At 33.1% G+C, this 230,686-nt stretch carries 191 protein-coding genes, 9 pseudogenes and 1 riboswitch (2 of these 201 only partly in view); of the genes and pseudogenes, 69 read left to right on the top strand and 131 right to left on the bottom strand.

Annotation, left to right across the window (positions count from 1 at the left end):
- A protein-coding gene (locus QMO72_RS01235; protein WP_103267756.1) for an amino acid permease crosses the window boundary here: on the top strand, window positions 1-166 show its final stretch. It extends 1,235 nt beyond the left edge of the window; the window shows 166 of its 1,401 coding nt (coding positions 1,236-1,401); its start codon lies off the left edge, out of view; the stop codon is at window positions 164-166.
- Between the two features lie 171 nt (window positions 167-337).
- On the opposite strand, the gene QMO72_RS01230 is transcribed toward QMO72_RS01235, so the two are convergent.
- On the bottom strand, window positions 338-1,417 hold the full coding sequence (locus QMO72_RS01230; protein ID WP_103267757.1) for a CdaR family transcriptional regulator: 1,080 nt from the start codon (window positions 1,415-1,417) through the stop codon (window positions 338-340).
- Window positions 1,418-1,551: 134 nt separating this feature from the next.
- Between QMO72_RS01230 and QMO72_RS01225 the strand changes: the two genes are divergently transcribed.
- The 5 genes from QMO72_RS01225 (at window position 1,552) to larC (ending at window position 6,939) form a co-directional block, all read left to right on the top strand.
- Window positions 1,552-2,682: a glycerate kinase gene (locus tag QMO72_RS01225; protein WP_103267758.1), complete on the top strand. Its 1,131-nt coding sequence runs from the start codon at window positions 1,552-1,554 to the stop codon at window positions 2,680-2,682.
- A gap of 179 nt (window positions 2,683-2,861) precedes the next feature.
- Window positions 2,862-4,124 carry a nickel-dependent lactate racemase gene (larA, locus tag QMO72_RS01220; protein WP_103267759.1) on the top strand — a complete coding sequence of 421 codons (1,263 nt, stop codon included), beginning with the start codon at window positions 2,862-2,864 and terminating at the stop codon, window positions 4,122-4,124.
- Between the two features lie 17 nt (window positions 4,125-4,141).
- Window positions 4,142-4,966 carry an ATP-dependent sacrificial sulfur transferase LarE gene (gene larE / locus QMO72_RS01215; RefSeq protein WP_103267760.1) on the top strand — a complete coding sequence of 275 codons (825 nt, stop codon included), beginning with the start codon at window positions 4,142-4,144 and terminating at the stop codon, window positions 4,964-4,966.
- Between the two features lie 21 nt (window positions 4,967-4,987).
- Window positions 4,988-5,746 carry a nickel pincer cofactor biosynthesis protein LarB gene (gene larB, locus QMO72_RS01210; protein ID WP_103267761.1) on the top strand — a complete coding sequence of 253 codons (759 nt, stop codon included), beginning with the start codon at window positions 4,988-4,990 and terminating at the stop codon, window positions 5,744-5,746.
- 17 nt (window positions 5,747-5,763) lie between these two features.
- Window positions 5,764-6,939 (top strand): nickel pincer cofactor biosynthesis protein LarC, encoded by a 1,176-nt coding sequence (larC, locus tag QMO72_RS01205; protein WP_103267762.1) that lies wholly within the window; start codon window positions 5,764-5,766, stop codon window positions 6,937-6,939.
- 647 nt (window positions 6,940-7,586) lie between these two features.
- Here the strand turns inward: larC and QMO72_RS01200 are convergent.
- From QMO72_RS01200 to QMO72_RS01120, 17 genes are all read right to left on the bottom strand, one after another.
- Window positions 7,587-8,576: a Gfo/Idh/MocA family protein gene (locus tag QMO72_RS01200; RefSeq protein WP_103267763.1), complete on the bottom strand. Its 990-nt coding sequence runs from the start codon at window positions 8,574-8,576 to the stop codon at window positions 7,587-7,589.
- Window positions 8,577-8,803: 227 nt separating this feature from the next.
- Window positions 8,804-10,195: a D-xylose transporter XylE gene (gene xylE, locus QMO72_RS01195; protein WP_103267764.1), complete on the bottom strand. Its 1,392-nt coding sequence runs from the start codon at window positions 10,193-10,195 to the stop codon at window positions 8,804-8,806.
- A gap of 19 nt (window positions 10,196-10,214) precedes the next feature.
- Window positions 10,215-11,708 carry a xylulokinase gene (gene xylB, locus QMO72_RS01190; protein ID WP_103267765.1) on the bottom strand — a complete coding sequence of 498 codons (1,494 nt, stop codon included), beginning with the start codon at window positions 11,706-11,708 and terminating at the stop codon, window positions 10,215-10,217.
- 2 nt (window positions 11,709-11,710) lie between these two features.
- Window positions 11,711-13,033: a xylose isomerase gene (gene xylA / locus QMO72_RS01185; RefSeq protein ID WP_103267766.1), complete on the bottom strand. Its 1,323-nt coding sequence runs from the start codon at window positions 13,031-13,033 to the stop codon at window positions 11,711-11,713.
- 155 nt (window positions 13,034-13,188) lie between these two features.
- The gene (locus QMO72_RS01180) at window positions 13,189-14,337 is read right to left on the bottom strand and encodes an ROK family transcriptional regulator (protein ID WP_103267767.1); all 1,149 of its coding nucleotides are present in this window, start codon (window positions 14,335-14,337) and stop codon (window positions 13,189-13,191) included.
- A gap of 130 nt (window positions 14,338-14,467) precedes the next feature.
- Window positions 14,468-15,862, bottom strand: a complete 1,395-nt coding sequence (locus QMO72_RS01175; protein ID WP_103267768.1) for a sugar porter family MFS transporter — start codon at window positions 15,860-15,862, stop codon at window positions 14,468-14,470.
- Window positions 15,863-15,904: 42 nt separating this feature from the next.
- Window positions 15,905-17,326, bottom strand: a complete 1,422-nt coding sequence (gene araA, locus QMO72_RS01170) for an L-arabinose isomerase (RefSeq protein WP_103267769.1) — start codon at window positions 17,324-17,326, stop codon at window positions 15,905-15,907.
- 12 nt (window positions 17,327-17,338) lie between these two features.
- On the bottom strand, window positions 17,339-18,034 hold the full coding sequence (locus tag QMO72_RS01165; protein WP_069823213.1) for an L-ribulose-5-phosphate 4-epimerase: 696 nt from the start codon (window positions 18,032-18,034) through the stop codon (window positions 17,339-17,341).
- Window position 18,035: 1 nt separating this feature from the next.
- Window positions 18,036-19,634, bottom strand: coding sequence for a xylulokinase (locus QMO72_RS01160; RefSeq protein ID WP_103267770.1), 1,599 nt, complete (start codon window positions 19,632-19,634; stop codon window positions 18,036-18,038).
- A 136-nt stretch (window positions 19,635-19,770) separates the two neighbouring features.
- Window positions 19,771-20,844: a GntR family transcriptional regulator gene (locus tag QMO72_RS01155; protein WP_103267771.1), complete on the bottom strand. Its 1,074-nt coding sequence runs from the start codon at window positions 20,842-20,844 to the stop codon at window positions 19,771-19,773.
- Window positions 20,845-21,213: 369 nt separating this feature from the next.
- On the bottom strand, window positions 21,214-22,857 hold the full coding sequence (locus QMO72_RS01150; RefSeq protein WP_103267772.1) for an alpha-keto acid decarboxylase family protein: 1,644 nt from the start codon (window positions 22,855-22,857) through the stop codon (window positions 21,214-21,216).
- A 91-nt stretch (window positions 22,858-22,948) separates the two neighbouring features.
- Window positions 22,949-23,884, bottom strand: coding sequence for a ketopantoate reductase family protein (locus QMO72_RS01145; RefSeq protein WP_103267773.1), 936 nt, complete (start codon window positions 23,882-23,884; stop codon window positions 22,949-22,951).
- Window positions 23,885-24,006: 122 nt separating this feature from the next.
- The gene (locus QMO72_RS01140; RefSeq protein WP_046837482.1) at window positions 24,007-24,459 is read right to left on the bottom strand and encodes a MarR family winged helix-turn-helix transcriptional regulator; all 453 of its coding nucleotides are present in this window, start codon (window positions 24,457-24,459) and stop codon (window positions 24,007-24,009) included.
- Window positions 24,460-24,668: 209 nt separating this feature from the next.
- The gene (locus tag QMO72_RS01135) at window positions 24,669-25,613 is read right to left on the bottom strand and encodes a mechanosensitive ion channel (RefSeq protein WP_103267774.1); all 945 of its coding nucleotides are present in this window, start codon (window positions 25,611-25,613) and stop codon (window positions 24,669-24,671) included.
- Window positions 25,614-25,795: 182 nt separating this feature from the next.
- Window positions 25,796-26,239: an NAD(+)--rifampin ADP-ribosyltransferase gene (arr, locus tag QMO72_RS01130; protein WP_433963172.1), complete on the bottom strand. Its 444-nt coding sequence runs from the start codon at window positions 26,237-26,239 to the stop codon at window positions 25,796-25,798.
- A 226-nt stretch (window positions 26,240-26,465) separates the two neighbouring features.
- Complete coding sequence (locus QMO72_RS01125) at window positions 26,466-27,212, bottom strand: glycerophosphoryl diester phosphodiesterase (protein ID WP_103267776.1); 747 nt, start codon at window positions 27,210-27,212, stop codon at window positions 26,466-26,468.
- A 118-nt stretch (window positions 27,213-27,330) separates the two neighbouring features.
- Window positions 27,331-28,218: a LysR family transcriptional regulator gene (locus QMO72_RS01120; RefSeq protein ID WP_103267777.1), complete on the bottom strand. Its 888-nt coding sequence runs from the start codon at window positions 28,216-28,218 to the stop codon at window positions 27,331-27,333.
- A 112-nt stretch (window positions 28,219-28,330) separates the two neighbouring features.
- Here QMO72_RS01120 and QMO72_RS01115 point away from each other — a divergent pair, with 112 nt between their 5' ends.
- Window positions 28,331-29,521 carry an MFS transporter gene (locus tag QMO72_RS01115; protein WP_103267779.1) on the top strand — a complete coding sequence of 397 codons (1,191 nt, stop codon included), beginning with the start codon at window positions 28,331-28,333 and terminating at the stop codon, window positions 29,519-29,521.
- Between the two features lie 77 nt (window positions 29,522-29,598).
- On the opposite strand, the gene QMO72_RS01110 is transcribed toward QMO72_RS01115, so the two are convergent.
- The 8 genes from QMO72_RS01110 to panB all read right to left on the bottom strand — a co-directional run bounded on the left by QMO72_RS01110 (window position 29,599) and on the right by panB (window position 42,701).
- The gene (locus QMO72_RS01110) at window positions 29,599-30,774 is read right to left on the bottom strand and encodes a YbfB/YjiJ family MFS transporter (protein WP_286093223.1); all 1,176 of its coding nucleotides are present in this window, start codon (window positions 30,772-30,774) and stop codon (window positions 29,599-29,601) included.
- A gap of 342 nt (window positions 30,775-31,116) precedes the next feature.
- A complete protein-coding gene (locus QMO72_RS01105) occupies window positions 31,117-36,417 on the bottom strand; it encodes an Ig-like domain-containing protein (protein ID WP_286093222.1) in 5,301 nt (1,766 codons plus the stop codon).
- 252 nt (window positions 36,418-36,669) lie between these two features.
- Window positions 36,670-36,900: a hypothetical protein gene (locus tag QMO72_RS01100; RefSeq protein WP_103267417.1), complete on the bottom strand. Its 231-nt coding sequence runs from the start codon at window positions 36,898-36,900 to the stop codon at window positions 36,670-36,672.
- Between the two features lie 171 nt (window positions 36,901-37,071).
- Window positions 37,072-38,592, bottom strand: coding sequence for an aldehyde dehydrogenase family protein (locus QMO72_RS01095; protein WP_103267418.1), 1,521 nt, complete (start codon window positions 38,590-38,592; stop codon window positions 37,072-37,074).
- A gap of 139 nt (window positions 38,593-38,731) precedes the next feature.
- Window positions 38,732-39,088 carry a hypothetical protein gene (locus QMO72_RS01090; RefSeq protein WP_103267419.1) on the bottom strand — a complete coding sequence of 119 codons (357 nt, stop codon included), beginning with the start codon at window positions 39,086-39,088 and terminating at the stop codon, window positions 38,732-38,734.
- 196 nt (window positions 39,089-39,284) lie between these two features.
- Window positions 39,285-40,793, bottom strand: a complete 1,509-nt coding sequence (gene mqo, locus QMO72_RS01085; protein WP_286093263.1) for a malate dehydrogenase (quinone) — start codon at window positions 40,791-40,793, stop codon at window positions 39,285-39,287.
- A 244-nt stretch (window positions 40,794-41,037) separates the two neighbouring features.
- Window positions 41,038-41,886 (bottom strand): pantoate--beta-alanine ligase, encoded by an 849-nt coding sequence (gene panC, locus QMO72_RS01080; RefSeq protein ID WP_103267421.1) that lies wholly within the window; start codon window positions 41,884-41,886, stop codon window positions 41,038-41,040.
- A complete protein-coding gene (gene panB / locus QMO72_RS01075; protein WP_103267422.1) occupies window positions 41,886-42,701 on the bottom strand; it encodes a 3-methyl-2-oxobutanoate hydroxymethyltransferase in 816 nt (271 codons plus the stop codon). Before panB ends, panC begins: the two co-directional genes overlap by 1 nt.
- Before the next feature lie 80 nt (window positions 42,702-42,781).
- On the opposite strand from panB, the gene QMO72_RS01070 reads away from it, so the two are divergent.
- The 3 genes from QMO72_RS01070 (at window position 42,782) to QMO72_RS01060 (ending at window position 46,129) form a co-directional block, all read left to right on the top strand.
- The gene (locus QMO72_RS01070) at window positions 42,782-43,642 is read left to right on the top strand and encodes an oxidoreductase (protein ID WP_103267423.1); all 861 of its coding nucleotides are present in this window, start codon (window positions 42,782-42,784) and stop codon (window positions 43,640-43,642) included.
- Between the two features lie 256 nt (window positions 43,643-43,898).
- A complete protein-coding gene (locus QMO72_RS01065; protein WP_103267424.1) occupies window positions 43,899-44,315 on the top strand; it encodes a DUF2871 domain-containing protein in 417 nt (138 codons plus the stop codon).
- Window positions 44,316-44,560: 245 nt separating this feature from the next.
- Window positions 44,561-46,129, top strand: a complete 1,569-nt coding sequence (locus QMO72_RS01060) for an alanine/glycine:cation symporter family protein (protein WP_103267425.1) — start codon at window positions 44,561-44,563, stop codon at window positions 46,127-46,129.
- Window positions 46,130-46,628: 499 nt separating this feature from the next.
- Here QMO72_RS01060 and QMO72_RS01055 read toward each other — a convergent pair whose 3' ends face one another.
- On the bottom strand, window positions 46,629-47,177 hold the full coding sequence (locus tag QMO72_RS01055; RefSeq protein WP_103267426.1) for a helix-turn-helix domain-containing protein: 549 nt from the start codon (window positions 47,175-47,177) through the stop codon (window positions 46,629-46,631).
- A 131-nt stretch (window positions 47,178-47,308) separates the two neighbouring features.
- Between QMO72_RS01055 and QMO72_RS01050 the strand changes: the two genes are divergently transcribed.
- The 3 genes from QMO72_RS01050 (at window position 47,309) to QMO72_RS01040 (ending at window position 49,943) form a co-directional block, all read left to right on the top strand.
- Complete coding sequence (locus tag QMO72_RS01050) at window positions 47,309-47,884, top strand: LysE family transporter (RefSeq protein ID WP_103267427.1); 576 nt, start codon at window positions 47,309-47,311, stop codon at window positions 47,882-47,884.
- A 257-nt stretch (window positions 47,885-48,141) separates the two neighbouring features.
- A complete protein-coding gene (locus QMO72_RS01045; RefSeq protein ID WP_069823756.1) occupies window positions 48,142-48,564 on the top strand; it encodes a MarR family winged helix-turn-helix transcriptional regulator in 423 nt (140 codons plus the stop codon).
- Window positions 48,565-48,587: 23 nt separating this feature from the next.
- Window positions 48,588-49,943 (top strand): dihydrolipoyl dehydrogenase family protein, encoded by a 1,356-nt coding sequence (locus QMO72_RS01040; RefSeq protein WP_103267428.1) that lies wholly within the window; start codon window positions 48,588-48,590, stop codon window positions 49,941-49,943.
- 66 nt (window positions 49,944-50,009) lie between these two features.
- On the opposite strand, the gene QMO72_RS01035 is transcribed toward QMO72_RS01040, so the two are convergent.
- A complete protein-coding gene (locus tag QMO72_RS01035; protein WP_103267429.1) occupies window positions 50,010-51,437 on the bottom strand; it encodes an aldehyde dehydrogenase family protein in 1,428 nt (475 codons plus the stop codon).
- A gap of 285 nt (window positions 51,438-51,722) precedes the next feature.
- Here QMO72_RS01035 and QMO72_RS01030 point away from each other — a divergent pair, with 285 nt between their 5' ends.
- A complete protein-coding gene (locus tag QMO72_RS01030) occupies window positions 51,723-52,112 on the top strand; it encodes a tautomerase family protein (protein WP_103266218.1) in 390 nt (129 codons plus the stop codon).
- A gap of 121 nt (window positions 52,113-52,233) precedes the next feature.
- Here QMO72_RS01030 and gtfB read toward each other — a convergent pair whose 3' ends face one another.
- The 18 genes and pseudogenes from gtfB to QMO72_RS00940 all read right to left on the bottom strand — a co-directional run bounded on the left by gtfB (window position 52,234) and on the right by QMO72_RS00940 (window position 75,553).
- Window positions 52,234-53,565 carry an accessory Sec system glycosylation chaperone GtfB gene (gtfB, locus tag QMO72_RS01025; protein WP_103266219.1) on the bottom strand — a complete coding sequence of 444 codons (1,332 nt, stop codon included), beginning with the start codon at window positions 53,563-53,565 and terminating at the stop codon, window positions 52,234-52,236.
- Window positions 53,558-55,066 (bottom strand): accessory Sec system glycosyltransferase GtfA, encoded by a 1,509-nt coding sequence (gtfA, locus tag QMO72_RS01020; RefSeq protein ID WP_103266220.1) that lies wholly within the window; start codon window positions 55,064-55,066, stop codon window positions 53,558-53,560. Before gtfA ends, gtfB begins: the two co-directional genes overlap by 8 nt.
- An 18-nt stretch (window positions 55,067-55,084) precedes the next feature.
- Entirely contained in the window at window positions 55,085-57,478 is a 2,394-nt protein-coding gene (gene secA2, locus QMO72_RS01015; RefSeq protein ID WP_103266221.1) for an accessory Sec system translocase SecA2, read from the bottom strand.
- A complete protein-coding gene (gene asp3, locus QMO72_RS01010; protein WP_286093221.1) occupies window positions 57,468-58,427 on the bottom strand; it encodes an accessory Sec system protein Asp3 in 960 nt (319 codons plus the stop codon). The genes secA2 and asp3 overlap by 11 nt, the downstream gene beginning before the upstream one ends.
- Window positions 58,414-59,973, bottom strand: coding sequence for an accessory Sec system protein Asp2 (gene asp2, locus QMO72_RS01005; RefSeq protein ID WP_103266223.1), 1,560 nt, complete (start codon window positions 59,971-59,973; stop codon window positions 58,414-58,416). The genes asp3 and asp2 overlap by 14 nt, the downstream gene beginning before the upstream one ends.
- Window positions 59,957-61,522, bottom strand: coding sequence for an accessory Sec system protein Asp1 (gene asp1 / locus QMO72_RS01000; protein WP_103266224.1), 1,566 nt, complete (start codon window positions 61,520-61,522; stop codon window positions 59,957-59,959). The genes asp2 and asp1 overlap by 17 nt, the downstream gene beginning before the upstream one ends.
- A gap of 10 nt (window positions 61,523-61,532) precedes the next feature.
- Window positions 61,533-62,744, bottom strand: coding sequence for an accessory Sec system protein translocase subunit SecY2 (gene secY2, locus QMO72_RS00995; RefSeq protein WP_103266225.1), 1,212 nt, complete (start codon window positions 62,742-62,744; stop codon window positions 61,533-61,535).
- 159 nt (window positions 62,745-62,903) lie between these two features.
- Window positions 62,904-63,176, bottom strand: coding sequence for an LPXTG cell wall anchor domain-containing protein (locus QMO72_RS00990; RefSeq protein WP_286093220.1), 273 nt, complete (start codon window positions 63,174-63,176; stop codon window positions 62,904-62,906).
- 24 nt (window positions 63,177-63,200) lie between these two features.
- Window positions 63,201-66,620 (bottom strand): annotated as a pseudogene (locus QMO72_RS14135) (lectin-like domain-containing protein); the annotation flags it as partial.
- Between the two features lie 1,670 nt (window positions 66,621-68,290).
- Window positions 68,291-68,602 carry a hypothetical protein gene (locus tag QMO72_RS00980; RefSeq protein WP_286093280.1) on the bottom strand — a complete coding sequence of 104 codons (312 nt, stop codon included), beginning with the start codon at window positions 68,600-68,602 and terminating at the stop codon, window positions 68,291-68,293.
- 346 nt (window positions 68,603-68,948) lie between these two features.
- Window positions 68,949-69,038, bottom strand: a pseudogene (locus QMO72_RS00975) (KxYKxGKxW signal peptide domain-containing protein); the annotation flags it as partial.
- 346 nt (window positions 69,039-69,384) lie between these two features.
- Window positions 69,385-70,146, bottom strand: coding sequence for a transporter substrate-binding domain-containing protein (locus QMO72_RS00970; protein ID WP_103267415.1), 762 nt, complete (start codon window positions 70,144-70,146; stop codon window positions 69,385-69,387).
- Between the two features lie 4 nt (window positions 70,147-70,150).
- Window positions 70,151-71,416, bottom strand: coding sequence for an MmgE/PrpD family protein (locus QMO72_RS00965; protein WP_286093262.1), 1,266 nt, complete (start codon window positions 71,414-71,416; stop codon window positions 70,151-70,153).
- A 59-nt stretch (window positions 71,417-71,475) separates the two neighbouring features.
- Window positions 71,476-72,255: an amino acid ABC transporter ATP-binding protein gene (locus QMO72_RS00960; protein ID WP_103267413.1), complete on the bottom strand. Its 780-nt coding sequence runs from the start codon at window positions 72,253-72,255 to the stop codon at window positions 71,476-71,478.
- An 11-nt stretch (window positions 72,256-72,266) separates the two neighbouring features.
- Window positions 72,267-72,938, bottom strand: coding sequence for an amino acid ABC transporter permease (locus QMO72_RS00955; RefSeq protein ID WP_103267412.1), 672 nt, complete (start codon window positions 72,936-72,938; stop codon window positions 72,267-72,269).
- Window positions 72,928-73,491, bottom strand: a complete 564-nt coding sequence (locus tag QMO72_RS00950; RefSeq protein ID WP_103267411.1) for a GNAT family N-acetyltransferase — start codon at window positions 73,489-73,491, stop codon at window positions 72,928-72,930. The genes QMO72_RS00955 and QMO72_RS00950 overlap by 11 nt, the downstream gene beginning before the upstream one ends.
- Window positions 73,492-73,504: 13 nt before the next feature.
- Window positions 73,505-74,806: an LLM class flavin-dependent oxidoreductase gene (locus QMO72_RS00945; RefSeq protein ID WP_103267410.1), complete on the bottom strand. Its 1,302-nt coding sequence runs from the start codon at window positions 74,804-74,806 to the stop codon at window positions 73,505-73,507.
- A 240-nt stretch (window positions 74,807-75,046) separates the two neighbouring features.
- Window positions 75,047-75,553, bottom strand: coding sequence for a LysE family translocator (locus QMO72_RS00940; protein WP_350050154.1), 507 nt, complete (start codon window positions 75,551-75,553; stop codon window positions 75,047-75,049).
- On the opposite strand from QMO72_RS00940, the gene QMO72_RS00935 reads away from it, so the two are divergent.
- From QMO72_RS00935 to QMO72_RS00925, 3 genes are all read left to right on the top strand, one after another.
- Complete coding sequence (locus QMO72_RS00935) at window positions 75,456-75,659, top strand: hypothetical protein (RefSeq protein ID WP_286093279.1); 204 nt, start codon at window positions 75,456-75,458, stop codon at window positions 75,657-75,659. The two genes, QMO72_RS00940 and QMO72_RS00935, sit on opposite strands and share 98 nt — an antisense overlap.
- 50 nt (window positions 75,660-75,709) lie before the next feature.
- The gene (locus tag QMO72_RS00930) at window positions 75,710-76,591 is read left to right on the top strand and encodes a LysR family transcriptional regulator (RefSeq protein ID WP_103268123.1); all 882 of its coding nucleotides are present in this window, start codon (window positions 75,710-75,712) and stop codon (window positions 76,589-76,591) included.
- Between the two features lie 126 nt (window positions 76,592-76,717).
- Complete coding sequence (locus QMO72_RS00925; RefSeq protein ID WP_103268124.1) at window positions 76,718-77,761, top strand: 2,3-butanediol dehydrogenase; 1,044 nt, start codon at window positions 76,718-76,720, stop codon at window positions 77,759-77,761.
- 721 nt (window positions 77,762-78,482) lie between these two features.
- Here QMO72_RS00925 and ggt read toward each other — a convergent pair.
- The 4 genes and pseudogenes from ggt to QMO72_RS00905 all read right to left on the bottom strand — a co-directional run.
- Window positions 78,483-80,495, bottom strand: a complete 2,013-nt coding sequence (ggt, locus tag QMO72_RS00920) for a gamma-glutamyltransferase (RefSeq protein ID WP_103268125.1) — start codon at window positions 80,493-80,495, stop codon at window positions 78,483-78,485.
- 62 nt (window positions 80,496-80,557) lie between these two features.
- Window positions 80,558-82,345, bottom strand: coding sequence for an ABC transporter substrate-binding protein (locus tag QMO72_RS00915; protein ID WP_103268126.1), 1,788 nt, complete (start codon window positions 82,343-82,345; stop codon window positions 80,558-80,560).
- Between the two features lie 17 nt (window positions 82,346-82,362).
- Window positions 82,363-83,526 (bottom strand): ABC transporter permease, encoded by a 1,164-nt coding sequence (locus QMO72_RS00910; RefSeq protein ID WP_103268127.1) that lies wholly within the window; start codon window positions 83,524-83,526, stop codon window positions 82,363-82,365.
- Between the two features lie 4 nt (window positions 83,527-83,530).
- Window positions 83,531-84,523: pseudogene (locus QMO72_RS00905) on the bottom strand (ABC transporter permease); the annotation flags it as partial.
- A gap of 436 nt (window positions 84,524-84,959) precedes the next feature.
- Here QMO72_RS00905 and QMO72_RS00900 point away from each other — a divergent pair.
- Together QMO72_RS00900 and QMO72_RS00895 are read left to right on the top strand one after the other, a co-directional pair.
- Entirely contained in the window at window positions 84,960-86,555 is a 1,596-nt protein-coding gene (locus tag QMO72_RS00900; protein WP_103268129.1) for an ABC transporter ATP-binding protein, read from the top strand.
- Between the two features lie 476 nt (window positions 86,556-87,031).
- Window positions 87,032-87,217, top strand: a complete 186-nt coding sequence (locus QMO72_RS00895) for a hypothetical protein (RefSeq protein WP_103268130.1) — start codon at window positions 87,032-87,034, stop codon at window positions 87,215-87,217.
- Between the two features lie 347 nt (window positions 87,218-87,564).
- On the opposite strand, the gene QMO72_RS00890 is transcribed toward QMO72_RS00895, so the two are convergent.
- The 6 genes from QMO72_RS00890 to padC form a co-directional block, all read right to left on the bottom strand.
- Complete coding sequence (locus QMO72_RS00890; protein WP_103268131.1) at window positions 87,565-87,858, bottom strand: antibiotic biosynthesis monooxygenase family protein; 294 nt, start codon at window positions 87,856-87,858, stop codon at window positions 87,565-87,567.
- 275 nt (window positions 87,859-88,133) lie between these two features.
- Entirely contained in the window at window positions 88,134-88,976 is an 843-nt protein-coding gene (gene gmpC, locus QMO72_RS00885; protein ID WP_103268132.1) for a dipeptide ABC transporter glycylmethionine-binding lipoprotein, read from the bottom strand.
- Window positions 88,977-88,993: 17 nt separating this feature from the next.
- On the bottom strand, window positions 88,994-89,653 hold the full coding sequence (locus QMO72_RS00880) for a methionine ABC transporter permease (protein WP_046838072.1): 660 nt from the start codon (window positions 89,651-89,653) through the stop codon (window positions 88,994-88,996).
- A 4-nt stretch (window positions 89,654-89,657) separates the two neighbouring features.
- The gene (locus tag QMO72_RS00875) at window positions 89,658-90,680 is read right to left on the bottom strand and encodes a methionine ABC transporter ATP-binding protein (protein WP_103268133.1); all 1,023 of its coding nucleotides are present in this window, start codon (window positions 90,678-90,680) and stop codon (window positions 89,658-89,660) included.
- A 356-nt stretch (window positions 90,681-91,036) separates the two neighbouring features.
- The gene (locus tag QMO72_RS00870) at window positions 91,037-91,483 is read right to left on the bottom strand and encodes a DUF3237 domain-containing protein (protein ID WP_103268134.1); all 447 of its coding nucleotides are present in this window, start codon (window positions 91,481-91,483) and stop codon (window positions 91,037-91,039) included.
- 25 nt (window positions 91,484-91,508) lie between these two features.
- The gene (padC, locus tag QMO72_RS00865; RefSeq protein ID WP_046838069.1) at window positions 91,509-92,009 is read right to left on the bottom strand and encodes a phenolic acid decarboxylase; all 501 of its coding nucleotides are present in this window, start codon (window positions 92,007-92,009) and stop codon (window positions 91,509-91,511) included.
- A gap of 92 nt (window positions 92,010-92,101) precedes the next feature.
- Between padC and QMO72_RS00860 the strand changes: the two genes are divergently transcribed.
- Entirely contained in the window at window positions 92,102-92,617 is a 516-nt protein-coding gene (locus tag QMO72_RS00860) for a PadR family transcriptional regulator (RefSeq protein ID WP_103268135.1), read from the top strand.
- A 57-nt stretch (window positions 92,618-92,674) separates the two neighbouring features.
- On the opposite strand, the gene QMO72_RS00855 is transcribed toward QMO72_RS00860, so the two are convergent.
- The 3 genes from QMO72_RS00855 to QMO72_RS00845 form a co-directional block, all read right to left on the bottom strand.
- Complete coding sequence (locus QMO72_RS00855; protein ID WP_103268136.1) at window positions 92,675-93,193, bottom strand: NADPH-dependent FMN reductase; 519 nt, start codon at window positions 93,191-93,193, stop codon at window positions 92,675-92,677.
- Between the two features lie 211 nt (window positions 93,194-93,404).
- Window positions 93,405-94,322, bottom strand: coding sequence for a ribokinase (locus QMO72_RS00850; RefSeq protein ID WP_103268137.1), 918 nt, complete (start codon window positions 94,320-94,322; stop codon window positions 93,405-93,407).
- A 20-nt stretch (window positions 94,323-94,342) separates the two neighbouring features.
- Window positions 94,343-95,227, bottom strand: a complete 885-nt coding sequence (locus QMO72_RS00845) for an SIS domain-containing protein (protein WP_103268138.1) — start codon at window positions 95,225-95,227, stop codon at window positions 94,343-94,345.
- 242 nt (window positions 95,228-95,469) lie between these two features.
- Here QMO72_RS00845 and QMO72_RS00840 point away from each other — a divergent pair, with 242 nt between their 5' ends.
- Together QMO72_RS00840 and QMO72_RS00835 are read left to right on the top strand one after the other, a co-directional pair.
- Window positions 95,470-96,423, top strand: coding sequence for a sugar phosphate isomerase/epimerase family protein (locus QMO72_RS00840; RefSeq protein WP_103268139.1), 954 nt, complete (start codon window positions 95,470-95,472; stop codon window positions 96,421-96,423).
- Between the two features lie 43 nt (window positions 96,424-96,466).
- Window positions 96,467-97,675, top strand: a complete 1,209-nt coding sequence (locus QMO72_RS00835) for an MFS transporter (protein ID WP_103268140.1) — start codon at window positions 96,467-96,469, stop codon at window positions 97,673-97,675.
- 79 nt (window positions 97,676-97,754) lie between these two features.
- On the opposite strand, the gene QMO72_RS00830 is transcribed toward QMO72_RS00835, so the two are convergent.
- The 4 genes from QMO72_RS00830 to QMO72_RS00815 all read right to left on the bottom strand — a co-directional run bounded on the left by QMO72_RS00830 (window position 97,755) and on the right by QMO72_RS00815 (window position 102,930).
- Entirely contained in the window at window positions 97,755-99,050 is a 1,296-nt protein-coding gene (locus QMO72_RS00830; protein ID WP_103268141.1) for an LLM class flavin-dependent oxidoreductase, read from the bottom strand.
- A 232-nt stretch (window positions 99,051-99,282) separates the two neighbouring features.
- Complete coding sequence (locus tag QMO72_RS00825) at window positions 99,283-100,644, bottom strand: gluconate:H+ symporter (RefSeq protein WP_103268142.1); 1,362 nt, start codon at window positions 100,642-100,644, stop codon at window positions 99,283-99,285.
- A 19-nt stretch (window positions 100,645-100,663) separates the two neighbouring features.
- On the bottom strand, window positions 100,664-102,043 hold the full coding sequence (locus QMO72_RS00820; protein WP_103268143.1) for a four-carbon acid sugar kinase family protein: 1,380 nt from the start codon (window positions 102,041-102,043) through the stop codon (window positions 100,664-100,666).
- Between the two features lie 8 nt (window positions 102,044-102,051).
- Complete coding sequence (locus QMO72_RS00815; protein ID WP_286093217.1) at window positions 102,052-102,930, bottom strand: NAD(P)-binding domain-containing protein; 879 nt, start codon at window positions 102,928-102,930, stop codon at window positions 102,052-102,054.
- Window positions 102,931-103,037: 107 nt separating this feature from the next.
- Between QMO72_RS00815 and QMO72_RS00810 the strand changes: the two genes are divergently transcribed.
- The 3 genes from QMO72_RS00810 (at window position 103,038) to QMO72_RS00800 (ending at window position 105,940) form a co-directional block, all read left to right on the top strand.
- Window positions 103,038-103,664 (top strand): GntR family transcriptional regulator, encoded by a 627-nt coding sequence (locus QMO72_RS00810; RefSeq protein ID WP_241966256.1) that lies wholly within the window; start codon window positions 103,038-103,040, stop codon window positions 103,662-103,664.
- Window positions 103,665-103,936: 272 nt separating this feature from the next.
- Window positions 103,937-104,863 (top strand): VOC family protein, encoded by a 927-nt coding sequence (locus QMO72_RS00805; RefSeq protein ID WP_103268146.1) that lies wholly within the window; start codon window positions 103,937-103,939, stop codon window positions 104,861-104,863.
- Window positions 104,864-104,878: 15 nt separating this feature from the next.
- Window positions 104,879-105,940: an LLM class flavin-dependent oxidoreductase gene (locus tag QMO72_RS00800; protein WP_103268147.1), complete on the top strand. Its 1,062-nt coding sequence runs from the start codon at window positions 104,879-104,881 to the stop codon at window positions 105,938-105,940.
- Window positions 105,941-106,040: 100 nt separating this feature from the next.
- Here QMO72_RS00800 and nrdG read toward each other — a convergent pair whose 3' ends face one another.
- The 8 genes and pseudogenes from nrdG to xylB (QMO72_RS00760) form a co-directional block, all read right to left on the bottom strand.
- The gene (gene nrdG, locus QMO72_RS00795) at window positions 106,041-106,592 is read right to left on the bottom strand and encodes an anaerobic ribonucleoside-triphosphate reductase activating protein (RefSeq protein ID WP_103268148.1); all 552 of its coding nucleotides are present in this window, start codon (window positions 106,590-106,592) and stop codon (window positions 106,041-106,043) included.
- Window positions 106,589-108,439: an anaerobic ribonucleoside-triphosphate reductase gene (gene nrdD / locus QMO72_RS00790; protein WP_103268149.1), complete on the bottom strand. Its 1,851-nt coding sequence runs from the start codon at window positions 108,437-108,439 to the stop codon at window positions 106,589-106,591. Before nrdD ends, nrdG begins: the two co-directional genes overlap by 4 nt.
- A 237-nt stretch (window positions 108,440-108,676) precedes the next feature.
- Window positions 108,677-109,678, bottom strand: a pseudogene (locus QMO72_RS00785) (ThiF family adenylyltransferase).
- Complete coding sequence (locus QMO72_RS00780) at window positions 109,675-110,442, bottom strand: thiazole synthase (RefSeq protein WP_103268151.1); 768 nt, start codon at window positions 110,440-110,442, stop codon at window positions 109,675-109,677. The pseudogene QMO72_RS00785 and the gene QMO72_RS00780 overlap by 4 nt, the downstream one beginning before the upstream one ends.
- Window position 110,443: 1 nt before the next feature.
- Window positions 110,444-110,644, bottom strand: coding sequence for a sulfur carrier protein ThiS (gene thiS / locus QMO72_RS00775; RefSeq protein ID WP_069823706.1), 201 nt, complete (start codon window positions 110,642-110,644; stop codon window positions 110,444-110,446).
- On the bottom strand, window positions 110,622-111,749 hold the full coding sequence (locus QMO72_RS00770; RefSeq protein ID WP_103268167.1) for an NAD(P)/FAD-dependent oxidoreductase: 1,128 nt from the start codon (window positions 111,747-111,749) through the stop codon (window positions 110,622-110,624). Before QMO72_RS00770 ends, thiS begins: the two co-directional genes overlap by 23 nt.
- Window positions 111,742-112,335 (bottom strand): thiamine phosphate synthase, encoded by a 594-nt coding sequence (locus QMO72_RS00765; RefSeq protein ID WP_286093216.1) that lies wholly within the window; start codon window positions 112,333-112,335, stop codon window positions 111,742-111,744. The genes QMO72_RS00770 and QMO72_RS00765 overlap by 8 nt, the downstream gene beginning before the upstream one ends.
- Window positions 112,336-112,400: 65 nt before the next feature.
- Window positions 112,401-112,511: riboswitch (TPP riboswitch) on the bottom strand.
- A 179-nt stretch (window positions 112,512-112,690) separates the two neighbouring features.
- A complete protein-coding gene (gene xylB, locus QMO72_RS00760; protein ID WP_103268153.1) occupies window positions 112,691-114,187 on the bottom strand; it encodes a xylulokinase in 1,497 nt (498 codons plus the stop codon).
- Between the two features lie 182 nt (window positions 114,188-114,369).
- On the opposite strand from xylB (QMO72_RS00760), the gene QMO72_RS00755 reads away from it, so the two are divergent.
- Window positions 114,370-114,687 (top strand): antibiotic biosynthesis monooxygenase family protein, encoded by a 318-nt coding sequence (locus QMO72_RS00755; protein ID WP_103268154.1) that lies wholly within the window; start codon window positions 114,370-114,372, stop codon window positions 114,685-114,687.
- A 97-nt stretch (window positions 114,688-114,784) separates the two neighbouring features.
- On the opposite strand, the gene QMO72_RS00750 is transcribed toward QMO72_RS00755, so the two are convergent.
- From QMO72_RS00750 to QMO72_RS00725, 6 genes are all read right to left on the bottom strand, one after another.
- Window positions 114,785-115,708: an AEC family transporter gene (locus QMO72_RS00750; protein ID WP_103268155.1), complete on the bottom strand. Its 924-nt coding sequence runs from the start codon at window positions 115,706-115,708 to the stop codon at window positions 114,785-114,787.
- A gap of 699 nt (window positions 115,709-116,407) precedes the next feature.
- The gene (locus tag QMO72_RS00745) at window positions 116,408-116,917 is read right to left on the bottom strand and encodes a DUF4064 domain-containing protein (RefSeq protein WP_103268156.1); all 510 of its coding nucleotides are present in this window, start codon (window positions 116,915-116,917) and stop codon (window positions 116,408-116,410) included.
- Window positions 116,918-117,166: 249 nt separating this feature from the next.
- A complete protein-coding gene (locus tag QMO72_RS00740; RefSeq protein WP_069823699.1) occupies window positions 117,167-117,622 on the bottom strand; it encodes a MarR family winged helix-turn-helix transcriptional regulator in 456 nt (151 codons plus the stop codon).
- A gap of 25 nt (window positions 117,623-117,647) precedes the next feature.
- Complete coding sequence (locus QMO72_RS00735) at window positions 117,648-119,081, bottom strand: YhgE/Pip family protein (protein ID WP_069823698.1); 1,434 nt, start codon at window positions 119,079-119,081, stop codon at window positions 117,648-117,650.
- A gap of 221 nt (window positions 119,082-119,302) precedes the next feature.
- Window positions 119,303-119,791 carry a peptide-methionine (S)-S-oxide reductase gene (locus QMO72_RS00730; RefSeq protein ID WP_103268157.1) on the bottom strand — a complete coding sequence of 163 codons (489 nt, stop codon included), beginning with the start codon at window positions 119,789-119,791 and terminating at the stop codon, window positions 119,303-119,305.
- A gap of 182 nt (window positions 119,792-119,973) precedes the next feature.
- Window positions 119,974-121,047, bottom strand: a complete 1,074-nt coding sequence (locus tag QMO72_RS00725; protein WP_103268158.1) for a M20 family metallopeptidase — start codon at window positions 121,045-121,047, stop codon at window positions 119,974-119,976.
- A 223-nt stretch (window positions 121,048-121,270) separates the two neighbouring features.
- Here QMO72_RS00725 and QMO72_RS00720 point away from each other — a divergent pair, with 223 nt between their 5' ends.
- The 3 genes from QMO72_RS00720 to QMO72_RS00710 are packed head-to-tail and all read left to right on the top strand — an operon-like array spanning window position 121,271 to window position 124,913.
- The gene (locus QMO72_RS00720) at window positions 121,271-122,710 is read left to right on the top strand and encodes an NAD-dependent succinate-semialdehyde dehydrogenase (protein ID WP_103268159.1); all 1,440 of its coding nucleotides are present in this window, start codon (window positions 121,271-121,273) and stop codon (window positions 122,708-122,710) included.
- Window positions 122,711-122,732: 22 nt separating this feature from the next.
- The gene (locus QMO72_RS00715) at window positions 122,733-124,121 is read left to right on the top strand and encodes a glutamine synthetase family protein (protein WP_103268160.1); all 1,389 of its coding nucleotides are present in this window, start codon (window positions 122,733-122,735) and stop codon (window positions 124,119-124,121) included.
- A gap of 24 nt (window positions 124,122-124,145) precedes the next feature.
- The gene (locus QMO72_RS00710) at window positions 124,146-124,913 is read left to right on the top strand and encodes an SDR family NAD(P)-dependent oxidoreductase (RefSeq protein WP_103268161.1); all 768 of its coding nucleotides are present in this window, start codon (window positions 124,146-124,148) and stop codon (window positions 124,911-124,913) included.
- 151 nt (window positions 124,914-125,064) lie between these two features.
- On the opposite strand, the gene eutH is transcribed toward QMO72_RS00710, so the two are convergent.
- The 3 genes from eutH to QMO72_RS00695 all read right to left on the bottom strand — a co-directional run bounded on the left by eutH (window position 125,065) and on the right by QMO72_RS00695 (window position 128,402).
- Window positions 125,065-126,300, bottom strand: a complete 1,236-nt coding sequence (gene eutH, locus QMO72_RS00705) for an ethanolamine utilization protein EutH (RefSeq protein ID WP_103268162.1) — start codon at window positions 126,298-126,300, stop codon at window positions 125,065-125,067.
- A gap of 115 nt (window positions 126,301-126,415) precedes the next feature.
- Window positions 126,416-126,979: an ANTAR domain-containing response regulator gene (locus QMO72_RS00700; RefSeq protein ID WP_103268163.1), complete on the bottom strand. Its 564-nt coding sequence runs from the start codon at window positions 126,977-126,979 to the stop codon at window positions 126,416-126,418.
- A 1-nt stretch (window position 126,980) separates the two neighbouring features.
- Complete coding sequence (locus QMO72_RS00695; protein WP_103268164.1) at window positions 126,981-128,402, bottom strand: sensor histidine kinase; 1,422 nt, start codon at window positions 128,400-128,402, stop codon at window positions 126,981-126,983.
- A 333-nt stretch (window positions 128,403-128,735) separates the two neighbouring features.
- Between QMO72_RS00695 and trhO the strand changes: the two genes are divergently transcribed.
- A complete protein-coding gene (gene trhO / locus QMO72_RS00690) occupies window positions 128,736-129,689 on the top strand; it encodes an oxygen-dependent tRNA uridine(34) hydroxylase TrhO (protein WP_103268165.1) in 954 nt (317 codons plus the stop codon).
- A 54-nt stretch (window positions 129,690-129,743) separates the two neighbouring features.
- Here trhO and QMO72_RS00685 read toward each other — a convergent pair whose 3' ends face one another.
- A complete protein-coding gene (locus tag QMO72_RS00685) occupies window positions 129,744-130,583 on the bottom strand; it encodes a YitT family protein (protein WP_103268166.1) in 840 nt (279 codons plus the stop codon).
- A 361-nt stretch (window positions 130,584-130,944) separates the two neighbouring features.
- On the opposite strand from QMO72_RS00685, the gene QMO72_RS00680 reads away from it, so the two are divergent.
- From QMO72_RS00680 to QMO72_RS00670, 3 genes are all read left to right on the top strand, one after another.
- Window positions 130,945-131,919 (top strand): quercetin 2,3-dioxygenase, encoded by a 975-nt coding sequence (locus QMO72_RS00680; RefSeq protein WP_103267642.1) that lies wholly within the window; start codon window positions 130,945-130,947, stop codon window positions 131,917-131,919.
- A gap of 207 nt (window positions 131,920-132,126) precedes the next feature.
- Window positions 132,127-132,552 (top strand): MaoC family dehydratase, encoded by a 426-nt coding sequence (locus tag QMO72_RS00675; RefSeq protein WP_103267643.1) that lies wholly within the window; start codon window positions 132,127-132,129, stop codon window positions 132,550-132,552.
- Between the two features lie 407 nt (window positions 132,553-132,959).
- Window positions 132,960-133,940 carry an alpha/beta hydrolase gene (locus QMO72_RS00670; RefSeq protein WP_103267644.1) on the top strand — a complete coding sequence of 327 codons (981 nt, stop codon included), beginning with the start codon at window positions 132,960-132,962 and terminating at the stop codon, window positions 133,938-133,940.
- A gap of 56 nt (window positions 133,941-133,996) precedes the next feature.
- Here QMO72_RS00670 and QMO72_RS00665 read toward each other — a convergent pair whose 3' ends face one another.
- Together QMO72_RS00665 and QMO72_RS00660 are read right to left on the bottom strand one after the other, a co-directional pair.
- Window positions 133,997-134,371 (bottom strand): MerR family transcriptional regulator, encoded by a 375-nt coding sequence (locus QMO72_RS00665; protein ID WP_103267645.1) that lies wholly within the window; start codon window positions 134,369-134,371, stop codon window positions 133,997-133,999.
- 189 nt (window positions 134,372-134,560) lie between these two features.
- Complete coding sequence (locus tag QMO72_RS00660) at window positions 134,561-135,388, bottom strand: LysR family transcriptional regulator (RefSeq protein ID WP_069823679.1); 828 nt, start codon at window positions 135,386-135,388, stop codon at window positions 134,561-134,563.
- A 123-nt stretch (window positions 135,389-135,511) separates the two neighbouring features.
- Between QMO72_RS00660 and QMO72_RS00655 the strand changes: the two genes are divergently transcribed.
- Entirely contained in the window at window positions 135,512-136,507 is a 996-nt protein-coding gene (locus QMO72_RS00655; protein WP_103267646.1) for a YeiH family protein, read from the top strand.
- A 133-nt stretch (window positions 136,508-136,640) separates the two neighbouring features.
- Here the strand turns inward: QMO72_RS00655 and QMO72_RS00650 are convergent, their stop codons facing one another.
- From QMO72_RS00650 to fadH, 4 genes are all read right to left on the bottom strand, one after another.
- Window positions 136,641-137,333, bottom strand: coding sequence for a transglycosylase family protein (locus QMO72_RS00650; protein ID WP_103267647.1), 693 nt, complete (start codon window positions 137,331-137,333; stop codon window positions 136,641-136,643).
- A gap of 393 nt (window positions 137,334-137,726) precedes the next feature.
- On the bottom strand, window positions 137,727-138,236 hold the full coding sequence (locus QMO72_RS00645) for a YfiT family bacillithiol transferase (RefSeq protein ID WP_103267648.1): 510 nt from the start codon (window positions 138,234-138,236) through the stop codon (window positions 137,727-137,729).
- 253 nt (window positions 138,237-138,489) lie between these two features.
- On the bottom strand, window positions 138,490-139,197 hold the full coding sequence (locus QMO72_RS00640) for a transglycosylase family protein (protein ID WP_103267649.1): 708 nt from the start codon (window positions 139,195-139,197) through the stop codon (window positions 138,490-138,492).
- A 334-nt stretch (window positions 139,198-139,531) separates the two neighbouring features.
- On the bottom strand, window positions 139,532-140,296 hold the full coding sequence (gene fadH / locus QMO72_RS00635) for a 2,4-dienoyl-CoA reductase (RefSeq protein WP_103267650.1): 765 nt from the start codon (window positions 140,294-140,296) through the stop codon (window positions 139,532-139,534).
- Between the two features lie 377 nt (window positions 140,297-140,673).
- Here fadH and QMO72_RS00630 point away from each other — a divergent pair, with 377 nt between their 5' ends.
- Window positions 140,674-141,963 (top strand): condensation domain-containing protein, encoded by a 1,290-nt coding sequence (locus tag QMO72_RS00630; protein WP_103267321.1) that lies wholly within the window; start codon window positions 140,674-140,676, stop codon window positions 141,961-141,963.
- A gap of 74 nt (window positions 141,964-142,037) precedes the next feature.
- Here the strand turns inward: QMO72_RS00630 and nadA are convergent, their stop codons facing one another.
- Genes nadA through QMO72_RS00615 form a run of 3 tightly spaced genes read right to left on the bottom strand, consistent with a single transcriptional unit; the run spans window position 142,038 to window position 145,496 of the window.
- Window positions 142,038-143,138, bottom strand: coding sequence for a quinolinate synthase NadA (gene nadA / locus QMO72_RS00625; RefSeq protein WP_069822695.1), 1,101 nt, complete (start codon window positions 143,136-143,138; stop codon window positions 142,038-142,040).
- Window positions 143,138-143,971 carry a carboxylating nicotinate-nucleotide diphosphorylase gene (gene nadC / locus QMO72_RS00620; protein ID WP_103267322.1) on the bottom strand — a complete coding sequence of 278 codons (834 nt, stop codon included), beginning with the start codon at window positions 143,969-143,971 and terminating at the stop codon, window positions 143,138-143,140. The genes nadA and nadC overlap by 1 nt, the downstream gene beginning before the upstream one ends.
- Window positions 143,916-145,496, bottom strand: coding sequence for an L-aspartate oxidase (locus QMO72_RS00615; RefSeq protein WP_103267323.1), 1,581 nt, complete (start codon window positions 145,494-145,496; stop codon window positions 143,916-143,918). Before QMO72_RS00615 ends, nadC begins: the two co-directional genes overlap by 56 nt.
- An 89-nt stretch (window positions 145,497-145,585) precedes the next feature.
- Between QMO72_RS00615 and QMO72_RS00610 the strand changes: the two genes are divergently transcribed.
- Together QMO72_RS00610 and QMO72_RS00605 are read left to right on the top strand one after the other, a co-directional pair.
- The gene (locus tag QMO72_RS00610) at window positions 145,586-146,665 is read left to right on the top strand and encodes a cysteine desulfurase family protein (RefSeq protein ID WP_103267324.1); all 1,080 of its coding nucleotides are present in this window, start codon (window positions 145,586-145,588) and stop codon (window positions 146,663-146,665) included.
- Window positions 146,666-146,677: 12 nt separating this feature from the next.
- Window positions 146,678-147,199: a transcription repressor NadR gene (locus QMO72_RS00605; RefSeq protein WP_071331149.1), complete on the top strand. Its 522-nt coding sequence runs from the start codon at window positions 146,678-146,680 to the stop codon at window positions 147,197-147,199.
- A 104-nt stretch (window positions 147,200-147,303) separates the two neighbouring features.
- Here the strand turns inward: QMO72_RS00605 and QMO72_RS00600 are convergent, their stop codons facing one another.
- The 8 genes and pseudogenes from QMO72_RS00600 to QMO72_RS00565 all read right to left on the bottom strand — a co-directional run bounded on the left by QMO72_RS00600 (window position 147,304) and on the right by QMO72_RS00565 (window position 158,840).
- Complete coding sequence (locus QMO72_RS00600) at window positions 147,304-147,759, bottom strand: DUF3021 domain-containing protein (protein ID WP_103267325.1); 456 nt, start codon at window positions 147,757-147,759, stop codon at window positions 147,304-147,306.
- Window positions 147,756-148,196 (bottom strand): LytTR family DNA-binding domain-containing protein, encoded by a 441-nt coding sequence (locus tag QMO72_RS00595; protein WP_103267326.1) that lies wholly within the window; start codon window positions 148,194-148,196, stop codon window positions 147,756-147,758. Before QMO72_RS00595 ends, QMO72_RS00600 begins: the two co-directional genes overlap by 4 nt.
- Window positions 148,197-148,365: 169 nt before the next feature.
- On the bottom strand, window positions 148,366-149,028 hold the full coding sequence (locus QMO72_RS00590) for a hypothetical protein (RefSeq protein ID WP_103267327.1): 663 nt from the start codon (window positions 149,026-149,028) through the stop codon (window positions 148,366-148,368).
- 88 nt (window positions 149,029-149,116) lie between these two features.
- Window positions 149,117-150,877, bottom strand: coding sequence for a purple acid phosphatase family protein (locus QMO72_RS00585; protein ID WP_103267329.1), 1,761 nt, complete (start codon window positions 150,875-150,877; stop codon window positions 149,117-149,119).
- Between the two features lie 257 nt (window positions 150,878-151,134).
- Complete coding sequence (locus QMO72_RS00580; RefSeq protein WP_103267328.1) at window positions 151,135-152,193, bottom strand: NAD(P)-dependent alcohol dehydrogenase; 1,059 nt, start codon at window positions 152,191-152,193, stop codon at window positions 151,135-151,137.
- 218 nt (window positions 152,194-152,411) lie between these two features.
- Window positions 152,412-156,761 (bottom strand): annotated as a pseudogene (locus QMO72_RS00575) (Rib/alpha-like domain-containing protein); the annotation flags it as partial.
- A gap of 341 nt (window positions 156,762-157,102) precedes the next feature.
- Entirely contained in the window at window positions 157,103-157,777 is a 675-nt protein-coding gene (locus QMO72_RS00570; protein WP_103268028.1) for an ABC transporter ATP-binding protein, read from the bottom strand.
- Between the two features lie 13 nt (window positions 157,778-157,790).
- Window positions 157,791-158,840 carry an ABC transporter permease gene (locus QMO72_RS00565; RefSeq protein ID WP_103268029.1) on the bottom strand — a complete coding sequence of 350 codons (1,050 nt, stop codon included), beginning with the start codon at window positions 158,838-158,840 and terminating at the stop codon, window positions 157,791-157,793.
- A gap of 236 nt (window positions 158,841-159,076) precedes the next feature.
- On the opposite strand from QMO72_RS00565, the gene QMO72_RS00560 reads away from it, so the two are divergent.
- The 4 genes from QMO72_RS00560 (at window position 159,077) to QMO72_RS00545 (ending at window position 164,202) form a co-directional block, all read left to right on the top strand.
- Window positions 159,077-160,126: an efflux RND transporter periplasmic adaptor subunit gene (locus tag QMO72_RS00560; RefSeq protein WP_103268030.1), complete on the top strand. Its 1,050-nt coding sequence runs from the start codon at window positions 159,077-159,079 to the stop codon at window positions 160,124-160,126.
- Between the two features lie 480 nt (window positions 160,127-160,606).
- On the top strand, window positions 160,607-162,034 hold the full coding sequence (locus tag QMO72_RS00555) for a sugar porter family MFS transporter (protein WP_256121782.1): 1,428 nt from the start codon (window positions 160,607-160,609) through the stop codon (window positions 162,032-162,034).
- Window positions 162,035-162,052: 18 nt separating this feature from the next.
- Window positions 162,053-162,991 (top strand): sugar phosphate isomerase/epimerase family protein, encoded by a 939-nt coding sequence (locus tag QMO72_RS00550; protein WP_103268031.1) that lies wholly within the window; start codon window positions 162,053-162,055, stop codon window positions 162,989-162,991.
- A gap of 35 nt (window positions 162,992-163,026) precedes the next feature.
- Window positions 163,027-164,202: a Gfo/Idh/MocA family protein gene (locus QMO72_RS00545; RefSeq protein ID WP_103268032.1), complete on the top strand. Its 1,176-nt coding sequence runs from the start codon at window positions 163,027-163,029 to the stop codon at window positions 164,200-164,202.
- Window positions 164,203-164,580: 378 nt separating this feature from the next.
- Here the strand turns inward: QMO72_RS00545 and QMO72_RS00540 are convergent, their stop codons facing one another.
- The 4 genes from QMO72_RS00540 to QMO72_RS00525 are packed head-to-tail and all read right to left on the bottom strand — an operon-like array spanning window position 164,581 to window position 167,024.
- Window positions 164,581-165,216, bottom strand: a complete 636-nt coding sequence (locus QMO72_RS00540; RefSeq protein WP_103268033.1) for an ABC-2 transporter permease — start codon at window positions 165,214-165,216, stop codon at window positions 164,581-164,583.
- Window positions 165,216-166,058, bottom strand: a complete 843-nt coding sequence (locus tag QMO72_RS00535; protein ID WP_103268034.1) for an ABC transporter ATP-binding protein — start codon at window positions 166,056-166,058, stop codon at window positions 165,216-165,218. The genes QMO72_RS00540 and QMO72_RS00535 overlap by 1 nt, the downstream gene beginning before the upstream one ends.
- A 43-nt stretch (window positions 166,059-166,101) precedes the next feature.
- The gene (locus QMO72_RS00530) at window positions 166,102-166,824 is read right to left on the bottom strand and encodes a DUF3169 family protein (protein WP_103268035.1); all 723 of its coding nucleotides are present in this window, start codon (window positions 166,822-166,824) and stop codon (window positions 166,102-166,104) included.
- Window positions 166,821-167,024 (bottom strand): helix-turn-helix transcriptional regulator, encoded by a 204-nt coding sequence (locus QMO72_RS00525; RefSeq protein WP_073505816.1) that lies wholly within the window; start codon window positions 167,022-167,024, stop codon window positions 166,821-166,823. The genes QMO72_RS00530 and QMO72_RS00525 overlap by 4 nt, the downstream gene beginning before the upstream one ends.
- Window positions 167,025-167,387: 363 nt before the next feature.
- Here QMO72_RS00525 and QMO72_RS00520 point away from each other — a divergent pair, with 363 nt between their 5' ends.
- From QMO72_RS00520 to QMO72_RS00510, 3 genes are all read left to right on the top strand, one after another.
- Window positions 167,388-169,214, top strand: coding sequence for a DUF8508 domain-containing protein (locus tag QMO72_RS00520; protein ID WP_433963174.1), 1,827 nt, complete (start codon window positions 167,388-167,390; stop codon window positions 169,212-169,214).
- A 74-nt stretch (window positions 169,215-169,288) separates the two neighbouring features.
- Window positions 169,289-169,576, top strand: a complete 288-nt coding sequence (locus tag QMO72_RS00515) for a ketopantoate reductase family protein (RefSeq protein WP_103268037.1) — start codon at window positions 169,289-169,291, stop codon at window positions 169,574-169,576.
- A 6-nt stretch (window positions 169,577-169,582) separates the two neighbouring features.
- Window positions 169,583-170,326 (top strand): acetoacetate decarboxylase, encoded by a 744-nt coding sequence (locus tag QMO72_RS00510; RefSeq protein WP_286093260.1) that lies wholly within the window; start codon window positions 169,583-169,585, stop codon window positions 170,324-170,326.
- Between the two features lie 227 nt (window positions 170,327-170,553).
- Here QMO72_RS00510 and QMO72_RS00505 read toward each other — a convergent pair.
- The 5 genes and pseudogenes from QMO72_RS00505 to QMO72_RS00485 all read right to left on the bottom strand — a co-directional run.
- Window positions 170,554-170,991 (bottom strand): annotated as a pseudogene (locus QMO72_RS00505) (aldo/keto reductase); the annotation flags it as partial.
- A 7-nt stretch (window positions 170,992-170,998) separates the two neighbouring features.
- A complete protein-coding gene (locus QMO72_RS00500; RefSeq protein ID WP_158264616.1) occupies window positions 170,999-171,175 on the bottom strand; it encodes a hypothetical protein in 177 nt (58 codons plus the stop codon).
- Window positions 171,176-171,412: 237 nt separating this feature from the next.
- The gene (locus QMO72_RS00495) at window positions 171,413-172,438 is read right to left on the bottom strand and encodes an NAD-dependent formate dehydrogenase (protein WP_103268039.1); all 1,026 of its coding nucleotides are present in this window, start codon (window positions 172,436-172,438) and stop codon (window positions 171,413-171,415) included.
- A gap of 166 nt (window positions 172,439-172,604) precedes the next feature.
- Window positions 172,605-172,964: a Na-translocating system protein MpsC family protein gene (locus tag QMO72_RS00490; protein WP_069824725.1), complete on the bottom strand. Its 360-nt coding sequence runs from the start codon at window positions 172,962-172,964 to the stop codon at window positions 172,605-172,607.
- A 278-nt stretch (window positions 172,965-173,242) separates the two neighbouring features.
- Window positions 173,243-173,797, bottom strand: coding sequence for a TetR/AcrR family transcriptional regulator (locus QMO72_RS00485; RefSeq protein WP_103268040.1), 555 nt, complete (start codon window positions 173,795-173,797; stop codon window positions 173,243-173,245).
- A gap of 423 nt (window positions 173,798-174,220) precedes the next feature.
- Between QMO72_RS00485 and QMO72_RS00480 the strand changes: the two genes are divergently transcribed.
- From QMO72_RS00480 to QMO72_RS00455, 6 genes are all read left to right on the top strand, one after another.
- Entirely contained in the window at window positions 174,221-174,352 is a 132-nt protein-coding gene (locus QMO72_RS00480; protein ID WP_256121772.1) for a hypothetical protein, read from the top strand.
- A gap of 313 nt (window positions 174,353-174,665) precedes the next feature.
- Entirely contained in the window at window positions 174,666-175,976 is a 1,311-nt protein-coding gene (locus QMO72_RS00475; protein ID WP_103268041.1) for a YjiH family protein, read from the top strand.
- Between the two features lie 306 nt (window positions 175,977-176,282).
- Window positions 176,283-177,017, top strand: coding sequence for an NAD-dependent protein deacylase (locus QMO72_RS00470; RefSeq protein WP_103267873.1), 735 nt, complete (start codon window positions 176,283-176,285; stop codon window positions 177,015-177,017).
- A gap of 236 nt (window positions 177,018-177,253) precedes the next feature.
- A complete protein-coding gene (locus QMO72_RS00465) occupies window positions 177,254-178,294 on the top strand; it encodes an NAD(P)-dependent alcohol dehydrogenase (protein ID WP_046837624.1) in 1,041 nt (346 codons plus the stop codon).
- A gap of 490 nt (window positions 178,295-178,784) precedes the next feature.
- Window positions 178,785-179,033: a type II toxin-antitoxin system Phd/YefM family antitoxin gene (locus QMO72_RS00460; protein ID WP_103267874.1), complete on the top strand. Its 249-nt coding sequence runs from the start codon at window positions 178,785-178,787 to the stop codon at window positions 179,031-179,033.
- Window positions 179,034-179,303 (top strand): Txe/YoeB family addiction module toxin, encoded by a 270-nt coding sequence (locus QMO72_RS00455; protein ID WP_048794467.1) that lies wholly within the window; start codon window positions 179,034-179,036, stop codon window positions 179,301-179,303. It abuts the gene before it with no gap.
- 52 nt (window positions 179,304-179,355) lie between these two features.
- Here the strand turns inward: QMO72_RS00455 and QMO72_RS00450 are convergent, their stop codons facing one another.
- Window positions 179,356-180,507 carry an MFS transporter gene (locus QMO72_RS00450; protein WP_103267875.1) on the bottom strand — a complete coding sequence of 384 codons (1,152 nt, stop codon included), beginning with the start codon at window positions 180,505-180,507 and terminating at the stop codon, window positions 179,356-179,358.
- A 119-nt stretch (window positions 180,508-180,626) separates the two neighbouring features.
- On the opposite strand from QMO72_RS00450, the gene QMO72_RS00445 reads away from it, so the two are divergent.
- Both QMO72_RS00445 and QMO72_RS00440 read left to right on the top strand, forming a co-directional pair.
- Window positions 180,627-181,457, top strand: a complete 831-nt coding sequence (locus QMO72_RS00445) for a LysR family transcriptional regulator (protein ID WP_103267876.1) — start codon at window positions 180,627-180,629, stop codon at window positions 181,455-181,457.
- A gap of 109 nt (window positions 181,458-181,566) precedes the next feature.
- Window positions 181,567-182,115 (top strand): hypothetical protein, encoded by a 549-nt coding sequence (locus QMO72_RS00440; protein WP_103267877.1) that lies wholly within the window; start codon window positions 181,567-181,569, stop codon window positions 182,113-182,115.
- Window positions 182,116-182,295: 180 nt separating this feature from the next.
- Here QMO72_RS00440 and QMO72_RS00435 read toward each other — a convergent pair whose 3' ends face one another.
- The 4 genes from QMO72_RS00435 to QMO72_RS00420 all read right to left on the bottom strand — a co-directional run bounded on the left by QMO72_RS00435 (window position 182,296) and on the right by QMO72_RS00420 (window position 187,478).
- Window positions 182,296-183,114, bottom strand: a complete 819-nt coding sequence (locus tag QMO72_RS00435; protein ID WP_286093214.1) for a CPBP family intramembrane glutamic endopeptidase — start codon at window positions 183,112-183,114, stop codon at window positions 182,296-182,298.
- A 665-nt stretch (window positions 183,115-183,779) separates the two neighbouring features.
- The gene (locus tag QMO72_RS00430) at window positions 183,780-185,264 is read right to left on the bottom strand and encodes a flotillin family protein (RefSeq protein ID WP_069824445.1); all 1,485 of its coding nucleotides are present in this window, start codon (window positions 185,262-185,264) and stop codon (window positions 183,780-183,782) included.
- 488 nt (window positions 185,265-185,752) lie between these two features.
- Window positions 185,753-186,883: an FAD-dependent oxidoreductase gene (locus QMO72_RS00425; RefSeq protein WP_103267878.1), complete on the bottom strand. Its 1,131-nt coding sequence runs from the start codon at window positions 186,881-186,883 to the stop codon at window positions 185,753-185,755.
- A 22-nt stretch (window positions 186,884-186,905) separates the two neighbouring features.
- The gene (locus QMO72_RS00420) at window positions 186,906-187,478 is read right to left on the bottom strand and encodes a PadR family transcriptional regulator (RefSeq protein ID WP_103267879.1); all 573 of its coding nucleotides are present in this window, start codon (window positions 187,476-187,478) and stop codon (window positions 186,906-186,908) included.
- Between the two features lie 572 nt (window positions 187,479-188,050).
- Here QMO72_RS00420 and QMO72_RS00415 point away from each other — a divergent pair.
- The 4 genes from QMO72_RS00415 (at window position 188,051) to QMO72_RS00405 (ending at window position 194,241) form a co-directional block, all read left to right on the top strand.
- Window positions 188,051-189,244 carry an MFS transporter gene (locus QMO72_RS00415; RefSeq protein WP_103267880.1) on the top strand — a complete coding sequence of 398 codons (1,194 nt, stop codon included), beginning with the start codon at window positions 188,051-188,053 and terminating at the stop codon, window positions 189,242-189,244.
- 661 nt (window positions 189,245-189,905) lie between these two features.
- The gene (locus QMO72_RS00410) at window positions 189,906-190,265 is read left to right on the top strand and encodes a hypothetical protein (RefSeq protein ID WP_103267881.1); all 360 of its coding nucleotides are present in this window, start codon (window positions 189,906-189,908) and stop codon (window positions 190,263-190,265) included.
- A 2,177-nt stretch (window positions 190,266-192,442) separates the two neighbouring features.
- Window positions 192,443-192,574: a JAB domain-containing protein gene (locus QMO72_RS14130; RefSeq protein WP_433963173.1), complete on the top strand. Its 132-nt coding sequence runs from the start codon at window positions 192,443-192,445 to the stop codon at window positions 192,572-192,574.
- Window positions 192,575-193,263: 689 nt separating this feature from the next.
- Window positions 193,264-194,241, top strand: coding sequence for a tRNA dihydrouridine synthase (locus QMO72_RS00405; protein ID WP_103267882.1), 978 nt, complete (start codon window positions 193,264-193,266; stop codon window positions 194,239-194,241).
- 445 nt (window positions 194,242-194,686) lie between these two features.
- On the opposite strand, the gene QMO72_RS00400 is transcribed toward QMO72_RS00405, so the two are convergent.
- A complete protein-coding gene (locus QMO72_RS00400; protein ID WP_103267883.1) occupies window positions 194,687-195,679 on the bottom strand; it encodes an HNH endonuclease in 993 nt (330 codons plus the stop codon).
- A gap of 353 nt (window positions 195,680-196,032) precedes the next feature.
- Here QMO72_RS00400 and QMO72_RS00395 point away from each other — a divergent pair, with 353 nt between their 5' ends.
- The 9 genes from QMO72_RS00395 to QMO72_RS00355 all read left to right on the top strand — a co-directional run bounded on the left by QMO72_RS00395 (window position 196,033) and on the right by QMO72_RS00355 (window position 204,870).
- Window positions 196,033-197,286, top strand: a complete 1,254-nt coding sequence (locus QMO72_RS00395; RefSeq protein ID WP_073505277.1) for an ATP-grasp domain-containing protein — start codon at window positions 196,033-196,035, stop codon at window positions 197,284-197,286.
- A complete protein-coding gene (locus QMO72_RS00390) occupies window positions 197,279-198,400 on the top strand; it encodes an MFS transporter (RefSeq protein ID WP_103267884.1) in 1,122 nt (373 codons plus the stop codon). The genes QMO72_RS00395 and QMO72_RS00390 overlap by 8 nt, the downstream gene beginning before the upstream one ends.
- Window positions 198,381-199,676, top strand: a complete 1,296-nt coding sequence (locus tag QMO72_RS00385) for a tetratricopeptide repeat protein (protein ID WP_103267885.1) — start codon at window positions 198,381-198,383, stop codon at window positions 199,674-199,676. Before QMO72_RS00390 ends, QMO72_RS00385 begins: the two co-directional genes overlap by 20 nt.
- A complete protein-coding gene (locus QMO72_RS00380) occupies window positions 199,666-200,691 on the top strand; it encodes a class I SAM-dependent methyltransferase (RefSeq protein ID WP_103267886.1) in 1,026 nt (341 codons plus the stop codon). The genes QMO72_RS00385 and QMO72_RS00380 overlap by 11 nt, the downstream gene beginning before the upstream one ends.
- A 128-nt stretch (window positions 200,692-200,819) precedes the next feature.
- Window positions 200,820-201,362 carry a PadR family transcriptional regulator gene (locus tag QMO72_RS00375; protein ID WP_285322612.1) on the top strand — a complete coding sequence of 181 codons (543 nt, stop codon included), beginning with the start codon at window positions 200,820-200,822 and terminating at the stop codon, window positions 201,360-201,362.
- Entirely contained in the window at window positions 201,359-201,799 is a 441-nt protein-coding gene (locus QMO72_RS00370) for a DoxX family protein (RefSeq protein ID WP_103267853.1), read from the top strand. Before QMO72_RS00375 ends, QMO72_RS00370 begins: the two co-directional genes overlap by 4 nt.
- Before the next feature lie 255 nt (window positions 201,800-202,054).
- Window positions 202,055-202,648, top strand: coding sequence for a recombinase family protein (locus QMO72_RS00365; protein WP_103267852.1), 594 nt, complete (start codon window positions 202,055-202,057; stop codon window positions 202,646-202,648).
- The gene (locus QMO72_RS00360) at window positions 202,620-204,062 is read left to right on the top strand and encodes a TnsB C-terminal domain-containing protein (RefSeq protein ID WP_103267851.1); all 1,443 of its coding nucleotides are present in this window, start codon (window positions 202,620-202,622) and stop codon (window positions 204,060-204,062) included. Before QMO72_RS00365 ends, QMO72_RS00360 begins: the two co-directional genes overlap by 29 nt.
- On the top strand, window positions 204,055-204,870 hold the full coding sequence (locus tag QMO72_RS00355) for an AAA family ATPase (RefSeq protein ID WP_000164962.1): 816 nt from the start codon (window positions 204,055-204,057) through the stop codon (window positions 204,868-204,870). The genes QMO72_RS00360 and QMO72_RS00355 overlap by 8 nt, the downstream gene beginning before the upstream one ends.
- A 292-nt stretch (window positions 204,871-205,162) precedes the next feature.
- Here QMO72_RS00355 and QMO72_RS00350 read toward each other — a convergent pair whose 3' ends face one another.
- From QMO72_RS00350 to QMO72_RS00325, 6 genes are all read right to left on the bottom strand, one after another.
- The gene (locus tag QMO72_RS00350; protein ID WP_103268187.1) at window positions 205,163-206,527 is read right to left on the bottom strand and encodes a nucleotide-binding domain-containing protein; all 1,365 of its coding nucleotides are present in this window, start codon (window positions 206,525-206,527) and stop codon (window positions 205,163-205,165) included.
- Between the two features lie 14 nt (window positions 206,528-206,541).
- Entirely contained in the window at window positions 206,542-207,630 is a 1,089-nt protein-coding gene (locus tag QMO72_RS00345; protein ID WP_103268188.1) for an SAVED domain-containing protein, read from the bottom strand.
- Between the two features lie 308 nt (window positions 207,631-207,938).
- On the bottom strand, window positions 207,939-209,144 hold the full coding sequence (locus QMO72_RS00340) for a restriction endonuclease subunit S (protein WP_103268189.1): 1,206 nt from the start codon (window positions 209,142-209,144) through the stop codon (window positions 207,939-207,941).
- A complete protein-coding gene (locus QMO72_RS00335; protein WP_103268190.1) occupies window positions 209,137-210,693 on the bottom strand; it encodes a type I restriction-modification system subunit M in 1,557 nt (518 codons plus the stop codon). The genes QMO72_RS00340 and QMO72_RS00335 overlap by 8 nt, the downstream gene beginning before the upstream one ends.
- Window positions 210,694-211,269: a restriction endonuclease subunit S gene (locus tag QMO72_RS00330; RefSeq protein WP_103268191.1), complete on the bottom strand. Its 576-nt coding sequence runs from the start codon at window positions 211,267-211,269 to the stop codon at window positions 210,694-210,696.
- A 97-nt stretch (window positions 211,270-211,366) separates the two neighbouring features.
- Complete coding sequence (locus QMO72_RS00325; RefSeq protein WP_286093213.1) at window positions 211,367-214,153, bottom strand: type I restriction endonuclease subunit R; 2,787 nt, start codon at window positions 214,151-214,153, stop codon at window positions 211,367-211,369.
- Between the two features lie 347 nt (window positions 214,154-214,500).
- Between QMO72_RS00325 and QMO72_RS00320 the strand changes: the two genes are divergently transcribed.
- Genes QMO72_RS00320 through QMO72_RS00310 form a run of 3 tightly spaced genes read left to right on the top strand, consistent with a single transcriptional unit; the run spans window position 214,501 to window position 219,051 of the window.
- Window positions 214,501-215,442 (top strand): hypothetical protein, encoded by a 942-nt coding sequence (locus QMO72_RS00320; protein WP_103266281.1) that lies wholly within the window; start codon window positions 214,501-214,503, stop codon window positions 215,440-215,442.
- Window positions 215,439-217,343 (top strand): McrB family protein, encoded by a 1,905-nt coding sequence (locus QMO72_RS00315; protein ID WP_286093212.1) that lies wholly within the window; start codon window positions 215,439-215,441, stop codon window positions 217,341-217,343. Before QMO72_RS00320 ends, QMO72_RS00315 begins: the two co-directional genes overlap by 4 nt.
- The gene (locus tag QMO72_RS00310) at window positions 217,327-219,051 is read left to right on the top strand and encodes a DUF2357 domain-containing protein (protein WP_103266280.1); all 1,725 of its coding nucleotides are present in this window, start codon (window positions 217,327-217,329) and stop codon (window positions 219,049-219,051) included. Before QMO72_RS00315 ends, QMO72_RS00310 begins: the two co-directional genes overlap by 17 nt.
- 365 nt (window positions 219,052-219,416) lie before the next feature.
- Here QMO72_RS00310 and QMO72_RS00305 read toward each other — a convergent pair whose 3' ends face one another.
- The 11 genes and pseudogenes from QMO72_RS00305 to QMO72_RS00255 all read right to left on the bottom strand — a co-directional run bounded on the left by QMO72_RS00305 (window position 219,417) and on the right by QMO72_RS00255 (window position 229,341).
- Window positions 219,417-220,820 (bottom strand): ApeA N-terminal domain 1-containing protein, encoded by a 1,404-nt coding sequence (locus tag QMO72_RS00305; RefSeq protein ID WP_103266279.1) that lies wholly within the window; start codon window positions 220,818-220,820, stop codon window positions 219,417-219,419.
- A 126-nt stretch (window positions 220,821-220,946) separates the two neighbouring features.
- Window positions 220,947-221,063 (bottom strand): annotated as a pseudogene (locus QMO72_RS00300) (transposase); the annotation flags it as partial.
- Between the two features lie 218 nt (window positions 221,064-221,281).
- Window positions 221,282-221,683: pseudogene (gene arsC / locus QMO72_RS00295) on the bottom strand (arsenate reductase (thioredoxin)).
- A 17-nt stretch (window positions 221,684-221,700) separates the two neighbouring features.
- Window positions 221,701-222,993, bottom strand: a complete 1,293-nt coding sequence (arsB, locus tag QMO72_RS00290) for an arsenite efflux transporter membrane subunit ArsB (RefSeq protein WP_197271905.1) — start codon at window positions 222,991-222,993, stop codon at window positions 221,701-221,703.
- Window positions 222,993-223,307 carry an ArsR/SmtB family transcription factor gene (locus QMO72_RS00285; RefSeq protein WP_053465013.1) on the bottom strand — a complete coding sequence of 105 codons (315 nt, stop codon included), beginning with the start codon at window positions 223,305-223,307 and terminating at the stop codon, window positions 222,993-222,995. Before QMO72_RS00285 ends, arsB begins: the two co-directional genes overlap by 1 nt.
- A gap of 195 nt (window positions 223,308-223,502) precedes the next feature.
- Window positions 223,503-224,825: a hypothiocyanous acid reductase MerA gene (gene merA, locus QMO72_RS00280; RefSeq protein WP_103266278.1), complete on the bottom strand. Its 1,323-nt coding sequence runs from the start codon at window positions 224,823-224,825 to the stop codon at window positions 223,503-223,505.
- Window positions 224,812-225,246, bottom strand: coding sequence for a redox-sensitive transcriptional regulator HypR (gene hypR / locus QMO72_RS00275; protein ID WP_002511808.1), 435 nt, complete (start codon window positions 225,244-225,246; stop codon window positions 224,812-224,814). The genes merA and hypR overlap by 14 nt, the downstream gene beginning before the upstream one ends.
- A 113-nt stretch (window positions 225,247-225,359) precedes the next feature.
- Window positions 225,360-226,322, bottom strand: a complete 963-nt coding sequence (locus tag QMO72_RS00270) for a M23 family metallopeptidase (protein ID WP_002511809.1) — start codon at window positions 226,320-226,322, stop codon at window positions 225,360-225,362.
- A gap of 418 nt (window positions 226,323-226,740) precedes the next feature.
- A complete protein-coding gene (locus tag QMO72_RS00265; RefSeq protein ID WP_002511810.1) occupies window positions 226,741-227,169 on the bottom strand; it encodes an SRPBCC family protein in 429 nt (142 codons plus the stop codon).
- A gap of 18 nt (window positions 227,170-227,187) precedes the next feature.
- Window positions 227,188-227,625: pseudogene (locus tag QMO72_RS00260) on the bottom strand (FAD-binding protein); the annotation flags it as partial.
- Between the two features lie 225 nt (window positions 227,626-227,850).
- On the bottom strand, window positions 227,851-229,341 hold the full coding sequence (locus QMO72_RS00255; protein WP_261721611.1) for an ATP-binding protein: 1,491 nt from the start codon (window positions 229,339-229,341) through the stop codon (window positions 227,851-227,853).
- A 98-nt stretch (window positions 229,342-229,439) separates the two neighbouring features.
- Between QMO72_RS00255 and QMO72_RS00250 the strand changes: the two genes are divergently transcribed.
- A complete protein-coding gene (locus QMO72_RS00250) occupies window positions 229,440-230,399 on the top strand; it encodes an IS30 family transposase (RefSeq protein ID WP_040762886.1) in 960 nt (319 codons plus the stop codon).
- Between the two features lie 50 nt (window positions 230,400-230,449).
- Here the strand turns inward: QMO72_RS00250 and budA are convergent, their stop codons facing one another.
- Window positions 230,450-230,686 carry the end of an acetolactate decarboxylase gene (budA, locus tag QMO72_RS00245; protein ID WP_002511818.1) on the bottom strand. The gene runs 468 nt beyond the window's last position, so the window shows 237 of its 705 coding nt (coding positions 469-705); its start codon lies beyond the right edge, outside the window — the gene reads right to left on this strand; the stop codon is at window positions 230,450-230,452.

Here is a 230,686-nt window from a genome sequence, read left to right as displayed (position 1 = left end):
GCTCATTGCAGTGGTTATAGGCATGATTTTCAATAGTGAAACGCGCGTCTCCGTTATCATTGGTATCGCATTTGTAGCATTCAATACGCTTTATATTTTAATAAGCACAAAAATGTCGTCAAAAAATAAAAATAATGCAGAAGTCTTTACCGAAAACCTAGAGTAACATTGTAATCTAATCTCTAGTTAAGCGTAAGCATACACAATACGTAACATACTTTAAAAAGCCCTCACTATTTAAATAGTGGGGGCTTTTGGTTAACTAAATTTTATAGAGTAATGCTTTACCACCATTCACGTTACAACACATTTTCAAATTTAAAATCATATTTTAATTTTAGCACCACAACGCTATTTGTAATTTTATAGCATCTGCATATTTTTTAGGATTTAATCCCGTTATTGCTTCACATTTTTCTAAGCGATAGAGTAATGTATTACGATGAATATATAAATACTTAGCGGTTTTGGCAATGTTTAAATCATTTTTAAAAAAGTGTTTTAGTGTTTCAATACTTTGTAAATCTAGTGAGCCAAGTATTCGCTTCTTATAGCGGTCTCTAATTTCTTTATCAATTTGGTAAAGTAGTGTTTTTTCTTCTACATCTTCAAATGACATTAATGGTTGATTGTGCTCGTTTAACATAAAGACAAGTTCACATTCTTCATATGCATTTTTAAAATCCTTTAAGTGCTTAAATACTAGACTTGATGCCATTTGAATATCTAACTTTAACCTCTTAAAGATTTGATATATACTTTTAACTTTAAAGTCGAGTTCATGTTGTACCTCGCCTGTAATTAAAATGACAATTCTATTGGAATTTGTAAATGCAATAATAAAAGATTGCGCCTCTAGTTGACTTGATAACGTACGAACAATACTATTTTTAGAAAATATTTGCTTCTCGATATTAACAATAATGCATTTTCTAAACGTATATAGCTGTGTATTTAATTGCTGAGTTAAATACTGAATGAAAGATTTTGAGGGTTCACTTTTCAATAATTCTTCAACTAATAATTCTTGACTGCGTATATTCCCTTCCAATTCATATGTAAAATAATTTTGATACAATAATAGTTCTGTAGACATTTTCACGAGATCTGCTATTTGCTCCAATGCTTTAGGATCCCCTGTAATCCCTATAACACCAACGATATTATCTTGAAAAATAATCGGTAAATTCACACCTGCTTGCGTACCTTGCATATCTTCACTCTCAGTATCTGAAAATACCATTGTTCGACCTTCTTCGATGACCATACATGCCCCTTCATGACGTGTGCCAATTCTTGATTTATCATAAGAAGCAAGAATTTCTCCATTAAAATTCATTATATTGATATTGTGTTGTGTTCTTTTTACAGTTTCATCTACGATTAATGCTGCTATATCTGCTGTTAAGACATCCATACGATTACCCCCTATCCTTTTTATACAAATTCAACGCACTATATTTGTACATTTTAACCCTATTCTGGCTAAAATTAAATCGATACAATGAAATAACAGCGCAAAAAGAAATCGCTTACAAAGAGGTGTTTAAATTGAAAATTATTCTAGCTCCAGATTCATTCAAAGGAAGTATGTCAGCTACAGAAGTGACACAATTTATGACTGAGAGTATCAGAGAAGTCTATCCATTAGCAGAAATCCACGCCTTACCTGTCGGAGATGGTGGCGAAGGAACTATGGAAGCTTTAGTGAATGCTACCACTGGCCAATTTGTCTCCGTTAATGTCATCGGTCCGCTTGGTAATAAAGTGCATGCACAGTACGGAATATTAAGCGATAACGAAACATGTGTCATTGAAATGGCAGAAGCATCTGGCTTAAAGCATGTTCCAGAACATCGCTTAAATGCTATGCTGACTACAACTTTTGGTACTGGTGAAATCATTAAACACGCTTTAGACAATGGATATCGTAAATTTATTTTAGCTATCGGTGGGTCTGCAACGAATGATGGTGGCGCTGGTATGTTACAAGCATTAGGTGCACAGTTAATAGATGCTTTGGGTAATCAGATTAATTTTGGTGGTGGTAATTTACAACATATTAAGCAAATTGATTTATCTGCTTTCGATGCTCGTATTGCTCACAGTGAATTTACCATCGCTACAGATGTACAAAATCCTTTCATTGGTCCGGATGGTGCTTCTCATGTCTTTGGCAAACAAAAAGGTGCTTCTGAAATTGAAAGGCAACAACTAGATAGACACATGGCACACTGGGCAAACATCGTAGAAAGTTACACAGGTATTCGTCTACATACTTTACCAGGCGCTGGTGCTGCTGGCGGTCTTGGTGGTGCCTTCAAAGCATTTTTTCCAAGTCATTTTGAAGATGGCATCCAAGTCGTTATTGCCCACACTCATTTAGAAAGGTATTTACCGAATGCAGATTTACTCATTACCGGTGAAGGCAAAATAGATTTCCAAACATTTTTTGGAAAAACACCTATAGGTATTGCAAAATGTGCCAAACGCTATAATGTTCCAGTTATTTTTATTGGAGGTACTGTTGATATAGACATTGAACAATATAATGATTTTGGTGTAGTTAGTGCTTTTAGTTTATCGGATGGTCCAAGGTCACTTACAGAGACAATAGCAAATTCGGAGAAATTAATAAAAAAAGCAACTAAGAATATTGTAAGAACATTTTTCCATAACTAATCACATATTTAAGGGGATGTTTGTTATGAGAATCAAAAATACAATAGAAAAAATACCGGGGGATTAATAGTACAGAAGAACATTTAAAAAAACCTAAACCCAAATTTTATAAATTAAAACAGGTAACTGCATCTCGATATCAGTACCGAAATTAATTTCAAAAGTTAAGGAGGCCCATTTTGAAAACAAATATATTATATGGTCAATCTGAAATTGAATTAGATTTACCTGAACACAGTATACTAATTGAACCCCAAAATATAGCAGCGCTTGACGATGATATTGGTGCAATTAAATCATCTTTACAACACCCTATTGGCACTAAACCTTTACAAGAAATGGTCCAATCTAATCAAACTGTATCAATTGTGATAAGTGATATTACTCGTCCTACACCTAATCACATTTTAGTACCTCTACTCATAGAAACGCTGAGCCATGTACCTATAGAAAATTTTGTCATCATTAATGGAACTGGTACACATCGCGACCAAACACGAGATGAACTCATTCAAATGCTTGGCGAAGATATCGTTAATAAAGTTAAGATCATCCATAACCACTGTAATGATAAAGCTGCTCTGAAAAAAGTTGGTCATAGTCGATATGGTTGTGATGTTTATTTAAATAAAGAATATGTAGCATCTGATTTTAAGATTGTCACTGGTTTTATTGAGCCTCATTTCTTTGCTGGATTTTCAGGTGGTCCTAAAGGTATCATGCCAGGAATTGCTGGTATCGAAACAATTATGACTTTTCATAATGCTAAGATGATTGGTGATATACGTTCTACTTGGGGCAATATGTATGACAATCCCGTACAAAATATGACCCGGGAAATCAATGCTATGTGTAAACCGGACTTTATGCTTAACGTTACATTAAATAAGGAAAAGGATATTACTGCAGTATTTTCTGGAGAGTTATATCAAGCACATGATAGAGGCTGTGAATATGCGAAAGCACATGCGATGTTCAAGTGTGAAAAACGCTTTGATGTTGTTATAGCTTCTAACTCGGGTTATCCATTAGACCAAAATTTATATCAAACCGTTAAAGGTATGAGTGCGGCACATAAAGTTGTTAAAAAAGGCGGTAGCATTATTATGTTTTCAGAGTGTATTGATGGATATCCTGACCATGGTAATTTTGCTGAAATCTTGAAAATGGCAGATTCTCCACAGAAATTACTCGATATGATTAATGACCCCAAATTTGGGATGCTTGATCAATGGCAAGTTCAAAAACAAGCCTCTATTCAAAATTTTGCAGACGTTTATTTATATTCAACACTTAGCGACCAACAAACACGAGATGCCATGATACACCCCATTCATCATATCGCTGATACACTCAAAGATCTTGAACATAAATATGGGCAAGATATGTCTATTGGCGTGATGCCTTTGGGTCCACTTACAATTCCATATGTAGAATCATAATTATAGGAGGAAACACTATGTTAACTAAAATAATGAATAAAGAACAACAATTGGAAACTATCTTAAGTGACATGGGACGTGTCATTGTCGCTTTTTCTGGCGGGGTCGATAGTAGCCTTGTACTAAAAAAAGCCATTGATGTTTTGGGCACTGACAATGTTAAAGCAGTTATAGTAAAATCTGAACTTTTTAGAAATGAAGAGTTTGAACAAGCCTATCGCTTAGCAGAAATTTTAAATGCGCATGTTACTGAAACTGAAATAGAAGAGTTAAAAAATCCTTATATTATTGAAAACACTCCGAAAAGTTGGTATTACAGCAAACGCTTATTGTATACACAACTTGAAAATATCCGAGTAGCTAATCACTTTAATTATGTGTTAGACGGCATGATTATGGATGACTTAGATGATTTCAGACCTGGTTTAAAAGCTAGAACTGAATTCAACGTTAGAAGTGTATTACAAGAATCCAACTTATATAAATCAGAAGTAAGAGCAATCAGCAAATCTAATGGCCTCCCAGTATGGAATAAACCGGCCTTATGCAGCTTAGCTTCCCGTATCCCATATGGAGAAACTTTAACTTTTTCTAAAGTAAATAAAGTGAATGAAGCCGAGAAATTCATTTTAAATTTAGGCGTAGGTAATGTAAGAGTGCGTTATCATCATAATATCGCCAGAATCGAAGTGCCTGAAAATGATATTTCTACAATTATCCAACTTCGAACACAAATCACACAACGTTTAAAAGCGCTTGGTTTTGATTATGTGACGATAGATATGGAAGGCTATCGTACAGGTAGTATGAACGAAGTTATTCAAACGCACAATGAAATATAACATAGTGAAGGTGGCACAGTTATGACTGAAAAACATGACCCAATTGAATCCTTGCTTAAAGCAGTCAAACATAATACGCTTTCGATTGACGAAGCAAAACAGCAGTTGAGTCACTACGACGAACTGGGTTTTGCTAAAATCGATTTGCATAGAAAGAAACGTCAAGGATTTCCAGAAGTCATTTTTGGAGAAGGTAAAACTAAAGCTCAATTAATTAAAATCATTGAGAGTTTATTGAAGCACAATGAAATGATATTGATTACACGTATTGATAAGTCAAAAGCAAATGCTATTATCGCACATTATCCACAACTCGAATATCATACTATCGCCAATATTGTATGCACACCTATAGACTCTATCGGAAAAACCGAACACTATGCTTCAATTATTTGTGCCGGTACATCTGATTTGCCGATAGCCGAAGAAGCTGCGATTACTGCTGAAGTTATGGGCGTCTCTGTGCAACGCTTTTACGATGTTGGTGTATCAGGAATTCATCGTCTATTCGCACATATCGAGGCAATTCGTAAAGGGAAAGTATCGGTTGTGATCGCTGGAATGGAAGGCGCTTTGTCTAGTGTCGTGTCAGGTTTAGTTGATCATCCTTTGTACTCAGTACCAACAAGTATCGGATATGGTGCAAATCTAGAAGGGGTGACCACCCTTTTAGCTATGATTAATACTTGTGCACCCGGTACAAGTGTGTTGAATATCGACAACGGCTTTGGAGGCGGATATAACGCTGCCATGATTATAAAAATGATTGAAAGTCATTAGAAGCGGAGTGAATTGCAATGACAAAAACTATTTATCTTGATTGTCACGCGGGTATCGCCGGTGACATGCTATTATCAGCTTTAGTTGATTTAGGTGCAGATACGAATTATATTGAACAACAATTGCAACAATTACCTTTGAGTGATTTTAAACTTAATTTTTCAATTCAAAATAAACAAGGTATACAAGCAACAACTTTGTCCATTGATTTTGAGGAAGGACATCACCATCGTAAAGCCTCTGATATCTTTCAAATCATTAAGCAAAGTGCCTTACCCCAACGTGTTAAACAAAGAAGTTTATGTATTTTTGAAATCATCGCGCAAGCAGAGGCTAAGATTCACGGTATGTCTGTAGAGGATGTGCATTTTCATGAAGTTGGTGCCATGGATTCGATTATCGATATTATCGGGGGATGCCTTGCACTCGAATCTTTAGAAATCGATAAAATATATGCATCACCTATTCCCACTGGCAATGGAAAAATCAATATCGCCCATGGTATATACCCTGTCCCTGCACCAGCTACTGCTGAAATACTAAAAGGTATTCCACTTGCTTCCTTTGATGTTAACAGCGAACTTACAACACCAACTGGGGCGGGGTTTGTTAAAGCTTTGGCTTCCGATGTTTGCGCTTTACCTGCTATCACTATGGAACATATTGGCTATGGAGGTGGCACAAAGGACTTTGATTTTCCAAATGTCTTACGCGTAATACAATATACTGAAACTAAAAGTACACCCACACAAGTTCAAGTACTTGAGTGCCAAATCGATGACATGACACCAGAAATGCTAGGTTTTTTTATTGAACAAGTCATAGATGACGGCGCATTAGATGCTTACTACACGCCCGTTACTATGAAAAAAAGTAGACCTGCTATAAAACTTACTATCTTATGTAGTGTTGAAAATGCTCAATACTTCGAAAACTATATACTGAGACATACCACTTCTTTAGGCTTGAGAAGTTTCGCAGTTCACCGTAAAATTCTGCAGCGTCAATTCCAAAAGATACATACTAAGTATGGTGAAATTTCAGTGAAATTGGGCATATTTCAAGATCAAATCATTAAAGCAAAGCCCGAATTTGAAGATGTAAAAAATGCAGCGCTCCAGTCTGGCGAATCATTCTTAAATGTCTACAACCATATAGAAAATGAAATTAAAAATCATATTATGACTCATTAACATCTATAAACAAACAAAAAATTATGCTGTGCGTATGATACTAGCGCTTTTTCTTTGCGATGAATAAGATACACTTTGCGTAGATTGTTCGCGTCGGTATCGCTATTTGTTTGTTGATAAGTCACTGAATCACTTACTTGCGTAGCCTCAATATACGAATAAGAAGTGCCTATAGCAAGGAATGATACTGTAATTAATGATGTGATTACTTGAGTGTTTTTCTTTTTTCATTTTTTACAATCTCCTTTTCAACAAAACATTATTTAATGGGGGTGTGGGTTTGAAAAAAATTTATGAAAGCATTATTACAATTTTACTTTTTATTTCAGGTATAACATTCCTTAACAATATTTTTAATCCGAATAACACTTTAAAAACCATTGTTAATACTATTGCGTTAGTTAGTATTCTTTTGCTTGCTTTATTCTGTTTGATTTACGCTAAGAAACATAAATTAAAATAATATAAAAAGAATCGGGCGCTCTCCTGCACTCCGCTCCCTTGTTACTTACATTTATGTATATTACTTTATTTCGTCTGCTCGTTCCTTTCTCTTCTTCATTTTAAATATAAAAAGGACTAATCCATTGCCATATGAATTAGTCCTTTATGTTAATAATGAGATTGTATGTCCCAACCTCTTTTAATTATTTGTAAGAAGGTCCTACCTTGATATTCGCGCTATCTAAGGCTAATTCTAATACCTCTATCACATGAATACTATATTCCAACTGTTGACGCACAAAATCATAATTTTTATTTTGAATAATTTCAGTGATTTTTACAAATTCTTCATACATTCGGTGTTCATGTTGATTCACTTTAAATACTTGTGTACCACCGGTATGGTATTTTAATTCAAACTCATTGAGTTCATTCGTCGGACCCTTTATCTGAATCGTTGCCGCTTCACCTTGAATATAAGATTGGTTATCAGAACTTGAGTCTTTTGCACCGATACAAACGACTTTCATTTCATCATAATCAAGGTGCAAAATGCCAGACGTATCTATATGGTTTTCCACATTTGCAAAATACGCCACACCTTTAGGCATACCGAAAAGTCCAATGGCCAGATGGATATTATAAACGTTAATGTCCATCAATGCGCCACCACCTTTTTGAGGGTCGAAGGCAGGTTGTATAATACCTTGTTTAAAGTTGTCATATCTTGAAGAATACTGTGAATAGTTAAATTGCGCAATTTTACAGGCTCCTATTTCTTTTAGTGATTGCTTCAAGACATCAAAGTTACTTAAATAGAGATTCGTAATTGCTTCAATAATGATTACACTATGCGCTTCAGCCAATGCTTTCAACGTTTCCAGTTCTTCTTTTGTTAAGGTGAATGGTTTTTCACAAATCACATTTTTCTGCTGTTCAATTGCTTTTCGAGCATAGGTAAAATGTAAATGATTGGGTACTGCTAAATATATAGTATCTATATTTTCATCTGCTAAAAATTTATCGTAATCTTCATATACTGTTTTAATGTTAAATTGCTTTTGTAAGGCTTCAACGTTTTGAGGATTTCGACCTGACGAGACAATACTTTGCAAGACGATATCTGGAATTTGTTCCATAATTGGCAATGCCTCTTTAACAATTTTACCTGCGCCTACTATACCAATATTCATATTCTATACCCCTTTTAACTAGAAAAATTTATATTACACTTACTAGTAAGCATAATCGTTATCATATTTTTGTCAATTTTAATAAGTTTCTTTACTCTAAATATGATTTAATTAATTCATTTTTTCATGCTCATATAAAAAAGGCTAGGACATTAATGATTTACGTACTGATATCCGTTGAACGGTACACCCATACAAACCATTGACCCAACCTCTTTTTTAAATGATTAAGCGGATTTCCAAATATCTTCAATTTCTTCTAATGTTCTACCTTTTGTTTCAGGGATAAATTTCCAAATAAATATGCCTGATAACATACTCATCAACGCATAAAAACCATAAGTCATCGTTCCACTTATATCCATCATAAAAGGATATGTAGATGTTATTGTGAAATTCGCAAACCATTGAACAGCTACAGCTAAAGCCATTGCTGCACTTCTAATTCTATTTGGGAATATCTCTGACAATAATACCCAAATAATTGGTCCCCAACTCATCATAAATGAAGCTGTATAAATGACCATAAAGACTAATGTTATAACACCAAACGTGCCATTAGCAGTTAATATACTCATACCCAGCATGCCTATTGCCATACCTGTTGATCCAATAATCAATAAAGGTTTACGTCCAAACTTATCTACATAAATGATAGCAATGATTGTGAATATTACATTTACAAACCCCATTACTACAGTTTGGATCATCGATGCATGTCCTCCTGCACCTAAGTTTTCAAAAATTCTAGGTGCATAATATAACGCAACATTGATACCTATAAATTGTTGGAAAATTGATAAAACAATGCCGATAATAATCACTGTTTTACCGAAACTAAATAGTGGTGCTTTTACATCTGTTTTTTTATTTTTAGTTGATAAAATATCATTCAACACTTTTTGTGCATGTTCTTTTGAAAGATATATTTTATTAAGCACTGAAAGCGCATCTTCATTCTTATTCACTAAAGTGAGGTATCTTGGCGTCTCTGGCACAAAGAATAGTAATACGAAAAATAGCACTGCTGGCAAAGCGGCTGTCATAAACATATAACGCCATCCTGTTGAGTCAATCCACTGTTGTGTTTCTCCAAATGTTATACCATAGTTCACAAAATACACAACTAACATTCCAAATATAATTGCAAACTGATTCCACGACACAAGTGTCCCTCTAATTGAGGAAGGCGATATTTCGCTGATATACATTGGCGAAATTGCAGAAGCTAATCCAACGCCAATCCCCCCTAAAATCCTATAGCAATTAAACATTAATAATAATCCTAAAGTTGATTGTCCAGGTTCAAAAAATATAAACTCTGGGTAGCCAGACAATAGTGCAGAAATAATAAACAACACTGAAGCTACTTGTAATGAACGCTTTCGACCTAATCGGCTGGAAAAACTTGAAGATAGTAACCCACCAATGACACACCCTATTAAAGCACTCGAGACAGTCATACCATGGATAAAACTTCCATAATCAGCTGTTAGATATTTCTGTAGTGATTGCTCAGCCCCTGAAATCACCGCAGTGTCATAACCAAATAACAATCCACCCAATGTCGCTATTAATGCAATAGTAAAGATAAACTTCTTATTATTATAAGATGACATGTTCCCATCCCCTTAGTCACTACTTAAATTGAACTAATTCCTTCGATATTTGCTTAGTATTAAAGTACACAGTCTTATAAATTTTATATAAATCTTTATATAGATTAACGTCGTCGTTATGATATGAAACAAAGTCATTATATTTTATCCACGCTTGGCTAATCTCATCAAAATCTTTAAACCATTGTGCTCCCATTGCAGCTAACATCGCAGCGCCATAGGCTGGACCTTGTTCCTCTGTTCTTGTAGTGACTTGTGCTTCAAATATATCGGATTGCATTTGTAACCAGTTTTTATTTTTAGCACCTCCGCCGATAGAAACAATTTTAGAGATACATTTACCTTCTCTTTTTATAATTTCTATACTCTCTTTAAGAGAAAATGTTATACCTTCTAATACAGCGCGTTTGATATCCGTTAAACTCGTTTTGGCATCTAATCCTACTATACTTCCTCTAATATCAGCATCATTATGTGGTGTCCGTTCCCCTAATAAATAGGGTGTATAGATTAGTCCGCACGCGCCAATTTTCGTTTGATTAATATCTTTTAAGAATTCATCGAAACTTTCTTCAGCTGCCATTAATTGTTTTAACCATTCTAAACTATATCCTGCCGATAGCGTCACGCCCATAATGTATTTTTGATTGGGTACACAGTGATTAAAATAATGTACTTTTCCGTCATTTTCATATTCTTTATCATTTTGTATAGATAATGTCACACCAGATGTACCAATACTTACAAGCTGCATACTATCATCAGTGATACCTGCACCTAATGCACCACAAGCATTATCAGCACCACCTTGATAAACATGAATAGCATTTTTAACACTTATACTTTCCATAATTTCTTTTGTTAATTCTCCACTTTTCCCATGTGATGCTATCACTTCAGGGCAAATAGATGGCTCAATACCTAATTTTTCTAGAATAGCGTTAGACCAGCTTTCTTCTTTCACATTAAACATAATCGTACCAGCTGCATCAGATGGATCAGTAGATATATGACCGGTCAACTTATATATAACGTAATCTTTAGGCAGCATAAATTTATATATATCTTCAAAGTGGCGTGGTTCATGATTTTTCAACCATATAAGCTTCGGTAATGTAAAACCTTCTAACACAGTATTTTGGGTGTGTTCTAATAAAAATTCTAAACCGAGTTGTACTTTAATATTTTCTACTTCATCAGACGTGCGCGTATCATTCCATAGTATCGCTGGTCTAATCACGTCACCTTTACGATTTACTACAACCAAACCATGCATTTGACCAGAAAAACTTATACCCGATATCAATTTTGAATCGTATTTAGTCATTAAATGCTTCAGGCTATCTAAGGTTGCTTCATACCAAACATTAGGATCTATTTCGCTATATCCTGTATGAGGATGTTGTGTTTGATAAGAGATACTATAACTATCTACTACCTGACCTGTTTGATTAACGACGATACTCTTGAGTCCACTCGTCCCAATATCCATTCCAATCACATATTTTTCCATATTTAATCTCCATTATTTATATTTAAAATATATTGGTTTATTTGTGCCTTAATAACTTCTAAATGGTCTGATTCATTGGTGATTTCAGATAAATTCAAAGCATATTTTTCTAATTCGGCAAATGAAGTTTGGTCATCTACAATTTTCTGTCCGATACCTGTCGTATATGATTGATATTTATCTTTAACAATATTTTCAAAGAATTGATCGTCTATCATTTTATAAGCAATTCTTAAACCTAAGGCAAAGGCATCCATACCAGCAATATGTGTTAGCACTAAATCTTCTTGTTTAAATGAGGTACGTCTTGGTTTAGCATCAAAATTAAGACCACCAGATGACAATCCTCCATTTTTTAATATTTCATACATGGCTAATGTTGTGTCATAAATATCCGTAGGAAACTCGTCTGTATCCCACCCTAATTGTGGATGTCCTTGGTTAGCATCTACAGAACCTAACATTTGATTATCTCTCGCATATCTCAATTCATGTTGGAATGAATGACCAGCTAGTGTTGCATGATTTGCCTCAATATTAAATTTAAAATCCTTGTCTAAATCATACTTTTGAAGAAATGCATGTGCAGTTGCGACATCTGTATCATATTGATGTGTTGTTGGCTCTTTCGGTTTAGGTTCAATTAAGAATTGGCCATTAAATCCTATTTCTTTCGCATATGCTATTGCTAATTTAAAGAATTTTGCTAAATTATCTAATTCTAACTTCATGTCTGTATTTAATAAACTTTCATAACCTTCTCGTCCACCCCAAAAGACAAAATTCTCTGCCCCTAAAGTTTTAGCGATTTCAAGAGATTTCTTTACCTTAGCAGCAGCGTATGCAAACACGTCTGCATTAGAAGATGTTGCTGCACCGTGTACAAATCGTTGATGTGTAAAATTATTAGTAGTATTCCAAAGTAACTTCTTGCCTGTTTCATCCATTTTTTGTTTAATTAAAGAAACAATTTCATCTAAATTCTCATTAGATTCTTTTAAATTCTCACCTTCTGGAGCAATATCAATGTCATGGAAACAAAAATATTCAATGCCCGTTTTTCCCATAAATTCAAAAATAGCCTCTACCCTTGCTTTGGCTTTATCCATATCATTTAACTTATCCCAATCACGTTCTGCTGTACCTACTCCAAAAGGATCTGATAAGTCAGCTGTGAATGTGTGCCAATAAGCTACACTAAATCTTAAATGTTCTGCCATCGTTTTATTTCCAAATTGCTCCTCTGGATTATAATACTTAAAACTAAACGGATTGTTCGATTTAGGACCTTCGTATTTAACTTTCTCAATATCAAAATATGTCATTTGAATTCCTCCTGAAGAATCTTTTTGGTTAGTTTGTTTATTAAACTAACTAACTTTTCATTTAATATAACACCTCTCCCACTTTTTGTAAACGCTTTCTCAAATTCTAATTAAAAAAAGCCTCTCAACAAGTGTTGAAAGACTTTACTGCTTTTTTAAAAATTAAGTTTGATATGTTCAATATCTAACAATTTTTGTGTTATAGCTAACGAAGCACCTAATAGTGTTGCATATTGTACATTGGACGTTAATTTTATATGTACTTTTTTGCTTGTAAATATAACAAATTCATTTTTGATGTCTTCTAATATTTCAGGGATTTCATTAATAAGTGGACAATTAATATATATTGCTTCAGGGCTAATTTGTGTATTCAGATTATGTATTAAGATAGCAATTCTAGTTGAAAATTGTTTAATTTCTTCAGTAATGATTGGATGGTGGTCATAGTATAAAGCTTTTATCTTATCAATAGACACTTCACTTTGCATCCTACTATTGATGGTTTGAATCAATGCTTCTTGTGAGCATAGATCTTCAATTTTGTAATAAACCTTTTCCCCATTTTCATAAGTGGATACCAAAGTTTTACCTATTTCTCCAGCTTCACCATTTGTACCTCTATACAATTTCTTATCAATAATTAAGCCTGCACCAATACCTTTATGGATACTCAATGTGATTAAATTATTAATATTTTTATGACTACCATAATCTCTTTCGTAAATCGCTGATAAGTTAGCTTCATTTTCAACAATCACAGGAACATCGGCAATTGTTTTTAACTTTTCAGTTATAGAAATATTTTCAATATCGTGAAATGGTAAATGAGTAATTTCTTGGTTATCATTTACGATACCATGGATAGAAATAGACATCCCCAATAAGCCATAATGCGTTTGATATTGCTCTTCTGAATCAATATGGTTTGCTAACACTTCTAAAATACTACTCATTTTATTATTAGTTAGCGGTATCGATTCATGCTTTAATATCTTGCCATCAAAATAATTATACATTAATTCAATAGAATGATATGCAATATCCATAGATATGACATATCCAAAATGAGGGTTAATCTCTAAAAGAATTGGTTTACGTCCTCCGCTTTTAGTACTTTCACCTTGCCCGACTTCATTAACAAATCCTTTATCTTTTAATTTATTTAAAATATTTGAAATGGTTGCCTTGTTAATTCCCAAGTTTTTTGATATTTGAATCCTAGAAATCAGTTTATTTTTAAATATTTGCTGTATCACTCGCTTTTGGTTTTCATCTAATTTAAGCACGTTTAATTCATCCAAATTGCTTCACCTCTCAAAAATAGCAATAAATACAACATTTTTACTTACTATAAACTATAGCATAACGCAAAATAGATTGATAAATAAAAAAAGGCTAACTCATCTGTACAGTTAGCCTCATTCTATATTATTATACAAATACTTTGTCTTTGTCACATTGTTTATTATCACCAATGCTTTCAATTTCTTCTAATGTTTTACCTCTAGATTCTGGAACACATTTTTTAACAAACACTACACCTAACATACAAATTATTCCGAAAATGGCAAACACAATTTCTTGAGAAAAATAAGCTGTCATAATTGGGAACAATAAACCAACCATAAATGACCCTATCCAGTTTAACGAAGAAGCGAAACCAGACGCAAATCCTCTTATTGTTAATGGGAATATCTCTCCAACGATAACCCAAGTAAGTGGTGCCCAAGTGAATGAATAAAAGGCAACATAGATACTTAAAAATACTACAATAATAATTGGATTCACATTAGGAATAATCATTTTGATAAATATGGGTAATATAAAGGATAATCCCATTACCGTTCCACCTAATATTAGCAAAGTTCTTCTGTTGAATTTATCTGCAATACATATAAATAACAATGATCCGAGTACTAAAATAATACCTTGAATAATTGGCCATAATAATGCTGAACTTGCCGAACTGCCTGTTGCTTGTTCAACAATTAAAGGTATGTAGTAAAAAATTGCATTCGCACCTTGGAATTGTTGAAATGCTGCTACACCTAAACCTGCAACAACTAAGTATTTATATTTACTATTAAACAGTGTACTCAAGGTATGATTTGTCGTCAATTTACTTTCTTTTTGAATTGTTGTTTGAATTTCTTCCAATTCATTTTTAATATCACCTTGTTTTCTTAAATTTAACAGTACATGTTTAGCTTCTTCGAACTTCTGATTTTTTATTAAAAATCTTGGAGATTCTGGTAACCTTAATACACCTAAAAATAATATTAATGCTGGTATCGCTGCTACACCTAGCATTAATCTCCATCCTAATTCTACAGGTAAATCTCTTAATAAATAATCGACAATATATGACAAGAGCATTCCAGAGACAATCATAGTTTGATTTAACCCTGAAAGTTGTCCTCTATACTTTGCTGGAGCCATTTCAGACATATATGCAGGCACTAATGCTGATGCTGCACCAACCGCTAATCCTAAAATCATTCTAGAGAAAATCAAAAAGTAACTACCTTCATGTGGCGCTATACCAGATAATATAGACCCTACGATGAAAATTAATGCAGAGATTAATATCATTTTTCGACGTCCGAGTCTATCTGATAATCTTCCAGCCAATATTCCCCCAAATATAGCTCCTAACATTACAGAAGAAGTAATTAAACCTATAATAAAGCCACTTTCTATACCCCAATCTTCTCTTAAAAATGGTAAAGCTCCAGTCATTACACCAATGTCATAACCAAATAGTATACCCCCAAATGCACCAAAGAAATATATAAAACTATTGGACACCTTACTATTCGTTTTCATCCCATTCACCCTCTTTTTGTAATTCGCACAACAAGTCGCTTGTTATCGTATTAATGTGTACGCTGCATCAAACATTTTCATAAGTGTTACTAATTGATTCGTATTGAGCTCAAGTGATAATACTGTATGGTGACCGCCGCCTTCTTCAATCCAGCTTTTCACACCTTCTTCTAATGATGGTTTGACTTTCCACAATACTCTCGCAACTGGTAAGTTCGGTGCTGGCGCTGTTAATGTTTCAGCAGTGATTTCATTTATGATAAATTTAAAGTGAGTCCCCAAATCTAGCATCGTGACTACTACGCCATCTCCTGCTTTACCATCAAAAACGAGACGTGCAGGGTCATTTTTATCTCCTATACCTAATGGATTTACTACGATTTTCGGTCTTTCTCCGGCTAACGTTGGATCAACTTCTAACATGTGAGAACCTAGAATACGTTGTTGATTACTTCTTAGATCATAAGTGTAATCTTCCATAAATCCTGTTGATTTATTTTGAGTTGCAATTTTCAATAATCTGTCTAACGCTGCCGTTTTCCAGTCGCCTTCACCTGCAAAGCCATATCCTTGTTCATTCAATCTTTGTACCGCTAATCCAGGTAATTGTTTCATCCCATGTAAGTCTTCAAAGTTTGTAGTGAAGGCTGTATATGCGCCATCATCTAAGAATTTTTTAATCGCAACTTCATATTTAATTTGTTCAATGACTGATTCATTGAATTTTTCAACTGAGTAATCTCTGTAATCAAAATCATACAGCTGTTGATACGTTTCAAATCGTTCATTAATTTCACTATCTGAAACCTCGTTAACATAAGCTACTAAATCTCCAATTCCATAGTAGTCTACAGTCCAACCAAATTTGATTTGGGCTTCTATTTTATCTCCATCTGTAACCGCAACATTTCGCATATTATCACCAAATCTCGCTACTTTTAAGTTGAAACTTTCATTATATGCATTTGCAATAAGCATCCATTCTCTGACCTTAATCTGAGTATCTTCATCTTTCCAATGCCCAAACACAATCTCATTATTTTTATTTAATCGTTTGTTTATATAACCATATTCTCTGTCTCCATGAGCAGATTGGTGTAAGTTCATATAATCCATATCAATGTTTTCCCAGGAAATATCATTGTAGAATTGGGTCGCTAAGTGTAGTAATGGTTTTTGTAATAACTGTGTGCCTTTAATCCACATTTTGGCTGGAGAAAATGTATGCATCCACGTCACTACACCTGAGATATCTTCTCTGTAATTTACTTCTTTCATAATATCTGTAATTACGTCTGCAGAAGTTGCCAATTGTTCATGCAATTCTAAATGAAAAGGTAAATTTCCATTTTCATTTAAATAGTCAGCAATGACTTGTGCATCTTCTCTTACTTGTTCTAAAGCTTCTTTCCCGTACAATTCTTGTGATCCTATAACAAACCAAAACTTTTTATTGTTAGTCATAAAATTTCCTCCTTAATTTTGTCCATAATATGCGTTTTTTCCGTGTTTCCGTTCATAATGTTTATCTAATATTTCTTGTGGCAATGCTGGAGCTGCTTGGTTAAGTTGTTTAGAAAATAAATTCATTTTACATACTTCTTCAAGTACTACTGCATTCATCACAGCGTGTGCACAATCTTTTGCCCAAACAAAAGGTGCATGACCCTGTAATAAAACGGCGGGTACTTCGTTTGGTTTAATCTTCTTATCTTCAAATGTTTCAACTATGAGTTTTCCTGTTTCATACTCATAATTGCTATTTACTTCTTCGGCAGTTAAAAAGCGTGCACAAGGTACTGCACCATAAAATGTATCTGCGTGTGTCGTACCCATTGCCGGAACATCCATCCCAGCTTGTGCCCATACCGTAGCCCAAGGAGAATGTGTATGTACCACACTTCCAATGCCTTCAAATGATTTATAAAGTACCGCATGTGTTGGCATATCCGATGACGGATTTAAATTACCTTCTACTACTTCACAGTTCAAATTACAAACAACCATGTCGTCGGCACTCATTTCATCGTAATCAACACCGCTAGGTTTGATGACAAATAGTTGTGTTGCTTCATCAAATCCACTGACATTTCCCCACGTATATTTGATTAATCCTCTTTGAGGAAGTTCTAAATTTGCTTTATAAACTTCTTGTTTTAATTTTTCTAGCATATTATTCACCCTCTAGATATTTATTCATCGATTGTTCTATAGGTAAGCCTTTTATTGTCTTTTTGATGTAATGATTAAAGTTATCTACATCTTGCTTTTGAGGTGTTAGCGTTGTCTCATCTGCAGTAGCAAATACCCTCTCACTTAAGAATGCTTCTAATGTTGTCTTGTGACTTAATGTAGCGAACTGCGCTAAGACACTTATTCCCCATGCTCCACCTTCACTGGCATGTTTCATCACTGTGATTGGAGCATCCATAGCAGCAGCTAAAACTGACTGTGCGATACCTTCAGTTTTAAAAATACCGCCATGTGCAATTAGCTTATTTATAGTTATATGTTCATTATTTTTTAATAAATCCATACCTATTTTCAATGTACTGAATGCACTAAATAATTGCATTTTCATAAAGTTTGCTATCGTAAAGTTATGATTTGGTTCTCTTATAAATAATGGGTAACCAACTTCAACATTGGTAATATTTTCTCCTGATACATATCCATAAGATAATAAGCCTCCTAAGTCATCATCACTCTTTTCAGACGTTTTTAAAATTTGTCCGTACAAATCATCTTGTGAAAAGTTCACGCCCATTGTTTTAAAAAGCTCTTCAAATAGATTCATCCAAGCATTGATTTCTGATGTACAGTTATTTGAATGAATCATCGCGACTTCACTGCTTGACGGTGTAGCAACAATATCAACTTCTGGGTATACCTTTTGAAGTGGATGATCTAGGACAATCATCGCAAAAGCACTCGTACCCGCAGATATATTACCTGATTGTGGCGTAATGGCATTCGTGGCTACCATTCCAGTGCCTGCGTCCCCTTCTGGTGGACACATAATACATCCAGGCTCTAAGTTGCCTTCTGGATCAAGTAGTTGTGCACCTTCTTTCGTAAGATATCCCGCTACTTCACCTGCTGATTTAATTGAAGGTAAAATGTCACACATCGATTGATTAAATCCATGTGCTTGGAATAACTGGTCAGCTTTGGCTAACAAATCTTTTCTATAACTCTGGTTTTGAACATCTACAGGAAACATCCCCGATGCATCTCCAATACCTAACACTTTTTCACCTGTTAAATACCAATGAATATAACCCGATAGCGTAGTTATATAATTCACGCTTGAAACGTGTGTTTCTTGGTTTAATATTGCTTGATATAAGTGTGCAACACTCCATCTTTCAGGTATATTGTATTTAAATACTTCTCGAAGTTTCTGTGCCGCTTCTGTCGTATAGCTATTTCTCCATGTTCTAAAAGGTACTAATAAGTCTTCGTATTCATTAAACGCTAAGTAACCATGCATCATACCACTTATGCCAATACTATTTATCTTTTTCAACGTTAAACCATATTGTGTTTGGAATGTTGTTGCCATATCTTTATAACTTTTTTGTATTCCAATCCAAATATCATTTACAGAATATGTCCAATAACCGTTTGTAAATTGATTCTCCCATTCATAATAGCCTGATGCTAAAGTATTGAATTGTTCATCAATTGCAACCGTCTTAATTCTTGTGGATCCAAACTCTATGCCTATTGAAATACCTGAGCTATCCTTCAATTGTGTAGCCCTTTGCATTATTAACACCTTCTCTTGTAATCGTTTTCATTAACATCATAGAATATTTGTCCGTACATGTCAATAAAAATTATTTTTTGTCCGTATAAGTTGTGCATAAAAAAAAGCCTAATACTATTAGGCTTGAGTTTTAATACTATTTAACTGAATTTCTTTCAATAATGTATGTATCAATCAATTCTGAAGGCTGCGTTTTTCCGGTTTCAATCGTTTTTACCATCCAATTCGCTGCCTTTTCACCTAGCAACTCTTGAGGATGGGATGTTGTCGTTAATTTTATATCATCTAACTTACTAAGTACTGAATTATCCTCACCTACGATTGATATATCCTCTGGCACAGAAATCCCTATTTTTTCTAGATTTTTCATAATGTAATATGCGATTTGATCGTTATAACAAACTACAGCAGAGATGTTAATGTGCTTGTCTTTAACATGTTGAATAAATTGGTTTAACACAGAATCTTTACTTTCTGTATCATAGGTATAGATATATTCGCCTTTAAAAACTTTATGATTATTCTCAAAAGCATTAAAATATCCTTTCATTCGTAACTTACCCTGATTGTCATCAATTTTAGTAATTAACGCAATATTATCATGACCTTTATCTATTAAATATTTTGTAGCTAAATGTCCTGATTTAATATCATCAATAGCGATATAGGGTAAATTCAACTCTTCATACTTTGCATTTATAGATAGTATTGGGATATGACGTTGTTTAAATAATGAATAGTAAGATAAATTAGGGTTATATATATTACTCTTAGTAGGCTCAACGATTAGCCCTTTAATACCTTGATTCAACATCATTTCTAGACATTGTCTTTCATCGATATGATTATTATTAGTACTGGCTAATATTAATGAATAACCATTTTCTCTTAATACTGTTTCTATACCACGAATGATACTTGGAAATATATAATCAGATAAATACGTCACAATAAGGCCAATTTTCTTTGAATTGTTTGTTTGATCTAAATTCAAATACTCATAACTTACGTACGATCCGGAACCTTTTCTTTTCTTTATGTATCCTTCAGTAACAAGTAATTCCATCGCTTGCCTAATCGTGTAGCGACTGACACTGTACATGGTTTGAAAGTCTTTTTCCGTAGGTAATAAAGTGCCTACTTGGTAGTCTTTACTAATTATTTTGCTTTTAATTTCATCCGCTATCACTTGATATTTGGGCTTATTCATAAATACAATCTCCTAGTTCTACCGTTATATTATTAATAATTTCAAGTATAGCATACAAAATAAATTCACTTCTTCTCTCTTGTTATAGTATCGTTCTACTATATGTAAAATGATTATGCTTTGTGTGAAATGCTATACTACTATTCCCTTTTCACTTTGCATCATACATGGTTTGATGACACTAATAAAGAAAATTTGATTATAGATGGGACATTCTATTAATTGAAATAATACCTTTTCAATCATTTAACTGTTTTCAAATGACCTTATGACAAATTCACTTTTATTTTACAATATTTCATGTATAAAAAAGCACCAGTAACATCTATCATGTTATCGGTGCTTTCAGTTAATATGATATTTAATTGATTAACCGTTTTGTTTTGCAAATGCTTGTCCAATAGCATTGAGTTTTATTGGGGCATCATGTACGCCCATCTTCACTTCGATTAAATGCATCATCTGAGGTTGGTCATTAATTTGGTCAAAGGCTTGTTGCAATGATTCGCTAGTAGCAACATCATGCACACTCACCTCGTCAGCACCGCCAAACACTGTAGGTAATAATTTATAGTCCCACATTTTAATATCGTTATACGCAGCATGTTCACCATGAATCTTACGCTCTACAGTATAGCCATCATTATTAATTATAAAGATCACTGGCTTAACTTTTTCTCTAATCATTGTCGACATTTCTTGTACTGTGAGTTGCAATGACCCATCACCAATCAGTAGCACATTTCTTCGATCAGGATCCGCCATTTGTGTGCCGAGTGTCGAAGGCAATGTATAACCTATAGAACCCCATAATGGTTGCCCAATAAATTTATTAGCACTGTATAACGCTAAATCATATGCACCAAAGAAAGAAGTGCCTTGCTCAGCGATAATGATATCATCGTCTTTAATAAAATCTTGCATCATTTTAAAGTAAGTCGCTTGTGTCAAAGGATCATGATTCAATTCATAGTCTTGCGATTTTGGACGTTGATATTTTGGGAAATCTGAATGATTCACATAATCTATTGAAATTAAAGCATCGAGTAATTCTGAAAGTGAAATATGCTCATTTCTCGTTTCATTTATTTTAAAATTACGGTGGTTCATCATTACTACATCATCTATATCAAATTGGTAAGAATAACCGGCTGTTGCCGAATCCGTCAATTTAGCTCCAATATTTAAAATTGCATCGCTTTGATCTACATACTCTCTAATTCTTTCTTCTGCTAAAATACCGTCATAAATCCCCATATAGTATGGGTGTTCTTCATTAAATGCGCCTTTACCTAATGATAATTGCGCAACTGGAATGTGCGTTTTTTCTACAAATTCCACAATTTTATTGTGTAAATTAAAACTGTTAATCTCATGACCCGCGATAATTACAGGGTGGTCTGCGCTTTGCAATTTTTCTTTAACCATATTGATATATTTTTCAGTGTCTTTAAACTGATAATCATCAAATTGAAATGCTTCTGTTACTTCTATTTCAATTGCTGCTACATCAATAGGTAGGTGTATGTGCACTGGTCTTTTTTCATTAATAGCCGCTTTAATTACTCTTGGAATTTCAATTTGTGCGTTCTCTGGTGTGACATACGCTTGTGCTGTTGTAATAGGTTCGTACATTTTTCTATAGTCATCAAAATTCCCTTCTCCTAAAGAATGATGGACATATTTACCTGCACTTTCGACCTTACGTGTTGGCGCGCCAGTAATTTGTATAACTGGGACTCGCTCAGCAAAGGCCCCTGCAATTCCGTTGACTGCACTTAATTCACCGACACCAAACGTTGTAACCATGGCTCCAATACCTTTAATGCGTGCATAACCGTCTGCAGCATAACTTGCATTTAATTCATTTGTATTACCAATCCAGTCCATATCATCTCTACTTATAATATCGTCTAAAAATGTAAGATTAAAATCTCCAGGAACTCCGAAAACTTTGTCCACGCCTACAGCACTAATACAGTCCATTAAATATTGCCCTATACGTTTTTTCATACATCATTTCCCCTTTTTATCTTTCTTTACTACACTACAAACGTAACTCAAACGATAAAAAAGGTCAATGATATTGACTTAAATAAACGGTTTAACTTTCTGCTTTTAATTCTAATTGGTGAATCATATGCGTCAACATTTCATTGTTAGGCGTTGGTATGCCAACTGCTTTTCCATATTTTACGATTTGACCATTTAAATAATCTATTTCTGTTAACCTTCCTTTGTATAGATCTTGATGCATAGATGGATAATGTAACCCTTGAGCCTCGATAGGGTATGCTGCCTCAATCTTATTAACTAAAGCTTCAAAATCAAGTTCCAAACCCCTTGCCTTAGCGACTGCAACGATTTCTTCAATAACGGGTTCAATCATTTGTCGTACATTAGGGTATTGTGAGAACTGATTAATTGTCTTATCTAAAATTGTACATAATGGATTGAGTACACTATTTAATGTTGCTTTCGACCAAATGGATTGAAAGACATTGTCACTGATCTTTGAATTTAATTTGGCATCATTAAAAATGTTATTAATCTCAACCGTACGTTGATCTTCGTGACCATCTGCGCGCTGCAATTCAATCGTACCTGTACCTTCTAAGAGTAATTGGCCTGGCCCTTTAAGACCAGCCGTCCACATCGTTACCGCTAAAAATATTTGGGATTTCGGAACAATGTTTGCAAAACGTTCATCATGTCCAAGACCATTCATCATAGTCAGAATTGCAGTATCTTCTTTAATTGCCTGTGCTGTATTGAGCTTTTTAATCATCATTTCTGAATCCATAGCTTTAGTTAAAACAATAATTAAATCATAAGCGTCAGTGACTTGTTCTGGGTATCGTGCTTTAATGTCATATTGATATGTACTTGTTTCCTTTTGAACACTCATTCCCTCTTGATTGATACGTTCAATATGTTCAGCCCATTCATCCACTAGCGTAACATCATACCCTGCTTGTGCCATTTGTATACCTACACGTCCACCCATTGCGCCAGTTCCTGCTATTGCTATTTTATACATCTAAATCCCCCTTTATTTATCTACCTTTATCGTAGAGTGAATTGATTTACCACGCAACCCATCCACAACAATGATAAAAAAACACAGCCTCGTGAGCTGTGCTTAGTAATATGCTATATACTTTATTCTATCTCATCTTTTAAGTATTTAACTTCTTGAAAACCTGTGCGGTATGAAGCAAATTCTTCCATAATAGCATACCAATCGTTACCCACTTTTTTTTGAATTTCTTGGAATAAGTCATTTTGTGCTTTATTAAGTTCCTTAACCAGCTTTGTGCCTTTTTCTGTAGGGTATAATGCTTTAATTCGCTTGTCCGCTTCAGTTTGCTTTTCTATAATATATGCTTCATCTTTTAATTTTTTAAGCGCTGCATGGCTACCTTGTTTTGAAATTTCCATACTTTTCAATAAATCTTTGATAGTAATGCCAGGGACTTTCTCTATAAAAAATAAAAATCTATGATGTTGTCTATTTAAACCATAAGCTTCAATAATTTCATCCGCTGTATTAATAAATGTTTTATATGCAAAATAAAACAGCAGATTTTCATAATCATTATTATTTCCTTCCATTACTCACATTCCTTTACAACCGATATATACTATTTTAAACATTTTCATCACAATGATACGAACATCTTTATCTTATCACTATTAACCTATTTATAAAGCATAACTTTCCATTATTCAATAGAATAAAGTGATAAAAATAGGCTATTATACCTAGCAATTAGGTACAATAGCCTTAATCATATCAGTAAGATGATAAAACCTTATTTTACTTAGCGCTTATCTTTTTCTGAATCAATTTTATCCGAAAACTTACTTAATTGTTTCTCGGCAAATGCTTTCCCACCAATACCAAATGCAATCGCAAATGCTACCGCAACCGCACCTAGAATTAACAAGAATGCTACGTTAACAATGCTTTGAGCGAAGTTCAGTTGATCCAATGTCATAAATACCGAAACAATAATCACTAAATATTTCACAATTTCAGCTAGCATAGCGTTACCTGTAGATTTATTGATTAATTTTGATACTAAATTACCACCAATTAATCCTAATGCTAAGATAATAGCCGCTGAAATTACTAATGGTAAATAACCAATAATGGCTTCACCGATTTTATTTAATACTGATAAATTAACAGTATTTAACGCTTGTACTGTGAAAAACAGACCAATTAATGTAGTTATAACCCATCCCGCTGCTGTTGGTATATCAATACTGTCTTTGTTGTCACCAAAATTCACATAACGATTAAAACGACTTACATTTAAGCTTGCGAGTAAGTTTTTCACTAACGTGCCTAAAACTTTTGCGATAAACAATCCTAAGACTAGAATGATTACAGCAACTATGATTTTAGGTGCAAAGTTAAGTATGCTGCTTGTCATACCTTTAATCGGTTTTGATACTGATTGCATATTTAAAGTATCAAATACTGATGGTAAGAATAATAGGAATACTAAGAAATAAGCAAGTTTACCAAATGTTTGTATAATACCTGAAGATTCGGACTTGCCACTGTCAGCATCTACTAATCCTTTCTTTTGTAACCAAGATTCAAATCCTAATGCTCCAAGACCCTTGACTATAATTTTCTTAACTATTACTGCGATTATCCATGCAATAAGTAAGAATATAAGCGCGCCAATAATGTTTGGAACAAAGCTAATAATTTTATCTAATACACTCATTAAAGAATCTAATATTTTATTCATAATGATTGCCCCCTTTTTATGACAAGATACCCTAGTGAAAATTGAGTAATCATTTTTATATAAATTTTTTTAGAGTATTTTCTATAAACAGTTTTATTTGAATTAAATCAAAATTTTAAATATAAAAAATAGCTTAAATCAGGGTTACACTATGCTTTAAGCTATAAACACTTTAATACGTATTAATTTTCGATAATATCTAACCCTTTGTCTCTTAGTTCCTTCAAACCCTCTAACATTTGATTAATTGTGTCTTCTGAATGTCTTTCCCATGTAGCTAATTCACCAATAATTCTTAAAGGTTCAGTTGAACGATATGAACGTGTAGGATTGCCTGGAAGTTTTTTATCGGTAACGTTAGGATCATTTTCAAAATCTCCTATAGGTTCAACGATATAAATATGTTCTTTAGCTGGGCCATCACTTAACGCCGCAGCAAGTTCCGCTCCCCATTTAGCAGTATCTAATGATCCAGTAAAGTAAATATGATTCATGATTCTATCTTGGTAATTTGACTTACGTTGTGCATGAAGTAATGTTCCTAACTCTAACGCTGCTTTCGTACCATGAAAGAATGGCCCTTGGTCTAATACATTATTTTGTTCAATCATCACGCAACACTCCATTTCTCCTTAAGCTATTCATCAGTATAAACGTCTGCAGTACAAAGAAGTAGTCTATAATAATAGTTTTATTTATAGTATAATAAAGACAAAGGAAGCTATGTATCTTTATATTTTTTCCATAAAAAAGCCTATTTGCTCGTGTATACCACTCAGCAAATAGGCTTTTATTGGTTAAACCATATTGATAAGATACATCACACCATTCATAGCATCTTATAACATTATATTAAGATTTTTCTAAATGAACCATATCATCAGCTTTATCTGTAAAGATACCATCTACACCCCAATTTGCTAATTGGTTTGCTCTTAATTTTTTATTAACTGTCCAAACATTAAGTTCATATCCAGCATTTTTTATCATTTTAACACGTGCTTGGGTAAGTTTCGCATCTTCAATATTCACTGTTTTCGACCCACAAAATTCTAATACAGTTCTCCAATCACTTTCGAAGGCTGCTGCTTTAAAAAGCACTGCTCTTTTATATTTTGGCATAATACGCTCAGATAATTTTACTAATGGAATATTAAAGCTCGATATCATTACCTCTAAATGTGCATCTAATACTTTTAATTTTTCTGCAACTTGTGTGACCATACTTTCAGACAACTTTGTTCCTTGATCTCCTGTGACACCTTTTAATTCTACATTTAAATTCACTTGTGCTGAATTCGCAAATTTTATGACATCATCAAATGTAGGTAACTTTTCCTCTTTGAAGTTGGGACCAAACCAACTACCTGCTGATGCATGCTGTAATTCGTCATAATTGAGCTGTGTAATCTCTCCTACCATATCTGTGGTACGATCTAAATAATCATCATGGATAATGACTAATTGCTCATCTTTGGTAATGGCTACGTCGAATTCAACCCATTTTAATCCTGATACTTTCGAAGCAGCTTTATACGAAGCCAATGTATTTTCTGGCGCTTTGCTCGGTAATCCTCTATGACCATATACTGTAAACATCTACTCTTCTCCTTAAAAATGCAATTTAAAGTAATTATGAATATGATAAACAGTATATTACAAATAATCAAAATATATGTGTTTATAGTATTTTCATCATTCGACTTCTAGAAACGATTTACTTTTTCAGATTTTCAAAATATTCCACAATACTTTCTCTTGTCTTATTAATAATAGGAACCATATTACTTTTACTTTTATAACAAATACCTATCGTTCTATTTGCTACATAGTTTTTAATTGGAATTTGCTTTAAATTTGCAATTTCTATATTTCTTAGATGCGGTAAAATGGATATCCCCAATCCAGAGCTAATAAAAGCGGCAATAGTAATCATCTCATCACCTTCAAAATTAATTTCTGGACTAAATTCATATGCTTTGAATATTTCATCTACTTGCTCTCTTAAAACGTAGTCTTGTTTTAGTAAAATAAATTTTTCATCAATGAGTTCCTGTATAGATATCTCTGTTCGCTGCGCTAATGGATGCGTTTCATTCAATGTTACGTATAACGCTTCCTTTAATAATGGTTCAAATTGGGTGTTTTGTGTAATTTCAGACACAGTGGTAATTACAATATCTGCCTCTCCGTCGTCTACCATTTTCAACAGATTTTTAGCATTGTTCTGTACAAGTTTTAATTGAATATCTGGAAATTTAAGTTTAAACGATTTAAGAAATTCTGAAATATAAGTCACACCCACAGAATGTAAAAATCCAATCGTCAGTTTACCGTGATAGGCATGCGTTGAATTGATAATATTACTCCTATATATTTCCATTTCACTTATAATATTATTTGTCGTTTGAAGAAATTCTGTCCCATATTTATTTAACTTTATCGTCCTACCTATTCGATTAAACAAAGGGACACCTAATTCTTTTTCCAAATTTTTAATTGACCTACTCAATGCAGATTGGCTTACATTTAAAGTCTTTGCAGTCTCAGACATGTTTTCTGATTTCGCTAATTGTTTAAAGTATTCAAAATGATGCCATTCCATTACTTTCACCTCTTATGCACTAAACACATTGATTATATGATAATTATGCATTTTTCATCTTATCTATTCCATGCTAACATAAAATCATCAACCATAAGTGAGGTAAGTGCAATTGGATAATCTAAGTAACAACTATGTTGAAAAGGGTTCAAAATCATACATAAAAATCATTGTTGCCCTCTTCATCTCAGGCTTCACTATATTCTCAATACTGTATAGTGTACAACCATTAATACCTCATTTCACAAAAACATTTCACGTCAGTGAAACAATGGCAAGTTTAGCTTTATCTTCAACTACTTTAACTTTAGCCATAGCCATGTTGTTTTTTGGTGCTATATCAGAAGTCATTGGTCGTAAACCAATTATGGTATTCTCAGTTATTTCTGTCTCTATATTAGCTTTAGTACAATCCTTCATTACAGATTTTAATACGTTTTTAATTATTCGGTTCATTCAAGGTATTTGTCTAGCAGGATTACCTTCTATAGCGATGGCCTATATTGGGGAAGAAATCTCCATCAAAAATTTGCCCGAAGCTATGGGTATCTATATTAGTGGAAATGCTTTTGGGGGTGCGTTTGGAAGAATTTTTACAGGTTTTATTTCAAGTATCTACGGCTACCAAATAGGCTTACTGTCCATCGGAATTATAAGCGTTATAGCTGCATTACTATTCACAATTCTACTACCACCGTCTAATCATTTTGAAAAGCAACGTTTTTCAATTAAGGATTTATTTTCTAGCTATGCCCACCATTTAAAAAATATTCGGTTATTAAAACCCTTTATGCTAGGTTTTTTACTCTTAGGATGTAATATTGCTGCTTTTAACTATATTAGCTTTGTTTTAGCATCTAGACCTTATGAATTACACGATGGTATCATCAGTTTTATTTACTTATTATTTCTCATTGGCATGTTGTCTTCTATTTTAAACGCAAAATTACGTGCAAAGTTAGGGACGTTAAATGCTTTGAAATTCAGTATACTCATGTTAATTTTTGGAATTTGGATTACCCTCTTACCGCCATTGGGTTTTAAAATAATTGGCTTAGCCTTTAGTGTTTATGCATTTTTCAGCGGTCATGCTATATCAAGTGCAGTAGTCGCCGGACGTGCTGAGCATCATAGAGCACAAGCTTCAAGCTTATACTTATTATTTTATTACATGGGGTCTTCTGTCGGAGGCACTTTAGCAGGTTATTTCTACGGTTTATTTCAATGGTCAGGTGTGGTTATGATGATCACATTATTTATGATAATCGCCTTCATTATTTCAGCAACAATCAAACAACGTTAAACCTCATAGGTTAGACAACGATAAGAAAAGGGACTGATCATTTCAGTCCCTTTTCTTATCGTTTGAAGTTTGTTGCCTCATACTTGTGCAGTCTTATAACTATACATACTCGCTAACAACCCTAGAATTAAAATAACTGAAGCAAAAATCAATGCTGCATTATAATTTCCGCTGTTTCCAATCAATACACCTGATACGGTAGGCGCAATCATCTGACCCAGACTGTATATTACAGTTAAAGTGGCTACTAAGTTAATTTTACTTTCACTTTTGAACATTAAATTTTGGCCCTCAGACATAAATAATGTTGTTAGCCCCAGAAACGTGCCTCCAAATAATAGTGAACTAATGATGAGACTGACCATGCTTTCAGAGAATACTGGTAATACCACACCTATGATTTGTAAAATAAATGCTAGATAAATTGCCTTGCCGCGTCCTATTTTATCAGCCAATACAGACCACAGAATTGTAGAAGGGATAGCGCCTAAGCCTACAAACATCCAGCTTAAGGCCGCATACTCGGACAAAGCTGGAATCGATTTAACAATTGCTACTAAGAAGGTCCCTGTAATGATATAACCTGCACCTTCACAAAAATAAGACACAGAAAACCACAACATAAATCTTTTATTCAGCTTAACTCGAGACGCAGGAACTTTTTCATATGTGACTGTCTCTCTATTATCGAAGGTAGGGTTTTGTCTCATTCCCATAACAACTAAACTTCCTATAACTAAAGAACATAAACCAAGTATTACCCATGTCATTGCCCACGATTGAGAAGTAGTAAATATAAATACAAATATACTACTTGCAAAAATGCCTAGACCTACTGCACTATACAACATACCTGACATACGTTCTTTGTTTGCTAACCTCAAAGCTTCTAGTGTTACATTCGATGCTAAAACAAATACGGTACCACTTGTTATGCCAGAAATAAGCCTAAACGTTATCCATAATGTGAAATTCTCAGAAACCCCCATTAATAAAGTCGTAATAATATTTATTAATAAATATATTTTTAAGTCTGTCACTTTATTAAATATTACAATCCAAATAGGGATAATCGCTCCAATCAAATACCCTAAATAGTTAATTGTTGCTAGAATACCTGCATTTTGGTCATTCATTCCTTCTATATGTTGCATGAATGGCATAATTGGCGTGTATGCAAAACGACCAATAGCCATAACAATGCACAAACAAATCATTCCTAATATCAACTGTTTATATGCATGCTGCATCATTTACGCTCCTTTATATATCATAATGCCATTCATTATACGCTTAACTTTAAATTTTACATATATGTGATACTACTTTTTAACAGGTGTATCTACCGAGAACTCTTGGACAGATTTCGCAAAATTAGGATAGAAAACAGTAGTAGTCGGAGTCGTTATACTTATTAGCACCTACGTGGGTTCAGTTCTGTAGTCGTCGCAGAAATTATATTACACCTTCAATGCATAGTATAAAACTAATTTTATTAGCTATACATCATTTGCTTAAACCCAAAATGCCCCTACTAAGACATAGGGGCATTTTTTGAGACTTATTTTAATAATTTAAAATGTAAATGATTCATATTATTGATTTGAAGATGTTTTTTTACGACGTTTTCCAAGTAACAATAACGTTCCTATCGTAACGAACAGACTACCCAATAACATATTGTGTGTCTCATAATTAATACCAGTTTTAGGCAATTGCTTGTTTCGTTGTACTGATTCTTTTCTATTGGTTGAATTAAGCGCGGTATTATCTCTATTCATATTAGTATTAGATTGATTCATCCGCTCTAAACTTTGCTTGCTCAATGATATTATATTATTTTTCACTGCGTCTTTATCTTTCACTTTAACCAATTGGTCTGGCACATCAATAGTATTATTTTCAATAGATTTTTGGGTTGCTATTTCATTTATTAAATGATTTATTTGTTTTGGTTTATGTTGCTCGTCTGCTCGACTTGAAACAGGTGTTTGTGACCTAGTTACAATCATATTCACATGTTCAGAAGCATTTCCATGTTTGTCTATAGCTTGTATCATTATAATATCACCAGCATGAAGATGAATATCTTTAGGTAAAGTAATCACAAAGTGACCATTATTATCAACTATATGTTTTATTTCTTTTTCATTTGGTAATACGATAATTACTGTAGACCCGGGCTCTGCTGTTCCACTAATTTCTTCATCTTCACTTGTCACTTGATTCACCGTTGGTGCTGTCGGTGGCGTCTTATCTTCTATCACAACTTCATTCACTTCCGATTCATTTCCTGATGCGTCAACCGCTGTGACTTGTAGTACTTCTCCGCCTTCATATTTCTCATTCTCCGGTAAATCAATAATGTAATTACCTTGGGTATCTGCTTTTGTTGTCAGCTCTTGTCCATTTGGTAGTATTACTTTGACTGTGGCTCCTGGCTCTGCTGTTCCATGAATTTCTCCATCTTCACTCGTCACTTGATTCACCGTCGGTGCTGTCGGTGGCGTCTTATCTTCTATCACCACTTCACGCTCTTCTGATTCATTTCCTGCTTCATCCGTCGCTGTGACTTGTAATGTTTCCCCACCTTCATATTTCTCATTGCTCGGTAAGTCAATAATGTAATTACCTTGGGCATCTGCTTTTGTTGTCAGTTCTTGTCCACTTGGTAATGTTACTTTGACCGTTGCCCCTGGTTCTGCTGTTCCACTAATTTGGGCATCTTCACTCGTTACTTGATTCACCGTTGGTGCTGTCGGAGGTGTCTTATCTTCTATCACCACTTCACTCCCTTCTGATTCATTTCCTGAACCGTCAATCGCTGTGACTTGTAGCGTTTCTCCACCTTCATATTTCTCGTTGCTCGGTAAATCAACAATATAATTACCTTGGGTATCTGCTTTTGTTGTCAGCTCTTGTCCATTTGGTAGTATTACTTTGATCGTTGATCCTGGCTCTGCTGTTCCACTCACTTGTGGCGATTCACTCGTCACTTGATTCACCGTCGGTGCTCTCGGAGGTGTCTTATCTTCTATCACCACTTCACTCTCTTCTGATTCATTTCCCGAACCGTCAATCGCTGTGACTTGTATTACTTCTCCACCTTCATATTTCTCATTAGCCGGTAAATCAATAATGTAATTACCTTGGGCATCTGCTTCTGTTATCAGTTCTTGTCCACTTGGTAATGTTACTTTGACTGTAGACCCGGGCTCTGCTGTTCCACTAATTTCTCCATCTTCACTCGTCACTTGATTCACCGTCGGTGCTGTCGGTGGCGTCTTATCTTCTATCACAACTTCATTCACTTCCGATTCATTTCCTGATGCGTCAACCGCTGTGACTTGTAGTACTTCTCCGCCTTCATATTTCTCATTCTCCGGTAAATCAATAATGTAATTACCTTGGGCATCTGCTTCTGTTGTCAGTTCTTGTCCACTTGGTAGTATTACTTTGACTGTGGATCCTGCTTCTGCTGTTCCACTAATTTCTCCATCTTCGCTCGTCACTTGATTCACCGTTGGTGCTCTCGGAGGTGTCTTATCTTCTATCACCACTTCACTCTCTTCTGATTCATTTCCTGATTCATCAGTCGCTGTGACTTGTATTAATTCTCCACCTTCATATTTCTCATTCTCCGGTAAATTAATGCTGTAATTACCTTGGGCATCTGCTTCTGTTGTCAGTTCTTGTCCACTTGGTAGTATTACTTTGATCGTTGATCCTGGCTCTGCTGTTCCACTAATTTCTCCATCTTCACTCGTCACTTGATTCACCATCGGTGCTGTCGGTGGCGTCTTATCTTCTATCACCACTTCACTCTCTTCTGATTCATTTCCTGCTTCATCCGTCGCTGTGACTTGTATTACTTCTCCACCTTCATATTTCTCATTTTCCGGTAAATCAATAATGTAATTACCTTGGGCATCTGCTTCTGTTGTCAGTTCTTGTCCACTTGGTAATGTTACTTTGACTGTGGATCCTGGCTCTGCTGTTCCACTAATTTCTCCATCTTCACTCGTTACTTGATTCACCATCGGTGCTGTCGGTGGCGTCTTATCTTCTATCACCACTTCACTCTCTTCAGATTCGTTTCCTGCTTCATCCGTCGCTGTGACTTGTATTACTTCTCCACCTTCATATTTCTCATTAGACGATAAATCAATAATGTAATTACCTTGATTGTCTGCTTCTGTTGTCAACTCTTGTCCATTTGGTAATGTTACTTTGACTGTAGACCCGGGCTCCGCTATTCCACTAATTTCTCCATCTTCACTCGTCACTTGATTCACCGTCGGTGCTGTCGGCGGCGTTCCATCTGAAACTATAATTGAATCTGATGGGTAACTTTCTGTTCCATCTTTTTCTGCTAGGGCTGTTACGCTTGTTCCACCATTTAATGGTTTTAGCAATTTTATTGAGACTTCATTTTTTCCTTGCTCAATTTTAGCGCTACCTATAATATTTCCATTATCATCTTGCAAAGTAACTGTTGACCCTTCTATACCATGAATCGTTATTTCTGTATCAGCATCTGTAATAGGATTAAGCGTAGGTTTTAATATTTCATGCATATCAATAATATTAAATTCACTGATTTCATCATTGTCGTAATGAGGGGATTCAATGGCAATAGTATATTGCCCAACCAATGCATTAGCTATATCTATCGCAAAATCACCATTAGGTCCCACATTATTTCTACCTAGTTCTTCACCTTTTTCGTTAAATACTTTAGCTATTTGTCCTATTGCGTTTGGTGAAAGGTATACATTTCCTGAGACAACATTGTCATCTGTAGTAATATCTGGAACGATTGGTTTTCCTACTAAAGGTGATGTTTTATGAATTAAATATTCATCCCCATCATTTTTACCATCATTATCCGTATCTTGATTCATAGGATCTGAAAGCGATCGATGTATTTCAAAATTATCTGTGAGTCCATCTCGATCAATATCTTGAATATAATAAGATGATGTTCCAAAAGTATTGGCAACCATACCACCATCGCTATCGGTCAAATATCCGTAAAAAGTAAAGTCTTCTTTAATTCTTGATGTTTCACCGATGAGATTTCCACCTTTGTCATCAAACGCTGCTTCTCTGGTTAATATATTATTTGGGCTTTGATTAAATTTAGCTACTATTCTTATTCCAACTGTTTCTGGTAATGAATTATTAAATTCTATTAGTGTATTTAAATTTTCAGCAGATATGGATCCATGACCTTGTGAATCAACTGTAAGGTTAGCTACTTTGTTATTTTCGTAATATTTTTTATCAAATCCTGCTACACCTTCAAAATCATATCTATGTAACTCCAATGACCCAATAAATGGTAAAAGTACTGGATCAATTTTATAATTATATGTCCATTGCTTATTTAAACCTAAATCTAATAAAGGACCACCATAATTAAATATTCCATTTTTTAATATTTGCTGATCTGCCACAAGACCACCAAATTCACCAATTGATGGATCGTATTGTACTGAACCACTACTTGCTTTAAAAGCATTATTAGCAGCAATAGATTTCGAATGCTTTAGATTATTATAAGTAGTATCAGACAATGTTAAAAAATACCCACTACTTTCAGATGTTCTAATTTTTTTATTTTCCAAGGAATCTTTAACGTAAATTAAATAATTCATTTTATTGTTAGATAAATTTTTAACTTTAGCTAAAATATTTTCTACTGTGTCGTCTAATTCAATCTTGCCTCCTTCAGCAGTGTATTGACTGAGAATTTCTGCTCCGCCAAATAATCCTCCATTTGCTCTGATATAATTTACTTGCCAAATATTAGTCTTCTTACCTGCATCACTGATGACACGATTAAATGTAACAACATTATTTCTATTCGCTGGATGGATGGTAATGCTTTTGACATGGTCGGCTATAAAAGTATCTAACTGTAAATTGATTTTAAACCTATCTCCTGAATTAGCTCCTGTTAAGTAGCTATGTATTTTAAACGGAATGACTTTACTGTTTAAAACGCTTTTATCTGTTAGATTTTCTGGGTCAAAAATGAGTGACTGAAACGTATAGTTATCTGAGTAATGCAATGTTTCCAATGAATTATCCTCAGTAGCTTCTCTGGCTGCCGTAGCCTCTCTTGTCAAAATTTTAGGTGTTTTTTTGAAGTTGTGTCTAACCTTTCGCATAGCAGTTAGATGTGTGGCTCGCGTTTTTCGGATTCGCTTTTCCTCTTCCTTCTTACCGCTTAATTCATTAGAAGTTTGCTTATGTTGCTTTGCTATTGATGATGTATTTTGAGTTTTTATATTTTGTGGTATTTGTACATCTGTTGTTTTATTTTTGGAACTTTCATTTTCAACGTTAGCATCGTTATCTTTATATTCAGATGGTTGTATATGTACAGTGCTTTGTTTATTAAAATCATTTTTTGAGTTTTTAGACGTATTAGGTTTGCTTAGTTCATCATTTATATCTCCTTTTACGTCCTCTGTTGTATCACCAACATTTGAAATAATATCGTTCTCTTTAGAAGGGAATTGAATTTTATCATTATCTTCCCCTACATTTATATTCTCTGTATTTCGGTTTTCTGAAGTAATTTGCGATAAGTTAGTCTTTTTAATTTCTACATTGTTAGTTGGTTGATTCTCTGAAGTTGGGGTGCTTTCAATGTGTTCTTCATTAATTGTTGAAGCTTCATCATTTTCTTTAAGCGTTTCAGAATTTTCATTTGAATATTCAGAGCTTTGAGCAAATTGATTTTTTTCTATTTCATCTGCTTTTGCCTCTTTATTTAATCCAAATACTAATGTTGCACCTATAAGTAGTGATGCTGTCCCAACTGTAAGCTTTCTTATCGAATACTTATTCAAATGATTCGACATAAAATTACAATTATTTTTCATTAGTTTCCTCCACATTGTATATTTTGAAAATAATTACATTTTACATCATAACACAATACGATAATTTTTTAAGTATTTCATGTGAGTTTGTAATTTTTTTATATATAATACTTTACATATAAAAAACGTATTTTTATGTATTCAAATTAAATGAATGTTTTTGTTTATATAGCAAAAATTATTAAACTACAATATAAAAAGCCTATTGTTTTTCAACAATAGGCTTTTTAGTGATTCATATTATTTTAGTTCTTATCTACTGCTGCTATTTAAACTTTCAGAATCATTCATATCTAAGACTATAAATTGAACAGATTTCATTTCACCACCCATAGAACGTATGAATTTTTGAGCACATTCAATTAATTCTTTTTTATTATGATGATATGAAATTGCTATTACTCTAAAATTCACAGCCACTTCTTTATCATTTCTTTTTTTAAAAATTATACTCCCTTTACTGTAACTAATAATCGTATACATATACGCACGCCATTCTATTTTTAGTTATAGTTACTCTATATATTCCAAAGATTCACCAAATATAAAAACATAATTTCAAACTACGTAACGTGCTTTAAAAAACACCCCTTGCAAAGGTTTACCATTTAAACCTTTGCAAGGGGTTGTATTATTATTGGATTATTTTATTTATTAAAATAATCCCGTTGGTTTCGTATCGTAACTGACAAGCAAGTTTTTAGTTTGTTGATAATGATCTAGCATCATTAAGTGGTTTTCTCGACCAATGCCACTCATTTTATAGCCGCCGAATGCTGCATGTGCTGGATAAGTATGGTAATTATTAACCCACACGCGTCCAGCTTGAATACCTCTGCCCGCACGATATGCTGTGTTTTGATTTCGTGTCCAAATACCCGCACCTAATCCATACATTGTATCATTAGCCATTTGCACTGCTTCATCATCATCTTTAAATGTTGCGACTGAAAGCACAGGTCCAAATATTTCTTCTTGGAAAATTCTCATATCTTGAGTCCCTTTAAATATGGTTGGTTCAATATAAAATCCCTTTTCTAAATCATTACTTTCTTTTCTAGTGTTTCCACCGACGAGTAGTTCAGCACCTTCTGATTTTCCGATATTTAAGTATTTCTCTATCTTTTCTTGTTGCTCATTTGAAGTTTGTGCACCTACCATCGTAGTATCATCTAAAGGATTACCAAGTTTAATTTTTTTAACTTTATCTATACATAAAGCAATAAACGCTTCATATATATCCTCATGTATCAGTGCTCTTGAAGGGCAAGTACACACTTCACCTTGGTTCAATGCAAACATCACTAAGCCTTCAACTGCTTTATCTAAAAATTCATCTTTTTCATCCATAATATCTTTAAAAAAGACGTTTGGTGATTTACCACCAAGCTCTAATGTCACCGGAATAACACGATCACTAGCATTTTTCATAATAATTTTGCCGGTCGTAGTTTCTCCTGTGAACGCTACTTTATTAATATCATTATGCGTCGCAAGTGCTTCTCCTGTTTCTGCACCAAATCCGTTTACTACATTTAACACACCTGCTGGTAATAAGTCTTCTATCAACTCAATAAAATGCAAAATAGATACTGGCGTTTGTTCTGCTGGCTTAAGTACAACTGTATTACCTGTAACTAACGCTGGAGCAATCTTCCACGTTGCCATAAGTAGCGGGAAATTCCACGGTATAATTTGTCCTACAACGCCAAGTGGCTCTTTATAATGATAAGCGACTGTATCGTTATCAATTTGGGAGATGCCACCTTCTTCTGCACGTATCACCCCTGCAAAATATCTAAAATGATCCACCACTAATGGTAAATCTGCTGTAAGTGTTTCTCTAACAGGCTTTCCATTATCAAATGTTTCGATTACTGCTAAATATTCTAAATTTGCTTCTACTCTATCAGCGATATTAAGTAATAATTGTGATCTTTCGGCTGGAGATTTTTTCCCCCAGTCTGCTTGTGCTTTGCGTGCTGCTACAACCGCTAAATCTACATCCTTTTTTGTAGACTTTGGAATCTTGGCATATGTTTCTCCTGTAATTGGCGAAATGTTATCAAAATAATTGCCCTCTTGAGGTTCTGTCCATTGACCGCCAATAAAATTGGCATATTGTGATTTGACTTTATACTTCGCATCTTTTTCATTTGGATTAGTAAATATCATAGTATAGCCCCCTTTATTCACTTCTATACCCTTGACTCCCTTATAGTAAGCGCTTACTTTTAAATCTATAAAAAAGACTATTATGTCCCTCATATAAATAGAGACATAATAGCCTAATAAAACTATGTATAAAAGTAAATCAACGTGTGGTCATTGAGACGATAGAACTGATAACCAATACGATTCCAGTCAAAAATAGCATGAATAACAATAAAATAATTGGTGATATAAAAGTAAGTACTAATCCGCCCATTATAAAAATGAAAGCGAAACATAATTGCCATATACCAGACAATATACCTGTTGCTGTATATTTAAATACACCTAATATTAAGGCTGGCAAAAACAATAATAACGTAAATGCAATATTTATTATTAATTCATAAGGCTCATTAAAGCTAATGGCATGCGGTCCAATAGAATAATGCGCTGTTAATAATAAAGTTAAAGTGATTAAAATAGCTGAAGCGAATAATAAACTAATACGATATTTCAATTTGTAACAACCCCTGAGTGCTTTTTGTCTACTTTAGTTTATTATTACTCATAACATATACATTTGTCAAAATATTTTGTGAATTATATTTTTATTTCAACTCTTATCCTATGTATAAATTAATACTTATTTATTCTATTTAATCATTCTCATACAAAAAAACCCTTGAAACCAATGAGGCTCAAGGAGTTTTTGATTATATATTATTTAATTGTAACTCGTTATCACTTGCTTGACGTACTTCTTTTAGCAATGCATAATCCTCAATTAACGATTTGCCATAAGATGGAATCATTTCTTGGATTTTAGGTTCCCATACATTAATATATTCTGGGAAGTTTTTCTCTATGACTTCTAATGCTACTGAAACTGAGGTAGAAGCCCCTGGAGACTCACCTAATAAGGCAATAACTGAGTGGTCTTTTGAATTAACTACTTCTGTACCAAATTGGATAAAGCCTCTACCATGTTCTTTCGTATCTTTAATAACTTGAACGCGTTTACCAGCTTGCATAATATCCCAATCTTCATCTTTTGCATCGGGTACAAATCGACGTAATTCTTTCATTCTATCTGCTTTCTTAGCCAAAACTTCTTGAATAGAATATTTGATTAATGGGAAGTTCTTAACTGCTGACGATAACATAGTAACCACGTTACTCGTATTAATAGACTTGAATAAATCTAAGTTAGAACCATTTTTTAAGAATTTAGGTCCAATTGCTGCAAAAGGTCCGAATAATAGTGAATTTTCATCTTGAATATAACGTCTATCTAAGTGTGGTACAGTCATTGGTGGTGTGCCTTCTGGTTCTTTCCCATAAGCTTTAACTTCATGTTTGGCTACGACTTCAGGGTTATTACATACTAAGAATTCTCCTGTTATTGGGAAGCCACCTAAATGTTTGCTCTCTGGGATACCAGTTTTTTGTAATAATGGTATTGCTGCGCCACCTGCCCCAATAAATAAATAATCGGTAATGTGATGTTCTACTTTATTCGTGTTAAGATCTTTAACCTTAACTTCCCATTTACCATCTTTACGACGGCTAAAATCCTGTACTTCATGTTTATAGAAGAGTTCTGCATTATCATGTTCATTTAAATTTTTAGCCATTTTTCTAGTAAGCTCTCCGAAGTTAACATCTGTACCTTCATCAATTTTACTAGCTGCAACTTTTTCGTTCGGATCTCGGCCTTCCATTACTAATGGCATCCATTCTTTTAACTTATTATGATCTTCAGTATATTCTATACCTTTGAACATTGATAATGGAGACAGTGCTTCAAAACGTCTTTTCAAGAAATTTACATTTTTGTCCCCTTGTACAAAACTAATATGCGGTAAAGGTCTAATAAATTCTTGTGGATTTTGGATTTGTTTACTTTTTACTAAGTAAGACCAAAATTGTTTAGAAATTTCGAATTGTTCGTTAATCTCTTTTGCTTTTTCAATATCGATAGAACCATCTTTTTGCTCAACTGTATAGTTCAATTCACATAATGCGGCATGTCCAGTACCGGCATTGTGACGCTCATTTGAACTTTCAATTGCAGGCTTTTCAAGTCTTTCAAAAAGTTTAATATTCCAATCTGGTGCAAGATCTTTTAAAAATGAGCCGAATGTTGTACTTAAAACACCCGCGCCAATTAAAATGACGTCTTTTGAGTTTGATTCACTCATTTTTTTACCACCTTTCATAATCACTTTTTTGAATAAATCATATAAAATACTGAATAGTTTTTCTAAGATACATCATAAAATCAATCGCTATAATGATTTATTTTATGCACACCTTTGTACTATCCAAATTATTCTATACTCGTTTTATCGATAAATATCTCTCATAATCTATAATAAATCAACACTAAGAAAATGTAAAATGTATATTAAGGTAACGCTTACTTTTCATAATTATGTGTCTGTTAGTATAAAGGTTTTAAGTCTATCATGATTCAATAATAATATTGTCAATCAAACGTGCTTGGCTAAATTTGACGGCTAAAGAAATAAAAATACTTCCGCTGATTTTGGATTGTTTTACTAGTTCCGGATAACTATATACAGCTACAGTTTCTACGACACCACTTATATGTTGTTCAATATAATTTTGTGCTTCCGCTATTAATGTTGCGCTATTACGTTCGCCTTGATTATAAAGTCTTTGGGCTAATTTTAGGCTTTGGTAAAGATGCGGTGCTTCGATTCTCTCCGCTTCAGTTAAATAGATATTACGTGAACTTTTAGCTAGACCGTCAGATTCACGAACAGTATCGATACCTATAATTTTTATAGGATGATTAAAATCTTCTACCAACTTCTCTACTATTGCTAACTGTTGTGCATCTTTTTTACCAAAATATGCTTGTTGTGGTCTTACGATATTAAATAATTTATTAACTACGGTTACTACGCCATCAAAATGCCCCGGACGTTGTTCACCTTCTAAGACAGATGCTAGACGTCCTGCTTTAATTTCAATAGTAGGCAGTTGTGGGTACATTTCTTGTTCACTCGGATAAAAAATATAATCTACTCCAACCGCTTCAGCTTTAGCCATATCTGCTTGAATATCACGAGGATATGCAGCTAAATCTTCATTGGGACCAAACTGTAATGGATTAACAAACACGCTAATGACTGTCACATCATTTTCAACAACTGACTGTTTCATCATTTTCAAATGCCCTTCGTGTAATGCCCCCATTGTTGGTACAAAACCAATGCGTTTTTTGTCTTCAGCACATTGTCGTGAAATCTGATTCATTCCTTCTATTGTGGTAACTAAAGTTGTCATTATGACTCTTCACCCGCTTCTAACACTTGTTTCTTATATGTATGTGCCGCATCTGGAAATTGTTGCGCCTTGACTTCTTCATTATATTTCGCTAATGCTTCTGTTCCAATGGAAAAGTCGCCATATTGTTTTACAAATTTCGCTTGATGTTCTACCCCATAGTTTAGTACATCATGATATACCAATACTTGACCATCTGTGTTATTCCCAGCACCAATGCCTATAACTGGGATATCCAGTTTAAGTGTAATGTCCTGCGCTAAATCACTAGGTACTGCCTCTAGAACAATCATAGATGCACCTGCTTGCTGAACAGCCAATGCATCATCAACAAGTTGCTGTGCTGCTACTTTTGTACTTGCTTGCATTTTATAGCCAGTGATACCTACACTTTGTGGTGTCAGGCCAAGATGTGACACAATTGGAATGCCCATATTTCTACAGTTTTTAATATATTGCGTTAAATGTGCACCTTCTGCCTTAAGCGCATTTGCCTGCGTATCTCGGTATAATTTCACTGCTAGTTCCAAATCATACTGCTCATTTAGACCCACGGCACCAAAAGGAACGTCTACAATCACATACGTACTTGGTGCACCACGTCTTACAGCTTTAGCATGATGTATCATATCTTCAATGGTCACTTGCACAGTGCTTTCATAACCTAACACTGTCATTCCTAAAGAGTCTCCAACTAATATCGTGTCTATGTGTGCTGCTTCTGCTTGCTTTGCACTCGGAAAATCATAGGCAGTAATCATAGAAATCTTTTCATTATTTTGTTTCATTGTCATTAATTGGTTTAATGTTTTCAATTAAAATCTACCTCACAATTTGTTATATTTATAATATTATCAATATCTTAACGAATCTATATAGAAAAGGAAATAAAAATATGAATAATATTGCAATCATTGGACCTGGAGCAGTTGGTAGCACAATCGCTTTCGACCTTTATCCTAAACACGAGTCCTTACTATTACTTGGACGACAAGATTATGACCTTACATACTATGCCAATGGTAATACGAAGCATCCATACACCTTAACAGTATCATCTTTAAAAGCAACCCACTCCAAGGTTGATGTATTAATCATTGCAGTTAAAATACCCCAACTTGAATCGATACTACCAAAAATAGACGATCTCATCCATGATCAAACGATAATTATTTTAGCACAAAATGGCTATGGCCAATTGTCCCGTCTTCAATACCCCAATGTCTTTCAATCTGTTGTCTATATTAGTGGTCAAAAAAATGGAGCTACTGTGACACATTATCGAGACCATAAACTCATTTTACAAGACGCTCCTCAAACACGATTAATAAAAAAAATGGCCTCAGATACTGATTTAAACATTGAACTTACAAATGATATCAATCAAGCGATATGGTACAAGCTGCTAGTTAATTTAGCTATAAACACCGTCACTGCGCTGACGAGACAAACTGCACTCGTACTCCAAACACCCGGCATAAAAGCGTTATGTCAACAATTATTAACAGAAGGTATTAACATCGCGCAGGCGGAAAATGTAAATTTCAATAAAGATGTCGTACAAGACATTATGTCTATATATAGCGGCTATCCTGATGCAATGGGTACGAGTATGTATTATGATATTATCTCGAACAAACCTTTAGAAATTGAAGGCATTCAAGGTTTCTTATTTAATAAGGCAAGAACTCATAAATTGTTTACACCTGTATTAGATACCGTTTATCCATTATTATTAGCACAACAAAAATATTAAGTTGGCCTTCATGATATGTTAGGACATTAGAAGCTCAGTATAGCGCACAACGATTTATAGCATTTCTAAATTGCTTTTCAATCATTTGAACACTCATATCCACTTTTATTTAATTGTCCAAATTTATTTTTAGTCGTACAGTGGGCCTTCGATATTACTGATATATAGTTAGGATTTATGTACTTTTAACCAGTTCATAAACAGTTCACAAAACGAATGTATATTACCAGTATTAAGAAATTGGAGGTCGAATAAAATGAAAAAATTAATGTACAGCTCTGCAATTTATACATTATTAGGATTACTCAGCGGCTTATTTTATCGTGAAATGACGAAAGGAGAAGATTTTAGTGGTTTTTCACAATTAAACATAACACACACGCACCTATTAGTATTAGGTACAATAATGTTCTTAATATTTATGATGATTGAGTACCAGCTTAAATTAACTAAGCATAGTAAACTATTTAATAGTTTTTTCTATATTTTTCACTTAGGTGTTTTAGTAACAGTTGCCATGCAATTTGTAAATGGTATAGCAACGATTAAAGATTTCAGTGTCAGTCCTGCAATTGCTGGAATCGCTGGTTTAGGCCATATTTTTCTAACAGTGGCTTTCGTATTATTCTTTATTCTATTGAACAAATGTATCAATACACACGCATCAAAATAACATAAGATGAAAATTATAAAATAATTAGAACGAAGTGGGTTATTAAGGTTATAAAACCAAATTCACTTTGTTCTTTTTTTATAAATAAAAATACTAAACATATCAACTATTCATTTAATAATTTAATTCATTAAACTGTTAACGAATTAATTGACACTCTTGCTAACAATTTTCAAAAGTGTAAAATGGCGAGCAAGCGCTTACATTATTGCGATGTTCATTCATCTTAAGTTAGGAGAGTTATTTTGCTTACAGAAATCATTGATATGTTAGATAAGATTGTATGGAGCCCACCATTAGTATTTGGGTTATTAATTACTGGACTATTATTTTCAATTGTTACACGTTTTGCACAAGTTAGACAGTTCAAAGAAATGATTCGGCTTTTATTTAAAGGAGAGAAATCTCCACAAGGTATTTCTAGCTTTCAAGCTATTTCATTATCTTTAGCTGGAAGAGTAGGAACCGGTAATATCGTGGGCGTTTCAGCTGCAATATTTATTGGTGGCCCGGGCGCAGTATTCTGGATGTGGGTTACTGCTTTATTAGGCGCGAGTACAGCTTTTGTAGAATCAACTTTAGGTCAAATATACAAACAAAAAGAAAATGGCGAGTATAGAGGTGGACCAGCTTATTATATTGAAAATGGTATAGGTGGAAAATTTGGTAAAGTATTCGCCCTAATTTTTGCAGTCATTACAATTATCTCAATAGGTTTATTAATGCCTGGTGTACAGTCCAATGCTATTGCTACTTCTTTACATAGTGCTTTTAACATCCCTAAATGGACAGTTACTATATTTCTTGTAGTATTGCTGTCACTTATTATATTTGGTGGTATTAAACGCATTGCAAGTATGGCAACTGCGATTGTTCCTTTTATGGCTATTGCTTATATACTTTTAGCTGCTGTTGTAATTTGTTTGAATATTAGCCAAGTGCCTGAACTCCTAGCACTTATCTTTAAATCGGCATTTGGTTTACATTCTACTTTCGGTGGAATTATTGGTGCCATGATAGAAATCGGGGTAAAGCGAGGACTTTATTCTAATGAAGCAGGTCAAGGTACTGGTCCACATGCCGCTTCAGCTGCCGAAGTATCTCATCCTGCTAAACAAGGACTGGTACAGGCATTTTCTGCCTATATAGATACCCTTTTTGTCTGTACAGCAACTGCACTAATCATCCTGATTTCAGGAACTTTCAATACAACAGATGGCACAGAAAATGCACATGGAAAACCAAATTTAGTTGAAGATAATGGGATTTATGTATTAAATGCAGATGGTTCTAAAGACCCTTCTGGCACTGCAATGTATGTCCAATCTGGTATCGATAAAGCATTTCAAGGAGGCGATTATCATTTCGATCCTAATTTCGCTGGTTTTGGTTCTTACTTTATCGCTATTGCATTATTTTTCTTTGCATTTACAACTATCTTGGCATATTCCTATATTACAGAAACGAATACTGCTTATCTCACACGAAAGATGAGTGCCAAAAAATCCAATATTTTCATCACTATAACACGATTAATATTGATTTTTGCCACTGCATATGGAACGCTTAAGACTGCTGACGCTGCTTGGGCAATGGGCGATTTAGGTGTCGGTATGATGGCATGGTTAAATATTGTCGCCATTTGGATACTTTGTAAACCTGCATTCCATGCTTTAAAAGATTTCGAGCAACAAAAGAAAGCAAAGGGCTCTGGGAAGCTTGCAGTTTTTAGACCCACACAACAAGAAGCACCTAATGCACAGTTTTGGTTTGATCGAGCCAAAAATGATGACACCTTGGATAAACATGATTAATTGTGCTCACTTTATTTTGCATTGATTATACTATATGAATTAAAGCAGTCATAAAACTATGACTGCTTATGGTTATGTACACCTCATCAAATTTTGGAGTTCATCTTTACCTTGCGAAAATACCGATATAAGTCTATGAAGTTATTTGCTTCTACTACAATAATATTGTAATTTTTAGACATCTTTCCCTCTTGAGTCAGACAAACCTCAGACACCCTTGTTGTAATATGGTTCAAAAACAAACAAATACCTTTTTATTCTCTGGAATATGTCCATGACAAAAGCGCCATAGCTAATGAAAAGTACACCTCCTACTAAAAGGATAATGTACTTTTTCACGATAAAATCCCGACTATATTCCACAGACTTATATATCTATAAAGCAGCTTTGAATCTATAGTCTGACAATCATACGATTTTCTCCTTGCATCAACTACACTTCAAAAGCACTACCATAGACCTAGACATGACTTGATACTTCAATCTATATATAATCAATTTATTGATAGTCTATAACCATAGAAATAACTGTAACATCCCCGCCATTATTAATATAGCTATGCTTCACATCTGACTTAAATCTTAAAGCATCTCCTTTATTTAAATTCAGCACATCACTTTCTAAATGCATTTCCAATTGTCCTTTGATTACTATAATAGATTCTTCTGAACCGGATAAATGTGGTTCAGAATCTAACTTCGCACCAGGATCAAGTTCTACATAAAAGAATTCAAAAGACTTACTCTTTTCAAATGGAAAGTATGGATATACACGATATTTTCCCTCATCTTCTGTTACAGGTACAATATCTTCTTTATTTACTTGAGTATAATCTGACTCTGCTTCATTCATTAAACTACTAAATGACAACTTCAAACCGTTACTAATTTTCCATACTGTATTAATTGAAGGAATTGTATTACCTTTTTCAATCTCGTTTAATGACGAAGTGCTCACGCCCGTGAGTTTAGATAATTGTTCCAAACTAATTTTATTTTTCTTTCTGTATAAATAAATATTTTTAGCTACTATTTTATGGAACTCCACAATTATGACTCCTTTTTTTTATTGACTTTCCAGTATAACGGATATAAAATCCTTTTAAAGGGAATTTCCTATAAACTGGAAATCAATTGACTATATATCCATGATACAGGATGTGATAAGGAGAATGCAATTTGTTCATTTCATTTATAATCTATACACTTTTTATGAGTTACACACCGGGTCCCAATAATTTATTAGCATTAGACGGTGCTTTACGTTTAGGCATCAGAGGCACACTAAGGTTTTTAATAGGTATTGGTTTAGGTTTCTTATCACTATCATTCATTTGTCTGCTATTTAGTACGTATGTCGCTTCATACTTTGACAAATTCATTATCATTATTAAAGTCGTCGGCTTTATATATTTATTATATCTCGCATATTCAGTGTTTATGCACAAACAAAGTGATCCTCACAATCATAATTGTTATCGTTTAAGAGACGGCTTATACCTTCAATATGTGAATCCTAAAACCATCGTTTACATTATCACTGCAATTATCACATATATTACCTCACAAACTACCGGAATTTTTATAAGTATTTCTTATACACTTATTATTGCTTTAATAGGCGTATCTGGAGCAATAACCTGGGCGCTGATGGGTCTGTGTTTCAAAAGATGGATTCTCAAATATAACTTATTCTATAAAATATTCATGGCTTCCTGTTTAGTTATATTAGCATGTATGATGATTTTCGAATAAAACATCATGATTTCTATATTTCAGCTATAAAACCTTACTTATATCTATCAAATTTATTTTCTCCTTACATGATAGTCTCCCATAACGCTAGTATTTTATAATTAATAGTCTTACGTGTTTTTAAAGAAAGCATTATCCTTCTCTAAATAATAAAACCCCAAACTAATTGTTTGCAATTCATTGGCACTGGCGTTAATATATAATCAATCGCGCACGATTAATATATATATCAGGAGGTGCTTTAAGTGGATGAAACAATGAAACTCACCAATCAATTGTGTTTCTCAGTATATAATGTTAGTCGCTTATTCACTAAATTTTATGAGCAAGTGCTTTCAGACTACGGTTTAACTTATTCACAATATTTAGTACTTGTTTCATTATGGGAACAAGATAATCAAACACTATATAACATTGGTCAATCACTGAATCTCAAAAGTAATACACTCACACCGTTACTGAAACGATTAGAGATAGCTGGTTGGATTGAACGAAAAAAAATTGAATCCGATAAAAGACAACTACTCATTAAGCTCACTGACAAAGGAAAATCTCAACAACATGATATTTATCAGGCTATATCTCAATGTGTCTCAGAACAAATGAATTTACAAGAATATCAAGAAGCTAAAGATATTATGGATAAATTAGAGCTTTCATTAAAAAACATTGTGTCTTAACACAAAAACAGGAGGAATTATACATGTCAGAAACATACAATTATGACGTCGTATTTATCGGAAGTGGTCATGCAGCTTGGCATGCTGCCATCACATTGAAACAAGCTAATAAAAAAGTAGCAATTATTGAAAAAGACAAAATCGCTGGCACTTGTACAAACTATGGATGTAATGCAAAAATTTTACTTGAAGGCCCATATGAAATTTTAGAAGCTGCCCAAAGTTACCCTCATATCATTAATCAAGAGCAATTATCTATAAACTGGTCTAATTTGATGAACTATAAACACCAAGTGATATCACCATTATCAAATACTTTAGAACATATGTTCACACAATATGGTATTGATGTATTCCATGGTGCTGGCACTTTAGTCGACCCACATACTATATCCGTGAATAAAACTCATATCACTTCAAATCATATTGTACTTGCTACCGGACAACACAGTAATAAATTAGATATCGCGGGATCTTCATTTACTCATGACAGTCGTGATTTCTTATCATTAGAGCACTTTCCTAAACGTATGACTATTGTTGGCGCAGGTATTATCGGTATTGAATTTGCATCTATTGCTATAAAAAATGGTTCAGAAGTTAAAGTCATACATCATTCAAACGAACCGTTAAGAGGATTTAATCGTAATCATGTGACTAAATTAATGGATAAATTATCACAAGAGGGAGTCCAATTTTATCTCAGTACTGCCCCTGAAGAAATTAATAAAACAGATAATGGCTTGGTTATTCAAACCAATAATGGCGATGTTATCAATACAGACTATATTCTTGATGCAACTGGACGTCTTCCAAACGTTGAAGACATTGGCTTAGAGCATGTTGGTATTGAATATAGCCATAGTGGAATTCAAGTCGATGAATATTTAAGAACAAATATCCCAAATATTTATGCAAGTGGGGACGTGTTAGATAAAGTCGTTCCTAAGTTAACACCTACAGCCACATTTGAGTCTAATTATATTGCTAGTCACATTTTAGGCACAGAAGTTAACCCTATCACATATCCTGCTATCCCTTCTGTATTATATTCTTTACCACGCCTTGCACAAATTGGTGTGACTGTTGAAGAAGCACAAGATCAAGGATCATCTTATACGATTAAGACGATTCCCTTTGGCCAACAACTTTTATTTGAATATAAAAATGAAGTAACTGCTGAAATGGATATTATACTCGACCAGCAAAAACGACTCGTAGGTGTTGAAATTTACGGCAATGATGCGCCAGACCTAATTAATTTAATGACTTTTATTATTAATAAACAAATCACTGCTCAAGAGTTAAATCAAATGATCTTTGCTTTCCCCGGCAGTTCAAGTGGCGTGCTAGATTTATTGAAGTTACAAATGATGTAATCTATTAAGCCTATCAACAAATAAAAAATCCGTAGACAACTTATTGTCTACGGATTTTGCTTATGTTTATTGGAAGAAACCAGAAATTGTTTTAACTTCTAAGAATTCTTCAATACCATAGTCTCCCCATTCTCTACCAATACCAGATTGTTTATAACCACCAAATGGCATATCAGCACTTCTTGGATATTCATTAATTTCAATCACACCAGCTTCAAGTGAAGTAGCTACTTTTTGTAATACGTCCATATCTGTACCATATACGTAACCAGCTAGACCATATTTTGTATCGTTTGCGATTTGAATTGCTTCATCAACATCACTATAAGTAATAATAGACATCACAGGGCCAAATATTTCTTCTTGTGCTATTGTCATGCTATTTTCGACATTAGTGAAAATGGTAGGTTTTACAAAGTATCCTGTTTCAAGACCTTCAGGCTTACCTTCGCCACCGAATTCAATTGTAGCACCTTCTTGTGCACCAATTTTAATAAATTCTTGAATTTGATTAAATTGTTTGCTGTTTATAACTGGACCCATGTCAACTGTAGCATCTTGTGGATCTCCGACTTTAATGCTGCTCATTTTTTCTTTAACTTTTTCTATGAAAGCATCTTTGATAGATTCAGGAACAATCGTTCTTGAACCAGCGATACATACTTGTCCAGAATTATCGACAACTTTATGCACAGCTGCATCAGCCGCTTTATCCAGATCAGCATCTTCTAAAATTATATAAGGTGATTTCCCACCTAATTCGAGCGAAACTTTTTTGAAGTCTTTACTTGCTTTTTCCATAATTTTACTACCCGTATTACCTGATCCTGTAAATGAAACCATTCTAATTTTTTCATTTTCAGAAATTGGATTTCCTACACCTAATCCATCACCATTTACTAAGTTGAATACACCTTTAGGCATGCCAACTTTATCAAAAATTTCAGCTAGAATAATCGCTGCAAACGGCGTTTCTTCAGAAGGTTTTAAGACAACAGTACTACCTGCAGCAAATGCCCCTGCTAATTTTAATGCTGTTTGATTTGTAGGGAAGTTCCAAGGTGTGATTAATCCTGCTACACCGATTGCTTCTTTAATTACGATATTGTTGCCTCGACGTTCTCTGAAGTTGAAGTTATCTAATGCATCTCTAGCTGCTTTAAAATGCGCTAACCCCATTTCATAATGTACGTTTTCAGAAGCAGTAACAGGCGTACCAAGTTCTAAAGTCATCGCCTCAACTAGATCTGCTTTACGATTTTCATATTCTTTTACGATATCGTTAAGTAAATTTTTGCGATATTCAATTGATGAATGTCTGAATTCTAAGTAAACACTATCAGCTGCATTGACTGCATCTTCCACGTCTTGTGCATTACCTTTAGCTATTTTACCAAAAGCCTCTTCTGTCGCTGGATTAATGACATCCATTGTTTCATTACTGTGACTTTCGACCCATTGGCCATTAATATATTGTTTTGTTTGATCGAACATATTACCACTCCTCTTAACCTTTTATATTCATATTCAGCTTAAATTACATTCTGATATAAATTAAGACCAATCGAATATTACGCTGATATTAATATCAATTCAAATAATCGGCTTAAGATTAAATGTATTTTTTAATTTAAGCCTTTTAATGCTTTTGATGTATATTTCCTGGGCAATTAAATTGTTATAAATGGGGTATAGCATATACTATAACTCGTACATGATTGTACATATTTCAAAATAATATAATACACAAAATTTTTATTGAAGAATAGGAGCCTAAAAATGCCATTAATTAAAATTGATATGATCAAAGGTAGAGAAGAATCAGAAATCAAAGAGATATTAGATATCTCTTATCGTGTAATGCTTGAAACGTTTGGTGCGCCTGAGGGAGATAGATACCAAATTGTAAATCAACACGAGGATTACGAAATGCAAATATTAGATACTGGTTTAGGTGTTGAACGCACAAAAAATGTGCTTGTGTTTACGATCGTGACAAGACCAAGAACTCAAAGCGAGAAAACAAACTTCTATCAAAAGTTTGCAGATACGTTACATGAACATACTGACATACGTAAAGAGGACATCATGATTAGTTTAGTAGAAAATACTGATGAAGACTGGAGCTTTTTTAATGGCAAAGCACAATTTTTAACTGGTGATTTATAATACCATATGGTTAACCGCTCAGTTATTTTCACTATATAAAAAAACAGATGATTTACTATAATAAGTAAACAATCTGTTTTTTTTATAACTTATTTACTTGTTTAAAATTCTATGAAGCGAATTACACCTTTAATTTATGATTGAATAATTGAACACTTACTTCGTTAATATGCTCTTTCTGAAATTGTAAACGTTGGTTAAACACTTTTCTTCTTTTATAAATTTTGTGCAATGCTTGAATTAACGCCTGTGCCTCATCCTCTTTAGTGAATAAGTTTTCAATGGCGGTAACAGTTCTATTATGTACAATATCTTCGTAACCCATAATCAACATGTCATAATCAAGCGCTTTTCTTAGCGCGTCCACTATTTCTTTACCTTCATTAATGTCTAAATAGACATCACACTTTTCATATAATACCTGAATTGTATCTTCATCTACTGTTGGAAATAGTTTTACATTGTTATACTGACTTAAATTCAATAACTTTGAAGACATATCAGTTAACGCAGCGATATGGAATGACACATATGGTACCGCAGCCACAATAGATTCAATATGTTCTAATTGATCTGAATTTGTCATAATTAACGCATTTTTTGTATATTCATTTCTTTTAACATAGTCATAAAGATACCCCGATTTAAATACACATGCTTTTTCAAATGCTTGCATAGAATTCGTCAAAGTTTGATGTTCTGCATGTTCAGGTACAATGATTTTAAATTGACGCACCATATCTGCATTAAAAATCAATTTCATATTTCCAGGAATGCTTCCACCACTTTGTTCTTGCCAAAACAATACATCATTTCCTGGCGTATTCATGTTATATAATACAGCAAATGAAGTTGATAAAGAATTAATCACAAATTGGTTCATTTCGATATTTAAAGTTTTTAAATAGAATAATATGAACGCAACTTCAGAATCAAAGAAATATGTCTTACCTTGCCAATCTAATACAATATCTTTTGTTATATAGTTTTCGTAAATGACTTCCTTGCCTTCTCGATTCATATATTTTTTTAATATTGCTTTCCCATTTTCATCCAATACTGTTTGAGAAAATTTGATTCCGTTTTTAGTATAGTGATCTATAAAACGAACTGTACCACTTTTATCAAGCCATTCTACACGATTGACAATCCTAGATTTATATTGTTTTTGATAAACAATTTTGCCACGTATTTCTCCCATATCTTTTATCCATGCTTCATCATTATTACCTTCAATTTCCCAGTATTTCGGAACTTCAATGCCATTAAAAAACATTGGCTTATCATTAGCTGAAGTTGAATTATTTGCAAAAAACTGATAGGGGGAAGTTATATTGTCTGGTAAAAATCCATCATCATGAATGACAATGGTATCATTTTGATGTCCTGCTAACTGCAAGGATTTATATAACACTTGTGTTTTAGGGTCAAAGCGTTCAAATAAATTAATCATGCAGCACCTCTTCTATTAGTTTATTCCATTTTTGCTCTATTTGGGATGTCATAAATGGTTTAGCAATTTCATAAGAAATTTCATGAGGCTGGTGAAGTCCTTTATTAAAATATCTAATCATATATTCAGCTAAGCGATTCACTATAACTTCTACACCATCTTCACTTAATGAAATTGGAACCAAAAATCCATTCTTATTATTACGTATAAATGTTGGATTTCCATAATTCACATCAAAACCTAACATACTCAATCCAGAACCAACCGCTTCCATCAATGTGAGCCCGAATCCCTCACTCGTGGATGCGGAGACAAACAATTCATATTTTGCGTAAATATCATCCAATTTAACATGTCCTAACATGTTGATATAATTTTGCGCATTATAATCATCAATTATATGGGTAATGTGTGCTTTTTCTGCACCTTCCCCATATATATCTAATGTTAATTCTGGGACCTCTGCTTTGGCTTTTATTGCAGCCCGAACCAACCAGTCAATATGTTTCTCAGTTGCTAGTCGTGAAGCTGTAACCATAGCATACGGTTTGCGTGGTTGTGTAGGATATTTTAATTGATCCAAGCTTCCCACTGGTATCGTTCGAATCCTTGGTATAATCCCACAATATTTTTTGAATTGCTCTCGTAAAATTTTGTTTTGTAGATCTGTAGCCGTAATAAAGAAATCAATATCCTTCGCCTGTGAAAATTGATACTCATAGTAGTTATTCCATAAGATATGATTATCGTCTTTAATACTTTTACTAAAATGTTCGGCATGTACAACTACGCCAATCCTACTTGATCCTTTATGTTGTAATACAGCTTGACCAATTTTGGATGACCTATCTAAAATAATAATGTCTTGCTTTGTTAATTGTAATTGTTGGATAAAATAACCCACCAATTCTTCTTTGCTATATAATTTAGCATCTTCAAACGCATAGACATTTGAATCACCATTAATATATTCGTTATATACAATAGACCCATCTTCATTATAAAATTGTCTCATATAAAGTTTAGCTTTATTATCATGTGGTGCATAATATTCTGAGAAAATTCTTACATAACTATAAAAATCTTTCCGGATGAGCATGCCATTTACTACAAATTCTGCACGATCAACAAGATCTTTATCTGCTTCTTTTAAATAACATGTTACAAAGGTTTGTGCGTTGTTAAGATAAAGTCTTTTTATTTTTCCCTTATGCTCAATATGTGTGACCTCTGTTCCAAGTTTACTTTTAATATCTTCAATTGTATAAGACGTTGGCGCTATCTTTATATCTGTAAAATATTGATACAACCATATGACTTCAGTATCATGAAAACCCATATTACTTGTTAGTGTTTGAATATTTTCAGACTGAATAAAGTCTAAAAATATAAACTTCATCGAATGTTGCGTATTTCTTAGCAATTTTGCACGATATGCCTGTGCATATTCAACACCACTACTCGCCCATCCTATGCCAAAATTTATATTATAAATCGTCATTTCAGTACACCTCAATAATTATGGGAAATGAATGACTAAATCACCATCTTCGTCATAAGTAATCATACTCTGACAGAGATTTCTAATTATATTTCCCTTGATTTTATAATTCATACTTTCAAAAGAATCTAGCGCGCTTTTGTGATATTCAAAAATCGCGTTGCGCTGCCCACTTTGTCTATTATTTACACTACCCTTTAATTGCTGTAAATTATCAACTTGATTAATCCAACCACTATCAATCGCTTTCAAAATAGATTTTTGTGCAAATCTAAGATAGAAATATCTGTTTTTTAAAGCTACTTCATTGTCCTTTAATTGCTTATTGAATTGACTCATTAAAAATTGGAGAATATTTTCTTTATTCGTTAAATCTATTTGACTCATATCTTCATCAAACTTAAAACTTATATTTTTATAGATATAATCTACAAGTACTGCCTTCGTTATCTTGTCATGCTGGTTAATAAAATCATGTTTGAATACATCTTTTGCCAATAACTGTAAATTAAACGCTTCAACACTTTTCATGTTTAATATTTTATCGCGCTCTTTATATACCAACGCCCTTTGGACACTAATACTCTTCTCATATTCATTCGCCATTTCTCTTAGTATGACACCCTGCTCTTCAGAAATACGTTGAGCTTTAGTAACTATTCTTTGAACTTTATGTTGAAATACACGACTATGCTCAAGTTTAGAATTATCCATCGCTCTCAGCTGCTTATTTTCGCTCATTTTTGAATGACTCCATCTTTTCACAAGATAGTCATCTAATGAAATATAAATTTGTGAAGACCCCGGGTCTCCTTGACGACCAGAACGTCCACGTAACTGCTTGTCTACCCGACTATTTTCCATATGTTCACTAATTAGCACTGCTAAACCACCAAGTTTGTATACTTCTTCAGATAATTTTATATCCGTACCACGTCCAGCCATACTTGTAGCAACTGTTACTGCGGATAATTGACCTGCCTCTGAAATCATTTGTGCCTCTTTCGCTACATTTTGTGCAATTAATAAATTATTTGGAATATCCATTTGAAATAATTTAGTAGAAAAAAATTCTGCAATTTCTGCTGTCCTTGTAATTAACAATACAGGCCGTTGCGTTTCATGTAATGCTTTCACTTCTCCTATTATTGCTTGATGCTTGTCTTCTGCATTCAAAAACACTTTATCTTCATAATCTATACGTTGAATTGGTTTATCCGTAGGTATTTGAATAACCACTTTTGAATATAAATCAAAAAACTCTGATTCACCTAATTTGCCTGTAGCAGTCATACCAGAAAAATTATTAAACTGCTTAAATAAATTTTGAAACGTTATGGTAGCCATTACACTCATATCTTTTGAAATTTCTACATTTTCTTTTGCCTCAATTGCTTGATGGAGTCCTGATTGAAGCTTTGTCCCCGGCAACATACGACCAGTAATGCGATCAATTAACACTATCTCGCCATTATGAATAAAATAATCTAAATTAGTGTCGAATAAATATTTTGCTCGTAAAGCTAAATTAATATTACGTACTAAATCAAAATACCCTTCATTGTATATATTAACGACATCAAAATATTCATTAGCAGCTTCTATACCTTCTTCTGTGAGCCATATTTCTTTTTTAGATTTCTTCAATTCAAAATGCTGTCCTTCTTCCAAAATCTCGACGAAGTTTTTCACAACGTGAAATAAGTTAGATTGAACTCTCGGTGCGCCAGAAATAACTAAAGGTGTTTGTGCAGCATCCAAGATAATTGAATCTACTTCATCTATAATTGCAAAGTTCAATCGAGGTAAAAACTTTCCGTCAATATGATCTGCCAAATTATCAATTAAATAATCAAAACCCAGCCGACCATTCGTCGTATAAACAATATCATGGTTATAAATGCGCTTCTTTTCATCCTTTTTATACTCATAATCTGGAATATCTATAAAGCCCAACGATGCTGTTAATCCTAACCATTCGTAAAGTGGTTGCATCTCTAAGAAATCCCTTTTAGCTAAGTAATCATTCGTCGTTATTAGATATGCACCTTTGCCTGACAATGCATTTAAATAAAGTGGCATAGTAGCAGTTAACGTTTTTCCCTCACCCGTTTGCATTTCAGCAATATCACCTTCATGCAATGTAATGGCCCCCAATACTTGCACTTTTTTAGGATACATGCCGAGCACACGTTTACTTGCTTCTCTTGCAACAGCATAAGCTTCCGGTAATAACTGGTCTAGTGTCTTTTTATGTGTAGCTAATAATTGTTGGAATTCTTGTGTTTTATGCTGTAACTGTTCATTGGTAAATGACTGAAAAATCGCACTATAATCATTAATTTTACCGAGTATCTTTGTTAATCGCTTTAACCTGATATTATTAATTGTAGTGTTCATTTTATGTTTCATGTGAACCTCCGCAATTTAATCTGTCAATATCAATATATTCTAAAAAACGAGCGTTATTCATAACCGTGTCTATAGCTCCCAAATGTTCATTATTATTTGCTACATCATAGACATGCGTTTGGGCTCTCGGGTGAGACTGATAAGCTTTCATAACTGACTCTAGTTGTTGTGCTAACCTTTTATGATGATGTGATGTGATTAAAGCTTGCATGCCAGTTATTTTACTGAGCACTTTAACTATCTCATTTGATTGGGGTCCATACCCAATAAGGTGGACTTCAAAGTTTCCATATTGCATTTCTATTTTTTCCTTTAAATCATTTATATGTTTTTCCAATTTATCACTTTGCCAATCATCAACTAAAACCACGTTGTGAATATTTCTTATCGCATCTTCAGATAGCGCTACATTCATTAAATATGAAGGCTCAATAAATATCATATTTACACTACGGTAAGATAAGTCTTTATTTATTAACTTACTCATGTGCATGCACTTTTGCTTATATTCTAGTTCTGACTTTTCGATAATAGTTAATTGGTTAAATAAGAGTTGTTGCGAAGCTGCATTTATTAATTGAATTTTATATGAATAAGCTTCTTCAGGATAATGTATATCAACTTGTTTATTTTTTATAATTTTAGTATCTATGATTGTTCCATTTTTACTAAAAAATACAATTTTAAAATATATACCATTTTGTGGGACAACTTGATAATCAAAATGAAAATGATACGTATGTCCTTTTTTTAATATTGGTAACGTTGGTATTTCCTTATCTTTAGCGTAACTGGTAATCATTCCCCATTCTTGAATAATAACTCCAGATGGCATTAATGAATTTTCAAACAAAGTTTGTCCATTCTCAAAAGAAAGCTTTGTACCATACATAAATGTTGACGTATCTGCTTGCTTCCATTGCACCTTAAAATAATTACTTGCTTCCATATTTAACTCTCCCAAATTTAGTTTCCAGTATAATATGATAAAAGTTAACAAACCAGTTTGTAATTGTTGGTGAATCATCATTATGTCTACCTGGCACAGCTCTACTCATCACTCTCGCTTGCTGTTTACTTAATAAGGGCATCAATTCTTTAAAGGCATGCGTATCATAATCATCATGCTCCATATAGGCAATCGCAAACGTAGTGTCTTTCATATTACTATTTACGATAACTTTCCAAAATTTTTCATTTAAGTGCTTAACATCTTTTCCTGACATACTATGTTCATGTGCCATCAAAACATCTAATGCAGTACCAAAATCTTCAGGTCTTAATAACCTCATATTTTCTGCAATGGTTCCAATATTCACCAATGGCTTTCCTATAATGATGCCACTTGGGTTAAGTTGGGCGCCATAGTACAATGCACCAAATGAACCCATAGATAATCCTGATAAAATAAGTTCATCCTCAGAAAATCCTAAAAAACGTAATTTTTCAAATATCACTTCTTTAATCGCTTGCTCATATGACTCAGAACCTAAGTAAAATGCACCACCTTCAATTCTCGGATCACTAATAAGTAAAAATGGTGCATTCAAATTATTCATCATGAAGTATCCTTCAAATCCTTCTAGAGATCGGTACCCACTAAAATATACGTTCAATGGGGGTTGCATATCTCCTGGATTAAAATAATAAAAAAATTCTTCTCTATTTTCATCTACATACCTTTCTCCACCAAAAATAAACTGCCCCATATCTAAGCGCGACCATCTCTTGTGAATCGCACCAATATATATTTTTCCTTTTCCTCTTGCTCTCATACTCACACTGGCATATACGCTATACGGTCTACTAGTGATTTCGAGTGGTTTACTTAAATCTTCCTGGGTTAGTACAATCTCTTCATCAATAGTATCTATAGTGCCTTCTTTAATAAGCCTAAAGGTATATTCTATTTCGACGTTCCCTTCAGTTTTAAATTCTGGCCAAACCTGTGTTACTTTATTTTTGTCACATACCACATTATTTTTCCAAGAGGCTATGGGTGTATATGCATTTCCAAAATCTCCATTTAAAACAATATACTTATTTCCATTATTCTTAATTTCTCCATTGAATTTCTTATTAACCACAATATGTTTAGGATACAATTTATCACCATATTGCCCAGAAAATGTCACAGCTTTTAGTTTGTCATGAAGTGCTTCTTGTGTCTTATAATTTAATGGTCGAATCATTTTATTTTTCACTATTTTATCTACTTCAAAGTTTTTTCCCCAAAAAAGCGCATCAACATAAGTGTTATAAGGACTACTTATCAACTGAAAAATTTCAACTAAACCTTTTGAATAAGGCACTTGAACGAATACCAAATCAAATTTCCCCTTATCTTGAATTAGGCTTTGAATAGCCTCTATATAGTCACTTTCAAAATCAAATAACGCTATATCAAAGTAATCCCAATCTATGTTCTCTTTGTGTTCAAATAGCCATCCTAAATCTTCTCCACCTATTTGTAATGCTTTAAATTTTCGCTTCATTTTGTTCACCTTCAAACCATCGATTTAAACGTTGAATAATATTCATAGAAGCGTATGTCTCAACTAATTTAATAGAATATGCAAATGAGTAATTCCAATTTTTCAAATGATTTATATAGTAATCTAAAGCTGCGACTACTTCATTTAAGTTATCTATGACAATGCCATTGATTTTATCTTTGACATAATCTGTCTCACACATATTAATTTGTGGTATCCCAGCACTCATACTACTAATTTGTAGAAATAAATCTGGCTCCTCATTTAAATCTATCACGACTCTTAACGTCGATATCGCTTCTATGAGTTCACTCTCAAATGGAACGTGTTTGAGTTTAATTATTTCTACACGTTCACCCTCATCATCTAGTAGCACTTGAATACCATCTGCATCTTCAGATATTTTGTTATATCTGTCATTCACATTATTTATTTCATCTATTAACCATGATGGTATTTTGGGTTCTTCGACTTCTGTTAGTAACACTAATCTCAGATTTTCATTCTGTTCAACATATTTACAAATTTTTGAAAATGCATTTTGCAATGTTACTTCATCCAAGCCATCTATCCAAAAACCAACAAATGTTTCATAAAACTGACTGCTTTTATTGGGTAACACTTGTGCATCAAATGGCGTTATTCTCATAATGTGCGTATCTAATTGCTGTGTATCTTTATAAATTTTTAATGATGCTTCATTCTCTAACATATCTACTAACCAATATTTGCCTCGTTCAATACTTTCAAGTTTTGAAGGTGTTAAAGGACAATTTCTATTCTTAAAAATCGAAAAACATATTGGAGTATCTTCCAAGATATGAGATAAAAACATATTATGTCTTTCATCCGCAGCAATAATAACGTTGTCTTGTTCATTTATCATTGCTTTAACATATTTTTGCATTTGTTCTTGGAGCAATAATTCCATACTATCGTATTTTTGTTGATTAAATCGGTGATAATACTTTTTACTCACCTTTACTGTCCCTTGCTTCAAATCCACTGTAAAGATACTATCACCATCTATTGTCATATACTGCTGACTATATGGTTGACCAGACTTATCAAAATTAAGAACAGACGATAAAAACCCTCGGTCATCAAATATATAGCGGTGTTGTCTAACTTTATCCTTATAAGACTCAATCCAAATCATATACCCATATTGGTTAAAATAAATATTAGAATACGTGGTTGAACTTGTCACACAACGAATCAAGTACGGTGTATAGATGAATTCAGTTTCTTCAGGCCATTGTAATTCACGATAATCAATAGGATGTGGGGTACGATGATGAAAACCTTGAATTTCATCAAATAGGGACCAATACTTTGCCTCATATAGATTATGTCTGTGCAAAAATATTCTCAAATCTGGATAGTAATTTAAGACCAATACTTCAAAATCTACACCATTTTTCATATACATATTCATTAAACTAATCATATCGTCAAATTCTTTTACTAGCCTTTTACTATAATATGGTGTCGTTTTATCTTCCCACCAATTTCCGTTATTATACCAAGCAGGGATAAAATATTTCATAAAAATCTCCTTACCAATACTTATCCAATAATTGTTTATATTTATCAAAATATAAATATGTTCTAATCGTTTCAGTGATATTTATTCCTATATAGACTAATACAATTAATTGAATAGCAAAATAAATTTGTTGAGAAAGTTCCGGAACAAGTAGCGTGCTATATAATGGTATAGCAATAATCATTGTAATCATTATCGATCCAAACCAACATATTCTTCTAGCCATCTTATTCAGATATATTGATGTAGCTGCTCCAGGTTTAACACCGATAAAATAATTCCCATTTTTCAAAAACTCTTCTGTTTTATTTTTCGTATTCAACAAAAATCTAGATAAGAAATATCCAAGAAACATTTGAATTAATACGTATATTGTAATACCTATAGGATGACTGAAATTCAATAATAATGAATTATTCTGATGATTCGGTACAGCAAAATTTACAATCATATTCATCAAATGACTCAATAAGACAAATACTGAAATACTTATCATGATTGATATACTGCCTGCTGGATTAATTTTCCACGCTAAGTATTTCTTGATATCTTGATTAGAAAAGTTCATAATGTCTTGATAATTTGTGCGATATTCAATCAATTCTATAAAAAGTAAAACAAATAGCGTAACAGTGATAACACAAATAATTAGTACTATTACTAATATACTTGTGTGTATCTGTGACCAATTTTGTTGAGATAACGATTTAATAATGCTAACTAAAACTATTGGCATAGGTCCTGCAATACCGTAGCGTATGTTTTGATCGGCTAACCAAACTAATAACATTGTCCCGGTAACTAAGATTAAAAGTAAAATATAAATATTTTCAGAATCAATTTTTTCTTTGCTTACATATTGATTAATTAAGAAGCTCCCTTGTGCCAAACTTAATAAAATGGTTAATATTTTTTCCTTATAATGCTTTTCTGAACGTGTCTGTCTTGCTGCTTTATCTATATTTCTATAAGCAATTAAACTAAATATAATCATAGACGTTAACCATGGTCCTAAGCCAAGTGTAAATATATTTAATGAACTTATATCTCCGCCTGTATTTGACACCGCAATTTTATAGAAACTACTATCTTTTCTTTGTGTATCTATTTGATGTATAAGAGAGATATTACTGCCAAGAATGTAAATTATTAATATTAAACAAGTAAATAATATTCTTTTATACAATACTTTATATTCATTTTCCCTAAAGATACGTTTTATTATATTATTTCTCACAATATACCTCTTTTTAACAGTGTTATATCAAAGAGGCTAAAAACATGTATCATTTTAGCTTTGAAAATTAAATGGATAATTCTCTAAATGAAGGATGTCTTAGCCTCTTTGTTAGTTAATAAATATATTTAAATATTTTAAATCTTATACTTCGTCTTTATTATGTTTTTTGTCCTTTTTAGACTTTCTAATTAATCCTAATCCTGCAAGCATTGTGAGCGCTGCTGCTATTAAACCAGTCTCATTATTTAAATTTTTACCTGTATCTGGTAAATTGACTACTTTTTCTTCATTATTATTTATTGTTGCTGATTCTTTTTGTGAAGCTGTTACCAAAGTATTTAGAGACGTGGATTCACTTTCTAATCCGGACATCGCCGTGCTTAATGATGTTGAATCACTTGTTGGTCCTGACATGGACATACTTAATGACGTGGATTCACTCTCCGAATTTGACACCGAAGTACTCAATGATGCGGAATCGCTTTCTGAGTCAAATACTGATCTACTTAACGATGTTAAACTACTTTCTGAACCAGATACCGACATACTCAATGACGTGGAGTCACTTTCTGAATCACTCACTGATGTGCTTAACGATGTCGAACTACTTTCTGAGTCTGATACTGATGTGCTCAATGATGTTGAGTTACTTTCTGATCCAGATACTGACGTACTCAATGACGTTGATTCGCTTTCCGAATCTGATACAGATGTGCTCAATGATGTTGAGTTACTTTCTGACTCTGACACTGATGTACTTAACGATGTTGATCCACTTTCTGAGTCTGATAATGACGTACTCAATGATGTTGAGTCTCTCTCTGATTCAGATACTGACGTACTTAGTGATGCTGACTCACTCTCTGATTCTGACATCGACATACTTAACGATGTTGAGTTACTTTCTGATTCGCTCACTGACGTACTTAATGATGTGGAGTCACTTTCTGAATCTGATACAGATGTACTTAGTGATGTTGAATTACTTTCTGAGTCAGATACTGACGTACTTAGTGACGTGGAGTCACTTTCTGAATCTGACACTGACGTACTTAATGACGCGGACTCACTTTCTGAACTTGATACTGACGTACTCAATGATGTCGAGTCACTTTCTGATTCGCTCACTGACGTACTTAATGATGTGGAGTCACTTTCTGAATCTGACACAGATGCACTTAACGATGTTGATCCACTTTCTGACTCTGACATCGACGTACTTAGTGACGTGGAGTCGCTTTCCGAATCTGACACTGACGTACTCAATGACGTTGATCCACTTTCTGAACCTGATACCGATGTACTCAATGACGTTGAGTTACTTTCTGAATCTGACATCGATGTACTTAGCGATGCTGACTCACTCTCTGATTCTGACACCGATGTACTCAATGATGCCGAACCACTTTCTGAGTCTGACACTGACGTACTTAATGATGTTGATTCACTTTCCGAGTCTGATACAGATGTGCTTAATGACGTTGAGTTACTTTCTGAGTCTGATAATGATGTGCTCAATGATGTTGAGTTACTTTCTGACTCTGACACAGATGTGCTTAATGACGTTGAGTTGCTTGCTGACTCTGATTCAGATGCGCTTAATGACGTGGATTCACTTTCTGATTCAGATACCGATGTACTTAATGACGTTGATTCGCTTTCCGAATCTGACACTGACGTACTTAATGACGCAGAGTTACTTTCTGAGTCTGATACGGACGTACTCAATGATGTCGAATCACTTTCTGACTCTGACACAGATGTACTTAGTGATGTCGAATCACTTTCTGAACCTGATACTGATGTGCTCAATGATGTTGACTCGCTTTCTGAACCTGATACTGATGTGCTCAATGATGTTGACTCGCTTTCAGAATCTGACACTGATGTACTTAGTGATGTTGAGTCACTTTCTGAACCTGATACCGATGTACTTAACGATGTTGAGTCACTTTCTGATTCTGACACCGATGTACTCAGTGATGCCGATCCACTTGCTGACTCTGATACAGATGTGCTTAATGACGTTGAGTTACTTTCTGAGTCTGATAATGACGTACTCAATGATGTTGAGTCTCTCTCTGATTCAGATACTGATGTACTCAATGATGTGGACTCACTCTCTGATTCAGATACTGATGTACTCAATGATGTGGACTCACTCTCTGATTCAGATACTGATGTACTCAATGATGTGGACTCACTCTCTGATTCACTCACTGACGTACTCAATGACGCTGACTCACTTTCTGAACCTGATACTGATGTACTCAATGACGTTGATTCGCTTTCCGAATCTGATACAGATGTGCTCAATGATGTTGATCCACTTTCTGACTCTGACACTGACGTACTTAGTGATGTTGATCCACTTTCTGAGTCTGATAATGACATACTCAATGATGCTGAATTACTTTCTGATTCTGACACCGACGTGCTTAATGACGTTGATTCGCTTTCTGAATCTGACACAGATGTACTCAATGACTCGGATTCACTTTCAGAATCTGACACTGACGTACTTAACGATGTCGAATCACTTTCTGACTCTGACACAGATGTACTTAGTGATGTCGAATCACTTTCTGAACCTGATACCGATGTACTCAATGACGTTGAGTTACTTTCTGAACCTGATACAGATGTGCTTAATGATGTTGAGTCACTTTCCGAATCTGATACAGATGTGCTCAATGACGCTGAGTCGCTTCCTGATTCACTAACTGACGTACTTAGTGATGTCGAATCACTTTCTGACTCTGACACTGACGTACTCAATGACGCGGACTCACTTTCTGAACCTGATACTGACGTACTTAACGATGTTGATCCACTTTCTGACTCTGATACTGATGTGCTCAATGATGTTGACTCGCTTTCTGAATCTGACACTGATGTACTTAACGATGTTGATCCACTTTCTGACTCTGATAATGACGTACTCAATGATGTCGAATCACTTTCTGAACCTGATACTGATGTACTCAATGACGTTGATTCGCTTTCTGAATCTGACACAGATGTACTCAATGATGTCGAATCACTTTCTGATCCAGATACTGACGTACTTAACGATGTTGATCCACTTTCTGACTCTGATACTGATGTGCTCAATGATGTTGACTCGCTTTCTGAATCTGACACTGACGTACTCAATGATGTTGAGTTGCTTGCTGAGTCTGACACCGACGTGCTTAATGACGTTGAGTCGCTTTCCGAACCTGACGCGGACGTACTTAGTGATGTTGACTCGCTTTCTGATTCTGACATCGACATACTTAACGATGTTGAGTTACTTTCTGAGTCTGACACTGATGTACTTAGTGATGTTGATTCACTTTCTGAACCTGATACAGATGTACTCAATGACGTTGATTCACTTTCCGAATCTGATACAGATGTGCTCAATGACGTTGATTCACTTTCTAACTCTGACATCGATGTACTTAGTGACACGGAGTCTCTTTCCGAATCTGATACCGACGTACTTAATGACACGGAGTCGCTTTCTGAATCTGACACCGATGTACTCAATGATGTTGATTCACTTTCTGAACCTGATACTGACGTACTCAATGATGTTGATCCACTTTCTGAGTCTGACACCGATGTACTTAGTGACGTTGACTCGCTTTCCGAACCTGACGCGGACGTACTTAGTGACGTTGACTCGCTTTCCGAATACGACACTGACGTACTCAATGACGCTGACTCACTTTCTGAACCTGATAATGATGTACTCAATGATGTCGAATCACTTTCTGAACCTGATACTGATGTACTCAATGACGTTGATTCGCTTTCTGAATCTGACACAGATGTACTCAATGATGTCGAATCACTTTCCGAACCTGATACTGATGTACTTAATGATGCCGAACCACTTTCTGAGTCTGATACAGATGTGCTTAATGACACGGAGTCGCTTTCTGAATCTGACACCGATGTACTCAATCATGTTGATTCACTTTCTGAACCTGATACTGATGTGCTTAATGATGTTGAATTACTTTCCGAACCTGACACTGATGTACTTAGTGATGTTGACTCGCTTTCTGAACCTGATACTGACGTACTTAGTGACGTTGATCCACTTTCTGAACCTGATACTGATGTACTCAATGACGTGGATTCGCTTTCTGAATCACTCACTGACGTACTTAACGATGTTGATCCACTTTCTGAGTCTGACACCGACGTGCTTAATGACGTTGAATCGCTCTCTGATTCTGATACTGATGTACTCAATGAGGCTGAATTACTATCTGATTCTGATACTGATGTACTTAATGACACGGAGTCTCTTTCCGAATCTGATACCGATGTACTTAACGATGTTGATCCACTTTCTGACTCTGACACTGATGTGCTTAATGACGCTGAGTCGCTTTCTGATTCACTCACTGACGTACTCAATGATGTTGACTCACTTTCTGAGTCTGACACAGATGTACTTAGTGATGTTGACTCGCTTTCTGAACCTGATACGGACGTACTTAGTGATATTGATGCGCTCGCTGAGTTACTCAGTGATGTACTACTTGATGTTGATGCGCTTGCTGAGTTACTCAGTGATGTACTGCTTGATATTGATGCGCTCGCTGAGTTACTCAGTGACGTACTACTTGATGTTGATGCGCTTGCTGAGTTACTCAGTGACGTACTACTTGATGTTGATGCGCTTGCTGAGTTACTCAGTGACGTACTACTTGATGTTGATGCGCTTGCTGAGTTACTCAGTGACGTACTACTTGATGTTGATGCGCTTGCTGAGTTACTCAGTGACGTACTACTTGATGTTGATGCGCTTGCTGAGTTACTCAGTGACATACTGCTTGATGCTGACGTGCTCACTGAAGTAGATTTCACTGGATCAGTGCCCGATATAGTCCCATTAAAGTAATTGATTGAACTGGAAGTTCTTGATGTAAATGGTGTAAATGTCCAGCTATAATCATTGCCTGAACCTGTAATTGGCACTGTCCATGTTGTTACTAGACCTGCACCTTGTTTCGCATAATGGCCATTCATCGCATAGTCATTAGACCAAGAATAACCTGAACCAACTTTTGACACAGTTAAATTACCTGATGGAACCGCAGATATTTGTTTACCACTATAATCTGCAATATAATTGTATGCAGTAGTTGGTCTGCCATATCCACTACCTAACGTAAACATTGGCGAAGTGCTTGTTGTTGAATTTTTAATTGAATAACTTGAGCTTGCATTTCTTGGTAATTTTTCCACAGTTGTGGTATTGGGATTATCATAAGTGACCGTATACGTAAACATCTCATTTTTTCCGTCACTTGTAACAACTAATTTATAATAGATAGGCACGTTATAAACCCTATCAATCCCTGCACCTGTATATGTAGCTGATTGTGAAGTGGTTGCTGCTGCCCTCATTAAATTTGGCACTGCACGTCTTACTCTTATCGGCGCTTCACTTGTTGTATCACTTGAAGTAGAGAGCCTGATAGAGCTAGATTCTAAATCAACTTCTGAAATACTTTCGGTAGTACTTAGGTTATTGTTGATTTCACTACTAGAGTAGGTGCGTTCTTCAATAGACTTTTCACTTTTCCTACTGATATGTTCAGTTGTAGAAGCTGCCTCACTGTAACTTTTTTCTGATGTTGATGCTCCACTTTCACTATCCACTTTTTCTGATGTGGACTTCTCACTTTCGCTATCTGCTTTTTCTGATGTTGACGTCTCACTCTCGCTATTTGCTTTCTCTGATATTGACGTCTCACTTTCGCTATTTGCTTTCTCCGATGTTGACGTTTCACTTTCGCTATTTGCTTTCTCTGATGTTGACGTCTCACTCTCACTATTTGCTTTCTCTGATGTGGACTTCTCACTCTCGCTATTTGCTTTCTCCGATGTTGATTGTAATTCGCTTGATTCTGATTGATTTACTACTGTAGAATTTTGATTTCCTACTGTTTCACTATAAGAAGATAATTCTGATGTAATAGGTAATTCTGAATCGGCTAACGCTTGCTGATCATGTAACATGTTTACTGTAAATGCGCCACCTATAATCGCTGTGGTCTTTAATACATTGCGTTGAATCATGTCTCCTGTTACATGTTCAACCTCTATTTCTGATTTTTCACTCCCCTTAAATACCGGCATTCCCAAAATACCTAATAATTTAATTTCTTTGATTCCAGATTTGACCCAATTTTTTCCCGCTTTATATAATTTAACTCGGGCCTTTTCTTGATTTAAACTTTGTTTAAACTCTCTTTCTCTTTTTGACATACCCTTCCTCTTTTCTCATTTTCTTTCATGTGTAAGATACCCAAAATCACTCATTATATTACTTAAAACCCCTCATAGAGCATTTTACAACTTTCTCGAAATTCATTATGCAATATTACATTGTACATTACAAGTGATTTTTAAATTAAAGTTGAGTAATTCTTTTTCTATTCAACATCCTATTTATTTTATTTTATATATCTATAGATTTTATAGATATAATTTTCGATTCGCATTAACAAAAAAAGACGAAGAAACTGTTTTCAAAAAATTATGAAAACAGTTTCTTCGTCTTTTTAGGTGAATTTAATCATATCTTTCTTCTTAATCAAATTAATATGTCACATTATTTTTGGGTAGTATCTTCTCCAAAATATTTCTCTGACAATTTTTTTAATTCGCCATCATCTTTTAATGATTTGATACCTTTATCTATAGCTTTTTTCTTATCTGCATTATCTTTTTTGAATGGGAAACTGGTAGCTTCAACATTGATCGCTTTGCCTACGAATTTAATATCTTTCCCTTTTTTGTTTTTCTCTGCAGATAATACCGAACTTGAATTAATGTAGCCATCTATACGTTTATTATCTAAATCTAACATAGCACTTTCTCTATTTTCATAGGTCTTAGTTTTAATATCATACTGATTATCTTTATTAAACTGTTCTAAAGCCTCTGTATGATTCGATCCCATGACTCCGGCAACTTTTTTGCCTTTTAAATCTTGATATTCATTAATATCTTTATTTTTACTAGAAGTGACAATTTGACTTCCTATATATGAGTATGGATTTGAAAATTGATATTTATCTTTACGTTCATCAGTTACCGCCACTGCATTGGCTACTGAGTCTACACGCCCAGAGTCTAATTGCCCCATTACACCTGAAAAATCGGCTTTAACCCATTTAACTTTATAACCTGCTTTTTTAGCTGCTTTCTCAAAAACTTCAATGTCATAGCCCACTAATTTCCCATCTTTTTCATACGAATTAGGATAACTTTGGCCAGTAGTACCTACTACAATTGTGCCTTTTTCTTTACTAGAAGAACACCCAGCTAGCACAAGTAAACCTATTATTATTAAAATCCATAATTTTCTCATAACATTATCCTCCTGTTGCAATGTATGCAATAAATTGATTTGTATTTTTAATTTGATCTAAAGTCGCAATATTTTCAGCGTGTTTAGGCGCATACATTTTAAGCTTTTCTATAAGTACAGCTTGACTGAGTGGCTGATTAGGACTTCCTCTTGGTGCATCTACACGTTCACTATATATCTCTTGTGAGTGTGTAATAATTTCAACAATTGTAAAGCGTCCAATGGGTAAAGCATTGTCATCAGGGATAATCGTATCATTATAAATGCGTTGTATTTTAGACATTACATCTTGTATATCTTGATTTATCGTCAACTCCAAAAAATCATCTAACGTAAGCGTGCCACGCATTAATAATTTAGCAATTACAAATTCAACGCTAAATCTACCTTCCAATCCATTTTTGGGTTGTGAAAATTTTAAAGCTGCATCGCCATTAGTGGGAAATATCACGTTAATTTGAGCAATATCTTCAACCTTAAAATGATATTGCTCTTGAAGTGATATTGTAGCGTCAATGGCATGATAATTTGCTGAACAACAAGGATATAATTTGAACCATAACCCTGGTTGTTGAATTGCCCAGTTTTCAATCTTTTGCGTATAGATATGTGTTGGTATAGTATGCGGACTATGAAACATCTCATAAAATGTCGGTAACATGTTCTTATTACCTTCTATTGCATGTTGCTTACTGTAGATAATTGCCATATATGCTTTTTGTGCAGCCAAGCCTATATGTAATGGTTTTACATCAGTACCAAATTGAGCTCTCATTCCACTTGCTTCTGTTATAGCTATTCCTAAAGCATTAGAAAATGATGCTTTATCTAACGCTAAAAAGTATGAACACGCTGCAGTAGCACCTAATATACCTATCGTGGAAGATGTATGCCATCCCTCTTCATAATGCTGCTTTCCTATTGTACGACCGATACGTGCTGCCACTTCAATTCCAACAATATAGCTATCGATAAAGTGTTGAAAATCGTAATTGCCTTTCTGACAATGAGATAACAATGCAGGAAATATCACTGATGAAGCATGACCTCGTAAATCTGAATGTACATCATCATAATCATAATAATGTAGTATAAAGCCGTTTACTAACGCAGCATCACTCGCAGTTAATCCTTGGTCATAGCCAATCACCTGATGTGTACCGGGGCCATGTTCCTCAATTAAAACATCTATCAATTGCTGGATATGCTTATTTCCCGAAGATGCAAAAGCTGTTGCTAAAAAATCAATAATCGCATTCTTAGCTGCTATTTTTTCTTTGTCACCTATATTATCTACAGATTTAATAATATTTTCTATAAATTTAAAAGTTATGTTGTCGATAAACTTTCACCTTCTGCCGAGCTTGTGCGCGTTAAACTTGCTTTATTATTAATAAATGCACTTGTGCGTTCATGTTTAGGTGAGTGGAATATTTGTGTTGGGCTCCCACTTTCAACGATATAACCATCTTCCATAAATACAACATGATCAGCAATATCTTCAGCAAAGGACATTTCGTGGGTTACAATAATTAATGTTTTATGCAGGTTAGCAACATCTTTTATAATATTTAATACACCTGTGACTAATTCTGGGTCTAATGCTGAGGTGGGTTCATCAAATAGTAATATAGGTGTATCTAATGCTAATGCTCTTGCAATGCCTACTCGTTGTTGTTGTCCACCGGATAGTGTAGCAGGATATTTATCTTTGAATTGATAAAGACCTACTTTTTCTAGATAATTGTTTACTCGTTCTTCGATCATTGCTTTGTCTAACTTTTTATCTGATTTCAATCCTAAAGCAACATTTTGAAACACTGTTTTATTTTTAAACAAATTGTAATGTTGAAATACCATTGAGGTCTGCTTTATTAGTGCATTTTTTTTCTTTTTATTAATTTTATCTGCTTGTACATCAATACCATTTATTGTTATTGTCCCCGCATCTGGTTGTTCTAGCCAATTCAAACAACGAAGTAGGGTAGACTTCCCAGACCCTGAAGGACCGATAATAGCTAATACCTCGCCTTGATTCAACTCTAAATTTATATCTTTTAGTACTTCAGTCTGACCAAATGATTTTCTTAAATGCTCAATTTTAATCATGTAAATTTACCTCAATTTTTATATGGCTTATTCATTTTTTTCTCTAACAGATTTTGTAAATAACTAAAAATAATTGTTACAATCCAGTATATGATTGCGACTGCTAAAAATGTTTCTAAAAATTTATATGATGCCGAAGCTAATAATTTACTTTTAGCAAAAATTTCCGTCACACCTAGTGTAAACACAAGTGAGGTTTCTTTAATTAACCCTACAAAAATATTCCCTGTCGCTGGAATAGCATTTCTTGTCGCTTGTGGTAATATAATTGAAAAATATGTACGTATTTTACTAAGCCCTATGGAGTGTGCTGCTTCAAATTGCCCCTTGTCTACAGAAGAAATAGCTGCTCTGAATATTTCAGCCAAATACGCTGAATTTTTAACACTTAAACCTATAATTGCTGCTGTAATCGCATCAATAACTCTCATACCAGGTATCAATTGTGGCAAACCATAATAGATGAGGAATAGTTGTACCAAACTTGGTATAGAACGGAAAAATGAAATATATAATAACGCTAATTGCTTTAGAACGGGAATATTAGCTTTTAATATCAGTGCTAATACAAGACCGCCGATAACCGAAATAATCAGTGCAATGACTGCCAAATATAATGTTAATGGTAAAAAGGGTAATATTTTAGGGAAACTTTCCAGAAAATATATCGGATCAAATTCCATACTCAGCCTCCTCATAAGTTACATCAGTAAATTTTTGTCGTAGTGAGTCAGTCCCACAAAATAAATCTGAATTTAAGACCTTTATAAAATATTGTGTAATGTGTCCTTTTCCAAGATCTTTAGATCCAAATTTTTGATAACCTCTACGTTCATACATTTCAACTAGCCAAGGGTGGTTACTCGCAGTTCCTAAAGTTACTGCTGGAGAATGAAAATCTTGTTTGATAATTTCATTTTCAATAAAGTTAAGTACTTCACTACCAATCCCCTTACCTTTATATTGTGGATTAGTAGCAAACCACCATATATGTGGAAAGTAATATGGACCTGGGTTACTGCTCCATGGCATTCTTAAAGATATCGTACTAATTAAATTGTTATCAATTTCGTATACGTAACATAAATTTTGTTCCATATTATCCTTCACTTTGTCACGAGTAGGATAAGCCGATTCAAATTGAATCCCTAATTCACGGATAGGTGCATATGCCTCATACATCAATTCCACAATCGCTTCAACATCATCCGTCGTTGCTTTTCTTATCGATGTCATTTAAGAAGCCTCCTTAATCATTTTTGAGTCCAAATTTTTCTCTTAAAGTACCTTGTGTATATGTAGTCTGGACTAATCCTCTCGCTTGCAAAATAGGCACCACCTTTTCAACAAACAAATCAAATTGCGTAGGTAATAATGGGGGCATAATATTAAATCCGTCTGCTGCACCATCTTCAAACCAGTCTTGCATTTTATCTGCAACCATTTCTGGCGTACCTATAACAATGTGATGACCTCTTGAACCAGCTACTTGTTTCATAACTTGTTCTAATGTTAAATGGTGTTCGCGTGCATCTCTTAAAATTACTTCTAAACGGCTTTGAACACCGTTTCCATGATCAAATTCAATATCTTCAAATGGTGTAGACATCTCATATGCGCTTAAATCAATTTCACCTACATATGGTGCTAAAATTTTCAAACCTACCTCTGGTAAGATTAAATCTTGTAATGTTTGATAGTTCTCTTGTGCGTCTTGTTCAGTTTCTCCTAATACTGGAAATAGACCTGGCATTATCGCAACTTGTTGAGATAATCTATCATGTTGTATAACTTTATCTTGAAGTTTTTGATAAAAATGTTGTGCATCTGTCTTATTGCTTTGGGCTGTAAACACAACGTCTGCTACTTTTGATGCTAAATTTGTACCTGTAGGAGATGATCCCGCTTGAATTAATAACGGTCTAACTTGAGGTGAGCGTTCAATATTCAAAGGACCCTTTACTTTAAAGTGCTTACCTTCATGGTCAATCGTATGTAATTTTTCTCCGTCTATAAATTGTCCGTTATCTTTATTGCGTCTAAACGTGCCCTCATCCCATGATTTCCACAGCTTATTCGCTACCTGCACAAACTCATCTGCACGTTCATAGCGTAATTCATGTTCCATATGTCTTGTACCATTAAAATTTTCAGCTGTACTATTGATGGATGATGTCACAATATTCCACGCTGCACGACCATGACTAATATGATCTAAAGAACTAAATCTTCTTGCGAGATGAAAAGGTTGTTCATACGTTGTAGAAGCTGTACTTGCTAGACCAATATCAGTAGTTTCTCGAGCTAATACCGTTAATAAAGTCATTGGTTCAAAACGACTTAAAATATTAGGATGCGACGATGCTGATACAAATAAACTATCCGCTAAGAACAATAGGTCAAACTTTCCTTGCTCGGCTTTTTTAGCAATATTAACCAAATGTTCTAAATCCATAGGCCCTTTTTCACTAACTTCTTGATGTCTCCAACTTGCAACATGATGACCGTAACCTGCTAAAAATAATCCCAATTTCATATAATTTTTTCCCATAAATACACCCATTTCTCATTAATTCCGATTATTCTCATATGAATTAAAGATATCATCAGTTATATTATGTGTCAATATAATTTATAAGGGGAGTAAAATTTCTATTATCTGTTTAATTTCAAATATTTTAATTCAATAATTATAAATTTGTGAGGGTTCTAGGAAGCTATAAACTTCTTTATAATTCCAGAAAAAGAAAAATACTAGACAGAATTTTTTTCTTCCTAGTATCATTTAATGTTACAAGAAGATGCTTATTGCTGAATATAATAATAATAAAGACATCACTATTTTGAATTGGAAATCATACTTTTGGAGAAAGGATTTCAAATAATTTCCTGCTATACCCCAAAAAAACAAACATAACCACCCTATAAGCACTGTTAAAAACATATAAATGAAAATCATGAATTTCATATTAGCTATAGGTAATATAAAAACTCCCAACAGTGTTATGAAGAACAATAACGATTTCATATTTAATATTTGTAATAGAAATCCAGATTTGAAAGAGAAATAGACTTTTTCTTTCTCTTCCTTTCTAGTGGATGCATAGGTTTTATATGCTAAATATAATAAATATAAAAAGCCAAAATACTTAAGCAATGCTTCAATTTTTAATATGAACGAATCAAATACGAGCAAACAAATGATTGAAATCACTGCTAAAAATAAAAAACCTAATAAAATACCGCTTATAAATTTCATAGCACCCGCTATTCCATATGCTTTAGTTGAATTAAGAATAAATAAATTACTTGGTCCAGGTGTAATTGATGTTACAAAAACAAAGACTAAAAAACTTACCATATTTATCACCTCACATAAAATACTATGTCGTTATAACCAATAAGTAAAATTAATGTTATTATATTAATATAAATAATATTAATAGGTGATTTTATGAATATTAAACAATTAAACATTTTAAAAACTTTGTTATATACGAGGAGTTATACAGAAACTGCTAAAATATTAAACTATACACAGTCAAATATTTCTCAACAAATTCAGCAGTTAGAAATAGAATTAAAGCACGAATTATTTTCACATCAAAATAAACAACTGAAACCAACAGCATTTTTAAACCAAATTCTCCCTCTTGTGAATGACTATATTTCCACACATGAGCAAATATTAAATTTATCTCATCAGCAAATTAATAAAGGTAAATTGAGAATTGCAGCACCTGAATCACTTGTAACAACTGGCTTAAGCGATATAATTAAACGTTTTTTAGAAAAATATCCTGATATTGATATAGACTTATATAATAATACTTGTAGTAACAATCAAAGGTTAGTTATGGATGGGGAAGTGGATATTGCATTTGTCATTAATGAAAATATCCAAAACAAATATCTTAATAAATATAAATTATCAGAAGATGAAATTGTAATCGTTGCACATACGGATGCCCCAGACATGCTAAATACATTATTAAACCATCAAACCTATAATCATTTCGTAATTAATGAAAAAGATAGTACTTACCGAAAAATGTTTGAAACTTTTGTAACTAACAATGATTTTAAAATAGTTAAACATACTGAATTATGGAGTATCAATGCTATCAAGACATTTATTTTAGACAATATGGGATTCAGCGTCCTACCATTACGAACTGTTAAAGATGAAATAATTCAAAATAAATTAAAAATAATTCAAACAACGTCTCCTTTACCTCTATTTCATTCCTTTGCTTTAACTAAGAAGAAAGGATGGGACAATAAGATAGTCGATTTATTTTTAAATGAAACTGTAAGTTATTTTCATGACAAATAAAAACCATATATTCATTAAATTGAATTAACAAAACATCATATTTCCAAATTTTTTATTCAGAATATTTTGATATTCGTGGGAATAGTTGTACAATACATTTATAAATAATTAGGAGGTAGTATATATATGAAATCTGCAGTTTGGTATGGACAAAAAGATGTACGTGTCGAGGAACGTGAACCTAAACCGCTCCAAAATAACGAAGTAAAAGTGAAAGTCTCTTGGGCTGGTATTTGTGGTACAGATTTACATGAATATATAGAAGGTCCTATTTTTATTTCGACTGATAAACCGGATCCTTTTCTTGGTCAACAAGCCCCTGTCACGCTTGGTCATGAATTTGCTGGTGTAGTAGAAGCAGTAGGAAAAGATGTTACAAAATTTAGCAAAGGTGAAAGAGTTGTAGTAAACCCTACCGTTTCACATAGAAACAAAGAAGAAAGCGTTGATTTATATGATGGGTACTCTTTCATTGGTTTAGGATCTGATGGAGGATTTGCTGAATTTACAAATGCACCTGAAGAAAATGTATATAAATTACCTGACAATGTCTCTGATAAAGAAGGCGCGTTGGTTGAACCAACAGCTGTTGCAGTACAAGCAATCAAGGAAGGTGAAGTACTGTTCGGAGATACTGTCGCTATTTTTGGTGCAGGACCAATTGGTTTACTTACAGTAATTGCTGCTAAAGCAGCAGGTGCTAGCAAAATTTTTGTATTTGATTTATCACAAGAACGTTTAACAAAAGCCAAACAATTAGGTGCAACATTTGCAGTTAATTCTGGCGAAGAAGATGTGGAAGCATTTATTGCAGACCATACTGATAATGGTGTCGATGTAACTTTCGAAGTGGCCGGTGTCGCACCAACGCTTAAGTCCTCTATAGCTGTTACACGTCCTAGAGGTACAGTAGTTATTGTATCCATCTTTGGCCATGCTATTGAATGGCATCCAATGCAACTTACAAACTCTGGCGTGAAATTAACATCTACAATCGCATATACACCAACAACATTCCAACAAACAATTGATTTAATTAATGAAGGTAATTTGGCAGTCAAAGATGTCATTACTGATGAAATCGACCTAAGTAATATCGTAGAATCTGGTTTCGAAAAACTTATCAATGATAAATCTCAAGCCAAAATTCTAGTTAAAATACAAAACTAAATGATACAAATCACCATCCAATTACAATAAAAAAAAGTCCTCACTCCCGTATAGTGAGGGCTTTTATTTTAGATAGGATTAGGATTAGCATCGCCAATTTTCGCTCAATGATTCAAAGAAGATACATTTATATTACTGAAGTCAGCAATCATGGTGTGAACAAGATAACTTACTGTAAACTTCAGATTTAATTTCTATAACATACTTTAATTAGATTACAGCCCCAAAGCGGCTACTAAGTCAACAATTGGTTTCAATACGCCTGATAACATATGAATCGCTCCATTTCTATTATGAATATACTAGATTTATTTACCTTATGCACTGTACTTCCATATCTTATAACATTACAATCCTAATGCAGCTACTAAGTCAACAACTGGTTTTAATAAGCCCGATAACATGTATATCACTCCATCTATATATAAATATACTAACGCTTTCATATCTTATACACTATTACTCATGCCTTAAAAATTACAATCCTAATGCAGCTACTAAGTCAACAACTGGTTTTAATAAGCCTGATAACATATGTATCACTCCATTTCTAATAGGTATACATACATATTATCTGAATATTCTATCATTTAAAAATTTGTGTAAAAAAACATAACTTCAAAAGTCATGTTTCCTCACATAAAAGCCTATTCTATTCACTTTATTTCAGGTTTGAAATACTGTACCTATAACTATAAACGCCTATTTCATACCACTAATATTATCTTGTGATACTTTCTTTGTCATAGCGATAATATGCCGCTTCTTCTTCATCAACACGTTGCTCATAATCTTTAAATAGCGAAATATGATTACTTTGTATCTCTACTTGGTATCCGAGTGCTTCAGCAAACACAACAATATCAATATAGCTTTGGTTGTCGAATTCTTGACAAGCATGATTTTCTATATGAGAAATATCGTTTGAAAACACATCTATTGCTACATCTTGGCGCAACCAATAGCGTTGTTCTGAAATAAGTGTTTGGTCATGATAAAGTGGTAATGTTACACGATTTAACGTCACGTTATAAGCAGCTTCATCCTTAAATTTAATCACTGATGGTTTGTCTCGAACAATATGAACATCGCCTCCGATAATGACGCCTTCTCGTGTATCATCCGCGCCACCTGAGGCTGCATTTGTTTTTTCATCTATTTGTAAACCATGTACATCTCCAATATAGATTTCAGGTTTACGTTCAAATGCATGCCCTTTGGCAATCAGTTTTAAAATTGTACTTTGCGTAAATTGAGGTTCCCATTCAATACGCGATGGGTTACTACTATAAATTCTCGGTTCATCAATTGCTTGTTGGATGGTCATATCAAAGTCAATCACATTGATTAGTGTTTGAACAACACTTGCGATAATACTAATCGCTCCGGGCGCTCCAACTTCAAGTATGGGCTTCCCATTTTTAGTAACAATTGTCGGTGCCATGTTGCTCAATGAACGTTTCCGTGGCTCAATTTCATTTATGCCACCGGCCACAACATCAAAGCCATCAATCGTTGTGTTTAATAAGACGCCATAGCCCGGAATTGTCATACCTGAGCCATAGATCATACCTATAGAAGTTGTGAATGATGCCACATTGCCATATTGATCTGTTACTGAAAAATGCGTTGTTTCAGTATGTTTTTCATCAACATCAGTGTGTGCCATAGATGAAGGTATGCTAGTGCCATGCTCGATATCAAAATTCGCCCTGTTACCTTGTATTAAGTTGCTACGTTCTTTTAAATAACCTTCATCAATTAAAGCATCTACAGGGATATCATAAAAATCATCGTCTGCTAAATAATGTGCACGATCACTGTATGCAATATGCATTGCTTGAATTAAATGATGCAAATAATCAGTCGAGCGTGGACCCATTGATTGGATATCAAATCGCTCTAATAATTTTAAAATCTGAATTGTAGTGATACCACCAGAACTAGAAGGACCCATTGCATGAATATCATAACCTCTATAATTAGCTGAAATCGGTTGTTTAATACGTATATCATATGTTGCTAAATCTGTTTTGGTCATTGTTCCACCATTGTCGCGGACGGTATTCACGAGTTGATTAGCGATGTCACCTTTATAAAAAGCACTAAATCCCTCATCTCTTAAAATACGAAATGTTTTCGCAAGATCGGGCAGCGTTATCCAATCTCCTTCATGGAAATAGTCATCGTGTGCATTAGTATATACTTTACGTGTTTCAGCAAATTTGTGTATGCGCTCAATTTGATGCCAAGAATATTTTTCAGTAGCCCAGTTCGCTCGATGTCCTTTTTCGGCTTGTTCAATTGCTGGGTTAATTAAATCTTCCAATGATAAATGACTATACTTTGCATGAATGTATTCAAATAATTTAGGAATAGCTGGAACTGCTACTGTTTTACCGTGCGTACTTAATTCAAAAAATGTCTTATGTTGCCCTTTCTCATTGAGATAAAATTGACGGTCTATATCTGCTGGTGCTGTTTCTCGTGCATCAAAAGCTGTCATTTCTTTCGTTGCATTATCAAAATAGAGTAAGTATCCTCCGCCTCCGATTCCTGAAGTAAAAGGTTCAACTACATTCAAAGAAAGTTGTATAGCGATGACGGCATCCATTGCATTACCGCCTTGCTCTAATACTTTTTTACCCACTTCGGCTGCTAGAGGATGGGACACAGAGATAAGCCCTTCTGTAGATTGCGTCTCATTATGTACTTTGTGATTATTTGCTGACATCTAATGCCTCCTTAATCATAATGAAAAGTTAGGACCATTATAAGACCTAACTTTTCTATGAATTATTTAATTTTTTGATTCATTTCTTTTTCAACTTGTTCTAAATTTTGTCGTTGCTTATTTCCCGTGTCTAATAATGGCGTAACAGGTGATGCAATTCTAAACTTATCGCCTCGATAGAATTTAATAAACTGATCTTGATCCACTGCATTAACAACTGCTCGCCTTAAGGCAGGTTGATCTTTAAATATACCTCTTTTACTATTCAACATTAAAAATACTGATTTGCGACCGTTTTTACGCGCAATACTTAAATCACTATCAGATTTAATTAAATCAAAGTTCTTTTGGTCCACATCCGCTAACATATCAATCGAATGATTTCTCACTTCAGAAACTGTATTGTCTGGATCATCATTAAATTTCATCGTTATGTTTTTAATTTTCCCAGGTCCATAGGCATCCTTTTCTTTTTCATTAAAACCAGGATTACGTTGTAACGTCGCTTGATATGAATTTTTCTTAGTCATAATGTAAGCACCACTTGCATAGAGTTGGTTTTTCCCACTATCTTTGGAAGGTACAGTGCTACTGTCACCATAATCTTTTGATTGTTTGTCATCATTCATTTTTGTAACATATTTTTTAGACAAAATACCTGCCGATGAATGTGTAAGGTAATTCACTTCTTTAGGCATGGGTTGATCTGTAGTAATTTTAACCATTTGATATTTTCCATCTTTATTACTTACTTTTGAGTAATCCGTAGTTAAAGATTTGACTTGATGTTGCTTTATCAATTTATCATATACAGATTGATTACCTTTACTTTTAATGTGCTTTAAATTTTCTATATCAGAATCAGATACCTCACTTATATTTTTAATATGCTGGTGCATATTGTAAGTGTTATTGTCAGGAACTGAATGTTGATCTTTGGCACGATTTAGTGAGAATGTCACGTCGTCAGCAGTTACGCTTTCATTTGTACGCTTAGCTTGACCATTCTCAACTTTCGCAAAGTAATCATCATCACGTAATAAGAAATAAAATTCATTATTCTCTTTATTCGTGGCATAATCACGACTTAAAGAACCATTAGTGGTAATCTGGTCATTTTCATCTAATGTTAATAGGCGAGTATACATATTCATATCTATACCATAAACAGATGGCGCTATTGAACGAATTGGATCCAACGTAGAAATCTCACCATCAGGTTGCGTCATTACAAGCGGTCTCGTATCACGCTCTTTTTTATTTTTATAATCAAATTGCTGCCATATTAATGCGCGAGAGTTTGGTAATCCTATACTATTTTTATCCAATACTTGATTGTCATAAACTAAATTTTTCTTCGCGCCATATAAAGGCGCCATATAAGCTTTATTAAAGATAACTTCATCTTCTAATGCTTTATATGCTTGTTTGGCTTCTGATTTTTCTTCCGTAGATGCAGTATTAATCATTTGATCTATTTTCTTATTTTTTAATAAACTGTTTGACCCTTCGGAACTAAATAAAGCGCTCATTGAATAGTTAGGATCACCGAATACGGTCGTCCAATCATCGATTTGAATATCATAATTTCCTGCTTCTCGTTGTGTTCGATAGCTTCCATAGTCAGGTTGGATGTTCATTTTTACATTAAATCCCGCCTGTTCTAACTGCTCTTTAACGATATTCATATCGTTTTCGTAACTTGCTTGTCCTAAAAAACGAATTGTAGGTTTTTCACCTTTAACATCTACTTTTTGGGCTTTATCTGGCAATTCAGATTTGGTAGGAACACTACACCCGCTTAAAATTAATGCCAAACTTAACGTGGCGATACTTATGATTTTCTTCAACTTCGTTCCCTACCTTTCTATTGAATTTTTGGATCGAGTGCATCACGCACTGCATCCCCGATAAAGTTAAATGATAAGACCAGCAACATAATACATAACCCAGGAAATACTGCGAGGTTACTATGCGTTTCAAGATAATTACTACCTGTACGTAAGATATTTCCCCACTCAGGTACTTCTGGCGATACGCCTAAACCTAAAAAGCTTAGACTACTTGTTGTTAATACCACTACACCTATGTTAAGTGAAAAACGTACAATCATTGGTGACAAGGCATTCGGCAGAATATAACTCCATAAAATACGTAAAGTACTTTCCCCTGTGATACGTGCTGCATCTACGTATTCTGTACGTTTGACTTCTAATACATTGGCGCGCATAGTCCTTGCAAAAGAAGGAATATTTCCAACACTCAATGCAATGATTAGATTCATCGTACTTGCTCCAAATGAAGCTATAATCGCAACAGCTAATAATAAGGATGGAATAGCAAAAATAATATCTAAAAAACGCATAATAGTGTTATCTGCCTTCACAAAATAACCAGCAATCATGCCTAAGACCATCCCCAATATGACAGATATCACTACAGAAATAATTGAAATAAAGAACGTTAATTTAGTACCAACCACAATGCGCGTAAATAAATCACGGCCAAAATCATCTGTACCAAATGGATGTACCAAACTAGGGCGTTTCAATAAATCATTAAATTGATTTTGTGTGGCCAAAGTGGTATCAAACACAAAGTTAGACGCCGTAGATAAGGTCAACATAAACACTAGAATAATCATACCGATCATAGCAATACGATTTGACTTCATTTTCTTCACAAAAGATTCCCAGCCATTGTAAATACCTTTCATAGAAGTTTGGTGATATCGCAGAACGCTCACAAACATAAGTAACGTAAATACATTTCCAGTAAACGTTGCCGCGATAAGTATCACATAGGCCATGTAGCGCAAACTTTGGTTATTACGCCAAAATCTTTCACACATTGCAATCACAGCGATTAAAATTGTAACGATGACAAGTGCCAGTTGTGCTATATAAAATGTATCTGCTACATACCCTTTAAATAAGTTAATACATCCTGTCAATATAGTAACTATGTATGTGAAAACTGCACATATTGTGAAGAAATGTAAGGAAGCTATTGTTGATTTTTTTTGTGACATATAATTACTCCCTTTCCTTAATTTCACTACGAAGTTTTGGATCGACAATTGCATAGAAAATATCAATCGCTAAATTGACGAGTGATATGACAATTGAAATATAAACTACGCCACCCATGACTGCAGGTATGTCAGGGACAAGTTGTTTCTGAACGATATAGCGACCAATACCATTAATGTTAAAGACTTGTTCTGTTACAGCCGACCCACCAAGTAATTCTGCAACAAGTAAACCGATTAGTGTAATGATTGGAATAATTGCATTTTTCAATATATGTCTAGTGACGACTTGTGTTGTTGATAAGCCTTTAGCATATGCTGTCATTACGTAATCATTTCTCATAACTTCTAATACAGAAGATCTTGTCATGCGTGTGATAGATGCAGCAATCGCTGTTCCAATCACCAACACTGGTAAAATTAATGATAAAGGATTATCCGGCATATAAGACGGTGGCAGGACGTCTAATTTCAATGAAAAGGCTAATATAAATAACAAGCCTTGCCAAAAATTAGGAATAGATAAACCAATGAGTGCTAGTGTCATGAGTATGACGTCTAACCAACTGTTACGTTTTAGAGCACTCACAACACCAATAGGGATGGCAATTACAATCGCAATAATTAATGCAACCACTGTAAGTAATAATGTAATAGGTATTCTTGAAGCAACAGCATGTGTTACAACCTCATTCCCTTTATACGTCGTACCTAAATCGAATGTAAATACGCCTTTAATTGCATCCCATAACTGCACAAGATAAGGACTATTTAGATGGTGCGCTTCATTAAATTGATGGATTTGCGCCTTCGTTGCATCTGGCCCTAATATACTGTATGCCGCATCTAATGGAGATAAATAAAGAATGGTAAATACAACAACGATCACTCCAATAATAACGACAACCGCCATTACTATACGTTCAAATATGTATCGAATCATTGGATTTAAATAAAAACTCAGTACAATAAATAAAGGAATAGCAAATATTATTTTTAATGTAACTAAGTTATTAAATAAAATACCTTGATAAAATGAAGTAAAATCATTTGTATCTTTTGTATCGTTATTACGGTAGCGCCGACGATAGATCTGATGGGCTTCCTTTTGCAGTTGCACATCAGATCGACGTTGTTCTAAAAATATATACTTTTGCTTTAATGCAGCAACAATTTCTTCAATTTCAGAAGTTCGTGCTGGATCAGTTATTTTATCCGCAATGATTAAATACTTACAAAATGCATATATAAAAAGCGGTAAGCTTAATAGAGAAAAAAGAATGCGATAAAACGTTTTGTTATATAATCGTTTGAAAGCCTGTTGATAATGGTTAATAAAATATCACTCCTTGTAACTTATACTCGAGTAGATTAGTATGATATATAAAGTATAGATTAAAAGTAACTATTTGTGAATAGGGAGGAATTACCTCATGCCAACTTTATTAGAAGTCAAAAATCTAGGCGTGACTTTCAATTATGAAGAAACAACAATTCAAGCTGTTAAAGACATTAGTTTCAAATTAGATAAAAAGAAAATTTTAGGGATTGTTGGGGAATCTGGTTCTGGAAAAAGTATTACTGCAAAATCAATTATGGGTTTGTTACCTGATTATCCTGACCACACTTTATCGGGTGAGATTATATTTAACGATAACCATTTAAATAACTTTTCAAATCAATCCTTTCAGAAAATTCGTGGCAAAGATATTGCAATGATTTTTCAAGATCCTATTTCATCATTGAATCCACGTATTACAATAGGTAAACAAATTACTGAAGTTATATTGCAGCATAAGAAAATTGATAAAAAACAAGCAAAAGCGATGGCAATTGATATCTTAGAAAAAGTAGGCATTCAAAACGTAGAACGTAATTTTAATGCTTATCCCTATGAATTTTCCGGTGGCATGCGTCAACGTGTCATGATTGCAATGGCACTCGTATTAGAACCACAAGTCTTAATCGCAGATGAACCGACTACCGCACTCGATGTAAGTACGCAAAATCAATTACTCGAACTGATGAAAAGCTTATATGAATATATTGATACATCTATTTTATTTATCACTCATGATTTAGGTATCGTATACCAATTTTGCGATGAGCTTATAGTTATGAAACAAGGCGAAGTTGTAGAAAGCGGTAGTGTCGAAGCCATATTTCAAAACCCACAATCTGCATATACGCGCCATTTAATTGACTCTATTCCAGATTTATACGCGCCCAAAACATCGCGTCAAATAAGTAACGATACGCTCTTGAAGTTTGAAGATGTGAGTGTCGATTACCCTATAGGTCATGGCGCACAGTTTAGAGCGGTAGAACATGTCAATTTAAACATTAAACGTGGGGAGGCTTTAGGTATTGTTGGAGAATCCGGTTCCGGAAAATCATCCTTAGCTAAGACGGTCGTCGGTCTAAATGAAATCTCAGAAGGCTATATTTGGTATGAAAATATCCCTTTAAATCTATTTAGCGCTAAAGAAATGAAAAGTTTAAGGAAGGATATCCAAATGATTTTCCAAGATCCTTATGCTTCCATTAATCCAAGATTTAAAGTGATTGATATTATTGGTCGACCTTTGAAAATTCACAATATGATAAATGATGAAAACGCATTAGAAAAAGCAGTCATTGCATTGTTGCATCGCGTGGGGCTTGATGAAAGTTTCCTTTATCGTTTTCCTCATGAATTATCAGGTGGCCAACGCCAAAGAGTTAGTATCGCACGTGCGATTTCTATTAATCCAAAAGTTATCGTCTGTGATGAAGCAGTCTCTGCACTAGATGTCTCTATCCAAAAAGAAATTATCCAGTTACTGAAACAATTACAAGAAGATATGGGTATTACATACATCTTTATTACCCATGACATGGGTGTGATCAATGAAATGTGTGACCGAATCGCCGTAATGCAAAATGGCAGAATTATTGAACTCAATGATACTGAACGTCTTATCACAAATCCACAAGCACCTTATACACAAAAACTTATATCGGAAGTCCCAACTGTCCCAAAATATTAGGCTATTCATCTATACTACCGATGATATCCTATACAAATGACATCAATAGTGTTTAACTATTGGTGTCGTTTTTTGCTTTAACTTCAAAGAGATACTTTGTATATCATTTAACTAAAAACATATTGGTATGCGCTTTCCCCTTTGCTTAGTACCATTTAAACGGACGTACAAAATAAAAATATTTTATGTTATTATAAATAAGGCGTTTTTTTAAATACCATAATATTTTAAAGGGACAGATATCATGTGAATAAGAACTTAGCTTTTATAATACAAGCCCTAACCTTTTTGATTGCTATTGTTTATGCACTATGGAATTTCTACACGGCATCTTATATAACTGCTACAGTATTCCTAATTTGGGGAATAGTTATTATCAGTTCTATAATTGTTAAATTTAAAAATAGACATAACGTTGAAGATAAATAAAATTTTGAGTTTAGAAAGAGGATTGTACTTATGCTCATAGTGATTGTATGAGTGATTGTTTTTTCATCAATTTGATAGAAGCACTGTATCTCGTATGGAAATCTTATCAATTAAAGCAACAAGCTGCACCTGACAGTGCTTATAAACAAATGGTAGATAGCGCATCGCCTGTCATGACTATAACGCTTATTTTCTCAGTCCTGGCATTAGTTATTGCTTGGCTAATAAGTTAAAGTCAACTCATGCTTTAGGAGACTACATACTTGACGTGTTAAACCCAAAAATGAAAGCAATTTTTATCACATCATTCGCTGACATTTCAAGATAATCACTTTGATTGGTGCAATTATCATTGTAATCCTAAAATTTCATATAAGATCAGTTACTTCTAGTCTTGTTAAAATCGTTTTTCAAGATAATGATACTAGCGCTATTATCTTAATTTTTCCTCCACACCACTATGACTAATACTGTTTTAGTCATTACAATATAGAAAAAAGTGAATGTTGGCATTCACTTTTTCACTAAAATATAATGGTTAGATTATAGTCATGTTATTAATTTTTGAGTATTAATGCTATTATAATTCTATTTTTTGAAAATGTTCAACAATTGGAAATGGTTCATAATAATGGTGTAACATCGTTTTCCATGCTTCATATTGCTCAGATTGACGAAAGCCTATAGTATGGTCTTCTAACTGCTCCCATTTTACTAATAATAAATATTTTCCCTCAACTTCAAAACATCGATGTATTGAGTGTTCAATATATCCTTCCATCGAAGCAATAATCTTCGATGCTTCTTGAAATGTTAATTCAAAATTATGCTCCATACCCGCTTTGACTTGTAGCATTGCGCCTTCAAGAATCATTCGAAATCCCTCCACTATATATAATTTTATTACATAATTATTCAATTACTCTCCCTTTTCTACTACCAACATGGCCTACTAAAGAATCAAAAGCGCTAGCCGTTAAGTTAATATCAGAACTTAGACGAGTCATATTGCAAATTCTTAAGCTTCATCTATAGGCGACTTACTTAAATTATGAAGTAACACATCAGGGCAGTATAGATAAAAAACTGCCACAAAGTTGAAACCTTTACTGACAGTCTAATACTAGCATTTGAGTGACCGTTTAATTATTATTTATTTTTTAAGTTGCTTTCGATTTTTTCAATTGCTTTTTTGGATAAATCTATAGGGTACTCTCCATCTTTTGTATCTTTTTTAAGTGCTTGTTGGGCTTCTTTTGAATGATATAATTTTATGATTTTTTTATATGTTTGATTATCTTTTTCACTATCTTTTGTCGCTACAACATTAATGTATGGTTTTACCGCATCATTTTTAGCATTTTCAGTATAAATTGGATCTTTTTTAGGATCTAATCCTGCTTTTGAAGCTACCCCATTATTAATTACTGATAAATCAACATCCGATAATGCTCGAGCAGTTTGTTGTGCATCTACAGCTTTAAATTTTAACTTTTTAGGATTTTCTTTAATGTCCTTAATCGAGCCACTTAAATCAAAATCATTATCTAACTTAATAAGTCCTGCTGCTTCTAATAATTTTAATGAACGTGCTTGGTTTGAAACATCATTTGGCACAATGACTTTCGCACCATTGTTTACCTTTTTAACATTTTTAATATCATCTGAATAAATACCTAATGGCGCTAGAACAGTAGTGCTTAAAGCTGAAATATCTGCATCTTTATGCGCTTTTTTATATTCACTTAAAAATGCAAAGTGCTGGAATGCGTTCATATCGATATCACCATCACTCAAAGCTTTGTTAGGTACATTATAATCAGAAAATTGTTTAATCTCTAAATCAATATCTTCTTCTTTAGCTAAATCTTTAACCTTCTCCCATGCTTTAGTATCATTTGAAGCAACACCAATAGTCACTTTCTCTTTACCTCCTGAACATGCTGCTAACACAAATAAAGCCGCAAGCACTAAAATTAATAATCTTTTCATATTAAAACTCCCTTATGTTAGTTTCTTCTAATTGTTTTAGATAAATAATTGCCTAGTGATTGGATGATTTGTACAATGATTACCAGTACTACAACAGTAATTATGATGACCAATGTATCAAAGCGTTGATAACCATATACGAGTGCTAAATCACCGATACCTCCGCCACCAACGGCACCTGCCATAGCTGTAGCTCCTACGAGTCCTATGATTGCAGTCGTAATCGCTAATACGAGTGATCCTAGTGCTTCTGGCAATAAGAAGTGCCAGATAATTTGCACTGGGGACGCTCCCATAGCTTTAGCTGCTTCTACAATCCCTTCATCTACTTCTAATAGCGAGTTCTCTACAAGTCGTGCAATATAAGGTGCTACGTACACTGTTAATGGTACAATTGCTGCTGTTGTGCCAATAGATGTACCAACCAATAATTTAGTGAACGGTACAATTGAAATCAATAAAATAATAAACGGAATAGATCTTAATATATTAATCACTGGATTCAAGATTTGGTGAACAATCGTATTCGGCCATATCCCTTTTTTTCTGGTAGCAACCAGTAGCACGCCAAGTGGTATACCTATTATTGCTCCGATAATCAATGAAACTGTAACCATATATAAAGTTTGATATAAAGATTCAAACAACTGTGCGCTATCAATACTTGAACCAAGCATATGACTAAACCTCCTCAAACGTAATGATTTTATTTTGGAAATATTGTTCTACTATATCTTTATTAAAGTGTTGGTCTTTTTCAAACCTCAGCCAAAGGTAACACACCGTTTCCTCTTGAATCGTTGACATAGAGGAAAATAGTACATTGACGTTCAATTGATATTTTTGTGTTAATTCATTTAAAATAGGTTGTTCAATTTGCTCAGTTTCTAAAAATAATTTATAGTCTATGTAATTTTGGTCCGATCTATGATTAAACACTGCTTTCAGTGACTTGGAGGGTTCTGTATTGATAACCGTAGACACAAAGTTTTTAGCCGTGCTTGTTTGAGGATGACTAAATACATCCTTAACATTTCCAATTTCTACAACTTCCCCTTGTTCCATTACAGCGACCCTATTACAAATTTTTTGAATAACACCCATTTCATGTGTAATGATTAAAATTGTAATGCCAAATGTTTGGTTTACACGTTTTAACAAATCTAAAATCGAACTCGTTGTCGCAGGATCTAAAGCACTTGTAGCTTCATCACACAGTAAAATCTTAGGATTCGTCACTAAAGCACGTGCAATCGCCACACGCTGCTTTTGTCCTCCAGAAAGTTCATCTGGATACTGATGTATTTTATCCGACAAATTAACGAATGCTAACATTTCTTCTACTTTTTCCTTAATAGCATTCTTATTTTGCCCACTCAAAATGAGCGGCATTGCAACGTTTTTATATACTGTACTTGAATTTAACAGGTTAAAGTGTTGGAAAATCATCCCAATCTCTTTCTTTACAGCTCTCAATTCTTTTTCTTTATATGTATCTAGCTCGTGGCCATCGACGATCACTTTATCTTCACTTACACGCTCTAATTGATTTACTAACCGAACTAGTGTACTTTTTCCAGCACCACTATAACCAATAACTCCAAATATGTCATGCTTATTCACAGTAAATGATACATCTTTCAAAGCATGAATACGTTCTTTTTTCTTGTGAAACACTTTATTTACATGTTCAAATTCAATCAACGCGTAGCCTCCTCCATTAATTCTTACCATTCTAATAAGAATAATGAAATTATAGGCTATTATCTTTTAAGCGTCAATATAAATTCAGAATTCATTGAATTTTTAAAAAATTAATGCGGAAGTTATTTTACATATGTTGTTACCCAAAACGCTTCACTATCATAATCAGAACGTCGTTAATGCTATTTTAATAACTTTTCCCTGTGATTTAGCTAATGACTAATACATCAATGCAATGATCATTTTTTTATTTATTCCATTTACATAACCTACTTTTAAAACAATTACCCATAAAAAATGACTGTAATTTTTAATAAATTACAGTCATAGTCGCTTATAAAGTGTTTCATATTTTATCAAACCATATAAATCGTTAATAGAACTTCATCCGTCGTTCTTGAGGCATAACCAACAAATATTTTTTCCATTAACCATTTATATGGCGTATCATAAGTCTCAAATATCGGTACAGTACGAAAGTAATATAATTCAGAATCAATAAATTCTCCTTTAATTACTGACTTTTTATAACTTTCTGGCACTGTGCGCATGCCATTATTCTCTATATAAATCGTTGCACCGTCAGTTAATTTTATGGCATACCTTGCAGACAATGTGCACTTGCCATCTGAATCAATCAGTTGGCTATCAACACCTCCAGGCAATACATGCCCAGAAACATGCTTTCCAGATACCGTTCCAGATTCAATAGGTATTAACTGTCGTCTGCCCACGACATCATCTTGACCAACTACTATGGGTTGGCCTACTTTCATTCTAATTTCAAATATTTTTTCATTCATTGATCATCATCTCATAACTTTATGTTTAAAATACTAATTTGCCATCTCTAATATCTTGAGTCATGCCTTCATATGGCGCTAATGCGACAACTTGTTCATTGTCTATGCCAGGCTGCCCTACATATGTTATTGTCGCAAATTCAGGAACAACATATTTGGGATAAGTTTCGTATTTTTCTCTAGATGCTTCCATTAAATCGATATAATCATTTTGATAACAAACTGTAATATCTGGACGTTCATGAACCCATTTAGGGAAGAAAATCACACCATGCATAATATTTTTGTCTGGTACAAAATTCAATGAAACGTCAGTTCCTGTTGGTTCTGTCCAAGAAATTTTATATACGCCTTCAACAATTTGTACAATATCTGCACGTTGTTCTTTGACCCATCTACCAGCAACCATTCCTGAGTGAATACGATAGTCAATGGTATTTTCATTTTTCACGTACATTTCATATTCCCATCCATTATCGTAAGTATAAATCATATGTGTGCCTATAAAATCATTTAAAGTTTCCATAATTACCTCCTATACATGTAATTAATTACATGTTTACTTTTACATGGTAATCCTTTAAACTAAATCTGTCAAAACATTCAGGAGTGAAAGATATGAAAAATGTTCTACAATACACAATTTTAGGGCTATTAAACAATAAGGCATTAACTGGTTACGAAATTTACAAATCTTTTAGTGAGGTGATTGGTGAAATTTGGACAGCTAAACATAGTCAAATCTATAACGAACTTAAAAAGTTACTACAAAGTGAGCATATCTATATTTCAAACATAGATGAATCTAGCAAAGTTACTAAAAAAGTATATAGTATTACATCACTTGGTAAAGAAGCACTGTATCATTGGATTGAAACCGCAGAAGAAGAAGAAAACAACAAAGATCCTTTTGCTATTAAAATATATTTCTTTGAACATTTAGATCATGAACACAAACAAAGATTATTATCCCAAAAGAAAAATGCTAAAACAGAAAAGTTAACTTACTTAAACTCTATATATAATCAACTCGACCCTCAGAATGATTTACAACATATTTTAATATTAAAAAAAGCTATATTACGTGAGCAAGCTTATATTGAATGGTTGGACTTCTGCGCTTCAGAATTATAATTAAAGAGCCTAGGATATCATCCCAGGCTCTTTTATAAATTCAACTATAAATAACAATTAATTTTTTTCTAAAAATGCTAAAAATTCAGCTACTTCTGTTTGAGTTTTTAAAGAACAAAACGTTCCATCCTCATTTCTCAGTCGATCTTTTCCTGATATCAATAGCATGCCTTCCTCTTGCATTTGTGGATTTAAAATTTTCAAATGTTTGAGTAATGATTGATAACATGCTTCCCCATGTGGGCTGTTTACTATAAAAGAAACAGGTTTATCATAAAGTACAGCTGAAGCTACTAACCATTCTAATGCATTTTTCAAAGCTGCAGGTACACCTTTTATATATTCCGGAGTGGCAATTACAATATGATCACTTTGCTCTATATCATTCATAAAATTTTTAATAATGGTTGGATAATCTTCATATTCAATATTAGAATGAAATATCGGAAAATCATAAATCTTATTATAAATTTGAAATGTATGATTTATAGAAAGGCTTTGCTTTAAATCAAGTAATAATTTTTGATTCTGCGAATTACGATGATTACTTCCACATAATGCCATGAATTTTTTCAACTTACTTCAGATCTCCTCTATATCCTATTTTTTATACAAGTTTGAAATCTATTCGAAATCATGATTGCTTCATTATATTACAGTGCGCAATAGATGATTTGAATTATACCTCTTATGCTATTAATAAGCGTTATTGTACAAGAAAATATCTATACCATAAAGAAATTAGGATTCAGAAGTGAACATGCTCATTATGAACGTACCTAAGTCGCTATATTTTGTTCGAATCCGCTGCTATACAATCTTTTAACAAAGGAAAGGATTCACTTCCTCCGTTATTTTTAACGGTTAGTGCACTGACATGATTGGCAAATTGTACTGCCTCTTTTAAATCATATCCCTGCGTTAAACTATAAACAAAAGCGCCTATAAAAGAATCTCCAGCTCCAGTAGTATCTATAGCTTTGACTTCTTCTGCAGGCACATGAAAACTTTGTTTCCCATCATTTAAGACAACACCTGATTTACCTAGCGTTAAAACAATCGTTGTTTCTATTTTTGAATACAATTCTTGTGCCGCTTCAAACGCTTGCTTGACGTTTGATACGACTTTACCCACCATAAATTCAGCCTCTGTTTCATTAACGACCAGATAGTCTAGCTTTTTCAAGATATTTTTTTCTATGTTTCGGGCAGGTGCATTATTCAAAATAATCGTTGTATTCTCATAGTATTTTTTTATCACATAATCATTAACATGAGCTGGAATCTCCTGTTGCAATATAATATAGTCTGCGGATTTAAACAATGCGTCCTCTTTTTCAACATCTTCTATATCAAGTAAATAATTCGCGCCTTTTAAAATAGTACTGTGATAGTCTCCATCATATAATACATTGACTAATCCTAAACCACTCTGCCCTTTTTGTTTTATTTTCTCAGTATGAATACCTGCTGAACGCATAGAGCCAATCAGTGCTTCACCAAATCGATCTTCTCCAACTTTTCCAATGAGTGTTGTATTTAATCCCAACTTCGCACATTGTACAGCTTGGTTCGCCCCTTTTCCACCTGGTCCTTGCAGTAAACTATCTGCATAAAACGTTTCACCTTTATGCGGTAAACGTTCCTGCGTTAATATCAAATCGTAATTCAAACTACCTAACACAACAACATTTTTATTTTCCATTTGAATATAAACCCCTTTATTCAATAACGGTAGTCTTTAACAACATCACTTGTTTTTATTAAACTTTCAGAGTATTCTTCAGACCCTTTAATAGCTAAATTTGTATAAAGTGCATCTAATATCGTTAACTGTACAATACGTGCAGCTGCATTTTCTCCTGTAATAGGTGTGTTTTGTGCTGTTGAAACAAGATTGACCTCTGCCACTTTTGTAATTTCACTATTCATATAGTTTGTCACACTAATAGTGTGTGCACCTCTGTCTCTTGCTCCTTTGATTACGTTCACAATATGTTGTGTAGTACCAGAATGCGAAACGCCTAACACAATATCCCCCTCATCAATCAATGAAGTAAACATGAGCTGCATATGTGAATCTTTATATACATGTGAGACAATCCCTATTTTTAATAATTTATGTTGAAAATCTTCACATATAACCGAAGAACCACCGCTACCGACTAATATAATTTTATTATTTCTATTCTTGTTATTGAAAATTTCACACGCTTTATTGAACGCATCATAATTAAAAATATCTAATGTTTCTTGAAGTGCTAACATCGCATTTATTAAAACTTTTTCTGCAATAAGCGTATTAGAATCTTCTTTTCTAAAATCAGAATATTCTTCATATGACTCTGATTTATGCGTATTTTCAATATATGCTTTTATCGATTTCTTTAATTGTAAATAACCGCTGCATTGCAATTTCTTACACACTTTTGTAATTGTCGCTTCACTTATTTTTAAATGTGCTGCCACATCACTAATTGTGCTTTCTGCTAGCACTTCATAATTATTTGCAATAAATTGAGCGACTCGACGTTCTTTATTTGCTAGAGAAGGTGAAATACTTCTTGCATATAAAACAATTTCTTTACCAGTGAATGTTTTACTTTCCATAAGATAGAAAATCCTTTCATTTGGATACGTTTCAATTATGTTATCACAATACTTCAATTTATATCTACATTTTTTATTTTCAATTTTACAAAAGTAAAATATCAACAATTATTAAGCTTTAAATAAAATATTTTTGGTAAAATAATTTGTTTTCATTTACTTTGTTGTGAAATATTATTAACATTTTCAATAATCAGTGAACAGCGTTTGGATACGTAAACATTTTGAAAGGATGATTAATTATGAACTTTTCAGCAAGATTAAATTCATTTAAAACTAAACCCGAACTCTTTTTTAATGAGGAGGACAATATCAATACAGTCTCATTAATTAGACGCATGGCCACAGTGGAGGGGCTGACTCAAATTGAACTCAATTACCCAGAACATTTCAAAAAAAATACCCTTGCTGAAATCAATGAAGCATTAGAAAATTCTCATTTAACAGTAAGTGGTATAGCTTTGCGATTTAGTGAAATATATGATGATGGTGAATTCATTAATCCTGATGATAGCATAAGAAATAAAGCCATTAAAACAACGAAAGAGGCTATAGAAACCTGTAAAAAATTGGGTGGAAATACAACTACTATTTGGTTGGCAAATGATGGATTTGATTATCCATTCCAAATAGATTATGAAAAATCTTGGGATAAAACTGTTGCAGCTTTAAGAGAAATAGGAGAACAATATCCAGAAATGAATATTAGTTTTGAATACAAACCTTATCAACCAAGATCATTTGCTCTCGTTGGTGATATTGGGTTAACACTTTTATTATTAGATGATGTCAATCTACCTAATTTTGGAGTAACTTTAGATTTTTGTCATATGCTAATGAAAAAAGAAAATCCTGCATACGCTTTAGCACTTGCAGCAAGAAAAAATCGTTTGATGGGCTTTCATTTAAATGATGGTTATAAAGATAATGATGATGGATTAATGTTAGGCAGTGTGCATCTTTTACAAACGATAGAGTTTATATACTATGCCATAAAATATAACTATGAAGGTTTAATTTATTTTGATACTTTCCCTATTCGCGAAGATCCTGTTAAAGAATGTGAAATGAATATAGCTATGTATAAAAAACTCGAACAAACTATCTATGATTATGGAGTAGAAAATATCGAGTATTTAATAAATACGAAAGATTCTACAGAAATACAAAAATTCTCTTATTCGCTCTTAAAGTAATAAGGAAATATGAATCGTAGTTATTTCAAAGGGGATGTTTTACATGCTTAAAAAAATAGGTTTACCTAGTAACTTAATTTGGGGATATATCGGATTAGTGTTATTTATGATTGGTGATGGCATCGAACAAGCTTGGCTCGTACCATATTTAGTCGATCAGAATATGTCTGCCTCCGCAGCGTCATTTCTAATTACAATTTATGGTGTTACTGTTACTATTTCCGCATGGTTATCAGGCGTGTTTGTTCAAACTTTAGGGCCTAGAAAGGCTATGATATTAGGTACAATTGCTTTTTTAATAGGTAGCATAGGCTTTATTGGTTTAGGGATGTATAGTTTGAATTATTATATCATGGCACCCTTTTATGCCATACGTGGTTTTGGTTACCCTATGTTTGCTTATTCATTTTTAGTGTGGATAAATTATAGTACACCACTAGAAAGAAGAAGTACGGCTGCGGGTTGGTTTTGGTTTATGTTTTCTTTAGGATTAAGCGTGTTTGGACCATTATATGCTTCTTTTATCATACCGATTGTTGGACATATCAATGCTATGTGGACAGGTATCATTTTCACGTTAATAGGGGCTTTTTTAGCTATTATTATTAACAAAGATCATGTACCTCAATCAGAAATCACAGATTTTAAAGTTTCAGAATTAATTAAAGCTGTGACGATTATTAAACGTCCCGTAATAGCAATAGGACTCATCGTTAAAAGTATTAATGGGTTTGCTCAATATGGCTTGCTATTATTTTTACCTTTATACTTAAGGGAATTTGGTTATACAGACACAGAATGGTTAAGAATGTGGTCAACCATATTCACCGTAGCAATTTTTGCTAACCTATTCTTCGGCTATATTGGCGATAAATGGGGCTGGCGAAAAACCGTGCAATGGGTTGGTGGTGTATTTTATGCTTTAGTCATGCTGCTCATATATTTTGCACCTATGACGATTGGCTACAATTATTGGCTAATGACGATAATTCTATGTCTGTGTGGTATCGGTATGGCTGGTTATGTACCTTTATCAGCACTGTTCCCACTGCTTGCTCCAGATAATAAAGGGGCTGCTATGTCTGTGTTAAATTTAGGGGCTGGCCTGAGCACTTTTATCGCTCCAGCAATTGTAACTTTATTTTTCGAACCATTTGGCGCTGGTGTTGTATTATTCATTTATTCAGGTTTCTATATTATAAGTGCGATTCTTACGCCTTTCTTAAAGACACCCGAAGAGTTAAATACTTAAATTATAAAAAAGTCACTCACGAGTATTCGTGAGTGACTTTGATGTGTTTATAGATATGTGCGATGCATTAGCTTTAAAATTATAAATTGGGTAAATCGAATTTTTCACGTAACGTACCTGCTTTGTATTCTGTTTGTGTTAATCCACGTGATTGTAAAATCGGTACAACTTTATCAACAAAAAGCTGTAATTGTGTCGGAAAAAGTGGTGGCATAATATTAAAACCATCAGCCGCACCGGTTTCATACCAATATTGCATCGTATCAGCAATTTTCTCTGGCGTACCAACAACAATATAATGCCCTCGAGCACCGGCTATTTTTTTCATAACATCTTCTAACGTTAAATTTTGCTCAATGGCTTCTTTTTTAATTAATTCATATCTACTTTTAATACCATTACCTTCAGAAGCATCTATATCTGCAAAGGGTGTCTTAATATCATATTGCATCAAATCAACATCCCCAACATAAGGTGACAATAGTTTTAATCCTACTTCTGGTAAAATCAAATCTTGCAATTCATTATAATTCGCCTGTGCCTCTGCTTCAGTATCACCAATCACTGGAAAAAGACCTGGCATGATAGTAAGATCCGATTCTGATCTTCCTTGTTTCACCAATTTTGAACGTAATCCATCATTAAATACTTTCGCTTCTTCTGCATTTGTTTGTGCTGTAAAGACAACATCAGCAACACGAGCTGCTAAATCTGTTCCGGTCGGCGAAGATCCTGCTTGAATTAATAATGGGTGCCCTTGTGGTGAATGTTCCAAATTAAGTGGGCCTTTCACCTTGTAATACTTACCATCATGGTTTACCTCATGTAATTTTGTTTCATCTACAAATACGCCTTCTACTTTATCCTTTTTAAAGGCATCTGGTTCCCAAGACTCCCATAATTTGTTGGCTATATCTACAAATTCTTCAGCTTGTTCGTATCTTAAATCATGATCAACATTCACATTGCCATTAAAATTTTGTGCAGTGTTATTCACTGCAGAAGTTACAATATTCCATGCTGCACGTCCACCACTAATGTGATCTAGTGAACCGAACGACCTAGCTAGATGGAATGGCTGAGAATACGTTGTCGATACTGTCGCTGCTAAACCAATATCCGACGTCTCTCTCGCTATGATGGACATTAGAGTGAATGGGTCTAAACGACTCATAAGATCTGGATGTGCTGTGTCATCGATATATAAAGCATCTGATAAAAATACTAAATCAAATTTACCTTGTTCAGCTAACTGACTTATATTGACTAAGTGATCGATATCTATTGGTCCTTTTTCAATCGATTTTGGATGCCTCCAACTTGCAACATGATGACCATAACCCGCTAAAAAAAGACCTAATTTCATTTCCCCCATTACGCCACTCCTTTTTCCTTATCAATCCGATTACTTTAGTATGTTTTAAAATAACACTTAACGCTTATAGAGTCAAACTATACCAATAACAAAACATAAATATCCCTTTTATGTACTAAGATCATTTCAATAGATTGAAAAAATTAATTATTCCGTATGTAATAATATATAATACAAAAAACCTTTGTAATACGTCCATCAACGTATTACAAAAGCTTCAACTTATAATCATTTATACCATTAAGTTCACGATTAAAATAAGACCTAATCCTACGACCGATAAGATTGATTCGAGTAGTGTCCATGTTAAAAAGGTTTCTTTCATCGTTAAACCAAAATATTCTTTAAACATCCAGAAACCGGCATCATTCACGTGAGAACAGAAGATGCTCCCTGCACCGATTGCTAATACAACCAATGACGTATTAACGTCTGTCGTCTGCAACAACGGTAAAACAATACCAACTGAAGATATTGCAGCGACTGTCGTCGAACCCAGCGCAGTACGTAATAAGGCTGCCGCTAACCATGCGAGAATAAGTGGTGACATTTCAGTACCTTTAAATATTTCTGAAATTGTATCTCCTACGCCACCGTCAATTAATACTTGTTTAAATGTGCCACCGCCACCAATAATTAGAATTAACATTGCTATAGGTGTGATGGCATTCGTCACTGTGTCCATAATTTCTTTCATACTTTGTTTGCGTCGCACACCCATGGTATAAATAGCAAATAAAACTGCAATTAACATCGCTGTGACTGATGTACCAATAAAGTAAATGAATCCTTCAAATCCTTTAGCATGACCTGCTTCATTACCCGTAACAAGTTGTACTATTGTCGCTAATAACATTAAGATGACTGGTGCTAGTGCTGTTAATAGACTTAAACCAAAACTAGGTAACTGTGCTTGTTCTATATGCTTCATCTCACCTACTGCTGCCGTGTTACCTTCCCTCTTAAAAGCATTGGGCGACAACTTAAGTGCTAACTTAGGAAAAGTACCACCTACAATGATAGCTAATGGAATACCTACAATGATGCCATACATCAGTACATGGCCAATGTTCGCATTCACTGCTTCAGAAATAGCTACTGGACCTGGATGCGGTGGTAAAAAGCCATGTGTCACTGCAATAGATGTAGCCATTGGTAAACCAACTTTAAGATTGGAAATTTCCATTCTTCTTGCTAACGTAAATACTAGTGGTACCAACAATACAAAAGCAACTTCTAAAAATAATGAAATACCAATAATAAATGAAGCAATAATCATGGCCCATGTGACATATTTTTTTCCAAATATGCGAATTAATGTATCTGCGATACTGGTTGCACCGCCACCATCTGATAATAATTTACCTAAAATCGAACCTAATCCAAAAATAATAGCGATATGACCTAATGTGTCACCCATACCTTTTTCAATTGTTGTCACAATTGTATCTAATGGCATACCTAGTAATATGCCAGTTACCATCGATGTAATAATTAATGCTATAAATGTATTTAACTTAAATGCCATAATTAACATTAATAATATTAATACCCCAATTACCACTGCAATTAATGGCCAAATTTCTCCCAACATACTATATCCCTACTTCCTATTACTCTTGAACGCGTTTATTCATTTTATAAACTTCTGTTAACGTATCTACATCTCCGATATTTCCCGGGAAAATAACGTATGGCATATGGCTATATTTCGCTTCATCACCTGTTAACCAAACAGGCACCCCTTGTGTTATTTGGCCAATAACCTGTGCTTTTTTGATATTTAATCCCTTCGTTGCAACATCGCTAGAAGTGATTCCACCCTTGGCAATAATAAATCTTGGCTTTATTGTTAGACCTTTAACAATTTCAACTAAAGCATTAGAAATATTTGTAGAAATACTTAAGTTATTTGTTAAATCTTCTGTTTTTATCACATCTCGTGATGTATAGACCACTACATCTTTGCCATTTGCAATCAATGACTCAACTTTATGAATTTGTTGTTTAATATAAGATGATAATTTATCTTTAGTTACTTCCTTAACATCAAATTCAATCGATGAAATCGCTACATGCGCTAATAAATGTTGCAATTGTGATGAGGTCTTCTTAACGTGGGAGCCCACTATAATAATGCCCCCATGATTGTTATCACTGAATTGGTTAAGATTAATAATCTCACCAGGCGTCTGGCACAGCGCTTTTGCAAACGAGGCAGCCGTTCTAAATATAAACTTTTTCTTATTATGTGCTAAGAAATGGGTTAAACAAGCAACAAAATAATCCATATCTTCATCATTTAATGCATCAACAATGACAGCGTCAAAATTTGAAACGTCATTGAATACTTGCATGATGGCTTTTTCATTACGTTCACGTATTTGCATTAATGTAATATGACGTACATTTGCTGCTTTAATTTGTCCATCACTTTTCTCTTCTACAAAATCAGCCATATTTTGAGATTTAAAACCAAATGTTGTATCTTTAGCAAATTCACTATCAACAACTGGTATATATTGGTCATTTTCTTTAAGATAATGCACACCATTATACGTATAGCGATTGCCTTCAAAAAATTCCGGAAGGTAGAACACGCCATCAAATGTGCCATCTGACGCATCACTTAACACCTTAGGTTCTATGTAAAAGTGTCCCCGTAACGTGGAATCACCTCTACTGATAATAATATAGGGATGATTTAATCGTTGTGATACGCGTTCAATATTATGACTAATTTCTTGATGTAATTGTATCGTTGCTTGCTCATTTAATGCTCTTGAATTGGTTAGTATGTAGAACATGTGATTTTGTTGATTAAAACCATCCTCTATCAATGCTTCTGACCACTCTGTATATACCGGTAAATCTTTAACAGTTTGTGTACCTGTTGGATCATCATCTAAGACAATTACTTTATATTTAAAATGCTCTAATTGTTTGTCGATAGCGTCATTTTTATATTGGTTAATTAAATTATCTGTTAGCATTGCCTCACCTACATCTTATTTATTTTTTCAAAGTATTTAATAATCCCTGAATGGTCATTCATCCCATTACCATGTGCTACTTCTGATTTATATATTTCTTTAACTTGGTTGGACAAAGGTAAAGTTAAGCCTACTGTATCAGCCGTAGAACTCACATTTTTCATATCCTTTAAATTAATATTCAATGTGCCCCCAGGTCGATAATCCTCTTGTATCATCTTAGGGAATTTCGCATCCATAACGCTTGATCCTGCAAGGCCACCTTTGATGGCTTCATACATACTTTCCAGCTCGATATCAAATTTTTTGGCTAAAACCACAGCCTCGGACAATGCTGCTATATTCGTATTTACGATAATTTGATTCGCCAATTTAACAACACTGCCTGCCCCTACATCACCAACTCTAATCACCGATGATGATATCGGCGCTAACACGTCTTGTATCGTAGCTAAATCACTTTCATCACAACCAATCATCACTGATAACTCGCCCGTGATTGCTAAAGGCTCTCCACCACTTACTGGTGCATCAATATATTTCACATCTTTCTTTTCTAACACTTTACTTATCTCTAAAGATTCATTGGGTGTTAGCGAGCTTGTATCAATCACAGATTGTACTTTAATTTCTGATTGCTTTAAAATCGCATCTTCTCCACTATATAAAACAGCTTTAACAATGGCACCATTCGGTAATGAAGTAATAATGTGATCTACTTCTTTTGCCATTTGTTCAATTGTCACTGATTGTGCACCTTCAGAAACTACTTCTTGCTCAGCTTCTTTGTTTAAATCATTCACATATACATCTATATTTGCTTTCAATAAATTTTTAACCATGGGTTTCCCCATAATACCTAAGCCTATAAATCCTATCTTCATCATAAATACTCCTCTCATTGAAAACGTTTACAAAGATTAGTGTATACTAAAACTTATAAAATGTATACATTTTAAAGAGAATTTTTTTATAGTACACTTAAGATGATGAGGTGAATAAATTGAATACAAACGAATTAACGATATATCAAAAGATAAGAAATGATATTATTTCAGGTGCCTTAAAGAAGGACGAAAAAATTACCGAAGCAAAACTTGCCAAGAAGTACGAAGTCAGCCGAACACCTATACGTGAAGCACTCAAACAATTAGAACTGGAATATTTTATAAAGAATTCCTATATTTTTATTCCTACAACCGAAGAATATAGACAGATTTTTGAGATGCGTATTCTATTAGAAACGCATGCATTAAAAAAAGCAGCAATTGTTTATACAGATGATGATTTAGAAGAGTTAAAAAGCTATACAGAAATCGACATGAATCAAGAACATGAAAATAAAATTATCGCAACCAATGATAAATTCCACCAAAAAATTATCGCAGCTACAAGAAATCAATTTATACTCGACACATATCAAAAATATAAAAGTTTTATTTACTTATTTAGTCAAACTGTCATCTACCAACGTCGTCCCGGCCTTATTGAAGAACACAGAGAAATCGTAGATGCACTTTTCGACAGAAACATTGATTTAGCAGTATCATTATTAGAAACCCATTTAAAAAATGATCTTGAATTCAGCCTCTATTATTTAGATTTCAAAAAAAGTGAATAACATGATTCAGCAGGCAAATTTTTAATATTTTCCTGCTTTTTGTATTAACTATAGCATCAACGAAATAATAGCTGATTCTAATTAATATTAAATATTTACTTAAAATCACAGCACTTGCAATTATCTCGAATTCGAGATATATTATAAGCAAGAAGTATATTTTTTATACCCAAACTGTTTTAAATTCCTCCAAAACGGATATGGTTATTCTAAATATCTCTAATACCTTATTTTACTTTTGGAATGAACTCATTTAGAGGGAGGCTCACATTATGAACATTATTGGTCATCATCATATTTCAATGTATACAAAAAACGCTCAGCAGAACAAAGCGTTTTATACCCAAATATTAGGATTACGTTTAGTAGAAAAATCTGTAAATCAGGATAATCCATCTATGTATCATTTATTTTTTGGAGATGAGATTGGTTCAGCAGGCACACTATTAAGTTTCTTTGAAATTCCTAATTTAGGTAAACCTAGACGCGGCACAGATTCGATATACCGTCTTTCTTTACTCATCCCTGACAATGCATCATTGGAATATTTCAAACAGCGCTTGAGTAAATATAAAGTGGCGTGGGAAGATCTCACATATTTAAACCAATCAGCACTATCATTTAAAGATATTGATGGTCTTGAAGTATTGTTAATTGTGAATGATACGTACCAAACGCCTCAAGCATGGCGCAAAAATCCTTATAGTGATATACCACAACAACATCAAATACTCGGTATGGGGCCCGTAGAGTTAAGAGTGCGCGAAGCCAAACCAACGATAGAATTCTTAACAAATACACTTCAATATCAAATACGTCCTAATACCGATGAAACAACGTTGACACTCGATAGTAATGGGTTATATAGCGATTTTGTCATTGTTGAACAACAAGGTGAACGTGCAAGACCCGGTCAAGGTTATATTCATCATATCGCCGTCAATACACCAACCGACACTGATTTGGATGCCGTATATCATAACATAGAGCAACTACCTAAAAGTAACTCCGGTATTATAGATCGCTATTTTTTCAAATCTTTATATTATCGTCAAAATAAAATTTTGTATGAGTTTGCTACAGCAGATCCCGGTTTTACCATTGATACACGCATAGAAGAATTAGGACAATCACTTAATTTACCTGATTTTTTAGAGCATCAAAGGAAAGAAATCGAAAATAACTTACATGATTTATAAAAGGAGGCACATATCGTGGCACAATTAAACATTAATAAAAATAAAGCGCTAGAATTTGGTATCTACTCACTCGGAGACCATCTGCTTAATCCAACAAACGGTCAAAAGATTAGTTACGAACAACGTATTCAAGAACTCATAGAAGCTAGCCAGTTAGCTGAACAAGCAGGCATGGATGTCTTCGCTGTTGGTGAAAGTCATCAAGAACATTTCACGACACAAGCACACACTGTTGTACTTGGCGCTATTGCACAAGCCACCAATAGCATTAAAGTGTCTAGCTCATCATCAATTATCAGTGCAGCAGATCCAGTTAGAGTCTTCGAAGATTTTGCCACACTTGATTTGATTTCACATGGTCGCGCAGAAATTGTAGCAGGCAGAGCATCACGAACTGGACTGTTCGATTTATTTGGCTTAGACATCAACGATTACGATGAATTATATGAAGAAAAGCTCAATTTATTATTAGATCTTAATCAAAATGATAAAATAACATGGTCTGGCAAATTTAGACCTGATTTAAATAATATGAAAATATTTCCTAGACCTATTGATGACGTACTTCCTATCTGGCGTGCTGTTGGCGGCGGCCCTGATAGTGCAATCAAAGCTGGACGTCAAGGTATACCGATGATGATTACCACATTGGGTGGTCCTGCTCAAACGTTTAAAAACTCAATAGATGTTTATCGCTCAACTGCTAAAGCACATGGTTTTGATACTTCTCCGGAAGTCTTACCCGTTTCAACTGCTAGCCTATTTTATACTGCGGAAACAACTCAGGATGCTTTAAAAGAATTTTACCCACACCTTAACGTAGGCACATCATTTATTAGAGGGAACGGTTACCCTAAACAACAATTCGATAATGCGCCAGATTATAGAGATGCTTTAATGGTGGGCAGCCCACAACAAATTATAGAAAAAATACTTTACCAACATGAGTTGTATCATCATCAACGATTCATGGGACAAATTGATTTCGGTGGCGTTCCATTTAATCAAATCATGAAAAATATTGAACTTATTGGTAACGAAATTATTCCTGCTGTTCAAAAACATTTAAAAAATTAACGCATTTATCATTAGCAAACGCCTATGAATTTCAATACAAAAGAGAGCAGTGGTTATGATGATTCATAACCACTGCTCTTTTAATAAATAGTAGCTGTTTTTAACTTTTGATATATTCACATATTTGATGTTTCTTCAAAGAAGTTTGGACATCTATAATCCGTTGGTTTAACGAACCTTTATAGGGAAGATTAGGCTTGTACAAATGTGTCTTGTACAAATGTGTAAGGAATGGACCATCAACTAAGACGTCAACAAGTTCAAGTAACACTTTACGTTCATTAGTCTCTCGGACTAAATATTCATATAAGAATCCTGTCCAAACCCACAACCGCTTTGAATGACCAAACCGCTTTCTAAACGCCCTTGCACATTGTAATGTGATGTCCAGATTACAAAAGGGTTCACCACCTAATATACTTAGTCCATCAATATAATTAGGTTCACAATAATCTAAAATTTCTTCTAACATAACATCATTAAATCGTTCACCATATCTAAAATTTTGCGCTACTTTGTTATAACAATTTTCACAAGCAAAAGGACATCCAGAAACATATATACTGCATCTTACCCCTTCACCATCAACAAAACTTTGCGATTCTATCTTTGCTATGTACCCCTGTCCATTTACTATGTCCAGCATTTTCATGATGTCGCATCTTTCAAATGTTTAACGCGCGCGCACATTTCTTTATGACGTCCCTCAATGGTAGGTCGTTGGACAGGATTACCTAAATAACCACAAGTTCTTTTCACCACATCTACAGTTGTTGGATCATCGTTACCACACTCTGGACATTGATATCCCGTTTCTGTGGTTTTAAAATCACCATGGAAATCACATAATCGACAATGATCAATAGGAATATTTGTACCAAGATAACTCACTTTATCATATGAATAATCCCACACTGATTCGAGCGCTTTCAAATTATGATTTAATTTAGGATATTCACAATAATGAATATAACCACCACTTGCATAAACAGGATAGTCTTTTTCAAAATCTATTTTTTCAAAAGGCGTGATATCTTTTCTAACATCATAGTGAAATGAATTTTGATAATACCCCTTATCTGTAATATCTGAGATATCGCCAAATCTTTCTCTATCCAGTCTACAAAATCGATCCGTTAATGATTCACTAGGCGTACTGTAAACACTAAACCATATGTCATATGTTTCCGTCCAACGTTGTTGATATATTTTCATCGCTTTAAGTATGTCTAATGTAAACGCCTTAGCTTTCGACTTAGATTCCCATTCAGCTCCATAGAAGACAGTAGCAGCTTCGTATAATCCAATATATCCCATTGATATTGTTGCACGTTGCCCTTTAAACAAGTTCATGATATTGTCCCCATCCTCTAAACGCCGTTTGAAAGCACCATTTTTATACAGAATTGGTGCATTATCTGGCGTAGCTTCAGCAATGCGTTGGATACGATAAACTAACGCATCATGCATAATGACCATGCGTTCATGAAACAATTTCCAAAACACTTCAATATCTCCTTTAGATTCTAAAGCAATACGTGGCACATTTAGCGTGACCACCCCCAAATTACATCTTCCATTATTTTCAAAGTTACCATCTACATCCTTCCAAGATGGTAAAAATGAGCGACATCCCATGGGCGCTTTAAAATCGCCAAGAAGTTCTACCGTTTTATCGTAATTCAAAATATCTGGATACATACGCTTCATAGAACATTGTAATGCGAGTTGTTTAATATCATAGTTAGGATCGCTAGGACTAAAATTAACCCCTTTTTTAATAGAAAATACTAATTTAGGAAAAATAGCAGTAATGCGATCTTTACCTAATCCTTTAATTCTCGTATGTAAAATGGCTTGTTGGATTTTACGACTATATTGATCTACACCAAGACCAAAACCAAGTGTCACAAATGGCGTTTGACCATTTGATGTATATAGCGTATTGATTTCATATTCTAAACTTTCAATGGCATCTCCAATATCTTGTGTAACTTGATAATCAACATATGACTCTATATCTTTAGTATCTACAAATCTTCTAGCAATCTTTCGATGTTTATTTTCATTGAACTTGGCATATTTGCTTAATAATTCATCTACTCGATCTATCGTACACCCACCATATTGACTACTCGACACATTAGCAATAATTTGTACTAATTGTGCCGAAGCTGTTTGAATTGATTTTGGTGATGTCACCGTTGCGTTTCCGATTTGAAAACCATGCGCCAACATACTTTCAGCATCAATCAAACAACAATTCGTCAGTGGTTGAAATGGATGATAGTCCAAATCATGAAAGTGAATATCTCCTTGTTTGTGCGCTTCAGCTACCTCTTTGGGTAGTAAGTGATTTAAAGCATATGATTTAGACACAACACCTGCTGTTAAATCTCTCATCGTTGAAAATGTCGCACTATCTTTATTGGCATTTTCGTTCACTACCGTTGGATCTTTAGTAATCAAGTTTTTTAAATCCGTTTCTAAGTTATTCATATTATCCCCTCTCATTCTATATATTGTATCTAAATAAAATATAGAACACTATATGTAGTGTTTCAATTCAGAGGTAGGTCGTTAACAAATTTGCCATAACAATTAGAAATTTTTATGAACTTTAGTTGCTTTCTCAAAAAGGTGCAGTCTTATAATTTTTAAGATTATAAGACTGCACCGCTTATAAATATTCAATAATACATCGATTTCGATAAGACGATTAACAACTCAACCTTATCACTTCAAACATTTAACAAATTTTTCGTATAACGCTCTCGCTTGTTGCTCATTTTCAATGCCATACACATTCATTCGACCATCTTTAAATACAGTCATTTGACAATCATCATAGCGCATTACTTTTGCAAATGGGTTATGCCTAACCACTGTAACAGGCAAATAATCCACATGATCAAACAGTTTGTGATTAAATCTTAGCAAAAATGCATCTCCACATTGTTTTTCTATTTTATTTTGTCTGGGATGATTCAGTAACTTATATTCACCTAATTCACAAACATCGCAATCATCGTTTTTCAGCTTATTCATATTCAATGCTTTAAAGTTCATCTTAAAACAATCCATCGTTAAAAGTTTGTGGGAAAAACCATACCCCGATACCCACCTAATTAATTCTGATACTTCTGCACTTGCAACTTGATAAATCACTGGTGGTAAGACCCCATTAATGGCACAACTTTCTCCAGTTGAAGGTATAGTTTCTAGTAAACATTTCAAACAAGGGCCTTAATAATCGATACCATAAACAGTACCTTTACTGCCTACTGCTGCACCATAAATCCATGGGAGACGATATTTGTGACAAATTTCATTGATTAAATATCTAATCGCAAAATGATCCATGCCGTCCATAATGATATGTGGGTGATATTCATTGATTATTGCTTCTATATTAGTATTTGTCAGCTCTTGATAAACTGCTGTAATACCTACTTCGCTATTGATACATTCAAGTTTCTCCTTTAGCGCTACAACTTTAGGAAGCATTTGTGCGGCATCTTTTTCATCATATAATGCTTGTCTATGTAGATTAGATTCCTCTACAATGTCCATATCTATAATTGTCAGTTTTCCCACGCCCATACGTGTTAATAATTCTGCACAATGACTCCCAAGTGCACCTGCTCCCATGATCATAACGTGCGTATGTTGCAATTGATGTTGGCCACTTTCACCAAAAGCATCATACCGAATTTGACGATTATAGCGTTGTGTCATAAGAATCCTATACCTTCAGTTGGACTACTTGCTTGCGCTGTATATTTCACTGGTATTCTTCCTGCTTCATAGCTCATTCGACCTGCATGAATACCTAATTTCATTGCTTCAGCCATTTTTACTGGGTCTTGTGCACTTGAGATTGCTGTGTTCAATAAGATACCGTCTGCACCTAACTCCATTGCATGACAAGCATCTTTAGGTGATCCAATACCTGCATCTACAATAACTGGTACATGAGCACGCTCAATAATATAACGTAAATTCAAAGGATTATTAATGCCTCTCCCCGTACCTATAGGTGACGCCAGTGGCATGACTGCATGAACACCTAATGTTTCTAAACGTTTAGCCAATACAACATCGTTCGAAATATAAGGACATACTATATAACCTTTTTCTAATAATATTTTGCATGCTTCATACGTTTCTATTGGATCTGGTAATAACGTTTCGTCATCACCGATAACCTCTACTTTAATCATGTCACAAACGCCGGCATGATTTGCAATTTCAGCAATACGCACCGCTTCTTTTGCTGATTTAGCGCCTGCTGTATTTGGAAAGGTAGTAAATTTTGTTAAATCTACTTTAGCTAAAGGATTCGGTAAATTTTTGTCATATAAGTTCATTCGACGTACAGCAAATGTTAATACTTCCGTCTCTGAAGCATTAATTGCTTTTGTTTGTGTGAGCTCATCTTCAAATTTTCCAGTACCTAATAATAATCTTGAATTTAATGTGAATGGTCCTATATTGAACATCCTATCCGCCTCCTACAAATTCTAGTAATTCTAAACAATCTTTGTCGTTAACTATTTGTGTTGGAAATTGTTTTTGACTGATGAGTTCCTCATTGTGTTCTACTATGACGCGTTGCTCATCTAAACCAATCTCACGTATTAATTCTTGAATATTTAATGATTTCTCAAATGTAAAATGATCACCGTTTATGATACATCTCATTTTTTTGGCTCCCTTCAAATTGAAAATCTTCGAGTTGCGTAGGTCTATGACCACTTTGAATCCATCTACCCATTAATGATCCTATGTATGGTGAAAGTAAAATACCATTACGATAATGGCCAGTAATGACAAACAACCCTTTATCTATTTCATCCATAATAGGTTCTTCATTTGTACAATATGGCCTGATCCCCGACCATTGCTTTAATAACTGACTCTCTTTTAGCTTAGGCACATACTGTATCGCTTGCGTTAGCAACCATTGCTTTCCGCTTTCTGACACACCAACTGAAAAATCATCCATGTAACTAGTAGCTCCAATTAAATAACGCTGGTTCATTTTAGGTATGATATAACAACCATTTGTCATAAAGAGTGTGGTTTTCAAATCCAACTTACTATGTTCAACAAGTAACGCCTCACCTTTGATACCAGTGACTTGATTTTGTGACATATAGTTATTCAATAATTTACCACTCCAAGCGCCTCCTGCCACTATTACCTTTTCTGATAATAGCACTTCATCTTTCGTCACAACGCGATAACCGCCAAGATGATGACACTCAATGTTATGAACTTCCGTATTATAAATACGATGGATATGACGATGGCTTAATGATTTCAAAAGTGCTTTAGTATAATGATTCGCATTAATTTGATGATCATTAGGAATATGTATAGCTGATAAACCATCTGATATCATACTGCCGTTAGAAAGTCGCGACAATCCTTCAGAAGATAGCATCTTTACTGAATGATCGTACTGGTGTAAAAATTGATATTGTTGTATGACATTGACGTTATCTTCAAAATTTGCAGCCATTTTAATTAAGCCACTACTTAAATATTCAATATCTACCCCTACTTCATCTAACAAACTGTTACGTAAATCTTCAAACATGCTTTGAGAAGTTTGAGCTAGATGAAAAAGACTACTTTCTTCCGTAAATTCATTCTGTGCGCCCAGCATACCTCCTGCTTTGTATGACGCATGCATGCCTGGGACATCACGATCTACAATAGCAATATGCATTCCCAATTCACTCATTGTTCTTGCCACTGACATTCCTATAACACCTGAACCAACAATGATGGCATCATACATATTCAATCCAAACCTCCTTTAGACGACCTATATTGGTGTTACTTTTCCTCTGAAAAATAGATATACCTGCTATGCCATTGAATCCTTTAGGTAATTGCTTTAAGGTTTGTTGATTAATACCACCCAACGCAATAACAGGAATTTTGCTATTAACCGCTTCAATTATTTCAGCCGTTGTTCTCGGCATTTTTCCAGCTTTAGAATTGGTTTCGAACACATGACCAAACAATACGAAGTCTAGATTTAATTGCTCAGCATACCTAATAGCCATTTGACTATGTGTCGACATACTCACTTGAATTTCCGGTTGATTATATTTAAAACGTTTCACGCGTGCATCGCATTCTCTAAAATGGATTGCCTTTAAATCACAACGTCTTAAGACACAAACATTGTCGTGGATAATCACTTTGTCTTTAGGAAAACCATATTGTATGAGGTCCGTTATCCATGACACTAACATGGCCGTGGGCATCGGCGTTCTGACAATCAGGTAATCAATATACTGTTCAATGTGTTGATAATGTTTAGCGTCTTGTTTCGACAAATAATCATACTGTGTAATTGCAACAAACAATTTTCTCACCTCAAATAATAAAAAAAACGTTATTTCTCCGGCTGGAAAAATAACGTTGAATTAACGAATATACATTGTCTATAACGCCACTTTCCTACGCCAGTATAAGCTGGATCAGGTTCAAGGAATCCCTCAGTTGCTACTTCGGTCTCAGCCTTTATTAAAAGGCACTTCCAGTGGTCAAGCATCTATTAAATTTTAAATTATATAAATTACATTTACTTTTATTGCAAGAATTATTACATTCAATCTAACGCATTATCTTTATCTTTTCAAGTTTCTTTGTTAAGAAAAGACAAATGCTACTCCGAAATATAAGATTAACTTTATCATATCTCTAACCACAGAAAATTCCAAATTATAATCATTTTGATTCTTCAGATAATTTTAATAAGCGTTGCGTTAAGGGTTGTGTTTGACGATATACTGCTTCGTACACTTCAAAGTATTTCACGTACGATTGATGATATTGTTGACGTGGTGCAAAAGATTGTTCATAACATATGAATTTCTGAATAATTTCTTCCAAATGATTATACCATCCCAACCCACAGACAGCTAAGATCGCCGCGCCCATACACGGACCTTCTTCATATTTAAGCCGACTAATCTTTGCATCAAAGATATCCGCTTGTAATTGTAACCAAAAGTCACTTTTAGAACCTCCACCAATCGATACAATATGTCGAATATTCTTACCACTTTCACGTAAGTATTTGATAGATTCATAGAGCGAAAATGTAATACCCTCAATCACTGATCTTGCTATATCGCTATTATTATGCAACATACTAAGACCTATAAAACTCCCTCTAATACTGGCATCTCCATGAGGCGTGCGTTCCCCAGATAAATATGGCGTAAACAGTAACCCTCGACTTCCTAATGGTGATTGACTTGCTAAATCTATAATTTGTTCAAAGCTCAGATTTGACAATACTTTATTACGTAACCAATGCAGACTATCACCAGCTGCCAGTGTAACCCCCATAACATAAGACATTTGGTCCATAGCATGATTAAAGTAATGTATATTTTGTTTATATACTGCGTCTTGTGCATTTTCACATGCCAAGATAACCCCCGAGGTCCCTATACTGCACAATGTTTCATCAACCTGAGTGACACCAGCTCCCAATGCACCACAAGCATTATCACCCCCGCCTGCGAAGACGGCTACGTCATTAGTAAATCCTAGATTATTAGCAATAGAAGCATCGATATATCCCACGAAATCATGTGATGCGACAAGGTCTGGATATATATCACGAAGACCAAATCGTCTCCCTATTTCTTTAGACCATGCTTTTTCCTTAGGATTTAACAGTAACGTACTAGATGCATCAGAGTATTCCATATTTATTTTTCCAGTTAATTTGAAACGCACATAATCTTTAGGGAGTAAAAAGACCTTTATCTTCTCCCAATTATGTGGTTCATTATCTTTAATCCATAATAATTTGGTTAAGGTAAATCCTTCTAACACAGGGTTTGATAATACATATTCTCCTAATTCCTTTTTAATTTGTTCGCACTGTATGGTTGACCTAGTGTCATTCCATAAAATGGCATCACGTATCGGTTGATGCGCATGGTCTAATATAACTAAACTATGCATTTGTCCCGATAACGATAGTCCCTTAACATCAATATGCTGCATTTCATGTGTGCTTAATAATTGTTTAATACAACTTTGAGTAGCTTCAAACCAATCGTTTGGACATTGTTCATTAAACCCAGATTGATGTTGTATTATTTTTAAAGATTCACTTATTGTTTTTATTACTTCACCATTTCTAGTTACTGCGATTGCTTTTACAGAGCTCGTGCCTATATCGATGCCTAATACAGCTTCAGTCAATTTAATCGTCCTTTTTAAGTAGATTTTCAAAAATAATATATCGTCATACTGTTTTTAGTTTTTACAAGAACTAGTTATAACACGTTAAAAATAAAAATCAAATGCTTTAAAAATTTCGCTAGAGAAAAAATTTTAAAAGTGATAGCATAAATATCATATTTAATTTTTTAAGGAGGTCCATCATGTTTATTACTGAAGTAGCATTTTCAACAACTAAAGAAAACGAACAAAAGCTGTATGATAAAGTCAAAAAAAATGCCAATGAATTAGTGGATGTTGACGGTTTAATCGATGCAGAGGTATGGACAAAATCCAAAGGTGATGAAGTCGAGTACGTTATTGTCAGTAAATGGCAAGAAAAGCAACACTTCCAAGCTTGGGTATCCAGACCATCTCACGTGGCTGAACATAAAGAAATGAATAAAAAAGCTAAAGAAGGGGACAAACCTCAAAGCCCGTTCAAAAAAGTTTTGAAACAATATACAGTTGTAGAATTTTAAGTTAAATAGGCCTCATGAATTTCTACAAACAAAAAGGATAACACCATCTTGTCAGATGAGTGTTATCCTTTTTGAGTTTGCTTAATATACAGATTTATTAAAATAATATCTTAGAGCAATAAATAACTATAACAACCGTAATCGCACTAAATAAAGTAGATAAAAACACCAATTCTGCTGCAAGTTCAGGATTATTATCGTATTCTTGCGCAATGACTGAACTATTTACTGATGTTGGCATGGCTGAGGCAATAAACAAGGTTTGAGCAATAATGCCTTCTATCCCCATAAGCTTAATAATCACAAGCCCAATGATCGGTCCAATGATAAGTCTAATTAATATATATATGTATGAGGCAGATAATTTCAAACTAAATTTAATGTTCGCAATTTGGGCCCCAAGTAATAATAAGGCAATTGCAATCATAGCGTCAGCGACATAATTTGCTGGCGTCCAAATAAATTTAGGAATGGGTACATGATTATAATTCAATATAATTGCTAGTAATAAAGCATATAATACAGGCATTTTAAAATATCCAACCAAAGCTTTTAATTTACCAATTTGTATGGATTGAATAGCGAAAACGCCGTACGAAAAAGTAAATATATTCTGCAACGAAAGTACAATGACTTGCACTGACATCGCTAATGGGTCCCCTTTAAATACTAAGTCATTTACAGGAACTCCATAATTTCCAGAATTAAAAAATAAAATACTGTTGGTCAGCGTCGTGGCTTCCCCTTTGTCGCCTTTCCTCAACTTCGCTATTACACGCCCTAAAATATACAATACCAGCATGTAAATTATAAAAAATACAACAATATAAAATAATAAACTTAGTTCAAATTTTGTTTTGTAAAATTTAACAAATATAAACCCTGGTACGAAAACATATATGTTTAATTTCGCTAGCGTATTTAAGTCTAATGTGAATTTCTTGTGCAAAACAAAACCTAAAATGATCATGATAAAAATGGGCAATAGTACAGTTTGCAAGATGTACAACATTTCACTCATAGCATAACCCCCCTTACCCGGAATTATACATGAGAATATGCTATTTGTGACTAAAACACTCATTTTACAACATAGTAATTTCAAGTCTTCTAGCAGCCATTCAAAAATGTTTCACGTCAAACACACCCATTTGGCTTACAACATCGTATATCCATTTTTCAAAATCTATACTCCACCAAGAAATCACGTACATTAAGGCGGTCGTCAGTCTTCGGTCAGACAAACGTCAGTATGACCAATGCTATTACTTTCCTTTTTCATAATGATTAGACTTTCATATGCCCTCCCCTATCTACTGAGCTGCTTTGTGTGTGACACTTATTTTTTTCTTTTCTTCTCTTCCATAATAGCCATTATGATAAAACCAACTACCAACAATGGAGATAACATCACTAATATCATCATTTGACTCACCTCATTTATATAAATGATTATTTAATTTTTATAAAGTATTGTCATATCACTTTATAAAAGTTAAAAACCAACACTTTTAATTAAGTAAAATGCTTACAAATATCATAGCGTATTTATCTACCTCAAGTCATCTGTTATGACAATAATGTCACTAAATATACATTCCGTTATTTTAGTAATGTATTCATTCACCAACATCTCTACTTAAAAAGCCTAGAATGCTCACATGGACATTCTAGGCTTTTTAGACTTTCTTAAATTAATTCATCATATTTTACATTCTAATTAATACTTATAATTATTATCTCGATCATTTTGCGGTTGAGAAGCTGATTGTTCCTCTTTATCCAAATATTCTAACTCATCATCTTGTGTATAAAATTGATTATCATCATTGTCTTTTTTAGGTTTTCTAACTAATAGCATGATACCAGCTACAATCCATAAAATGGCATTAATCCAGTTGCCTAATATAGAAATAACTCCAGCAATAATTAACAAAACTCCAGCTAATTTTGCTTTCTTACCAATAAGTGTAGCAGCAATAATGGCTATGATAAGTACAATAATAGAGAATACCAATCCAAATGTAATCAGACTACTCAATATATCCAATATTTCTGTACTGTCTTGCTTGGTGAAACTACTATCTTGTTCTTGCATACTTTGAACTACTGTATCTTTAAAGTCACTATTCCCCATTAAAGGTAAGAAAAGTGCCATAGCAACGACTCCGATTAGCTGCAAAACAATACCAATCCATGAAAGTACACGCTCTATTGTTCTTTTTATCATAATAAAGTCTCCTTCAAATCATTTTTAGGTAAGAAAATTAAGACATTTAATGCACGTTCTATTCTTAATTTCAGTATACATTGAATAACCAACATTATATATGTAAAATATTGTAAATCTAATATTTTACTAGCAAAAGTATGCACCCAAATACTACAAAAAAACTGACAGAAGTTCAAGTCATTTCAGACTAGGACTTCTATCAGTTTTAGATTGACACGATATTCCCACTTTTACTATTTGTTAGTATTAACTTTTACTTTCTCGAAAAACTTCATCAATATGCGTCAACTGATCTACGAACTGTTCTATCTCATCCGTTGTAAATTTATTGCCTAAACGTGCTTTCACAGCTTTTGTTATCACAGTAGTTGCTTCTTTTAAAAATGCTTCACCTTCCGCACTTAACATTATTAACTTTATACGTTTATTGTCCGAATGCGCTCTTTGAACATATCCCATATCTTCTAATTTAGCCACACGTTTAGAAGCTGCTGTCTTAAATATATTTTGCAATGTTGCTAATTCATTGATGGTTACTTTACCTTCAGTCTGTATAATTCGCATCGCTTCAATTTGTTCTCTAGAAAGTAAATTGGCTAATCCAGTTTCTTTAACAATTTCGACTATTTCTTTATTCAAACGCAACATGACTACTTGAAATTTATTAATCGCTACTTCAATCGTTTGATCAACATTTTCCATCTGTTACTCCCCTTATTTCTGAACTTTACTTAAATTGCATTGAGAACGGCACTCTATCTCTTTTATTAAACCATAACAATACCAAGTATTGTAATAACATCATACCTACAATAATACTTGTCAATACAACTATGATGAAGGCAAAACTAAAGTGTCCTGCATTCGTAAAGATTGCTTCTCTATAACCTTGAATTGCATATGACATTGGTGAAAATGGGTGAATCCATCTAAAGAACTGTGCTGATTGTTCAATTGGGAACATACCTTCACTAGAACTTAATTGTAATATCAATAACAACATAGATAAGAATAAGCCAATTCTATCTAAGAATAAACCTAAGAATGTGGTAATTGTAATTGAAGCAATTGCCCACAGCAATCCGACCAATATAAATTTACCTACGTTGTCGATAGACATGTTGAATACAAAGATAACCCAACTACTCATAAGTAATGCCGTTAACGAACCTTGGATGATATATAACAACAATTTACCTAAGGCTTGTTTCAGTGAAGATACGCCTTTATCAACTGTTTTTCTCAATGGATATATCGCACTGAATGAAACTGCTGATACAAATATACTCACACTAGCCATATAAGGAACGATTGTCTCACCATATTTATCGGCATGTGTAGGGTTGTTTTCATTCACTTTTGTCACATTATTTAACGCTTTCTCATTTTTACTTTCAAAAGCTACATTTTTTTGCTGTGTCACTGAACTATCGATTTTCTCTTTTAATTTATCATTATTAGCTTGTAACTGATTTAAACCATCTGTCACTTGCTGGTTACCTGAAATTAATTGTTGTGCTGGTTGACCAACTGAAGGTGCCAATTGTTTAAGACCATCTGTCACTTGTTCATTGCCATCAATCAATTGTGACTCTGAATCTGACATTTTACCTAAAGCATTTGATGTATCTTCATAACCCGATTTTGATTTCTTAGCACTGGCAAATAATTCATCTAAGTAATTTGAACGAATATTATCTTTAATCGTGTCGGTTACTGTATTAATTGCTTTTTGTGCTGACTGACTACCTGTATAGCTAGAACCCGGGTTAACTTGTGTTTCTAAATCAATCTTTTTCGGATGTTTATCTAATAATGTTGTCGCATTATGAGACGCATCTTTAGGGACGATAATCGTACCTACACTATTCCCTTTTTTCAATTGTTTTGAAGCTTCTTTTTCAGAAACCTCTTGGAATTTAAATTTATCATTATCTTTTAACTTATCAACTAGATCATCACCAATCGATACCTTTTTACCATTCAATTTCGCAGATTCATCATGGTTAACGATTGAAATTTTTAATTGATCTGTTTTGTCGTATGGATCCCAAATTGAACCAACAAACAGTGCAACGTAAAGCATAGACACTATAGCAACTGAAAAAAGCGCCACAACTAACATTTTATTTCTGAATATAAACTTGAACTCATTAAACATATTTTGACTACCTTTCCTTTATATTGTACACCCCGTGTACTATTAAAATAAAATTATACCCATAGCATCAAAGTTCCTTTGCAATGGGATTTAAAGATACATTACTACACCTTTTCTACGTCGTGTGCACTATTTACCATACATAGTACACCCCTTGTACATTCACAAATAATACGCCCTTTAAAATCATTTGTCAACCATACAAAAGTAATATTTTCAGGCTATGATTGAATGTTTCTTTTGTATTTTTTCATTAATTCTATTGGGATGTGACAATAATCGTTAGGAAACTTATCTAATCTATCTTGATGTGCTTCTGAGCTTTTCACATAGTTTGTTAATGGTAATACCTCAACAGCAATATGTGTACGATCAGCCCTTTTTGCAATAAATTTTTGAGCATCATTCAGATGATGTGATTGCTCACTGTAAACACCAGTACGATACTTTAATCCTACATCTTCACCTTGTTTATTCAAACTATAAGGATCAATAATTTCAAACAGATGGCCCATTAATACTTTAACTGTTATCACTTCAGTGTTAAATGTAACTTTCACACATTCTGTATAACCATCGTAAACGCCATCGATGGTTTGAGATTTCCCATTTGCTCTTCCTGCTTCTGTGTCAATTACACCAGGAATTACCTTAAAAAATGCCTGGACACCCCAAAGGCACCCTCCCGCTAAATATATTGTTTCTTCCATGATGAATCTCCTCCCTTCATATTAGTAACGTTATGACAAGCACTGTGCATACTACAACATGAATATACGCTATAAGTAGGTCTTTATATTCATATCCAATATAAATAAGGAGACATATTTATAGATCTCCTTATTTATTATCATGCCTCATTTTGCAATCACCATTTATTATTATCTATCTTTTAGTCATTAAATCTTTTCGCAAATGAAACTAAGGTATCTTTAAAAACCTCTATAGATTCTATATCTGCATGTTCACCGTCTCCATGCCACGCGCCACCACTAGGTCCAAATTCAATGGCAGGTACATGATATCTTGAAAAATATCTTGTATCTGCATAGCCATGCTGTCCAAAAATATCCACAGAACTTTCACCAGTGACTTGCTTGATATGTTTGATTAGTTTTTGAATATACACGTTATCTACATCATTTTGGACAGCTGCACCTTCTAAGTGAATATCAATATGACCATCTGTAATACTTTCAATTTCTTTTATAATCTGGTCTTGATTTTGTGTTGGTAAATAACGGATATCAAATGATATCTGACATATATCTGGCACCTTATTATATACATCACCAGCACTAATTTTAGCTAAATTTATAGAAGGTTGGTCATAAATATTTGTAGCTTCCTTAGCAAATGGTAAGCTAATAAGCTGTTGATATAATTCAAAAGCTTTTACGACTGCATTTTCTCCTTCCCACGGCCTACTACTATGTGCTGAAGTACCTCTTAGTTCAATATCTATTTGTAAAATCCCTTTCGCTTGAAAACCAATACCAAGTTGAGTTGGTTCTGCACAAATAACAAAATCACCTAAATAACCTTGCTCTGTTAAATAAGCGGCACAATTATAACCACCGATTTCTTCATCAGACATCAACTGTAACTGAACTGTAGTATCATTCAAATCACTTTCTTGAAGCTCAGTTAAAGCAACCATCATCGCACTTACGCCAGCCTTCATGTCAGCTGTTCCCCTACCATAAACTTTACCATCTTTAATTTCGGGGCTAAATTGGCTTGCCTTACCACTGACGACATCGACATGCCCATTTAAAATAAGCTTCTTGTCACCTTTACCTACATTACAAATTAACATTTGATATCCATTATTCGATAGTATCTCAGGATCAAGTGATGCTTCTTTCAACCAATCATAACAATATTGTATTGTGTCATTCGCCATTTCTTTAGTCGAACTATCAAATGCTATGAGATCCAATAATAAATTAAGCGTTTTTGTCATAATATACATTTCCTCCTTCGATAGTAAATTCTTTCAAAGTATAATTTAATGATTGAAAATTGACAAGGTTTTGAAAATTTAGTAAACTTCAACTAACTTAAATGCATACGTTTTCAAACGATGCCATTATTTTAAAAGTGAATAATTATTAAGCAATGGGGCTTATATAACACATCTGTAGGATGGTTATGTAGGCTCTTTTTTATATTAAGGGGGATATGAAATGGTCGAAAAATTTAATTACAATTGGATTAACGGTGAAAAAGTTCGTACAGATGAAACAACGGAAGTGATTAATCCAGCAAATGGAAATATCATCGGTCAGGTACCAAGCATTGATGAAAATAAGGTAAAGCAATCCATAGAATCAGCCCATCAAGCATTTAAAAAATGGTCAAAATACACTGCAGAGCAACGTGGAGATATTTTAAATCAATGGGCCGTCAATTTGTTGAACAAGCAAGATGAACTTGCACACATCATGAGTGAAGAACAAGGTAAACCTTTTGCTGAAGCATATGGCGAAATTGGTGTATGCGCAAAATTCATCAAATGGAATGCAGAAGAAGGAAAAAGAATTTACGGAGAAATCATTCCTCCATCTTCACCTCAACAGCGCATCTCTGTTATTAAACAGCCCGTTGGGGTCTGTGGTCTCATCACCCCATGGAACTTTCCAGGAGCAATGATTGCCCGTAAAGTAGCGCCAGCATTAGCTGCAGGTTGTACAGTAATTGTAAAGCCTTCAAGTGAAACACCAAGAATTGCTATTGCAATATTTGATGCATTAATGGCCACAAATATTGATAAAGGCGTGGCTAATATCATAACCGGACATTCATCAATGATTTCTAATACATTATTTAGTGATCAAAGAGTACGTAAAATTTCATTTACTGGATCAACTGCTATTGGTAAAACATTAATGAAACAAGCTGCTGATCAAGTGAAACGGATTTCATTAGAACTTGGTGGCAATGCCCCTACAATTGTTTTACCAGATGCGGACTTAGATAATGCCGCTGATGCAATCGTGGAAAATAAATTCGAAAATACAGGACAAATGTGTAACGGAATTAATACAATTCTTGTTCATAAAGACATTAAAGCAGCAATGACTGAAAAAATCGTTTCACGTGTTCAACAATTGAAAGTTGGTCCTGCAACTGAAGCTGGTGTTCAAGTCGGTCCACTGATTAACGTTGCTGCAATTGAAAAAGTGGAAAAATTAGTCGCAGATGCACAAGATAATGGCGCTCAAATTGTAACAGGTGGTCAAAAGTCAGCTATCTCAGATTTCGGATTGTTTTATGAACCTACTGTTATTACTAATGTCAAACATACGATGGCAATTGCACAAGAAGAAATTTTTGGTCCCGTAGCTCCAATCATTCAATTCGATACTATAGATGAAGCAATCCAAATTGCGAATGCCTCTCAATTTGGCCTTGCTGCTTATTTCTTTACTAATAATGTTAATACTATTTATAAAATGAGTGAAAATCTTGAATTCGGCATGATTGGTGTCAATGGCACACAACTTAGCGTACCTCAAGCACCTTTTGGCGGTATTAAAGAAAGTGGCATGGGACGCGAAGGTGGACATCATGGCTTAGACGGATTCCTAGAATTAAAATATATTTCATTATCGTTGCAAGACTAATTACTCAAAGGAGTTAGATATTATGACTGAATCAAACATAACTGGAAGCATTACTAAAGATAAGTTACTCGAATTAGTAAAAGAAGAAAAGATTGATACTGTCGTACTTGGATTTTGCGATATGCAGGGACGCCTTATGGGAAAACGTATCACAGGTGATTTTATTTTAGAAAATGATATCTCAGAAGGTACACACTTTTGTAACTATTTATTAGGTACTAATTTTGAAATGGATACAAACGATGGATACGAATATATGAATTGGGACAAAGGCTACGGAGATTATTTAGCTAAACCTGATTTGGATACTTTGAAAGTAGTACCTTGGCTTGAAAGAACAGCTTTAGTATTTTGTGATGTTTACAGCGTTGATGGTGAAGAAAAAATTGAAATTGCTCCCCGAAATATACTTAAAAAACAAATTGAAAAAGCTGAAGCTCATGGTTTATCACCACATATGGCAAGTGAGCTTGAATTTTACTTATTTAATGATTCTTTCTCAAATATTAATAAAAAGGGATACAGTCAATTAGAACCAGCTGGCCATTTAAATGAAGATTATAACTTATTACAAGGATCTAAAAACGAGCCCATTTATCAAGAAATCAGACATCAAATGCATCTGATGGGCATCGTCATTGAATCATCTAAAGGTGAAGCTTACAAAGGACAACATGAAATTAACTTAAAATACTCAAATGCATTAAAAGCAGCCGATCAGCATTTAATGTTTAAACATGGTATGAAAGAAATTTGTATTCAAAATGATAAATCCGTTACTTTTATGGCTAAACCATACGAAGCATGGACAGGTTCTAGCGGTCATATCCACCTTAGTATGATGGAAAAAGGTACTCACAATAATGCATTTTATAATGCTAATGATGCTGAAAATCCAATGTCCGAAACTATGCGCCACTTTTTAGCAGGCATTATCAAATACACAAGAGATTTTGCATTGATGTTTGCGCCATATGTGAACTCCTATAAACGTTTTGCACCTAACTCATGGGCACCAGTCAGTATTGCGTGGAGCAAAGATAACCGTTCTGCTGGATATCGTATGGTAGGTTGTGGTAATGCCTTAAGATTTGAATCTCGTATTGCAGGCGCAGACATGAATCCCTACTTGGCATACTCTGCATTAATCGGTGCTGGTTTATATGGTATAGAACATAAAATACCACTTTCCGAAGAATTAAAAGGTAACGCATATAACCAAGATGACGTTGAACGTATACCTTCATCTTTACATGAAGCCATACTCACTTGGAAAAACAGTGATGTAGTTAAATCAGTGCTTGGCGAAGATGTCGCACAACATTATTTACACGCCGCTCAAACAGAACAAAATGATTTTGATTCATATGTTACAACATGGGAGCGTTCAAGATACTTTGAACAAAGCTAATCGATAATAAGGAGGAATAATCATATGAGATTACAAGATAAAGTATGTATTATCACAGGTGCTGGCGGAGGTATGGGCCGAGTTGCCGCACAAATGTTTGCAAATGAAGGTGCCAAAATTGCTGTTTTTGAAAGAGATGCACAAGCTGGCCAAACAACTGTAGATGAAATCACTAAAAATGGTGGCCAAGCTCAATTCTTTAAAGTAGATATTGCCAATGAAGCTAATGTTAAAAATGCTGTAGAAGCAACAGTACAAACATTCGGAAAGATTGATGTACTATACAATAATGCTGGCGTCATGCCAGAAGCTGATAATTCAGTTGTAAATACAAGTGAAGACGTTTGGGATCTAGTCATGAACATCAACGTTAAAGGGATTTTCTTAATGACCAAATATGTGATTCCCGAAATGGAGAAAAATCAATCTGGATCTATTATTAATATCGCTTCCTTTGTTGCTGAAATGGGTTGTTCAGTCCCTCAAGATGCTTACACTGCTTCAAAAGGCGCAGTTGTATCGCTTACGAAATCATTGGCTATCCAATTTAGACCTAAAGGGATTCGCACAAATGCTATCAGTCCAGGGCCTATAGAAACACCATTACTTATGGAATGGCTCGTTTCTGATGAAGACGCTAAAAATGTACGCTTAAATCGACAACCTGCAGGTCGTTTCGGTAAACCTGAAGACATCGTAAACTGCGCTTTATACTTAGCTTCTGATGAATCTGATTGGACAAACGGCGCTAATATCAATGTTGATGGTGGTATTACCGCTAACTATTTCTAAAATACAAAAATTATTTCAACAACATAAAACAGCTTATAAACTACCCTTCAGGTAATCTATAAGCTGTTTCAATTTGTCTAACAGTAACTGCGACCACAAAACCCACGTCTACAACCGGTTTTCACAAAATACTTTATACCATGATTAAATATTATTTTTTAATGTATTCATCTGGGCCAATAATCCCTGACTGTCTATCAATCGCTTCAAGCTTCCTTGCTTTGGGTAGACAAAGTAAGTAGGCAAAGATAATTGCTAGCACCCCTGCACTCAACTTTCCTACTAATACTGCGGGAATTAATGTCGGTTGGAAGTTGGCGGTATAAGATAAATGATCGCCTAATAAGAAAGCTGCACATACACCGAATGCAATGTTAATCACTTTATCTTTAGGTGGCATATCTTTAACCAATTTAAACATCGCTAAAATATTAGCAATGGTTGCTATAATACCAGCACTTCCTACTTCACTTAAACCAACTTTTTTACCTGCCTTAGTTAAGATGCCAGAAAAATATTTTCTTATCAAGTACACCATTGGGAATGCACCTGATAACATAATCGCAATATTCCCCGCATTTTCTAAGGCTCTAAAATTATCTTCTTTATCAGCCATAATAGGATCAAATCCCCATACGCCAAATACGTGCGTGAAAAAGCCTGTAAAAATTTCTACTACTGAAAAAACAAATACCAATTTAATTACAGTGTCCAGGATTTTACCAAAAATGATAAACAATTTAATCATCATATCAGAAAAGAAATATAAACCTAGCGCCGTTACAACTACAAATATAATCAAAGGTAATAAATTCAAAAATACTGACGTAAAACTTATTGAAAATATATGGGATGCTGCCCCAGCCGTCTCAATGGCTGTACGCACCTTCATATGACTAAGCAACATAATAGTCGTTGAAATAAACACACCAAAAGGAATCGCTAGTAATCCAGACATAATACCTAAAGCCATGTATTTATGATCTCTTTTATCTAACATCGGTAAGCCTAACGGAATAGTAAAAACAATTGTAGCACCAGCCATGAATCCAACGACCATCGCCATAATCCAACCTTCATAACTTTGCTTTAAGACTTCCGCCAGCTGATATCCGCCCATGTCGGTAGCTAGAATAGATGTCGCTGCAATGGCAGGATCCGCACCTATTTTATCAAACATAGGTCCGAATACATTTTCAATAAATTTGGAAATAAACGGAATAGAAGCCATAATCCCAGCAGAATTCGCAAATATCGGCCCTATCGTATATATCCCTTCCATAAATTCTTTACCTATACCCTTTTGTGCATTTCGAATTGCGCCAAAAGCCCCCATTACCGCACATGCCATAATAATATAAATAATTATCGTTCCAATATGTTCCATAACTCATCCACCCCATGATTTACAATTTCATATAGAAAACAAAAAGATGCCTATCGGTTGTACCAAATAAGCATCTTTGCTTTAATATATTCACTTTTAAAATTTACTTTTCACTTTATTGACTAATGACTTTTCGGGCTACGCTATCAATACCCACTTGATTATCCATGCTCAGTTTCCTAAGCTTTTGATAGGCCTCATTTTCACTAATTTTAAGCTGTGTCATCAGATGTCCTTTGGCTTTTTCAATGACTTTTCGATTTTCAATCTCAATATAAGATTGTTCGATTTCGTTTTTCAAGGTTTTCATTTTATCAGCCTGTGCTAATGCAATTTCGACTGCTGGTAATAATTGCGATTCTGAAATAGGTTTGACGATATATCCTACAATATTAGGTTGCTTCGCTTCTTCTACAAATTCACTTTGACTATATGCAGTAAGAATAAGGATAGGTATATCTTCGTACTTCTTTCCAATAATCTTACTTGCTTTCAGCCCATTTAACTTCGGCATTTTAATATCCATGATAATTAAATCTGGCTTAACCTGTTCAGTTGCTTCAATTGCTTTTTCACCATTGCTAACTGCAGATGCAATACCATATTTTGCTGCTTTTAACATTTCCACAATATCTAAACGAACAATTGATTCGTCTTCAACGACCATAATTTTCTTCATATCAGATACGCTCCTTGTAATGAAATGTAATTTGTCCTAAAGTACCTATTGAATTCCTCACAATATCAAAGGATCCATCTAAATCATTTTCTGTAATTGTATTAACAATATTCAAACCAAATGATTCTTGAAAATTCGACTCTGCTTCTCCATCGTCTTGAATTGATAACTTTAGCATCTTTGAATTACTTTCATAAGTTAAAGCTACACATATGCTCCCCACATTCTGTTGGTTAAATGCGTGTTTCACGCAATTCGTAATCAATTCATTTGCGATTAAAGCTAACGATACTGCCACATTAGAAGGTAAAAATATGGAATCACTCAAGTTGTAAGTCATATGTATCGATGTATCAGTAGTTGATTCATTATACACGAGCATGTTCCCTATTTTCTTTATTAATTTTCCTATGTTAACTCTATCTGTATAAGATTCGTCTAGTATCACTTCATATACAGAAGCAATACTTAATATACGATTCAGACTTTCTTGAAAATATGGTTTACTATCGTCTGGTAAGCCTCGTCGCATTTGTAATCTTAATAAACTCGCTACAGTTTGTAAGTTATTTTTAACACGGTGATGTACTTCTCTAATGGCTACAGATTTGGAAATCAATTCTTTTTCTTTTTCTTTTAAATCTGTAATATCTTTTAACATAATAAGATGACCTGTCACACGGTTATGTTCAAATAGCCTAATACATTTAACTTGGAAGTAGTATTGTTCCATTTCGCGTTCTTCTATAGTAATAATTTGGCCATCCGTTAACATATCTTCAATACTTGGAAATAAATCTATAAACGAATTTCCAGTTTCACAGGTTACATTTAATAAATCTTGTACAAGTTCTTCAGCGGTCAGATTAAAATATCTTATATTCAAATCCCGATCAATGTTGAACAAACTCTCTTCTATCATGTCCGGAAAAAATATTTGGCTTTCACTGGATTGGGAAACAATACGACTCAACGTGTCGGTAGCATGCGTGAGTGCCTTCATCTTATCTTCTTCCAAAACCTTATTACTCACATCTTTTTCCATAATTAATGCGCCAATAGTGTGATTGTTTAAGGTCACAGGTGTTACATTTTGTTCTACGACTTTACCTTCTTGTGACACTGCTCTGTGCTGGTGTTCTGATTGACCTGTCTTTAATGTTCGAAATACAGCTGGTTCAAATTTCTCGTACACATTTTGTGCTAGGACAGAATTTTGGTACAGTGTTTTCACGTGCTTAGGTGCTGCTTCTGCTACAACGATAATTTGATTAAATTCAACTGCAGGACAATCTATAAATACGTCAGCATTATTTAAATCTGCAATTTCTTGTAAATGATTCGCAAGTTGCTCTATTTTTAAAATTTCTAGTTCCGTTAAACCTGTATGCTTCTTACATATATTTCTCGTCTTATTAATCATGCATCATTCCAAACAATATAATGTTGTGAATTTTTCGAAAATTTTATTCTTAACCTATTATGAAATTTTGCTTAAAAAATGTCAACGAGAAACCGAATAAAAGAAGATATGCCGATACATATCCCCTAAGTGAAATTTTTGAATTGAATAATATACCTTTTTTGTTACAATATAGTGAGGAGAATTTTGTTCTTTTATTCAAAGTGACTTAATCGGTGTGATTAAAACTTTTAAAGTTGAAGATAACAGCTATAGATTACAAATAACAAGCGTTCAAACTTAAATTTTATATAAATGAATAATGAAAAGACTATACTAGAGGAGAATCGAATTATGGATTATAGAGTATTATTGTATTATAAATATACATCACTTGATGAGCCCGAAACATTTGCCACTGAGCACTTAGATTTTTGTAAATCATTAGATCTTAAAGGTCGTATTTTAGTATCAACAGAAGGGATTAATGGTACTGTATCAGGTACTATTGAAGCAACGGACCAATATATGGAAGCCTTACAATCAGACGAAAGATTTAAAGGGATTACCTTTAAAGTTGATGAGTCTGAAGGTCATGCATTCAAGAAGATGCACGTGCGCGCACGTGAGGAAATTGTTGCTTTAGACTTAGAAGATGACGTTAATCCTAGAGAATTAACAGGCGCTTACTTATCTCCAAAAGAATTTAAAGAAGCTTTACAATCAGATGATACTGTAGTCATCGATGCGCGTAATGACTACGAATATGACTTGGGTCATTTCCGTGGCGCTGTTCGCCCAAACATTACTAGATTTAGAGACTTACCTGACTGGATTAAAGAAAACAAAGAACAATTTATGGACAAGAAAATTGTCACTTATTGTACTGGCGGCATTCGTTGTGAAAAATTCTCTGGCTTCTTATTAAAAGAAGGCTTTGAAGATGTTAGCCAACTTGAAGGTGGTATCGCTACTTATGGTAAAGATCCTGAAACTCAAGGCGAATTATGGGACGGTAAAATGTACGTCTTTGATGAACGTATTAGTGTAGAAATCAACCAAGTAGATAAAAATGTCGTCGGCAAAGAATGGTTCGACGGTACACCTTGCGAGCGTTATATCAACTGTAGTAACCCTGAGTGTAACCGTCAAATTCTAGTTTCAGAAGAAAATGAAGCACGTTATTTAGGTGCTTGCTCACATGATTGTGCTGCACAAGAAAGCAATCGCTATGTAAAAGCGCATAACATCAGTGATGAAGACAAAGCGCAACGCTTAGAAAACTTTAAAGACCTTGTACATCAATAGTATTAAAAAATCCTGCTATGCTTTAATCATGGCAGGATTTTTTATATTATTTAATTATTGTAGATTCATAAAACCATTCCCCAACACATCTCTCACATCATGAATAACAAGAAATGCATGTTCATCGTGTGAATTTACGATTTTCTTTATATGCGAAAGTTGGTTTTGAGGCACAACCACATACAATACTTGTCTCTCTTTTTGCCCAAAACCGCCTACACCATTTAATAATGTTGATCCGCGACCCGTCTCCCGATTAATTTGATTACTAATCTTCGTATTAGCTTCAGAAATAATTGTAATTGCCTTTTTAGGGTTAAATCCTTCAATGACAAATGACATACTTTTTTCAACAATGAATAACATGACAATGGTATACAATACTTTTTCTATAGGTAAGACAATTAAGAATGATAATACAATCAATGAGTCCAAGACAAACAACGCTTGTGAAGTCTTAATTTCAGAATACTTATTGATAATCTTCGCAATAACAGATGTTCCCCCAAGTGTACTGCGTGCTGCGATAACTAGTCCTGAACCTATCCCTATTAGTACACCAGAAAAGACAGTATTTATAAAATCTGATTCTATGTGTAAATTAAATGGTTCTGTGATACCGATAAAGAAAGAACTTGAAATAACTGTAATTAAAGTATAAATAGCTGTCGTTTTACTTAAATATTTCCAACCAACAACAATCAAAATCAAATTTATAATCAATGAAGTGAGTGCTGGTGATAATCCAAGTGTATATTTTAAGTTTAATGAAACGCCGACCGTACCACCCTCACCCAAATTAGAAGCAATGATAAATGCATTGATCCCAATAGCAATGATAAAAGTCCCTAAAATACAATAGCATATGTTTTTCAAATGAATTCTATATAACATATTCCTCCCTCTCTTTCTTAGATTATTTTTTAAATCAAACCCCGTTTTCCAATCATTTAACAACGTATCTATAAACATAAAAAAGAAACTTTCTAGTTCGCTACTAAAAAGTTTTAAACATATTTTTTATGACGTTCGTTATATCCACACAAGCTACTATACTAGTACATAATCCCCTTCATTTCAAACAGATAAACTAAACAAATTTAAAAAATAATTTAAAATTTCAACTAACAGAGATTATATTGTCCTTAAAATTGTCACTTATGAAAGAGTTATAATTTATATAAAATAAAAAGATAGTGTTGATTTATATACATTCACTTTACTTATAAAACAAAAGAAAACGAGGAGGTTCAATTTGAATATCTTAAGAAATGAATTACCTAATACAAAGATACCTTATATTATCGAAAATGGTTCCGGTGAACATTTTATATGGAACAGACAAGTATTCACCTTTTTATCAACAAACAAAAGTACAGGAGATATGTTTGAAGTTGTCACTATTACAGGTGGAAAGAACGAATATTTTCCTGCGCATCTGCATGAAAACATGTATGAATCCATATTAGTAACAGAAGGTGTACTTAATATTCATTTAGAAAACGAAACATTAACATTAAATAGAGGTGATTATGTACTTATCCCCCCTGGTTTAAGTCATGGCTATAGTATGCAAGCACACCGAACAAAAATACTTACCTATACGATTGATGGAAACATAACAGAGATGTATCAATTTATAGGTCAACAGTATAGTCATCCCAAACAGCCTGCTTATATTAGTCAGTCTGAAACTTTACCAAAATTAGACTTAGAAACTCAATTTGATATAAAATTTACTGATAAAAATACCACTGATTCTAAAATTTTATATTGGCCTTCCGGCGAGGGAGACAATGTCTTAACAGGTGATCAGTTACATTCATTAATAACAACTCAAAAAGACACAGAAGACAACTATATTGTTGTGTCTACGGAAGGACCAATTGGTGATGCGATTGTATCTCATTATCATGAGAAACATACAGAGACGTTTTACTGCTTTGATGGCAAAGTCACAATGTGGGTAGGAGAACAAGATCACAAAATTGTTTTATATCCCGGTGATTTTTTACATGCACCAGCAGGGACAATACACTCTTATCGTTTCGATGCACACTATAGTAAAATGATTGGTTTATTAGTACCAGGATTATTTGAACCTTTCTTCCGAACATTAGGTGAACCCTATGATTTCACGACATTCCCTAATGAACCTCGACCTTTAAACTTTGAAAATGTCATCGCAAATATTGATACATTAGACCTCAAATTTGTGTCACACGAATAATAGTTTTTAACATCATACTTATTCATTAAGATAAATAATTGAATGAAAATGTGACTAAAGCCCTAGCAGTTTAATGGCTACCTCTTACTATAAATGATATGGTTATTAGTGCTATAAAGCTTGTTCTCTTTCCTATCTGATTCTTATGTAGTGTTAAAATATTTATAGTATAATTGTTTTTAAATATTAACAAGGGAGGTACTTATTATGAAATTTGATGAATTTTCAATTGGAGATACATTTACAACCAAAGATTATAAAGTTACAGAAGAAGATATTTATAAATTTGCCAGCGAGTTTGATCCACAATATATGCATATAGATAAAGAAAAAGCTGAGCAAGGTCGCTTCAAAGGGATTATTGCTTCTGGTATACATACCCTTTCACTTTCTTTTAAGCTATGGGTCGAAACAAAAAATTATGGCGAAGATGTCATTGCTGGAACACAAATGAATAATATTAAATTTATTAAACCTGTATTTCCAAATGATCATTTACATGTTGTTATTAAAGTCACAGATAAACATTCTATCAAACCAGACAGCGGTCTATTAACTGTGCGTTTATCGACATTTAATCAAGACGATGATATTGTCTTTAAAGGGGAATTAACCGCACTTATAGCTAAATAAAACCAACATAATAATAGGTTGGTTCAGTACATAGACAAACCAAATGCATTTTAGCATTTGGTTTTTTTAATTTTAACGCTCAGCTTCTTTAACCTCTTTTATAACTTACACGCGATTACCTTAATCTTTATAACACTGATGCTTCCTGATTCACTGTGGTTAAATCTTCAGACAGCCATGATATGAATTAGTACAATGATGATTTTACGCTTTATATTTTACAGTCATAAATTAAGTATTTTTCTCAACAATAAAGCGCTCTCCTTTTATGCCTATAAAGCATAACTAAAAATACATTATAAGTATTTAACATACACTTTTTTATCTATTATCATAAAAGTGTAAATAATACATGCCTGCTTTATACAAAAATTATAAAATAAATAGTTTTAAAGGAGCCTTATATTATGAAAATAGAAAAATTAAATTTAACAAACGATTGGGATAAAGTTTTCACTCAAAGTGATAAAGTAAATCATAAAAAAGTAACATTTATTAACCGATACGGCATTACACTTGCTGCTGATTTATATGTGCCTAAAAATACAAAAGGCACACCATTGCCTGCATTAGCAGTGAGTGGTCCATTTGGTGCAATCAAAGAACAATCTTCTGGTTTATATGCACAAACTATGGCTGAAAAAGGATATTTAACAATTGCATTTGATCCTTCATTTACTGGCGAAAGTGTAGGTACACCAAGAAATGTAGCTTCACCTGATATCAATACCGAGGACTTCCAAGCTGCTGTAGATTTTCTTGTTACCCAAGACAACGTAGATAGTGAGAAAATAGGCATTATCGGTATCTGTGGTTGGGGCGGTATGGCGATTAATGCTGCAGCGATCGACACCAGAATTAAAGCTACTGTAACTTCTACAATGTACGATATGACTCGTGTTAATGCGAATGGCTACTTTGATAGTGAAGACAGTGAAGCACAACGTTTTGAAAAACGACAAGCTTTGAACAAACAGCGTACAGCAGATTATAATAATGGGGAATATCAGTTAGCTGGAGGCGTTCCAGATCCACTTCCAGATGATGCACCCGATTTTGTGAAAGATTACCATGATTATTATAAGACGCAGCGCGGTTACCACGCACGTTCTTTAAATTCTAACGGGGGTTGGAATGTAACAACGTCCCTATCATTTTTAAATATGCCATTATTGCAATATAGTCACGAAATACGCAGTGCTGTATTGTTAATTCATGGAGAGCAAGCGCATTCTACTTATTTTAGTGAAGATGCCTATAAAAAATTAAAAGGTGACAATAAATCATTAATGATCATACCAGACGCTGTTCATACAGATTTATATGATAAAACTGATATCATACCTTTTGAAACAATAGATAAGTTCTTTAAAAAATATTTATCATAATTAGTAAAGCCATCCAAAACGGATGGCTTTACTGTATTTTTTTAAATATGAATTTGTTATCTAAGCGCTTCTTCTCTTGGTTTTAAAACCGTTTCATAATTATCTATCTTTTTATTGAGAAGCTCTAAAGTATCCTTCATTTGTTGTATTGTATTTAATACCGTTTCTCTTTGCTCTGATAATATAGCCAATCGCTCCGCTTGAGTATCTTCGCCTTGCTGAAAGAGCTCTAAGTAATGTGCCAACGCCTCAATTGAAAGTCCAGATTGTCTCATACATTTCGCTAAATTAATCCAATTCAAATCATCTTCAGTATAATTTCTGACACCACCATTTGTTCTAGCAATTTGGGGAATGATTCCAATTTTTTCATAGTAGCGGAGTGTATCTATACTTATGTCCATTTTTTTACTTACTTCTGATATAAGCAAATGCTCACTTCCTTTATCTTTTTTTAATCATACACCCTCGAGTTCAAACCAAGTCAACAGTAATACATTTTAATTTATTTTCCCTCTATTTAAAATTTCAAATCCGTTTCCTTCTATTATATAGATGATGTATAGTTCTTATAAATTTATAATAATAACTAGAAATCTATACTATCGTTGACTCTAGAGTTAATAATACTTCTTTAAATTTTCAATTAAAATTTTTAAATTTGTATCTATATATTTATTTTTATGTGTTAGTAAATAAAAATAGCGTTCTATGTGTAAAGGTTGAACATCTAGCTTTTCAAAATCGTATGGTGTAAGTGTTGTTTTTGAAACAATGGCGAACCCATTTCCTGCATGAACCATATGCTTAATTAAACTCGTATTATTAATTTCTACTAAATTCGGGTGTAATTGTAATTGTGATAAGCCAATTTCTTGATAGACACGTGTACCGGAACCTCTTTCACGAATAAAACACGTATCTGAAAGCACTGTTTTTGTTTTTTTATGAATTAACACCATTTCATCTTTCGCAATACGTGTACTGTGTATCATATGATCCTGTATTTCCTTTTCAATAATCCCTAAATCAATAATATTATTTTTAATATTTTGTATCATTGATTCTGAATTATCTAAGTGTACATGGATGTATAGTTCCGGATATCTTTCTGCTAAATCTGTAAGGTGTTGAGACAATCGATATTCTCCATAGGTGAAACTACTTCCTATTGTAATCTCCCCTGAAATTGTATTTGGCTTCATTTTCAAATCATGCCATAGTGCTGCTTCTAAGTGTGCACGTTGCAATGCATATTGAAATAGCTTTTTACCATCATTTGTTAGTGTTAATTGTGCATGTCTAAACTCAAATATTTTCACATCATATTGTGTTTCAAGTCGTTTAATATCTCGGCTGATAGATGGTTGAGATGTGTATAAATTCTCAGCCGCTTTAGTGAAACTTTGTGCCTTTACCACTTCAGTTAATACTTTAAATGGATCCACAAGCCACGCCTCCTCGTTATTATCCTTTATATTATAACAATTTTGTTATGGATTATATACTAAATATTTATTTCACGTTATAGAATTATGGTGCTAGACTTGTAATATAAGGAGGAGATAAACGTGATAACTTTTAAAAATAAATCATTCGTCATTGGCCTATTTTTTACATTTATGATTGCAATCATTAGTTTGTTAGTTACAAAGTTGCCGATATTGGATAAAGTTGGTGCTTTATCTATAGCAATATTGATCGCGATTATATATAGACATTTTAAAGGTTATCCAGAAAAGTACCGTCAAGGTATTACTTTCTCTTCTAAACGATTATTGAAATTCGCTATTATTTTATATGGTCTAAAATTAAATATTTATGATGTTATTGGCCAAGGTAGTGGCTTACTATTTATCGATATTGGCGTCATCATTTTGACCATTGCATTTATATTTGTAATTAACATATTTTTAAAAGGTGACAAACATTTAGTGTTACTCTTAGGTATAGGTACTGCTGTGTGCGGTGCTGCTGCCATTGCAGCTGTTTCACCGATCTTGAAATCTCGTGAAAAAGACTCCGCAATGAGTATTGGTATTATCGCTCTAATTGGCACTGTATTTTCACTTGCTTATACATTGATATATTCTATTTTTACAATTTCCCCACAAGTTTACGGTATATGGTCAGGCATTAGTTTACATGAAATAGCCCACGTTATTCTTGCCGCAGACTACTCAGGTCAAACGGCATTAGAACTCGGTTTATTAGGCAAACTTGGTCGTGTATTCTTATTAATACCATTAAGTATTATTTTAATTATCGTAATGAATTTCAAATCAAAAGCGTCTACAACACAACAACAAATAGATATCCCTTATTTCTTATTAGGATTTGTGGTGATGGCTTTTATTCATACTTATGTTGATTTACCTGCAGTATTGATGCAAGTAGTTAATATCATCACTACCCTAAGCTTACTTATGGCTATGGTTGCTTTAGGCTTAAACGTATCATTTAAAGATTTAAAAAATCGTGCATTCAAACCCTTAGTTGCCGTCATTGTTACATCTATTTGTTTATCAATAGCAACATTTTTATTTATCAATGTTATTTATGGGTAGTAAAAAAATGGAGTAAATGGATCCAAAGTTATGTATATTTATTTAACTAAGTTAAAACAAAAAAACCCCTATCTCTAAAATAGAAATAGGGGTATCTCATGTCTTTTATATTAAGTAAATACTGCTTTTTAAATTATGCAGTAACCCATTGTGATGCACCAGCTGAGTTGTATAAATCTACTGCTGCTTGGTCTTGTACTGATTCTGGTGCTTCAGTTGGTGATACACCTTTATATTCTGCAGGTGCTACTGAATCCCATGTACTTTGTAAGAATTGGTATTTACCTGCTGCACCTGATGAAGGGTTTACAGCTTTAAGATCGCCACCTGATTCACGTTGAGCGATTTGTTGTAAATGAGCGTTAACATTTACTGATGAACCTTCTGAAGCTTGACTTGATTGCGTTGTAGTCGCTTCTTGTTGTGGTTGTTGTGTTTCTGCTGTTTGTGGTGCTGCTTCTTGTTGTGGTGCTGCTTCTTGTTGTGGTGCTGCTTCTTGTTGTGGTGCCGCTTCTTGTTGTGGAGCTGTTTGCTCACTGTTATCTGTAGATTGTTCTACTGAACCATTAGCATCTCCGCCAAAGCCCCAGCTAAAGTTTTGACCGTCTGATTCAAAGTGATAATCAACACCATCTACATTAAAGTTATAGTTATATGCACCTTCTTGAATCGGTGATGCATTTAATTGGCTTGAATTTGTTTGTGCTTGTTGCGCTAATTGTGCTTCATTAATTCCTGTTTCAGAAGCATCCACTGAATTTCCTGCTGCTCCTGCTGTTACCCCAAGTCCTACTGCTAACGTTGATACGATTACTGCTTTTTTCATTATTAAAAAATCCTCCCAAATAAGATAATTAGTCGTTCGATTAATTTGCTAGATTTACTATAACACCTAAAAATGAGTTGTAGGTTACAGACAGGTGAAAAAAACAGGTCTTTCTTTACATCCTAATGACAAGAAAAATGATGCTATTCTCGACAAAAAGCGATTCAAACCCTTTCATGTAAGCTTTAATCACATAAATTACGTTGTATTCCACTGTAACACAAGTGTAACAAGTTACGAAAAATCCTTATTTATACTTTTATAAATAGATATTTCATTTATTAAAAAACATTTGATAGAAACTATTTTTTTGAATATATATTTTACAAGTAATCATCATTGTTTTACAACAAAGTAAACTGCCTAAAACACTTTGTTTTAGGCAGTTTACTTTTATTTTGATAATGCTATTTTAATATGTGCGAGATGGTGTGCTTCATGCCAAGCTAATTTGGCTACTTGTTTAGCAACCGAAATTTCACCGCTATCCTCAAGTGTAAATATTCGATGTAAATCCGATTCATTCAAACCATTTCCTAACGCTACGATTCGAGTATTTAAACCTTCTAACAACTTAATCGAACTTTCTACAGGCAAGGTGGTGTCAGGTTGAACTGCCCATTTTTCTTGATCAAACGTAGTTATTGTCGGATTATTCTCTGTTAAAGCTAGCTTTAAACGCTGATACATATTTAATTGCGAATCTGCAATATGATGTACAAGTTGACGAACTGTCCAACTACCGTCACGATATGTTTTAGTCAAATCTACATCATTCAATGTATCTACTGTTTCTCTTAATTGGTCAGTATATGTATTTATTTCTCCTAACCATCGTTTAACATTGTCTAAAGTTACTACCTCTGGCACTTCTAAAGGTCCAATAGGGAATTTCACATCCATTTCAATCACCTTTTCTCTATAATTATGTATTTAAAACATATCTATCCTCATTTAATATTCACTTTTTCTATTTAAATAAACGTTTAACTTTTAATACGTTTATTTATGATAGGTTATAGCTACATCATTTAATGCTACTGTATTTCCTCGGAAATCTATACCATAACTCAATTTTTTATACGCTATAAAAAAACCCGCCTCTATATCGAGACGGGGATGAAACACTTTATTTTATAATGATTCACTTTTTAGATTATGCAGTAACCCATTGTGATGCACCTGCTGAGTTATATAAATCTACTGCTGCTTGGTCTTGTACTGATTCTGGTGCTTCAGTTGGTGATTGACCTTTATATTCGTCAGGTGCTACTGAATCCCAAGTGCTTTGTAAGAATTGATATTTACCTGCTGCACCTGATGATGGATTAACTGCTTTAAGATCGCCACCTGATTCACGTTCTGCAATTTGTTGTAAATGAGAGTTAACATTTACTGATGAACCTTCTGAAGCTTCACTTGATTCATTTGATGATTGTGTTGAAGTTGATGCTTGTTGTGGCTGTTCAGTTTGTTCCGTTTGTGGTGCCGCTTCTTGTTGTGGTTGTTGAGCTTGTTCTGTTTGTTGTGGCGCTGATGCTTGTGCTTGTTCACCTGAAGCTTGTTGTGAACTATTATCTGTAGATTGGTTAGATGAAGTATTTGAACCTTCACCATAACTCCAGCTAAAGTTTTCACCATCTGATTTGAAGTTATAATTTACGCCATCTTGATTAAAATTATAGTCATATGAACCATCTTGGATAGCTGATTCATTTAATTGGCTTGAATTTGATTGTGCTTGTTGCGCTAATTGTGCTTTATCTACACCTTGTTCTGAAGCGTCGGCTGTATTTCCTGCTGATGCTGCTCCTGTTACTCCTAGACCTACTGCTAACGTTGACGCGATTACTGTTTTTTTCATTATTAAAAAATCCTCCTATAAGGTAATTAGTTTTATGATTAATTTGCTAGATTCACTATAACACCTATAAAACCCTAGCAGGTTACAGTGAGGTGAAAATAACAGCCACTTCATTACAGTCAAATGACATGATATAGCTTAATCACTCCGTCTGTAATAATCAAAAAAACTGCTATGGAGGTCTATAATTCGGAAAACGTACAAAATGATATGTAATTCTTTGTAATAAAGGCACGACAAATCGCACCTTTGTAATATACAAAAGGTGCTTTTTTATAATTAACTTTGCGTATTGCAACTTCTCTTATAGAAAGAAAAGGGAATATCTTTTTCTTTAAAATGCATTCTGGTTTAACCACTGTCCGCCATCCATCGTAATACATTCACCATTAATAAAGTCTGCATCATCAGAAAACAGAAAACGTGCTAGACCCGCTATTTCTTCAGTTCTCCCCATTCTTCCTACTGGTATACTTTCAAGTGTTTGTTGACGAGCTGCTTCTGATAACGTTAGTTTCTGTGCGCCACCAGTGTTCTCAATCGGACCCGGTGCAATAGCATTCACGCAAATACCATATTTTGATCCCCATTCAATAGCAAGTGTTCTTGTCATAGCCAATACACCTGCTTTGGCACTCGCTGAATGAACAACACCAGGTCCAGCTCTCCACGCATATGTTGCTACCATATTGAGAATACGGCCTTTTTGACCATTTTTAATCCACAGCTTACCTATTGCTTGCGTACAATTCCAAGTGCCATTCAATACAATATCAATTACAGAATGCCATCCATTAATAGATAAATCCTCTGCAGGACAAATAAAATTACCGGCCGCGTTATTAACTAAACCATCAATCTTGCCAAATTTTTTAATCGTTTCTTCTATAGTATACTGCACTCTTTCAGGATCGCGTACGTCCATATCAATGCATAGTACTTGTCCCTCATACTGTTCAATCTCTTTTTTTGTCATCTCCAAACGTTCTAAAGTACGTCCCGTTATTACTACATTGGCACCTTCTTTTGCAAATCGTTGAGCCATTGCTTTTCCCATACCACTACTGCCACCTGTTACCAAAATCACTTTATCCTTCATTAAGCATTCTCCTTTGAAGCTATATTTAAATGACACACCATAGTAAGCGCTTACAATTAATATTTCTAGTTGTTTACCCTCTTTTCTATAGTCGAATCTAATAATTATAATAACTATGTATGATTTACTTCTTATACATAGTTTAAAACGATCACCTTTAAACTGCCTCTAAATAAATGACGCAACGTGCCTTCGTTTAAACGTAACTACACAAAAGATTAAACTTATTAATAAAACGTTCAAAAAACTTTAATAAAATTATTATTTTCTTGTTTCACTATTTTTATAAAAGGGTATTATAAAAGTGTGTTTATTTTTTTAATAAAATATAATATACTAAGTAGATTCTTTTAAATGATTTTTACAGGAGGGCTTAAATGTCTTTAGAAGGACTTACTTATGCACAAGAAGAGAACATTATCATGGATTTATTGGTTCCAAACACTAACATTAATAATATTTTAACTTTACTTCACATTGATGGCGACTATACTTACGATGCTATTAATAAAAGTTTAAATCAACTGATTGAAAATTATGACGCTTATAGATTACGCATTGATCATTCTCACCAAATCACAAAACAGTATATAACGGCATTTCAATTTCAAGAATTTCCATTAATTGAATTTAGTTATTATACACACTATGAAAACTATTTAAATGAACAGAGACACAGATGTCTGTTTGACTATAATCAACCACTTTATGACTTTAAAATTATTAAAAATGCAAACAATCAATATACTATAATGCTACTTCACCATCATTTAATTTCAGATGGTTGGAGCATGGCTATTTCAAATCATTTTATAATGAAACAGCTTACCGGCTATGAAACAAACATCAATCACCACAGTTACCTTGAAACAGTAAAAATAGATGAACAATATCAATTGTCACCACGCTTTGAACGCGATCGCGCCTATTGGATAAATAAATTATCAAACTATGAACAGAGCGCCTTTCCAATTCCGACAGCTGAGACACCCATCAAAGCATCTCGCTCATCACACCAATTAAATAAAGATAGAGCAAGCATGCTTTATAAAATCTGTGATGACTTTTCCATCGGTGTGAGTACATTATTCTCATCTTTACTACATTTATATATGGGGTATACGACGAATACAAACAATAATGCTATCAGTTTGTTATTCCACAATAGAAATACCTATCAACAAAAATCGATATGTGGTCAATTTGCCAGACTGTTGCCTTTTGTCATCGATATAGACTATAACGCGTCGGTGGGTATATATCTCGAAATGATCCGTCAGGAAAATTTCAAGTTAATGAAACATAAAAGATACCCATTCCTTAAAATTCTTGCTGACAATAAACATGCCAAGGGGTTAAGTTCCTGTTTCGTCTCATATCAAAATCAACAACGTGATAAGGCACTAGACAACAAAGGGTTCAGTCACGAATGGTTATCCAACGACGCGATGGGTAACACGTTAAAAGTACACCTTCATAACAGAATTAATTCAGACGTGTTAGACGTTGATTATGACTTTAAAACAGCTTTTCTCAATGAAATACAAATTGAACGCATGCATGAGAGTTTAATGCATATTTTAGAACAGTTTTATGCCAGCTATAACACACCATTAACAGATTTAGAAATGACACAACCAGACAAAAATACATCTTATTCATATTAAAAGTGTCACAAAATAAAGCCCTTAAACAAGTTTGAATGTTGTTTAAGGGCTTTTGTTCTATCTTTATATATTGCTTATGTTATAGCTAACATGCGCTCTAAAGATTGTTTAGCATAATATGTTGTCGCTGCATCTACTTTAATAATATTGTCGTAATTACCCTGTTGTATTTTATCTAGACACCACGCAAGGTGGGGTAAGTCTATCCGATTCATTGTCAAACATGAACACATCAACGGATTCAATGACTCGATTTCAATGTCTGTATAGGTTTGCTTCAATCGATGAACCAAGTTCATCTCTGTACCAATCACCCATTTACTTCCTTTGGGCGCATGTTTAATGGTATCAATGATATATTTTGTTGACCCTGCATAATCCGATTTTTCAACGACCTCAAAGGTGCACTCTGGGTGAACGATAACATTTACATCTGGATCACGCTCTCGGGCATGATCAATATGCGCAGGGTAAAACTTTTCATGCACAGAGCAGTGCCCTTTCCATAAGATAATACTAATGTTATCTTCATCACCGTCATATTCCAGTTCTTTAGTAATAGGGTTCCAAACAGCCATTGCATCTAAATCGATTCCCAATTTATAAGCGGTATTTCTGCCTAAATGTTGATCCGGTAAAAATAAAATTTTGGATCCTTGATCAAGCGCCCACTGAATCACACTATCAGCATTACCACTAGTAACGCATGATCCCCCATTTTCACCAACAAACTTTTTAATAGCAGCTGTAGAGTTGACGTATGTTAATGGTAAAATATCATCACCTAATCGCTCCGTAAGTACTTTGTATCCGTGTAAAGCTTGTTCAATATTTGCCATATCTGCCATAGAACAACCTGCAGATAAATCAGGTAAATAAATATGTTGATTGTCATTGGTTAATATATCTGCAGTTTCGGCCATAAAATGCACACCGTTAAATATGAAATACTCCGCTTCAGTGTTTTCCTTACATATTCTAGCCAATTCTAATGAGTCGCCCATTACATCAGCAAATTGTGCAACTTCATCCTTTTGATAATGATGCGTTGGCATAAACAACCTAGATCCTAACGCTTCTTTAATTGCCTTTATTTTGGCGATTAATTCATCTTCTGACATCTTAATATATTGTTCTGGTAAAGCTTGAGCATCTTCTAGTATAGGATTAAACATTACATGACCACCTTTGCTGATATATCTAATGCACGTTGTGCATAAAAAATGGCACCAATCGAAATATAATCGACACCTGTATTTGCATAATCGATGACATTATTAACATTAATATTGCCAGAGGCTTCTGTCTTAATATAGGATGGTACGCGAGTCATATATTGCTGAATCCAAGAAGGAGACCTGTTATCAAACATGATAATATCTACGCCTGCTTGAATTGCTTCATCTAGTGCTTCAAGCGTCTCAATTTCTACTTCTATCTTATCCATAGGTCCCATCATCGTCTTTGCTTTAACCACCGCTTGTGTTAATGATTCGCTATAGGCAATATGGTTATCTTTCAACATGATGCCATCATTTAATGTACGCCGATGATTATACCCACCACCGACTTGCACAGCATACTTTTCAAACATGCCTAACCCCGGCGTAGTCTTTCTAGTATCTACAATTTGGACACCCGTGTGTCTAACCTTGCTTACAATTTCATTTGTCATCGTAGCAATACCTGACATCCGTTGAATTAAATTTAAAGTGATACGTTCCATTGTAAGTAACGTTTGTACATGCCCTCGCACTATTGCTAGTGTTTGACCTTGCTGAATTGTATCGCCATCTTTCACTAATAGATCAATATGAATACCAGGTTCAATTAATTTAAAACTTTCATTAATGATGATAGTTCCACAAAATATACCTTCTGCTTTAGATACAATTGTTAGCGTCCCACATTGCTGTGCATCAAAAATACCTGTGGCGAGATCTCCATAATGATTATCCTCTATGTAAAATTGCTTGAGTTTCTCTTGAACGTTTAATTTGTTTAGCACGTAATGCTACCCCCATTTCTATTTCTATATCAATATTTTGAAAATGTTCATTGCGCATTGGATAATCTGTACGATAATGAGCCCCTCTTGATTCTGTTCTATTTATAGCTGACATACATACAATTTCTAAAGTTCTTAGTCTGGCATATTTTTGCCAATCCTCTCGTGTGAAGTCCTCTGCTATTGGATGTTCTACAAGACATTGCTGAAGCTCTTTCAAATAATGCTTCATAGATTGTCCATCTCTTTCTATACCTAATTTGTCAAAGCTCTGTGAGATTAATTGTTCATATTGTTTTTGTTCAATTTTTGGAATTCGAAGTCGCGATGGCTGACATCTTGATTTTTGACGTATCGGTAAGTTATTTATGATTGCCGCGCACTGTTGTCCCATCACTAGTCCTTCCAATAATGAGTTGCTTGCTAAACGATTCGCACCATGAAAATTCGTATTACTTACTTCACCAATGGCATATACATGTGGCAATGCCGTTGTCCCATCAATATCTGCCTTAATCCCTCCCATCGTATAATGTGCTCCCGATGAAACAGGAATTCGTTGTAATTTATATTCATTCGGAAAGTATGTTATAACATTGCGATATATCCCGGGAAATTTTTCTGGGAAGTCTTCAATAGGACTAATATCAATCATGCAGGTATGACCCAAACGCTGCTGGTGAAATATGGTTCTACTGGTAATATCTCTTGGCGCTAGGCTCGCCAATGGATGTACCTCATCCATAAATTGCTTTCCGTACTCATTAACTAACTTACCTCCATCACCACGTACCGCTTCAGAAACTAAACCGAATGTTTCCGTGGATGTACCTAATAAAGTTGGATGAAATTGAATCATTTCCATATGTCTTAATGGAATGCCTTGATGTAGTGCCACTAAATGTCCCGTACTTAAAGTGTTTGAAGCACTCGAATGTGTTTGGAATAAATTACTATAGCCTCCCGATGCTAAAACAATTTCATCAACTTGTATTACGATTTGATGATTATTTTTATCAATGGCTAACACACCTGAAACTTCACCACCATCATCTCGTAACAAATCCACAACTTCAGTGTCTTCATAAAATGTGACAGCCTTATCTTTAACTGATTGTATTAAATGTTCCATGATATATTGTCCCGTTTGATCTCCACCAGCATGTACAATACGCGGCTTTGAATGTGCACCTTCCATTGCTAATGCCAAGGTTTTTCCATCATTCTGCTTATCAAAATTCATACCTTCATCTATTAATTGTTGGATATACGCATGACTATGCCGTATCATTTCTTGAATGCTATACTCATCACCTAATTTATGTCCAGATATAAATGTATCTTCGACATGTAATCTAGCTAAATCCTTTTCTTGATTGGAAAAACAAATGCCCCCTTGAGCCAAATGGCTATTATTTTGTTTCAAATTGTCTTTTGTCATACATATAATTTGAATGTCTTTATGAAGTGCATGTACAAATGACAATGCGGCAATACCTGAACCAATTACAATAATTTTCTTCAAATTTACACCTAACTTTACATATATGTTAACATTTAGTTTACAACTATATTTACACAAATTTCTATATATTACAAGTGGGGGTAAAAATAATGATTTATTTAGACAATGCAGCGACGACTCAACCTGATGAGGTAGTACTCGACATCTATCACCAAACACAGCACAATGCTTTTTATAATAGTGCAAGCTTACATACCGGGGGTAATCATGTAGATTATCTTTTGAGAGATTGTAGAAACTATTTAAAATCTTATTTCAATACTGAAAAAGAAGTCATTTTTACACGCAGTGGTTCCCATGGTAATGAAATTGCCATACATAGTTATTTATCTTATAGCACGAGATCCAAAATATTAGTGTCACCGTTTGAACATCCTTCTATTTTCGCAGCACTAGCGTCTTTTAAAGATCAATTCACCATCATATTTACCCCACTTAATGACGATGGCGAAATTGATATTAACCAAACACAAACTTTATTGAATGGTGACATTGCTTTGATTATTATGCAGCACGTTAATTCCGAAACCGGATATGTCTTACCAGTAGATACCATTGCTAATTACGCGCAACAATATCGTATACCTATGCATGTTGACGGTGTCCAAGCTGTAAACAAGTTATCTAACATAGATGTATCTATGTTCACCTCTTATGCATTTTCAAGTCATAAATTTCATGGTACGAAAGGGGTCGGGGCTTTATTAATTAATCATGAATATGTAAAACCTTTAAACAGTCATTATTTTCATGAACAGTTCACACAAAACGGCACACTAGATACGCCGAGTATTGTGGCAATGACTAAAGCTTTGTCTATGACAACTGACTTGAAACATATGCTTCAATTAAAGTCGCATGCACTTAAACGCGCACAAGCTTTGAATTTTTCTCCAATTCGATTCAATAATGAGTCCTCTCATATACTGGCATTATTATCTCCTAAATTTGAGGCACAATATATCATGCAGTCACTTTCGAGTAAAAATATTTGTATCTCTACGGGAACCGCTTGCGGACATGGTATGTTGTTAAGTGAGGGTTTACAGGTTAAAATAAATACAATAGCTCATGATGCGTTAGACCAATATATGCGTCTGTCATTTTCTAAAAACAATACGATTGCAGACATTGATAGTTGCTTTAACCATTTAGCAATGATTATTTAAGGAGAGATTGATATGGAAACACCTGATCAACGTAGAAGCCAAATCGTACAATTACTTACCGCTTCACAACAACCTATTAGCGGTAAACAACTAAGTGAACAATTTGATGTTTCTCGTCAAATTATCGTCAAAGATATTTCAATACTGAAGTCGCATCACTATAATATCAATGCTACGAGCAAGGGTTATCATATCGATATAGCACCTCAAGGTAAGGGCTACAAACGCATCATCGTTTGCCAACATGCGCAAGAATCTATGGCAGAAGAACTGCAAATTATACTCGATAACGGCGCTATGATTGATGATGTATCCATTGAACATCCCGTATATGGCACATTAAAAGCCGACTTAATGATAGAAACGCATAAAGATTTACAACAATTTTTAGAACGTATGGACAAATATAAAGGTAAAATGATCGCAAACTTAACTGACGGTATGCACTTGCATACGATATCTGCCCACACTGAAAAGATATTAGACAACGCAGTCCGTGATTTATCAGAACACCAATTTATCGTGGAAGAATAATTTTGCTGAGTTGATATTCAGTCCACTTGTCGTTTCACTGAACAATTGGATATAAAAAAAGGACATGCACGTACAATTAATTTTCATTGTACATGCATGTCTTTCTATTTAAGATTATGCAATTTATTATTAATATCATCGATAGTTTTTTGATTTTTTGATCGAGCAATAAACCATATAATAAAATAAACAGCGAGAAATATAATTACAAAACTCAGAAGGTTATATATTTTCAAAGGAAACCAACCCGCCAGTATAGCCATTGGGAAAAATAAAACTAAAATCACTAAAAAATGCGTTATTGTTGCCTGAGTAATATTCATATCTGTGTGGGAAAAAATCATGCCAGCAAAAGCAAACATAATTCCTAATGTTGCCCATATTAACAGCGCAATAACAAAAACTTGTAGGGCATTTAAATGCTTTTCATAAATTTCTCCCATGTATGAAAAACTGCTCACTGGATGATAACGTCCATCTTTCGCCAAGAACGAAAAGAAAATAGAAATCACTATACCTATAAACCACCCTACTGTAATACCCTTAAAAATCCTTGTCATAATTCCAACCTCTCTTTTATAGATTTTAGATAACGTCTAGATGAATAAGTGACAATATCATTTTTGAAACAAATTTTAATTTGACCTGTGGCCGTCATTGAAAGGTGATCAAGATAGTGTATATTAATAATTTCTGATTTAGATATCTTTATGAAATGATGATTGACGATTGATTCAATTTCATAAAGTCTTTTATTAAGCACAAAATTCTGTGTCTCTGTCTCCATTTTCACAACTTTGTTTTCAGTAAAAAACCTATAAACTTCTGCTAAATTCACACGATAAATATGGTCGTCTAATTTACCATTTAATACCTTTGTCGCATCAATTGATTGAACATACTGTATTAAACAATTAATATCACTAGACATCTCAATGGCATCAATGTAAACAGCATTTTCTGTTAAATTGGAATCGATGTTTACTTTCAATTTCATCAAGTTACCCTCCTTAACTAATATTAAATCAAATGTGATGCTTTTTTTAAATATAGCATAGATTAACGGTAGGAATTTTACTACAAGCGGTTATATATTTTGCTATGAACGACAAAAAAGCTCATCAAATGTAACATTTTGATGAGCACTTTATTGTTTTAGACTAGTCTTATAAATCTTGAGATTTTTCTAATATTTTTTGCCATTGTTTTTTCAACGTTTCATTTTTTGTTTCTTTGAAAATGACATTAGGCTTTAGGTTTGGATCTTTGTCATTATAGTCTTTATATGAAAAACCACTAGATAGGGTCACAGATTCGTCTGATTGAAAAGCATAATAATATACTTTACCGTTGTCTGCGAACAAATACTTTTTAATTGGTTGTTCCATGTTTGCAACAGGTTGGTACCCCTCAATATTGGAGAGCTGCTTTGCCGCTTCATCGTATCCTTCAGTTTGGTTATTTGATGTGTACATTGAAACGCCAACTAGATTATGTATTTTAAAATGCTTCGCACCTGGTTTTTTATTATCAATGACTTGAATTTCTCCATCATTTGTTAAACCATAAAAATCACTATTAGTATAACTTCCATTACTTAAATAACGATTCGACACAGCTAAACCTTGCTTTTTAGCTACTTGATCAGATATATCTAATACGTCTTTTTTAAGTTGTTGTCGTTGTGCCTTTGTGAAAGATTTAGTTTCTTTTTTCTGATGTGCTGCTTGTGTATCTTTTTCTGATTTCTCATGATGTTGTTGACTCTGACAACCCGTAGCAGAAAGTAAGATACCCAATGATAGCAAACTATAAATTACGCTTTTCATATCAAAACTCCTTATAATATATGAATATACGAGATTAGCATGGTAATGTCATACCAAACCAATCCCGTATATGATTTAACACATATGACTATTTTTGAGGTGCTTTATCTTTTAAAATTCCGAATTCGTCTACCAATTTAACTTCGCGTTGTTCACCTTTACTGATGTCTCCATATAGCTGATAAATTTTAACTTTAAGTTTATCGCCCTCTACTTCATATACAGAGAAGTTTTGCTCTGAAGCATCACGGTTATTTTCATGACTGTCTTTAAATGCTTTAGATTTATGTGGTTGATTACCCAGTGCAAACAAGCTGTTATAATGATCCAGTTGTCTTTGCGTTAAATTACTCAACTCTGGGCGTACTTTTTTAATATGTTCTAAGGATCTGTCATATAAATTATCATAAGCTTTCGTACCACCTGTGTTAGGTAATACATAAACTGAACCTTTAGGATTATCATAGTATTCTACATGATCTTTACCTAGAACTTGAGACGCATCTTCTCGTTTCGCATTAACAAAACTATTCTTAGTAGATGTGTGCTCTAAAGGATGTGTACGAGATAACACATGGTCATGACCTTGTAGTACTAAATCTACATCTAATTCATCAATTTGTTTCGTTAATTCTTTTCTTATCTTACGCACATCTTCATCTGATAGCGCATGATAAGATTTAGAATACATTGGTTTATGCAGATTCAAGACAACCCAGTTCGCTCCATTTGCTTTAGCTTTCTTGATATCTTCTTTAATCCATTTCATTTGTTCTTTACCAATTGCTTTTTCATCTGGATTATCTTTTGATTTTTTATTATCATTCGTATTTGCTACAACCATATGTGCACCATTGTAATCAAATGAATAATACGATCCTCCATTTACAGCATTATTTTCTTTTGGTACATTGACGTGATTATTATATGCATTTAATAATTTATCATCTTCTTCATTTAATGCGTATTCATCATGGTTACCTGCTGCAGTAGCTATAGGTAAAGACATAAATGATGGTCTTGATTGTTCATATAAATCTAACCATTCATCTTCGACTTGCGCTGTTTCTACATAATCTCCTGTATGTAAAGCAAAATTAGGATTTCCTGCAGTGTTAATAGCTTGGTTCAAAGTATCTGCACCAAACTGCGCTTCATTTCTTACGTGTTCATTCCAATAGGCATTTTGAGTATCTGTGTATTGTACAAACTTAAATGGATCGCCTTTATCTCCAGATGTTTGAAATTGTCCTACTTCACTTTGAGGACCATTTTCACTACCAACTTTATAGTAATACTTGGTGTTCGCCTTCAAATTTTTAGCTTTAGCTTTATAATTATACTCTTCAACATTTGTCATTTCTGATTTACCCTGCATATCACCACGTGTCCATTCAGGGCCATTGGCGTTTTTATCAGTATAATAGCCGTTCACTTTTTCTTTCCCATTTTCATCTTTAATTGCTTTACCTTCATCATCTTTTTCTATGTCAGCAAATATAAAGTTCCCATTCTTATCTCTTTCTATGTACTTCGACTTTACTTTCTTAGCTTTTGCATCAAATGATTTTGCATCGCTAAAATCACCTGTTTCTGATACCCATACTTTTGCATCTTTAAATTTATCAGTAGTATACCAATTGAATCCCATCTGATTCTTAGTGTCACCATTAAAATTAGTAATAATTCGATTAGGGTTGTTCTTTTCAGGTACTGGTGCTACCTCTGGTTTATTTTTTAAAATTTCGATTCCCTTATTTTCTTGCTGTGTACTTTCAGTTTGTGTATTTGGCCCGCCACCTGGTGCACTTGCTTCTACACTATTTGTTGGCATTCCGAATGATAACATGAGCAATAAACTCGCTGCTCCTGTTGTTAAAAATTTCAATTTACTTTTCTTCACATTAGCCCCTCCTTTACCTTCTTGTATTTCATTATATAAATAGAATGTTAATAATTAGTTAATAATCAGTTAATGTAATAAGTTAGTTTATTAATATTATGTAAATTTTCTATTTGAAAATTTATAATATATATTTCAATTGGTTTTTAATATAAAAAACACCCACCTCTATCACTAGAGGTAGGCGCTTTTATCTTATGTTTTTATAATGTTTCCATATCTATCACAAAACGATATCTTACATCACTTGCTAATATACGGTTATATGCCTCTTGAACTGCTTTAGGATTTGCTTGAATTGTTTCAATCATCGGTAGAACTTGATTATCAGCTGCAAATTGTATCATTTCTTCAGTAATTGCTATACCACCTACATTTGACGCTGTTAATATAGCTTGTTTTCCAAATAAACTACCTACATGGAATGTTTGCGGCTCGCCAGCGAGTCCAACATAAACCATTGCACCATTTACTTTTAATAAGCTAATATAGGCATCAACATCTAAACTCACCGCTACTGTATTTAATATAAAATCAAATTTACCTTTTAATTTATTAAAGGTTTCAGGATCAGTTGTTAATTCATAGGCATCTGCACCAAATCTTTTGGCTTCTTCATTCTTGCCTTTAGAATGACCCAGTACCGTTACTTCAGCCCCCATTTTATGTGCAAATTGGACTGCTAAATGACCAAGTCCACCCATTCCAATAATGCCCACTTTCTTTCCAGGTCCCACATTCCATTGTTTCATAGGATTATAAGTAGTTACGCCCGCACATAGAAGTGGACTAGCCACATCTAACTCTAATGTATCTGGGATACCAATTACAAAATGATCTTTAACAACAATGTCATTAGCGTAACCACCATAAGTAAGTTCACCATCGTAGCCTTTGCTGTTAAAGACGATAACTACACCTTCTGTACAGAATTGTTCATCACCATTTTGGCAATGTTCACACACACCACACGAATCGACAAAACAACCTACGCCAACACGATCTCCAACTTTAAATTTGGTTACATCGCTACCTATTGCTGACACAACGCCAGTAATTTCATGTCCTGGTACTATCGGGAAATTTGCACTACCAAAATCATTATCAACCACATGAATATCTGAATGACAAATCCCACAATATTTAATATCAATCGCTACATCGTCTGCTTTTAGTTCTCTTCTTGTAATAACATTTGTTTCAAATGATCCATAGTCTGAATTCACGGCTTGTATCACACGTGTTTGGCATTTTTCACACATATCAACATTCCACCTTCATATTTTGTATACACATCAAAAGTACTAACTATATGTCATTTAACTCTAGTTAATATTACCCGGTGCAGTCAAGGTTACACCCTAGAGTTAACTCTAGGTTAATACCTAGGAAATTTACTTGATAAAATAAGCCACCCACACCTTAAAGGTGCGGATGACTAAAATATAAATTATTGATCTTCACGGTTGTTTTTACGTCTTCTAAATAATAGTAATGAACCTATTGCTGCAAACATTGCACCCCAAATTGTGCCCTGATTACTTTCACCAGTCTCTGGCAATGCTTTAGCCTTTTGTTCATAATCAGATTTTTGACTATTATTTTCTTTATTATTAATAACATTTGAAGTCACATTACCATTTGATTCAGTAGTGCCATTTGAATTTTTATCACTAATTACATTTTGATTATCCGAACTACCACCATCTATAATGAAATCATTATCAGCTTGGTCTCCTACTGTGACTGGCACTTCGATGTGATCTACTGTTCCATCTGGATATGTTACTGTCACTCCTACATTTGTTGTACCTGGTGTTTTACCGTCCGGTAATTTCGTTGGATCATCCACTGTGATAACGGGTTGCTCCCCATCTTCTGGGTAACCTGGTACTGTCACAGATCCTGTTACTTCTTCTTCTGTTGGTGCTTCTCCGTATGGTTTTTCTACACCTTCTGTTGTTGGTTCGTTCGCTTCATTATCAGCTTGCTCTCCTACTGTGACTGGTACTTCGATGTGATCTACTGTTCCATCTGGATATGTTACTGTCACTCCTACATTTGTTGTACCTGGTGTTTTACCGTCCGGTAATTTCGTTGGATCATCCACTGTGATAACGGGTTGCTCTCCATCTTCTGGGTAACCTGGTACTGTCACAGATCCTGTCACTTCTTCTTCTGTTGGTGCTTCTCCGTATGGTTTTTCTACACCTTCTGTTGTTGGTTCGTTCGCTTCATTATCAGCTTGCTCTCCTACTGTGACTGGTACTTCGATGTGATCTACTGTTCCATCTGGATATGTTACTGTCACTCCTACATTTGTTGTACCTGGTGTTTTACCGTCCGGTAATTTCGTTGGATCATCCACTGTGATCACGGGTTGCTCTTCATCTTCTGGATAACCTGGTACTGTCACAGATCCTGTTACTTCTTCTTCTGTCGGTGCTTCTCCGTATGGTTTTTCTACACCTTCTGTTGTTGGTTCGTTCGCTTCATTATCAGCTTGCTCTCCTACTGTGACTGGTACTTCGATGTGATCTACTGTTCCATCTGGATATGTTACTGTCACTCCTACATTTGTTGTACCTGGTGTTTTACCGTCCGGTAATTTCGTTGGATCATCCACTGTGATCACGGGTTGCTCCCCATCTTCTGGGTAACCTGGTACTGTCACAGATCCTGTTACTTCTTCTTCTGTTGGTGCTTCTCCGTATGGTTTTTCTACACCTTCTGTTGTTGGTTCATTCGCTTCATTATCAGCTTGGTCTCCTACTGTGACTGGCACTTCGATGTGATCTACTGTTCCATCTGGATATGTTACTGTCACTCCTACATTTGTTGTACCTGGTGTTTTACCGTCCGGTAATTTCGTTGGATCATCCACTGTGATAACGGGTTGCTCTCCATCTTCTGGGTAACCTGGTACTGTCACAGATCCTGTCACTTCTTCTTCTGTTGGTGCTTCTCCGTATGGTTTTTCTACACCCTCTGTTGTTGGTTCGTTCGCTTCATTATCAGCTTGATCTCCTACTGTGACTGGTACTTCGATGTGATCTACTGTTCCATCTGGATATGTCACTGTTACTTCTACATTTGTTGTACCTGGTGTTTTACCGTCCGGTAATTTCGTCGGATCATCCACTGTGATCACGGGTTGCTCTCCATCTTCTGGGTAACCTGGTACTGTCACAGATCCTGTCACTTCTTCTTCTGTTGGTGCTTCTCCGTATGGTTTTTCTACACCTTCTGTTGTTGGTTCATAACTATGTTTTTCTGTGAATTTTACTATGAATGAATCTGCAGCAATATCATTTCCACCTACCACAATAACAGCAGTATACGTATCGCCATCTTGTGCTGTGTCAGGGACAATAAATGTACCCTTTTGTTCTCCATCTGTTAATGATGAGATATCTCCTGTTCGTTGAATAACATTTCCGTTTTTATCTCTCCACTCTACATGTGTTGGTAATGGAGACAATTGAGCACCTATTAAATCAATGTGCACTTCGTCACCTACAATAGCAGGATGATCTGTATTATTGTAATCAAGTATATCAATATCTAAATCATTTTTTGGTACGAGGGCAAAGTTCACATTATACCACATTGGATTTTGAACTAAGTTTTGTGCTGGTGCTGTTTGAGGAGCCCAAGACAAGTTATAGTTAGGACTTCTAAATTCAGGAGTTGTATAAGATGAATATGCACTTACAATATCTCCTTCTGGATTCATAACATAACCATAAATATAATTAGTATTTAATGTACCTTCAGGGAAGCGTAATGTATATCGACCTTGTTCATCCGTTTCTCCATAAACAGTAGCTGAAATATACTCAGGATGACTTGTTAATAGTGCTTTTGCTGCTGCGCCTCTTTCTGATTTTGGTAAGTTTGCCACCTTATTTTTATATTCTGTTGCTCCTTCTTCAGTTAATGATGACATCACTACTGTGTATCCTTGAGCTTCTGGATCATTAGCATTATTGTTAGGACCTGTTGAAGAATTGGCTAAATCTCCAGCTCCAGTTTCAATCCAAACTTGACCTGAAATAGTGTTTCTTGCATTTAACGAAACCGATGGATTACTTAATGGTCCTTCTTCATCATGAATCCATTGTGCATCATCTGTTGTCATGTAATTATTTGATGGTTCTATTCCCATATATACACCAGTGCGTTGCATATTTGTTCCAATTAATGGGAATTGCCCTATATTTGAGCTCGTAACAGAATTTACGAATGAACCAGGGAAGAATCCACCAGCTTGACGAATCATTGTTGCTGTATTTCCTTCTTCAGTTTGGTAGTCCTCAATCCATAAACGATAATACTGGCCTGATGTCGCATTATAAACATGTTTTTTACCGTTAACGTCTGTCCAACCTTCTCTTAAATCAAATGCATAGGTACCTGGACCAACTTGTGATGCATCGAGACGACTTAATTGATTGGTAGTTTTTGCAACATAGGTTGGTGATACAGCGCCATCCTTATCTATCCATTGTAAGTAAACTTTAGTGCCTTCTGGTACTGGAGTTAAACCATTTGTCATTGTAGATGGTGTTCCCATATCGACAACCCAAGCTCTACCAGATAATGTGTTTCTTGCGTTTGTAGCATCAGTATTTGAATTAATATATCCATTAGCGATAGCATCTGCTTCAATTACCTGTGACGTCGTGTTATTAACTAATGTCGTAAGTGCTTCGTTTGAAGCAAGTGCGATTGATTCTTCATTTTGAGAAGTAATATTTGTGTTTGTAGCTAAAGTTTTGTATACATTTTGTTCGTTTGCAAGTTGATTCATTAACGCAGCTTGCAACTCTTCTGAAGTAAGGTTGTCAGTATTTAAATTTAATCCCTCTATAGCTTGTTGGGCATCGCTCTTAGATACTTCATCAATAATATCAACACTATCATCCTTACTATCTTCTACGTTAGACGATTCTGGTGTACTTTCTGCTTTATCTACTACTGGTGCTGCTTTACTTTCTTCAGTACTTCCCTCTTCTTTTTCTACTGCTGGTGCTGCACTTTCTTCAGTGCTTCCCTCTTCTTTTTCTACGGCTGGTGCCGCACTTTCTTCAGTGCTTCTCTCTTCTTTTTCTACTGCTGGTGCCGCACTTTCTTCAGTGCTTCCCTCTTCTTTTTCTACGGCTGGTGCTGCACTTTCTTCAGTGCTTCTCTCTTCTTTTTCTACGGCTGGTGCCGCACTTTCTTCAGTACTTCCCTCTTCTTTTTCTACGGCTGGTGCTGCACTTTCTTCAGTACTTCCCTCTTCTTTTTCTACGGCTGGTGCTGCACTTTCTTCAGTGCTTCTCTCTTCTTTTTCTACGGCTGGTGCTGCACTTTCTTCAGTACTTCCCTCTTCTTTTTCTACGGCTAGTGCTGCACTTTCTTCAGTACTTCCCTCTTCTTTTTCTACGGCTGGTGCTGCACTTTCTTCAGTGCTTCTCTCTTCTTTTTCTACGGCTGGTGCTGCACTTTCTTCAGTACTTCCCTCTTCTTTTTCTACGGCTAGTGCTGCACTTTCTTCAGTACTTCCCTCTTCTTTTTCTACTGCTGGTGCTGCACTTTCTTCAGTACTTCCCTCTTCTTTTTCTACTGCTGGTGCTGCACTTTCTTCAGTACTTAGATCTTTGTTTTTTACTTCTAGCAATCCTTTTTCAGCATTAATTTGCTCTTCTGCTTTCACTTCATTGTGTGATACACCAAAAATTAAAGTTGTCCCCACTAAAATTGATGCTGTGCCTACCGTAAACTTACGAATTGAAAACTTATTATTAATATTCGGCAAAAAAACATATCTTCCAGACTTTCTCATTTTAAAGACATCTCCCTTTTATGAATACTAAAAAAGAATAACTATTCTTTTTTTAAAGTATAACATTACACCAAGATTTGTACAATATAAATATTTGAAAATACAAAAAAATAAAAATAGAGATATTATATAATTCTAAGTTATACTTTTTAAATGTTTATTATCTTTAATCAAATTAAATATATAACTCAAAAATATATCTATAAAGGCGATTCTACCTGAGTATTAACACTACCGGCATAATTATTCTCCTATGTCTATTCACATCTATTTATTAGAATTTTAAACAAAATAAAACCACCTCACTAACTTATAAATTGTTAATAAGATGGTTTTATAGATTATCTTTCAACAGTTTCTAAACTCAGTTTGCCATCTTTCATAGTATAAACTTTATCGCAATAACTTTTTAATCTCTCATCATGTGTCACAACGAGACACACTTTATTTAAATCTTTTGTTTGTTGTTTTAAAATATTCATTACTTCTAAAGCATTATCAGTATCCAAAGAAGCCGTGGGTTCGTCTGCTAGGATGATACTTGGATTTGTATAAAGTGCTTTAACAATAGCTACACGTTGCTTTTGACCTCCAGAAATTTCATTGGGTAATTTATTTTTGATAGTTGATAGGCCAAGCTTGTCCATGAGTTCATTTAATGTATTATCTTTTAATACTTGATTACTATGTTTTTTTAATAATACAAACTGCTGTTTTACCGTTAAAAATGGTACTAAATTGGTTGCTTGTAAAATGAAACCAATTTCCGCCATTCTCGATTGAGACAATTGTTTTTGATTCATTTCAGTAATATCTTTGCTATTTATAATGATTCTACCGGAAGTGGGCGTCTGTAAAGCGCCTGCCATGGTAAGGAAAGTACTCTTCCCTGAACCTGAAGGACCAACAATCCCCACCACTTCTCCTTTATGAAAAGTTAAATCTGTAGATTTTACAGCTTCAATGGTCCTATCACCGTCTTTAAAGGATTTTGTAACCTTTTTAAACTCTAACATTTGAATCGCTCCTTTAGCCTATAGCTTTCAATGGATCTACTTTTCGAACTGTTAATATTGAAAATAAACTACCAACAATAGATACTAAAATCAACCCTATTCCAAAAAGAATCAATGTTAGTGCATTAAACGCGACCGGAACAGCCGCTGGTATAAAAGCACCAGTAATTAACGTAAGTACTAAACCAATAGCAGTGCCTATAAGGGCAATAATAAATGTTTGTGCTAAAACGACTCTAGCTAAATAGCCATTAGTAAAACCTTGTGCCTTAAGTACACCAAATAAACTCGTTTTTTGTAGCGTAATTACATACAAGAAAATACCAATTACAGCTGCAGAAATAATAAACAAGAAGACGATCATAAAATTCAACGTCGTATTCTGTGCTTGATATCCTGGTAATGCTTCTACAAAGTCTGAAATGGCAACTGCTTCTAAATTATTACTTAAATCTTGCTCTTTCCAATTTTTATCTTTAATGACTACTGCATTTGTCTTATCCTCATTAAACATAGGATTTATCTTCTTCATTGTTTGAGCATTAGAAAACAGTACCGGAGAAGCATTATACTTAGCGCTCTCACTAAAGCCAACGATGGTCAAGGATTCATCTGACTGAGACAATGTTAACTTATCACCTAATTTGAATCCTTTTTCCTTTAAAGTTGTGTCTGCAACGACTTCATTATTTCCCTTAAAAGCGTGACCAGAAATTAATTTAGGCATTAAAAAGGATTTAGGCGCAACGCCAAATAACAGTGCATTTTCTTTTTCATTACCATTGGAAACAATAACTCCTGTTTGTGTTAAATATGCTTCTTTTTTAAAATTTCCATCTACTGCTTTTTTATCAATCACTGACTGCGCTACTGTCTTATTTGCATCTTTATTTAAAATAATAGCGTCTGCATGCCACTTATCTATACCTTCTCGGTTCATATTAATTAACCCGTTCGCTAAGCCCGATAAAAAGAATAAAAGGTAACTAACCATAACTAAAATTCCAATAATTAAGCCGAATTTCAGTTTATTTCTACGTATTTCATTCCATGCTAAGTACATACACTCACCCCTATTAATAAACCTCTATGTTTATTGATATATAATATATTAACTCTAATTATAGATGTAGAACAATTTATTTCAAAATGTTAAAAATTTATTTTGTTAAAAAGTATTATCTACAAAGACCGTATCCTTAAAGTACTCACAAACATTTCAAATGTCTTCAATACAGTTGCAAACAACGTTTCAACTTGTTTTCTATGGGTACTTATCAAGTTGGCAGGTGGTATATAATGAAAAGTAAAAGATTATGGATATTTATTATCATGCTTATTGTATTAATTATTGTAGTGTCCTATTTTGTATTAAAACAAACGCATGTAATAGATCAAAAACAACATAGTTCTTACCAAACTTATACGGTAAAAAAATCAAATGCTTTAAAATTAAAAGGCAAGTCCTCTCCACAAACAATTAAAACTTACCAAGAAAATCGAGAAATTGGAGAATACATACGTCCACAAATTCAAAATAACCAAACAGTACGCAAAGGAACACCACTTGTTTATTACGATACTAATCGTAGTATTCGACCGAAATTAGTTGAAGATGTGAAAAAAATGCAAAACTATATCGAGAGAGATTATGATTTAATTAATAAACATCCTAATAATCAAACATATCAACAACGATTGAGTAAAGATCAGGATAAATTAAGTCAAGCTCAACAAAACTTAACGTTACATGACAACAAATCAAGTAAAGATATCTACGCCACATTTGATGGTAAAGTAAATTATATTAATAAGGATATTGATAAACATGGAAATATTCTCCAACTTATCTCTAATCAACCTCAAATTAAAACGACTATTTCAGAATATGATATAGATAAAGTAAAAGAAGGCGATAAAGTAGATATTTCGGTCAATAAAGGTGAGAAACAATTACAAGGTAAAGTGATACAAATTGCAGATTTGTCGACAGAATCACAAAAAAGTGTCGATCATGCTTCTAAAGACAAGTCAACACCCATTCAAGATGTAAGTAAGCCTTCTAAATATGCGGTAACAGTTGGCAACTTAAATACACCTATTAAAGATGGCTTTACTGTAGACATGAATATTCATGTAAATACAATTCAATTGCCAACAAATGTTCTAACCAAAGATCACAATGTATTTGTAGTCGACGAGCAAAACAGAGTTCACAAACGCGCTATCATAACTGGTCATACAGATGATAAAGTTATCGTTAAACAAGGTTTGAAAGTTGGAGAAAAAATAATTAAGCATCCTAAATCTAATCTTCAAGAAAGTCAAAAAATAAAGCCTTCTGAATAAATAATATATTAATCAAGAATTAGTTTATAACGAACACGCATTTATGATTTAGCGCCTTGTGTTATATCCATATCACATGTGCCCTATTTACATTAATCGCGTGTTTTTTATTTTGCTAATCCATTTTCTACACTTTATGTTATAACAAGCAACCAATAACCTCTTACACATTCAAGTCATTAAAGTTCCTTGATTAAAAATTGTTTTTCGTGAAACATTTTATATAACTATATTTTTGTATATTTTTCGAAATATCTCCCACTTCAAACTTGTAATATTACTTTTTAAATAAAATTTTATTAATCCTCTCAATCCCACTATTTATGAACACTCTCGCATTTTCATTAAATATTAAAGTCATTATAAGCCAAAAAATATTTGACTAGGAAAGCGTTTACAATTATAGTGTTTTTAATAACAACTGTTGATTATATTTTAGTAATTTATTGGGTTTTCTTATAAAGAACGGAGGTTTTAATCATAAAACACTCATCAAACGATATAAAAAACAGAAAGATGCTCAAAATTACAATTATTTCTACATTAGGTGGTTTACTTTTTGGGTTTGATACAGGGGTTATTAATGGTGCGCTACCGTATATGTCACTTTCAAGTCAACTGGATTTAACACCAGCCACAGAAGGCTTAGTATCGAGTTCGCTTATTTTCGGTGCAGCTTTTGGCGCAATATCAGGCGGTACACTTTCAGATACATTTGGCAGGAAGAAAATGATTATGTGTCTAGCTATCATTTTCTTCTTCGCAACAATTGGCTGTGGATTATCACCTAACGTCTTTTCGATGGTCTTATTTCGAATCATTTTAGGTTTAGCTGTTGGTGGTGCTTCAGTGATCGTCCCTACATTCTTATCTGAAATGGCTTCTAAAGAACAACGTGGCCGAATGGTTACACAAAACGAACTCATGATTGTTACTGGTCAACTCACCGCTTATATAGTCAATGCTGTTCTAGGTAATGTCGTCGATAATGAAGGTATTTGGCGCGTTATGCTATTAGTCGCAACTGTGCCTGCAATCTTCTTATGGTTTGGCATGCTCACTGTGCCAGAAAGCCCTAGATGGTATGCAAGTAAACATAAATACTGGCCAGCTTACAACATTTTACGATCACTAAGAGATGAAAAAACGGCAGAAACTGAAGTGCGTGAAATTAAGACGCATATTGATAATGAACAACGCTTAAAATTAGAATCTAGAATCTCATTTAAACAACCATGGGTTCGTCGTATCCTCTATATTGGTATCGGAATTGGCGTCGTTCAACAAGTTACTGGTGTCAATTCAATTATGTATTATGGGACGGAGATATTAAGAGATGCAGGGCTTGCTACCAAAGCAGCACTCATCGGTAACATAGCTAACGGTATTGTGTCAGTATTAGCTGTATTTGTAGGCATTTGGTTATTAGGTAAAGTGGGACGTAAACCTATGTTAATGGTTGGTCAATTAGGCGTGATTTCTACGCTCACTTTGCTAGGTATTTTCCCAATTATATTAGGTGATAGCCCCATATTTCCATATATTGTACTTGCTTTAACCGTGACCTTTTTAGGGTTTATGCAAGGCGCAATCGCACCTGTAACGTGGTTAATGCTCTCTGAAATATTCCCGTTAAAGGTTAGAGGTTTTGGCATGGGTGCTAGTGTATTTTTCTTATGGATTGCTAATTTTTTAGTTAGCTTAATATTCCCTATCCTTCTAGGCAATATCGGTTTATCTAATACGTTCATCATATTTGCAGTGCTTAATGTCATTTCAATTATTTTCGTTAAAAAGTTCTTACCTGAAACAAAAGGCAAATCACTTGAAGATATTGAAGATTATTTCAAATCACAAATGAAAACTAAAAAACAAAATGCGCAAAACATCGTTAAACAATATAAATGATAAGCGGAGGTATGAATAATGAAACTTGCATATTACACAGATAGTCTTCCTCATATGTCACTTGAAGCAGTATTAAAAAAGATTACACAACAAGGTGTCTATCATATAGAACTGGCAACAGGAGGTTGGTCCCCTGCGCCGCACTTAAATCTTAATGAACTTCTATCCAATGATACAGCACGCGCTGACTTAAAATCACTACTCGCTAAGTATGGTGTGAAAATCGTTGCTTTAAACTGCTCAGGTAACCCTTTGGACCCAAGAGAAACTGGTAAGCAACATCGCGAAGTTACACTAAACACATTTAAATTAGCAAAACTTCTCGATGTAAAGACGATTGTTATGATGAGTGGATTACCTCCCGCTTCACCAAATGATGAAACGCCGAATTGGATTACAACCACTGTCAGTTGGCCGCCAGAGTTAAAAGTAGCACTAGATTACCAATGGTATGAAGTAGCTATTCCTTATTGGAAACAGCTCGTACCTATTGCCAAGCAATATGGCATTGAAAAAATAGCGCTAGAAAACCACGGGACACAGCTCGTCTATAATCCAGAAACTTTATTTAAATTAAGACAGGCTGTGGATCCTATGATTGGCATGAACCTAGATCCGAGCCATTTATTTTGGATGGGTGGTGACCCCATTCAATGTGCGCGAAAGCTTGAAGACGCCATACACCACATGCATGGTAAAGATTTGAGAATTGAATCTGGACCCGTTGGTTTAAATACTGTGCTAGAAACAAAAGATATCAAAGATACTAAAAATAGAGCATGGAATTATGTCGCTGTAGGCCATGGGCATGATCTACAGTGGTGGAAGACTTTCTTCTCTGTCGTTAGGATGGTCGGCTACGATGGTTATGTATCTCTAGAGATGGAAGACTTTACAATGTCCGCTGAAGACGGTGTTGACGTGTCTATAGAAGCTTTGCAACAAGTCATTGTGTAATAAAATTATGCTATTAAATGAAGGGAGTTTTTTATATGAATAATGGTGAAAAGAAAATGGAAAGATCTTTGCGTTGGGGTATGATTGGTGGCGGTAGAACAAGTCAAGTAGGATATAAACACCGCAGTGGCGCTTTACGCGATAGAACTTATGAATTAGTTGCTGGTGCATTCGATATTGATAGCGAACGTGGCAAATCCTTTGGTGTGAATTTAGGTGTAGATAAAAATCGCTGTTATGATGATTATCAAACACTAATTGAAGCTGAAGCTAAACGCACGGATGGTGTAGAAGTTGTATCTATTGCCACACCAAATGGCACACATTATGAAATTACGATGGCAGCACTAGAAGCTGGTCTACATGTAATTTGTGAAAAGCCTTTAGTTTTCACAACTAAAGAAGCTGAAGAGATAAAAGCATTTGCTGAACAACAAGGTCTTATTGTAGGCGTCACTTATGGTTATTCCGGAAATTCAATCATCTTACAAATGAGATCTATGATTGAACAAAATAAAATCGGCGACATCCATTTAGTTGAAATGCAATATACACATGGATACGCAGGTAATTCACAAGGAGATAAAGACAACGCTGCACGAAAATGGCGTGTCGATCCTAAAATAGCTGGACCTACATTCGTCATTGGTGACTTATCTATTCATACGTATTATATTTCTAAACTTGTACTCCCTCATTTATCAATCAAGAAATTATTATGTGATAGACAAAGTTTTGTGGGTTCACGTTACCCACTTGAAGACAACGCATATGTATTAATGCATTATGATAATGGCGCAGTTGGACGCATGTGGACATCAGCTGTAGATTCAGGCCAAATGGATGGTCAACGCATCCGTATTGTAGGCTCAACAGGTAGTTTAGAATGGTGGGATAGCGCACCGAATGAACTCCATTACCAACCTCAAGGCGCGCCGAATCAAACTTTATATAGAGGGGCAGAATATTTAGATGACTTAGCTAAACAAAATGAACGTCTCGGCATCCTCCATCAAGAAGGATTAACAGAAGCATGGGGCAACATTTACTTAAATATAGCATTAGCAATTGATGCTAAAAACCGCGGTGATGAAGACACACTCGCTCAACTTATCTATCCTGATATCAACTCAGGTATTGAAGGCGTACGTTGGATAGAAAATTGTGTGGCCTCAGCAGATCAGGGTTCCCAATGGGTAGAGTATCAATAAGTAAAAATTAAAAAACACCTTACCTTTTGAATACTTTCCATCTTATATTCCACTGATTTCGTGGCTCATTTGGAAACATATATTCAATGAGGAGAAGGTGTTTTTTATTTATAATTCATCAAAATACATCTTCATATTGTGCTTAATTCAGCCTGTGTATTGATTAAAACATCGTTTAATATTTCCGAGGAAATATTATGATGTACTAAAAAATTACCTCCAGCAGTATATCCTGAAGAAACGTTTTTCATCTTAATAACTTATTCTAATTATGTATCAACCATTAATATTTTTAGTCCTCAAAGTATAATTATACTAACGTCTTAAGTAAAAATATCTCGATAACTTTAATTAAAGTTATCGAGATGTCTAATAATATTATAATTCTTGTTTATCAAATATTTTAAGTGATAATATATATGAAACTACGAAAAAAGTAACACCAACGAGTGCATAAATACCTGTGACAATATAATTATTCGCTACATTTGCCAATTCGTTTAAAGATTCTTCTGAAGCAATATTAGCCATAATAAATCCAAAGAAGACTAGAAAAAACAGTCCTATCACGATTACGGATGTTGTTATCATTATCACATTTGAATTTTCGGGGCCAAATTTAAATGTAAGTGGAAACATCATTGCATAAGTCCCAGCACCACCAATACCCACAAGTATAGCTATTAGTGTAAGACCAAAGTCTTTATTTATAAGCAAATTAGCCACCACGCCTATAAAAAGTCCTATTAATATGAGCACACCGTAAAAAGCAAAATAACTTTTAATATATGTACTTCGACCAGTTGGTAGAGTCGCAACAAAATACATCCATCTCGAGTCTTTTTCACGCTTAATATTATCAGTTACCGGTGATAAAAGGAAAATCATCGGTAAAAAACAAACCATGATTGGATTAATAAATGCAAAGTATATAGCAGCCAGTATGGCAATAATAGTATAAGTTACAAGTGATTTTTTAGAAGCATAGAAGCTACTCAATAATAAACCTTTCATTACTTTTCACCTCTCATTATTATTTTTGTAGCATCATCAATGCTATTCAAAGCCCCAGCTTCTGGGTATTGTGATCGGTCATTAATTAATGCTATTGTGACATCTTGACGTTTTCTTGAAGCAACGATAATATCTTCAGGGATATTAAATGCTTCTTTTGATTGTTCAATAATGCCATAGTGATTAAGTAAATTCACTTTATTTTCTTCTAATAAAATTTCGCCATCTTTCATAAATACAAGTTTAGTTGCAAGTTGTTCTATATCTTCTGAAATATGAGAAGATATTAAAATGCCATTACCTTCTTCAATGTAATCTTCTAAAATTTCAATAACTTCTTCACGTCCTGAAACATCCATACCTGCTGTTGCTTCATCGAGAATAAGTAACTTACTTTCATGAGACAATACAATCGATAATGCAACTTTCATACGCATGCCACGTGAAAAAGATTTAATTTCGTTTTTTAACGGAAGCTCAAATCTATTAATAAAAGAAAAAAACTTGTCACTGTTCCAGTTTTTGTAAATTTCACCAAACACTCGGTTCATATCTGTGACATTTAGTTTATTTGGTACACGTAAATCATCAAAAACCACGCCTAAATTTTCTTTATAATCATTATCAGTTTCAGTGATGACATGATCAAAAAATTTAATCTCACCTGAATCTTTATAGCGATTACCAACCAACGTGTTTATTAATGTTGATTTACCTGAACCATTTTTTCCGATTAGTCCAACCACTTCATGAGGTGCAATCGATATCGATATATTTGATAGTTTAAAATTCGAATTTTTATATGCTTTATTTAAATTTTGTACTTCCAAAAGTTGTTTCATTCATATCCTCTTTCTGTATTTTATATTTTGTCATATCACGTCACTATTCTTGATAAAACTTACGTACTTTTAATAAATAACCAAATGCATTATAAATAAAAAGTATAATAAGAATAATTAAACCAGCTGATTGATTTATACCAGTGATTAAAGAAAATAATCCTAATATCATCCCTCCAAGCATCACTAATATCAAGTTCATGCAGTAAATTTTATATATGGATACGAGTGTAATATGGCGCTCACCTTCGTCCATAATATTGAGTATTTTTTCTGTATATTGCGCTTCTCCTTGTTTTGGATAACGACTATCAAATTTCCTTGCAAAGAAACCAATCATTAGTGATGGAATTATTGTAATTATGTAAGGAATAATAGAATAAAAAATATCATTATCAGAAGACCCTATCATTACTAGAATCATCATATTTATTAAGCTAACAAGAATTTGGATATAGTAAATCGTGCTTGTTCTGAGAAGTTTTAAGTTCGCTTTTTCTTCGAATGTATCTGTCTGCGAACCTTCTATATCTTCTTGAGTTTTCTTTTTATACTTAAGCGCATCTTTTTGAACTTTATAGAGGAATAATGTCAGTATAATATTAATTATTGAAGTAATAAGACAAGTAATTACTGTAATTCTATGGCTATCAAAATCAAGCTGTGACAGAAAAATATTATGTTTAAACATGCTCATAGTAGCACCTATAATGCCTCCAATAATAGCTCCTATGAGAGACAGAAATAAATAACGTTTTACTTTCATAAATCTTCCTCCTCAATGATAAAAATATTTTCAACAGGTTCATTAAAAATGCGTGCAATTTTTAATGATGTTAGTATTGATGGCATAAAATCGTTACGTTCTATTAGGGAAACCGTTTGCCGAGATACACCAGCTTTTTTAGCTAATTGGGTTTGATTGTAGCCATCACGAGCGCGTAATTCTTTAAGTCGATTTCTCAACATATATCAACTCCTTAGGACTAATATATATTACTTTAATATTTTTGACAAGTATAGTTGTCAAAATGACGTTTATAATTGTCAATTGTATTAGTCTTGATGTTAATTGAATATAAGCAATTACCGTTCTATAGATGTAAAAATTTAATAAGAATATATCTATGATGATAAGATTATTTTTGTAACTATTATCGTCATAATATTGTTTCAAACTTCATATAAATTTACCTCATCTTAATATTCTCATCCAATTACCTTTGGTACAATATATTAAAGTTTAAATTTTAAGGGGGACGCGTTTTGAAGAAGCTTACATGGTTGATTATTGCATCTATAGCTTTGATGTTACTGGTACCGAATACAATGCACGCAAAAGCTAATCATAGTTCGACTACGACAAAGGAAGCCGGAATGAAAAATGTATCTATTCATGATATTCAAGGAGAAGGTCATCAATCACCTTACGACAATAAAAAACTCAATAATATAGAGGGAATAGTGACTTATAAATATAAATTAAATGGAGCAAATTATTTACATATCCAAACGCCTGATAGTAAAAATGATGATAACCCGAACACCTCAGAAGGGTTAATCGTCTATATGGGGAACCAAGACTATAATACTAAAGTTGGTGATGCTATAAAAGTTACTGGCACCGTAGATGAATATCATATCGATGGTTATAGCGACAAAAGTAAGACTGACTTACCTGTAACTCAAATCAACGCACGTGATGATAAAGGCGGTAATATTTCGATTGAATCCCACAACCAAAAGCTGCCAAAACCTTATGTCATTGATAAAGTACCAAATAAAATTTCAGCAAATGATCAATTCCAAACATTTGACCGTAATCACTACGCCATTGACTTTTGGGAATCTTTAGAGGGTATGCGTGTCCAAATTGGTGATGTCAGAAGTGTTTCACCTCAGGAACACGGGGAGGTCTTTACTGTGAGCGATGACCAACCGCATGAAACAAATCATGGTGGTATCCGATTAAAAGAGAACAATCAACATGGCGAACGTATCCCACTTAAAATATATGACAATAAAGCAGCACGTGATTTTGATGTAGCTACTGGTGATAAATTTAAAGGCCCAATCATTGGTTATGTAAATTATGGATATCAAAACTATAAATTGAATGTGGATTTTGATGAAATAAAGCAAGCTCATATTAAAGGTGATACTAAACCGACAGCAACTTCTCTAGAGCCAAGCCAACAAAAACTCAATGTCGCTTCATATAATCTAGAAAATTTCTCAAATAATGCTAGTTCCACCACAGACGATAAAGCACAAAAAATAGCAAAAGGTATTACAGAAAATATGAAGAATCCTGATATTATTGGCGTTACAGAAGTACAAGATAACGACGGCCCTAAAGAAGGTGGCCCTAAAGCGAATGAATCTTATGAACGTTTAATTCATAAAATTGAAGCATCCGGTGGACCAAAGTATAAATACGCCAATATCGACCCTGACATGAATGAAGATGGTGGGCAGCCAAACGCAAATATTCGTGTTGGTTATCTATACAATCCGAAGCGAGTCCAATTTGATAAATCTATTAAATCTGGAGATGCCGATACTGCTGTATCTTATGAAGATGGCAACTTAACATTAAATCCTGGACGTATTGATCCGAACAACTCTGCTTTTGATGATTCTAGAAAACCTTTAGCAGCTCAATTTAAATTTCATGGAGAACAAGTTATTATGCTAGCCAATCATTGGAATTCTAAAAATGGCGATACGCCGATGTTCGGTAGTCAACAACCACCAGTGTTAAAAAGTGAGAACCAACGTGTTGAAATTGCTAAAGTAGTAGGTCATTTCATCGAGCAAGTTCATAAAGATAATCCTGACGCGAATATCATATCTGTAGGTGACTACAATGATTTCCCTTGGTCAAAACCACTGAAAACATTAGAAAGTTATAATATGACAAATATGATTAACAGTGTGCCCCTAAAATCGCGCTATTCATACAACTATCATGGTAATGCTCAAACACTAGATCATGTACTCGTATCAAATCATCTAGCTCAATTTACAAAATTAGACGCCGTGCATGTAAACAGTGATTTTACCGATATGTCCGGTCGTGCAAGTGACCATGATCCTTTAGTCGCAACAATAGATTTGAAACAAGCGCATCAAAATGATAAGAACAAAAAATAATAATAAATAACCATACTGTATCCAACGATTGATATAAAAGAAGAATCTATGCCAATCATATAAAATTTGCACACATGGCTAACTATCCCATAGATGATTTTGAAAATCATAATAAACCTGAAAAGCTCAATTCCTTCATGCAACCTAGTAAAAATTTAGAAGCAAGTATGTTACAAGATTTAAGAAAACAGCGACAGACTGAAATTAATGATATCAATGGATTAATTGTAGAAATTGGGGAAAAAGTAAAGATACCTACACCTTTTAATCAGAAAATTGTTGATATTGTAACCACAGCATCTCAAACCAATCAACTTCCCGAATTCGAAAAAACTTTAAAGAGTTTATTACAAAATGTATAGAGGTGAATCACTTTGAGAAAAGAAGATGTAAATCATATCATTACTACACCAATAAATGCACCAGCATTTGCACCAGTCAATCCCTTTTTTAAAAACAGAGAATTTGTACAAGTGTTATATGAAACTGACATAGATGCTTTAAAAGCAGTTGTGCCTGAACCGTTAAAAGTAATAAGCAATTTAATTAAATTTGAAGTAATCCATATGCCTGATAGTACAGGCTTAGGAGCTTATCTTGAGGCAGGTCAAGTCATCCCAGTTGAATACAATGATGAAGAGGGAGAATTCTATTTAAGTATGTACGTCAATAACCAAGCAGCCATTACTTCAGGTCGTGAAATTGCTGCCTATCCTAAAAAAGCCGGTCAACCTAACCTATACACCGATAACGATGTCGTTGTTGGTACTCTAGATTATGGGTCATTACGTGTGGCTCAGATAACTATGGGTTATAAATACTTTCCCATAGAGAAACAAGAGGCTCAACATATTATATCTAAACCTCAATTTATGTTAAAACAAGTACGCGATTATGATGGAAATCTCGAAAAAAGTGAACTTACACGTAGTCAAATCACAAAGCTAGAAATCAAAGAAGCCTACCGTTCACCCGCAAGACTCCAATTATTTGAACATGTTATGGCACCATTAGCAGACTTTCCCGTTCATAAAATCGTAGATGGACAACACATTATTGCAGATTTATATTTAGATCGACCAAAGCCCATATTCAACTATTTAAGTGACTAGCTCTCAAAAATAGAGTGAATTAAATTTATGTTAAAACGTGATAGTTAATATCATTCAAAAGTGAAAAACGTTTTGGGCTGTAATTTCCACTCGTCATTAGACTTCGCGAACAATAACATCAGACAACCCGAAGACTTACTTTGTGTCAAATCAGCATTTTTCGCCTTTATTATCCTTTCAAGTTAAAAGCCAAGCTAAAGGTATTCAAACCTTTAACTTGGCTATATTTATATCTGCACGTCTAATGTTCTAGCGGAGAGTGATTTAATCATCTCTGGAGCTGCATGCGAGAAAAATCGACCGGCTTTTACATCTAATTTAGCAATTTGCTCTTTATCTTCTTCTGTTAATTCAAAATCAAAAACATCTGGATTTTGAGCCATGCGTTCTAGATTTACAGATTTAGCTCATACCACAATGTCACGCTCTACTAACCAACGTAAGACGATTTTTGCAATAGATTTATGATATTTATCACCTATTGCTTGCAGTGTTTCATTTTCAAATAGCTTGTTACGACCTTCAGCAAATGGTGCCCACGCTTCCACAACAACATTTTCTTTTTGTAGTAAATAGACTTGTTCATTTTGTTGATGGAATGGATTGATTTCAATTTGGTTCACTTGAGGTTGTACATTGTTGATGATTCTCAAATTGATGATCTTTTTATAGTTATTTTGCATTTAATTTATGGCCTTCAAAGCTATGTTTTTGAATGCTTAATCTAATAGAAAATGGTATTAAATTATATTTATTTGTATATATTTTTAACTTCAATTCTCGTGATTCATCATTATAAGGTTTTACAATTGTAAAACCTACAAATAATAAAAGTATTATTTTTTTCACTTAATTTTTCCTTTATTGCAGGTATCTCATTAACACAAATATATAAGTTAGTATTGAACGGTAATGAGGTTATACTTAATCGCACACCTCTCTATCTCTAGTCATATATTTCTATTTCGATCTGCTATTGTTTTTTAATATGCTCTCCACAATAAAAAGCCATCTTAATATTTAAAGATGGCTTTTTAGCACTATTAGTTTTTCTTTTTTGCCTAAATGAATGGCAAATCAACCTATTTATTTTGCAGTGTAACTTTTACTTGTAATTTGTCCACCATTAACAATAATATCTTTATCTTGGAAAGGTTCATTTTTAAAGAAACGAGATAAAATATCTTTCACGCCTTCTTCAATACGTTCTTGCGCTTCTAAAGTCATTCCAGAGTAATGTACTGTCATTGCATTTCTAGGCATTGTTCTCCATGGATGATCAGCTGGTGCTGGTTGTGGATACCATACGTCCCCAGCATAACCTTGAATATGCTTAGCATTTAAAAGCTCTACTAGATCATTAGTATTTACAATTTTACCTCGTGCAGTATTTACTAAATAGCTACCAACTTTCATGCGACTTAATACATCATAATCAAATAAATTATCTGTATCTGGTGTTAAAGGAGCATGAATTGTAATGGCATCACTTGTAGATACTAGTTCATCAAAGTTAACGAATTTAGAATCTTTGTTATCTTTCTGATTGATTGGATCATAGTGTTGGATTTTAACATTAAATGGTGCAAGGCGTTCAGCAATGAGTTGGCCAATTCTACCAAAACCAAAAATGCCAATCGTTTTATTTTGTAATTCATGTGCATGGTTTCCAACTTTAGATAAATTCCATTCACCTTCAACTGATTGACGATGACCTTCTTCATAATTACGTAACAAAATGAGTAAATCCATTACCGCATGTTCTGCCACGCTCACTGTATTACTACCTGTTACTTCAACTACACCTACATTATTTTCACTAGCAGCTTGTAAATCGACATGATCAGAACCAACTCCAGCTGTAATCGCCAATTTTAAATGCGGTGCTTGTTCGATACGTTCTTTAGTCATATAAGCTGGATAAAATGGTGCACTAATAACAATATCCATATCTGTTAAGTGTTTATCTAAGTCCGCTTCATTATCCGTTAATATCACAAGTTCATGTCCTTTTTCTTCTAAGAATGGTTTTAGACCAATCGCTTTGTTCGTATTCAGTAATTGATTGTCTTGGCCTTCTACAGATTCTGGAAATAATGCTACTATTTTCATTAATAATCTCTCCTAAATTTTTGATTTTTTAATACTTACTTCATGCTGGTGATTACTATGTTTCCTTAACACAAAAAAACTCGCTACTATTTGCACATACCACCTCCTTGAATGATTAATTCAAAACGTAGTTAGCAAACAGCACCGAGTACCTTACACCATCTATTTATTCTATTGATTTATCGAATACAAATATGGATACAACCTCATCATCAGTTAAATCAATATCTGTAAATAATTTAATAAATTTAGCTTCAACCAATGTTTCCATTTCATCTAATTTAATATCACTATATAACTGTTTTATCTTTTCAGTACGGTTATAATGTAACATGGCTTCATTGCGTTTATCGTTTAAGTAAAACATTTCAACTTTACTTAATGCGCCTGTCATATAAGCAATAGCCCAATTCCCTCTAAAAGTAACTTGAATTCTTTCAGGCCCTTTTCCTACATGTTGCTTACGATAAGAACGAATAAGATTAGAAAATTGTTGTTCTTTTTTGTTAGTGTCTATATTGTTCACCTTCTTCAAAAGTAACAAGAGAACTATAATTCAACTTAGATTATACACCTCTTAATAAATAATTCAAGAAAATATCACACGAGTATTAATATTTCTTATTGAAATTATTAATAATTTAATGTCAAAAAAACTTTTATTTATTATATTGCTGAAAAAATAAATAACATGATTAACTCTAAGTTATAGACTATTTAAACTTAATATATATGCGAAGCAATTTCCCTTAATTTTCGTCGATGATTACAATAAAAATAAGCGATGATAAATCATCGCTTATGCTATACATTGAATTTGATTAAATCCCAAGTCATTTCAAATCTCAAGTCATAGTCTGGGTGGTTCCAAGTGTCTTTAAACATCGGTAGAGTAAATGTCGAAAAGGCCGAAAGGATCACTTCTGGTTTATATAAATTACTGTCATCGTAACCCATTTTTTGTTGTATGCGTATAAAACAAGGTTTTAAAATTTCTTGCAATATAAATGGATCTTTTTCAACATACTGTGTGTTTAAATCAAACATTAAACGATTGGTATGATATGCCGCCTTTTTAGCATTAACGAATGCCCAAAGATAATCATGTAACCATTGCTGTTTATCTTCATAATCATCATCATTGATATCAATATGATGAATAATATATGTTTCAAACCAGTCCGCACAAACAGCAATCCATAAGTCCTTTTTATTTTCAAAATGTTTATATATTGCTGCGTGTGTAATATGCAATGCTGTAGCAATTTTTGAGAGAGAAATTTCGGATTTTTGCGTTTCGTGAATCAATGTATGTGCTGTATCAATAATTAAACGTCGAGTTATTTTCTTTTTTTCCATAATAATTATATTATCATATATCACTAAAATATAAAGCGGTGTTGCTTTATGAATCTATCCAACTTAACAACTATAATAAACATTTAGATGTTCAAGTAAAGGTTTCCTTATTCCAGCAATACAACCTAATATAGTAAGTTGTTAATGCTGCTATCAATCCCTTAGCAAAGTTAATAAATGCAGGTAGTATGGTAATGCGTACAGGATGACGTTCACTTATCAGGATTTCACTATCTATATACCCACCCCAAATTACTTTTGAGTTAAATCAATCACTCCAATTTTAAATAACATAAATTCATTTTTATCATTAAAAATTGTAATTATTAGCTGAAAATGAATATTAGATATTGGTAGCAATATGTTTAACTTTTGCTATCAGTGGAATGACACTAGTATAACTTTTAAAAGGAGGCATTTATTATGAGTAAATTTGATGAATTCAAAGATCAAGCAGAAGATAAAGCCAACGAAATTAAAAATGACGATGAAAAAAAAGACGAACTAAAAGATCAAGCGCAAGATAAAGCGAAAGATTTAAAAGATAAATTTTAAGATATAAAATCAACAAACCCAACGGTGAACATATTCATCGTTGGGTTTTTTATTTACATATCATTACTACTTTAACCAAAAAATTAATGAATATACCATGAAAATTTTAAATCTTATAGTTTAAAGCTATAAATAATTAACTTTTTTATATTGGTTGTTTACATTTTACCCCTATACAATAAATAGTAATAAGTTATCTGAAAAATTCATTTATGAATGCAAAGTCTTACGCATGTTTGTATAAGGGATGATACAAACATGTTTTGAAGACGCTAAAATAAGATTTCTTAATTCAAAACTTTAGGGTGATATTATGAATAAGGGGTATGTTCAATCACAAAGTCACAATAAATGGAGATTTTTTGTTTTTAGTTTTATCGGTATTTTATGCTTTTTCGTACCAATACAAATTAATGGCACAAGTTCTATTATAGTAGATCACGTTCACCTAGCCATTCGCGCTTTATTCGGTGGATTCATGCAATATATCGCGCTAGCTATGATTTTAGCAGGTGCTATTTTACCTTTGATAAGACAAAGTTATAAAAAGTCACTTGCTGATTTTGTCATTATTGTATTTAAAGTACTAGGTGCAGTGATTGGTATCATGTATGTCTTTAAAATAGGACCTACACTATTATTCCAAAAGGACTACGGCCCGTTTCTATTTGATCAATTAATGTTGCCATTAAGTGTACTCATTCCCGTTGGTGCCATAGCACTATCTTTACTTATTAGCTATGGACTACTTGAATTTGTCGGTGTTTTCATGGAACCGGTAATGCGTCCCATCTTTAAGACACCGGGAAAATCTGCAGTAGATGCCGTCGCCTCATTTGTGGGTAGTTATTCTTTGGGTCTATTAATTACAAATAGAGTCTATAAAGAAGGACTTTATAACAAAAGAGAGGCTACTATCATTGCCACTGGTTTCTCTACGGTTTCAGCCACATTTATGATTATCGTTGCAAATACACTGGGCTTAATGCCATATTGGAATTTATATTTCTGGGGTACATTAGTGATTACATTTGTCGTAACTGCTATTACAGCATGGTTGCCGCCGATTGTTAATGAGTCAACAGATTATTATAATAATCAAAAAGGTGAACCCGATGTTGAAATTGTGGGTAGCCGATTAAAAACTGCATATGCCGAAGCTTTAAAAAAGAACGCCACTACACCTTCTTTAGCTAAAAATGTATGGGGGAATTTAAAAGATGGCTTAGAAATGACGATCGCAATCTTACCTTCTATTCTATCTATTGGTTTCTTGGGTTTACTATTAGCAAACTTTACACCGGTAATAGACTGGATGAGCTATATATTCTATCCATTTATTTATATATTCCCAACACCAGACCAAGCATTACTTGCCAAGGCATCCGCCATATCAATTATCGAAATGTTCTTGCCATCATTACTCGTTGCAAAAGCAGCACTAAGTACAAAATTCATCGTTGGCGTTGTCAGTGTCTCTGCCATCATTTTCTTTTCAGCATTAGTTCCGTGTATCTTAGCTACAGAGATCAAGATACCAGTTTGGAAACTAATCGTAATTTGGTTCTTAAGAGTAGTGCTCACATTATTAATTACCATACCATTGAGTCTTTTACTTTTTTAAATAAACTGAAGAAAAGCTATGATGTTTTATTCATATTATGTATCGCATTTATGAGCATACATAAATATAAGAATTTTAAGGGAGCATTTTAAATAAAATGCTCCCTTTTTTCAATTTATGATAATACGCCCTACTTGTTAGCGCTATGACTCAATGCGTATCCACCATCGTATTACTCTGTTCATCACATTTCTTTATTTTTCTATATTTGCTAAAATAAGTTTTGAAATTGAAAATTATTTTAATTGTATGAGAGATATTGAGATCATTTCATGTGAAGTTTAATTTTTTAATGGAGTTGTTGCTATGAATCGTAATATTGAACTGTTCAAAGAGCTCATTGATGCTTCTAATAAAATCACATTTTTTACAGGTGCGGGAATCTCTGTAGCAAGTGGTATCCCTGATTTTCGTTCTATAGGTGGTTTATATGACAAAGTTTCGAAAGATGGTTACTCACCCGAATACTTATTGAGTTCAGATTATTTACAAAGTGACCCAACAGGGTTTATTGATTTTTGTCACCGGTACTTACTTTTTGCTGATAAACAGCCTAATATTGTTCATCAATGGATAGCACAACTTGAAAAAAACCATCAATCCTTAGGTGTGATTACCCAAAATATTGATGGTCTACATACAGATGCAGGCAGTGTGAACGTAGACGAACTACATGGTACCTTAAATCAATTTTATTGTGTACAGTGCCATAATCATTATTCGAAATGTGATGTCATTGACAATGATTTACGTACTTGTGAATCATGTGGCAACGCAATCAGACCTGACATTGTGCTTTATGGAGAAATATTAAATCAAAGCACTATATTTAATGCATTACATAAAATAAAAGAAGCAGATACATTAGTCGTCCTAGGGTCATCGCTCGTAGTTCAACCAGCAGCAGGGCTTATTTCAAATTTCAAAGGTCAAAATCTTATTATTATCAATAAAGATGCTACACCTTATGACAGCCATGCCAACTTAGTGCTTCATGAAGATATGGTCTCAGTAATTAATGCACTCCATCATCTAAAGTGATGTCTGTAGTGAAGGTATATGATTATTGGAAGAAATTTAAGCCTCGTGATAATCATATAAATAAACGGCATTGCTTTATAATGCTCGTCTTTTACTTATACGTTATCTAAATGCATGCGCTAAATTAATACGAAAAGTCATTTCTATTGACCTAGAGTGCACTCCAGGGTCTATGATAAGCAATGAAGAATATTAATGGAAATATTCTATTGTAAAAATAATGGAGGAATTAATTTATGATAAATGCCAAAGCTAGAGCTGTAAATAGTCCAGATTCTGATTTTTACGCTACAGAAATTAAAAGACGTGACCTTGATACACACGATATTTTGATAGAAATTAAATATGCTGGGATCTGTCATTCTGATATTCACACTGCACATGGAGAATGGGGACCTGTTCATTATCCATTAGTCCCAGGTCATGAAATCGCTGGTATTGTTAAAGAAGTCGGTTCTGAAGTAAGTAAATATCAAATAGATGACCGTGTCGGCGTTGGTTGCATGGTAGATTCTTGTGGCGAATGTGAACATTGCCAAAACGGCGAAGAACAATACTGTTTAAAAGGAAATGTCGGTACATATGCGGGTACAGATAGATATGGTGAACCAACGCAAGGTGGATACTCAACTCATATCGTCGTACACGAAGACTTTGTACTACGTATTCCTGATAATATTGGTTTAGATGCTGCTGCACCTTTACTCTGTGCTGGTATTACGACTTATTCACCTTTAAATCATTGGAAAGCATATGAAGGTAAAAAGGTCGCAGTGATAGGTATGGGTGGCCTTGGACACATGGCTGTTCAAATTGCACATGCTATGGGTGCTGATGTAACGGTATTATCAAGAACATTAAATAAAAAAGAAGACGGTTTGAAATTAGGCGCATCACATTATTATGCAACAAGTGATGAAGCAACGTTCGAACAACTTGCAAGCTCATTTGATTTAATTATTAATACAGTGAGTGCTAACCTAAAATTAGATGATTACCTTAAATTATTAGCATTAGATGGCACAATTGTTAATGTTGGAGCGCCAGCAGAACCTATATCATTACGTGTTGCCAATTTAATTGGTCATCGTAGATCATTTGCTGGTTCAGCTATTGGTGGTATTAGAGAGACTCAGGAAATGCTAGACTTTTGTTCAAAACACAATATTGAACCTCAAATTGAAGTTATTTCAGCTGATCAAATTGATGAAGCATATGAGAGAGTCTTATCTTCAGATGTTAAATATCGTTTTGTAATTGATATAAGTACAATGTAATTTTATTGAAAATGATGTCCATATGATATGGGCATCATTTTTTATTTATCTTTAACTACATTGTCAAACTGTATTGATGCTAGTCTACATACTTTTTTCATACATTGCATTTACCTCTAATACTGCTAATTTCTAGTAACAAATCTATTTATTAACTTGTTAATTGACACTTCTTTGAAAAGATATTAAACACCTTCCCAAACCAATGGCACTTCCTAAATAATTTAAGTAACTATTTTAAGCAAAGCAGATATATTAATACTTTATGAAAAAGATATAAATCTTTTTGGGAGATAAAATATGAATATTGCAGCAAGGAATAGTGATTTTTAATAGACGTATCATAAGTTGAACATAGTTCAAGTTATCAGGAAGTGTATACCCTCACTATTTGATGTAGCAATGCGATAAGTCGAAAAATTGTTTCACTGTACAATTTATTGTACAATTAAATTAATAAAGACCAAACAACTGTAAGGAGGCGCTTAATATGATTGTTAAATCTTATACTTATGTCCGTAAACACTTTAAAGATATGATTAATAAAGTGAATGACGATAGTGATGCGATAACAATTACAACAAAAGATCGTAATGCAGTTATAATGTCAGAAGATAATTATAATGAAATAATGGAAACACTATACTTACAACAAAACCCTGCCAACGCGAAGCATTTATCAGAATCTATTGAAGACCTCGAGCGCGGCAATGTAAAAACTAAGGATATTTTAATATAAATGGCTAAACTGAATATTACCTTTTCACCACAAGCTTTTGATGATTATGAATATTTTCAAACTAAAGATAGAAAAATGGTTAAAAGAATAAATCAATTATTAAAAAGCATCTCTAGAGATGGCGCATTAGACGGTATCGGGAAACCCGAAAAGTTAGTTGGCAATTTTTCGGGATATTACAGTAGACGAATCAACCAAGAACATAGATTAGTATATACAGTAAATGACAATGCCATATTAGTTGCCTCTTGCAGATATCATTACAAATAAAAGCACTCTACTCTATCAAATAGTAGGGTGCTTTATACTAAATATTACTTATTTATAGTTCTATATCATCCCTATCGATAAACATATTTATTAATTGAACAATAATACCTATAATAACTATAGCAAAACTACTATAAATTAATATATTAGTTGACGCTCCTTGTGCAAGTAATAAACCACCTAATGCAGCGCCAATCGCACTTCCTAAATAATTTAGAGAACTATTTAAAGCCACAGATGTGCTGCCATGTTCAGAATGATTTTTTAATAATATATGCTGTTGCGGTGCTTGGGTAGCCCATCCCATAGCTCCCCATAATACGAATGGTATGAGTCCTAAAATAGGTATTTTAATGAGTGTAGGTATTAACACTATACTCATCCCTAAAGTGACTAAAATGATAAGCATCAAAATTGGGGTATTTTTAAACTTATCAATAACTAAACCGACTCCAAAACTCCCTACTAATCCTCCAATTCCCCAAGTAGTTAAGAAAGGTGTAATGTAATGTGGTGAAATACTTTCACTTATAACTTGAGAGAGATAGGTATATAAACCTAAGCTTGCAATTGCTGCACATACAGTTACAGATACCACTCTTAATACATGTGGATCTATAAAAAGCGAGAATCTATCTTTCAAGCTAGGTGCTGAAGGTATTTTAAAATCAGGAAGTAAAAAATAGGTGCTTATAAAGGCAACTATACTTAAAATTACAATTAGACCTATAGCAAACCTCCAATTAATTAAATGAGATAACTGTAAGCCTATAGGAACCCCAACAACCGTACCTACACTCATGCCTCCTACTATAAAAGCTAATACTTTTCCTTTATTTTTTTGACTTACTAAGTGTCCACCCGAACTAACTGCCATAGGAGAGAATAATCCTGCACCTAGTCCAGCTATACATCTGGATAAGATATATATTGAATAGTTTGGAGATAGCATAGTAATCAAATTAGCTAATCCAAAAGTTAATAAAGCCAGTAAAAGAATGTTTTTCACAGAATACTTAGCTAGTATAGTTGAAAAAACAGGGGCTGATAAAGCAAAAAATAATGTAAAAACAGTAACGCCTTGCCCTATTTCAGCACTACTTTTATTAAAACTCTTTCCCATATCAGGTAATAGTCCAGCCACAATATAAGTATCCATTCCTAAGGCAAACATACCTAATGTTAAAATCCAAATTTTCTTCATGATTTAATCATTCCTAACAAATATATTTATGTATTTTAGCGTAGTATTATATTGTAATTAATGGAATAATGAATACATTAAGAGTGGTATTAAAGAAAAGTTAATAGAGGGAGTAATATATGAATATTGAATACATAGAGGATTTCATAAAAGTTGCTGAACATCAGAGTCTTAACCATGCTTCTAAGCTACTTAATATCAGTACCCCAGCGCTTAGTAAGAGAATTAAGCGTGTTGAAGAATACTTTGAAAGTGACTTGTTTTATAGAACCTCTCGAGGCATATTTTTAACTGAGCATGGTGAGTTAGTTTTGAGTAAAGTTAAGATTATAAAAAGTGATATAGATGAATTAAAAGCAGAAACTTCAAAAAATGGAGACGCAACAATTAGAGTTGGTCTATTACCAAGCTTTTCATTGTATAAATGGGCTGAGCAAAAAGAAGCATTAATAAATCAAAGGCTCTCCATAAAAATTGAAAGTAACACTCAAATTTTACTTGATCACTTACATAATGGGGATATAGATGTAATTATTGGAGACATCACTGCTACAGAAAATAATCAACTTTATAGTGAAGTTTTATATCGTGAAAAATATATGGTGGTCTTTCCAAAAACGAGTAATTTAAGACTATCCGATAATATATTTGCTAGTCATTTAATAAATGAAAAGATACTTCTTCTTAATCCACCATGTGATACTTTATCTTTTATACAAAAGTATTTTTCTAAAACTAAAATGAATATTGAACACAAAAGTGATTTAGAGGCTATATTGGCTAATGTTAAGGCTGAACAAGGCATAACAATCATTCCTCAATCATTAATAACACGAGTTGAAAGTATGAATCTTTTAATTAGAGAATTGGAAAATCATTTAAGAGAAATTGGATTAATAGCATATAATAAAGAGGTTTTGAAAAAAGCATTAAGTATTTTAAGTGAATAAGAATTGTACTATGAGTAATTTTTATTTAATGTGGATGTTTAGAAAAACATGATATATAATGCTATAAACGAAGAAGCAATTAGACTAACGCAATGAAGGAGTGTACCGCATGAATTTTATAGTATGGCTCATTATTTTTTGTGAAGTAGCTTTTTGGGTTGTTATCTTACTCGGGTTAGTAACAAGATATATTTTAAAGCAAAAAAAATTAGGTCTAATTTTCCTAGCACTTACACCTGTTATAGATTTACTACTACTTATAACTACGGCTGTAGATCTCATGAATGGTGCAACAGCTGAAACCCCTCATGCTATAGCTGCGGTCTATATTTCAGTATCCCTCGTTTTTGGGAAAAGCATGATAAATTGGACAGATGATAGATTTAGATATTATGTCATGAAACAAGGATCAAAACCATACAAACCTGTAGGATTAGCTTACTCTAAAAACTATGGCAAAAATTGGTTAAAACATTTACTTTCATACATTATAGGAACAGGCATTTTGCATTTCATTATTTATTTAATTAATAATAAAAGTCGAACTGAAGCTATGAATGGTGTTATTCATGTTTGGACAATTGTCATTATCGTTGACTTAATCATTTGTATTTCATACTTTATATGGCCACCCAAAAATAAAACTCACCATAATTAACAAGTGACAATTTGAGGAACTACTTAAATTTATAGATATTGCATTTTGGATACTATACTCATATAGTATCCAAAATATACTGGTACTATATCCTGAACACTATACGAATTAAACGCAATAACTTTACTCGTTATTAAAATTTAAACTAACATGATCTAAACAGTATTTTGAGTTTCTTACTCAATCGTTGGGATTTTTTCTCATTTTGAAAGTTATACATGCAATTAAAACTACAAAAGAAAAAATTGTAATTATAGAAACTGTAGCACCATATTCCCCGCCTGTAACAAGTTGATATGGGCTATGATAGACATATTCAGCTACACTTTTATTGCTTCTATTAGTAGTAATATCGAATAATTCTGTTGAATCAAATAAAAAATGAACGACTACAACAGCCCAAATCGTCTTATAATATGTGGTTAGTAAACTATAAAAAATACCCGCAATAGAAATCCCTACTACAATCAATGCTATATTTTGAATATTGTAACTACCATTCATAATGTGAACGATACCGAATAATATAGCGCTTATTATTACCCCTAAATATGTGTTTGTCTTCTTCTCAATATAACCTAATAAAAAACCTCTAAAAAATATTTCTTCTGTTATGGCAGTAGTCAAAGATGTTATTAAAATTACTAAGACAAGCTGAAGTATATTATTATTCTGGTTGTATACCCATGTTCCATTAGTTAAAGTTATAAAAAATATGTATATCATACTTATACCTATCATTCCCAAAGCGATCCATTCTAACTTAATCTTGGGTTTAGTAATTCTAAAACGATTTAATGATGATTTAAAGCCTCTCTTAATCCAAGCTATAAATACAATTAAAGTTAGTATTAAAATTAAGATATTAAACAGTACATATCCTAAATCTCCCATGCCAATAAAATTAATTAGCCCTATCATAGGAGCGAGGCCGTTAATCAAAGTCATAACGAGTATAGCCAAGAAACAAGTAAATGATACTTTAATTAACTCTATCAATTGTTTACCTCCCTACTGTGTAAACTTATTAAAATAATACGAATAATGACATACGAATTTTCAAATATGACTAAATGCTATCAATAATCCAATAACTAAAGATTTGAATTTACCTAGTAACATGCTAAATATTAGTCCCTTTAAAAGAAACTATGCATAAGTAACTTTAATGAAAGTATATAATACGTATTACACAACATATTATATCACTACAAAATCACTTTCAACACAACTTTATGTTTAAATTAAACAAAAAATAATTCATATATAATCCACAATTTGTATATGAATAAGGTAATATAAAGACAGAAATATGTAGCGTATCTTCGACACTAAATCGTGTTATTTTATCTGAATTAAGGACATAATAAATGTTCCTCGTTGATTGGGATGTCTTCTAAGTTACATCATTGATGGATATTAGACACATAGACATATTAAAAGAGACGCCTTATTAATAAGGCGTCTCTTAATTATTTTAAACTCAAGCTGTGTCTTCATAAGGACCTGAGGAAATATTCACTTTCTAAAATATTCAGCAATAGCTTCTCTTTGAGTATGAGCTACTATTTCCTTTTCGCTTTTCAACTATTGTTACCAATAACACATTTAATAGCTCATTATTTTACTTTTGAGAATAACAATGCGATGTTTATACGATTAAATTATTTCTCGTCTTCACTTATATCTTCATCATGAGGCACATCATTTTCAATTGGAACTTCTACTTCCTCATCAGATGATGCATTTTGTTCAAAGGCATACGTTTTCTTTTGATTTGAGACGTTTTCAAGCATCTGAGTTAGATTAAAGCCCGTCATTTGGTTTAAACCTTCTTCAGCATTAGCCATTTGAGATATAATACCATTTGATAAACTGTTTATACCTTCGCCATTCCCACCATCAAGAATACGGATATTCTCAACATTAGATAATGGTTCGGCAATTGCTTTAGCGAATTCAGGTAATGTTTTAATCATCAATTCAGCTAACATAACGTCTTTATTTTCAGCAAGCGCATTAGCTCTTTCTCTTAAGCCATCAGCTTTTGCCTTTTCTTGTTCTCTAATAACTTCAGCTTCTGCCTTACCTTCTTTGATACGTGCTTCATATGACGCTTCAGCTTGTTTAATCTTGATTGCTGCATCTGTTTCTGATTGTTGACGACGTACATCATCTTTTTGACGTTGAATACGTACATCATTCTCACGTTCCATCTGGATTAAATGCAACTCATTTTCTTTCTCAGTACGTTCAACATTCAATTGTTTTTCTTTAATTTCTAAAGCTCTAGACTCTTTCTCTAATTGACCAGAAGCTTCGGCCTGCGCTTGTGCTTTATTTGTTTCACTCAATATGGATTGTTCTTTTAAGTCTTTCTCTCTACGAGAATCTGCAACATTCATTTGACGAGAAATCTTTTCTTTCTCGGTTAATTCAGTGTTTTCTGCTACTTTCATTTCAGTTTCTCGTAAAGCATCACTTTCAGCAATATCGGCTTTTTTCTTAATTTTAGCAATCTCTGGCTTACCTAGATTTTCTAAATAGCCTTCGTTATCGCTTATATCAGATAAACCTAATGAAGTGATACTGAAGCCCATATTATTCAGTTGTTCTTGCGCAACCTCAGTTACTTTATTGTTAAATGCTTCTCTATCTGAGTTGATTTCCTCAACTGTCATCTTAGATAGAATCGCTCGCAAGTTTGTATTCAAGACTTGAGATATCTCATCTGATACTTCGTCTTTTGACTTACCTAAGAATTGTTCAGCATATTTAACGATACCTTGTAATTGATCCGCAACCTTAACTGTAGCAACTGCCTCAGCTTCAATGCCAACGCCAGCTTTCGTCCAAACTACAGGTGTTTTAATCTCTAATTGAAATGATTTTAATGAAACACGTGTTGAGGATTGGAACATTTTCATTCTATAACCGCCGCCACGTACTACTCTCATATGACGACCTTCATCGTCTTGATAAACATTCGACTCAGTTTTTGGATCACCAATATTTGGGCCTGTAATGATTAAAGCTTCATTTGATGGCACCGTCTTAAATCTTGCTTTCATGTAAAGATACCAAACTATAGCGGCAAGTAGCAAAATCCCGACTATAGCAGCAATGCCTATTAATATTAATAAATTCATGTTACTCGTCTCCTAATCATATATATCATTTAATAATTGTCTACTTTAATTATTTTATTATAAATATAGTTTTAAGTATATAGGAGACGATATTTATTTTTAGATAGTTTCTATTTTTTAAAATTATCATTAGTTTTAACTATTATTTTTAATTCTATAAATAGCTTTTCTTATGATTTTTACTTTTTAGCTATTTTACTAATGCGTATCCTTTTATAATTGTTCCACAATCTGCCAGTCATACTAAACGGTTTTGAAGATTTGTTACATTGAGTGAATAGGAGATACAACAATTCCGTCTTTGCTGTATCTCTTACCTTCGATAACCCCTGCACTTATCATCGTTCGTGCTCATCTTTCTTGTTCTGAAATCATTACTAAAGTTTAAATAATTAAGTTTCACTTTAATAACAAAGCTTTTAGAAAGTATTACAACAAATAATAGAATCACCCATAGAAGATTCATATTTTTATTTTCTTAGTAGCACTTATTCCATACCTACAAAGCATTCCGTCATGGTTTCTGCACCATTTTCTGAGAAGAATATTTCTAAATTATCTTGCGATGCTTTCGCGTGAACTTCTGTAATTTCGAACATTTGTTGCTCATAAGTTTTCAATATTTCAGTCAGATTATCGTAAGTTTTGAATGACTCTGCTAAAAGGTATGCATCATATAAAGCCATATTTACTCCTTCACCTGCAAATGGACTCATAAGATGAGCAGCATCTCCAATAATTGTAATATTGGGTTGTGTTTTCCATGTTAATCCTATAGGGAGTTTGTAAATACGGCGAAACTTGATATCGTCATAGCTATATGCAATATATTTTTTTAGCTCTGTGCCCCACTCAGCAAACTCATTTAACAGTGTTGCTTTTAATTCGTCTAACGAAAGGTTACGGTAGTCATCAAGTCTTTCATAGCTCATTTTAGAACTGATGTATGCCATAATACGTCCATCTCCATTACGTTGACCTAATATTGCTTGATCGCCACCTAGTCCCATGACTTTCCCATTTTTATTGAACTTCAGAAGATCTGGATGTTCATTTTCATTTGAATTCATCTCAATCATAGCAATGCCTGTATACTCAGGCTCAGCAGTTGTTAAATATGGACGAATTTTTGAAAATGCGCCATCTGCACCAACAACTAAGTCTGTCATTACTGTAGCACCTGATTCAAATATGAGTTCAACTTGGCCATTCTTTTGTGGTATCATCTTTTCATATTGATAACCATATTTCATATGTTCTGGGTGAATTTGCTCAATAATAATATCACATAATTTTCCTCGATCGATTTCAGGTCTTTCACCCTCATCTTCTGCATCTTCATCGTATAATATTGTTCCATCTTTACGTACAATGCGCGTATCTTCCCCTTCATAACGCGCATATTTACGGAAATCATCATATATATCTGCTTCTTTCAATGGTAACTGGCCACTTTCCTCATGAATATCTAGAGAACCGCCTCGATCACTGTTCGTGGTTTGATATCCACGTTCATAGATGGTAAAGGGTAAGCCTTGGCGTTGTAAGAGTAAACCTAACATCAGTCCACCTGGCCCTCCGCCAATAATTGCTATATGTTTTAAATCTTGCTTTTTCATCATTAAACCTTCTTTTTCAAATTTATTTCTCTTTATGGAATTGTAGTAGTTTGTCATTCGTTTCTTTAATAAGTTGCTGAAATGCTTCATATGTTTGCTCGTCTTGCATTGCGCTTTGACCCGCTAACATAAATGATTTGAACAATGCTTGTAATTTATCTCTTGATTCTTGCATTTTATCCATATCCATATTTTCAAATTGTTCCATACGTTTTGTAAATGCGTCATTACTACCATTTTCTTTTAAAAATTGTGATCCTTCTTTTGTAACCGTGTAGATTTTCTTTTTACCTTCTTTTATCACTGAAACAAATCCACGATCTTCTAACATTTGTAGAATCGGATACACACTACCTGGACTTGGTGAATAAAATCCTTTAAATCGTGCTTCTAGACCTTTAATGATTTGATAACCATGTTGAGGCTCTGCTTCTAATAACTTTAATATACTAAATTGTAAATTCCCTTTTTTAAAGAAGCGGTCTCTGCCATTCATAGCAGCAAACATTCTTTCAAATCCATCAAAATCACGGCCACCACTACCTTCTTGCTGCATCATTGCAAACCTTTGATTGTGAAATAGTCTATTAAACATTATAATCACCTTTCTTTTTTCGATATATCGTTAATTTAAACGATATATCGAAATGAGTCAAGTGATTGATCATTTTTTAAAAAATTATTTTATAAATCGTTAATAATCATTAAAAAATTACGCTACATCCATTTATGGTGAAGCAAATAGCTAGATGCCATAACCTTTCATCATAAGGTATAGCAAAAGAGACGCCTTATTAATAAGGCGTCTCTTAATTATTTTAAAATTGGGAATTTGATTGTATCCTATTGTCTTTTCAATAGCTACAGCGTATGATGAAGCATGTTGTAAAAAAAGAAGGAGGTAAAAGCTATGGCCGTTGTATATATTATGCCAATTCGATTAAAAAATTATTTAAGACATGAAAAGATACATTGCTACGGGAGAAGTCTATCTATTTTTAATCCAATTTATATTCATTACAGCGACCAAATCTTTTATCTTAGCTCATACGCTAATAAATAAGTCATCTCTTTATTAGCGTTCGCTCACAGATTAGATATATAGACAACTTGGTCTCCAAGTTGTCTATTTTTTATGCATTCATAATTTAGAAAAGAGGAATTTTCATGCAATCTCATAAACTTTGGACGAAGGACTTTATAGGGGCCTCGTTTATAAATTTTTTCCTAACTTTAGTCTTTTATTTACTGATAGTTACAATGGCTACTTATGCCATCGAACAATATCACGCTTCGATCAGTACGTCTGGTCTAGTTAGTGGTTTGTTCGTTATCGGAGGCTTAACCGGTCGCTTAATCAGTGGCGCTTTAATTCATAAATTAGGGGCGAATCGTTTACTGATAATAACGATTAGCATATGTATTATCTTGATTGGACTTTACTTTATGGATTTCGGTATTGTTTTTTTAGTTTTGCTACGATTTTTACATGGGGTGCCTCATGGCATGGCATTAACTGCAATAAGTTCGATTGTTTCTCAAAATATTCCTGAATCCAGAAAATCTGAAGGTATCAATTATTATAGTATGAGTACTACTTTAGCCACTGCCTTTGGTCCATTCTTAGGGATTTTTATGACTCAACATACAACATTCCCTGTATTATTTCTAGTTTGCTTAATTTTAATGGGATTATCTTTAATGATTAGTTTTTCTGTTAAAGTCATATCAGACGATCAATCCCAAGCGATTCATACCAAAGCGCTTAAGTTCAAGGATATTATCAAGAATTCTATAGAAATTAATACGATTCCTATTGGGATTATCATTCTATTGTTAAGTTTTGCCTATTCTGGCGTGCTTACGTACCTTAATTTATATGCATCTCAAATCAATTTAACTCATATTGCTAGTTTCTTCTTCATCATGTATTCGATTATGGTATTTTTATCACGACCTTTAACCGGAAAACTAATGGATTATAGAGGGCATAATATTGTTATGTATCCAGCTTTTATTTTTTACGCTTTAAGTATGTTTATGCTGAGTACGGTTAACAATGGTTTCGTGCTATTACTTATCGGCGGCATTATGGGGCTTGGATTTGGTAATTTACAATCTGCTACGCAAGTCATCGCAGTTAAATCTGCATCTAAATCACGTATCAGTGTAGCGACATCGACATACTTTATATGTTTCGATGCAGGTCTAGGGCTCTCCCCCTATTTATTAGGTTATATCACGCCAATCACCGGTTATGCTCATATGTTTGGACTAATGGCTATTATTATACTTTTAACTGCTATAGTATATTTTTTGATACATGGTCTAAAAGAAACAAAAGAAAAATTAGCAAAATGATAGTTATATATTGATTATACTCAAATCAAAAATGATATATCTTCAATAAACATAAAAAAGACTGGGATACTATTATTTATAATGTCCCAGTCTTTTTATGAAATTAAATTATTAAAATTACTGATTATCCTGAAGTATATTTTCAAATCCTTTTCTTGTCGAGAACAGCTGTATAATTGATTCACTTGTATATCTATATTCATTTTTTTCTATAAATCACTATACTTTGTTGTACATCATATTTTACTAATACATAAGAGCCTTGCACAGTACTTTGAGCAAGTGAATTTCTTCAATCCATCCCTTTAGTTAAAACATTCATTAAATTCTGATGTAGTATATTACATAAAAATTACTGAAAATTTACAATTTCATTGCTATGCATTTTTATGAATAATAAACCGTGATTATTATTATAAAAATTGTTATGATGTTAAATCGTAAGTGATTAAGTAGCAACAGTAAACATTAAAGGAATAATTTAAATTAAATAGACATATACTTTTTTCATATAAAAGTTAATCATAAAATTCACTCAAATAATTTGTAGCGTTGGTAACTTACGCGCGTCGGTATATCAGTAATTCCTTTAAAATACTTGAATAAATGATTCAAAGTACTGCCCACTTAATACCTTGATTATGAAAGCAGAGGTTGAAATATGTTTAAAACTAAAACAAGTATTATAGAAAATGATAAATATGAAGTGCAGCCCATAGACACTCACTATTTGAAGCGAACTCAAAAAGATAATGGCGTAGAACGTTATTTTTGTATAGCACAAAGCTATCCATTAATGATAGAAGCATTAGCAGACTATGTTAAATCTTCTAAAATGGTTATGGCTCGATTAGGTAAGGAAAATGTAAGAGCTACATTTTTAGATACAGGGAACGGCATCTATCAAGTAACAATTATTTATTTTGATGATTCGCTTAGTGGACTTAAAGAAGCAACTGAAAATTTGAGCCTGTTACATTCTAAAAAAGCGATTAATTTTATTTTAAAAGATGACAATTAAATAGGGTTAATATATGGCATGCGTGTGGGGCGTAAAATTCTATTTATCCATTTACGACGTGCGCACTCAAACATTTCTTAATAAACTATAAATAAAGAGAGTGAATCATATATAATTCACTCTCTTTATTTATACATTTAATATTTCTTCACTAGCATCTAACAATATTTTTATTGATTGTGAGTTTGGAAGTGTAGTTTCAAATTGACTAAAATCAAAAAACTGTTCCACATGAAACATTATGCCTCAAATATCTTTTGTTTTACTTGATCCTTTGCAATAAGACTATTATCAAGCATCACTTTAGATTTGTCATTCAAGATTAAGTCTTTACTTACTCCATTAGGCCTTTCAATAATTAGTTTTTTATATTCTTTTTATGATCACCTTCACTATAAATAAGAATATTTTTGACTCGTGTTTAATCATCCATCTAGACACACTAATAAGCAAATCAAGTCCTTTTCCCTAGACTAACCTAGATATACATCCTATTATTTTATTAACAAAAGGTTTATAATTTTCTAATATCTTTTGATAAAATTAGGTGTTAAATAAGATTTTGAATACTATATTCAATTTTTAGCTCGTCAATATAATCTTGAGTTAAAAAATACAACTTCTGCTAAACTTTATTGAAATTAAATTCTTTAATTTTCTTAATCTCATTTCCTTTAGAATAAATCCTCTTATTTCTATAATTATTCTCAAATAAGTCTAATATGTAAACTATTGCGTTTACTTTATATTTCAAAAGAGCTAATTTTACGACAGTAATTGAAGAAAATATTTCAAACTTATTCTCTTTTTTCTTAACTTTAAAAGTCTTTATTTAAAAAATAAAATTAATCATATACTATGGTTTTAGTATCTAAAGTTAACTAAATATACATGATTCATTCTTATAACTCCAATTCTTCATCTTCTACTGAATAATCCTCTAATATCTCATTTATTTCTTTATTTTTAATATATATAACACCAAATACAACCATCGTAAAAAATAACACTCTTTTCATTTTACTCTCCCACTTTCTCTCCAAAAACTATTTTTAGAACTCTTTTATATGTATTACTATCTTCTAAATTGAAGAATCTTTATATTCTTCATTCACTTTATTAATCCTTTTTATAGACTCTATAAGCTCATCGCTTGAAAGTAACAATGGTACAGGAAATTTCTTATTCCCATCTATATAAAATCCTCACAACATATTTTATAATTATACAAATCATATGTGTAAAAAAAATAGTTTTTTAAGTATAGAATCATCAAAAAATAATAAATAATTAACATATCACTAACTATGTAAAAATCATTTATATAACTATATTTTGAAAATAATATGCAAATACTTCATAACCAGTTAAATCAATATTAGTTGAAATAAAATAACGCATTCTTAATGCAACGACATGATTTTCTCCCAATTCTTTTCTCAATCGTTACGAATAAAGTTGCATTTAAATTTATAATTCTCTGCTGAGTATAATTCATTATTTCTCAATGTCAGTACATATAAAATAGCTTTTTGACCTAGGCCATCCTAACTTTTCTTTAAATAACCTTTATATGCTTTAGTTTGATTATTTCAAATATCGTTTCTGGAATATCCACGAGTTAGTATATTCTCTTTTGGATACATAAAAGTTCTTCAACTATGCCAGTCTGCTGCAATCAAATAATCCCAATTCCTAGTATGTATTCATCTTTCGCCTTCTCGATACCTAAATTTCTATAATCAGATAATATATCTGATTCATTTTAATATCACTCGCTTTCAAACTATGCTCGCTTATTAGATTTATAAGCTTTTCTGGTTCATTTTGTAAAACAAAACTTTACATTTCAAGCACCTTCGTTATAACGAAATAATCATTGCTAATTGAAAATTTCGTAATTTCCCCTCTTTCCAAATTGTGAGTAAAATTGTTTATACAGACATGCAACTATATTTCCCTCAACAATATATATTGTAACTATTTTCAAAATTAAAAACAATAGGCGAAAACCATTTGTAATTATGCCAAAAAACCAATATTGTTTCACTACAAATAATAAAAAAGATACATTAAGTTATCTAAAAAGCATATTTAAAATCTTGAAGACGCAGCAGAAATGATACAGCCATCTATTCGAAATAGTGTACGACAGAATCTCATTCTCATATGCATAAATAGTAAAAACGAATCAACACAGATTTAAAACGGCTTTACTCAGTATCATAAATAGTATTATTTTAGGTCATAATCATCCAAGTGATAATGTGACATACTCTACCGAATATATAAATATACCTAATGTTTAATGCTCATCAGTAAAATAATGAGATTTTATTTTATAACCATGTCATTTCCTAGAAAATAAATCTTATTTAATTAGGCTTTATGATTTAAAATTCGAAGTTTAGGAACATTTTGTCACTGGCACTGATATTCTACTGTTTAATATTTATTAAGACATTTTTATAGCAATGTTCTTAGTTAATAAATGTTGTTCACAACTTTCCTTAAATGTACTAAGGATTGACTTATTTTTGCAAACCAATTTTGTAATATATAATTTAAAGCAGGTGACGAATTGACATCGATTATTTTTATTGATCATTTTTCAAATATAAATTAATACATTTAAATGCGTAATTGCCCTGATTTTCCAAATATTATTTAGCGTTTTTTAAATATGAGCTGTTGTGCGTCATTCTAATTTGCATATACTTAATTAGTTCGCTACAGTATTTTCTATCTATGCTGCTACAATTACTCGTGATTTTTTGAAGCAATCTTGGGTCACTGTAAATAATTAAAGGGAATTATTTGTTTTAGCCTTCATTGGTAGCGTCGCCATAGTCCTAATTCTCCTTTTAGACTACTGAGAGACATCCCTCCATTAAGGCAGTGACGAGTCAATATCCTTTTGTGTAAGTTGTCAATTTATGGTAATATCATCATGGATAAAAAGTCGATATATTAATAGAAAAGAAGGTTTAAATATATTATGAAAGAAAATTTTTGGCGTGACTTACCACGTCCATTTTTTATTTTGGCGCCTATGGAAGACGTTACCGATATCGTCTTTCGCCATGTTGTTAGTGAAGCAGGTAGACCTGATGTATTTTTCACTGAATTTACAAACACTGAAAGCTTTTGTCACCCTGAAGGTATACACAGTGTTCGCGGACGCTTAACATTCAGTGAAGATGAACAGCCTATGGTCGCTCATATATGGGGGGACAAGCCAGAGCATTTCCGAGAAATGAGTATCGGTATGGCAGAGATGGGCTTTAAAGGCATTGATTTAAATATGGGCTGTCCAGTAGCTAATGTTGCAAGCAAAGGTAAAGGTTCTGGCCTGATTCTACGACCTGAAACCGCAGCCGAAATTATTCAAGCAACTAAAGCAGGCGGCCTACCGGTAAGTGTTAAAACTCGTCTCGGTTATTATGAAATAGACGAGTGGAAAGATTGGTTAAAACACGTCTTCGAACAAGACATTGCAAACTTATCTATCCATCTCCGTACGCGCAAAGAGATGAGTAAAGTAGATGCACATTGGGAATTAATCGAAGCAGTCAAAAAATTACGCGACGACATTGCTCCAAATACATTGTTAACTATTAACGGTGATATTCCAGACAGAAAAACGGGCCTTGAACTTGCAGAAAAATATGGCATTGATGGTGTAATGATTGGCAGAGGTATTTTTCATAATCCCTATGCCTTTGAAAAAGAACCACGCGAACATACGAATAAAGAACTATTAGGCCTATTGAGATTACATCTAGCATTGTTCAAAAAATATTCCAAAGATGAAGCTCGACTATTCAAACCCCTACGCAGATTCTTTAAAATTTACGTACGTGGCATGAGAGGCGCTAGTGAACTCCGCCATCAATTGATGCATACAAATACGACAGACGAAGCGCTCGCATTGCTCGATGCCTTTGAAGCCCAAATGGACGACATAAAATCATAAGGCGTACCGTTTCGCCTTGAGCATTTGCACTAATGCTACTAAAGCCAATTAGTGGTAGTAAAATAAAGACCCCTCCGAATTTTTCATATTAATATGAATGGATTCGGAGGGGGTTTTTTATAAAAAATTGGCGTGTTGTTAGCAGGACAATTAACATTAATTCATTCATCAAATTATTATTGGTTAGCAATAGTACTGCCTATAATGCTGATAAGTTTAAGACAGGGATGGATGCTTACACCACCTACAAATGATGATATTTATATATGTTGATAACAAAATAGCATATGCAACAAGTAGCATGACTCGTTAATAGTATCTAATTCATCGGTTATATTACTAGAATCAGATGGCTGAACTTCTATAATTCAGTTTATATGGGTTCCTAATCCAGCTAAAAATTACAAACCTTGCTGCGATTCATCATTAGATAGTATTATTTGCTTTATTTATAATAAATATATAATTGTTCTAAATCTATGAAAATGCCATATTTACTTAACTGATCTTGTCTATCAAGTAATAATTTTTCTAATATTTCTTTTTTCTCCTCTAACCTTCCATAATGAATCAGGTTATGGCAATGGCTACACAAGGAAACAATATTTTCTTTAACGTCTAGGCTTCTATCGAACTCTCGATACTTACTTATTGGAATTAGATGATGAGGCTCAGTATATTCCTTACCATTTTTTCTAGTAAATGTTCTATCTTCTGGATTATATTCACACTTATAATCAGCTAATATTAGAGCTGCCACTGCCTTTTTAGGATTTCTTTTAGGGATTTCTCTTCCAGTTGAATTAGAAATCGTTGTTGTTTGCGGTTCAAATTTCGATGTCTCTGAATCGATTTGAGCTTCATTTATTTTATTCTCTAAGTCTATATTGATTAAATCTTTTTCCACTTGATCATATTCTGGATTTTTTTCATCTACAATTTCACTCAATGCTCCTTTTAAATGTAGTAATACTTCAGGATTCTCTTGAATTTCAATCGCTTTTTCTAGAATAAATACCGCATGCTCTTCAGCTAAATTACACATGTATTGCTGCTTTCCTTTACCATCCACCCCAAAAGCACTATCTTTCATATAATTGTCTATAAGCCACTGTCTAAAATCAGCAGTGCTTATATTTACGTCAAAAGGATAATAGATTAATTGAACAAGATATCCTTCGTTATTCCATAAACTTGATGATTCATCTTGCATAAGCTCACTAGGTTGATTTGCTTCCTCACAGTCGTCTTTAGCAACGCTTATGGCAACTACTTTACCATTTTGATTATGGAGGATAAAATCACCTTTTTTAATTTTTGTCATGTTACTATATCCAGCATTCTTTTTCCCATTCTTAGTTAATTGAGGTGACCACACGTAGCCACCCTTTCTTTCTATATCATACGTTAAACCTTGAAACACATAAAAAACAGCCATATATTCTCCCTTTTATAGGAACACATACTAAAACATATCCCAATTATTACTTTTTTAAAAATTAATATTTATCTCTATTACTAATTTAATGTTTTTATTATTTCTATTTTAACTGAAATTATGTAAAAACGGAATTTCATTGTCACAACAAGAATTATAGCTAATTATATTTGAATATAAATTTCTCTAATATGTAATCCTTACTGAAATTAATTCACTATATTTTAAAGCTAACATCTTCTAAGAAGTATCTATATAGGTATTCTACAATTCATTTCTCTAGTATTTTATAACTTAAATTTATATGGTATTATTTTTATATAATAAACATTTCATAAAATGAGGAGGCTAATATGAAAGCATATCTATTGTTGTTAGGTGCAGATCAATTTCTTAGAGAACGGTCTTATGCAGGAGGTAAAGCAATCGGAGATTTTCAAATTTGGACAGCTATTAAAAATGCGAAATACCAATATAATTCATATTTTGATTATTGTATAAATGCCAATCCTTTAAGCTATGAAGATTTAAAAAATGAAATAGCTTATCATAAATCTCAAGGTTACGAACCAAAAGCTATCGTTCCTTTAAATGATTGGACGCTAAAAGTAGCCAACAGACTAAATCAAGACTACGGTTTGCCTTACCTTGAGGAACAAGTTATCGATGCATGTAGAAATAAAAGCATCATGAAATCAATATTTAAAAAAGTTAATATTCCCACACCAAAGTCTATGTATTTTGATAATGCTTTACAATTAAAGCAGCTAATGAATGAATTCAATTTTCCAGTAATTATAAAGCCAGTTGATTTTGGAGGTAGTGGCGGTGTTTACTTAGCCAATAACAAACAAGAATGTATGGACGCCTATACTAAATCGAAACAAACGATGGAGATTTATGCAGATGACTTTCAAGTATCTAAAAATGAATTCCTAATCGAAGAATTTATTGATAGTGATGACGAAGTTTCAGTTGAAGTATTGTGCGGCCACAATTTCTATGAAGTTATTACTGTTACAGAGAAATATTTATCACCTCGACCGTGGTTTACAGAAATGGGGCATTTAGTTCCCAGTTTCAGGTATAAAGATAAAAATATTAAAGATCTTGCAATACAAGTGTGTAAATCTTTAGGTATTACGCGTGGCGTCGCTCATGTTGAAATAAAAATAAAAGACAACAACCTCTATGTTATAGAAGCTGCAGCTAGACCTGGTGGCGATGCTATTATGGATTTAGTCGAATCTTCTTATGACATTAACCCCTACAGACTTCATATATCCATGTATATAAATAATGAAGTAAAGCCTACACATGCATTTACGCCCAAAAAAGCATCTGCCATAGCATTTATGAAAGCACAAAAAGGTAAGATAATGCACATTAATTATCCAGATGTATCAAAAGATACCGAAATCAAAAAAATAAATGTATTTAAAAATGTTGGGGATAACGTAACTGATCCTGAAAATTGGAGTAATCGTGAGGGGCTTATTCAATTTAACTGGCCTGAGTTACCAACTACAAAAACATACAGACATATTCACAAAGCCAATGAATTAGCAAATAAAATTTTTGATTGCAGTGATGCTCACAATGACTAATTATTTAACCATTACTGCACTATACCGATTTATCTGTGGTGGTTTAATCCTCATTATAAATTGGGAACTAGCAAACCCTGAATCTACCAGTGAGTTAGCAATTGCTACAATTCTTTCATTTGTTCCAGCAATATTCACTCCATTTCTAATAAAGTTATTCTTTAAAAATTATTCAGGTGATAGCCTTACAAAATTATCTTTCTTAATACTATTTTATATAGTCATTGTCATAACGATATGCTATCAAAATGCACTGCAATTAATTATTCTAAATTTTGCTTTATGGATTGTATTTTTTCTGTTGGAAACAAGTTTAGAATTTTGGTTTTCACAATTAGTCGAAAAGAAAAGTGAACTATTTATTAACCAGTATAGTTCCCTTTCAATGACAATAAATCAAGTTGCATTAATGATAGGTCCTTTATTTGCTTCAGTAATCATTAAATTTATTGCGCTTCGTTGGATATTTTTAATGTATTCCTTGACCTATCTACTTCTTTACTTTGCCATTAGGAAACAAAATAAGGGTAATAAGCTTCTTTCCAAGGGTGATGAAGTACATAATAAAAAATCTGTAAAATTCACACATTACTTCATAAGTATGCTTATGTGGCCAATATTAGGAACTATCAACTTCATGTTGCCTACCTTTACAAGTTTTAAGAGTGGAGAAGTTCATGAAGTCGCACTATTGGACTGTGCTTTAGGTCTAGGAATGGCTTTGATTGGGATGATACTCAGTAAATTTCTATCCAATAATTGGTTGCACTTACTCTTTATTGTAAGTATTTCTATCACTGTCTTGTGGTATTTGGCTGAAGACGCGTTTGTAGTTAAATTGCTATTAATGTTATTATTCGGTTTCACTTTCGGCGGCGCTAGAATTATTTTCAGGAAAACCATTGTTACAGCATACTCGAGTCATACTGTAAAACACATTTATTCCCTGGGAAATGCTCTAGGCCTTCCAGTTCTTGCACTCTGTATTTATCTAAGTATATTAAATTTAAACTTTGTTTGGTTACCATCATTTATTTTATTAATTGTCTTAATACTTTTGTTGAAAATTGACCATCACGAAAGGACCACTACGAATGAAAAATTATTTAATTGAAAGTAAAGATATTTATAACAATGTATACTTCTCACAACAAGAAATTAATATCGAAAAATTATATGATCAACTTTATGGAATGATTGAACCAATTGATTACATAAATATTAAAAATCAAGATATATTTCTACTACAACTACAAACAATTGAATATTTAAATAGTATGGAAAAAAGAAAACATAATAAGGCATTAGAGAATTTGAAAATTTTAAATACCAATTCAATAGAAAATAGCGATATTTTACTTTTAAATAATGCCTTAGAAAAACAAGCAACTTGTCAATACACTGACGCTCACCAAAAATATAGAGAACTACTTAATAATAACCCGAAAAACCGACTTGCTTTCTTTGCACTTCATATAATGGAATTTAATCTTGGGTGGCAAAAAAGCATGCTTGAAACATCACAAATTGTAGTTAATTCTTTTAAAAATACAAACCACTCTTTTTATGGATATAGCAAAGGTATTGAATCATTTTCTTTAATTGAAAATGGGTTCTTTGAAGAAGCAAAAGACGCAGCTGAAATTGCGCTTAGAATAAATCCTAAAGATGTATATTCAATACATGCTATGTGTCATTATTTTTATGAAACAGGGAAATACCAAGAAGGCATATTATGGATGGAAAAAATGAAACAACATTGGCATTGTAATAAGGGGATGAGAATTCACGTATGGTGGCATTTAGCAGTATTTCATTTATTCAACTTAGACTTTAAAGAAGTTAAACAAATTATGACAAATGAAATAATGTGCAAAAGCGTTGAAAATGGGTTTGAAGATTTAGATATCACTGCTCTGCTTTGGAGATTACACTTATTAGATAAAATTGACATTATTCCATATAAGTCATTGAACAATTGGGACGATTATTTAAATAATAGCCATTTTATTTTCAATGATTTACACGCTTTAATAGCCTATATGTTAAAAGACGAAAAGGAAAAAATTGAGTCTCTTATCCAACAAGTAAGAGAAAGAAGATATAATACAATTAGTTATGAACAATTAAATCTATTGAATGGTTTTTACGATTTTGCTAAACAAAATTATTCTGAAGCTTCTAAAAAATTATTTCCTCTGTTAAATAATACAAATTTCGGGGGAAGTAATGCTCAAAGAGATATTATTCCTTTCACGCTCTACTTTTCATTATTAAAATCTAATAATTTAGATGAAGCTCGAAAATTATTAGACACTTGCAGAGCATTTAAACACCCTTCTAAATTAAAAGAAAAACTTTTGTCTTACTTAGAAGGTGATGATCATTAACACTCCACAATTTATAGAAAATAATGATTTACGTATTTTCAAAATAACTAGTGATACAGAGAATAATTTAACTGTTGAAAATGGTCGTTTGGTCATAATAGAATCTTCTAATAAAAATAAAGTATCACAACCATTTCTTATTGGTGTCGGAGAAAGGTTTGAAATTCATAAAAATAAAAAGTATTTTATAAAATCATTAGTGCCCAATACACGTATTTCATTTTCAAATCACTTTAATCTAGCTAAAGAAGATGATGAACATATTCAAAAACTATTTACTGATATCGATGACTACTATTTTGGTTACGAAGAAAGATATAAAAAAGTTTATGATATTGGTGCTGATTTATGGGAAACAGGAAAGCCAAATAAATCATTGTTAAAGGCTTTTCGAAAATTCCCGAATATATTTAAAGGTAAAGTTATAGATTTAGGATGTGGTGAAGGAAGGGATACCATTTTCTTATACCAACAAAACATTGATATACAAGGTATCGATATTTCTCACAGTGCGATTGAAAAAGCAAAAGAAAAAATCGGAAATTTTAATGAAGAAAAATCTATATTTAGCACTGGAAATGTTCTTTATTTAAATAGATATGAAGACAAAACTTTCGACTTAGCTATGAATATGGGTTGCCTGCACATGATTAATAAAAATTCAGATAGATTAAGTCATCTACAAAATGTTTCAAGAATTTTAAAAACCGGCGGCTACTTCTTAGTTGATCATTGTAAATCAGAATGGGGAAAAGGATTTCATACAATAGAAGATTATGAACAAGTTAAAGAACAATTAAAAGATTTTCATAAAGAAAACTATATAGATAGAATAGTCCGAGTAAATGGAGAAAAAATAAAAATACCATTAAAAGTTATTCCTTATTTAGAAAAGTCAAAGACAGATCTAATAAAAGAAATTACATGCTTTGGATTCGAAGTAGTAGAAACTTTTGAAACAGATACAGAATCCTTTGGTAACTCTACATTAGTACTATTCAGAAAAACGCCTTAATCGTGTTTGTCACTTTACTTGATATATGAGAATATTTTCGCCTAATAAAATGAAAATTATCAACGCTTGCTATATATAGTAAATTTAGATAAAATAACTATATCAAAATGATATAGTGGGTGGCGAAATTGAATTCTAATAAATATATTATCTTAGGACTATTATCTCAAAGTTCAAAGAGTGGGTATGAAATTAAAAAAGTCATTGATGAAAATTTTAATTTCTACTGGAAAATTGGATATAATCAAATTTATCCTTATCTACAAGACTTAAAGTACAGTGGTTTAGTAAAAGTAAATAATAAAAAAAGTGATAAAGGACCTAATCAAAATATTTACATATTAACTGATAAAGGTTTAGAAATATTTCTAAATTGGCTCAATACTGAAATTAAAAAATGGCCAACTTTTAAGAATGAAGTTTTGGTTAAGCTAAATTTCGGTTCTATATTAGATAAAAATGAAAATATTAAATTAATTGAGGATTATAAAAAAGTTATCACCAAACGTTTAAATATAATAAAAACAATTCAACTCAATATACAAAAGTATTGGAAAAATCATGAGAATTTTATTTTCTGGGATATGATTATTGATTATGGCATTAATATTAGTTTAGCTGAACTTAATTGGTGTAAAAAATCTATTAAAAGAATTGAGGGATGTTTATGATTACATTGATAATATACATAATTGGTGGCGTTATTGGTTTATTAATTTATTTTATATTTGGAGGAAACTCATTGATATATTCTTTTGCACAGTTTTCAATTTTTCTTTCTTTTCTATATACTTTTATCGGAAGGTTACTACCAAATGTTAGATATAGTTTGGTTCAAATGGTTCCATCAAAACTTCCATTTCCAACTTTCATTGTGTATTCAACTGGATTACTAGAATTAGTGATTGCTATTGGAATACTATTTGAACAGACACAAAGTTTTTCAAGTATTATAGGAATTATATTATGCATTTCTTTATTCCCTGCTAATGTGAAAGCTTATAAGGAAGGTGTAAGATTAAATGGAAATGAACCGACAAACGTTTGGTTAAGGTTAATAATACAAATTTTATTTATACTTTCATTTGTAATTATACTGAGAGGATAGTCATGAAAAAACTACTATTATGTTTATTAATACCTACGTTGTTTCTAAATAAATTTGTTATGAATATTAATATTACCTTTAGTAAAAAAAGAGTGTGCAGAAAATAACCATTTTCTGTACACTCTTCTTTTATGTCTAAATAAGTAAGAATTACATAGGATTATGTGTTCAAAAACCCAACAAAAAATCTATGTTCATAAAAGACCTTGTAATTAAGTTGTGGTACACTAAAGGTGTATATAGGAGGTTTGTATTTTGAAAATAGGTTATGCAAGAGTTTCAACTGGATTACAAAATTTAAATTTACAGGAGGATCGATTAAATACATATGGTTGTGAAAAGATATTTAATGACCATATGAGTGGTTCAAAAAGTAAAAGACCTGGTTTAGATAAAGCAATTGAATTTGCGAGGTCAGGAGATACGATTGTTGTTTGGAGATTAGATAGATTGGGACGTAATATGGAGGATTTAATCACATTAGTTAATGAACTTAACGAACGAGGTGTAAGTTTCCATAGTTTAGAAGAAAATATAACAATGGATAAATCAAGTTCAACTGGACAATTATTATTTCATTTATTCGCAGCATTTGCAGAATTTGAACGTAATTTAATTTTAGAGCGTTCTTCAGCTGGCCGAATTGCAGCACGTGCTAGAGGCCGATATGGAGGCAGACCCGAAAAATTAAATCAAAAAGATTTAAACTTACTTAAGACACTTTATGATAATGGCACGCCAATTAAGACAATTGCAGAACAGTGGCGTGTTTCACGTACAACAATTTATCGTTACCTCAATAAATTGGAGGACAAGGAAGATGAAAAACAAGGAGAAGTATCTAACTAATTTTTCTGAAGCCAAACGTAAAAAAGCTACTCAAAAGTACAATATTATAAAACCTTTTATCCTAGGCGAACAATCTTTATCAAGTATTTCTAAAAGTAAAGGGAATGCGTTAAGCACCCTTTATAGGTGGAATAAGTCATATAAAGAACAAGGACTTAAAGGACTAATCTATGCGACAAGAGCTGATAAAGGAACACGTAAAATAGAACCAAAGATAATTGATGAAATTGAACGCCTTGCGCTTATGAATAAAAGAAATAGTATTGCTACGATTCATAGGAAAATCGCTAATTATTGTATAGAGAATAATTTTGATAAACCAAGTTATAAACAAGTTTATAGTATTATTAAAGCAATGCCTAAGTCTGTTATTGATTTCTCTCACCAAGGTGAAAAATACTATCAAAATAAGTACGATTTAATACAAATAAGAGAATCCTCAAGACCCAATGAAATATGGCAAGCCGACCATACTTTGCTAGATATTTATATATTAGATCAAAAAGGTAATATCAATAGACCATGGCTAACCATTATTATGGATGACTATAGTCGTGCAATTGCAGGCTACTTTATAAGTTTTGATGCTCCTAATGCTCAAAACACAGCATTAACACTACACCAAGCAATATGGAATAAGAATGATACCAACTGGCCAGTGTGTGGTATACCCGAAAAATTCTATACAGATCACGGAAGTGACTTTACCTCAAATCACATGGAACAAGTCGCTATTGACTTGAAAATAAATTTGATGTTTTCAAAAGTTGGTGTCCCTCGTGGTCGCGGAAAAATAGAACGCTTTTTTCAGACAGTTAACCAAACTTTCCTAGAACAACTGCCTGGATATATAAACAATAATGATACTCCTAGTAATCTAATAGATTTTCACAATTTTGAAGAAAAATTACGTTACTTTTTAATTGAAGATTATAATCAAAAAGAACATAGTGCTATTCATACCACGCCTATCAGTCGTTGGAATAGTAATCACTTTTTCCCTAATATGCCAAGTAGCTTAGAACAACTTGATTTATTATTGTTGGAAATACCTAAATCTAGAAAAGTTCATTCAGATGGCGTTCATTTTCAAGGTTTTCGATACAGTAATACTAATCTAGCAGTTTATGTAGGTGAATATGTACTGATTCGTTATAACCCAAATGATATGGCTGAAATACGTGTGTTTTATAGAGATGAATTTCTTTGTACTGCTATATGTCCAGAAATAGCTGATTACTCCATAGATATAAAAGACATACAGCAAGCTCGTAGTCAGAGAAGAAAACACTTAAAACAAAATATTGCTAGTCCAAGTACCACGGAATTAATTAAGGAAGAAAAAAATTGTGGTTATTCACCTCAAGAAACGACTAAAAACGTCAAAAAATTAAAGAGGTATCGTAATGACTAAAAATCAGAATTTTATTGAAACGAAAGAGTATAAACGGTTTGCTGAATTTTGTGATGCTTGTATTAAATATCAGTATATTGGTATATGTTATGGTCAACCTGGTGTCGGAAAAACTTTATCGTCTAGATATTACACAAATTGGGATACTATTGAAAAACAAGTTAACCATAGAGGTTGGGAAGATTTAGCTAGTAAAACGACCGATGATATACTATCGGTGGATAAAATATTTTATACTGCACCAGCAGAAAAACAAACTAAATTAAGAAATGATTTATATAGTATTACTGCAAGCATTGATTTGGGGCAAAAATTACATGTTGTAAATAAGTATGGACATGAACATAGTAAACATTATAGTGATATGTTTAAATATATTGATTTAATTATAGTAGATGAGATTGATCGTCTTAAAGTGCAACATTTAGAGCAATTAAGAGCTATTTATGATGAACATAATTTAGCAATGATATTTATTGGTATGCCAGGTATTGAGAAGAAATTATCTCGTTATCCTCAATTATATTCGCGCATAGGTTTTGCGCATGAATTTGATAATCTAAGCAAAGATGAAACGCATCATATATTAGAATATAAGTGGCAAGATTTAGGATTTGATTTAAAACTCGAAGATTTTACTGATTATGAGGCAATAACAACGATTATTAAAATTACAAAAGGGAATTTTAGGCTGATTCATCGTTTATTTGCGCAGATAGATAGAATTATGGATATAAATGGTTTAGATAAAATAAGTACAGAAGTCGTAGAAACAGCTAGAGACAGTTTAGTTATAGGTATTCGATAATAGAAAAAGCAACGCATTTTAATATAGTGCGTTGCTTTTCTCATTTATTAGGTGAAGTCATTCTCATATATCAAGTAAAGTGACACGTGTTAAGCAGTAAAAAAAGACTGTATTAAAACATGATTTTTTGACATTTATGATACTTTGTTTATAACACAAGTATAGAGACTAAAATACGTAAGAAAACCCTCTAACTTTTATAGTAAGAGGGTTTGTGTCAAAAATGAACGTTTTAAAATTTGGTAGGAAAATACTAGACTCTTCTTTCAATAAACCATAGAAACTAATTTTGTTAAGTGATTGGTACATCTATTTTTGCTTTAGCCACACAGATCCCATTCTTCACAATATAACACGCTACAAAGTGTTCTCCTTTAAATTGGGTATTCTCAGTATGAGTTTCTGAATTAGTTTTAACTATTTGACCACGTATCTGGTTTCTCTTTTTTGCTTCTACTCCTCTATTTTTCACTTTCCAATATACATCGTATGGTTTAGGTACGGTATTAGATTTTATAAAAATTTTCAATTTTTTTCTGGGGGATAGACATTTACCTTGTCTCAACATATTAGTCAAAGTATCTATTCTATAACCGTTTTGCTCTACATAACATTCTAAAGTCAATTGAAATTTATTTTCTACTGAGAAAAAATGTTCAATAAATTCTTCACTTTCATCAAAAGTATTCTCAGAATTAGATTTTACAAGCCTTAGAATTTCTGATTTGTTTAAGTTTTTAGCGTTATCATACTGTTCTTGCCAATAGCTATGATAGAAAAAATCACGCCAAGCTTCAATAGCTTGCTTATAGCTACAATCTTCTTTAAAGAGCACATTTAGTTTATTAATATGTTCAGTTAGTCTTTCTCGGAGTCTTTCAAGTCTATCATCATCTTTTTTTATAAGTTTTAGATTTTGATTTTTATCTGTGGGATTATAAACTTCCTTATAATTAGCCAATCTATCACAAACTAATTTGATTGTTTGGTAGAACATACTATCTATTCTATTATCATCTTCAAAACACTCATTCACTAACACTGACTGAACCAGACCTCCAGGCATGACCCAAGCCTCTCTAGATTTACAAAACATCTTTAACAGCCTAACAACAATTCTTAATTTTTGCTCTTTTTCTCTATTTGATTCTATAAACCACTTTGTTATCGATCTAGGGTCCCTTTTTCTCCATTCGCTACCACAATGTTCATACTCAAAATCTCCAAAAATATTTTTACTTCTACGATAGATAGCAAAGTCTACATGATATCCTTCTTCGTAAGAAATTCTTACACAATTAGTTTTTGCTTCTGGCTCCACCTTAAATTGTTTACTTTTTTTCTTTAAAGCATTCTTCACTATATTTTTTGTCGATGTAGTTCCTTCTGGAAGGTTGTCCTCTTCGAATACTATGGCCACATCAATGTCATAGTCACTACTTTCGTTTTGAATAATTGTTGACATAGCTACACTGCCTTGTGTAATCGTTTCAACCACCTTATAGCTTGTGTCTTTCTCAGAATTATACTCTTCAAGTCCCTCTTTTAACCTGTCTATATTAATATTTCTAAATCTAAACAATTCTTTTTTTCTTTCACCTTCAAGCATTACATGATGGTTATAAAAAGTTTTGAGTTTACTTTCAATATTATACATTCTTTCCCCCAATATTATACTATAATTTTCCCTTTATTCTCTCCGTTCATAGTAATCCCCCATGGATAATTCTTATCTTGTTTTATATCAAAAAAGTAACAAATGATTTCAACCATCCTTTGGTCATCGACTCTTTTACCAATCTCCAATGCTAAGCTACTTTGAGACGAAACTAAAAGGTGTATCTTTTTAAAAGAGGCCGAAGCAGAAATGTCTTCTATAGTTGTTGCGACTTTTTGGGCATATTCTATCAATTGTGATCTATATTTAATTGCATTATCTTTAGGTTCATCAATATATAATTCAATTTTTTTTGCATTGCTAAATTGTTTCATCTGTTCTAAAGTAATTTTCTTAGTAATTGAAACTGCTATAACTATCTCATTAGTATTGGAATCGTTCTGCTTTAAACACTCTTCCTTCTTCATTTGAGGATATTCTCCCCCTTTTTTTAACTTATAGAATTTGTCACTTTGAATCTTATCATATTCAAAGTACTCATCAATTTTTTCACGCTTTAAATGTAATCCCAACCACATTATGAAAGGTATAGGCGCTATACCAGTGTATCCTCTTTTAAAATTTCTACTCTCCAAACTAAATGAAATAGTCTTATCCTCTATGATTTCCAAAACTTCTTTATAGGAGTCTTTTATTTGGTTTTTTTTATAAATTTTAATTAAATCGATTTCTCTTTCTTTAAATTCAAATGTAGATAAGCCTAAATCTTTGTTACTAGGTTCAATCCTTTTATTAAAATAAGCATTAATATTTAGAATAAATAGCTTGTTTTTTACAAAGTATGCTAAATATACCCCTACACACATTAATAAAAGCCCGGTGATTAATTGAACCCAATTGGTTTGTGAGAATGCTGAGTTTGTCTTTATAACCTCATCTACTGATTCACTTAAAACCGTCGTAATTGTTTGGTTTATATTACTCCACACATCGCCAAAAGAGCCAACCACCAGTGAAGATCCTATTGTAAGTAATATGGCTGAAACACCTTGTTCTTTCTTTTTTAATCTGAATTTATCTATTATAAAAAGTATACCAATAAATATTATTAAAATTACAGAAATAATTAAAATTGAATTCACTAAAGTCACCTCCTTTTGGCAAGTTGAATACTTCAGACATAGCATAAAGTACACACATCAATATCGGAATTTATATAATTGTTATTATAACTTTCTAAAATACTGAGTTTTGCTTTTTCAAAATTATTATTATCTTTTATAGTTATAGATAAATTTCCAGTTACATAATGGCAAATATTAGTTACATCACGAGCGAATTTTTCTGATTTATAATCCATTAACCAATCTAAATAATTTTACATAGCCCATATATACTCTTCTTTATTTAATGGAAAATATAGTTTACATAATAGGTCGGTTATCAGAACCTATACAAACATCTTCTGTAAAAACCCTTTTTTTCTCTCTTTTAGTAACTCGACTTTATCTGATTGCTTTTCAATAAAATTATCTAGCTTACTGAAAAAATCGCCTATTTTTTGTTGTTCCTTTGTACTGTTAGGGATATTTACTGTTAACAATTCAAAATTCTTCTCGCTTAATTCTTTTTGACCAGTACCATCTGCTAAAAATTCATTTTTTCTTAGAAAATCATTTTGAAGTAAAAATTCTAAAACATATTTAGAGTTGATATTATCTTTAAACTTATAACTCATAATTGCATTAGAGCAAATATATCCGTTAAATTCTTCAGGTATAATAGCGACACTACCATTAAAGAAATTTTGTTTACCTATGATTAGTTCTCCTTCATATCTTTGGTAAAAAGGTCTTGTATCTTTAGTTTTTCGTTCTTGCTCTAAATGAAATACACCTTTTCCATGCAATCCTACTGTTAAACGATTATAAATACTTTTATCTTCTATTTTTTCTTTGTTTCCTGGAATAAGAATCTCTTTTATTTCTTTAATGCTCCAATCCACATAATTGTTTCCATCTTCATCTTTAAATCGAAGTTTTTGAGAAAAGATTTGTTGCATATATCCCTTTTTCTGTTCTTCTAACAATGATAGTTTTTGTTCTTCCAATTCAATTTGTCGGTCGAGTTTTCTGAAAAAACTACTTATTTTTTCTTGTTCTATTATTTTGGGTAGATAAAGTTTAAAATTCCCTAACTCTTCTCTATTTATTTTAGGCATACCTGTACGCATCGAAACTGAAACTGAATATTTAAAAAAGCGAGACGTAAATAGACTGTAGTATATAAAATTTATTTCACATACTCCTGGAATAGTTCTTATAGGGTATGTATCAGCACTAGCTAAACCTTTGAATTTAGGCACACAAATTTTTTGTAATTGTGGTCTTATCTTTCCATATATTATATCTCTTTCATCAAACTCAAATTTACCACTTATTAAGTTTTCATCTTTTACTAAATTATACTTTAAAATTCTACCAGTGTTTTTTTCAATGTTACCTGGGCCAATATGAGGTAAACTTTGATATTTATCAAAAGTAGGGTCTACCAATTTGCCTTCAATTTCAACACAATCATAAAAACGTTTCTTCACCCACCCCTCACTAAATCCAGGAAATCTTAATTCAGGTACATTTGCTAATTCATTAGTCATGTTTTAATACTCCTAATTCTTTCAGATAGCTATTAATTTCTTGTTCTACTTCGATAATTTCATCATCAATTTGATTCAAATCTTTTTGTACTTGTTCTAAATCAATAGGTTCTTCTTCTTCAAATGTATCGACATATCTTGGGATATTGAGGTTATAATCATTTTCTGCAATTTCTTCTAAACTTGCCGCATAACTATATTTATCTAATGTTTCTCTGTTTTTATACGTTTCAACAATTTTCTCAACATCTTCTGTTGTTAAATGATTTTGATTTTTTCCTTTTTCAAATGATTGCGATGCATCAATAAACAGCACATTATCATCATCTTCACGACACTTTTTAAAGACAAGTATACTTGTTGGTATCGATGTCCCAAAGAATAAGTTGGATGGTAACCCAATAATTGCGTCTAAATAATTTTTTTCTTTAATTAAGTACTGGCGAATGACACCTTCAGCTGCGCCACGGAACAGGACGCCATGTGGTAAAACGACAGCCATTGTGCCATTATCATCTAAGTGATAAATCATGTGTTGAATGAATGCAAAGTCTGCTTTTGATTTTGGTGCTAGTTTACCATAATTACTAAAACGTGGATCTTCTAAGAATTGTGCATCTGAACTCCATTTCGCACTATAAGGTGGGTTGGCAACGACAGCTTCAAAACGTTCATCTGATATGGCTGGATCTTCTATCGTATCCCCATTTTCAATTTTAAAATTCGCATAGTTCACATCATGTAACAACATATTCATACGTGCTAGGTTATATGTAGTACTGTTGTATTCTTGACCATAATATTGACGGACATTTGCTTCACGTCCGACACGAAGGAGTAATGAACCTGATCCACATGTAGGATCATAAACGCTCTTAATATCTTTTTTATTTGCGGTTACAATTTTAGCTAAAATCGTTGAAACTTGTTGGGGTGTATAGAATTCACCAGCTTTTTTACCGGAACTTGCTGCGAATTGACCAATTAAGTACTCGTAAGCATCACCTAACATATCAATTTCCATATCACTATGAACGAAGGGTAATGTAGATATTTTCATAATAACTTTTGAAATCAATTTAGTACGTGCAGCGTTGGAGTTACCCAAACGTGAAGATACAAGGTCTAAATCATCAAACAAGTGAATAAAGTCATCTTCACTATCATGACCACGTGTAGAGTTTTCTATGTTTTTAATCGCATTACTTAAGTCTTCCATTTCAAAATCTTGTCTTTCAATTTTTTTAACTAAGTGACTAAATAGATATTGTGGGTCAATGACATAACCGATACGTGAGATGAATTCTTGCTCTAAGACGGGTCTATAATCTTCATCTGCCATGGCTGTTTCATAATCTATACTATCTTCAGCTAAGAGTATTTGTGCTTGTTCTTCAATTTTTTCACTTAAGAAACGATAAAAAATCATACCTAATATATAGTTTTTAAATTCATTTGCATCCATATTGCCACGTAAGTCATCAGCGATAGACCATAGATTTTTTTGTAATTCAGCTTGTTGTTGGCGTTGTTTTTCCGTAATAGACATTTAATTGTCCTCCTTGAATAAAGTGTTGGATAAGAATTGCTTTTTTAATCGACTTTGTCTTTGTTTTAATACGTTTAATTGTTTTTCTTTAATACCAATTTGCCCAATCAACCGTTGTCGTTCAATTGAAGGTAAGGTAATATAGAGTGATTTTAACTGTTGATGTGTTAGTTTTTTTATTGTTGAGCCACCCTGCATATATTGCTTATATTGTGATTGTACCTCTGGTGCTAGTTGAAACCAATAGACTAAAAAAGCAGGTTCCAATAAGTCTGAAGTAACTTCAATTTTTGTATAGTTATAAGGTAAAATTGAACCATCGTGTCTTGAGCTCACTAAGGTGCACTCACCTGTCATCATACTTATGACAATATCATCTTTACGTACAACGGTTGCTCTTGATGTATCTTTTAATCTTATGACTCTAGGTTGATATGTATCATCTATGGTTAACCCTAAATCTATATCTAACATATTTTGATCATATACCATATAACGATTCGCCAGGTCGCTCTCATCAACTTCTAAGCGCTGTATTAATGTGCCACTTTGATAATTAACATAATCTTTTAACATACCAAACCTCCTGTAGTTATGTTTTTCTACAAAACAAATATAGCATGACTTTAAAATAAAAACAAGTGTAGTTTTAAAAAACTACACTTGTTTTGCATTAAACACTATATTTTTTAACCATATCTTTGATAAATGATTTAACACGCTTTATTTTTTTAGTACGTATTAAAAGACCGCCAGAAACGCCTTCTTCAATTAAGTTATTATTTAAATGACCACTAAATTCAAATTCCTTAACTAACGATTCCAATAATTCTAACGGATAATCTGTTTCCTCAGAAAATTGTTCCAGCTCTCCGACCTTCACTTTAGATTCATAATTATAATAAGCATCATCAATTGAATCACCTTCATTTAAGTTCGGTACGACTTTATCTAGGAACGTTCGAATTAAATCGGATTTCAATCTTAATTGGTCATCATCAGCTTTATCAAGCACTTTACGAATCTCTTTAATGTCTTTTTCTTGTTGTTCTGTATCACTTAAATCAATTTGATTTAATAAATCTAAAATATACTGAACATTAATCAAATCATTGCGTAAAATCTCAATATTAAAATCAATATTGTCTAATATAGATTCTCCCTCTACAGTTTCTTTATCAGGTCGTATCACTTTATCATAGATATCTAAATATTTACCTTTATAATCTTCATATGTTTGTTCATCAATACCTAATGTTTCCTTATCAAATGCAAATTCATCAAACGTTTTTAACTTTTGCATATGCTTCGCTAACTCGCGATATGCAATAACAAAGTCACGCTGATCTTCTTCTCTTTCTAATTGGTCTACGGCTTGAGGTGTTTCAGCTAATTCAAATAGTTCGATTAAAGCCTGTTTGAATTTCGTTAAATACGCTTGGAACGATAAGCTCAATACCGTATCTGTATTATCCGTTTTAGAGAAAAGCTCGATTGCTTCATCTGTTTTTTCTTTTAAATTTCTATAAGCAACGATATTTCCATACGGTTTCGTTGGTTCTTCCACACGATTGGTACGTGAGTATGCTTGAATAAGCGTATGATGCTGTAAATTACGATCCACATATAACGTATTAAGTTTTTTACTATCAAAGCCTGTTAAAAACATATCGACAACCATAAGAATATCTAATTTTTGATCGGGTAATCCTTTTTTGACGCGGTTTGATACATCATTGAAGTAACCATCAAACGTATCCGTTGAGAAATTTTTATCAAAGGTCTCGTTATACGTTTGAATGATACCTTCTAATATATCTCTTCTCGTTTGTTCATCCATCGTATCATCTATGGCTTCATTATCTTGATAACTGAATATTGTCGTGACATTAAAATTATGTACACCTTGTTTCTTCAATTTTTGGAAAACACGATAATATTGAATCGCCATTGGAATACTTTGAACGGTCAACATACCTGTGTACATTTGGTCACGTGTTTTCTTATTATGATTCGCAATAATATGTTCTGCTACTTTTTGAACACGTTCGTCTGCCATCCATATTTCAGCTTCATTAATTTTATTAACATAACCATCTTCGGTAATTTTTTCACTGCGATCAAATGTATTCATATATTCAACAGAAAAACCTAGCACGTTGCCATCTCTAATCGCATCTTTGATTAGATAATGGTGTAGACATTCTCCAAAAATATCCGCAGTCGCGCGTCCATCTTGACTCGCATTCTCTTCAAATCTAGGTGTTCCCGTAAAACCAAAATATTGGGCGTTTCCGAAATGTTGTCTGATGATACGGTGCATTGAACCAAATTGTGTTCGATGGCATTCGTCAATAATGAAAACGACTTTATCTTCTTTATAACGTTCCATTGCTGGATGTCCTGATTTAATCGCATTATCCATTTTTTGAATCGTCGTAACAATTAGTTTCCGTGTAGGATCATCCATTTGTTTGAGTAACTTTTTAGTATTGAACGTCCTATCAACAGAATCTGACTCAAACTTATTAAATTCCCCTAAAGTTTGGCCATCTAGGTCTTTGCGATCGACTAAGAATATAACTTTCTTAATGTCTGGTTCTTGCGCTAATATTTGACTCGCTTTAAACGATGTGAGGGTTTTACCACTCCCTGTCGTATGCCAAATATAACCATTGTTATTTGTTTCTATAGCACGATTCAACAAAGCCTCTACAGCATAAACTTGATACGGTCTCAAGGCCATTAATATTTTATCTGTTTCATTAATAATCATATAACGGCTAATCATTTTAGCAATATGGCAAGGTTCTAAAAAGGATTCAATAAAATTTTTAAGCACATTAATACGCTCATTTTTTTCATCGCTCCAATAAAACATATGACTTTTCATGATTTTTTGATCGCTATTCGCATAGTAGCGTGTTTCCATTTTATTACTCACAACAAACATTTGTATGAATCTGAATAGCCCTGTATAGTTTTGACGGCGATAGCGTTCAATTTGATTAAAAGCTTCTGTAATCGCAACGCCGCTACGTTTAAGTTCAATTTGAACCAAAGGTAATCCATTAATTAAAACAGTTACGTCATAACGACTTTTGTGTGTATCATTTACGCTTACCTGATTTGTGACTTGAAATGTGTTTTGACACCACTTTTTTATATTCATTAAGCTAAGATAAACTTTTGTTTCATCATCACGTTCTAGTACATATTTATCTCTTAATATTTGAGCACTTTCAAATACACTTTTATCACTTATATCAATCATGATACGTTTAAACTCACTATCTGATATAGGTGTATCCTCTAATTTATCTGCATTTCGTTCATTTAAAATGCGTCTGAAATTCTCTTTCAATTGTGTTTCGTTGCGCAATGATACACGCTCATATCCCAAATCTTGTAGTTGTTTAACTACATTTTCTTCTAAACCATATTCACTTTGGTATCCCACTTTAATATCTCTCCACTCTATGCCGTCTACTATTTAATTAAATTTTAACATAATGTACACTAATATATATAGTCATCTCAATTGTCATATAATTGTATAATTACATAGCCGTAAAATTTTAGACTATATGCCCAATAAAATTACAAATTACCAATATTTATATTATACAATATATATTAATTATACTTATATATATTGTATAATATAAGTATAGAAAAATGTAGAAAATTCCCACTTATAACGATATCATTAAAAAAGTCATATAAAATTATATTTAGAAATTCATATCATAGAAAGGGTGACTAACAAAATTGATTTCTAATTAATCTTAGAAAAGGAATAAAATAATGCAAAAATCAAAAGCTATAAAAGAATTATTTAAAGTTCAAGACACTAAAAATAAATTCAAAATAATAAAGGATTACGATTTACAAATAAAAGGATTCTCAAATATAACGATTGATTTACTTGAGCAGAATGAAATATATATTTCTAATCAAATAGCAAGCACACAGAATATCAAAAAAATCACAAATATTATTAAAAGCAAAATTAAAAGTGAACAAAACTTAGATTATTTATTATCGATAGATAAGATTTTCGAAAAATATAATCAAGAATTTAATGGTCTATTAACCATATTTGAAAACGACAAATACAGCGAATTAACCGAAAAAATTATAACTAGTTTAACTATAGATAATTCATCAACAAAGCATGAAAATCCAACTGAAAACGAAGATAAGGAAATAGTACTAAGAGGTATAATACAGTCCTTGGAATTAAAATTACAAACTAAAGATCAAAAAATAGATGAGATACTTAAATTGAATAGAGAGTTAGAAAAAAAAATTAAAAACCTTGAAAATCAAACTGTAAAACTAAATAGTTCAATTAAATTGAAAACTTCCGATTTAAATACAAAAGAAGAAATTTTACAAAGTAAAGTAGTCGAATTAGAACGATTAAATGAACAGCTCCAATCAAAAGAGAAACATTTCCTTAATTTAAAAAACAAAGAATTAAATATTAATAATACTAAAATCAATATAATTGGTGCTCCGGATTTGTGGAAGTTAGAAAAATCTGAAAATACACATTTTTATAATGAGGATAATGTTGATGATTTTATACATAGTTATAATAATACTAATAATTCGAAATTTTACGTTGTAAAATTCGGTATTACTTCATATACGTCTAGAAAACTTAAGAAGCAAATCCATGTAGTTTTTATTAATAATAAAGAAGAATTTATAAAAATAATAAGAGGAGATTTAAAAAAATGAAAAATAATTGGGAGAAAGTTGACTTAATTGGAATTCTCGCTACAGAAGAGGAAATTAATAAAGCTTATAATAAAGAAAATATTTTCATAAATTCTAATGATTTTATTCAATTCTATATAAAATTAATTTCTACGACACCTTATGATTATCCAAATTTAGACAATAAAACTAAATATATATCTTGTTTCTCAACTAGCTTATACGATTTGTATAAAGATGATACGAGCAAATCTGAAACTGAAAGAATTGATGACTTTTATAATTTTATCCATGATAAATTCGTTTGCTTAAATGTAGAGCAAAAGGAAGATTATACAATCCTAAATAAATATTTTTATAATGGGCATATTAAAGAAGTATTACCCCGACCTTCAAAAATTGAACAGGCCGATGTATTACATCCAGTGCCAATATTTAATAAAAGTAACGCTGCAAAAGATATAAATAGTTTTTTAAACGATTTATCTAAAAACCTTAAATTTGGAAGTAACTCTCACATATCCAAAGAACTGGATGACACACCTGAAATGATTTTCTATGAAGATAATGACAACGATATATTTGCCATAGGAGAAATCAAATCATTTGATTTTAATGAAGACATAGGCATTTCATTTGATTTTGATGAAAAAATACATTTTTTCAAGTTAGAGGACGATGACTATAAAAGTTTAATAGTAAACAAAAACAACATAGCATTTATAACAACTTCCTTAATTCAAAAAATTGAAGACAAGATTTTAAAAGATACTGAGAATATTATTGAACTAGAAACTGATAAAAAGGCTGAAAATGATGAACTAGAAGAAAAATTTTTAAAACACTTTATAGATAAACTTTCTAATGAAAATTTAGTTTATAGCCCGAAAGATATTTTAAATTTTCACACTGCAATGAAAACTTCAAAATTAGTTATTTTATCAGGGATGAGCGGTACAGGAAAGTCAAAATTGATTAAAGCCTATGCAAATTCTCTAGGTCTAAAAGATAATTTTAAATTTATACCGGTCAGTCCAAGTTGGACAGAAGATTCAGACATTATTGGTTATGCAGATACATTAAATATGATTTATAGACCCGATGACCATGGTTTAATAGAGACCCTTATTCAAGCAAAACTTAATCCTGACAAACTATTTATAGTTTGCTTTGATGAAATGAATTTAGCTCGTATAGAACATTACTTTTCTCAATTTTTATCTTTACTAGAATCAGATGTAGAAAATCGTAAACTACAATTATATAACAAAGAATTAGGAGGTAAATTATATAATTCCTCTAAATATAATCATGAAATTACTATTGGGAAAAACGTTAGATTTGTAGGTACTGTCAATATAGACGAATCGACTCATCATTTTTCAAATAAAGTACTAGATAGAGCAGATTTAATCACTTTAGAAGTAATGCCATTTAAGCAGTTAGTTGAAATTGCTAACTCCGAAAAAATCAAAACTACAGAAGGTATTTCTTTCGAACAAGATTATATTGAGAGTTTCTTTAAAAATAGTAAAACGATAGATTTAGACGAAAATACTATTGAATTTTTACAAGAAGTACACAACACCCTATTAACTATAAATAGCCAATCTGGTATAGGTCCTAGAGTTATAAAGCATATTGATTACTATTTAAAAAACATTCCTAACTTTGAAGATGTCTTAGATTATGGAGAAGGTTTAGACTATCAAGTTGTCCAAAGAGTTTTATCAAAAGTCAGAGGTTCAAGAGAAGAGCTTGAATTTTTAATAGGTTCATATAATCCTGATAACAATTCAGTAATTTCTTCTAATTTATTAGTATTAATGAATAAGTATAAAAGTATTTCTGATTTCACAAATTCTAAAAAGGTAATTTTAAATAAATCTAAGGAGTTATATATAAATGGATTTACATTCTAACTTCGACGTAATTGTTAGTAATGGAAACCGAGAAAATGTCTTTAATATTGTATTCAAAGAATCAATAAAAGATATAAATTTTGAAAAAGATGTATTATCCTTCAAAGAGTACCATTCTATGAAATTTCGACATAAATCTATTAATAAAAATGAAAAATTGTATTTCAATGGTTTCGATATTATTGTAGATGAAGTATTAAAAGTTGATGAGAAAGGGGAAAGTTACCTTTCAAATGCCACACTAGATATAATTAACTATAATAGTAACTCTAATCAGAATGTGCTAGTTCCAGGCTACTATTTATTAACCCTAGTAAATGAAAAAACTAAATATGCAATTATTAAAATAGTTCCTAAAGATTTTACTGAGGAAGAATGGAAATCTTTATATGAATCTGTAAATGCTTACTTAAATGGTTTAGCAAATTCTTTTATCAATGAAACTAACGCTAAAGTAATTCAAAATAAATCAAACAATAGTTTACGTGATAAAATTAATTTTATCAATAAGTATTATATAGACATTGTAAATTCTATAAATCAATTAATAGTAAATCCTAGACAAACAATTCATAAAAAATATAACTGGGTACATAGACACACACAACCGCCCGTTGATAAAAACACTTTTAAATACTCGGCTAAATATCCAAGCAAAAAGCAATACTTATATACTTATAAACGACATATTAATTTTAATATTCCAGAAAATGTATGGGTTAAATTTGTGATAGAATTTTTATTAAAAGAATTAGACTCAATTGATAAAACAATTACTTTAAAAATTGAAAATGAAACGTCTAAATTTAATTCAAAATATAAAAATGAAATCATAGAAGCTAGGATTACAAAGCAAAATTTAGAGCAATTTCAAAACAATACAAATGTAATTAAAAATTTAATAATAAAACTCAGAAAGACTGAATGGTATAACGTGGTTTCCTATAAAAATCATATAATACCACCACAATCATCACTTATGAACAAAAATTACAATTTATTGTATAAATGGTACATAGAGTTTAATAAAAGTAATCTTGATTTCATTTTTTCAGAAAAAATATTGAATTCGTGGAAAAAAACAGATGAGCTATATGAAATATGGTGTTATATCAATATCATTGAAATAATAAGAAACAGTGGCTTTACTCCTGTAAAAGGATGGGTTTTCAATGGAGATATCCAAAGCAATCTCGATGAAGGCACCTATGTAACTATGGAAAAAGGGGAAATCACTTTAAATATTCATTATAATTCGCTTCTTAAGTATAAAAGTTCTGAAACTGACATCATAAATCCACTGTATACTGGAAATATAAAAAACAAACCGGATATAAGAATTGATATTTTTATAGATGATATTTATTTAAAAAGTATACCAATGGATGTTAAATACAGAAAACTAAAAAATATAACTGATGAAAAAATAGGATCCCTTAGACAGTTACTTGCTTACAGAGATTCTCCTAAGTCTTTATTGCATTTAGAAGGCGCTAAAGATATTAGAAAAAACAACCATACAGTTATTACAAAAGTTATTATTTTATATCCTAAAGATGCTAGTTCAAATTCTAAAACCGATATTTTATCTTTTGAACATGGTTTATTATTTTACGAATTTGACCCTAATTATATGGATACATCATTAAAAATTACATTGGATGAGGAAATTAAAGAAGCGTTTGAAATTTACAATGACATTTATTAAAACTAAAAACTATCAATCTAAAAATCTAATTTTTTTCGAATTCAATATAAATGCACAATACATTATTATCATTAATAATTCTATATAAAATTTCAGTATTAAATTTATATCTCGCAATCTTATTATAAGATTGCGACTTTTTATTATTGTGCTTAATAGTCTTTAATTAAACACAACCTATTTTTAGTTTTCTTTGTGATACGCTTCTGCTTATCGGTTGGTGATGCGGTTTTAAAAAAGCAAGATATGAATGTCGAATTATCTTTATATGTCAGCTTATTTATAATATTTTTCATCATATGATGGCTAAAGTGAAATAAAAAATTAATAATCAATTAATTGGATACTTATTGTTATTGAATATTTTATCTATCAGCATTTTTTAAACTAATATTATTCGCAATTGATTGTATCCTTTCACTTATTCTTTCGTGAATAAAATCCTCTTCAAATCCTAATTCTTGTAATAAATAAAATTCTAATATGTTACGTAAAATGTGGAAAGCATCACTTAATTTTTCATCTTTAAGAACTTTATCTTTTTGTTTTGGATTATAATGAGTGTAATAATTTCTCGTATTAGCAATTAAACTTGGAAACTTTTGTAATTCAAAATCTCCAATATAAAAATAAAATTCATAGTTAGCTAGTAATAAATCGGCAATACGACTTCTTAATGTAATGAAATTTCTACAACCATCCAATAAAAACTTCCTATCTTTTTCGTGAAAAGATTCAGGACTTAATTTTAATAATTTTTCTACTCTTTTCTTATAATCTTTAAGAGAAAAAGCTATTCTTCGAGAATGATAGGTCTCTAATGCTTGTACCATATTCAAAAAGTGTCGGCTAATCGATAAATTCTGGTTATATAAACTATCAATATAAAGTTCAATTATAGGTTCCATTATAGTTGATACTTCTTGCCACTGGGAGAAATTTCCCTTCTCAAGCTCACTTAGGCTAAAAAGATAATCATGTTTTGTTAAACGCTTAGCATTAGTTTCATTGTGTACAGTATGTTTATAGCTATGAATAACTTTTAGTGGTCGGCTATGCTTCTTACCATTTTCCAATTCATAGTAAAATTTGGGAGTTTCCACAATCATCGACCCATAACTTAAAGGAATACCTATAGCTATCTCTATAAGTCGTCTCATCTGATTGGATACTTCCATAAACCATTCAATCGTTTTAGTTGTTTGAACTTCGATTATAAGATGAGGAATCTGCTTTAAAACTATTTCCTCCTTCATTAGTTCAAATGGATTACTAAAATTCAAATAATAGAATACACTGTAATTTTTATTAGAGTATATTTCAATAGGTTCTACGATACTTAAATCTATTAAAGAAGTAGCATTAGTTTCTAATTCAGGACTTACATAATTTGAAGTATCCCCCCATTGAATAATATTTGGTATACTTACAGTCATTTTAGAAAATTTAATATCTTTTTTATTATTAAAGTTCACACCATTAAACATAAAATCAGCACTATATCCGTATACTTCTTCTGTTCCCATTCTACTAGTAGTACTTATTCTTGAACAATTGACAATAGTCATTTTGGCACCGTTAATTGTAGAACCAGTAATAAAAGGTATTTCAAGAGGAAATTCTAAATAACTCATCATTGACCCCTTATTAGGTATACGAATATATAATACAACGCCACCTTCTTCTTCATTTAAATATAAGTCCCCATTTAATTCTTCTCCTTTATTATTAATCTTCCAAAAACCTGTAGCTGAAAAAGCAACTTTCATTTACATACCTCCAAATGCTTAATAATTAATAAAAATTGGATATACTATTTATTACTTTTACCCTTTGATTTTACAATATCCTGGAATTTCAGAACTCAATATCTTGAATTTTTTTATTTATTGCTTTTTTAAATTGGCATGTCTATCAAATATCATTAAACTACTTTTACCTTTTAGGTACCCAAAAAATGATGACACACCTAGTTTTGACGGAATATTAACTAACATATGAAGCTGATTTTTATAAAAACTGCATCATTTATGATATGCTTCTGCTTATCAGTTAATGATGCGGTTTATAAAGTAACTTAAATTTCCACTTATTTATGTGTGTATCAAGTATTATATATCATAGAATTACACCCTATTCAATATTTAAGAAATATATCTCTATAAATTCAGCAATATGCTATAATTTTTTAAAATTTCAACTGTATCAACTATATAAAGAAACGCTCGCATTATACGAGCGTTTCTTTATATTCTTGTATTCTACTTCCGATTTCATCTCTAACACGTTGAAATTCTGACCATTCTTTTCCTGCTGGATCATCAAAGCCCCAGTGTTCTTTTTTGACGTTAGGTGGTATGATGGGACAATTATCATCTGCATTGCTACATAATGTTATGACTAAATCTGATTGTCTTAAGATATCATTATCAATCAAGTCTGATGTATGATTTGAGATATCAATACCTACTTCTTTCATAGCTTATACTGCTTTTGGATTAACACCATGTGTTTCAATTCCAGCAGAATAGACATAAAAACTGTCACCTAAAATTTTCTTTCCCCAACCTTCTGCCATTTGGCTACGACAAGAGTTGCCAGTACACAAAAAATAAGTTGTTTTCTTATCCATAGTTAAAGCCTCTTTTCTTAAAATATAATTAGTGTGAGATATAAACCTAAGAGTGTGACAAATAGTACCGGAATAGTAATAATGATTCCAGTTTTAAAATATATTCCCCACGAAATCTTTACACCTTTTTGTGTTAACACATGTAGCCACAATAATGTTGCTAAAGAACCAATCGGAGTGATTTTCGGTCCTAAATCAGAACCTATTATATTGGCATAAACCATACCTTCTTTAATGGTTCCTACTACATTAGATTGTCCAATCGCTATAGCATCGATTAAGACAGTAGGCATATTATTCATAATGGATGATAAAAATGCTGATATAAAGCCCATGCCCATAACACTACTGAATAATCCATGACTTGAAATATTAGATAATACTTCAGCTAAAATTGATGTGATGCCAACGTTTTTTAATCCAAATACAACTAAGTACATACCTATAGAAAATAGAACAATATTCCATGGTGCACCTTTAATCACTTGTTTAGTATGAACTGCAGGAGAATTACGAGCTAAGATCACAAAGATAAGTGCAATCGTACAAGCAATGATCGATACAGGGATTTGAATAAACTCACTAACAAGATAGCCTACAAGTAATATTGCTAATACTAGCCAAGAAATCTTAAATAATTTTAAGTCTTTAATTGCATCATTTGGGTTCATAAGATTCTTTTTTTCGAAAGTTTTTGGTATAGATGTTCTGAAATAAAGCCATAATACAAATATGCTAGCGATCAGAGAGAATATATTTGGAATAATCATTCGACTAAAGTACTCAATAAATCCAATATTGAAGTAATCAGCAGAAACGATATTTACTAAATTACTCACAATTAATGGAAGTGATGTAGTATCAGCAATAAATCCACTTGCAATAATAAAAGGGAATATCGTTTTTTTACTGAAACCCAAATTTCTTACCATCGCTAATACAATTGGCGTTAAGATTAAAGCTGCACCATCATTTGCGAAAAATGCAGCTACTATTGATCCTAATAGCATAATATATACAAACATTTTTAAGCCGTTACCGTTTGAAGCTGTGACCATATGTATTGCAGACCATTCAAAAAATCCAATCTCGTCTAATATTAATGAAATAAGAATAACAGCTACAAATGTTAAAGTGGCATTCCAAACGATACCTGTTACCTCTAGTACATCAGAAAAGCTAACAACACCTGTAATAATAGAGATGACCGCCCCAATTAAAGCTGTAATACCAATATCTAAACCTTTAGGTTGCCATATCACAAAGATTAAAGTTAAAAGAAAAATTACAATTGCTAAAGTCGTCATCATCAACATTCACCTGATTTTATATTTTTACATACACAACGTTGGTTAGATGTGTTAATAATGTTTATATTTTGATTGATATCATCTAAAATAACATGATTAAGTTGATACATATGTTTGTTACCATCTTTACGTGTATAAACTAATTCGTTATCTACTAATAACTTCATATGATGACTGAGTGTTGGTTGTGAGAATTGAAAGTGCTCCAACAAATCACAAGCACATAATTCACCACAAGAAAGTAAGTCTAATATTTCCAATCTGCTTGGATCTGATAACACTTTTAATATTGTTGAGAGTTCTTTATAAGACATATATGTACCTCCTAGATATTAAATAGATTAATATCTATATAGATATATGTCTATATAGATGTTTGACTGTATCGTAATTACAAGTATTAAAATCGGGATGAAGAGTAGTTAATGTCGTTTCAATAAAAAAAGGCACATCTACATTATTGAACAATTCGTCAATATGTGATGTGCCTTTATTACATTTATATATAATTAAATATTAAATAAATCATTAAATGATTCTATCATAGTAGGATGTGTATATATATTGTCACGTAAAACTGTATAGTCAATATTTTGGTCAATTGCCAGTTTTACTATATTAATGATTTCCTCGGATTGTAAACCATATAAAGTAGCGCCAAGTACTTTATTTGTTGTTGCGTCTATCACAACTTTAAACAGACCTCTAGGATCATTATTAATTTTGTGACGAGGTATATTACTTACTGGTAGTTTACCTTCTTTAATTTCATACCCTTGTTCTTTTGCTTCTTTAGCAGTCAATCCTACACGAGATAATGGAGGATCTATAAATACCGTATAAGGTACCGCACCTCTATTTTCTGTAGTGCGAGCACCTGAACCGAATAATTTGTCTTTAACAATTCTAAAGTCATCTAAAGAAATATAAGTGAATTGCATGCCACCTTTTACATCACCTATTGCATAGATATGTTTGACAGCTGTTTCCAATTGATTATTGACTTCTATTTCGCCACGTTCACCTAGTTTAATATCAGTGTTTTCTAAATTTAAGTCAGTATTTGGCTTTCTACCAATTGCGAGTAATACCGCTTCTGCTTCAAAATCACCTTTATTCGTTTTAGCGATTGTATATCCATCTTTATCTTCAAATTCTGAAGTTTGAGCACCTAACTCGAATTTTACACCTTTATCTTCTAAATCTTTAATCGCATGTGAAACGATTTCTTCATCCTCTCTTGGCATTAATTTATCATTCGCTTCTAATACAGTCACTTGTGTACCAAAGTTCGAAAACATAGATGCGAATTCTAAAGAAATGTATCCTCCGCCAACAATAACTAACCGTTTAGGTTGTTCGCTTAAATTCATTATTCCTGTAGAATCATATAAATGTTTAGATTCTTTAATGCCTTTGATATCAGGAATAACAGGTGTTGCACCAGTATTTATCACAATGTCATCTGCTGTTAAAGTATCTACAACTTTGCCTTGTTCATCTAATAAGTCTACTTCCTTATTGGATTTAAAGCTAGCCTTGTAATCTAATACTGTTATATTTTCATCGTCTGCTAAGTTATGATAATTCTTTTTATTAAGGGCCATTACGACTTCTTCTTTACGCTCAAATGCTTGATTGAACGATCCACTTTCTAATCCTTCGTGCACTAATGTTTTAGATGGAATACAGCCGATATTGATACATGTACCACCATACATTTTTTTGGATTGTTCAACAACTGCTACTTGTTTCCCTTGAGCTGAAGCTGTTTTTGCTAGTGTTTTTCCACCTTTACCAAACCCTAAAATTAATAAATCATACTTTTTCATTGTAACCCTCCATTAATATATCGTTTAATATATCTCCAATAGAAATATTTTGATAATATTTTTCTATTATTTCAAATTCTTTTCGATGGTAGTTTGACATTACTCGACTCATTTCATTTGAAATTTTACAGTCACTTTCTTTTGTACCTGTGTAAATTCTGCCAAATGATTGGCTAGAAGCGAATAATTTAAATAAATTGGATAATGGCGTATCTAACACATTACCATTTATACGATACCCTCCATATTTGCCCTTTTGTGTTGTAATGTAACCTTCTTCTAATAGTTTGCTCATAACTCTTCTTAATTGCACAGGATTAACACAAACTTTTGATGACAATTCGACACTACTAAATCTTTCAGATGAATGTTTACTTAAGAAAGTTAATACGTGAACCGCGATATTAAATTCTAAATTCAATGAATCATCTCCTTTTAAAATGTAACTATAATAATTATATTTAAACATATCTACTTCTTAAGTTCAAATAAAAAAATCACGCCTATAATAAGACGTGATTTTTTCTTATAAAATTATTGATTGTTGTTGATATAAGAATCTGGATTAACTGAATATTCATTACCTACGCCACCTTGCATACGTTGGAAATGTAAATGTGGTGCTGTTGAATTACCAGTATTACCTGATTGTCCAATTTGTTGACCTGCTTTCACTTCGTCACCTTTATTTACATTTAATTTATTCATATGCATGTACCATTGATAATAATCACTATTTTTCTCTTTTATTGTTACTTGGTTACCACCACCGTAGTTACTCCAACCACTTTGAATCACAGTTCCATCTGCTAAAGCGTATACAGGGGTATTTTCTTCCATAGCATAATCTACACCGTAATGTGCACCTCCGCCGTGATATTGACCATATTCTTGTAACTTTTTATTTTTAGTAAGCCAATTTGATGAAGCTTCTGCATTACCTTTGGCTTCCTTAGTGCTTGTTGCATCGTTGTTATGAGTAGATTGTTCTTTAGAAGCCGTATTGTTATATTGAGCTGTTTCTTGATTATCATTTGTTTCATTAGAAGTCGCTACATGTCCATTACTTCCTGTTTCATTATGCTTAGCTGTTTGATTATCATTTGCTATCGTTTCTTTATTTGTTTCAGATATTTGATTCTCTTCTCCATCATTTACTTGATAACCTTTATCCTTAATTGATTGATTTGATTGAGATGGTGAATAATCATTATCATCTTTTTCAAAATAGTAATAATGCGTAACACCATTTTGATCTACTTCATACGATTTATATTCTTTATGATCAAACATAGATTGATTCCAATTGCCATCTAATGTGTGATGATAATTCCCTTTACTATCTATTGTATAATAAACATCATTTTCAATTCCCGTATAGTTGTGAGTATTTTGAGTAGATACACTATTTTGTTCTTCAGCTTGTGCATCTTGTTGAGCAATACTCATAGTTAGAATTCCAATAGTCGCTATTGAAGTTGTTAGTATTTTTTTCATTTTAATAAACCTTCCTTTTCTTAAACTATAGAACTCAATCTATCACGTGCTTAAATGAAAATAAATACTTGTAATCGATTTGTGTATACTAAATAAAAAGTTGTAATATTTTCAAAATAATATTACTGATTTCTGAATTTTTGATATTAGTGTCATTCCTTATTACACATAGGGTGTATACATTTAATGGGCTGTTTTAAAAAAAATTCATTACAAGTTAAGAATCTAATAACTTTCAAAAGATACCTAAAGGGACATTCTTATTACTCATAAAATTAGATGTTGAATTAACTAGCATTTAAATAATAAATATAGAGGCAAGGATATCATCTAATATCCTTGCCTCTATATTTATGATCGATTTAATTTTTACACCATCCAATTTAAATACTCTTAAGTACTGTATATAATAGTAATACTAATATGCCGACACATAATTTACTAAGTGCTTTTGAACTATTTCTTCCCAACCATCGTCCATAATACTTTGTACTACAGAATGAGGTTGCCCAAATTCTGTTTTTTTATTTTCATTCCATCCAGAATGAATCAATGTAAATTCAGTTGTGTGCTGATCAATTTCTTTCAATTTGAAGGTAAGATTCCAATCTTTCCCCCAATCAAAGCTAACTATACTTTTTGGTTCAATTTTAGTTACTTTACATGGAGAATCACCAAAATTACCAGCTTGTAATGTGAAATCTTTCCCTTCTTCTGCTACAAAGTCATTTGGCATCCACCAACCAGCAATACCTTCAGATGTTGCAATAGCATCCCAGACTTTATCTTTACTTTCATTTAAAATTACGCTTTTTTTAATTTCTTTTAACTCAGAGTTATTAGACATATAAGTTCCTCCATTATTTCATTTTTTACTTATACCATGTGCAACACGAATACCACTAAATATACAACCACCTAAAAAAGTACCTTCTAAAGATCGATATCCATGTACACCACCACCACCAAAACCTGACGCTTCTCCAGCAGCGTATAGACCTTCAATTAATTGATTATCTTGATTAAATGCTTGTCCATCTAGGTTGGTTTGAATACCCCCTAATGTTTTTCGACTAATTAAATGAAGTTTAACAGCAATTAATTTATTATTACTTAGTAATTTATGTGGTTTTGCAGTTCTAATAAATTTATCTCCTAAAAACTTACGTGCATTATGAATAAAAGCAACTTGTGGATCTTTCGTAAATTTATTATTTATCTGTAAGTCTCTACTTTTTATTTGTGATTTAATATGTTGATAATCTAATAAATCTTCACCTTTTTCTAAAAAGATATTTACAGGTTAAAGCTTACCTAAAAAAGTTTAATAGTCTTCACATCCACTTCTAAGTTAAGTACAACTTAATTTCTTGTTTTATTTATTATAGGGCTCTGCTTATCAGTTGGTGATGCGGTTTATATAAAAGAGGAAATACTGTTAGAAAAGACTAACAATATTTCCTCTTTTATATATGATTATTAATTGATTTATGCATCAATCCTAATATATTTTATATTTCATAACACGCTATTCAAAAATTTTCTCAGAAGACATTATGCGATTATACTCTAATACAATATCTTCATCTAAAATACGTTCAACAGTTTTTCTGTGTTCTAACTCCAGACGCACATTTTGATAACTCCTAAACCCTAAATCTATTAATCCAGGTTTATTTACTGTCATTATAAAAGTTGCTATTCCTTGAGGTTGAACTCCACCTTTTTTACCAGATTTTATCAACCCATGCGTCACATCGATTGAAGAAAAAGTTGATCCTCCTATTAACAATAATCTTGCTAACTCCCTATTGTTAGCAATTGGAAAACTATCTTTTAAACTTTTTCCGTAATATAGATGTTGCTTATAAATCCAATAAAGCCTTATAAGTGTTTCATAAATTAAAACTGGTATTAATTCTGCCGTAAAAGCTCTGACATCATATCCATTCTTAAACATCCATTCAGATACTTCTGCAAATGTGTAAGTATCTTTTTTATTAGTTTTTAATTTAATATTTCCAAACTGTAATTTTTGTAAAGAAGACCAACCTGGAACTGGTAATCCACTTCCTCTTCCTTTAGATCCACTACTTCCAGATATATCACTCATAATATGACCAAACCAATTATCAGTTGCTTGTATGATTTGTTCAAATATATTTCCTGTTAATTCTTTATTTTTATTCTGTGAGGCTATATTTATAATTTTACCCTCTTTAGTCATAAAAGTTGAAGTACCTGTAAGTTGATCCCTTATTCCAACAATTAAACCTAATAAGCTAGGTTCATGAGCTATTGATAGTAAATGATGGTTATCAGGTGACATCTTACCAACCATACCAACAATATTTATCGAGTCTGCTGTATCATAGCCTACACTATGATTCTTTTCTAAATATCTAATACTAGATTTTATGTCAATATTTGCTTTGTTTTCTTTTAAATTTTTTATTTTACTATTGATTTTATTTATTGCATCTTGTGAATTAGCTTTCTTCTTTTGTTTATTTAACTTTGCTATTTTTTCATGTAACGCATATTTTTTCACTAATTCTTCTGTACCCTTATCCACCATTTTTTGTAAACCTTTGGCATCTTTACCTTTTCCTATAGTACCTACAAAAATAGTATCTACAAATCCAGCTATTAAACCTGCTGAAGTTGCAAACAAGTAATCATCACTGTCTAGCTTAAGTAAATCAAATTTTTGAATCATTTGTTCCGCAACTTTTACTTGTTCATTCTTACTATATAGATTTAAAAATGGACTATCTAAATTAATATTTTCTTTTTCAGCAAATTCTTTATTATATTCAACCGAATCAAAATCATCTCTATCAATATCGATTGTATTAATATTATTGATTTCTATTAAATCCATATTTTTAGACGTATATGATTGTGCATTTTTTAATTTATCTCTTAAGTCTTTATTAATATAATCGCTTTTTATACTTGAAGATTTATTATTACTAGTTCTTTTTTCCTTCAAATTATTTAGTAAGTCTTTTTTCATTTCGCCGATTGTAAAATTAAGCTAGACACATAAGAAAAGCCACTCGTGATACACTCAAAATGAATTTCCAACCAAAGAAATCATAGGAGTGATCACGAATGACCTACACCCATCTTAGCACGGATGAATTGATAATAATAGAAGCCTATTTCCATCAAAATAGCTCTGTCACAAAGATTTCAAGACAGATGGGCCGGGCCCGTCAAACAGTGCACAATGTGGTGACTTTTCTGAAAGACGGGCACACGGCACTGGATTATTACAAGCGCTATAAGCAGAACAAGAAACGCTGTGGTAGAAAACAGACTGTACTACCCGCCGATCAACATCTCTATGTTGAAGAAAAAGTCGCTCAGGGCTGGACCCCCGATGTGATTACTGGTCGCGAGGAACACCCAATTAATTGTTCGGGACGGACACTGTACCGGCTATTCAAACGTCAGCAGTTTGATATTTCTACACTGCCGATGAAAGGCAAGCGAAAACCAAACGGTCATAAGGAACGCCGGGGCAGACAGACATTCAAACGGAACATTTCTGAAAGAGAGACGGATTATCCGGCATTCAACGAAGAATTTGGTCATCTTGAAGGCGACACGATTGTCGGTGTCCACCATAAAAGTGCCATCATTACATTGGTTGAACGCCTGTCAAAAGCCATCATCACGCTAAAACCCGAAGGCAGAACAGCGAAGGATATCGAAACCACGCTCAACACATGGTGTCATCAGGTGCCCAGAAACCTGTTCAAATCCATTACATTCGATTGTGGCAAAGAATTCTCGAATTGGCGGTCAATCAGTAATCAGAATGATCTTTCCATCTATTTCGCTGATCCGGGCACCCCTTCCCAGCGCGGGTTGAATGAACATTCCAATGGGTTATTGCGGACAGATGGATTGCCTAAGGGGATGGATTTCAATCAGGTGGACCAGCGGTTTGTTTCCTCCGTCTCTACCAGAAGGAACCATATCCCCAGAAAGTCATTGAATTATCAAACCCCGTTGGAAGTATTTATGAGTTACATGGATGTAGGTAAACTGTCTAGCTTATTTTGACAAACGAAGAGGGTTAAAACTTTCAACTAACATATTTGCTCGCTACTCCTTTATTCTGCTTGTCTTATTTCTTTTGCAATATCTTTGTAGTCAATATCCGTATTTGTAAATGCTTCATCATCGACTGCAAAATGTTGTTCAAATGTTTCAAAGTTTTGAATTTCTACCGTAACATCTGAAACTTCAAAATCCAATACGTGTCCGCCAAAATTACGGTCATCATTAGCGAAATGAACATGGAAACCTGCTGAACCAATACCATGGAATAATTCTGGTGTAAAGAAGCC

Origin of the sequence: Staphylococcus casei (assembly GCF_030294405.1) — a bacterium.
Taxonomy (GTDB): domain Bacteria; phylum Bacillota; class Bacilli; order Staphylococcales; family Staphylococcaceae; genus Staphylococcus; species Staphylococcus succinus.
The sequence above is the reverse complement of the archived record's forward strand: the minus strand, read 5'-3'. Positions and strand labels throughout refer to the sequence as shown.

Excerpts from the sequence above, each read along its gene's own strand:
- larE (WP_103267760.1), top strand. The coding sequence starts at position 4,142 with ATGTTAACTAAAATAATGAATAAAGAACAACAATTGGAAACTATCTTA.
- QMO72_RS00830 (WP_103268141.1), bottom strand. The coding sequence starts at position 99,050 with ATGGGGGAAATGAAATTAGGTCTTTTTTTAGCGGGTTATGGTCATCAT.
- QMO72_RS00540 (WP_103268033.1), bottom strand. The coding sequence starts at position 165,216 with ATGAAAGGTTTATTATTGAGTAGCTTCTATGCTTCTAAAAAATCACTT.
- QMO72_RS00415 (WP_103267880.1), top strand. The coding sequence starts at position 188,051 with ATGCAATCTCATAAACTTTGGACGAAGGACTTTATAGGGGCCTCGTTT.
- QMO72_RS00465 (WP_046837624.1), top strand. The coding sequence starts at position 177,254 with ATGATAAATGCCAAAGCTAGAGCTGTAAATAGTCCAGATTCTGATTTT.
- QMO72_RS01030 (WP_103266218.1), top strand. The coding sequence starts at position 51,723 with ATGCCATTAATTAAAATTGATATGATCAAAGGTAGAGAAGAATCAGAA.
- xylE (WP_103267764.1), bottom strand. The coding sequence starts at position 10,195 with ATGTCATCTTATAATAATAAGAAGTTTATCTTTACTATTGCATTAATA.
- QMO72_RS00570 (WP_103268028.1), bottom strand. The coding sequence starts at position 157,777 with ATGTTAGAGTTTAAAAAGGTTACAAAATCCTTTAAAGACGGTGATAGG.
- QMO72_RS00700 (WP_103268163.1), bottom strand. The coding sequence starts at position 126,979 with ATGAAGAAAATTATGGTCGTTGAAGACGAATCAATTGTTCGTTTAGAT.
- QMO72_RS01065 (WP_103267424.1), top strand. The coding sequence starts at position 43,899 with ATGAAAAAATTAATGTACAGCTCTGCAATTTATACATTATTAGGATTA.
- xylB (WP_103267765.1), bottom strand. The coding sequence starts at position 11,708 with ATGGAAAAATATGTGATTGGAATGGATATTGGGACGAGTGGACTCAAG.
- QMO72_RS00530 (WP_103268035.1), bottom strand. The coding sequence starts at position 166,824 with ATGAAAGTAAAACGTTATTTATTTCTGTCTCTCATAGGAGCTATTATT.
- QMO72_RS01110 (WP_286093223.1), bottom strand. The coding sequence starts at position 30,774 with ATGATGCAGCATGCATATAAACAGTTGATATTAGGAATGATTTGTTTG.
- QMO72_RS00485 (WP_103268040.1), bottom strand. The coding sequence starts at position 173,797 with ATGGAAAAAAAGAAAATAACTCGACGTTTAATTATTGATACAGCACAT.
- nrdD (WP_103268149.1), bottom strand. The coding sequence starts at position 108,439 with ATGAATAACTTAGAAACGGATTTAAAAAACTTGATTACTAAAGATCCA.
- QMO72_RS00340 (WP_103268189.1), bottom strand. The coding sequence starts at position 209,144 with ATGACTAATGAATTAGCAAATGTACCTGAATTAAGATTTCCTGGATTT.
- QMO72_RS00730 (WP_103268157.1), bottom strand. The coding sequence starts at position 119,791 with ATGGAAGAAACAATATATTTAGCGGGAGGGTGCCTTTGGGGTGTCCAG.
- QMO72_RS01155 (WP_103267771.1), bottom strand. The coding sequence starts at position 20,844 with ATGAATAAGCCCAAATATCAAGTGATAGCGGATGAAATTAAAAGCAAA.
- padC (WP_046838069.1), bottom strand. The coding sequence starts at position 92,009 with ATGGAAACTTTAAATGATTTTATAGGCACACATATGATTTATACTTAC.
- QMO72_RS00265 (WP_002511810.1), bottom strand. The coding sequence starts at position 227,169 with ATGTCTAATAACTCTGAGTTAAAAGAAATTAAAAAAAGCGTAATTTTA.
- QMO72_RS00330 (WP_103268191.1), bottom strand. The coding sequence starts at position 211,269 with ATGTTAAAAGATTATGTTAATTATCAAAGTGGCACATTAATACAGCGC.
- QMO72_RS01035 (WP_103267429.1), bottom strand. The coding sequence starts at position 51,437 with ATGTTCGATCAAACAAAACAATATATTAATGGCCAATGGGTCGAAAGT.
- QMO72_RS00250 (WP_040762886.1), top strand. The coding sequence starts at position 229,440 with ATGACCTACACCCATCTTAGCACGGATGAATTGATAATAATAGAAGCC.
- arsB (WP_197271905.1), bottom strand. The coding sequence starts at position 222,993 with ATGATGACGACTTTAGCAATTGTAATTTTTCTTTTAACTTTAATCTTT.
- QMO72_RS00445 (WP_103267876.1), top strand. The coding sequence starts at position 180,627 with ATGAATATTGAATACATAGAGGATTTCATAAAAGTTGCTGAACATCAG.
- trhO (WP_103268165.1), top strand. The coding sequence starts at position 128,736 with ATGGATTATAGAGTATTATTGTATTATAAATATACATCACTTGATGAG.
- QMO72_RS00360 (WP_103267851.1), top strand. The coding sequence starts at position 202,620 with ATGAAAAACAAGGAGAAGTATCTAACTAATTTTTCTGAAGCCAAACGT.
- QMO72_RS00945 (WP_103267410.1), bottom strand. The coding sequence starts at position 74,806 with ATGGGAAAAAATTATATGAAATTGGGATTATTTTTAGCAGGTTACGGT.
- QMO72_RS00400 (WP_103267883.1), bottom strand. The coding sequence starts at position 195,679 with ATGGCTGTTTTTTATGTGTTTCAAGGTTTAACGTATGATATAGAAAGA.
- QMO72_RS00455 (WP_048794467.1), top strand. The coding sequence starts at position 179,034 with ATGGCTAAACTGAATATTACCTTTTCACCACAAGCTTTTGATGATTAT.
- QMO72_RS00990 (WP_286093220.1), bottom strand. The coding sequence starts at position 63,176 with ATGTCAGGACCAACAAGTGATTCAACATCATTAAGCACGGCGATGTCC.
- QMO72_RS00740 (WP_069823699.1), bottom strand. The coding sequence starts at position 117,622 with ATGGAAAATGTTGATCAAACGATTGAAGTAGCGATTAATAAATTTCAA.
- QMO72_RS00910 (WP_103268127.1), bottom strand. The coding sequence starts at position 83,526 with ATGTCACAAAAAAAATCAACAATAGCTTCCTTACATTTCTTCACAATA.
- QMO72_RS00755 (WP_103268154.1), top strand. The coding sequence starts at position 114,370 with ATGTTTATTACTGAAGTAGCATTTTCAACAACTAAAGAAAACGAACAA.
- araA (WP_103267769.1), bottom strand. The coding sequence starts at position 17,326 with ATGACTAACAATAAAAAGTTTTGGTTTGTTATAGGATCACAAGAATTG.
- QMO72_RS01040 (WP_103267428.1), top strand. The coding sequence starts at position 48,588 with ATGTCAGAAACATACAATTATGACGTCGTATTTATCGGAAGTGGTCAT.
- QMO72_RS00960 (WP_103267413.1), bottom strand. The coding sequence starts at position 72,255 with ATGATTAAAATTGAGCATTTAAGAAAATCATTTGGTCAGACTGAAGTA.
- QMO72_RS00440 (WP_103267877.1), top strand. The coding sequence starts at position 181,567 with ATGAATTTTATAGTATGGCTCATTATTTTTTGTGAAGTAGCTTTTTGG.
- QMO72_RS00425 (WP_103267878.1), bottom strand. The coding sequence starts at position 186,883 with ATGAAAAAGCAAGATTTAAAACATATAGCAATTATTGGCGGAGGGCCA.
- QMO72_RS00495 (WP_103268039.1), bottom strand. The coding sequence starts at position 172,438 with ATGAAAATAGTAGCATTATTTCCAGAATCTGTAGAAGGCCAAGACAAT.
- QMO72_RS00515 (WP_103268037.1), top strand. The coding sequence starts at position 169,289 with ATGGCTAACTATCCCATAGATGATTTTGAAAATCATAATAAACCTGAA.
- ggt (WP_103268125.1), bottom strand. The coding sequence starts at position 80,495 with ATGTCAGCAAATAATCACAAAGTACATAATGAGACGCAATCTACAGAA.
- QMO72_RS00420 (WP_103267879.1), bottom strand. The coding sequence starts at position 187,478 with ATGTTTAATAGACTATTTCACAATCAAAGGTTTGCAATGATGCAGCAA.
- QMO72_RS01105 (WP_286093222.1), bottom strand. The coding sequence starts at position 36,417 with ATGAAAAATAATTGTAATTTTATGTCGAATCATTTGAATAAGTATTCG.
- QMO72_RS00270 (WP_002511809.1), bottom strand. The coding sequence starts at position 226,322 with ATGAAAAAAATACTAACAACTTCAATAGCGACTATTGGAATTCTAACT.
- QMO72_RS00610 (WP_103267324.1), top strand. The coding sequence starts at position 145,586 with ATGATTTATTTAGACAATGCAGCGACGACTCAACCTGATGAGGTAGTA.
- QMO72_RS00650 (WP_103267647.1), bottom strand. The coding sequence starts at position 137,333 with ATGAAAAAAGCAGTAATCGTATCAACGTTAGCAGTAGGACTTGGGGTA.
- nadA (WP_069822695.1), bottom strand. The coding sequence starts at position 143,138 with ATGTTTAATCCTATACTAGAAGATGCTCAAGCTTTACCAGAACAATAT.
- QMO72_RS00310 (WP_103266280.1), top strand. The coding sequence starts at position 217,327 with ATGGATTTACATTCTAACTTCGACGTAATTGTTAGTAATGGAAACCGA.
- QMO72_RS00735 (WP_069823698.1), bottom strand. The coding sequence starts at position 119,081 with ATGTTTAATGAGTTCAAGTTTATATTCAGAAATAAAATGTTAGTTGTG.
- QMO72_RS00840 (WP_103268139.1), top strand. The coding sequence starts at position 95,470 with ATGAACTTTTCAGCAAGATTAAATTCATTTAAAACTAAACCCGAACTC.
- QMO72_RS00845 (WP_103268138.1), bottom strand. The coding sequence starts at position 95,227 with ATGGAAAGTAAAACATTCACTGGTAAAGAAATTGTTTTATATGCAAGA.
- QMO72_RS00475 (WP_103268041.1), top strand. The coding sequence starts at position 174,666 with ATGAATAAGGGGTATGTTCAATCACAAAGTCACAATAAATGGAGATTT.
- QMO72_RS01120 (WP_103267777.1), bottom strand. The coding sequence starts at position 28,218 with ATGGAATGGCATCATTTTGAATACTTTAAACAATTAGCGAAATCAGAA.
- QMO72_RS00890 (WP_103268131.1), bottom strand. The coding sequence starts at position 87,858 with ATGATTCTTGAAGGCGCAATGCTACAAGTCAAAGCGGGTATGGAGCAT.
- QMO72_RS01145 (WP_103267773.1), bottom strand. The coding sequence starts at position 23,884 with ATGTATAAAATAGCAATAGCAGGAACTGGCGCAATGGGTGGACGTGTA.
- QMO72_RS00535 (WP_103268034.1), bottom strand. The coding sequence starts at position 166,058 with ATGAAACAACTTTTGGAAGTACAAAATTTAAATAAAGCATATAAAAAT.
- QMO72_RS00315 (WP_286093212.1), top strand. The coding sequence starts at position 215,439 with ATGAAAAATAATTGGGAGAAAGTTGACTTAATTGGAATTCTCGCTACA.
- QMO72_RS00710 (WP_103268161.1), top strand. The coding sequence starts at position 124,146 with ATGAGATTACAAGATAAAGTATGTATTATCACAGGTGCTGGCGGAGGT.
- QMO72_RS00385 (WP_103267885.1), top strand. The coding sequence starts at position 198,381 with ATGAAAAATTATTTAATTGAAAGTAAAGATATTTATAACAATGTATAC.
- QMO72_RS00670 (WP_103267644.1), top strand. The coding sequence starts at position 132,960 with ATGAAAATAGAAAAATTAAATTTAACAAACGATTGGGATAAAGTTTTC.
- QMO72_RS00835 (WP_103268140.1), top strand. The coding sequence starts at position 96,467 with ATGCTTAAAAAAATAGGTTTACCTAGTAACTTAATTTGGGGATATATC.
- QMO72_RS00695 (WP_103268164.1), bottom strand. The coding sequence starts at position 128,402 with ATGATTAATAAGACGAGAAATATATGTAAGAAGCATACAGGTTTAACG.
- nrdG (WP_103268148.1), bottom strand. The coding sequence starts at position 106,592 with ATGAAAATGCTGGACATAGTAAATGGACAGGGGTACATAGCAAAGATA.
- QMO72_RS01230 (WP_103267757.1), bottom strand. The coding sequence starts at position 1,417 with ATGGATGTCTTAACAGCAGATATAGCAGCATTAATCGTAGATGAAACT.
- QMO72_RS00640 (WP_103267649.1), bottom strand. The coding sequence starts at position 139,197 with ATGAAAAAAACAGTAATCGCGTCAACGTTAGCAGTAGGTCTAGGAGTA.
- gtfB (WP_103266219.1), bottom strand. The coding sequence starts at position 53,565 with ATGATTAATTTATTTGAACGCTTTGACCCTAAAACACAAGTGTTATAT.
- QMO72_RS01140 (WP_046837482.1), bottom strand. The coding sequence starts at position 24,459 with ATGGAAGGAAATAATAATGATTATGAAAATCTGCTGTTTTATTTTGCA.
- QMO72_RS00305 (WP_103266279.1), bottom strand. The coding sequence starts at position 220,820 with ATGAAAGTTGCTTTTTCAGCTACAGGTTTTTGGAAGATTAATAATAAA.
- QMO72_RS00560 (WP_103268030.1), top strand. The coding sequence starts at position 159,077 with ATGAAAAGTAAAAGATTATGGATATTTATTATCATGCTTATTGTATTA.
- QMO72_RS00900 (WP_103268129.1), top strand. The coding sequence starts at position 84,960 with ATGCCAACTTTATTAGAAGTCAAAAATCTAGGCGTGACTTTCAATTAT.
- QMO72_RS01045 (WP_069823756.1), top strand. The coding sequence starts at position 48,142 with ATGAAACTCACCAATCAATTGTGTTTCTCAGTATATAATGTTAGTCGC.
- QMO72_RS00715 (WP_103268160.1), top strand. The coding sequence starts at position 122,733 with ATGACTGAATCAAACATAACTGGAAGCATTACTAAAGATAAGTTACTC.
- QMO72_RS01135 (WP_103267774.1), bottom strand. The coding sequence starts at position 25,613 with ATGAATAAAATATTAGATTCTTTAATGAGTGTATTAGATAAAATTATT.
- QMO72_RS00590 (WP_103267327.1), bottom strand. The coding sequence starts at position 149,028 with ATGAAAAGCGTAATTTATAGTTTGCTATCATTGGGTATCTTACTTTCT.
- QMO72_RS00565 (WP_103268029.1), bottom strand. The coding sequence starts at position 158,840 with ATGTACTTAGCATGGAATGAAATACGTAGAAATAAACTGAAATTCGGC.
- QMO72_RS00470 (WP_103267873.1), top strand. The coding sequence starts at position 176,283 with ATGAATCGTAATATTGAACTGTTCAAAGAGCTCATTGATGCTTCTAAT.
- QMO72_RS01175 (WP_103267768.1), bottom strand. The coding sequence starts at position 15,862 with ATGAAAACGAATAGTAAGGTGTCCAATAGTTTTATATATTTCTTTGGT.
- QMO72_RS00675 (WP_103267643.1), top strand. The coding sequence starts at position 132,127 with ATGAAATTTGATGAATTTTCAATTGGAGATACATTTACAACCAAAGAT.
- fadH (WP_103267650.1), bottom strand. The coding sequence starts at position 140,296 with ATGAAGGATAAAGTGATTTTGGTAACAGGTGGCAGTAGTGGTATGGGA.
- QMO72_RS00370 (WP_103267853.1), top strand. The coding sequence starts at position 201,359 with ATGATTACATTGATAATATACATAATTGGTGGCGTTATTGGTTTATTA.
- QMO72_RS00685 (WP_103268166.1), bottom strand. The coding sequence starts at position 130,583 with ATGTTATATAGAATTCATTTGAAAAACATATGCTATTGTATTTTAGGG.
- QMO72_RS00595 (WP_103267326.1), bottom strand. The coding sequence starts at position 148,196 with ATGAAATTGAAAGTAAACATCGATTCCAATTTAACAGAAAATGCTGTT.
- thiS (WP_069823706.1), bottom strand. The coding sequence starts at position 110,644 with ATGAGATGTATCATAAACGGTGATCATTTTACATTTGAGAAATCATTA.
- QMO72_RS00880 (WP_046838072.1), bottom strand. The coding sequence starts at position 89,653 with ATGCTTGGTTCAAGTATTGATAGCGCACAGTTGTTTGAATCTTTATAT.
- QMO72_RS00720 (WP_103268159.1), top strand. The coding sequence starts at position 121,271 with ATGGTCGAAAAATTTAATTACAATTGGATTAACGGTGAAAAAGTTCGT.
- QMO72_RS00950 (WP_103267411.1), bottom strand. The coding sequence starts at position 73,491 with ATGACATCGATAAGAAAAGCAACGACGGATGATGTTGAAGCGATTGTG.
- QMO72_RS00255 (WP_261721611.1), bottom strand. The coding sequence starts at position 229,341 with ATGAAAAAAGACTTACTAAATAATTTGAAGGAAAAAAGAACTAGTAAT.
- QMO72_RS01150 (WP_103267772.1), bottom strand. The coding sequence starts at position 22,857 with ATGAAAAAACGTATAGGGCAATATTTAATGGACTGTATTAGTGCTGTA.
- QMO72_RS00405 (WP_103267882.1), top strand. The coding sequence starts at position 193,264 with ATGAAAGAAAATTTTTGGCGTGACTTACCACGTCCATTTTTTATTTTG.
- QMO72_RS00390 (WP_103267884.1), top strand. The coding sequence starts at position 197,279 with ATGACTAATTATTTAACCATTACTGCACTATACCGATTTATCTGTGGT.
- QMO72_RS01200 (WP_103267763.1), bottom strand. The coding sequence starts at position 8,576 with ATGAATATTGGTATAGTAGGCGCAGGTAAAATTGTTAAAGAGGCATTG.
- QMO72_RS00350 (WP_103268187.1), bottom strand. The coding sequence starts at position 206,527 with ATGTATAATATTGAAAGTAAACTCAAAACTTTTTATAACCATCATGTA.
- QMO72_RS01100 (WP_103267417.1), bottom strand. The coding sequence starts at position 36,900 with ATGTATACGATTATTAGTTACAGTAAAGGGAGTATAATTTTTAAAAAA.
- QMO72_RS00335 (WP_103268190.1), bottom strand. The coding sequence starts at position 210,693 with ATGTCTATTACGGAAAAACAACGCCAACAACAAGCTGAATTACAAAAA.
- QMO72_RS00630 (WP_103267321.1), top strand. The coding sequence starts at position 140,674 with ATGTCTTTAGAAGGACTTACTTATGCACAAGAAGAGAACATTATCATG.
- QMO72_RS00820 (WP_103268143.1), bottom strand. The coding sequence starts at position 102,043 with ATGCTAACAGATAATTTAATTAACCAATATAAAAATGACGCTATCGAC.
- merA (WP_103266278.1), bottom strand. The coding sequence starts at position 224,825 with ATGAAAAAGTATGATTTATTAATTTTAGGGTTTGGTAAAGGTGGAAAA.
- QMO72_RS00545 (WP_103268032.1), top strand. The coding sequence starts at position 163,027 with ATGAATAATGGTGAAAAGAAAATGGAAAGATCTTTGCGTTGGGGTATG.
- panC (WP_103267421.1), bottom strand. The coding sequence starts at position 41,886 with ATGACAACTTTAGTTACCACAATAGAAGGAATGAATCAGATTTCACGA.
- secA2 (WP_103266221.1), bottom strand. The coding sequence starts at position 57,478 with ATGAAACATAAAATGAACACTACAATTAATAATATCAGGTTAAAGCGA.
- QMO72_RS01125 (WP_103267776.1), bottom strand. The coding sequence starts at position 27,212 with ATGTTTACAGTATATGGTCATAGAGGATTACCGAGCAAAGCGCCAGAA.
- QMO72_RS00860 (WP_103268135.1), top strand. The coding sequence starts at position 92,102 with ATGAAAAATGTTCTACAATACACAATTTTAGGGCTATTAAACAATAAG.
- QMO72_RS00480 (WP_256121772.1), top strand. The coding sequence starts at position 174,221 with ATGAGTAAATTTGATGAATTCAAAGATCAAGCAGAAGATAAAGCCAAC.
- QMO72_RS00460 (WP_103267874.1), top strand. The coding sequence starts at position 178,785 with ATGATTGTTAAATCTTATACTTATGTCCGTAAACACTTTAAAGATATG.
- QMO72_RS00750 (WP_103268155.1), bottom strand. The coding sequence starts at position 115,708 with ATGAGTGAAATGTTGTACATCTTGCAAACTGTACTATTGCCCATTTTT.
- QMO72_RS00320 (WP_103266281.1), top strand. The coding sequence starts at position 214,501 with ATGCAAAAATCAAAAGCTATAAAAGAATTATTTAAAGTTCAAGACACT.
- asp3 (WP_286093221.1), bottom strand. The coding sequence starts at position 58,427 with ATGGAAGCAAGTAATTATTTTAAGGTGCAATGGAAGCAAGCAGATACG.
- QMO72_RS00825 (WP_103268142.1), bottom strand. The coding sequence starts at position 100,644 with ATGTTGGGAGAAATTTGGCCATTAATTGCAGTGGTAATTGGGGTATTA.
- QMO72_RS00780 (WP_103268151.1), bottom strand. The coding sequence starts at position 110,442 with ATGTTCAATATAGGACCATTCACATTAAATTCAAGATTATTATTAGGT.
- QMO72_RS00745 (WP_103268156.1), bottom strand. The coding sequence starts at position 116,917 with ATGATAAAAAGAACAATAGAGCGTGTACTTTCATGGATTGGTATTGTT.
- QMO72_RS00955 (WP_103267412.1), bottom strand. The coding sequence starts at position 72,938 with ATGGAATTTGATCCGATATATTTTCTGGAAAGTTTCCCTAAAATATTA.
- QMO72_RS00520 (WP_433963174.1), top strand. The coding sequence starts at position 167,388 with ATGCACGCAAAAGCTAATCATAGTTCGACTACGACAAAGGAAGCCGGA.
- QMO72_RS00600 (WP_103267325.1), bottom strand. The coding sequence starts at position 147,759 with ATGACAAGGATTTTTAAGGGTATTACAGTAGGGTGGTTTATAGGTATA.
- arr (WP_433963172.1), bottom strand. The coding sequence starts at position 26,239 with ATGGAGTGTTGCGTGATGATTGAACAAAATAATGTATTAGACCAAGGG.
- QMO72_RS00645 (WP_103267648.1), bottom strand. The coding sequence starts at position 138,236 with ATGGATGTGAAATTCCCTATTGGACCTTTAGAAGTGCCAGAGGTAGTA.
- QMO72_RS00725 (WP_103268158.1), bottom strand. The coding sequence starts at position 121,047 with ATGACAAAAACGCTTAATTTATTATTGGATCTCATAGCATTTGATAGT.
- QMO72_RS00925 (WP_103268124.1), top strand. The coding sequence starts at position 76,718 with ATGAAATCTGCAGTTTGGTATGGACAAAAAGATGTACGTGTCGAGGAA.
- QMO72_RS00870 (WP_103268134.1), bottom strand. The coding sequence starts at position 91,483 with ATGAATGAAAAAATATTTGAAATTAGAATGAAAGTAGGCCAACCCATA.
- QMO72_RS00550 (WP_103268031.1), top strand. The coding sequence starts at position 162,053 with ATGAAACTTGCATATTACACAGATAGTCTTCCTCATATGTCACTTGAA.
- QMO72_RS00410 (WP_103267881.1), top strand. The coding sequence starts at position 189,906 with ATGTTTAAAACTAAAACAAGTATTATAGAAAATGATAAATATGAAGTG.
- asp2 (WP_103266223.1), bottom strand. The coding sequence starts at position 59,973 with ATGAAGCGAAAATTTAAAGCATTACAAATAGGTGGAGAAGATTTAGGA.
- QMO72_RS01165 (WP_069823213.1), bottom strand. The coding sequence starts at position 18,034 with ATGCTAGAAAAATTAAAACAAGAAGTTTATAAAGCAAATTTAGAACTT.
- gtfA (WP_103266220.1), bottom strand. The coding sequence starts at position 55,066 with ATGACGATTTATAATATAAATTTTGGCATAGGATGGGCGAGTAGTGGT.
- larB (WP_103267761.1), top strand. The coding sequence starts at position 4,988 with ATGACTGAAAAACATGACCCAATTGAATCCTTGCTTAAAGCAGTCAAA.
- QMO72_RS00380 (WP_103267886.1), top strand. The coding sequence starts at position 199,666 with ATGATCATTAACACTCCACAATTTATAGAAAATAATGATTTACGTATT.
- asp1 (WP_103266224.1), bottom strand. The coding sequence starts at position 61,522 with ATGAAATATTTTATCCCTGCTTGGTATAATAACGGAAATTGGTGGGAA.
- QMO72_RS00970 (WP_103267415.1), bottom strand. The coding sequence starts at position 70,146 with ATGAGAAAATTATGGATTTTAATAATAATAGGTTTACTTGTGCTAGCT.
- QMO72_RS00355 (WP_000164962.1), top strand. The coding sequence starts at position 204,055 with ATGACTAAAAATCAGAATTTTATTGAAACGAAAGAGTATAAACGGTTT.
- QMO72_RS00815 (WP_286093217.1), bottom strand. The coding sequence starts at position 102,930 with ATGATGAAGATAGGATTTATAGGCTTAGGTATTATGGGGAAACCCATG.
- QMO72_RS00580 (WP_103267328.1), bottom strand. The coding sequence starts at position 152,193 with ATGTGTGAAAAATGCCAAACACGTGTGATACAAGCCGTGAATTCAGAC.
- eutH (WP_103268162.1), bottom strand. The coding sequence starts at position 126,300 with ATGGAACATATTGGAACGATAATTATTTATATTATTATGGCATGTGCG.
- larC (WP_103267762.1), top strand. The coding sequence starts at position 5,764 with ATGACAAAAACTATTTATCTTGATTGTCACGCGGGTATCGCCGGTGAC.
- QMO72_RS01070 (WP_103267423.1), top strand. The coding sequence starts at position 42,782 with ATGAATAATATTGCAATCATTGGACCTGGAGCAGTTGGTAGCACAATC.
- QMO72_RS00805 (WP_103268146.1), top strand. The coding sequence starts at position 103,937 with ATGAACATTATTGGTCATCATCATATTTCAATGTATACAAAAAACGCT.
- QMO72_RS00770 (WP_103268167.1), bottom strand. The coding sequence starts at position 111,749 with ATGTATGATGCCATCATTGTTGGTTCAGGTGTTATAGGAATGTCAGTG.
- QMO72_RS00585 (WP_103267329.1), bottom strand. The coding sequence starts at position 150,877 with ATGTTATCATTCGGAATGCCAACAAATAGTGTAGAAGCAAGTGCACCA.
- QMO72_RS01095 (WP_103267418.1), bottom strand. The coding sequence starts at position 38,592 with ATGATATTTACTAATCCAAATGAAAAAGATGCGAAGTATAAAGTCAAA.
- QMO72_RS00395 (WP_073505277.1), top strand. The coding sequence starts at position 196,033 with ATGAAAGCATATCTATTGTTGTTAGGTGCAGATCAATTTCTTAGAGAA.
- QMO72_RS00285 (WP_053465013.1), bottom strand. The coding sequence starts at position 223,307 with ATGTCTTATAAAGAACTCTCAACAATATTAAAAGTGTTATCAGATCCA.
- QMO72_RS00605 (WP_071331149.1), top strand. The coding sequence starts at position 146,678 with ATGGAAACACCTGATCAACGTAGAAGCCAAATCGTACAATTACTTACC.
- QMO72_RS00895 (WP_103268130.1), top strand. The coding sequence starts at position 87,032 with ATGAGTGATTGTTTTTTCATCAATTTGATAGAAGCACTGTATCTCGTA.
- QMO72_RS00850 (WP_103268137.1), bottom strand. The coding sequence starts at position 94,322 with ATGGAAAATAAAAATGTTGTTGTGTTAGGTAGTTTGAATTACGATTTG.
- xylA (WP_103267766.1), bottom strand. The coding sequence starts at position 13,033 with ATGACATATTTTGATATTGAGAAAGTTAAATACGAAGGTCCTAAATCG.
- QMO72_RS00430 (WP_069824445.1), bottom strand. The coding sequence starts at position 185,264 with ATGAATTTATTAATATTAATAGGCATTGCTGCTATAGTCGGGATTTTG.
- QMO72_RS00935 (WP_286093279.1), top strand. The coding sequence starts at position 75,456 with ATGATTGAAATCACTGCTAAAAATAAAAAACCTAATAAAATACCGCTT.
- QMO72_RS00450 (WP_103267875.1), bottom strand. The coding sequence starts at position 180,507 with ATGAAGAAAATTTGGATTTTAACATTAGGTATGTTTGCCTTAGGAATG.
- gmpC (WP_103268132.1), bottom strand. The coding sequence starts at position 88,976 with ATGAAAAGATTATTAATTTTAGTGCTTGCGGCTTTATTTGTGTTAGCA.
- QMO72_RS01160 (WP_103267770.1), bottom strand. The coding sequence starts at position 19,634 with ATGCAAAGGGCTACACAATTGAAGGATAGCTCAGGTATTTCAATAGGC.
- QMO72_RS00930 (WP_103268123.1), top strand. The coding sequence starts at position 75,710 with ATGAATATTAAACAATTAAACATTTTAAAAACTTTGTTATATACGAGG.